The organism is Flavimobilis sp. BM9 (assembly GCF_058313055.1).
The window spans coordinates 56,247-283,533 of record NZ_JBZEMO010000002.1 but is presented as its reverse complement, the minus strand read 5'-3'; the positions used below and the strand labels follow the sequence as shown (position 1 = coordinate 283,533).

General features: G+C 72.0%; 204 protein-coding genes, 4 tRNA genes, 1 pseudogene and 1 riboswitch (2 of these 210 only partly in view). Of the genes and pseudogenes, 99 read left to right on the top strand and 110 right to left on the bottom strand.

The window, feature by feature from the left end; all coding sequences use genetic code 11:
• Positions 1 to 10, bottom strand: partial view of a YeiH family protein gene (locus AC4F3Q_RS05355; RefSeq protein WP_491039061.1) — the beginning only. It extends 1,103 nt beyond the left edge of the window; the window shows 10 of its 1,113 coding nt (coding positions 1-10); the start codon lies at positions 8 to 10; its stop codon lies off the left edge, out of view.
• A 90-nt stretch (positions 11 to 100) separates the two neighbouring features.
• On the opposite strand from AC4F3Q_RS05355, the gene AC4F3Q_RS05350 reads away from it, so the two are divergent.
• Entirely contained in the window at positions 101 to 997 is an 897-nt protein-coding gene (locus AC4F3Q_RS05350; protein WP_491039060.1) for a LysR family transcriptional regulator, read from the top strand.
• Between the two features lie 119 nt (positions 998 to 1,116).
• Here AC4F3Q_RS05350 and AC4F3Q_RS05345 read toward each other — a convergent pair whose 3' ends face one another.
• From AC4F3Q_RS05345 to AC4F3Q_RS05330, 4 genes are all read right to left on the bottom strand, one after another.
• Complete coding sequence (locus AC4F3Q_RS05345) at positions 1,117 to 1,593, bottom strand: hypothetical protein (protein ID WP_491039059.1); 477 nt, start codon at positions 1,591 to 1,593, stop codon at positions 1,117 to 1,119.
• The gene (locus AC4F3Q_RS05340; RefSeq protein ID WP_491039058.1) at positions 1,577 to 1,705 is read right to left on the bottom strand and encodes a hypothetical protein; all 129 of its coding nucleotides are present in this window, start codon (positions 1,703 to 1,705) and stop codon (positions 1,577 to 1,579) included. The genes AC4F3Q_RS05345 and AC4F3Q_RS05340 overlap by 17 nt, the downstream gene beginning before the upstream one ends.
• 11 nt (positions 1,706 to 1,716) lie before the next feature.
• Positions 1,717 to 2,250: a S8 family serine peptidase gene (locus AC4F3Q_RS05335; protein WP_491039057.1), complete on the bottom strand. Its 534-nt coding sequence runs from the start codon at positions 2,248 to 2,250 to the stop codon at positions 1,717 to 1,719.
• A gap of 67 nt (positions 2,251 to 2,317) precedes the next feature.
• Positions 2,318 to 2,923: a thymidine kinase gene (locus AC4F3Q_RS05330; RefSeq protein ID WP_168446709.1), complete on the bottom strand. Its 606-nt coding sequence runs from the start codon at positions 2,921 to 2,923 to the stop codon at positions 2,318 to 2,320.
• A 247-nt stretch (positions 2,924 to 3,170) separates the two neighbouring features.
• On the opposite strand from AC4F3Q_RS05330, the gene AC4F3Q_RS05325 reads away from it, so the two are divergent.
• From AC4F3Q_RS05325 to AC4F3Q_RS05310, 4 genes are all read left to right on the top strand, one after another.
• Positions 3,171 to 4,754 (top strand): methyl-accepting chemotaxis protein, encoded by a 1,584-nt coding sequence (locus tag AC4F3Q_RS05325; protein ID WP_491039056.1) that lies wholly within the window; start codon positions 3,171 to 3,173, stop codon positions 4,752 to 4,754.
• A gap of 81 nt (positions 4,755 to 4,835) precedes the next feature.
• Positions 4,836 to 6,353 carry an amino acid permease gene (locus AC4F3Q_RS05320; RefSeq protein ID WP_491039055.1) on the top strand — a complete coding sequence of 506 codons (1,518 nt, stop codon included), beginning with the start codon at positions 4,836 to 4,838 and terminating at the stop codon, positions 6,351 to 6,353.
• A gap of 39 nt (positions 6,354 to 6,392) precedes the next feature.
• Positions 6,393 to 6,959, top strand: coding sequence for a protein-L-isoaspartate O-methyltransferase family protein (locus AC4F3Q_RS05315; protein ID WP_491039054.1), 567 nt, complete (start codon positions 6,393 to 6,395; stop codon positions 6,957 to 6,959).
• Positions 6,960 to 7,182: 223 nt separating this feature from the next.
• Complete coding sequence (locus AC4F3Q_RS05310; protein WP_491039053.1) at positions 7,183 to 8,259, top strand: tocopherol cyclase family protein; 1,077 nt, start codon at positions 7,183 to 7,185, stop codon at positions 8,257 to 8,259.
• 86 nt (positions 8,260 to 8,345) lie between these two features.
• Here AC4F3Q_RS05310 and AC4F3Q_RS05305 read toward each other — a convergent pair whose 3' ends face one another.
• Positions 8,346 to 8,999, bottom strand: a complete 654-nt coding sequence (locus tag AC4F3Q_RS05305; protein WP_491039052.1) for an acetoacetate decarboxylase family protein — start codon at positions 8,997 to 8,999, stop codon at positions 8,346 to 8,348.
• A 142-nt stretch (positions 9,000 to 9,141) separates the two neighbouring features.
• Between AC4F3Q_RS05305 and AC4F3Q_RS05300 the strand changes: the two genes are divergently transcribed.
• The 3 genes from AC4F3Q_RS05300 (at position 9,142) to AC4F3Q_RS05290 (ending at position 13,621) form a co-directional block, all read left to right on the top strand.
• Complete coding sequence (locus tag AC4F3Q_RS05300; protein WP_491039051.1) at positions 9,142 to 10,239, top strand: RsiV family protein; 1,098 nt, start codon at positions 9,142 to 9,144, stop codon at positions 10,237 to 10,239.
• Between the two features lie 90 nt (positions 10,240 to 10,329).
• Complete coding sequence (locus AC4F3Q_RS05295; RefSeq protein WP_491039050.1) at positions 10,330 to 10,773, top strand: hypothetical protein; 444 nt, start codon at positions 10,330 to 10,332, stop codon at positions 10,771 to 10,773.
• A gap of 100 nt (positions 10,774 to 10,873) precedes the next feature.
• A complete protein-coding gene (locus AC4F3Q_RS05290) occupies positions 10,874 to 13,621 on the top strand; it encodes a hypothetical protein (RefSeq protein ID WP_491039049.1) in 2,748 nt (915 codons plus the stop codon).
• A gap of 87 nt (positions 13,622 to 13,708) precedes the next feature.
• Here the strand turns inward: AC4F3Q_RS05290 and AC4F3Q_RS05285 are convergent, their stop codons facing one another.
• The 4 genes from AC4F3Q_RS05285 to AC4F3Q_RS05270 form a co-directional block, all read right to left on the bottom strand.
• Positions 13,709 to 14,320, bottom strand: a complete 612-nt coding sequence (locus AC4F3Q_RS05285; RefSeq protein ID WP_491039187.1) for a Fic family protein — start codon at positions 14,318 to 14,320, stop codon at positions 13,709 to 13,711.
• A 171-nt stretch (positions 14,321 to 14,491) separates the two neighbouring features.
• Entirely contained in the window at positions 14,492 to 15,532 is a 1,041-nt protein-coding gene (locus AC4F3Q_RS05280) for an LLM class flavin-dependent oxidoreductase (protein WP_491039048.1), read from the bottom strand.
• Positions 15,533 to 15,837: 305 nt separating this feature from the next.
• Positions 15,838 to 16,296 carry a very short patch repair endonuclease gene (locus AC4F3Q_RS05275; RefSeq protein WP_491039047.1) on the bottom strand — a complete coding sequence of 153 codons (459 nt, stop codon included), beginning with the start codon at positions 16,294 to 16,296 and terminating at the stop codon, positions 15,838 to 15,840.
• Positions 16,296 to 17,702, bottom strand: a complete 1,407-nt coding sequence (locus AC4F3Q_RS05270; protein ID WP_491039046.1) for a DNA cytosine methyltransferase — start codon at positions 17,700 to 17,702, stop codon at positions 16,296 to 16,298. Before AC4F3Q_RS05270 ends, AC4F3Q_RS05275 begins: the two co-directional genes overlap by 1 nt.
• Before the next feature lie 287 nt (positions 17,703 to 17,989).
• On the opposite strand from AC4F3Q_RS05270, the gene AC4F3Q_RS05265 reads away from it, so the two are divergent.
• Entirely contained in the window at positions 17,990 to 19,210 is a 1,221-nt protein-coding gene (locus AC4F3Q_RS05265) for a hypothetical protein (protein ID WP_491039045.1), read from the top strand.
• A 54-nt stretch (positions 19,211 to 19,264) separates the two neighbouring features.
• Here AC4F3Q_RS05265 and AC4F3Q_RS05260 read toward each other — a convergent pair whose 3' ends face one another.
• On the bottom strand, positions 19,265 to 20,086 hold the full coding sequence (locus AC4F3Q_RS05260) for a CPBP family intramembrane glutamic endopeptidase (RefSeq protein WP_491039044.1): 822 nt from the start codon (positions 20,084 to 20,086) through the stop codon (positions 19,265 to 19,267).
• Between the two features lie 82 nt (positions 20,087 to 20,168).
• Positions 20,169 to 21,815, bottom strand: coding sequence for a hypothetical protein (locus tag AC4F3Q_RS05255; protein ID WP_491039043.1), 1,647 nt, complete (start codon positions 21,813 to 21,815; stop codon positions 20,169 to 20,171).
• A 131-nt stretch (positions 21,816 to 21,946) separates the two neighbouring features.
• Between AC4F3Q_RS05255 and AC4F3Q_RS05250 the strand changes: the two genes are divergently transcribed.
• From AC4F3Q_RS05250 to AC4F3Q_RS05235, 4 genes are all read left to right on the top strand, one after another.
• Positions 21,947 to 22,636, top strand: a complete 690-nt coding sequence (locus AC4F3Q_RS05250; protein WP_491039042.1) for a DsbA family oxidoreductase — start codon at positions 21,947 to 21,949, stop codon at positions 22,634 to 22,636.
• Complete coding sequence (locus tag AC4F3Q_RS05245) at positions 22,633 to 22,854, top strand: hypothetical protein (protein WP_491039041.1); 222 nt, start codon at positions 22,633 to 22,635, stop codon at positions 22,852 to 22,854. Before AC4F3Q_RS05250 ends, AC4F3Q_RS05245 begins: the two co-directional genes overlap by 4 nt.
• A 98-nt stretch (positions 22,855 to 22,952) precedes the next feature.
• Entirely contained in the window at positions 22,953 to 23,984 is a 1,032-nt protein-coding gene (locus AC4F3Q_RS05240) for a helix-turn-helix transcriptional regulator (protein ID WP_491039040.1), read from the top strand.
• 155 nt (positions 23,985 to 24,139) lie between these two features.
• Positions 24,140 to 31,084, top strand: a complete 6,945-nt coding sequence (locus tag AC4F3Q_RS05235; protein WP_491039039.1) for a DUF5979 domain-containing protein — start codon at positions 24,140 to 24,142, stop codon at positions 31,082 to 31,084.
• Between the two features lie 77 nt (positions 31,085 to 31,161).
• Here AC4F3Q_RS05235 and AC4F3Q_RS05230 read toward each other — a convergent pair whose 3' ends face one another.
• The 7 genes from AC4F3Q_RS05230 to AC4F3Q_RS05200 all read right to left on the bottom strand — a co-directional run bounded on the left by AC4F3Q_RS05230 (position 31,162) and on the right by AC4F3Q_RS05200 (position 39,597).
• A complete protein-coding gene (locus tag AC4F3Q_RS05230) occupies positions 31,162 to 31,599 on the bottom strand; it encodes a VOC family protein (protein WP_491039038.1) in 438 nt (145 codons plus the stop codon).
• 115 nt (positions 31,600 to 31,714) lie between these two features.
• Positions 31,715 to 32,224 carry a hypothetical protein gene (locus AC4F3Q_RS05225; protein ID WP_491039037.1) on the bottom strand — a complete coding sequence of 170 codons (510 nt, stop codon included), beginning with the start codon at positions 32,222 to 32,224 and terminating at the stop codon, positions 31,715 to 31,717.
• A 131-nt stretch (positions 32,225 to 32,355) separates the two neighbouring features.
• Positions 32,356 to 32,748 (bottom strand): hypothetical protein, encoded by a 393-nt coding sequence (locus AC4F3Q_RS05220; RefSeq protein ID WP_491039036.1) that lies wholly within the window; start codon positions 32,746 to 32,748, stop codon positions 32,356 to 32,358.
• A 157-nt stretch (positions 32,749 to 32,905) separates the two neighbouring features.
• Positions 32,906 to 37,975, bottom strand: a complete 5,070-nt coding sequence (locus AC4F3Q_RS05215; protein WP_491039035.1) for a DUF3418 domain-containing protein — start codon at positions 37,973 to 37,975, stop codon at positions 32,906 to 32,908.
• 44 nt (positions 37,976 to 38,019) lie between these two features.
• A complete protein-coding gene (locus AC4F3Q_RS05210; RefSeq protein WP_491039034.1) occupies positions 38,020 to 38,349 on the bottom strand; it encodes a DUF192 domain-containing protein in 330 nt (109 codons plus the stop codon).
• A gap of 91 nt (positions 38,350 to 38,440) precedes the next feature.
• The gene (locus AC4F3Q_RS05205; protein WP_491039033.1) at positions 38,441 to 38,962 is read right to left on the bottom strand and encodes a hypothetical protein; all 522 of its coding nucleotides are present in this window, start codon (positions 38,960 to 38,962) and stop codon (positions 38,441 to 38,443) included.
• Between the two features lie 65 nt (positions 38,963 to 39,027).
• Entirely contained in the window at positions 39,028 to 39,597 is a 570-nt protein-coding gene (locus tag AC4F3Q_RS05200; protein WP_491039032.1) for a hypothetical protein, read from the bottom strand.
• 169 nt (positions 39,598 to 39,766) lie between these two features.
• On the opposite strand from AC4F3Q_RS05200, the gene AC4F3Q_RS05195 reads away from it, so the two are divergent.
• From AC4F3Q_RS05195 to AC4F3Q_RS05185, 3 genes are all read left to right on the top strand, one after another.
• The gene (locus AC4F3Q_RS05195; RefSeq protein ID WP_491039031.1) at positions 39,767 to 40,366 is read left to right on the top strand and encodes a hypothetical protein; all 600 of its coding nucleotides are present in this window, start codon (positions 39,767 to 39,769) and stop codon (positions 40,364 to 40,366) included.
• Between the two features lie 70 nt (positions 40,367 to 40,436).
• On the top strand, positions 40,437 to 42,095 hold the full coding sequence (locus AC4F3Q_RS05190) for an ABC-F family ATP-binding cassette domain-containing protein (RefSeq protein ID WP_491039186.1): 1,659 nt from the start codon (positions 40,437 to 40,439) through the stop codon (positions 42,093 to 42,095).
• Positions 42,096 to 42,277: 182 nt separating this feature from the next.
• Positions 42,278 to 42,793: an aminoacyl-tRNA deacylase gene (locus AC4F3Q_RS05185; protein WP_491039030.1), complete on the top strand. Its 516-nt coding sequence runs from the start codon at positions 42,278 to 42,280 to the stop codon at positions 42,791 to 42,793.
• A 220-nt stretch (positions 42,794 to 43,013) separates the two neighbouring features.
• Here AC4F3Q_RS05185 and AC4F3Q_RS05180 read toward each other — a convergent pair whose 3' ends face one another.
• Complete coding sequence (locus AC4F3Q_RS05180) at positions 43,014 to 43,835, bottom strand: NYN domain-containing protein (protein ID WP_491039029.1); 822 nt, start codon at positions 43,833 to 43,835, stop codon at positions 43,014 to 43,016.
• A 65-nt stretch (positions 43,836 to 43,900) separates the two neighbouring features.
• Complete coding sequence (locus AC4F3Q_RS05175) at positions 43,901 to 45,007, bottom strand: hypothetical protein (RefSeq protein ID WP_491039028.1); 1,107 nt, start codon at positions 45,005 to 45,007, stop codon at positions 43,901 to 43,903.
• Between the two features lie 205 nt (positions 45,008 to 45,212).
• Between AC4F3Q_RS05175 and AC4F3Q_RS05170 the strand changes: the two genes are divergently transcribed.
• From AC4F3Q_RS05170 to AC4F3Q_RS05160, 3 genes are all read left to right on the top strand, one after another.
• Complete coding sequence (locus AC4F3Q_RS05170) at positions 45,213 to 46,418, top strand: exonuclease SbcCD subunit D (RefSeq protein WP_491039027.1); 1,206 nt, start codon at positions 45,213 to 45,215, stop codon at positions 46,416 to 46,418.
• Positions 46,418 to 49,660, top strand: coding sequence for an AAA family ATPase (locus AC4F3Q_RS05165; protein WP_491039026.1), 3,243 nt, complete (start codon positions 46,418 to 46,420; stop codon positions 49,658 to 49,660). Before AC4F3Q_RS05170 ends, AC4F3Q_RS05165 begins: the two co-directional genes overlap by 1 nt.
• A 131-nt stretch (positions 49,661 to 49,791) precedes the next feature.
• Positions 49,792 to 50,289, top strand: coding sequence for a M15 family metallopeptidase (locus AC4F3Q_RS05160; protein ID WP_491039025.1), 498 nt, complete (start codon positions 49,792 to 49,794; stop codon positions 50,287 to 50,289).
• A gap of 114 nt (positions 50,290 to 50,403) precedes the next feature.
• Here AC4F3Q_RS05160 and AC4F3Q_RS05155 read toward each other — a convergent pair whose 3' ends face one another.
• The 12 genes from AC4F3Q_RS05155 to modA form a co-directional block, all read right to left on the bottom strand.
• Complete coding sequence (locus AC4F3Q_RS05155) at positions 50,404 to 51,033, bottom strand: 3'-5' exonuclease (protein WP_491039024.1); 630 nt, start codon at positions 51,031 to 51,033, stop codon at positions 50,404 to 50,406.
• A gap of 81 nt (positions 51,034 to 51,114) precedes the next feature.
• Complete coding sequence (locus AC4F3Q_RS05150; protein WP_491039023.1) at positions 51,115 to 51,801, bottom strand: GNAT family N-acetyltransferase; 687 nt, start codon at positions 51,799 to 51,801, stop codon at positions 51,115 to 51,117.
• Between the two features lie 3 nt (positions 51,802 to 51,804).
• Positions 51,805 to 53,481, bottom strand: a complete 1,677-nt coding sequence (locus AC4F3Q_RS05145; RefSeq protein ID WP_491039022.1) for an amidohydrolase — start codon at positions 53,479 to 53,481, stop codon at positions 51,805 to 51,807.
• Positions 53,474 to 55,090, bottom strand: coding sequence for an ABC transporter ATP-binding protein (locus AC4F3Q_RS05140; RefSeq protein WP_491039021.1), 1,617 nt, complete (start codon positions 55,088 to 55,090; stop codon positions 53,474 to 53,476). The genes AC4F3Q_RS05145 and AC4F3Q_RS05140 overlap by 8 nt, the downstream gene beginning before the upstream one ends.
• Positions 55,087 to 55,977: an ABC transporter permease gene (locus AC4F3Q_RS05135; RefSeq protein ID WP_491039020.1), complete on the bottom strand. Its 891-nt coding sequence runs from the start codon at positions 55,975 to 55,977 to the stop codon at positions 55,087 to 55,089. Before AC4F3Q_RS05135 ends, AC4F3Q_RS05140 begins: the two co-directional genes overlap by 4 nt.
• Positions 55,974 to 56,927 (bottom strand): ABC transporter permease, encoded by a 954-nt coding sequence (locus AC4F3Q_RS05130; protein WP_491039019.1) that lies wholly within the window; start codon positions 56,925 to 56,927, stop codon positions 55,974 to 55,976. Before AC4F3Q_RS05130 ends, AC4F3Q_RS05135 begins: the two co-directional genes overlap by 4 nt.
• 24 nt (positions 56,928 to 56,951) lie before the next feature.
• Positions 56,952 to 58,562, bottom strand: coding sequence for an ABC transporter substrate-binding protein (locus tag AC4F3Q_RS05125; protein WP_491039018.1), 1,611 nt, complete (start codon positions 58,560 to 58,562; stop codon positions 56,952 to 56,954).
• Between the two features lie 149 nt (positions 58,563 to 58,711).
• A complete protein-coding gene (locus AC4F3Q_RS05120; protein WP_491039017.1) occupies positions 58,712 to 59,527 on the bottom strand; it encodes an HNH endonuclease family protein in 816 nt (271 codons plus the stop codon).
• Positions 59,528 to 59,618: 91 nt separating this feature from the next.
• Positions 59,619 to 60,098, bottom strand: a complete 480-nt coding sequence (locus AC4F3Q_RS05115) for a hypothetical protein (protein ID WP_168446666.1) — start codon at positions 60,096 to 60,098, stop codon at positions 59,619 to 59,621.
• 143 nt (positions 60,099 to 60,241) lie between these two features.
• Positions 60,242 to 61,330 (bottom strand): sulfate/molybdate ABC transporter ATP-binding protein, encoded by a 1,089-nt coding sequence (locus AC4F3Q_RS05110; protein WP_491039016.1) that lies wholly within the window; start codon positions 61,328 to 61,330, stop codon positions 60,242 to 60,244.
• Positions 61,327 to 62,103, bottom strand: a complete 777-nt coding sequence (locus AC4F3Q_RS05105; protein ID WP_350308739.1) for an ABC transporter permease — start codon at positions 62,101 to 62,103, stop codon at positions 61,327 to 61,329. The genes AC4F3Q_RS05110 and AC4F3Q_RS05105 overlap by 4 nt, the downstream gene beginning before the upstream one ends.
• Before the next feature lie 68 nt (positions 62,104 to 62,171).
• On the bottom strand, positions 62,172 to 62,939 hold the full coding sequence (gene modA, locus AC4F3Q_RS05100) for a molybdate ABC transporter substrate-binding protein (protein ID WP_491039015.1): 768 nt from the start codon (positions 62,937 to 62,939) through the stop codon (positions 62,172 to 62,174).
• 186 nt (positions 62,940 to 63,125) lie between these two features.
• Here modA and AC4F3Q_RS05095 point away from each other — a divergent pair, with 186 nt between their 5' ends.
• From AC4F3Q_RS05095 to moaA, 3 genes are read left to right on the top strand one after another with little or no spacing between them, the layout of a single operon-like run.
• The gene (locus AC4F3Q_RS05095) at positions 63,126 to 63,653 is read left to right on the top strand and encodes a MogA/MoaB family molybdenum cofactor biosynthesis protein (protein WP_491039014.1); all 528 of its coding nucleotides are present in this window, start codon (positions 63,126 to 63,128) and stop codon (positions 63,651 to 63,653) included.
• Positions 63,650 to 64,087, top strand: coding sequence for a molybdenum cofactor biosynthesis protein MoaE (locus AC4F3Q_RS05090; RefSeq protein ID WP_491039013.1), 438 nt, complete (start codon positions 63,650 to 63,652; stop codon positions 64,085 to 64,087). Before AC4F3Q_RS05095 ends, AC4F3Q_RS05090 begins: the two co-directional genes overlap by 4 nt.
• The gene (moaA, locus tag AC4F3Q_RS05085; RefSeq protein ID WP_491039012.1) at positions 64,084 to 65,205 is read left to right on the top strand and encodes a GTP 3',8-cyclase MoaA; all 1,122 of its coding nucleotides are present in this window, start codon (positions 64,084 to 64,086) and stop codon (positions 65,203 to 65,205) included. The genes AC4F3Q_RS05090 and moaA overlap by 4 nt, the downstream gene beginning before the upstream one ends.
• A 123-nt stretch (positions 65,206 to 65,328) precedes the next feature.
• On the opposite strand, the gene AC4F3Q_RS05080 is transcribed toward moaA, so the two are convergent.
• The 6 genes from AC4F3Q_RS05080 to AC4F3Q_RS05055 all read right to left on the bottom strand — a co-directional run bounded on the left by AC4F3Q_RS05080 (position 65,329) and on the right by AC4F3Q_RS05055 (position 70,073).
• On the bottom strand, positions 65,329 to 65,562 hold the full coding sequence (locus AC4F3Q_RS05080) for a MoaD/ThiS family protein (protein WP_168446662.1): 234 nt from the start codon (positions 65,560 to 65,562) through the stop codon (positions 65,329 to 65,331).
• Positions 65,562 to 65,891 (bottom strand): DUF6457 domain-containing protein, encoded by a 330-nt coding sequence (locus tag AC4F3Q_RS05075; RefSeq protein ID WP_491039011.1) that lies wholly within the window; start codon positions 65,889 to 65,891, stop codon positions 65,562 to 65,564. Before AC4F3Q_RS05075 ends, AC4F3Q_RS05080 begins: the two co-directional genes overlap by 1 nt.
• Before the next feature lie 107 nt (positions 65,892 to 65,998).
• Positions 65,999 to 66,736 (bottom strand): molybdenum cofactor guanylyltransferase, encoded by a 738-nt coding sequence (mobA, locus tag AC4F3Q_RS05070; protein ID WP_491039010.1) that lies wholly within the window; start codon positions 66,734 to 66,736, stop codon positions 65,999 to 66,001.
• Between the two features lies 1 nt (position 66,737).
• Positions 66,738 to 67,211, bottom strand: coding sequence for a cyclic pyranopterin monophosphate synthase MoaC (gene moaC / locus AC4F3Q_RS05065; protein WP_491039009.1), 474 nt, complete (start codon positions 67,209 to 67,211; stop codon positions 66,738 to 66,740).
• Positions 67,208 to 68,461 (bottom strand): molybdopterin molybdotransferase MoeA, encoded by a 1,254-nt coding sequence (locus AC4F3Q_RS05060; RefSeq protein ID WP_491039008.1) that lies wholly within the window; start codon positions 68,459 to 68,461, stop codon positions 67,208 to 67,210. The genes moaC and AC4F3Q_RS05060 overlap by 4 nt, the downstream gene beginning before the upstream one ends.
• A gap of 340 nt (positions 68,462 to 68,801) precedes the next feature.
• The gene (locus AC4F3Q_RS05055) at positions 68,802 to 70,073 is read right to left on the bottom strand and encodes a ThiF family adenylyltransferase (RefSeq protein ID WP_491039007.1); all 1,272 of its coding nucleotides are present in this window, start codon (positions 70,071 to 70,073) and stop codon (positions 68,802 to 68,804) included.
• Between the two features lie 151 nt (positions 70,074 to 70,224).
• Between AC4F3Q_RS05055 and AC4F3Q_RS05050 the strand changes: the two genes are divergently transcribed.
• Positions 70,225 to 71,481, top strand: coding sequence for a VIT1/CCC1 transporter family protein (locus tag AC4F3Q_RS05050; RefSeq protein ID WP_491039006.1), 1,257 nt, complete (start codon positions 70,225 to 70,227; stop codon positions 71,479 to 71,481).
• Positions 71,482 to 71,624: 143 nt separating this feature from the next.
• On the opposite strand, the gene AC4F3Q_RS05045 is transcribed toward AC4F3Q_RS05050, so the two are convergent.
• The 5 genes from AC4F3Q_RS05045 to AC4F3Q_RS05025 are packed head-to-tail and all read right to left on the bottom strand — an operon-like array spanning position 71,625 to position 75,378.
• A complete protein-coding gene (locus AC4F3Q_RS05045) occupies positions 71,625 to 72,425 on the bottom strand; it encodes an ABC transporter permease (protein ID WP_168446655.1) in 801 nt (266 codons plus the stop codon).
• Positions 72,422 to 73,372: an ABC transporter ATP-binding protein gene (locus tag AC4F3Q_RS05040; RefSeq protein ID WP_491039005.1), complete on the bottom strand. Its 951-nt coding sequence runs from the start codon at positions 73,370 to 73,372 to the stop codon at positions 72,422 to 72,424. The genes AC4F3Q_RS05045 and AC4F3Q_RS05040 overlap by 4 nt, the downstream gene beginning before the upstream one ends.
• A gap of 1 nt (position 73,373) precedes the next feature.
• Entirely contained in the window at positions 73,374 to 74,120 is a 747-nt protein-coding gene (locus AC4F3Q_RS05035) for a hypothetical protein (RefSeq protein ID WP_491039004.1), read from the bottom strand.
• On the bottom strand, positions 74,117 to 75,010 hold the full coding sequence (locus AC4F3Q_RS05030) for an ATP-binding cassette domain-containing protein (protein WP_491039003.1): 894 nt from the start codon (positions 75,008 to 75,010) through the stop codon (positions 74,117 to 74,119). Before AC4F3Q_RS05030 ends, AC4F3Q_RS05035 begins: the two co-directional genes overlap by 4 nt.
• Complete coding sequence (locus tag AC4F3Q_RS05025; RefSeq protein ID WP_168446651.1) at positions 75,007 to 75,378, bottom strand: GntR family transcriptional regulator; 372 nt, start codon at positions 75,376 to 75,378, stop codon at positions 75,007 to 75,009. Before AC4F3Q_RS05025 ends, AC4F3Q_RS05030 begins: the two co-directional genes overlap by 4 nt.
• 196 nt (positions 75,379 to 75,574) lie before the next feature.
• Between AC4F3Q_RS05025 and AC4F3Q_RS05020 the strand changes: the two genes are divergently transcribed.
• The 4 genes from AC4F3Q_RS05020 (at position 75,575) to AC4F3Q_RS05005 (ending at position 80,378) form a co-directional block, all read left to right on the top strand.
• Entirely contained in the window at positions 75,575 to 76,894 is a 1,320-nt protein-coding gene (locus AC4F3Q_RS05020) for an MFS transporter (RefSeq protein WP_491039002.1), read from the top strand.
• Positions 76,895 to 77,090: 196 nt separating this feature from the next.
• Positions 77,091 to 78,443, top strand: coding sequence for a zinc metallochaperone AztD (gene aztD / locus AC4F3Q_RS05015; protein ID WP_491039001.1), 1,353 nt, complete (start codon positions 77,091 to 77,093; stop codon positions 78,441 to 78,443).
• A 266-nt stretch (positions 78,444 to 78,709) separates the two neighbouring features.
• A complete protein-coding gene (locus tag AC4F3Q_RS05010) occupies positions 78,710 to 79,297 on the top strand; it encodes a TetR/AcrR family transcriptional regulator (RefSeq protein ID WP_168446648.1) in 588 nt (195 codons plus the stop codon).
• A 118-nt stretch (positions 79,298 to 79,415) separates the two neighbouring features.
• Positions 79,416 to 80,378 carry a DUF5692 family protein gene (locus AC4F3Q_RS05005; protein WP_491039000.1) on the top strand — a complete coding sequence of 321 codons (963 nt, stop codon included), beginning with the start codon at positions 79,416 to 79,418 and terminating at the stop codon, positions 80,376 to 80,378.
• Positions 80,379 to 80,475: 97 nt separating this feature from the next.
• Here AC4F3Q_RS05005 and AC4F3Q_RS05000 read toward each other — a convergent pair whose 3' ends face one another.
• The 5 genes from AC4F3Q_RS05000 to AC4F3Q_RS04980 all read right to left on the bottom strand — a co-directional run bounded on the left by AC4F3Q_RS05000 (position 80,476) and on the right by AC4F3Q_RS04980 (position 85,914).
• A complete protein-coding gene (locus tag AC4F3Q_RS05000; RefSeq protein WP_491038999.1) occupies positions 80,476 to 81,144 on the bottom strand; it encodes an SRPBCC family protein in 669 nt (222 codons plus the stop codon).
• Positions 81,145 to 81,213: 69 nt separating this feature from the next.
• A complete protein-coding gene (locus AC4F3Q_RS04995; protein ID WP_491038998.1) occupies positions 81,214 to 82,026 on the bottom strand; it encodes a hypothetical protein in 813 nt (270 codons plus the stop codon).
• A 2-nt stretch (positions 82,027 to 82,028) separates the two neighbouring features.
• Positions 82,029 to 83,726: a DivIVA domain-containing protein gene (locus tag AC4F3Q_RS04990; RefSeq protein ID WP_491038997.1), complete on the bottom strand. Its 1,698-nt coding sequence runs from the start codon at positions 83,724 to 83,726 to the stop codon at positions 82,029 to 82,031.
• Positions 83,727 to 83,851: 125 nt separating this feature from the next.
• The gene (locus AC4F3Q_RS04985; RefSeq protein WP_168446643.1) at positions 83,852 to 85,312 is read right to left on the bottom strand and encodes a flotillin family protein; all 1,461 of its coding nucleotides are present in this window, start codon (positions 85,310 to 85,312) and stop codon (positions 83,852 to 83,854) included.
• Between the two features lie 122 nt (positions 85,313 to 85,434).
• Positions 85,435 to 85,914, bottom strand: coding sequence for an NfeD C-terminal domain-containing protein (locus AC4F3Q_RS04980; protein ID WP_168446642.1), 480 nt, complete (start codon positions 85,912 to 85,914; stop codon positions 85,435 to 85,437).
• 170 nt (positions 85,915 to 86,084) lie between these two features.
• Here AC4F3Q_RS04980 and AC4F3Q_RS04975 point away from each other — a divergent pair, with 170 nt between their 5' ends.
• Both AC4F3Q_RS04975 and AC4F3Q_RS04970 read left to right on the top strand, forming a co-directional pair.
• The gene (locus AC4F3Q_RS04975; protein ID WP_491038996.1) at positions 86,085 to 86,579 is read left to right on the top strand and encodes a CBS domain-containing protein; all 495 of its coding nucleotides are present in this window, start codon (positions 86,085 to 86,087) and stop codon (positions 86,577 to 86,579) included.
• A gap of 55 nt (positions 86,580 to 86,634) precedes the next feature.
• Complete coding sequence (locus AC4F3Q_RS04970) at positions 86,635 to 88,176, top strand: SDR family oxidoreductase (protein ID WP_491038995.1); 1,542 nt, start codon at positions 86,635 to 86,637, stop codon at positions 88,174 to 88,176.
• Here the strand turns inward: AC4F3Q_RS04970 and AC4F3Q_RS04965 are convergent.
• The 8 genes from AC4F3Q_RS04965 to AC4F3Q_RS04930 form a co-directional block, all read right to left on the bottom strand.
• Positions 88,139 to 89,041: a prenyltransferase gene (locus AC4F3Q_RS04965; RefSeq protein WP_491038994.1), complete on the bottom strand. Its 903-nt coding sequence runs from the start codon at positions 89,039 to 89,041 to the stop codon at positions 88,139 to 88,141. The genes AC4F3Q_RS04970 and AC4F3Q_RS04965 overlap by 38 nt on opposite strands.
• Positions 89,038 to 89,403, bottom strand: coding sequence for a lycopene cyclase domain-containing protein (locus tag AC4F3Q_RS04960; RefSeq protein ID WP_491038993.1), 366 nt, complete (start codon positions 89,401 to 89,403; stop codon positions 89,038 to 89,040). Before AC4F3Q_RS04960 ends, AC4F3Q_RS04965 begins: the two co-directional genes overlap by 4 nt.
• Complete coding sequence (locus AC4F3Q_RS04955; protein ID WP_491038992.1) at positions 89,400 to 89,753, bottom strand: lycopene cyclase domain-containing protein; 354 nt, start codon at positions 89,751 to 89,753, stop codon at positions 89,400 to 89,402. Before AC4F3Q_RS04955 ends, AC4F3Q_RS04960 begins: the two co-directional genes overlap by 4 nt.
• Positions 89,750 to 91,408 (bottom strand): phytoene desaturase family protein, encoded by a 1,659-nt coding sequence (crtI, locus tag AC4F3Q_RS04950; RefSeq protein WP_491038991.1) that lies wholly within the window; start codon positions 91,406 to 91,408, stop codon positions 89,750 to 89,752. Before crtI ends, AC4F3Q_RS04955 begins: the two co-directional genes overlap by 4 nt.
• Positions 91,405 to 92,301, bottom strand: coding sequence for a phytoene/squalene synthase family protein (locus tag AC4F3Q_RS04945; protein WP_491038990.1), 897 nt, complete (start codon positions 92,299 to 92,301; stop codon positions 91,405 to 91,407). The genes crtI and AC4F3Q_RS04945 overlap by 4 nt, the downstream gene beginning before the upstream one ends.
• Positions 92,298 to 93,395: a polyprenyl synthetase family protein gene (locus tag AC4F3Q_RS04940; protein ID WP_491038989.1), complete on the bottom strand. Its 1,098-nt coding sequence runs from the start codon at positions 93,393 to 93,395 to the stop codon at positions 92,298 to 92,300. Before AC4F3Q_RS04940 ends, AC4F3Q_RS04945 begins: the two co-directional genes overlap by 4 nt.
• 201 nt (positions 93,396 to 93,596) lie before the next feature.
• Positions 93,597 to 94,817, bottom strand: a complete 1,221-nt coding sequence (locus tag AC4F3Q_RS04935) for an MFS transporter (RefSeq protein ID WP_491038988.1) — start codon at positions 94,815 to 94,817, stop codon at positions 93,597 to 93,599.
• A 52-nt stretch (positions 94,818 to 94,869) separates the two neighbouring features.
• Entirely contained in the window at positions 94,870 to 95,475 is a 606-nt protein-coding gene (locus AC4F3Q_RS04930; protein ID WP_491038987.1) for a LysE/ArgO family amino acid transporter, read from the bottom strand.
• A gap of 55 nt (positions 95,476 to 95,530) precedes the next feature.
• Here AC4F3Q_RS04930 and AC4F3Q_RS04925 point away from each other — a divergent pair, with 55 nt between their 5' ends.
• Positions 95,531 to 96,403 (top strand): ArgP/LysG family DNA-binding transcriptional regulator, encoded by an 873-nt coding sequence (locus tag AC4F3Q_RS04925; RefSeq protein WP_491038986.1) that lies wholly within the window; start codon positions 95,531 to 95,533, stop codon positions 96,401 to 96,403.
• 105 nt (positions 96,404 to 96,508) lie between these two features.
• On the opposite strand, the gene pgm is transcribed toward AC4F3Q_RS04925, so the two are convergent.
• Positions 96,509 to 98,191 carry a phosphoglucomutase (alpha-D-glucose-1,6-bisphosphate-dependent) gene (gene pgm / locus AC4F3Q_RS04920; protein ID WP_168446632.1) on the bottom strand — a complete coding sequence of 561 codons (1,683 nt, stop codon included), beginning with the start codon at positions 98,189 to 98,191 and terminating at the stop codon, positions 96,509 to 96,511.
• 142 nt (positions 98,192 to 98,333) lie between these two features.
• Here pgm and AC4F3Q_RS04915 point away from each other — a divergent pair, with 142 nt between their 5' ends.
• Entirely contained in the window at positions 98,334 to 99,161 is an 828-nt protein-coding gene (locus tag AC4F3Q_RS04915; RefSeq protein ID WP_491038985.1) for a DUF5926 family protein, read from the top strand.
• 195 nt (positions 99,162 to 99,356) lie between these two features.
• Positions 99,357 to 100,118, top strand: coding sequence for a glycosyltransferase family 2 protein (locus AC4F3Q_RS04910; RefSeq protein ID WP_350308765.1), 762 nt, complete (start codon positions 99,357 to 99,359; stop codon positions 100,116 to 100,118).
• On the opposite strand, the gene AC4F3Q_RS04905 is transcribed toward AC4F3Q_RS04910, so the two are convergent.
• Both AC4F3Q_RS04905 and AC4F3Q_RS04900 read right to left on the bottom strand, forming a co-directional pair.
• The gene (locus AC4F3Q_RS04905; RefSeq protein WP_491038984.1) at positions 100,072 to 102,291 is read right to left on the bottom strand and encodes a hypothetical protein; all 2,220 of its coding nucleotides are present in this window, start codon (positions 102,289 to 102,291) and stop codon (positions 100,072 to 100,074) included. The two genes, AC4F3Q_RS04910 and AC4F3Q_RS04905, sit on opposite strands and share 47 nt — an antisense overlap.
• A gap of 20 nt (positions 102,292 to 102,311) precedes the next feature.
• Positions 102,312 to 103,475: a diacylglycerol/lipid kinase family protein gene (locus AC4F3Q_RS04900; RefSeq protein ID WP_286189201.1), complete on the bottom strand. Its 1,164-nt coding sequence runs from the start codon at positions 103,473 to 103,475 to the stop codon at positions 102,312 to 102,314.
• 107 nt (positions 103,476 to 103,582) lie between these two features.
• On the opposite strand from AC4F3Q_RS04900, the gene serS reads away from it, so the two are divergent.
• From serS to AC4F3Q_RS04870, 6 genes are all read left to right on the top strand, one after another.
• Positions 103,583 to 104,875, top strand: coding sequence for a serine--tRNA ligase (gene serS, locus AC4F3Q_RS04895; RefSeq protein ID WP_491038983.1), 1,293 nt, complete (start codon positions 103,583 to 103,585; stop codon positions 104,873 to 104,875).
• Positions 104,872 to 105,771 (top strand): HAD hydrolase family protein, encoded by a 900-nt coding sequence (locus AC4F3Q_RS04890; RefSeq protein ID WP_491038982.1) that lies wholly within the window; start codon positions 104,872 to 104,874, stop codon positions 105,769 to 105,771. The genes serS and AC4F3Q_RS04890 overlap by 4 nt, the downstream gene beginning before the upstream one ends.
• An 18-nt stretch (positions 105,772 to 105,789) precedes the next feature.
• The gene (locus AC4F3Q_RS04885) at positions 105,790 to 106,842 is read left to right on the top strand and encodes a LacI family DNA-binding transcriptional regulator (RefSeq protein ID WP_491038981.1); all 1,053 of its coding nucleotides are present in this window, start codon (positions 105,790 to 105,792) and stop codon (positions 106,840 to 106,842) included.
• A gap of 157 nt (positions 106,843 to 106,999) precedes the next feature.
• Positions 107,000 to 108,382: an ABC transporter substrate-binding protein gene (locus AC4F3Q_RS04880; RefSeq protein WP_491038980.1), complete on the top strand. Its 1,383-nt coding sequence runs from the start codon at positions 107,000 to 107,002 to the stop codon at positions 108,380 to 108,382.
• 188 nt (positions 108,383 to 108,570) lie between these two features.
• Complete coding sequence (locus AC4F3Q_RS04875) at positions 108,571 to 109,530, top strand: carbohydrate ABC transporter permease (RefSeq protein ID WP_210727212.1); 960 nt, start codon at positions 108,571 to 108,573, stop codon at positions 109,528 to 109,530.
• Positions 109,527 to 110,456 (top strand): carbohydrate ABC transporter permease, encoded by a 930-nt coding sequence (locus AC4F3Q_RS04870; RefSeq protein ID WP_168446623.1) that lies wholly within the window; start codon positions 109,527 to 109,529, stop codon positions 110,454 to 110,456. The genes AC4F3Q_RS04875 and AC4F3Q_RS04870 overlap by 4 nt, the downstream gene beginning before the upstream one ends.
• Before the next feature lie 75 nt (positions 110,457 to 110,531).
• Here AC4F3Q_RS04870 and AC4F3Q_RS04865 read toward each other — a convergent pair whose 3' ends face one another.
• On the bottom strand, positions 110,532 to 111,542 hold the full coding sequence (locus AC4F3Q_RS04865) for an NAD(P)H-quinone oxidoreductase (protein ID WP_491038979.1): 1,011 nt from the start codon (positions 111,540 to 111,542) through the stop codon (positions 110,532 to 110,534).
• Between the two features lie 210 nt (positions 111,543 to 111,752).
• On the opposite strand from AC4F3Q_RS04865, the gene AC4F3Q_RS04860 reads away from it, so the two are divergent.
• The 14 genes from AC4F3Q_RS04860 (at position 111,753) to AC4F3Q_RS04795 (ending at position 124,162) form a co-directional block, all read left to right on the top strand.
• On the top strand, positions 111,753 to 116,018 hold the full coding sequence (locus AC4F3Q_RS04860; RefSeq protein ID WP_491038978.1) for an ATP-binding protein: 4,266 nt from the start codon (positions 111,753 to 111,755) through the stop codon (positions 116,016 to 116,018).
• A 20-nt stretch (positions 116,019 to 116,038) separates the two neighbouring features.
• Positions 116,039 to 116,482, top strand: coding sequence for a roadblock/LC7 domain-containing protein (locus tag AC4F3Q_RS04855; RefSeq protein ID WP_098457876.1), 444 nt, complete (start codon positions 116,039 to 116,041; stop codon positions 116,480 to 116,482).
• Between the two features lie 11 nt (positions 116,483 to 116,493).
• Positions 116,494 to 116,898 carry a DUF742 domain-containing protein gene (locus tag AC4F3Q_RS04850; protein WP_168446620.1) on the top strand — a complete coding sequence of 135 codons (405 nt, stop codon included), beginning with the start codon at positions 116,494 to 116,496 and terminating at the stop codon, positions 116,896 to 116,898.
• Positions 116,879 to 117,478 (top strand): GTP-binding protein, encoded by a 600-nt coding sequence (locus AC4F3Q_RS04845; protein ID WP_168446619.1) that lies wholly within the window; start codon positions 116,879 to 116,881, stop codon positions 117,476 to 117,478. The genes AC4F3Q_RS04850 and AC4F3Q_RS04845 overlap by 20 nt, the downstream gene beginning before the upstream one ends.
• Positions 117,479 to 117,598: 120 nt before the next feature.
• Positions 117,599 to 118,042: a hypothetical protein gene (locus AC4F3Q_RS04840; protein WP_491038977.1), complete on the top strand. Its 444-nt coding sequence runs from the start codon at positions 117,599 to 117,601 to the stop codon at positions 118,040 to 118,042.
• Positions 118,043 to 118,075: 33 nt separating this feature from the next.
• Positions 118,076 to 118,163: transfer RNA gene (locus tag AC4F3Q_RS04835), tRNA-Ser, on the top strand.
• Positions 118,164 to 118,274: 111 nt separating this feature from the next.
• Positions 118,275 to 119,543: a threonine/serine exporter family protein gene (locus tag AC4F3Q_RS04830; protein WP_491038976.1), complete on the top strand. Its 1,269-nt coding sequence runs from the start codon at positions 118,275 to 118,277 to the stop codon at positions 119,541 to 119,543.
• A 51-nt stretch (positions 119,544 to 119,594) separates the two neighbouring features.
• Positions 119,595 to 119,683: transfer RNA gene (locus AC4F3Q_RS04825), tRNA-Ser, on the top strand.
• Between the two features lie 153 nt (positions 119,684 to 119,836).
• Positions 119,837 to 119,909: transfer RNA gene (locus AC4F3Q_RS04820), tRNA-Arg, on the top strand.
• 282 nt (positions 119,910 to 120,191) lie between these two features.
• Positions 120,192 to 121,196 (top strand): thioredoxin-disulfide reductase, encoded by a 1,005-nt coding sequence (gene trxB / locus AC4F3Q_RS04815; RefSeq protein ID WP_491038975.1) that lies wholly within the window; start codon positions 120,192 to 120,194, stop codon positions 121,194 to 121,196.
• Positions 121,193 to 121,522 (top strand): thioredoxin, encoded by a 330-nt coding sequence (gene trxA / locus AC4F3Q_RS04810; RefSeq protein ID WP_491038974.1) that lies wholly within the window; start codon positions 121,193 to 121,195, stop codon positions 121,520 to 121,522. Before trxB ends, trxA begins: the two co-directional genes overlap by 4 nt.
• Positions 121,519 to 122,622: an ACR3 family arsenite efflux transporter gene (arsB, locus tag AC4F3Q_RS04805; RefSeq protein WP_491038973.1), complete on the top strand. Its 1,104-nt coding sequence runs from the start codon at positions 121,519 to 121,521 to the stop codon at positions 122,620 to 122,622. Before trxA ends, arsB begins: the two co-directional genes overlap by 4 nt.
• 11 nt (positions 122,623 to 122,633) lie before the next feature.
• The gene (locus AC4F3Q_RS04800; RefSeq protein WP_491038972.1) at positions 122,634 to 123,701 is read left to right on the top strand and encodes a metalloregulator ArsR/SmtB family transcription factor; all 1,068 of its coding nucleotides are present in this window, start codon (positions 122,634 to 122,636) and stop codon (positions 123,699 to 123,701) included.
• A complete protein-coding gene (locus AC4F3Q_RS04795) occupies positions 123,698 to 124,162 on the top strand; it encodes an arsenate reductase ArsC (protein ID WP_491038971.1) in 465 nt (154 codons plus the stop codon). Before AC4F3Q_RS04800 ends, AC4F3Q_RS04795 begins: the two co-directional genes overlap by 4 nt.
• 78 nt (positions 124,163 to 124,240) lie before the next feature.
• Here AC4F3Q_RS04795 and AC4F3Q_RS04790 read toward each other — a convergent pair whose 3' ends face one another.
• On the bottom strand, positions 124,241 to 125,635 hold the full coding sequence (locus AC4F3Q_RS04790) for an FAD-dependent oxidoreductase (RefSeq protein ID WP_491038970.1): 1,395 nt from the start codon (positions 125,633 to 125,635) through the stop codon (positions 124,241 to 124,243).
• A gap of 88 nt (positions 125,636 to 125,723) precedes the next feature.
• Here AC4F3Q_RS04790 and AC4F3Q_RS04785 point away from each other — a divergent pair, with 88 nt between their 5' ends.
• Positions 125,724 to 126,074, top strand: coding sequence for an ArsR/SmtB family transcription factor (locus AC4F3Q_RS04785; protein ID WP_491038969.1), 351 nt, complete (start codon positions 125,724 to 125,726; stop codon positions 126,072 to 126,074).
• Positions 126,075 to 126,172: 98 nt separating this feature from the next.
• On the opposite strand, the gene AC4F3Q_RS04780 is transcribed toward AC4F3Q_RS04785, so the two are convergent.
• Both AC4F3Q_RS04780 and AC4F3Q_RS04775 read right to left on the bottom strand, forming a co-directional pair.
• Positions 126,173 to 126,415: a thioredoxin family protein gene (locus AC4F3Q_RS04780; RefSeq protein ID WP_491038968.1), complete on the bottom strand. Its 243-nt coding sequence runs from the start codon at positions 126,413 to 126,415 to the stop codon at positions 126,173 to 126,175.
• 19 nt (positions 126,416 to 126,434) lie between these two features.
• Positions 126,435 to 127,424, bottom strand: coding sequence for a permease (locus AC4F3Q_RS04775; protein ID WP_491038967.1), 990 nt, complete (start codon positions 127,422 to 127,424; stop codon positions 126,435 to 126,437).
• Positions 127,425 to 127,611: 187 nt separating this feature from the next.
• On the opposite strand from AC4F3Q_RS04775, the gene AC4F3Q_RS04770 reads away from it, so the two are divergent.
• Complete coding sequence (locus AC4F3Q_RS04770) at positions 127,612 to 127,974, top strand: ArsR/SmtB family transcription factor (RefSeq protein WP_491038966.1); 363 nt, start codon at positions 127,612 to 127,614, stop codon at positions 127,972 to 127,974.
• Between the two features lie 38 nt (positions 127,975 to 128,012).
• Here AC4F3Q_RS04770 and AC4F3Q_RS04765 read toward each other — a convergent pair whose 3' ends face one another.
• The gene (locus tag AC4F3Q_RS04765) at positions 128,013 to 129,167 is read right to left on the bottom strand and encodes a hypothetical protein (RefSeq protein ID WP_491038965.1); all 1,155 of its coding nucleotides are present in this window, start codon (positions 129,165 to 129,167) and stop codon (positions 128,013 to 128,015) included.
• Positions 129,168 to 129,283: 116 nt separating this feature from the next.
• On the opposite strand from AC4F3Q_RS04765, the gene AC4F3Q_RS04760 reads away from it, so the two are divergent.
• The 4 genes from AC4F3Q_RS04760 to AC4F3Q_RS04745 all read left to right on the top strand — a co-directional run bounded on the left by AC4F3Q_RS04760 (position 129,284) and on the right by AC4F3Q_RS04745 (position 132,591).
• The gene (locus tag AC4F3Q_RS04760; protein WP_491038964.1) at positions 129,284 to 129,895 is read left to right on the top strand and encodes a copper resistance CopC family protein; all 612 of its coding nucleotides are present in this window, start codon (positions 129,284 to 129,286) and stop codon (positions 129,893 to 129,895) included.
• A 32-nt stretch (positions 129,896 to 129,927) separates the two neighbouring features.
• Positions 129,928 to 130,470: a copper chaperone PCu(A)C gene (locus AC4F3Q_RS04755; RefSeq protein ID WP_491038963.1), complete on the top strand. Its 543-nt coding sequence runs from the start codon at positions 129,928 to 129,930 to the stop codon at positions 130,468 to 130,470.
• Complete coding sequence (locus tag AC4F3Q_RS04750; protein ID WP_491038962.1) at positions 130,470 to 131,714, top strand: Dyp-type peroxidase; 1,245 nt, start codon at positions 130,470 to 130,472, stop codon at positions 131,712 to 131,714. The genes AC4F3Q_RS04755 and AC4F3Q_RS04750 overlap by 1 nt, the downstream gene beginning before the upstream one ends.
• A gap of 76 nt (positions 131,715 to 131,790) precedes the next feature.
• Positions 131,791 to 132,591: an isocitrate lyase/PEP mutase family protein gene (locus tag AC4F3Q_RS04745; RefSeq protein WP_491038961.1), complete on the top strand. Its 801-nt coding sequence runs from the start codon at positions 131,791 to 131,793 to the stop codon at positions 132,589 to 132,591.
• On the opposite strand, the gene AC4F3Q_RS04740 is transcribed toward AC4F3Q_RS04745, so the two are convergent.
• A complete protein-coding gene (locus tag AC4F3Q_RS04740) occupies positions 132,546 to 132,809 on the bottom strand; it encodes a hypothetical protein (protein ID WP_491038960.1) in 264 nt (87 codons plus the stop codon). The genes AC4F3Q_RS04745 and AC4F3Q_RS04740 overlap by 46 nt on opposite strands.
• Between AC4F3Q_RS04740 and AC4F3Q_RS04735 the strand changes: the two are divergent.
• Positions 132,762 to 132,893 (top strand): annotated as a pseudogene (locus AC4F3Q_RS04735) (TraR/DksA family transcriptional regulator); the annotation flags it as partial. The gene AC4F3Q_RS04740 and the pseudogene AC4F3Q_RS04735 overlap by 48 nt on opposite strands.
• 84 nt (positions 132,894 to 132,977) lie before the next feature.
• On the opposite strand, the gene AC4F3Q_RS04730 reads toward AC4F3Q_RS04735, so the two are convergent.
• A complete protein-coding gene (locus AC4F3Q_RS04730) occupies positions 132,978 to 133,547 on the bottom strand; it encodes a GNAT family N-acetyltransferase (RefSeq protein ID WP_491038959.1) in 570 nt (189 codons plus the stop codon).
• Positions 133,548 to 133,686: 139 nt separating this feature from the next.
• On the opposite strand from AC4F3Q_RS04730, the gene AC4F3Q_RS04725 reads away from it, so the two are divergent.
• On the top strand, positions 133,687 to 134,640 hold the full coding sequence (locus AC4F3Q_RS04725; protein WP_491038958.1) for a hypothetical protein: 954 nt from the start codon (positions 133,687 to 133,689) through the stop codon (positions 134,638 to 134,640).
• 69 nt (positions 134,641 to 134,709) lie between these two features.
• Here the strand turns inward: AC4F3Q_RS04725 and AC4F3Q_RS04720 are convergent, their stop codons facing one another.
• The 6 genes from AC4F3Q_RS04720 to AC4F3Q_RS04695 all read right to left on the bottom strand — a co-directional run bounded on the left by AC4F3Q_RS04720 (position 134,710) and on the right by AC4F3Q_RS04695 (position 141,130).
• Positions 134,710 to 136,254 carry a SulP family inorganic anion transporter gene (locus AC4F3Q_RS04720; RefSeq protein WP_491038957.1) on the bottom strand — a complete coding sequence of 515 codons (1,545 nt, stop codon included), beginning with the start codon at positions 136,252 to 136,254 and terminating at the stop codon, positions 134,710 to 134,712.
• 136 nt (positions 136,255 to 136,390) lie between these two features.
• Positions 136,391 to 136,978 carry a DUF2231 domain-containing protein gene (locus AC4F3Q_RS04715; RefSeq protein ID WP_491038956.1) on the bottom strand — a complete coding sequence of 196 codons (588 nt, stop codon included), beginning with the start codon at positions 136,976 to 136,978 and terminating at the stop codon, positions 136,391 to 136,393.
• 89 nt (positions 136,979 to 137,067) lie between these two features.
• Positions 137,068 to 138,552 (bottom strand): NAD-dependent epimerase/dehydratase family protein, encoded by a 1,485-nt coding sequence (locus tag AC4F3Q_RS04710; RefSeq protein WP_491038955.1) that lies wholly within the window; start codon positions 138,550 to 138,552, stop codon positions 137,068 to 137,070.
• A complete protein-coding gene (locus tag AC4F3Q_RS04705; RefSeq protein WP_491038954.1) occupies positions 138,549 to 139,769 on the bottom strand; it encodes a zinc-dependent alcohol dehydrogenase in 1,221 nt (406 codons plus the stop codon). The genes AC4F3Q_RS04710 and AC4F3Q_RS04705 overlap by 4 nt, the downstream gene beginning before the upstream one ends.
• 75 nt (positions 139,770 to 139,844) lie before the next feature.
• On the bottom strand, positions 139,845 to 140,072 hold the full coding sequence (locus AC4F3Q_RS04700; protein ID WP_491038953.1) for a CDGSH iron-sulfur domain-containing protein: 228 nt from the start codon (positions 140,070 to 140,072) through the stop codon (positions 139,845 to 139,847).
• Positions 140,069 to 141,130, bottom strand: a complete 1,062-nt coding sequence (locus AC4F3Q_RS04695) for an iron-containing redox enzyme family protein (RefSeq protein WP_491038952.1) — start codon at positions 141,128 to 141,130, stop codon at positions 140,069 to 140,071. The genes AC4F3Q_RS04700 and AC4F3Q_RS04695 overlap by 4 nt, the downstream gene beginning before the upstream one ends.
• 228 nt (positions 141,131 to 141,358) lie before the next feature.
• Between AC4F3Q_RS04695 and AC4F3Q_RS04690 the strand changes: the two genes are divergently transcribed.
• Positions 141,359 to 141,844: a DUF6328 family protein gene (locus AC4F3Q_RS04690; protein WP_491038951.1), complete on the top strand. Its 486-nt coding sequence runs from the start codon at positions 141,359 to 141,361 to the stop codon at positions 141,842 to 141,844.
• 28 nt (positions 141,845 to 141,872) lie between these two features.
• Here AC4F3Q_RS04690 and AC4F3Q_RS04685 read toward each other — a convergent pair whose 3' ends face one another.
• The 4 genes from AC4F3Q_RS04685 to AC4F3Q_RS04670 form a co-directional block, all read right to left on the bottom strand.
• Entirely contained in the window at positions 141,873 to 143,633 is a 1,761-nt protein-coding gene (locus AC4F3Q_RS04685) for a glycoside hydrolase family 35 protein (RefSeq protein WP_491038950.1), read from the bottom strand.
• An 85-nt stretch (positions 143,634 to 143,718) separates the two neighbouring features.
• Positions 143,719 to 145,053, bottom strand: a complete 1,335-nt coding sequence (locus AC4F3Q_RS04680; RefSeq protein WP_491038949.1) for an ABC transporter substrate-binding protein — start codon at positions 145,051 to 145,053, stop codon at positions 143,719 to 143,721.
• Between the two features lie 82 nt (positions 145,054 to 145,135).
• Positions 145,136 to 146,026: a carbohydrate ABC transporter permease gene (locus tag AC4F3Q_RS04675; protein WP_168446601.1), complete on the bottom strand. Its 891-nt coding sequence runs from the start codon at positions 146,024 to 146,026 to the stop codon at positions 145,136 to 145,138.
• A 3-nt stretch (positions 146,027 to 146,029) separates the two neighbouring features.
• On the bottom strand, positions 146,030 to 146,953 hold the full coding sequence (locus AC4F3Q_RS04670; protein ID WP_350308730.1) for a carbohydrate ABC transporter permease: 924 nt from the start codon (positions 146,951 to 146,953) through the stop codon (positions 146,030 to 146,032).
• A 162-nt stretch (positions 146,954 to 147,115) separates the two neighbouring features.
• Between AC4F3Q_RS04670 and AC4F3Q_RS04665 the strand changes: the two genes are divergently transcribed.
• A complete protein-coding gene (locus AC4F3Q_RS04665) occupies positions 147,116 to 148,159 on the top strand; it encodes a LacI family DNA-binding transcriptional regulator (RefSeq protein ID WP_491038948.1) in 1,044 nt (347 codons plus the stop codon).
• 302 nt (positions 148,160 to 148,461) lie between these two features.
• A complete protein-coding gene (locus tag AC4F3Q_RS04660; protein ID WP_491038947.1) occupies positions 148,462 to 153,096 on the top strand; it encodes an Ig-like domain repeat protein in 4,635 nt (1,544 codons plus the stop codon).
• A gap of 122 nt (positions 153,097 to 153,218) precedes the next feature.
• Here AC4F3Q_RS04660 and AC4F3Q_RS04655 read toward each other — a convergent pair whose 3' ends face one another.
• The 10 genes from AC4F3Q_RS04655 to AC4F3Q_RS04610 form a co-directional block, all read right to left on the bottom strand.
• Positions 153,219 to 153,962 carry a PadR family transcriptional regulator gene (locus AC4F3Q_RS04655; RefSeq protein ID WP_491038946.1) on the bottom strand — a complete coding sequence of 248 codons (744 nt, stop codon included), beginning with the start codon at positions 153,960 to 153,962 and terminating at the stop codon, positions 153,219 to 153,221.
• Between the two features lie 106 nt (positions 153,963 to 154,068).
• The gene (locus AC4F3Q_RS04650; protein ID WP_491038945.1) at positions 154,069 to 154,791 is read right to left on the bottom strand and encodes a response regulator; all 723 of its coding nucleotides are present in this window, start codon (positions 154,789 to 154,791) and stop codon (positions 154,069 to 154,071) included.
• Positions 154,788 to 157,334 (bottom strand): DUF4118 domain-containing protein, encoded by a 2,547-nt coding sequence (locus tag AC4F3Q_RS04645; protein WP_491038944.1) that lies wholly within the window; start codon positions 157,332 to 157,334, stop codon positions 154,788 to 154,790. The genes AC4F3Q_RS04650 and AC4F3Q_RS04645 overlap by 4 nt, the downstream gene beginning before the upstream one ends.
• A gap of 9 nt (positions 157,335 to 157,343) precedes the next feature.
• Positions 157,344 to 158,012: a potassium-transporting ATPase subunit KdpC gene (kdpC, locus tag AC4F3Q_RS04640; protein ID WP_491038943.1), complete on the bottom strand. Its 669-nt coding sequence runs from the start codon at positions 158,010 to 158,012 to the stop codon at positions 157,344 to 157,346.
• 1 nt (position 158,013) lies between these two features.
• On the bottom strand, positions 158,014 to 160,206 hold the full coding sequence (gene kdpB, locus AC4F3Q_RS04635; protein ID WP_491038942.1) for a potassium-transporting ATPase subunit KdpB: 2,193 nt from the start codon (positions 160,204 to 160,206) through the stop codon (positions 158,014 to 158,016).
• A complete protein-coding gene (kdpA, locus tag AC4F3Q_RS04630; RefSeq protein ID WP_491038941.1) occupies positions 160,203 to 161,867 on the bottom strand; it encodes a potassium-transporting ATPase subunit KdpA in 1,665 nt (554 codons plus the stop codon). The genes kdpB and kdpA overlap by 4 nt, the downstream gene beginning before the upstream one ends.
• A gap of 92 nt (positions 161,868 to 161,959) precedes the next feature.
• Complete coding sequence (locus AC4F3Q_RS04625; RefSeq protein WP_491038940.1) at positions 161,960 to 162,109, bottom strand: hypothetical protein; 150 nt, start codon at positions 162,107 to 162,109, stop codon at positions 161,960 to 161,962.
• Between the two features lie 183 nt (positions 162,110 to 162,292).
• Positions 162,293 to 163,273 (bottom strand): DNA topoisomerase IB, encoded by a 981-nt coding sequence (locus AC4F3Q_RS04620; RefSeq protein WP_491038939.1) that lies wholly within the window; start codon positions 163,271 to 163,273, stop codon positions 162,293 to 162,295.
• Positions 163,274 to 163,278: 5 nt separating this feature from the next.
• Positions 163,279 to 163,545, bottom strand: coding sequence for a DUF7218 family protein (locus AC4F3Q_RS04615; RefSeq protein WP_491038938.1), 267 nt, complete (start codon positions 163,543 to 163,545; stop codon positions 163,279 to 163,281).
• Positions 163,546 to 163,551: 6 nt separating this feature from the next.
• Positions 163,552 to 164,100: a type 1 glutamine amidotransferase domain-containing protein gene (locus tag AC4F3Q_RS04610; RefSeq protein WP_491038937.1), complete on the bottom strand. Its 549-nt coding sequence runs from the start codon at positions 164,098 to 164,100 to the stop codon at positions 163,552 to 163,554.
• Between the two features lie 183 nt (positions 164,101 to 164,283).
• On the opposite strand from AC4F3Q_RS04610, the gene AC4F3Q_RS04605 reads away from it, so the two are divergent.
• Both AC4F3Q_RS04605 and AC4F3Q_RS04600 read left to right on the top strand, forming a co-directional pair.
• The gene (locus AC4F3Q_RS04605) at positions 164,284 to 165,936 is read left to right on the top strand and encodes a methyl-accepting chemotaxis protein (RefSeq protein ID WP_491038936.1); all 1,653 of its coding nucleotides are present in this window, start codon (positions 164,284 to 164,286) and stop codon (positions 165,934 to 165,936) included.
• Between the two features lie 104 nt (positions 165,937 to 166,040).
• Complete coding sequence (locus AC4F3Q_RS04600) at positions 166,041 to 167,636, top strand: aspartate:alanine exchanger family transporter (protein ID WP_491038935.1); 1,596 nt, start codon at positions 166,041 to 166,043, stop codon at positions 167,634 to 167,636.
• 20 nt (positions 167,637 to 167,656) lie between these two features.
• On the opposite strand, the gene pnuC is transcribed toward AC4F3Q_RS04600, so the two are convergent.
• Positions 167,657 to 168,349: a nicotinamide riboside transporter PnuC gene (gene pnuC, locus AC4F3Q_RS04595; RefSeq protein ID WP_491038934.1), complete on the bottom strand. Its 693-nt coding sequence runs from the start codon at positions 168,347 to 168,349 to the stop codon at positions 167,657 to 167,659.
• Between the two features lie 61 nt (positions 168,350 to 168,410).
• Here pnuC and AC4F3Q_RS04590 point away from each other — a divergent pair, with 61 nt between their 5' ends.
• The 5 genes from AC4F3Q_RS04590 to AC4F3Q_RS04570 are packed head-to-tail and all read left to right on the top strand — an operon-like array spanning position 168,411 to position 175,022.
• Positions 168,411 to 169,478 (top strand): threonine aldolase family protein, encoded by a 1,068-nt coding sequence (locus AC4F3Q_RS04590; RefSeq protein ID WP_491038933.1) that lies wholly within the window; start codon positions 168,411 to 168,413, stop codon positions 169,476 to 169,478.
• Between the two features lie 57 nt (positions 169,479 to 169,535).
• Positions 169,536 to 170,210, top strand: coding sequence for a TetR/AcrR family transcriptional regulator (locus tag AC4F3Q_RS04585; RefSeq protein WP_491038932.1), 675 nt, complete (start codon positions 169,536 to 169,538; stop codon positions 170,208 to 170,210).
• Between the two features lie 47 nt (positions 170,211 to 170,257).
• The gene (locus tag AC4F3Q_RS04580; RefSeq protein ID WP_491038931.1) at positions 170,258 to 173,305 is read left to right on the top strand and encodes an efflux RND transporter permease subunit; all 3,048 of its coding nucleotides are present in this window, start codon (positions 170,258 to 170,260) and stop codon (positions 173,303 to 173,305) included.
• A gap of 43 nt (positions 173,306 to 173,348) precedes the next feature.
• A complete protein-coding gene (locus AC4F3Q_RS04575; protein WP_491038930.1) occupies positions 173,349 to 174,413 on the top strand; it encodes a YihY/virulence factor BrkB family protein in 1,065 nt (354 codons plus the stop codon).
• Between the two features lie 42 nt (positions 174,414 to 174,455).
• Entirely contained in the window at positions 174,456 to 175,022 is a 567-nt protein-coding gene (locus AC4F3Q_RS04570) for a CDP-alcohol phosphatidyltransferase family protein (RefSeq protein ID WP_491038929.1), read from the top strand.
• 98 nt (positions 175,023 to 175,120) lie between these two features.
• Here AC4F3Q_RS04570 and AC4F3Q_RS04565 read toward each other — a convergent pair whose 3' ends face one another.
• Positions 175,121 to 175,324 carry a cold-shock protein gene (locus tag AC4F3Q_RS04565; protein WP_168446581.1) on the bottom strand — a complete coding sequence of 68 codons (204 nt, stop codon included), beginning with the start codon at positions 175,322 to 175,324 and terminating at the stop codon, positions 175,121 to 175,123.
• A gap of 240 nt (positions 175,325 to 175,564) precedes the next feature.
• Complete coding sequence (locus AC4F3Q_RS04560) at positions 175,565 to 177,832, bottom strand: thioredoxin domain-containing protein (RefSeq protein ID WP_491038928.1); 2,268 nt, start codon at positions 177,830 to 177,832, stop codon at positions 175,565 to 175,567.
• A gap of 31 nt (positions 177,833 to 177,863) precedes the next feature.
• Between AC4F3Q_RS04560 and AC4F3Q_RS04555 the strand changes: the two genes are divergently transcribed.
• On the top strand, positions 177,864 to 178,661 hold the full coding sequence (locus AC4F3Q_RS04555; protein WP_491038927.1) for a nuclease-related domain-containing protein: 798 nt from the start codon (positions 177,864 to 177,866) through the stop codon (positions 178,659 to 178,661).
• Positions 178,662 to 178,680: 19 nt separating this feature from the next.
• Here AC4F3Q_RS04555 and AC4F3Q_RS04550 read toward each other — a convergent pair whose 3' ends face one another.
• The 4 genes from AC4F3Q_RS04550 to AC4F3Q_RS04535 all read right to left on the bottom strand — a co-directional run bounded on the left by AC4F3Q_RS04550 (position 178,681) and on the right by AC4F3Q_RS04535 (position 183,719).
• A complete protein-coding gene (locus tag AC4F3Q_RS04550) occupies positions 178,681 to 179,274 on the bottom strand; it encodes a TetR/AcrR family transcriptional regulator (RefSeq protein ID WP_491038926.1) in 594 nt (197 codons plus the stop codon).
• A gap of 52 nt (positions 179,275 to 179,326) precedes the next feature.
• Complete coding sequence (locus tag AC4F3Q_RS04545) at positions 179,327 to 181,858, bottom strand: YhgE/Pip family protein (RefSeq protein WP_491038925.1); 2,532 nt, start codon at positions 181,856 to 181,858, stop codon at positions 179,327 to 179,329.
• A 24-nt stretch (positions 181,859 to 181,882) separates the two neighbouring features.
• Positions 181,883 to 182,650 carry an ATP-binding cassette domain-containing protein gene (locus AC4F3Q_RS04540; RefSeq protein WP_491038924.1) on the bottom strand — a complete coding sequence of 256 codons (768 nt, stop codon included), beginning with the start codon at positions 182,648 to 182,650 and terminating at the stop codon, positions 181,883 to 181,885.
• A gap of 127 nt (positions 182,651 to 182,777) precedes the next feature.
• Complete coding sequence (locus AC4F3Q_RS04535; RefSeq protein ID WP_491038923.1) at positions 182,778 to 183,719, bottom strand: hypothetical protein; 942 nt, start codon at positions 183,717 to 183,719, stop codon at positions 182,778 to 182,780.
• 215 nt (positions 183,720 to 183,934) lie between these two features.
• Between AC4F3Q_RS04535 and AC4F3Q_RS04530 the strand changes: the two genes are divergently transcribed.
• Entirely contained in the window at positions 183,935 to 184,222 is a 288-nt protein-coding gene (locus tag AC4F3Q_RS04530; RefSeq protein WP_491038922.1) for a DUF4235 domain-containing protein, read from the top strand.
• Positions 184,223 to 184,296: 74 nt separating this feature from the next.
• Here the strand turns inward: AC4F3Q_RS04530 and AC4F3Q_RS04525 are convergent, their stop codons facing one another.
• The gene (locus AC4F3Q_RS04525; RefSeq protein ID WP_491038921.1) at positions 184,297 to 185,226 is read right to left on the bottom strand and encodes a VOC family protein; all 930 of its coding nucleotides are present in this window, start codon (positions 185,224 to 185,226) and stop codon (positions 184,297 to 184,299) included.
• Between the two features lie 92 nt (positions 185,227 to 185,318).
• Positions 185,319 to 185,437, top strand: a riboswitch (TPP riboswitch).
• A gap of 68 nt (positions 185,438 to 185,505) precedes the next feature.
• Between AC4F3Q_RS04525 and AC4F3Q_RS04520 the strand changes: the two genes are divergently transcribed.
• From AC4F3Q_RS04520 to AC4F3Q_RS04500, 5 genes are all read left to right on the top strand, one after another.
• The gene (locus tag AC4F3Q_RS04520; protein ID WP_491038920.1) at positions 185,506 to 186,591 is read left to right on the top strand and encodes a thiamine ABC transporter substrate-binding protein; all 1,086 of its coding nucleotides are present in this window, start codon (positions 185,506 to 185,508) and stop codon (positions 186,589 to 186,591) included.
• 13 nt (positions 186,592 to 186,604) lie between these two features.
• Positions 186,605 to 188,380: an ABC transporter permease gene (locus AC4F3Q_RS04515; RefSeq protein WP_491038919.1), complete on the top strand. Its 1,776-nt coding sequence runs from the start codon at positions 186,605 to 186,607 to the stop codon at positions 188,378 to 188,380.
• Positions 188,380 to 189,492 carry an ABC transporter ATP-binding protein gene (locus tag AC4F3Q_RS04510; RefSeq protein WP_491038918.1) on the top strand — a complete coding sequence of 371 codons (1,113 nt, stop codon included), beginning with the start codon at positions 188,380 to 188,382 and terminating at the stop codon, positions 189,490 to 189,492. Before AC4F3Q_RS04515 ends, AC4F3Q_RS04510 begins: the two co-directional genes overlap by 1 nt.
• A 548-nt stretch (positions 189,493 to 190,040) precedes the next feature.
• On the top strand, positions 190,041 to 190,982 hold the full coding sequence (locus AC4F3Q_RS04505) for an HtaA domain-containing protein (RefSeq protein ID WP_491038917.1): 942 nt from the start codon (positions 190,041 to 190,043) through the stop codon (positions 190,980 to 190,982).
• 92 nt (positions 190,983 to 191,074) lie between these two features.
• Positions 191,075 to 191,818: an alpha/beta fold hydrolase gene (locus AC4F3Q_RS04500; protein WP_491038916.1), complete on the top strand. Its 744-nt coding sequence runs from the start codon at positions 191,075 to 191,077 to the stop codon at positions 191,816 to 191,818.
• Between the two features lie 15 nt (positions 191,819 to 191,833).
• Here the strand turns inward: AC4F3Q_RS04500 and AC4F3Q_RS04495 are convergent, their stop codons facing one another.
• Positions 191,834 to 192,397, bottom strand: a complete 564-nt coding sequence (locus AC4F3Q_RS04495) for an LURP-one-related family protein (protein ID WP_168446568.1) — start codon at positions 192,395 to 192,397, stop codon at positions 191,834 to 191,836.
• Between the two features lie 120 nt (positions 192,398 to 192,517).
• On the opposite strand from AC4F3Q_RS04495, the gene AC4F3Q_RS04490 reads away from it, so the two are divergent.
• The gene (locus tag AC4F3Q_RS04490; protein WP_491038915.1) at positions 192,518 to 194,374 is read left to right on the top strand and encodes an ABC transporter ATP-binding protein; all 1,857 of its coding nucleotides are present in this window, start codon (positions 192,518 to 192,520) and stop codon (positions 194,372 to 194,374) included.
• A gap of 4 nt (positions 194,375 to 194,378) precedes the next feature.
• On the opposite strand, the gene AC4F3Q_RS04485 is transcribed toward AC4F3Q_RS04490, so the two are convergent.
• Both AC4F3Q_RS04485 and AC4F3Q_RS04480 read right to left on the bottom strand, forming a co-directional pair.
• Positions 194,379 to 195,020: a DUF6338 family protein gene (locus tag AC4F3Q_RS04485; protein ID WP_491038914.1), complete on the bottom strand. Its 642-nt coding sequence runs from the start codon at positions 195,018 to 195,020 to the stop codon at positions 194,379 to 194,381.
• A 12-nt stretch (positions 195,021 to 195,032) separates the two neighbouring features.
• Positions 195,033 to 195,173, bottom strand: a complete 141-nt coding sequence (locus tag AC4F3Q_RS04480) for a hypothetical protein (protein WP_491038913.1) — start codon at positions 195,171 to 195,173, stop codon at positions 195,033 to 195,035.
• Positions 195,174 to 195,455: 282 nt separating this feature from the next.
• Between AC4F3Q_RS04480 and AC4F3Q_RS04475 the strand changes: the two genes are divergently transcribed.
• From AC4F3Q_RS04475 to AC4F3Q_RS04460, 4 genes are all read left to right on the top strand, one after another.
• Positions 195,456 to 195,749: a hypothetical protein gene (locus AC4F3Q_RS04475; RefSeq protein ID WP_491038912.1), complete on the top strand. Its 294-nt coding sequence runs from the start codon at positions 195,456 to 195,458 to the stop codon at positions 195,747 to 195,749.
• A gap of 91 nt (positions 195,750 to 195,840) precedes the next feature.
• A complete protein-coding gene (locus tag AC4F3Q_RS04470) occupies positions 195,841 to 196,314 on the top strand; it encodes a P-loop nucleotide/nucleoside kinase family protein (protein ID WP_491038911.1) in 474 nt (157 codons plus the stop codon).
• A 9-nt stretch (positions 196,315 to 196,323) separates the two neighbouring features.
• On the top strand, positions 196,324 to 197,256 hold the full coding sequence (locus AC4F3Q_RS04465; RefSeq protein ID WP_491038910.1) for an LLM class flavin-dependent oxidoreductase: 933 nt from the start codon (positions 196,324 to 196,326) through the stop codon (positions 197,254 to 197,256).
• Between the two features lie 122 nt (positions 197,257 to 197,378).
• Complete coding sequence (locus tag AC4F3Q_RS04460) at positions 197,379 to 198,371, top strand: cold-shock protein (RefSeq protein ID WP_491038909.1); 993 nt, start codon at positions 197,379 to 197,381, stop codon at positions 198,369 to 198,371.
• A gap of 170 nt (positions 198,372 to 198,541) precedes the next feature.
• On the opposite strand, the gene AC4F3Q_RS04455 is transcribed toward AC4F3Q_RS04460, so the two are convergent.
• Complete coding sequence (locus AC4F3Q_RS04455; RefSeq protein WP_491038908.1) at positions 198,542 to 198,976, bottom strand: MarR family winged helix-turn-helix transcriptional regulator; 435 nt, start codon at positions 198,974 to 198,976, stop codon at positions 198,542 to 198,544.
• A gap of 106 nt (positions 198,977 to 199,082) precedes the next feature.
• Between AC4F3Q_RS04455 and AC4F3Q_RS04450 the strand changes: the two genes are divergently transcribed.
• Positions 199,083 to 199,673: an isochorismatase family protein gene (locus AC4F3Q_RS04450; RefSeq protein ID WP_491038907.1), complete on the top strand. Its 591-nt coding sequence runs from the start codon at positions 199,083 to 199,085 to the stop codon at positions 199,671 to 199,673.
• Here AC4F3Q_RS04450 and AC4F3Q_RS04445 read toward each other — a convergent pair whose 3' ends face one another.
• Together AC4F3Q_RS04445 and AC4F3Q_RS04440 are read right to left on the bottom strand one after the other, a co-directional pair.
• The gene (locus AC4F3Q_RS04445) at positions 199,674 to 201,140 is read right to left on the bottom strand and encodes a RelA/SpoT-related domain-containing protein (protein WP_491038906.1); all 1,467 of its coding nucleotides are present in this window, start codon (positions 201,138 to 201,140) and stop codon (positions 199,674 to 199,676) included.
• A gap of 262 nt (positions 201,141 to 201,402) precedes the next feature.
• On the bottom strand, positions 201,403 to 201,570 hold the full coding sequence (locus AC4F3Q_RS04440) for a hypothetical protein (protein WP_491038905.1): 168 nt from the start codon (positions 201,568 to 201,570) through the stop codon (positions 201,403 to 201,405).
• 602 nt (positions 201,571 to 202,172) lie between these two features.
• Here AC4F3Q_RS04440 and dnaK point away from each other — a divergent pair.
• The 5 genes from dnaK (at position 202,173) to AC4F3Q_RS04415 (ending at position 206,580) form a co-directional block, all read left to right on the top strand.
• The gene (dnaK, locus tag AC4F3Q_RS04435) at positions 202,173 to 204,023 is read left to right on the top strand and encodes a molecular chaperone DnaK (protein ID WP_491038904.1); all 1,851 of its coding nucleotides are present in this window, start codon (positions 202,173 to 202,175) and stop codon (positions 204,021 to 204,023) included.
• Positions 204,020 to 204,601, top strand: coding sequence for a nucleotide exchange factor GrpE (locus AC4F3Q_RS04430; RefSeq protein ID WP_168446557.1), 582 nt, complete (start codon positions 204,020 to 204,022; stop codon positions 204,599 to 204,601). The genes dnaK and AC4F3Q_RS04430 overlap by 4 nt, the downstream gene beginning before the upstream one ends.
• Before the next feature lie 93 nt (positions 204,602 to 204,694).
• Positions 204,695 to 205,696, top strand: coding sequence for a DnaJ C-terminal domain-containing protein (locus AC4F3Q_RS04425; RefSeq protein ID WP_491038903.1), 1,002 nt, complete (start codon positions 204,695 to 204,697; stop codon positions 205,694 to 205,696).
• A 16-nt stretch (positions 205,697 to 205,712) separates the two neighbouring features.
• On the top strand, positions 205,713 to 206,120 hold the full coding sequence (locus AC4F3Q_RS04420) for a heat shock protein transcriptional repressor HspR (RefSeq protein ID WP_168446555.1): 408 nt from the start codon (positions 205,713 to 205,715) through the stop codon (positions 206,118 to 206,120).
• Positions 206,121 to 206,280: 160 nt separating this feature from the next.
• Entirely contained in the window at positions 206,281 to 206,580 is a 300-nt protein-coding gene (locus AC4F3Q_RS04415) for a DUF1540 domain-containing protein (RefSeq protein ID WP_168446554.1), read from the top strand.
• 108 nt (positions 206,581 to 206,688) lie between these two features.
• Here the strand turns inward: AC4F3Q_RS04415 and AC4F3Q_RS04410 are convergent, their stop codons facing one another.
• On the bottom strand, positions 206,689 to 207,429 hold the full coding sequence (locus tag AC4F3Q_RS04410; RefSeq protein WP_491038902.1) for a hypothetical protein: 741 nt from the start codon (positions 207,427 to 207,429) through the stop codon (positions 206,689 to 206,691).
• A gap of 141 nt (positions 207,430 to 207,570) precedes the next feature.
• Here AC4F3Q_RS04410 and AC4F3Q_RS04405 point away from each other — a divergent pair, with 141 nt between their 5' ends.
• Positions 207,571 to 210,267 carry a sigma-70 family RNA polymerase sigma factor gene (locus AC4F3Q_RS04405; RefSeq protein ID WP_491038901.1) on the top strand — a complete coding sequence of 899 codons (2,697 nt, stop codon included), beginning with the start codon at positions 207,571 to 207,573 and terminating at the stop codon, positions 210,265 to 210,267.
• 128 nt (positions 210,268 to 210,395) lie between these two features.
• Here AC4F3Q_RS04405 and upp read toward each other — a convergent pair whose 3' ends face one another.
• Entirely contained in the window at positions 210,396 to 211,031 is a 636-nt protein-coding gene (gene upp, locus AC4F3Q_RS04400) for a uracil phosphoribosyltransferase (RefSeq protein WP_168446551.1), read from the bottom strand.
• A 102-nt stretch (positions 211,032 to 211,133) separates the two neighbouring features.
• On the opposite strand from upp, the gene AC4F3Q_RS04395 reads away from it, so the two are divergent.
• The gene (locus AC4F3Q_RS04395) at positions 211,134 to 211,568 is read left to right on the top strand and encodes a nucleoside deaminase (protein ID WP_491039185.1); all 435 of its coding nucleotides are present in this window, start codon (positions 211,134 to 211,136) and stop codon (positions 211,566 to 211,568) included.
• A gap of 12 nt (positions 211,569 to 211,580) precedes the next feature.
• Here AC4F3Q_RS04395 and AC4F3Q_RS04390 read toward each other — a convergent pair whose 3' ends face one another.
• The 3 genes from AC4F3Q_RS04390 to AC4F3Q_RS04380 form a co-directional block, all read right to left on the bottom strand.
• Complete coding sequence (locus AC4F3Q_RS04390) at positions 211,581 to 212,318, bottom strand: tyrosine-protein phosphatase (protein WP_491038900.1); 738 nt, start codon at positions 212,316 to 212,318, stop codon at positions 211,581 to 211,583.
• Positions 212,319 to 212,366: 48 nt separating this feature from the next.
• Positions 212,367 to 213,203, bottom strand: a complete 837-nt coding sequence (locus AC4F3Q_RS04385; protein WP_491039184.1) for an NAD-dependent protein deacetylase — start codon at positions 213,201 to 213,203, stop codon at positions 212,367 to 212,369.
• Between the two features lie 137 nt (positions 213,204 to 213,340).
• A complete protein-coding gene (locus AC4F3Q_RS04380) occupies positions 213,341 to 214,018 on the bottom strand; it encodes a hemerythrin domain-containing protein (RefSeq protein WP_491038899.1) in 678 nt (225 codons plus the stop codon).
• A gap of 240 nt (positions 214,019 to 214,258) precedes the next feature.
• Between AC4F3Q_RS04380 and AC4F3Q_RS04375 the strand changes: the two genes are divergently transcribed.
• The 6 genes from AC4F3Q_RS04375 (at position 214,259) to AC4F3Q_RS04350 (ending at position 218,992) form a co-directional block, all read left to right on the top strand.
• Positions 214,259 to 214,348 (top strand) — tRNA-Ser (locus tag AC4F3Q_RS04375).
• A 195-nt stretch (positions 214,349 to 214,543) separates the two neighbouring features.
• A complete protein-coding gene (locus tag AC4F3Q_RS04370; RefSeq protein ID WP_491038898.1) occupies positions 214,544 to 215,659 on the top strand; it encodes an SPFH domain-containing protein in 1,116 nt (371 codons plus the stop codon).
• A 3-nt stretch (positions 215,660 to 215,662) separates the two neighbouring features.
• Complete coding sequence (locus AC4F3Q_RS04365; protein ID WP_491038897.1) at positions 215,663 to 216,754, top strand: hypothetical protein; 1,092 nt, start codon at positions 215,663 to 215,665, stop codon at positions 216,752 to 216,754.
• Between the two features lie 40 nt (positions 216,755 to 216,794).
• The gene (locus AC4F3Q_RS04360) at positions 216,795 to 217,151 is read left to right on the top strand and encodes a hypothetical protein (protein ID WP_491038896.1); all 357 of its coding nucleotides are present in this window, start codon (positions 216,795 to 216,797) and stop codon (positions 217,149 to 217,151) included.
• Positions 217,152 to 217,327: 176 nt separating this feature from the next.
• Positions 217,328 to 217,807 carry a hypothetical protein gene (locus AC4F3Q_RS04355; protein ID WP_491038895.1) on the top strand — a complete coding sequence of 160 codons (480 nt, stop codon included), beginning with the start codon at positions 217,328 to 217,330 and terminating at the stop codon, positions 217,805 to 217,807.
• Positions 217,808 to 217,885: 78 nt separating this feature from the next.
• The gene (locus AC4F3Q_RS04350; RefSeq protein WP_491038894.1) at positions 217,886 to 218,992 is read left to right on the top strand and encodes an alkene reductase; all 1,107 of its coding nucleotides are present in this window, start codon (positions 217,886 to 217,888) and stop codon (positions 218,990 to 218,992) included.
• A 75-nt stretch (positions 218,993 to 219,067) separates the two neighbouring features.
• Here the strand turns inward: AC4F3Q_RS04350 and nhaA are convergent, their stop codons facing one another.
• Positions 219,068 to 220,327: a Na+/H+ antiporter NhaA gene (gene nhaA, locus AC4F3Q_RS04345; RefSeq protein WP_491038893.1), complete on the bottom strand. Its 1,260-nt coding sequence runs from the start codon at positions 220,325 to 220,327 to the stop codon at positions 219,068 to 219,070.
• Positions 220,328 to 220,575: 248 nt separating this feature from the next.
• On the opposite strand from nhaA, the gene AC4F3Q_RS04340 reads away from it, so the two are divergent.
• Complete coding sequence (locus AC4F3Q_RS04340; protein WP_491038892.1) at positions 220,576 to 222,111, top strand: peptide MFS transporter; 1,536 nt, start codon at positions 220,576 to 220,578, stop codon at positions 222,109 to 222,111.
• A gap of 333 nt (positions 222,112 to 222,444) precedes the next feature.
• Here the strand turns inward: AC4F3Q_RS04340 and ligD are convergent, their stop codons facing one another.
• Positions 222,445 to 223,482, bottom strand: a complete 1,038-nt coding sequence (ligD, locus tag AC4F3Q_RS04335; RefSeq protein WP_491038891.1) for a non-homologous end-joining DNA ligase — start codon at positions 223,480 to 223,482, stop codon at positions 222,445 to 222,447.
• A 58-nt stretch (positions 223,483 to 223,540) separates the two neighbouring features.
• Positions 223,541 to 224,611 (bottom strand): hypothetical protein, encoded by a 1,071-nt coding sequence (locus AC4F3Q_RS04330; protein ID WP_491038890.1) that lies wholly within the window; start codon positions 224,609 to 224,611, stop codon positions 223,541 to 223,543.
• 111 nt (positions 224,612 to 224,722) lie between these two features.
• Here AC4F3Q_RS04330 and AC4F3Q_RS04325 point away from each other — a divergent pair, with 111 nt between their 5' ends.
• Positions 224,723 to 225,304, top strand: a complete 582-nt coding sequence (locus tag AC4F3Q_RS04325) for a TetR/AcrR family transcriptional regulator (protein ID WP_491038889.1) — start codon at positions 224,723 to 224,725, stop codon at positions 225,302 to 225,304.
• 29 nt (positions 225,305 to 225,333) lie between these two features.
• Here the strand turns inward: AC4F3Q_RS04325 and AC4F3Q_RS04320 are convergent, their stop codons facing one another.
• Positions 225,334 to 226,041, bottom strand: a complete 708-nt coding sequence (locus tag AC4F3Q_RS04320) for a TetR/AcrR family transcriptional regulator (RefSeq protein ID WP_491038888.1) — start codon at positions 226,039 to 226,041, stop codon at positions 225,334 to 225,336.
• A 120-nt stretch (positions 226,042 to 226,161) separates the two neighbouring features.
• Between AC4F3Q_RS04320 and AC4F3Q_RS04315 the strand changes: the two genes are divergently transcribed.
• Positions 226,162 to 227,287, top strand: partial view of an MMPL family transporter gene (locus tag AC4F3Q_RS04315; protein WP_491038887.1) — the beginning only. It continues 1,592 nt past the right edge of the window; the window shows 1,126 of its 2,718 coding nt (coding positions 1-1,126); its start codon is at positions 226,162 to 226,164; its stop codon lies beyond the right edge, outside the window.

Genomic DNA, 227,287 nt, shown 5'->3' with positions numbered 1-227,287 from the left:
GGAGGGTCATGACCTCATCGTCTCGGCGCGCGCGCGTCGCCGGTAGAAGCAGCTCCCGCGCGCGTCACAACGTAGGCTTGTCGCAGGACGGAGGCGATCGATGCGGGCAGAACCCGACCTGCAGGCGCTGCGCGCGCTCGCGCTCGCCGCCCGGGAGAACAGCATCTCCGCCGCGGCCAGCCTCCTCGGCGTCAGCCAGCAGGCCGTCTCGCTGCGCATCCGCACCCTCGAACGCGAGCTCGGTGCGCGCCTCCTCGTGCGCTCCACCCGCGGCTCCCGGCTCACCCCGGCAGGCGAGCAGGTCGTCGGCTGGGCGCAGCCCCTCCTGGCCGCCGCAGACGCGTTCGCCGACGCCGCACGCGCCCTGCGCGACGACCGCACCACCACCCTGCGCATCGCCGCGAGCCTCACGATCGCCGAGCACCTCCTGCCGAGATGGATCGGCACCTGGCGCGCGCAGGTCGGCGAGCACGGGCCGGAGGTGCAGGTCACCGCCGCCAACAGCAGCACCGTCGCCATGAGCGTGCGCGAGGGCACCGCCGACCTCGGGTTCGTCGAGTCGCCCCGCACGCCAGCGGGCCTCGGGTCGGCGACGGTCGCACGCGACACGCTCGACGTCGTCGTCCAGCCCGAGCACCGCTGGGCCCGCGCCCGCTCCATCACCGTGCAGGAGCTCGCGACGACCGGCCTCGTGCTGCGCGAGAAGGGCAGCGGCACGCGCCAGGCGTTCGACGCCGCGATGGCCGACGCCGGCTATCCGGACCACGCCGAGCCCGTGATGGTGCAGACGAGCACCCTAGGGATGCGCAGCGCGGTCATGGGCGGCACCGCCCCCGGCGTGCTCAGCAGCCTCGCCGTCGCCGACGACGTCCGCGCAGGACGCCTCGCCCGCGTCCAGGTCGACGGACTCACCATGAGCCGCCCGCTCACCGCCCTGTGGGCGGGCGCGGCCCCGCCGCGGCACGCCCGCGACTTCCTCGAAGCCTGCGCGGACTGAGGGCCGCCCGAGCGACGGGCCCAGGCTAGGAGGTCGGCGCGACGAGAACGGGCAGGGCCTCCGAAGAAGCCCTGCCCGCTGCTCTCGTGCTCAGGGGTGCCACGTCGAAGGGCGCCCGGTTACGGAAGGCGATCCGCCTGGGTGTCGATCTGCCCGCGAACATCACGTAGGACGGTCGCAAGCTCCTTGAGCCGCTCCCCGACCTCCACAGGAACCTCCGTGTCCGGACCGTCCGCGAGGACCCAGAAGTTCTCCAGATCCTCCGCCAGTGCACCCGAGGCCTCGCTGAGCGCCTCGACCGTGAGCCGCGCCGCAACGCCACGCGCGCCCTCCAGGTGCGACATGCTCAGCACGGACTGCGACCCCACCCACCGGGCCGCCGCCATCCGCTCGAACGGCGGCATCTGCGGCAGCCACAGCGAGAAGAACCCGCCCGCCTGCTCGGCATGGTCCGCGAGGAAGTCCTCGTCGAGCAGAGCCTGGACTGCGGGAACAGACATCATCAGGGCCGTGTCCACCGCGTCGCGCAGAGAGAGAGCGTCGCCCTGTGCGACGAGCGCGCGCAGGTCCGTCGGCTCGTTACTTGACCCAGCCATTGGAGACCTTGCCTGTCGCCTTCGAGTACGTCACGACGATCTTCTTGCCCTGGTGCTTGAGCAGCGCCTGCATCGCGCCGCTGCCATACGCGCTGTGGGTGCCGTCTGCCATGGCCTTGCCCATCAGGTCCGCGATCTGCTCGCGGCTCTTCGCCCCCACGGTGCCCCACTTATCTCAGGATGGTCAGTCTCGCTGCCGAACGCAGCGACGATGATGTCCGCGCCCTGCTCGACCGCCCACCGCACCGCCGAAGCGATGCCTGCGGGGTCACCCGTTCCCGTCGCGTCCAGCGCGTGGGCGTCGAGCAGGCGGGCGGCGGGAGCCAGGCCGCCCGGGAAGTCGTCGGCGGCGTCGCCCGCAACGATCCCGGCCACCATGGTGCCGTGGTCCGAAGGGGTCGTATCAAGACCGTCGGCGACCCATCGGCCGATCACGCGGCCCTCGAGGCTCGGATGGCTGTCAGCGATCCCGCCGTCGACGACCGCCACGACGCGTCCGTCGCCCGCAGACCCGCCGAGAGCGCCTTGTCCGGACGGCGGGAGAAAGTCGAACGCAGGGCCGACGCTGCTGCCGCACCCGCCGATCGCAGCGCAGACCGTGACGCTTGCCAGGACGAACGCCTGTGCCCGGGCCGCGCGCAACCTACGGATCGACACTCTCCCCCCTGAGACCGTGCAAACTATGAAGACGGTAGCCGAGGGCTGCAGGTCGTGCTACCGCAGGTCAGGCGAGCACGCCGCCCGACTCGCGCAGGTAGCAGGCCGCGCACAGCGACTCGTACGTCACCGCAGCGCCGTCGATCGCCACCTGGTCGCCGTCGAACACCGCGTGCCCGTCGACGCGCCGCGAGTTGAAGATCGCCTTGCGGCCGCACCGGCAGATCGTCTTGAGCTCCTCGAGGCTGTGCGCGATCTCCAGGAGACGCTGCGAGCCCGGGAACGCCGCCGTGCGGAAGTCGGTGCGGATGCCGTAGCAGATCACCGGGATGCCATCGAGGACGGCGACGCGCAGCAGGTCGTCGACCTGCCGCGGCGTGAGGAACTGCGCCTCGTCGAGCAGCAGGCAGGACACGTCGCGGCCCGTCTCACGCTGCACGCGCTCGCGGTGCGTCTGCAGGGTGAGGTAAGCGTCGTCGTCCTCCCCGAGCACGTAGTCGACCGACCGGTCGACGCCGAGGCGCGAGTGGATCTTGCGCCCCGCCTTCGTGTCGATGCCCGGCTTGGCGAGCAGGATCTGGTGGTCCCGCTCCTCGTAGTTGTGCGCCGCCTGCAGCAGGGACGTCGACTTGCCGGAGTTCATCGCCCCGTACCGGAAGTAGAGCTTCGCCATGACGGGGATTCTCCCATCTGGTGGGCCGTGGGCATCGACGGTGTCCGGCCGGGCGTGGACAGGCCGTCTCGGAGGGCACAACTCCGCAACCCAGGGTGTTATCCCCTGAACGCGTGGAAATGTTTCTCACGGTCGCCTCATCGAATACCGCTGCTGACCGATGAGTGCCCGCACCAGCCGCCCCGCACCGTCTCGCCACCCGCCGGACACCCAGCCGCACGCCACGCCGCACGCCCAGGAGCCCGCGATGACCGCACGACTCAGCTCGACCTCGATCATGACGCGCCTCGTCGCCGTCGTGGTCCTCGCAGCGCTCGGCATGGGTGCACTCACCGTCATCGCGAGCGTCCTCGTCCGCGACCGCGTCATGACCGAGCGCCAGGACGCGACCCGCGCCGTCGTCGAGTCCGCCGCCGGCGTCCTCGCCTACTTCGGCGCGCAAGAGACGAGCGGCGCGATGGACCGCGAGGCCGCGCAGGCCGCCGCGATCGACGCCGTCCGCGACATGCGGTACTCCGGCGAGGAGTACTTCTGGATCAACGACATGACGCCCGCCATGGTCATGCACCCCATCAAGCCCGAGATGGACGGCAGCGACCTCAGCCAGAACGCCGACCCCGACGGCAAGCTCCTCTTCGTCGAGATGGTCGACGTCGTCAAGGCCGACGGGCGCGGGTTCGTCGAGTACCAGTGGCCCAAGCCCGGCTACGACGCCGCGCAGCCCAAGGTGTCCTACGTCGTCGGCTACGAGCCGTGGGGCTGGATCATCGGCTCAGGCGTCTACGTCGACGACGTGCAGCAGGTCGCCCTCGGCGACGCCGCACGCCTCGCCCTCGCCACGCTCGTCGTCCTCGCCGTCACCGTCGCCGTGTGCATCGTCATCGCCCGCTCGATCGTCACGCCCATCCGCCGCGCCGCGCAGGTCCTCGGCACCGGCGACCTCAGCATCCGCCTCGACGAGGGCCGTGGCCGCACCGAGCTCGAGCAGCTCGCCGTGTCCCTCAACGCGACCCTCGACCGGTCCTCCTCCGTCGCCGACGAGGTCGCCCAGGTCGCCGCCCGCCTCGACGCCTCCGCCCGCCAGCTGCTCGCCACAGGAGACGGCATCGCGAGCGCGACCGCCACCGCGACCGAGCAGACCGTCGACCTCGCCGGCTCCGCGACCGAGGTCGCCGCCGGCATCGAGACCGTCGCCGCAGGCACCCACCAGATGGGCGCGTCCATCTCCGAGATCGCGCAGAACGCGAACGCCGCCGCGCAGATCGCCACCGAGGCCGTCAGCGCAGCCGACGCCACCTCACGCACCGTCGTCGCCCTCGGCGAGGCGTCCGCGCAGATCAGCAGCGTCGTCAAGGTCATCTCCGCGATCGCCGCACAGACCAACCTCCTCGCGCTCAACGCGACGATCGAGGCCGCACGCGCAGGGGAGGCCGGGCGCGGGTTCGCCGTCGTCGCGAGCGAGGTCAAGGACCTCGCCCAGGAGACCGCCACCGCGACCGGCGGCATCACCGAGCAGGTCGAGGAGATCCAGGCGACCGTCGACCGGGCGACCGCCGAGATCGCCCACATCACCGACGTCGTCACGCGCATCAACGACTACCAGATGTCGATCGCCGGAGCCGTCGAGGAGCAGACCGCCACGACCAACGAGATGGCCCGCTCCGTCGAGCAGGTCGCCGACGGCGGCCGCACGATCGCGCGCTCCCTCCAGGACGTCGAAGCAGCCTCACGCGCGACCGCCGTCGAGATCGGCACCGTCCGCGATGCCGCGCACGAGCTCGTCGACGCTTCCCAGGACCTCCAGACGGTTCTCGCCGCATTCACGCGGTAATGTCTGCGCGGCGTGCCCCGCTGGCGTCGCACCATCCACGGGGGCAGGCTCGGAAGACAGGACCTCACGGCGGGAGCAGGGATGGCCAGGACGGCTGACAGCAGGGGACGACGCAAGTCCATCGAGGCTGCGATCGCCACGAGCGAGGACCCCGAACGGTCGCTCCGACGCGACCTCACCGCATGGGACCTCGCCGTCCTCGGCGTCGCGGTCGCCGTCGGCGCGGGCATCTTCTCCGTCGGCGCGCAGGCCGCCGCCAACCACGCCGGGCCGGGCGTGATCGTCTCGTTCGTCATCGCCTCGATCGTGTGCGGCCTCGCGATGATGTGCTACGCCGAGTTCGCCTCGACGCTTCCCATCGCCGGGTCCGCCTACACGTACTCCTACGCGACCATGGGCGAGCTCGTCGCCTGGATCATCGGCTGGGACCTCATCCTCGAGATGCTCCTCGCCGCCGCCGTCATCGCGAAGTTCTGGGGCATCTACCTCGGCGACGCGTTCGACCTCTTCGGCATCGGCATCCCCATGGACCTGCACCTCGGCCCGATCACCTTCGAGTGGGGTCCAGCCCTCATCGTCGCGATCTTCACCGCGCTGCTCGTCATCGGCACGAAGATGAGCACCCGCGTGAACTCGGTGTTCACGATCATCAAGGTGAGCATCACGCTCTTCGTGATCGTCGTCGGGTTCTTCTACGTCAAGGCCGAGAACTTCTCGCCGTTCATCCCGCCGGCACAGCCCGCCGAGAGCGCGTCCGGCCTGCACCAGCCGCTGTTCGCGTTCGTCACCGGCCTCGAGCCGTCGATGTACGGCATCGTCGGCGTCCTGTCCGGCGCGGCGCTCGTGTTCTTCGCCTTCATCGGGTTCGACGTCGTCGCGACGACCGCAGAGGAGACGCGCGACCCGCAGCGCAACCTGCCGCGCGGCATCCTCGGCGGCCTCGCCGTCGTCACCGTCCTCTACGTCCTCGTGACGATCGTCGTCACCGGCATGGTCTCCTACGCCGAGCTCGCGAAGGTCGACGAACCGTCGCTCACCTCCGCGTTCGTGCTCGTCGGCGCCGACTGGGCCGGCAAGGTCATCTCGATGGGCATCCTCGTCGGGCTCACGTCCGTCATCATGGTGCTCCTGCTCGGCCTCACCCGGATCGTCTTCTCGATGAGCCGCGACGGCCTGCTCCCCCGCGCACTGTCCGTCACGCACCCCGTCCACCGCACGCCCGCGCGGCTGCAGATCGGGGCCGGCGTCGTCGTCGCGCTCGTCGCCGCACTCACCGACGTGTCTGCGCTCGCCGACATGATCAACATCGGCACGCTGTCCGCGTTCGTCCTCGTCAGCTTCGCGGTGCCGCTCCTGCGCAAGCAGCGCCCCGACCTCCAGCGCGGGTTCCGCGTGCCGTGGTCGCCGGTGCTGCCGATCGTGTCCGGCGTCGCCTGCCTGTGGCTCATGACCAACCTGACGACGATCACCTGGCTGCGCTTCGGCGTCTGGCTGGCGCTCGGCTTCATCATCTACTTCGCGTACTCCCGCAGGAACAGCCTCGTGGGACGGGGTGTCCACGACGAGTCGGTGGAGGAGGTGGGCGGCGCCACCGGATGAGCGTCGGGGGAAGCGTCCGGCGCGGCAGCCGCACAAGCCATGGACCGGGTTGGCGAGGCGATGCACGCGATCGAGCGGCAGGAGTTCCTGCCGCCGACGCAACGTGAGCGTGCGGCGCTCGACGTCCCGCTCGGCATCGGCCACGGAGCGACCTGCTCGCAGCCGAGCACGGTTGCCACGATGCTGCGCCTCCTGGGCCCGCGGCCCGGGCACGCGGTGCTCGACGTCGGGTCCGGCTCCGGGTGGACCGCCGCCCTGCTCGACCACCTCGTCACGCCTGGCGGCACCGTCGTCGGCGTCGAGCTCGAGCCCGCGCTCGTGACCTTCGCACGCCGCAACCTCACTGCCCTCCTCGGGGACCTCGCGCCGCGCGTCGAGCAGGCCGTCCCCGGCCGCCTCGGCTGGCCCGACGACGGCCCGTACGACCGCATCCTCGTCTCCGCCGAAGCGCTCGACGTGCCGGCCGCGCTCGTCGCGCAGCTCGCTGGCGGAGGACGCATGGTCATCCCCGTGCGCGGCCGGATGACGGTCGTCGACCGTGTGGGGGACGACCTGCGCGTCGAGCAGCACGGTGCTTACACGTTCGTCCCGCTGCGCGAGGACTGAGGCCGCGCACCGGCGCGGCTCGCGGCCGTGCCGCCCCCGCGCCCCCCTCCCCGCGCGGTGCCGGGCGCGCGCCGGCGCTGAGTCCGTCAGTCCCGGCTGAGTCCGTCGGTTGCGACTGACGGAGTCGGGCTGGGAGTGACGGACTCGCGGGCGGGCGGCGCGCCGCGGCCCGGCGGGGCCGCTACCGGTCGCCATGCGCGCCCGGTCGCCGTAGCGTCCCAGCATGGGGTGGTATCGGGAGTCTGGCGCTGACCGACCGTTCGGCAACCTGCTCGCGGCGCACGGCGTCGCGATGGAGGGCTACTTCTGGCGGTTCACGCTGCTCGACGGGCGCGCGCTCATCGCGCTCGCGGGCGTGAACCGCGCTGGCCCGCTACCGCGGGACCGGTCCAGCGCGTCCGCGGTCTTCGGGCCGTCGGAGCAGCACTGGGCGACGCTCGGCCTCGCTGCCTATCCCGGCGGCACGCTCTTCCAGGCTGAGCACCCGACCGGTGCGGCCGACCCGCACGGCCTCGGCGTCGTCGCCGGTGGCGCGTTCCGCGGCTGGGCCGACGAGCTGCACGTCCACCTCAGCCCTGACGCCCGCATCGACGCGACGATCCTCGCCCCGCGGCCGTGGCCACGCGCCCGCTTCGGCGGGTCGAGCATCTTCCAGACGGTCCCCGGCCTCAACCAGTACTGGCACCCCTGGCTGCTGGGCGGGACCGCGCAAGGGAGCGCCGTCGTCGGCGGTGAGGTGTGGAACCTCGACGGCGCGAGCGTCTACGCGGAGAAGAACTGGGGGCGCGGCGGCTTTCCCCAGTCGTGGTGGTGGGGGCAGGCGCAGGCGTTCGACGACGGCTCCGACGCGTGCGTCGCGTTCGCCGGTGGGCAGGTGCACGCTGGCCCGTTGCGGACCGAGGTGACGGGGCTCGTCGTGCTGCTGCCCGACGGCACCCTGCTGCGGCTCGGCAACCCCGGGACGTCCCCCGTGCGGGCGCGGGTCACGGACGAGGAGTGGCTGCTGCACGGGCGGTCGGGGCGTTGGGAGGTCGAGGTGCGTGCGGACGCGCCGCTCGACGACGCCCACGTGCTCCCCGTCCCGCTGCCTGCGGAGCGGCGCAACGTGCCCGGCGCGATCGAGCACCTGGGTGGGCGCATGCGCGTGCGCGTCCGGCGGGGCGGGCGGACGGTGTGGCAGGCGACGTCGAACACGGCCGGGCTGGAGCACGGTGGGCTCGACCGCGCGGCGGCCGAGCTCGCCCGCCGAGACGGCGCCGTGGCCAAGCAGCCGCCCTCCACCGGGGCCGCGAGGTCGTGACTTTGGTGTCGACGTCGTGCGCTCTGACTGCCGACGTCGGGCCGGAAGTCACGACCTCGGTGGGCGGGGGCCGGCGGTACGCCAGGTCAGCGGCGGACGTCGCGGCCGAAGGTGATGACGGCGTCGGACAGTGCGAGCGAGAGCAGCGGGCGACGGCCCGCGAGCCAGGCGAGCGGGCCTGAGCGCGCGACGTCCCAGCGGACGCGGACGCGCCGGACGTCCGCGTGGACGCGGTTGCGCGACGTGATCGTGCCGACGCCGGACCCGGCATGGTCGGCGAGCGCGCGCTGGGCGGTCGTGAGCGTGAGGGGGAGGCGGGGGAGGACCCGCGCGCCGAGGTGCGCGGCGAGACGGAGGACCGGGGCGCCGTCGGGCAGCCGGACCTGCGTGCCGCCGTCCGGGGTGAACGTCGCGACGTGCTTGGGGATGGCCCACAGCTCGCGGCCGCCAGCCGCAGACTGCTCGGTGGAGACCCAGATCTGCGGGATCGTCACGCGCAGCGCGCCGCGCGTGCGGGTGAGGACGCCGACGAGCAGCTCGTCGTACTCGAGCATCCCGCGGGCGTCGTACGTCACCGACGCGACGCCGACGACGGCGCGCCCGCGCACCAGCACGAGCCGGTGACCGTCGGGGAGCGCGGCCTTCAGGCCGGGGATGTCGCCGGGCTCGACGACGAACGTCGAGAGGAGCATCTGACCGGCGAGGAACCAGGGCTCGGGCGGGTAGGCGGCGTCGCTCATGCGTTCATGCTGCCGCACGTGTGCGGGATTGGTGATCGTTGCGTCGTGGGACGCGTGAGGCGCGTGTGACAGTGCAGGGCGGCGTCTAGTGTCACGTTCGACGCACAGAAGCGCGTCGTCGCACGTCTCAGGGGGTAAGTCCATGTCTCGTCGTCTGTCCACCGCTGTCCTCGCTGCCGTCATGGCGGGCGGCCTCGCGCTCTCGGGTGCGGTCGCCGCAGGGGCCGCCGCCCCGCCCGTGGCAGCGGCCGCTCCGGTCGCTGCTGCGAAGGCCACGCCGAAGGCGGTCCTGACCGTCTCGAAGGTCCGCACCACGAAGGTGACGAAGCCGTTCGCGCTGACGACGACGTCGCGAATGCCTGTCCTGAAGGGTTCGACGGCGAAGAACCGCGCCCTCGTGACCAAGCACGCGAAGGCGCTCGTCGCTGCGGAGCGGGCGATGGTCGCGACGTGGCGCACGTCGTGCGGTGCGACCGCGCCCGCGACGATCACGGTGACCGGCGTGTCCAAGGCGATCTACAAGAAGCGGTTCGCGTCCGTGACCATGGCGTTCGACTCGGACGCCGGGTGCGGCGGCGTCGGGCAGCAGAGCGCCCGCTCCTTCACGCTCGACCTCAAGACCGGCAAGAAGGTCAAGCTCACGAAGTTCGCGGCGTCCTCCGCCGCGGTCACCCGGGCCGCGATCGTGACCGCGCTGGTCGAGCAGAACCCGGACTGCGTGCTCGACGGTCTCACCGCATTCCGCGGGGAGGCGGCGAGCTTGCCGGCTCCGGCCGCGTGGAACGTCTCGGCCAAGGGCGTGCGCGTGTGGTTCGACCGCTACGACGTCGCGCCTGGTGCGTGCGGGGCTGTCTCGGCGCTCGTGCCGTGGACCGACGTCGCGACGTCGGCGCAGACGACGGGCAAGCGCGCGACGCGCGTCTACGTCCGCGACCTGAAGAAGTCCGGCAGCGCGTACACCGGCGACATCACCGTCCTCACGGTGCAGGGCCGGCAGGTGGCGCGGATCGACGGCACGCTCTTCTCGGAGGCGTACTGCACGCTCGGTATCCGCACGGGCGCGAAGGTCCGCGGGTTCGAGCGGTCCGGCGGACTGCGCCACAACTTCACGCTCGCCGGCACGACGAAGAAGCCCGCGCTCAAGCTCGGCAAGGGCTGGCGCCTCGCGACCACGACGGAGCTCGCGAGCCTCAAGAAGGCAGGCATCGGCGCGGACGCCATCAAGGGCTGCGGCGCCTGACGACGTCACTCGACCCCGGTCCCGCTGTCCTGCGGGTCCGGGGTCGAGTCGCGTCCTGGGCAAGACGCGCGGGCGCTAGCCTCGGTGTTCATGGGGGAACTTGAGGCGTGGATGAGCTCGGCACTCGACCTGGTGCGCGGTGCGGGGTGGCTGATCCCGGCGGTCGTCGTCGTCGTGGTCGCGCTGATGGTGATCGTCAGGCGCGGGGGTCCGCGACCGGGTGAGTTCTGGATGGCGGACGTCCCGTTCCGTGAGGGTGTCGGGAGCAAGGACCGGCCGTGCTACGTCGTCGGGCGGAGGTGGCGCACGGTGCGCGTCCTGTACGTGACGTCGCGCGACCGGACGGGCGACGACCGTTACGTGCCGGTCGACACGAGCGGGTGGACCGGCCGCGTCGCGGGGCGCCGGAGCTGGATGCAGATCGCGGAGCGTCGTGGCGCGGACCCGTGCCTGTCCGTGCGGAGATCGGCGTTCCGCCGCTACCTCGGGCGCGCTTCGGCGGGGGAGAGGGCGATCGTCGCGTCCGCGCTGTGACGTACGGCTCGTGAGTATCGCCCTATCTGTTGGCACGATGTCCGCTTGGGGGGTATACGCGGGCGTCGTCGTGTGGGAACCTAGGCCGTCACCTGACACAGTGTCACGAACCGGGGAGAACATGCAGGTCATCAGCAGGACATCACGAGCGGTGCGAGCCCTGCTCGTCACGACCCTCGCCCTCGCGGCCGGTGTGGTCGCGCTCCCGGTCGCAGCGCCGGCATCCGCAGCGGGCGCCATCGCCTTCGACGACTTCTCCGGAACGGTCCGCGGCACGCGGTCGTACGACGTCGCTGGCGCCTCGACGTTCACGCAGAGCGGCGGCACGGGCAACATCAAGCTGGAGAAGCTGGCCGGCAACGGCTCGGTGCCGACGGTCACCCTCACGTACGCGATGGGTCCGACGAACCTGAAGGACACGACCAACGGTCAGCTCTTCCTCGACCTCCTCGACATCGAGGGCGGCTCCGGCTACACCGCCGTCTCGATCTCGGCGATCGTGACCGACAGCAGCGGCCGGTCCAGCAGCTACAACTCGGGGATCGGCGCGACGCCGAGCCATGGCTTCGTCTTCAACTATGACTGCTCGGCCGGTCAGACGGCCTGCTTCAAGGGCACGGCGGACCTCAGGGACATCACGACGCTGCAGGTCATGTTCATGCACGGCGACGGCAACGCGACCGCGCCCGCCGTGACGCTGCGAGTCGCGGGGATCACGTCGACGCCGCTCGGCGGCGCCCGCCCGGCCGTCCCCGCTCCGGTGATCACGACGGCGACGCCGGCGGTCGTCGGTGCGGACGGCGGCGCGACAAGCTTCGACGTCGTGTTCCGCTCCGGGGCGTCGGAGGCGTCGCTCGTCGATCTGAGCGCCTCGGCGGTGTCGGTCGCCGGCGGGATATCCACGTCCACCGTCGTCACGAGCCCGAGCACGGTCAGCGTGACGGTTCAGCTCGGGGCGGGCACGGGCACGCAGGACCTCACGGTCACGATCCCGACCGGGGCAGTGACGGACACGTGGGGCCAGCAGAACGCGCAGGCGTCTCTGACGCACCGTGTGCGCTTCGCGGCCGCCGCGTCGTGGAGCGGCCCGACGCAGCGCGCGGTGCTCGCCGGGAGCGCGGTCACGGGCGCTGTGGCGACGTGGCCGCAGGCGCAAGGTGAGGCAGGCGTCACCCACGCGATCGCGAGCGGCGCGCTCCCCGCAGGGACCTACCTGTCGTCGACGGGGCTGCTGGCCGGGGTCGCGACGACGCCGGGGTCATTCCCGTTCACCGTGAGCGCAGTCGACGGGTTCGGGGTGCAGCGCAGCCGGACCTTGACCTTGGTGGTGGTCCCGGCGACGACCGTCGGCCCGATGCACCTCGTCGCCTGGCAGGGCATGACTGTGAGTGGGACCCGCTCCGTGACGGGGCTCGCGCCTGACTCGCACGTGGAGCTCGTCCCGGCCATCCCGGGCGTGACGGTCACCGTCGAGGATCAGGCGGTGGGGTTCGTCGTGTCCGGGGAGGTTGGTACGTACGCCTCAGAGCTGGTGATCAGCAGGGTCGTCGGCTCTGACACCGTCGTCACGGGCCGTGGCCCGGTGTCCGTCGAGGTCAGGCCTGCGCCGAGCGTGACAGTCATGCCGCCTTCGGGCCTGCGTGCGGGCAGTGCGGCTCACGTGGTGATCGCGTCTGCGAGCAACGCGACGAGCGTGGAGGTCGCGGGCGTGGTTCCCGGCATGACGCTCATCCAGGTGCCGGGCTCCGTGTCTCTTGTGGGGACGCCGACGGTAGCGGGCGTGTTCGACCTTGTCGTGACGGCGCGCGACGGCCTCGCTAGCTCGAGCAAGACCGTCCGGGTGGAGGTTGTCGCGCCGCGCGCGACGACGGTCGTCACACCGTCCGGCGGTGCGGCGCAGACGGTCGTCGAGGGCGCGACGGTGTCCTTCGACGTCGTGCAGGATGCAGACGGGCAGCGCCCGGTCGCGGGTGCGGACGTGCTCACGGCCGACGACGTGGTGACGTCGGGCGTCGACGTCGCGAAGGTCGCGGTCACCGCGACCTCGGGCGGCTACCGGGTCGACGTGACGTTGGCGTCGGGGGCGGTCGACGGGGATCTCGTCGTCACGCTGCCTGACGGCGCGACGGTCGACGCGTGGGGCGCGGCGTCCCTCGCTGGCAGCGGCACGGTGCGGCTGACGATCCAGCACGCGCCCGTTCCGGAGACCGTGACGCCGGGGACGTCCGTCACTGGCACGGGCACGCCTGCGGACCCGTTCCGGGTTCCGGCTGGCGGCCCGGTGGGTCTCACGCTCGCGTTCGGTGGGACGCCGGTGCCGACTCTCACGCTCGAGTCGGTGACGTCGGTCGCGGCAGGCCTCGCGGGGGGCGGTGCTGGCGTGAGTGGTGCTGACCTGGTCGCGAGCCTGTCCGCGGTAGCGCCGCAGGCGGTGACGGGCCTCGCGCTCGTGGACCACGGTGACGGCACGGGCACCGTCTCGGGTCAGCTCGCCGCTGGCACGTACGACGTCGCTGTGAGGGCGACGAACCCGGTCGCCTCGGTCGTGCGGACCGTCCGTGTCCAGGTGGCGGCGCAGCCGGTGGTCGTGCCGACGCCGACGGTGCCGCCCACAGATGAGCCGACGCCGACCGATGAGCCGGTCGACGAGCCGACGACCACGCCCACGGACGACACTCCGGCGGACCCGTCAGACGACGTCGTGCCGGACGGTGACGCCGACGGTGCGTCCGACGATGACGAGTCGTTGCCGGTCACGGGTGCGGAGGTCGGCGGGCTTGCGGCACTCTCGCTGCTGTTCGTCGCTGGCGGCGCGCTGCTGCTCGTCTGGCGGCGCCGGACGGCCTGATCCCGGGACTGATCGACGCCCCGTCCGTCCGCACGTCGCGGACGGGCGGGGCGTCGTCATCGTGCAGGCGCGCCTGGGTCCGCGAGGTCAGGTCGATCTCATGCTGTGCGACCGCGCGCTGAACTGAACCTCCGGGTCCTTGATCGCGCGCCCGAGAAGGGCTACCTGACGGGTGTTCAGGTCGCCCTGCTGGGCTGCGAGCACCTGCGCTGCGCGCTGTGCTGCGGCCTTCTGCGAGAGGTAGACGTGCAGGTCAGCGATAGCCCGCTGGATCACGCCAAGGTGGTAGATGAAGAAGTGCGTGAGGTCGCCGTCTTCTTGCTCGGTCAGCAGGAAGGATCGGGCGTACTGCGCCGGGGCCCTTCTCAAGATGCGCGAGATCGTCAAGAACTCGGTCAACCAGAAGCCCTGGTTCAGCATGCTCCAGTAGAAGACGGCGCGGGCTGTGCGCCCGTTGCCGTCCTCGAAGTAGTGGTCGAACCCCATCATGAAGTGGAGTGCAATCGCGCGGAGTACCGGCGGCAGATAGGTCTCGGAGTCGCGCTCGTTGGCGAACTTGCATAGCGCGTCGAGGCGAGCCGGCAGCTCGGCGACGGGCGGCGGCCGGTGGAGCAGCTGGTCGCCGTCGCCCCAGACTGAGACCCTCGTCGAGTCGTCGTCCTGAAGGCGGCCCGCCGCTGCCGGGTCCTCGAGCGTCAGATTGGAACTGGAATCGACTGGAAGTTGGTGAGGGCCCGGACCTCGGCGCGGGAGGGCTCGGCACTCGACCTGTACGTGACGTCGCGCGACCGGACGGGTGACGACCGCTATGTTCCGGTCGACACCAGTCGGTGGAGCGGCCGCGGGGTCGTCGTGCCCGTGGGGCGCGCGTCAGGCAAGCATGTCGCGGACGAGAGGCGCGACCTGCGTGCCGTACAGCTCGATCGAGCGCGTGAGCATCGAGTGCGGCATGTTGCCGTTGGCGTACTTGAGGTCGAAGCGGCTCGCGCCGAGACCTTCGAGGGTGCGCGCGATCTTGCGGGCGACCGTCTCGGGGCTGCCGATGGCGTAGGCGCCGTCGGGCCCGACCATCTGCCGGAACTGCCCCTCGGTGATGGGCCGGCCGCCGCGCTCCGCGAAGATACGTGAGAAGTAGGGCGCGATGAACGGCCACGCCTCGTCGATCGCCTGCTCGTCCGTCTCCGCGACGTGGCCGGGCATGTGCACGCCGATCGGTTGGAGCGGGTTGCCGAGCTGGTCGAGCGCGCGACGGTACAGGTCGGTGAACTGCGCGAACGCGAGGGGCTCCCCGCCGATGATGGCGAGCATGAGAGGCAGCCCGTGCTGCGCGGTGCGGATCACGGATTGCGGCGAGCCGCCGACGGCGATCCACGCCTTCAGCAGGCCGCTCTCGACGTGCGGGTACACCTCGGAGTTCTCGAGGCTCGCGCGCGTCTGACCAGACCAGGTGATGGGCTCCTGCGCGCGGGCACGCATGAACAGGTCGAGCTTCTCCTCGAAGAGGATCTCGTAGTCGTCCAGGTCGTAGCCGAACAGCGGGAACGACTCGATGAACGAGCCACGCCCGAGGATCACCTCGGCGCGACCTCCCGAGATGGCGTCGATCGTCGAGAAACGCTGGAACACGCGCAGCGGATCCTCCGACGACAGCACCGTCACCGCCGTGCCGACGTGGATGCGCTCCGTGCGGGCCGCGATCGCCGTCGCAACCGTGTCCGGCGCCGACACCGCGAAGTCAGGCCGGTGGTGCTCGCCGATACCGATGAAGTCCAGACCCACCTGATCAGCGAGAACACCCTGCTCGACGACCTCACGGATTGTCTGCGCGTGTGAGCTCAGGGAGCCGTCAGACGTGGTGGACGTGTCGCCGAAGGTGTCGAGACCAAGCTCGAGCGGGAAGGGGGTGGGCATGTCGGGTCAACGGCGGCGGAGGCGGGGGCATTCCCGCCTCTCTCGATGTCAGAGGGGCACGGGACGCTGCTCAAGCAAGCAGCCGATGAAGGGAGGTGCAGGAATGAAGGTCCCGCCATATCACTCGAGCAATCCCTCGGACCCGGACGTCTATCACGATCACGACGATTGTGTCTCCGGGCAGCAGATCCCGTGGTGGAACAAGGTGTCTGGAACTGGCGAACAACGGAAGTGCGAGCACTGTTCTCGCATGAGCTGACGGATGTGGCCGGGGCCGGACGTGAGGGTGCGTTCGGTTCCGGCCGTCAGCGGCGGTCTTCTCGGAGGGCGCTTACTGCCTGGGCAACAAGACGGGCCGCTTCAGATGGGTCTGTGTGCTCCCAGAACCTCAGGACTGTCCAGCCCGCTTCGGTCAGGAGCCGGTCCGTGTCGCGGTCGCGCGCGGCGTTGGCGGCGAGCTTCTGCTGCCACCAAGCAGAGTTGGAGCGCGGCCGTGTCCCGTGTTCCGGGCAGCCGTGCCAGAAGCAGCCGTCCACGAAGATCGCCAGGCGGAGCCTGGTGAAGGCGACGTCGATGGTTCTGCGTCGTTGCCCGGGGACGGGATATGTGACTCGGTATCGGAACCCGAGCGCATGAAGCTCGCGCCGGAGCGCGAGCTCTGGCGCAGTGTCTCGACGCCGTGCTGTCGACATGCGCGCCGAGACCGCGGCCGACGACGATCCTGGGTGGGCGGGTACGTGTTGCGGTACCGGCGCGCCGCTCATCACCGTGCGAGAGCCGCCTGGGCGTCTCGGTAGCGCTGCTGACCTGCGGCGAGGACCTGCGGGAGGATGTCGTCCGGGGTCTTCGGTGCATCGTCCCGGACGGCCTTGAGGATCGCTCGACCCCTGGCAGTCGTCTCGAGGATCCGGGCGTCACGCTCGACATGCTTCCTGAGGACGTGCCAGACGGCCCCGACAGAGACGCCGTTCCCGAGCTGCTTGTACGACCTCGCGTCGGGTTGCGAGCCGAAGTCGAAGTTGCTCGGGAGGCCTTGGAGCCGTGCTGCTTCCGCAGGGGTCAGCCGGCGTCGCTGCGGGCCGATGATCGACGTCTGCGTGATGGCGACGAGAGCGGGGAGGTGCGTGGGGCGCTTTGCGCGGATGCCAGACGGTCGCAGCTGCATGACGCAGTCCCAAAGTGTCGGGGCGTCCTGCGCCTGCCACTCGAGCTTGCGGCGGGACGGCGGAAACTCGTCGATTCGGTGGTGCTTGCGCCAGGTGTCGAGCACCTCCTGGTGCCGCGTGTAGAACTCGGCGTTCTTGCGCAGGAAGTTGGCCTTCCAAGCCGGTGTCCCGAGAGGGATGTCGAGGTCCGTCTCGTGAACCCAGTGGTCGGCCCAGATCGGGAACCCGGGGAGCTTGGCTGCATTGGTGGACCCGGCACGGCGCCTCTCGGCTTCCCACATGAGGCGCACGAACTCGTCCCAGGCGTCGATCCAGCGAATCTCCTCGGCCGTGAGCGAGTAGCGGGAGTCGACGTTCTTGATGTCGAGGGGGAGGTCCTGGGTGAGGTCCCACTCCTCGTCACCGCGGCCATCCTCATGGATCAGCGGCAGCGGCACTTCGTCGTGGTCCATGACGTGGTCTGGGTCGTACGTCGCGGTGATGAACACGCGCTCACGCACCTGCGGGCGGCCGCCGCGCGCCAGGGGCAGGAGGTGCGGGGAGAACACTGCAGGTGCCTCGGCGACGCGATACCCCACGCTGCGCAAGCGGTCGATGATCACCTCCCACTCGTGGCGGTGCCGCGGTCCAGCCAGGTTCCGGACATTCTCCAGCAGGACCACGGTTGGGTGGTGCGCCTCGATGATCTTCATGATGTTGAAGAAGAGCGTGCCGCGCGTCTCATCCATGCCAAGCTGGGCGCCGGACTTGGAGAACGGCTGGCAGGGGAAGCCCGCAGCGAGGATGTCGTGTTCCGGGACGTTCATCGTCTCGTCGTTGGCATCAGCGGTGATGTCCCCGAGAGGCGAGTGCCCCCAGTTTCGCTCGTAGATCGCGGCCGCGTGCTCGTCGATCTCGACGGAGTAGACACCTCGTCCGCCTAGCGACTCGAGGACAGCGGCGAACCCGCCGATGCCTGCGAAGAGGTCGACGTAGGTGAAGCGGGGGTGCTGCGTGTGCGTCATGAGTCTCCGGGTAGTGCGCAATGACAGCTGCTCGTGGGAGCGAGCGGGGCGCGGTGGGGCCAGCTTAGCAGCTCGCTCTGACACTACCGACGCCGTCCGCGGAAAGCTACCCGTGCATGCTGTGGCCGCCCGCACTTGCTCTCCGGCCGCGCCCGACGGGAGAGGAGGCTCGTGCTCTCGACTGCTACCTCCGACGCGGCGTTCCGCGAGGTCCTGTCCGTGTGGGCCGTGTCGGTGCCTCGCAGTAGCCTCGAGAACTACAGGGCCAGGGACCAGAGGAGAACACCATGGGGAGAGTTGCCGTAGACCAGATCGCTTCAGGAGGCGTGCTCGTCCAAGACGTCGACACGACTCTGTCCGATTCGGAGAAGAACCGCCTCCTGCTTGACGCGCTGCCGGGCGCAAGCGTGGAGATCTATCACGGTGAGCGCGTCGTTCGCTATCGGGACCAGATCATCCTCAAGAAGCAGGTCACGCACCTGGGCAACCCTTGGCCCGGATTCAAGAAGCGGATCCAGATTCCCGGCAAGTGGCTCGCTGTCGAGGCGGCTGCTCGCGCCGAAGGTCTGGTGCCGCGGTTCGTGGGGATCTACCACTATCGCGGGACGACGATCTTCGTCGATTTCGACCCGACGACCTACGTCACCCGCCGAGCCAACAACTCGGCCGCCCATGTGGCCACGAACGACCTGTTCCAGGCAGAGACCGGCGGTATCTTCACGCGGCGCGACCGGAACGAGAACGTACTCACCAGCGTGCGTTCCGACGAGTTCGAGCGCTACGTCCTGGGCGCGGCAAGTGCGACGGACCCTCGGCTCGAGGTGTTCAGGTCGTTCAACCTGGACCTCATGGACGGCCAGACGGTCGAAGGGCTGGATGCAGTCAAGGAGATGCATGCCGCGAACTGGCCGGACACCTTCCAGGGCGAGTGGCCAGGGTTCTACCTCGAGTTCCGGTTCGCTGAGTTCCTGAAGAAGTCCGGACTGTCGAGCCTCGCTGACTTCCAGAAGGACAAGAAGGTCGGCTCCTTTGATTACGATCTGGTATTCAGGTCCGGACAGGGCGTTGAGTACTACGGAGACCTGAAGGCCTCGGACGTCGTGAAGCATGAGTCGCCGGGTAATGACGCGGTAGACATCCGACGCTGCGTCGATCTCTATGGACGGTTCTGGTACGTCATCTACGAGCACGAGACTGTTCGTGCGCGCGATACCGGCGGAGGTGCGACCGTGGCGTGGAACGAGTGGAAGCGATCGGTCGGATACAAACCCCGAAAGGCCTTCAATCCGCTCTCGTACGCCAGTCGATACAAGGCGTCGGTCAAGTTCGTTAAGATGATGGTACTCGAGGTGAATCCCGCCAATTTCGACCTTGCGCTTGGCAGTTTCGCTCAAGGCCAGCAGCCAGGGGGGGGCCGCGCGCGCTCTGAAGGTGATGATCAAGAAGCGGAACATCGACAACTTCCTCGTCTACTCCTCAGGTCCAAGATCGTAGGCGAGTTGGTCTAGAACGATGCAGGCTCTCGGGCGCCAGATCTCCTGCTATCGGGTGTCCCGAGCCGCCTACCGCCCCACGAGCGGAAACACCGCGAACCGCCCCGGATCGTGCGCGTGCATGATCGCCATGAAGACGATGGCGTCGAAGAGCAGGTGCACGATCAGCACCAGGGTCAGGGATCGGGTGCGGGCGAAGATCGCGCCCTGGATCAGCGCGAACGGGAAGGTCAGCAGCGGGCCCCACTCGCGGTAGCCGAGCTCCCAGAGGAACGACGCGAAGATCGTCGCCTGCAGCAGGTTCGCCTGCCACACGGGGAAGTGACGCAGCAGCAGCGTGAAGCACACGCAGATGAAGAACAGCTCGTCCCACGTGCCCACCGCGTTCACGCCCACGAAGAAGCGCGCCGTCTCGCCGGCGTCGTCGCTCGACGGCCAGTTGACGTACGCGCCTGACCGGATGAAGTACCAGGGCAGCACCAGCCAGCCGATCACCGGCACCGCGACCATGTACCACTTGTCGACCGTCGGCCACCGCTCACCCGTGCGCCACGGGAAGCGGATCGCCCGACGCCGGTACACCCACCTGTCCACCGCGAACGGCACCGCCACCGCGAGCAGCAGCACCGCACCGATCCGCAGGAACGGCCCCCAGTCCAGGTCCGCCTCGACCGACGTCGTCGAGATGATCGCCAGCCCCAACCCGATCAGCAGCAGGTCCTTGCCGAGCTCACGTCCCGCCGCGAACCCGAGCGCCAGCGCGACCACGAGCACGACGTGCCCGAGCGGGCGGGCATGAACACCGAACAGCAGCACGGCCGACACCGATACTCCCGCGGCGGCCAGCAGACCGACGTAGGGATGGTCGCGGGCGACGACGTCGGCGGTCATGGTCCCAGGCTGCCGCAGCGGCACGGCACTCGCTCGCCCACGCCCGCTCGAGGACTGCGCGAGCAGGCGTGGGTCGCAGCGTTCAGTCCTGGAAGTAGAAGTTCGTCAGCCCGAGCACCACACCGGCACCCGCAGGGGAAGGCTTGCCGCGCACATCATGATCGACCGCGATCGACATGCGCTCCTTCTTGCCGTTCGCGTATCGCAGCTCGACGATGCCCTTCTTCACCACCTTGTAGGTTCCGCGGTTCGCCGGCGGCGCCGAGCTCCAGTACTGGCCGATCCCCGGCCAGCTGCCGATCGACGTGCGCGCCCACACGAAACGCCCGTTCTTCGCGAGGGTGAGCCGCTCCGTCCACGAGGTGCACGAGAGCAGGCAGTATCCCGACCAGTTCTGGTGCACCAGGTCTGCCTTGAACCGCGCGCCCTTCTTCGGCAGCGTCGCCGGGGAGAAGCTCGACTTCTGCTCACCCTTCGCCGCCCGGTACGAGAACCCCTTCGTCGTCACTGCGAACTTCTGCTTGCCGATCTTCGCGACGCCGCGGCGTGCGTCGTACGAGTAGCGCTTGCACGTCTTCGTGGTCGTGCGGCACTTCGGGGTGCGGCCCTTCGTGTCCCCGACGTACACCCACTTCTTGTCGACGAACCACATCGTCGTGTTGTCCCAGCCTGAGTACGAGCCGACGTTCGTCGGCTGATAGCCCCAGAAGAAGCGCCCCGCGAGGGACGTGTACTTCTTCGGCGCGGGCGTGCGCGCGATCGTGAACGACTTCGTCGCCTTGTAGCCGCCGTCGGCTGTCACCGTGAAGGTGATCTTCCGCGACTTCGCGCCCTTGAGCTTCACCTTGTAGACAACGCCGTACTTCGTGCTGCGGTCCTCGATCGTCCCGAGCGACCGGCTCGCATTCTTGATCGTCATGCTCGCACCCTTGGCGCTGACACGGACGTTCTTCGCCGCACCCCGCCCAGAGTTGCGCACGTCGAGGCGCAGCGTCGTCCACTTGCCCGCGCGTGCGCCCTGGACCGGCTCGCCGCCGGTCAACCCGAGCGCCGCCTTGTAGACCTCGTCCATGCCCTCGGCATAGAACGACTGGTACCGCGTGGCGCCGTCCACGCTCTGCACGGTCGTGAACCCGCACTCCAGGTCCGCCGCACGGAACGTCCCCGCAGCCGCAGACGACAGCACGACGCCCGTCCCGCTGCCGGTGCGCGACACACCGAAGGATCCCGTCACCGAACCCGCGGCACCGATGTGGGCACCAGAGGCCGGACCGCCCGGCCGCGACTCCACGCCCAGCGCGGCGCGCGGCGAGCACGACGACCCGTCCCACTCGCCGAACCACACGATGACCACGGCAGGAGCAGCCGACGTCGGCGCGGAAGCGAACGACACGGTCGCCCTCAAGGTCTGCGCGACCAGGTCCTGCGTGGCGACGACGCGCGTCACGCGCTGCGCGGCGCTCGGCGATGCCGACTCGCGCGGGTCCGCGATCGTCACCGTCCGGCGCAGCAGCCCGTCCGAGAACGCCGACGCCGCGACCGCGGCCCCAGCAACGCTGGCAGCGCCGCCAGCAGCGCCGTCCGCGCGAGGCGCCGCTTCCGGCGTCGGGAACTGCACCTCAGCAGGAACCACCGCCCGCCCAGACGCCGCGCCTGCGGGCGAGACGCCGCCCAAGGTGAGGGCGACAGTCGCCGCCACCACTACCGAGACCCACCGTGCCCGTGCCATACCTGCCCCTACCCCTCGCTGCCGATCGCCGGGCACAACGTATGTCGGGTCCTGGGGCCCCGCGACCGCTCCCGTAGGCCGCAGGACCCTTGTCAGCGGAATACACGGCGTCTGCCGTTGTTCAGCACAGTGTGAACACGGACGCGAACGCCCCCGCCCCCCTGAAGATCGACGTCTGGTCGGACGTCGCGTGCCCCTGGTGCTACGTCGGCAAGCACCGCCTCGCCGCAGGGCTCGAGCAGTTCGCCGCGAGCGGCGGCGCCGTGCCCGTCGAGATCGAGTACCACTCGTACGAGCTCGCACCCGACACCCCCGAAGACTTCGACGGCACCGAGGTCGACTTCCTCGCGCACCACAAGGGCATGCCGCTCGCGCAGGTCGAGCAGATGCTCGCGCAGATGACGCAGATGGCCGCAGCCGAGGGCGTCGAGTTCCGCTTCGACCGCCTGCGCCACACCAAGACGCTGCGCGCCCACGAGCTGCTCCACCACGCCAAGGCCGTCGGCCTGCAGCAGGAGATGCTCGAGCGTCTCTTCGCCGCCTACTTCACCGAGGGCGAGCACGTCGCCAAGCCCGAGACGCTCGCGCGTCTCGCCGCCGAGGTCGGGCTCGACGCCGACGACGTCACCGCCGCCCTCGCGGACCGTCGCCACGCGGCGGCGGTCGACGCCGACATCGCCCAGGCACGCCAGCTCGGCATCACCGGGGTGCCGTTCTACGTCGTCGACGGGCGCTACGGCGTCTCGGGCGCGCAGTCTCCCGAGACGTTCGCGCAGGTCCTCGAGCAGGTCGTCGCCGAGCGCGTCGGAGCAGGCGAGTGAGCGCGGACGTGACGGGCGGCGAGGTCGCCACCGCCGCCGCCCCCGCGGCCGCGGACACCGTGTCGATCCTCGCCGCGTTCCCCGTCGCCGGGGCACTACCCGCGGCGCCCGACGCCGCCCCGGCGTCCGCGCCCGGGACCCCTGGCCTCGCGATGCTCGGCGGCGCTGGCGCGGCATGCGTCGACGGCATCTGCGAGCTTCCAGGGGCATCGACGTAGCACGTCACACCCGACCTGGGCGATACCCCCTGAGGCATATCGGACCAACCGGGAAAAGTGCGCACCGGGGCATCGTCCGTCGCCGCTAGCCTGCGCAGATGACCTCCGTCGACACGCTCCCCGGTGCTGTGCTGCAGCGCCAGGACCGGTCGACCGAGGATGTGCTCGCCTGGATCTCGAAGATGCTTCCCGTCGGGCGTCGCGACGTCGGCGCCGCCGAGATCGCGATGCTCCTGACGCCGCTCGGATGGGAGACCAGCTTCCCTGACCCGGCGCGCGCCCGCGGAGTGACGACGACGGTCGTCGAGGGTCGCGTCGTCGTCATGGAGTACGAGGGCGGCCCGTACACCATGCAGTTCCGACGGGAAGGCGTTCCCGTCCCCTCGGGCGTGCGCATCGCCGCGATGGACATCCTCGTCGAGGGGGCCGCGGTGCTCGTGCAGGGGGACCAGCGCGAGCAGCTCGGGCCTGGCGCCCTGATCATCCATCCCCCGCAGGGAGACCACCGGATCGAGTGGCAGTCCGACCACGTCCGCCGCATGACGATCCTCATCACGACCCGCGTCTTCGGACAGCTCACCGGACCCGTGCTGCGCACCTCCGACATCGCGGTCCACGAGGCGCCGCTCGCTCCCGCGATGCTGGCGCTCGCGTCCGAGCTGCTCGTGCCGTCAGACACCCATCTGGCTGCGGCCGCCGGCCGTGCGCTCGAGGAGCTCGTCAACGCGACGGTCGCCGCCGCGATCGACCACAGCCGGCGAGCCTCGACCAACCTGCGCGCACGCATCCGCGAGCAGCTCCTCGCGCGGCACCACGAAGCGAACCTCGACGCGAGCGAGATCGCCCGCGACCTGCGCATCAGCAGGCGCCACCTCTTCGCGCAGTACGACGGCGCCGCCGACACGTTCGCGAGCGAGCTCCGCCGCATCCGTCTCACCCACGCCGCCGAGATCCTCGCGAGCCCGGACGCGAGCATCACCGTGCGCCGCGTCGCGAAGACCACCGGGTTCTCGAGCGCCGAACAGCTCACGCGCGTGTTCCGGGAACGCTACGGCGTCCCGCCGAGCGCGTACCGCGCGCAGGCGCTCGCGGCCGCAGGGGCTCCCCACGCGAACATTCGCCAGGCCTGACCGCGTCCCGCGAGCACGACGTGCTCGCGGGACCATGACGCGAATCACCCGGCTCCAGAGTGCACCGCCACCTGACGCAGAGTGCACCCCGCCACGGGCCGAGGGTCTTTGGTCCTTAGTCTCTCCCGGAATCCACACCTCTTCTGGGAGTCTTCGTGTTGCCTGCAGCCAGTCGTCCGCACCGCGCTCGCCGAGCGGTCGCCGCCGTCGCGGCGTTCCTCGCCACCGTCCTCACGGTGTCCCTCGGAGCGCTCCCGGCCGCCGCCGCGAGCAACGAGTACCTGCAGCTCACCAAGACCGTCGACCGGGTCGAGAACGTCGCCGGCGACAGCTACACGTTCCGCATCCAGGTCACGTGCTCCGAGGCGTCCTGCCTCGACGCCGAGCTGAGCGACGCGCTCGGCGTCTTCGCCGGGCACGAGCTGAAGAACGTCGAGCTGCGCAGCCCCGACCCGAGCCTCACCTACGTCACCGAGTGGACCTCGGACGGCACGACGTCGGCCACCGCGCCCGCCGTCATCAAGGCGGACACGGCGCTCCGCGTCCGGTTCACGCAGCCGACCGTCAGCCCGACCGGCGTCGGCATCCAGTCCGGCCAGACGTTCACGGCAGCCCTCACGATGGCCGTCCCGACGAACCTCACCCCGGGCACCGACGAGAACCTGACCAACACGGCTCAGGTCACGGCGACCAACTCCCAGCCCGCGTACGACAGCGCGGCCATCCACGTGACCGCGCCCATCAGCGTCGACGTCGTCCCCGGCAAGACCTGGACGCCCGCGACCCAGCCGTTCGCCGTGGGCGCCCCCTCGACCGTCACCGTGACCGGACGGAACGCCGCGAACGTCCCCGCGGCATCGCTCGTCCTCCAGGAGCCCGCCCAGGCGCCCGACGGCGCGGCAACCCTCCACGCCTCCAACCCCTTCGCGATCAAGGACCTCGACGCCTTCACCGTGAGCGCCCCGGCCGGCTGCGCCGCCGTCCAGGTCGACGCCTACGTCCGCTCCGGCGGCACCTGGAGCTGGGTCACGGGAACCCCCGGACCGGCCGCATCCGCCGGGCTCCCCGCAGGCGTCACCAAGGCCGACGTCGGTGGGCTCCGCGTGACGTGCACCGACGCCGTTGCGGTCTCCGGCACGCTGCGCGCCGTCATCGACGTCACGCAGCGCGAGACGCACCGCAACGACGCGTCCGACCTGTCGCTCGCCCGCCACGACCTCACCAACGTCGCGTCTGCAGCCGTGACCGTCGCCGGCAGGCCCACGGTGTCGAAGACGGCCACCGCACCCCACGCCGTCGTGCCCGCGAACCTCGCGACGACGATCACGAAGAGCTTCGCCCCCGCACGCGTCTCGGCCGGGCAGAGCACGACCCTGACCCTCACCGCCGCGCAGCTCTCCGACGTCGCCGTCAGCGAGCTCCGCATCAGCGACCTCGGCTTCTTCGACACCAAGGTTCAGCTCGGCGGCCTCAAGAGCGCACCCGGCTGGCCCACCGGCGCGACCGGAGCCAAGGCCGTCTACCGCTTCTCCGACGGCAGCACCGCTGACGTCGTCTTCCCCGAGGGCGCCACGCCCGCCACCCCGGCACCCCCGGCAGGCACCCACGTCACCGGCTTCGAGATCGTCTTCACCGGGTCGATCGCCCCGAACGCCGACCCGGCCCGCGTCGTCGTCGCCGTCGACACCCCCGAGGGGAGCGTCAGCAACGCGGTGACCCGGACCAACACCGCGACCAGCACGATCACCGCGACCAACGGCCGCACCACCCAGGCGCACGACGACGACGCGCTCACCGTCGTGCCCGCCGCGATCGACGTCACCCTGACGAAGACCGTCGCACCCGCCGGGCCGCTGCGCCCCGGCGACCGCGCCGTCGTCTCGCTGCGCTCCGACCTCGCCGTCTCGTCGAGCTACGTCACCGCAGACACGCTGACCATCGCGGACGCCTGGGCGGGTGCGGCCGGCGAGTTCTGGAACGGCTTCAACCTCGTCTCCCTCGCACCCACGCAGATCCCTGCGAACACGGCGGTGCAGGTCGAGGTCCAGACGGCGCTCGGCACCTGGACGACCGTCCACGCCGCCCCCGCCGTCGCTGCCGCCTCGCTGCTCAGCCTCACCGGCGCCCAGCTCACCCCGGGCGGCGCGTCGCTCTCCGACGTCACGGGCGTGCGCCTCGTCCTGGAGAACACGCAGGGCTTCGAGGAGAGCGTCACCGTCATCCCGTACCTCGTCACGACCGCGCGCAGCGCACTGCGCACGGGCGGCCCGCTCCCCACCGCCGCGCTCGCCAACGCGGCGATCGTCAGCGCCGAGGGCGAGACCGAGGCAGGCACCCCCCTGTCCGACACCGACGGCAAGGGCGTGAACGTCGCCGTCGAGCCGTCGCCGCCCGGCGCCGGCGCCGTCGCCATCCAGAAGGCGTGGTCCGACGCGACCGTCAGCGCGCAGTCCGGCCAGACGCGCACCACGACCCTGTCGTGGCGCGTGAGCGACGGCCTCGAGACCGTGACGATCAGCGACCCTGCTGACCCGGCCGGACCCGTCGCCGCGAGCGTCGCCGACGCGTTCGACCTCCAGCGCATCGAGCCCCGCAGCTTCTCGACGACGCCGTTCACCAACGGCTGGTACCTCACGTACGACACGGTCACCGCCGTCGAGCTGTACATCGGCGGCACCTGGCAGGCCGTCGCCCCGCCGTCGGGCGGCTGGATGAGCTCGACCGGGTTCACGGGGCTCACGCTCACGGCCGCGCAGCGACGCGACGCCACGGGCGCGCGCCTCGTCCTCGCCGAGAACGTCGCCGCGCGCACCGCGGCCGCGACCGACGCCGGCTACGACCCGTACGCGCCCGCCGTGGGCGACGGCGTCGCGAGCTCGACGACCGACCGCACGTTCGTCCTGACCTGGCAGGTCCGCGAGGTCCGCCGCTCCGCGTCCAACGCCTGGGTGACCGGCACCGCGACGTACAACCACACGACGCCCGGCGTCGTGCGCAACACCGCAGGGATCGCCGGTCAGCCGATCGGCGGAGGCGCGCCCGTGACGGACAGCGACCATGACGACATCACGATCGTCGACGCCGTCCCGCTCGTGCGCATCGAGAAGACGGTCACCCCGGCGGGCGAGCTGCTCGTGCCGCCCACCGGCACCGCCGCGGCGTCCTACCCGACCCGGAGCTTCACCGTCACCGCGTGGAACGACTCGGTCGCCCGCGCCTCCTACCTGCGCATCACCGACCCGGCCTGCTCCGGGGTCGACGTCGCGCCCTGCCACCTCGCCGACGCCCTCGCCGACCCGTTCGCCGCGAGCGTCGACTGGCTCGCCCCGGGCGGCCAGGAGTCGGTCTTCGACCGGTTCGACCTGACCCGCGTCTCGATGACGGTCACGCGCCCGACCGAGGTCGACAACAACACGTCCGTCGCGTGGCTCCTGCGGCACGACCCCGCGACCGGTGACCTCACGACGTCGTCGATGAGCGTCACCCAGCTCCTCGCCGCGACGCCCGCGCAGCTCGCCGACGTCGTCGGCGTGTCCGTCACGATGCAGGGCACCGACCCGACCACGACCGGCGGCACCATCTCCGCGGGCAACAAGGTCGCGCTCACGCTCGAGACGCGCCTGCGCACGCACGTGCGCTCGACGGGCGACGCCCAGGAGCTCCGCGCGGGCAAGGCCCACCCGGTCGACAACCACGGATACGCCCAGAGCTACGACCCGGTACTCGCGCCGACCGTCGCCGCTGCCGGCACGGCGACCGCGTCGGTACCGCTCTCGGGCGGCGCGATCGACGTGACCGCGTCCAAGTCGGTCTCCCCGACGACGATCGCCGCGCCAGCCCGCACGACCCCCGTGACCGTCACCCTGGGCGCGACCCAGGGGACCAGCACGATCTCGCCTGCCGAGGTGCGCCTGACCGACGACATCGTGACGGCCCCTCAGTTCTGGGACGAGTTCGACCTCGTCGGGCTCGGCGCGATCACCCTGCCGAACGGCGCGGACCGCGTCCGCGTCGACGTGCTCGGGCCGTTCGGCGCGGGTGGCGCGTCCGGGTGGCGCACCGGAACGGCAGCGAGCGCTGCCGCCGTCGCGCTCCCCGTGACGGGCGCTGACGTCAGCCGCGCGACCGGCATCCGGTTCGTGTTCTCCAAGGCGGACGGCACCTTCTTCTCGAGCTCGCTGCCCGCCTCCGGCTGGAGCGGCACGGCGAGGTTCACCGTGCGCCTGCGCGACACGACCCGGTCCGCCGGGGCGCCCGTGGCGATCGCGGGAGCCGACCGCACCGTGCAGAACACCGTGACCGCCATCGCCGACCGCCTCACGGGCGAGGCGTCCGACGAGCGTGCCGCAGCCGCGCTCCTCACGCTGACCGAGGGCACGCGCAGGCTCGCCGTCGACAAGCTCGCGAACGAGGGCACGCGGACGGTCGACGTCGGCCGCGCGGTGCCGTGGGACCTCACGTTCCGCAACGCCGGCACCGGCTTCCTCACCGTCTCCGAGCTGCGCGACACCCTCCCCACGTCGCTCCTGTGGACCGGTGAGGCGCCGGTCGTCACGACCGACCCGGACGGCCTCATGTCCGACGACGTCACGACCGTCCAGGACGGTCAGGACCTCGTCCTCACCTGGCCCGCAACAGGCCGCACGCTCAAGCCCGGCGAGACCGTCACCGTGCGCGTCCTCCTCGAGCTGCAGGCCGGCCTGACCGGGACCCAGCAGGCCATCAACACGATGACCGTGCGGACCGCGGAGACGCTGGCCGCATGCACCCCGCTCGTGGCCTCACGCCCGGTCACGGGCGCGTGGGCAGCAGACCGGACGACGTGCGGCTCCGCCGACCACGTCTCGCCGACAGGCGGCCCGAACCTCTTCACCGTCAAGGGAGTCCGCGGAGCCGTCACCGGAGCGGCGACCCTCGAGGGGCAGGAGTGCACCCCGCTCCTCGCGGCCACCGGCGGGAGCTACTACCGCACGCCCTGCATCGCGCGCTCCGTCGTCGGCGGCACCGACCACTGGGTCCTGCGCGCGATCAACGGCGGCACGACGAACGTCGAACAGCTGACGATCTTCGACCCGCTCGCGTCGGCCGACGACACGATGATCATCTCGGGCGCCGACCGCGGCTCGAGCTACCGCCCGCGCCTCGTCCCCGGATCACTCGACGTGTCCGCGCCCGCAGGCGCGACCGTCCGCACCGAGGTCACGACGACGCCGACGGCGTGCGCCGGCACCTGGAGCGGCCTCCTCACGGGCGCCGTCTGCGAGCAGAGCGGCGAGACGTGGACCGAGGTCACCCCCACGACCGACTGGGACCGCGTCACCGGCCTGCGCGTGAGCGTGGACCTGCGCACCACCGGTGCGCGTGCGCTCCAGCCCGGCGCGTTCGTCGACGTCACGTTCCAGACCGTCAACGCTCTCGCCGACAGCACCTTCGCCGACGGCGTCCCCGCGAGCCCCGCGGCTGACGACGTCGTGGCCTGGAACCAGTTCGGCGTGAAGTACCGCGACGAGGGCCAGACGGCGTGGAAGAAGATCTCCCCCGCCAAGATGGGCGTCCAGGTGCTCACCGGCCCGCTCCTCGTCCGCAAGGACGTCACCGGCCCGGCCGCGGCGTTCGCACCCGGCTCCTTCACCGCAGACGTGTCGTGCACGCTGGGCGGTGCAGAGCTCGACCTCGGGTCGATGCCCGTCGTCCTCGACGACGCCGGTGACCACGAGCACCGGATCGACGGCATCCCCGTGGGCGCGCAGTGCGCCGTCGAGGAGACCGGCGCACCCGGCGCCTTCGGCGAGACCACCCGGTCCGCCGGCGCGACCGTGACGATCACGGCCGACGCGACGGGCGGCGTCGTGCCGGCCGCGCAGGTCGCGGCCCTCACCAACACCTACGCGTACAGCGGCCTGTCCGTCACGAAGGTCGTCGACACGAAGGCCGACCGCGGCGTCGCGACGACGTTCTCGTTCGAGCTCTCCTGCACCGCGGCCGTCTCCGGGACCCCGGTCCTCTTCGGGGGCGACCCGACGCTCCGGTTCGACCTGGCCGGTGGCGACACCTACACCGTCCCCGCCGGCACGATCCCGGCCCGCGCCGAGTGCGAGCTCGCCGAGGTCAGCGACGGCGACGCCGACAGCGTCGTCGTGGTCGGCGACGGCGTCACGGTCACCGGGACAGGGACGGCTGACGTCGCGATCGGCGCCACCCCCAACGCCGTCACCGTGACCAACGCGTTCGACGCAGGCATCCTTGCCGTCACCAAGAAGGTCGACGGCGCGGCCGCCGAGCACGGCACCGGCCCGTTCGGCTTCACCGCGCGGTGCACGTACCGCGGCGCGAACGTCCTCGACGAGAAGTTCGACCTCGTCGGTGGCGCGACCCGCACCTTCGGGACGTTCCCCGCCGGGACCACGTGCGTCGTCGCCGAGGTCACGACCGGCGGTGCCACGCGCACCGCCCTCGCCCCGGCTGACGGCACCGTGCTCATCGAGGCACCCCGGCCCGGCGAGACCGTCTCGACCGCGACCGTGCGTGCGACGAACACCTTCGACGACACGTCTCTCACGGTCGTCAAGACCATCGAGGGCGACCACAGCGCCCCGGGCGCGAACGGTCCGTTCGTCGTCGAGCTCGCGTGCACGCTCGAGCGCGACGGCACCACGTCCCCGGTCGCCGTGCCCGGCGGCGCGGAGCGCACGCTCCGCGCACCGAGCCTCACGACGACCTACGAGCACCTGCCCGTCGGCGCGACGTGCGTCCTCACGGAGACCGGGACCGGCGGCGCGACCTCGACACGGGCAGACGTCGTCGTCGGCGGGAGCATCGCCGCGGCCACCGGGACGACGATCCCCGTCGACGGCCTGTCGACCACGACCGCCCCCGGGGAGGCCGAGGTGCAGCTCGTCAACCACTTCGACTCGATCACGAAGGACCCGCAGGGCGAGCCGGACGACCCGGACGACAGCGCCGACGGGACCCGCCCGCCGGCAAGGCTCCCCGTCACCGGCGCGCAGATCGCGTCGCTCGCAGCCCTCGCTGCGCTGCTGCTCGGCGCGGGCGGCTACCTCGTGAGCGTGCGCCGACGCCGCGGCTCGCACGAGGTCTGACCCAGCGGCACGGCCCGCACGCACAGACGGACGCGCCCCCGACGAGGGGCGCGTCCGTCTCTGCGTGCGGCGCCGGCTCAGTCCAGGCAGAACTCGTTGCCCTCGACGTCCTGCATCACGATGCACGACTCGTCGATGCCGTCCGCCTCCATGACCCGGACCTGCGTCGCACCGAGCGCCACGAGCCGCGCACTCTCCGCCTCGAGCGCGGCAAGCCGTTCCGGACCCACGAGCCCCGTGCCGACGCGGACGTCGAGGTGCACGCGGTTCTTCACCACCTTGCCTTCGGGGACGCGCTGGAAGAACAGCCGCGGGCCGACGCCGAACGGGTCCTGGCACGCGAACGCAGAACCCTGGTGCTCGGGCGGGAGCGCCCGGTTGAACTCGTCCCAGTCCGTGAAGCCCTCGGGCGGGTCAGGGATGACGTACCCGAGGACGTCGCACCAGAAGCGCGCGAGCCGTTCCGGCTCCGCGCAGTCGAACGTGACCTGGACCTGCCGCACCGTCGCTGCCATGTCCACACCGTAGGCACGGCTGACGGCGCCCGCCCGGTCAACAGCTCCTCCCGGCGGCCGCCCGCCAACCTGTGGACAGGCACCAGGCCGGCGGCGCGCCGGTCACGCCTCCGGCTCAGCCGAGCCCGGACGCCTCGAACGTGAGGACCTCGCCGGTCGCGTCGTCGAACGTCACCGTCGACGAGACGAGGTGGGTCGCCTCGGCCGCCCGCTCCCGCTTCATCACGATCGCAGTGGTCGCCTCGATGACCGTGCGGCCGTCCGCGCCCTCGACCTCCGTGTCGCGCGTGGAGACGCGCGCCCCGAGCGTCGCCGGGTCCACGAGGAGCGCAGCCTGCGCACGGAGTGCCGTCAGTGATTCGGCTGCAGGATCGGCGAGGGCGCCGGGCAGTTCCGGCGTCACGTCCACGGTGCGGCCGTCGGACAGGTCCGCCGTCGTGCTGACGTGCGCGCTGACGGCTGACGCGACGAGCAGCGACACCTGGTCCGCTGCGGCCTGCTCTGCCGGGGAAGGGCTCGGCGGCTCGCCGCCTTGCGCCAGCACGCGGTAGAGCAGTGCCCCGCCCAGCCCGATGACGAGCACGAGCGAGATGACCTGCAGCCGTGCCCGTAGCTCTGTCTCCACGATGCCCCCTGCGCCGTCTGTCGCCGCGTGGCCGCGGCCTCACCCGCGACGCTATCGACTCACGGTCGCGGTGAGGTCGCGGCGCGGTCACGGTGAGGTCGCGTTCGCGCACTCGTGCGCGTCCACCGAGGTCAGCGGTTCTGCGGGTCCCCGGACGTGTCAGCGCCGGGAGCAGGACCGTCCGACGGCGTCTCGGGGGTCTCGGGCGCACTGTCGCCTGCCGGGAGCTCGGGGGCGGTGCCCGCCTCGGCGGCTGCCTCGTCCGCGGCTGCCTTGTCCGCGGCTGCCTTGTCCTCCGCAGCCTTGCGGCCGCGGTAGTCGAGCGCGAAGTACACGATGACGAACGCGAACACGCCGTAGCTCGACACCTCGCCCGAGCTGTCCATCCGCGAGAACGCCGTGACCACCACGAGGACAGCCATGACGGCGATGCACGCGACGACGAGCGCCCGCTGCCCGGCACGGCGGAAGTGGATCACCGCAGCGGCCAGCGCCGCCCCGATCCCGGCTGCGATCACGGTCATGTGGGAACACCTCGCGTCGTCGTGCCCCGGACGCCTGCCGTGCGGGACACCTGAACTCTAGTTCGGCGGACGGACCCGGCGCCGGGACCACCAGGGGACCGGGCGATTGGCGCGGCGGGCAGGCAGCAGCCGGTGTGGGGCGGTGGGTCGACCGGGCTCAGCCGGCGAGCTGCTTGCGGATGCGCTTCTCCGAGACGGACCCGTCCGTGCCCAGCTGCTGCGCGAAGAACGACACGCGCAGCTCCTCGAGCTGCCAGCGGACGTCGTCGAGCACCGCGAGCCGCGCCAGGTCGGGCTTGCCCGAGGCGTACGCCGCACGGGCGCGCGCGTGATCCTCCTCGACGTCGCGGATCCGCCAGGCGAGCTCCGCGTCCCGGTTCGGGTTGGACTCCGCCTTCTCGAGGCGGTGCAGGTCCGCACGCAGGTAGCGCGGCAGGTGCCGCAGCCGGTCGGGCGGCGTCCGCGACACGAACCCGTCGTAGACGAGCGACGCCGCGTGGTCCCGCACGTCCGTGAGCGTGTTGAGGAGCGCCAGGCTCGTGGACCCGCGCACGGCCACGTCGATGTCACGCGCCGCCGCGAGCGCCGCGACGACGTGCCCGACGATCTGGTGCACCCGCTCCTCGAGCCGGTCCCGCACCGCGGCGCGTGCCGCCTCGTACGTGGTGCGGTCGCGGATCGTCGACGCCTCCGGGATCCCAGGCTCGCTGCCCGACGTCAGCGCCGCGACAGCCGCGGCCTGCACGTCCGCGACGAGCGCGTCGGTGTTCCGGTACGGGCTCGCCGCGAGCGTGAGCGCCTGCTGACCCGTCCACCGCGTCGTCACGCGCGCGGTCGCGAGCGCCGTCTCGGCGAGGAGCAGCGCGCGCACGCCGCGTGCGTGCTCGGGCGCCTGGCGGCGCTGGTCCGCGAGAACGCGCAGGGCGACGGACTCGACGTTCGACGCGCCCGACGTCGTCCCGCCCGCCGTGCTCTTGCCCTTGCCGCGCTTCTGCGCCGCGGACGTACCCTGCGCGGTGCTCTTCGGGGCAGCGGAGCGGGGTGCGAGCTCGACGACGAACGCCGGGTAGCCGCGCACCGTCATCGCGGCCTCGCCTGCGCCGAGGCGCGTGTAGACCTCGTCGGGCAGCGCGTCGCCGGGGACGGCCGCGCCAGCGCCGTCGCGCAGGACCGGCCAGGTCGCGAGGGAGGTCTGCTCCTCGATCACGCCCCCCGCAGGCCCGTTCGCAGCGGCGTCGTTCGCACTGCCGCCCCCCTCGCCGCCGCGGTCGCCCTCGCCACCGTTGCCGCTCCCGGTGCCGCTCTCGCCGAGGTAGGCCCGTGCACGCGAGGTAGGGCCGTCAACGGCACTACCTCGCGAGGAACCCCCTACCTCGGTGACAGGGCCGGAGCCCGGCGTGCCGGTAAGACCGGCGGCACGACCGCCGGCGGGACCGGAGCCCGCCGCGCCGGCCGGACCGCCGCCCGGACCGGCGGCAGGACCGGAGCCCGGACCGGAGCCCGGCCCGGGGCCAGGACCGTCCGCACCCTCGCGCGCCGCAGCCTGCGCCTCGCGCAGCGCCGCACCGACCGCGGACTTCACGGCAGAGCGCACCTCGGCCTGCGTCCGCGCGGCGAGGCGACGCTGCAGCGCGACCAGGTCGGCGCCTTCGTCGACGACGACTCCGCGCGAGTCCGACACCCGGAACATCATCCGGAGGTGGTCCGGCAGGCGCGACGGGTCCCACGCGTCGTCAGGCACGACCACGTCGCGCAGCGCGCGCACGGCACGCGTGAACGCCGCCGTGAACGGCGTCGCCATGTCGCCCGCGCGCGTGATGTCCGCCCATGCGGGCTCGTGCTCGCGGATCCAGCCGACGACGTCGCGCGCCACGTCCGGCGCAGGCACGAGCTGCACGCGCACGGGCTTGGGCAGGGCCCGGATCCACGCGGTCGTCAGGTCGAGCCACATGCCGGGGACGAGCCAGTCGAAGCCGTCGGGTTGGACGCGGTCGAGGACGGCGAGCGGGACGTGCACGGTCACGCCGTCGGACGCGCGACCGGGCGTGAACTGGTACGTGAGCGCGAGCCGCAGGTCGCCCTGCTCCCACTCCTCGGGGTACTCGCTGAGGTCGAGCGCAGCGGCCTCGGGCGCGATCATCTCCGCGGTGAACGTCAGCAGGTCGGGCGTCGCGCGGCGGGCGTCGCGCCACCAGCGGTCGAAGTGCTGCGCGGACACGACGTCGGCGGGGATGCGCTCGTCGTAGAACGCGAACAGCGCCTCGTCGTCGACCACGAGGTCACGACGCCGAGCCCGCGCCTCGAGCTGCTCCGCCTCCTCGAGCAGCGCCTGGTTGGCGTGGAAGAACTCGTGACGCGTGGTCCAGTCGCCCTCGACGAGAGCGTGCCGGATGAACAGCTCGCGCGCCCCGGCCGGGTCGACCTTGCCGTACAGGACCTTGCGCTGCGCCACGATCGGCAGCCCGTACAGCAGCACCTTCTCGTAGGCCTGCGCCGCGCCCTGCTTCGAGGACCAGTGCGGCTCCGAGTAGACGCGCTTCGCGAGGTGCGCGCCGAGCTCCTCGGCCCACTCGGGCTGGATGCGCGCGACCTCGCGCGCCCACAGGCGGCTCGTCTCGACGAGCTCGCCCGCCATGATCCATGCCGGTGGCTTCTTCACGACGGCCGAGCCGGGGAAGATCGCGAAGCGCGCCCCGCGGGCGCCCTGGTAGTCGTTGCGCGCCTGCCGGGCCGCGCGGCGGTCCTCCTTCGGGAGGCGGCCGCCCTTCGGTGTCGCGCGGACCTCGGTCGCCTCCTGCATACCGAGCTGCGACAGCATGCCCGCGAGGAGGGAGCGGTGGATCGTGTCGGCGTCCCACGCGAGGCGGTGGTTCACGTCCTCGGGTGCGACGCCGCCACGCTCCTGTGCCTCGGCCATCGCCTCGGCGACGGACAGCGCGCGAGCGCCCGACGCGCCGCGGCGCACGACGCCCTTGGCGTCGCCGTCGGCGACGAGCGCGCGCGACGCAGGCTTGACCTCGAGCCCGAGCTGGAGCGCCATGTCCTTGAGCTGCCCGACGACGTCCTGCCACTCCCGCACCCGCAAGAAGTTGATGAACTCCGCCTTGCACAGTCGGCGGAACGCCGAGCTCGACAGCTCGCGACGCTGCGACTTCAGGTACTCCCACAGGTTCAGGTAGGTGAGGAAGTCCGACGTCGCGTCCGCGAAGCGGGCGTGCATCTGGTCAGCGTGCTGGCGCTGCTCGGTCGGGCGTTCGCGCGGGTCCTGGATGGACAGGGCCGCCGCGACGATGATGACCTCGCGCCCGACGCCGCGCCGCGCACCCTCGACGATCATCCGCGCGAGGCGCGGGTCCATCGGCAGCTGCGCGAGCGCCCGGCCGACGTCGGTCAGGCGCGTCCCCGAGCCCGGCACCGTCTCGAGCGCGCCGAGCTCCGTGAGGAGGTTCACGCCGTCGCGGATCGAGCGGACGTCCGGCTGGTCGACGAACGGGAACTTCGCGACGTCGTCGGGCCCCGCCGCGACGCCCGCCGCGACCATCTGGAGGATGACGGACGCGAGCGACGTCCGCAGGATCTCCGGGTCGGTGAACTCGGGGCGCGACTCGAAGTCGTCCTCGGAGTAGAGCCGGATCGCGATGCCGTCCGCGACGCGCCCGCAGCGGCCCGAGCGCTGGTTCGCGCTCGCCTGGCTGATCGGCTCGATCGGCAGTCGCTGCACCTTCGTCGCCTTCGAGAACCGTGAGATGCGCGCCGTACCGGGGTCGACGACGTAGCGGATGCCCGGCACGGTCAGCGACGTCTCGGCGACGTTGGTCGCGAGGACGACGCGGCGCCCGGCGTGCGGCTCGAACACGCGGTGCTGCTCCGCGGCCGACAGGCGTGCGTACAGCGGGACGACCTCGACGGACGTCGGGGTGCCGCGACCGTCGACGCGGTCGCCGAGGTGGCCGCGCAGGGCGTCCTCGGCGTCGCGGATCTCCCGCTCGCCCGAGAGGAACACGAGGATGTCGCCTGGCCCGGCCGCGAACAGCTCGTCGACGGCCTCGCAGATCGCCGTCATCAGGTCGCGCTCGACGGCCTGCCGGCGCGCGGTTCCCGCGCCGCCCTTCGGCGGCTGCTTGCCCTTGCCGCCGCCGGTCTTCCGCGAGGCGGATCCGTCGTCGCGCCCGGCGCCGCCCGCGCCACCCGCCGCACCACCCGCCGCACTACCTCGTGCGTCGAGGTAGGCCCTTGCACGCGAGGTAGTGCCGTCCAGGGCCCTGACTCGCGAGGACGCCCCTACCTCGGCGGCGGGCTCGGAGGCGTCGGCGGCGGGCTCGGAGGCGTCGGCGGCGGCGGCGAGGGCCGGGTCGACGGCGCGGGCGGTGCGGGCGGCGGCGAGGGAGGGCTCCGGGTCCGGGACGAGCGGGCGGTAACGGATCTCGACCGGGTACGTGCGGCCCGACACCTCGATCACGGGCGCCGGGACGCGCGAGCCGTCAGGCGCCGTCGCCGCGAAGTGGTTCGCGAACCGCTCCGAGTCGATCGTCGCCGACGTGATCACGAGCTTCAGGTCCGGCCGCTGCGGCAACAGCTGCGTGAGATACCCGAGCAGGAAGTCGATGTTGAGCGAACGTTCGTGCGCCTCGTCGATGATCAGCGTGTCGTACGCCCGCAGCAGCGGGTCGCGCTGGATCTGCGCGAGCAGGATGCCGTCCGTCATGACCTTCACGAGCGTCGAGTCCGAGGACTCGTCCGTGAACCTCACCTGATACCCGACGACGCCGCCAAGCTTGCCGCGACGCGCCACGCCGTCGGGCCCCGTGTGCTCCGCGCCGATCTCCTCCGCGATGCGCTCCGCGACCGTGCGCGCCGCCAGACGCCGCGGCTGCGTGTGCCCGATCTGCCCGGCCCGCCCACGCCCGAGGTCGAGCAGGATCTTCGGCAGCTGCGTCGTCTTCCCCGAGCCGGTCGCACCCGCGACGATCACCACCTGGTGCTCACGGATCGCCTCGGAGATCTCCGTGCGGTGCCCCGAGACCGGCAGGTTCTCCGGGTACGTGATCGGCGGGACGGCCACCGCTCCACGGATCGTGGCCGCGCGCTGCGCTCTCGCCAGGGCGCGCGCGTCGAGCGACGCCGTGTCAGGGAAGCGGGCGGCGCCGCGTCCGCTGCGCCCACGCCCGCCGCGGCGTCGTCCGGCGCCACGTGCGCTGCGCTGCTCGGGACGGTCAGAGGTGCTCACGACCAACCATTCTCCCGGTCGACGCAAGCCGATACCGACCGAGGTCAGTGCGGGACGATCGACACCCGCGCCCCAGGGCCGACGCCCCACCGTTCGAACGAGCCGTGCGGCGCCTCGAGCAGGTTGCCGCGCGGACGCAGCCGCGAGGTGCGCCACGCCTTCAGTACGCGCGTCTCGACGACCGTGCCCTCCTCGTCGAGGAGGGCGATGTCGAGCGGCTCCCGCATCCCGATGCCGTGCGTCCCGCGGATGACGACGAGCGCTTGCGGGATCCGCCGGCGCCAGAGCATCCCTCGCGCGCGACCCCACCATGTGTCCGCCACGACGACAGGGCAGACGGGACGCTCGTCGATGAACAGCTCGGCTTGGCGCATCGTCTGGCCTCCGTGTCGATACCTAGAACGTAACGCGGATGGGGTCGCAAAAAACACCGTTGACCTGGGTGTTCTCACCCCTGTGTGGGAGTCAGGGTGTCGTGACGTCGCCCTCGAGCCGGTCGAGCTCGGCGCGCAGGTCCGTCAGCTCCGAGCGCGCACGCGACGTCACCTCGTCGGTCGACGTGCCGAGCGACGCCAGGGCGTCGTCGACCTTCGCGCGCGCCTCCTCGAGCGTCGTGCTGGCCGCCGCGATCTGCTCCTGCGCGTCCTCCTTGCCGGACTTCGCGGCGTCGAGCGCCTCCTGGACCTGACCCACCGCCCCCTGGACGGTGCCGAGCGCCTCCTCGGCGCTGCCGCGCGCCTTCCCGGACAGGCCCTCGAGCGCCGTCGCGGCAGACGCGACGTCGCCGCTGACCTCCTCGATCTGGGAGCGGGCGTCCGCGACGAAGGACTTCAGCTCGTCGCCGCTCGGCAGGCTGAACGACGGGAGAGTGATCTCCGGGAGCGCGGGCCGGTCCTCGGCCGAGCAGGCCGTCAGGGCGAGCGTGCCCACGAGGGCGATCGTGGCGCCGGCGGCGCGGGCACGGGAGCGGGTGGGGTTCGAGGTCATCGTCGCCTCCAGGTCGCGGTTGAGAGGGCCATCGTAGGTGCGCCCCCTGGGACGTCGCCGCCCGCTCACGCGACGCGCCCGGCCTCCTCGCCGTCTGCCGTCGAGGGCAGCGTGCCCTGCTGCGGGGGATCGAGGAGCGTCCCCGTGGCGCGGTGCGCGATCTGCCTGATCGCCGCCGCGTCGAGCCGCAGCCCTGTCACCTCCGTGAGCGCTACGGCGACCGCGCGGGCGACCGAGAGCGGAGTCGGTGCGGCCGGCTCGACGGCCGGGCGGGCAGCCTGCCGCGCGGTCGCGGCCTCGGTGTACCCGGCGACGTACGCGTGCCGGACCGCCGCGATCGGGTAGTCGCCCGGCGTCGTGGTGGGCCAGCGGCGCTCGACGGCGCTCAGCGCCTCGCGGGCGTTCGTGAGATGTGCGACGTCGACGCCTTCGAGGACGAGGAGCGCCATCTTCGCGGCGTCGTACGCGTCGCGGATGCCCGCACACCCGCCGTGGTCACACGCGTCGCACGGCGGCAGCACGTCCGCGCGCTCGGCGTAGCTCTCCAGGTCTTCTGCGTCGAGGTACGCGCGTTCGTCGGTCGCCACCGCTCGGATGCGGTGTGCCGCTGCTCGTATCGTGTCGCTGATCGCCATCGCTCTCTCCTCCTCGGTCCGACGTGCCGGGGTCGCGCGCCGCCGCCGCTGCCATAGGTGAAAACACCTAGGTGCGGCCGAAGGTCCCATCGGCAGCGTCCGTCGATCGCTGAGAGACCGCCCTTCGCGCCACGCCCACCAGGCGCGACACAGCCGCTAGTGTCTGGTCATGGTGTTCACGGACATCCCCGCGACCCGCGCCGACGACGGCCGGCTCTGCACGCCTCCGGCCCCGGGCGACGCCGCCGTCGGGCTGCTCATGCTCGTCCTCCCGCTCCTCGCCCCCGTCATCTGGCTCACCGACGAGCAGACCACCCTGCACGCCCCCCTCCTCCTGGGCTGGGCCGTGCTGTACCTCACAGGTGTCGTGGTCGCCCTGCACGGGTTCATGTCCGACCTCTCCCCCCTGCGCGGCATGCACCGCTACGTGCCGACACCCGCCGTCGTGCTCGGCGCGATCTACGCCGTCGCCCTCCCCTGGGGCATGGCCATGGCCGTCGCACCCGGCGACGCCCGCAGCCAGGAGGCCGCGCGTCGCGGCAAGATCCTCCCGACCGCGACACCCGACCCGAGCGCCTCACCCACCCCGCCGCCGTCACGCGCCGAGCTGTGGATCGCCGGCGGCGGGACCGTCCCCCTCGGCCAGGCGATGCTCGTCATCGCGGTCCTCTGCGGCGTCGTGGTCGTCGGCATGTACGTCGCCAGGCTGTTCCGCACCCCGTGGCAGCTCACGGATAATCAGTCGGACGACGCCGGGACCCCCGGCTAGGCTCAGCGGCATGTGGATCTGACCTGCCCCGCCCGACTCCCTCGACCCCGGCAGGTGACCCGTGTCCGCGATGCTCCTCGCGTCAGACCTCTCCCAGTCCTACGGGGACCGCACGGTCCTCGCACACGTCGACCTCGCCGTCGACCCCGGCCACCGCGTCGGGCTCGTCGGTGAGAACGGCGTCGGCAAGTCCACGCTGCTCCGCCTGATCGCCGGCGTCGAGGACGCGGACGCAGGCACCGTGAGGCGCCCGGCACGCCTCGGCTACCTGCACCAAGAACCGCCGTTCGGGCGTGACGCCGTCGTCGGTGACCTGCTCGACGCCGCGCTCGCGGACGTCCGCGCCCTGACCGCCGAGCTCGAGGCCGCCGCCGCGGCCGTCGACGCTGCACCCGACGAAGCACGGGATGACGCCGACGCCCGGTACGCCGCCGCCCTCGCCCGCGCCGAGGCAGCCCAGGTGTGGGACGCCGACGTGCGCGTCGCCCGGACGCTGGCAGGGCTCGACCTCGCCAACCTGGGCCACGACCGTCGGATCGCCCACATGTCCGGAGGCCAGCGCACCCGCCTCGGCCTCGCGGCCCTGCTCATCCGCCAGCCCGAGGCCCTCGTCCTCGACGAGCCGACCAACCACCTCGACGACACCGCGGCCGAGTTCCTCGCCGACGCCCTGCGCGCGCTCCCCGGCGCCGTGCTGTTCGCGAGCCACGACCGCGTGTTCCTCCAGGAGGTCGCGACCGAGATCGTCGACCTCGACCCGACCCGCGAGGCCGCCGCAGCGGGCCGCACCGCTACCACCTGGTACGGCGGCGGCTACCGCGACTACCTCACGGCGAAGGCCAAGGAGCGCCGCGCCTGGCAGGCGCAGTACGACGCCGAGCAGGACGAGCTCGCGTCCTTGCGCGAGTCCGTGCGGGTGCGGGCCCGCCAGGTCGGCCACGACCGCGAGATGACCGACCGCAACAAGATGGCGTACGGCAAGCGCGGCGACCGCGTCGAAGGCCAGGTCTCCCGCCGCGTGCGCAACGCCCGCACCCGGCTCGAGACCCTCGAGGCCGAGCAGGTGCCGCGCCCGCCCGTGCCGCTGCGGTTCGCGCCGCCCCGCGGGCGCGCCCTGACGCCCGGGCCCGACGGCGAGGCGCCGGTCGTGCTCGAGGTGCGCCGCGGCGTCGTGCAGGGACGGCTCGACCTCCTGGCCGCAGGCCAGGGCAGGCTGCGCGTGCGCGCGGGCGACCGCCTGCTCGTCACCGGGACGAACGGCGCGGGCAAGTCCACGCTCCTGCACGTGCTCGCGGGCGACCTGGCGCTCACGTCCGGGACCGTGCGGCGGGCCGACGGCGTCGAGATCGCGCTGCTCGAGCAGGACCTGCACCTCGCCGGTGAGAAGCGCACGCCGCGCGAGCTGCTCACCCTCATGGCGGGTGCGGCCGCGAGCGACCGCGTGCGGGACTTCGGGCTCGTCGCCGCGAACGACCTCGACCGGCGGATCGGCGACCTGAGCGTCGGGCAGCGGCGGCGGGTCGTGCTCGCGATGATCGTCATGCACAGCCCCCACGTGCTGCTCCTCGACGAGCCGACCAACCACCTGTCGCTCACGCTCGCCGAAGAGCTCATGGACGCGCTCGACGGATGGCCCGGCGCCGTCGTCGTCGCGTCGCACGACCGCTGGCTGCGCCGACGCTGGAAGGGCACGAAGGTCCACCTCCCGCCGCAGGGCACGGGGCAATAGCGGCGAGGGTCGCCGCTGCGCCGAGGTAGGGCGTTGGGCGCGAGGTAGGGGGTTTGACGCGAGGTAGGGCCTTGCAGGGCCCTACCCGACGTGGACGGCCCTACCTCGCGTGGACGTGCCTACCTCCCGTGGACGGCCCTACCTCGCGGAGGCGTGCCGGCGGCCCGGCGTAGCGTGGGGACATGGCAGCCCACGACAGCAGCTCCGACGTGCCCGACGACGACGCAGGGCTCGCGCGAGCCCGCGCGGCTCTCGAGGCGTCCGGGATCGACTTCACGATCACCCGGCACGGGCGCGTGCGATCGCTCGAGGAGGCGGCCGCGGCACGGGGCGTCACGCCGTCGGGCATCGTCAAGACGATCGTCGTGCGCCGCGGCGAGGGCGACCACCTGTTCGTGCTCGTGCCCGGCGGGCGCGAGATCTCCTGGAAGAAGCTCCGCGCGTACCTGGGCGTCAACCGCATGACGATGCCCGACGCCGCGGGCGCGCTCGACGTCACCGGCTACGAGCGCGGCACGATCACGCCGTTCGGGTCCCGCACCGCGCTACCGGTCATCGCGGACGAGACGCTGCAGGGCACCGTGTCGATCGGGGCGGGCACGCACGGGGCCGGTGCGACCGTCGACGCCGCCGCGCTCGTCGCCGCGCTCGGCGCGACGGTCGCCGACGTGACGGACCCGGAGACGCCGCGCGCCTGAGGCACGGCGCGCCTGAGATACGGCCTCGAGCCGGACAGGGTCGCCGCGGGCCGCTCGCCCTGCCACGCCACGCCACGAGTCCGTCGGTCCCAGCCGAGTCCGTCGGTCCCAGCCGAGTCCGTCGGCTGCGACCCCTGGACTCGCGCTGGTACAGACGGACTCACCCGGGGCAGGGGCGCGGCGGTGGGTCGACGCCTGCCCTCCGCCCGCTGCGCCGCGGTCAGCGCTGGCGGACGCGGACCTCGACGTGCTTGTTGCTCTCTCGCGACTCGATGCGCGGCTGCGCCTTCATGAGCGCGCTCAGCTTGGAGAAGCCGTAGAGGCGGGGGTCGAAGTCGGGCCGCAGCTTCGTGAGGTTCTGCCCGACGACGCCGAGGGACGCCCAGCCGTCGTCGTCCGACACGTCGTCGATGACCTTCGTGATGAGCCGGATCGGGACGGGCGACGCCTTCGCGTCGTCCTTCGTGTCCTCCTTGACCGGCTCCGCCTTCGCGGCGGGCTCGGCCTTGTCCTTCTTCGCAGCCCGGGTCGCCTTGGCCGGTGCCTCGGCGGGCGCGTCGGCGGGCGCGTCGACCGGGTGCGCGTCCGCGCGCAGCAGCTCGGTGTAGATGAACTTGTCGCACGCGGAGACGAACGGCTTCGGCGTCTTGCGCTCACCGAACCCGTAGACCGTGAGGCCCTCCTCGCGCAGGCGCGAGGCGAGCCGCGTGAAGTCGGAGTCGGACGACACGAGGCAGAACCCGTCGAACCGGCCCGTGTACAGCAGGTCCATCGCGTCGATGATGAGCGCGCTGTCCGTCGCGTTCTTGCCGTGCGTGTACGCGAACTGCTGCATCGGCTGGATCGAGTGGTCCAGCAGGACCTTCTTCCACCCGCCGAGGTTGGGTTGCGTCCAGTCGCCGTAGATGCGCTTGACGCTCGCGACGCCGTAGCGCGCGATCTCCTCGAAGAGGCCCTCGACGATGGCGGCGGCGGCGTTGTCGGCGTCGATCAGGACGGCGAGGTTGACGTGCGGCCGTGACTCAGGCGTGGCGGCGGACATGTGACGGTTCCTTCCCTGGGCGGTGCTGTGAGGCTATCGCGCGCCAGGTCAGGGTGCGCGCGGCGTCACGCGCGGGTGAGGGCGTCGCCGTCGGGCTCGGTGGTGGGCGCCACGGGAGGCTGTGCGACGTCGTCGTGCTGGTCCTCAGCGTCAGCGCTCGGGGTCTGCGCGGCCGCGGCTTTTGCCGCAGCGGCTTCTGCGGCCTCCGCCTCGGCGGCCTCCTTCGCGGCCTTCGCGGCGGCGCGCTCGAGAGCGCGCTGGTGCTCCTCCTCGCGCCGACGCTCGCGGGCGAGGTTGAAGCGGGGGAAGTCGCCCGCGCGCTGCGCGGCGTCGAACAGGCTGCGGACGTGGTCGTACATCGCCTCGTCGCGGTCGAGGCCGAAGAGGCCCGCGGCGTGGGCGTCGAGGAGCTCGACGAACGTCTGCCAGACGTCCTTCTTGATCTCGCCGTCGTACGGCCCGAGGAGGAAGGTGTCGCGGTGGGGAGGGATCTGGTCCATGACGACGACGGGCGGCGACGCGATGCGGAACCGCGGCGACGGCGTGAAGGAGCGGGTCCAGGCGGCGACCGGTTCGAGCGGGTGGGACATGCTCATGAGCACCCACACCTTCTTCTCGTCCTTGTCGCGCTCCCGCAGGATCTCGGACTGTACGGCGGAGACCATGGCCCACGCCTCGTCGTACTTGCGGGTGATCCAGTCGCGTACGTAGGTGCCGCGCTCGAGGCCGCACTCGTTCCACGCGTCGCGGTCGACCTCGATAGGCATCCAGGACGTCGCACCGCGTGCGAGGAAGGGGGAGCGCAGGACGTCCAGGGCGTCGGCGAGGAGCACCTGGCGGGCGCGCTCGTGGTGGGCGCCCTGCAGCTCGTCGACGGCGCGGACCCAGACGTGGACGTCCCGTATGACGTCGATGAGGCCGGGCGTGCGCCGCATCGCGACCTGCTCCTCGGAGTCGTCGACGGCGCAGGCCGCGCACGTCGCGCCGGGCTCGGACCGTGTGAGGTCCCACGGCACGAAGAGCTTCGCCTTGCGCGCGGCGGGGCAGTCGGGCGTCGTGTGGAGCTGGACGGTGCGGCCCAGCCGCGGGGTGTCGCGGTAGAGCGGCTCGTCTGCCTCCCAGGCCTCGCGGAACGGGAAGTCGGACTCGTCCAGAGCCCGGATCTCACTCAACGAGAACACAGCGTCTCGCCCTCACCTTCGTGGGCCAGGCCGACCTGGGTGTGGCACGGCTACGACACCCATCGGTCGGCGACGCGCGGAGGTGAGGACTTGTATGTGGCGTCTCGGCTGGTGGCGACCGACGTCCCGGGGTGCACCCAGCATCCGGTGGCCGGCCTGTCCGGTCGTGTCGGTGGTAGCGGATAGCGTGCCAGGCATGCGGATCCTCCACACCTCCGACTGGCACCTGGGCCGGACGCTGCACGGCGTCGACCTGCTGGACCACCAGTCGGCGTACCTCGACCACCTGGTCGAGGTGGTGCGGTCGGAGGGGATCGACGCGGTCGTGGTGGCTGGGGACGTGTACGACCGCGCGATCCCGCCGGTGCAGGCGGTCGAGCTGCTGTCGAGCGCGTTGCGGCGCCTGCTGGAGGTCACGCAGGTCGTCGTGTCGCCGGGCAACCACGACTCGGCGGCGCGCCTCGGCTTCGGCGCGGACCTGATGCGGGAGGGCCTGCACGTGCGGGCGCGATCGCGTGACGTGGGCACGGCGGTCGAGCTGCACGACGCCGAGGGTGGGCTGGGCGCGCTCGTGTACGCGCTGCCGTACCTCGACCCGGACGACGCACGTCACGAGCTCGCGGGGGAGGACGGACCGCTCGCACGGTCCCACGAGGCGGTGACGACCGCCGCGATGGAACGCGTGCGCGCGGACGTCACCCGGCGCCGGGCGCGCGGGGGCGCGCCCGTGCCGACGGTCCTCGCGGCGCACACGTTCGTCGTGGGCGGCGAGGTGAGCGAGTCGGAGCGGGACATCCGCGTGGGCGGCGTCGACTCGGTGCCGTCGGGTGCGCTCCGCGGTGTCGACTATGTCGCGCTCGGGCACCTGCACGGCCCGCAGCGCGTCCCGGTCGCCGATCTGGACGGGCGGCGGACGGTCGCGCGGTACTCGGGTTCGCCGCTCGCGTACTCGTTCTCGGAGATGAACCACCGGAAGTCGAGCGTCGTCGTGGACCTGCGCGCCGACGGCGTGCACGGCGAGCCCGAGCTGATCGAGGCGCCCGTGCCCCGCCGCCTGACGGAGGTCCGCGGGACGCTCGAGGAGATCCTCGGTGAGCTCGGAGAGGCGCACGTGGACTGCTGGACGCGCGTCCACGTGACAGACCCGTCCCGCCCGGAGAGTCTCGTGGCGCGGGTGCGGGCCCGGATGCCGCACGCGCTCGCTGTGCTCCACGAGCCGCCCGCGCGCGCTGGTGACGGGGCTGAGGCGCCGCGCGTGGCGGCGGCAGACCCGTTCGACGTCTGCTGCGACTTCGTCGCCCACGTCCGCGGGGGTGGCGAGACCGCAGCGCCCGACGAGACCGAGCGGGCTGTGCTGCGCCGCGCGCTCGAGAACGTCCTCGCCGCGGAGAGGAGCGCCTGATGCAGCTGCGCTCCCTCACGCTCCAGGCGATCGGTCCGTTCAAGGACGCGTTCACGATCGACTTCGCCCGCCTCGCCGAGGGCGGCCTCTTCCTCCTCGAAGGGCCGACGGGCGCAGGCAAGTCGACGATCATCGACGCGATCGTCTTCGCGCTCTACGGCAAGGTCGCGTCCGCGGGCGCGAGCGAGGACCGGCTGCGCTCGACGCACGTCCGCGCTGAGGTCGAGTCCTACGTCGACCTCGTCCTCGAGGTCCCGGCAGGCGTGTACCGGGTGCGTCGCAGCCCTGCCTACGACCGGCCCAAGCAGCGCGGGACCGGCACCACCCGCCAGCAGACCAAGGTCAACCTGTGGCAGCTCTCCGCTGCCGACGCCGAGGCGCTCGAAACGAGCGAGGACCCGGGCAACCAGGCTCCGGGCCATCTCCTCAGCAGCCGCGCCGACGAGGTCGGGGATGCGATCACCCAGATCCTCGGGCTCAGCCGTGAGCAGTTCGTCCAGACGATCGTGCTGCCCCAGGGCGAGTTCGCGAGCTTCCTGCGCGCCAAGCCCGAGGACCGGTCCGCGCTCCTGCAGCGCGTGTTCGGCACGGAGATCTACCAGCGCATCCAGAACGAGCTCGTCGAAGCCCGCAAGGAGGCCGACCGTCGCGTCGCTGCCGCGGAGCACAGCATCGGCCGCGCCGCCGCGACGTTCATCGAGGCTGCACGCCTCGAACCAGAAGATGCCGAGGTAGTCTCGGGCCTCGCGGGCTCCGTCGTCGGGGCCGAAGAACTGACGACCACGCTCGACGGCCACCTGTCGACGCTGAGCGCCGAGCACGAGCGCCTCATCGCCGGGTGCGCGCGCTCCACCGCAGCCCACGCCGAGGCGAGCGAGAAGCACGCCGCTGCGATGACGACGCACCGGCTCGTCGTCGCACGCCACGAGCTGCACGCCCGCCGCGACGAGCTCGCCGCCGGAGCCGCCGAGCATGCCCTCCGGGTGCAGCGCCTCGACGCCGCCCGCCGTGCGGCTGTCGTCCTCCCGCGACTCGACGAGCTCGAGCTCGCCACCGGGAACCTCGCAAAGGCCGCGACCACGCTCGACAACGCCCTCGCCGACGCGCACGAGCACCCCGTGCTGCACGCGTGGCTCACCGCGACCCGCCCCGACGCGGCGGACGGCGCCCCTCACGGCGGCGGACCCGACGACGACAGCCTGGTGCCGTTCACGCCCTCGGACGCGACGCTGCGGCACGAGATCGACGCGCGCCGCGCTCGAGACGGCGAGCTCCGCCACCTCGTCACGATCGAACGTGACCTCGTCGGGCGCGCCGCCGCGCTCGACGTGCGAGACCTCGCGGTCGACAGGCTGCGTCAGGACCACACCGCGAGCCTGGCCGCACTCACCGACCGTCCCGCTGAGCGTGACGCGCTCGCCACGCAGGTGAAGGACGCGACCGTCACAGCAGCGCTCGTCGACGCCCGACGTGCCGCACTCACGAGCGCCGAGCAGCGGCTCGCCGCCGCACGCGCCGTCGACGCCCTCGCCCCCCGCATCGCCGCCGCCGACACGATCGTGAGCGAGGCAGCACAGACCGCCCTGGCCGCGGTCGAGCTCGAGGCCCGCCTGCGGCGCGCCCGCATCGACGGCATCGCGGGCGAGCTCGCGACACAGCTCGTCCCCGGCGAGCCGTGCGCCGTCTGCGGCGGCACCGAGCACCCCCACCCCGCCGCGGTGAGCGACGACCACGTGTCGCCCGAGCAGGTCGACGCTGCCGCGACCGAGCGGGAGACAGCCGAGCGTGCCCTCGCCGACGCCCGCGACGCCCGCGCCCGCCTCGACGCCGAGCTCGCACGCCTCCGCTCCGCCGCGCAGGACGCGACCAGCGTCGACGCCCTCGCCGCCGTCGAGACCGCCCGCGACGCGCTCGTCGAAGCCGAAGGTGCCGTCACCCGCCTCGCTACCCTCACCGCGACCATCGAGAAGCACGACGCCGAGACCACCCGCATGCGCGCAGACGTCGCCGCGCTCGAGTCCCGGATCGCCGCCGAGAGCGCCGCTAACGCCGAGACGCGCACCGTCCTGGAGCAGGACCGCGACACCGTCCGCCGCGCCCGTGAGGCCGCCGAGACCGACCACCTCACCCGAGGCGCCCTCGGTGACGATGACCCAGCCGCGAACCTCAGCGACTGCGACAGGGACGGTGAAGGCGACGGCGACGTGACGCTCGCGCACGTGCGCAGCGACCTCGAGCAGCAGACCCGGCTCCTCGAGCACCTCCTCGACGCGGCGGCCGAGCACCGCCGCGCCCACGAGACCCACGCCCGCCTCGCAACAGCCGCCCGCACCGCACTCGACCAGGAGCAGCTCGACAGCGCAGACGCCGCCCGTGCTGCGGCCCTCGACAAGAACGAGCACGAGCGCCTCGCCGCACAGGTCGCCGAGCGGGAGAACGCCCATGCCGCCGTCCGCGACGGCCTCGCCCGCCCGGAGATCGCCACGCTGCCCCCCGACCTCAGCCCCGACGCGACCGCCGACGTGGTTGCTCAGGCCGAAGCGATCCTCGCCGCCGCAGCTCAAGCTCTCGAGCACGACAAGCGGCTCGTCGCCCTCACCGAGGAGACCCTCGCTCGCGCCCGCAAGGCCGCCGCCGGCGTGCGCGCCGCCCTCGACGCCTCCCGCGCCGAACGAGACGCGCTCGCCCCCGTCATCCGCATGGCCAACCTCGCCTCAGCCGCGACAGCCGACAACTCCGCCGCTCTCACGCTCTCCACGTATGTCCTCGCCCGCCGCTTCGACGACGTGCTCGCCGCCGCCAACGACCGCCTCCGGCAGATGTCCTCCGGCCGGTACGAGGTGCAGCGGTCCACCGAGAAGGAGTCCCGCGGCGGCCGGCGCCTCGGCCTCTCCCTGCGCATCGTCGACCACACCACCGAGACCGCCCGCGAACCCGCCACGCTCTCCGGCGGAGAGACCTTCTACGTCTCGCTCTGCCTCGCCCTCGGCCTCGCCGACGTCGTCACCGCCGAGTCCGGCGGCATCGACCTCGGCACGCTCTTCGTCGACGAAGGCTTCGGGTCCCTCGACCCCGCCACCCTCGACCTCGTCATGGCCGAGCTCGGCAAGCTCCGCGCCGGTGGACGCACCGTCGGAGTCGTCTCTCACGTCGAAGCGATGAAGAGCGCCATCGCCGACCGCATCAGCGTCCGCCGCACCCCCGACGGCTCATCCCGCATCACCGTCCTCGCCGGAGCCTGACCAGCACCTCAGGCACCCTCCTGACCGGCACCTCCGGCACCGTGATGTCCCCTCCCAGGAGTACACGCCACCCGCCAGGCTCCCACCCCGGACCGATGCCCCGCCCCGCCGACCAGCCATAACGTCGCAGCATGTCCCGCGTCCGGCTCACCCTCGCCATCCTCGCGCTCGTCACCCTCGCCACCGCAGGGGTCGTCGGCGCCCGCAGCTTCCTCGACTGGACCAGCGGCGAGCCCGCCGCCGCGAGCACGACCACCCCCGCGAACATCAACGGCCGGATCCCCGAGGACCAGCTCGTCACCATCGACACCGGCCACCGCCTCATCGCCCCCGCAGCCGCAGCGTTCACCAAGCTCGAGCGAGCCGCCCGCGACGCCGACCTCGACCTCACCGTCAACTCCGCCTACCGCGATCTCGACGAGCAAGCCGAGATGATCAGACGCTTCGGCCTCCTCGAAGACGGCGGACGCGCCGCACCCCTCGGCGAGAGCGAGCACGGCGACGGCACGAGCGTCGACCTCACCCTCGACACCGAAGCGCTCATCTGGATGCGCGAGAACGCCCCCAGCTTCGGGTTCCACGAGACGATCATCGACGAGCCCTGGCACTGGACCTGGAGCGCCGACTGAACCGCCGACGCACCGGCAGGCCGGCGCACCGGCGGGCCGACGCACCGGTGAGTCGCCAGGTACGACTGCCCGCGCAGAGCAACCCCGCGGACCCGCGCAGGGCGGGAGCCTCGCTCAGGCGAGCGCGGACCGCGACAGCGTCCGCGGAGCGGTGAGCGCGACGTCGAACAGCTCGGCGAACAGGTCGTCCGCCGGAGCAGTCAGCGCCGCCGCCGCGAGCTCGTCCACCCACGGCACCCCCGCAGGGTGCTGACGCAGGAAGAACCGGAACAGCTCCGCCGTCGCGAGCGTGTCGCCCAGCGCCGAGTGCGCATGCTCGTTGATCACGCCGGCCTGCTCGCAGCACACGGCGAGCGTCCGCTTGGGGCCCGGCAGGTGCGCTTTCGCGAGCTGCTGCGTGCACAGCCGCCCGGGAACCCGGAACGGGAACTGCGCGAGCCGGAACTCGTTCTCGAGGAACCGCAGGTCGAAGTCCACGTTGTGCCCCACGACGACCCGGCCCGCGAGGAGCGCAGCCACGTGCTCGGCCACCTCCGTGAAGCGGGGCGCATGCTCGACGTCAGCCGCCGTCAGCCCGTGCACGTGCGTCGGCCCCACCGGACGACCCGGGTTCAGCAGCGTCTCCCACGTGTCGACGACCTCACCGTCCCGGTCGAGCCGCACGACCGCGATCTCGATGACACGGTCACCGGTGCGCGGGGAGAACCCCGTCGTCTCGGTGTCGATCACGGCATATCCAGGCACGCTTCGATGCTGCCACGAGGCTGTGACACGACCGTGCAGACCCGCCGTGAGCGCTCTGCGCAGCGTTGCCGCCCGGCGCGGCTACCGCCCGGCGCGCTCCAGCACGTCGGCGAGCGGCTCAGCCGTGACCTCGGCGGCTGCCGCGAGCAGCGCGTCATGGTCCGGGTCGTCGCCGTCGAGGCGCGGGACGAACGCCCGCAGGAACGCGACGAGCGCGGGCCGCAGCACCTCGGGCGAGTCCGCGCCGTCGTGCAGGACGCTCGCGAGCATCAGCATGTCCGGCACTCGCTCCTGCCCGGGCGCCATCGGGGGGAGGAAGTACGGGAGGTCGAGGAGCGCGAGGTTGTTCCGGGCGTAGAAGCCGAGGCGGCGCCACGGGTTGCCGTGGTCGGCCGACGCCGGGTGCTTCCGCGGGTCCTCGACCTCCGCGAGCAGCAGGTGCGCGCCCGCGTCACGCGCCAGGTCGATCGCAGCGTCGAGCAGCGCGCCCCCCGTGCCGGTGCCGCGCAGGCCCGGCCGCACGGCGAGCCACGCGAGCAGCGCCACCTCGGGCGCACCCTGGCGCAGCGCGACGACCGCGCACCCGAGCGTCTCGGCCGTCTCCGGGTCGGTCGCGAGCAGCACCTCGAGCTCGTCGCGCGCGGTCCACGCGAGGAACTGCTCGCGCGGCGGCAGCTCCTCCGGGCCGAACGACGGGCTCAGGACGGCGTCGTATAGGGACGCGCGCGCCTCACGGCTGGCGACGGGAGTGACGGAGCAGGGCCTCATGCGTCAATCCTCGTCGTGGACGACGACCCCGGCCAGCCACGTCTGGACCACGCGCGCCGCCCCGATCTCGTCGGCCGGCACGGCGAACAGGTCGCGGTCCACGACCGCGAGGTCGGCGACGAACCCGGGCTCGATCCGCCCGGCGACGCCGTCGAGCCCGTTCGCCCACGCCGCGCCGGAGGTGTACGCGGCGAGACCTTCCGCGAGGGTGAGCGCCTCGTCGGGCCCGAGCGCTGCGCGCTCCTCGCCGTGCAGTCGGCGGTTCACGGCGACGTGGATCGCCTGGACCGGGTCCGGCGTCGACACGGGCCAGTCCGAGCCACCCGCGAGGACGGCGCCCGCCCGCTGGAGCGACGCGAACGGGTACTGCCACGTCGTGCGCTCGTCGCCGAGGAACGGGATGGTCAGCTCGGTCTGCACGTCCTCGCAGTTCGCCCACAGGGGCTGCGCGGAGACGACGGCGCCCACCCGGGCGAAGCGAGCCCGGTCGTCAGGGTGCACTACCTGCACGTGGGAGAGGATCGGCCGCGTCGTCAGCCGGCCCTCGTCGTCGACCACATCGGGGTGCGCGGCAGCGGCGCGCTCCAGCGCGTCGAGCGCGAGCCGCACCGCCCGGTCGCCGATCACGTGGAAGTGCGCCTGGAAGCCCTCGGCGGTGAGCGCCGCGACGACCTCGTCGAGGTGGCTCGGCTCGAAGTACGTGTCGCCTCTGTTCCCGCTCGCCGACCCGTCGACGTCGAGGTACGGGTCGATCATCGCGGCGGTCAGCGACCCGTCGACGACGCCGTCGAGCATGATCTTCACGGACGTCGGCCGGAAGCGCGGCCCGTGCGAGCGCGCCCGGCGCGCGACGAGCTCGGCGACCTGCTCCATGCCGCGGCGGTGGTCCCATCGCAGCGCCCCGACGACCGTGCCGAGCAGCTCGCCGTCCGCCTCGGCGCGCTCGTACGCCTCCTGGTCCGCGGTGAGCACCGACGCGTCCTGCCACGCCGTGATGCCGACCGCGAGGAGCGCAGCCTGGCCGGCGACGAGGTCGCGTCGGAGCGTCGCGACGTCGGGCTCGGGGATCAGCCGCTCGACGAGTCCGGTCGCCCACTCCTGCAGGACGCCCGCTGCGCGACCGTCCGCGTCGCGCTCGACACGCCCGCCGGGCGGGTCGGCGACCGGACGGCCGGACCCGTCGTCGTCAAGGCCCGCCGCCGCGATCGCGAGCGTGTTCGCCCACGCCGCGTGACCGTCACCGCGGTGGATGAGCGCTGGGCGGTCGGGCACGACCGCGTCGAGCTGCGCGCGCGTCGGGAGGCCGCCCTCGAACAGGTCGGCGTTCCAGCCCCAGCCGGTGACCCACTCGTCCTCGGGGTGCGCGGCGGCGTAGGCGCGGATCGCCTCGAGCGTCCCGGCGAGGGTGCGCTCGCCGAGAACGTTGAGGCGGCGGTCCATGCTCGCCGCGAGGATGGGGTGGACGTGCGTGTCCTGGAAGCCGGGCGTCAGCATGCGCCCGGTCAGGTCGACGACGCGCGTCGACGGCCCGGCGTGCGCACGTACCTCGGCGTCGGGGCCGACGGCGAGGATGCGCCCGTCGCGCACCGCGACCGAGGCGGGGCGGGACGTCGACGTCGGGTCGCCGTCGAACACGGCGGCGCCGACGAGGAGGACGTCGGCGGGGCGGGAGTCAGTCACCGGATACCTCCGTGGTGGTCGGGGCGGCGGTCGCCGACGTGGCGGCGCCGGGCGCGCCGGGAACCGCGTCGAGCAGGGCGCGCGTGTACGGGTGCTCGGGCTCGCAAAGGACGCGCGACGTCGGGCCAGCCTCGACGACCCGGCCGCCGCGCATGACGTAGACGCGGTCGGTCACCTGCTGCATGACGCCGAGGTCGTGCGAGATGAACAGGATCGTCAGTCCGAGGTCGGCGCGTAGCCGCGCGAGGAGGTCGAGGACCTGCGCCTGGACGGACACGTCGAGAGCGGAGACGGACTCGTCGCACACGAGGACCCGCGGCGCGGGCGCGAGGGCGCGGGCGATCGCGACGCGCTGCCGCTCGCCGCCCGAGAGGCGCGCAGGCCGACGCCGGGCGTACGAGGCGGGGAGGCCCACCATCGTGAGGAGGTCCTCGACGGTGCGTCGCTCGGCGTCGCCCGCGGCCGCGACGTCGAGCGCCTCGCGCAGCATCGCACCGATCGTGAGCGCAGGGTTGAGCGCCGAGTACGGGTCCTGGAAGACGATCTGGACCGTGCGTGCCCGCTGCGCGGGCGTGAGCGCGGTCGTCGCGACGAGGCCGTCCGCGGCCGCAGCCGTGCCCGGCGCGCGGACCTCGATCGTGCCCGCGTCGGGCGTCTCGAGCCCGACGACGCAGCGGGCGACGGTCGTCTTGCCCGAGCCGGACTCCCCGACGACCCCGACGCACTCGCCGTCGCGCACCTCGATCGTGACGTCGTCGACCGCGCGCTCCTGCGCTCCGCGGAACTGCTTGACGAGGCCGGAGACGCGCAGGGCGAGACGGGTCTCGGCGACCTCGCCGGAGGTGCGCAGACGGCCGCGCGCGGCCTCCGCGAGAGCCTGCGTGTACGGGTGCTGCGGTGCGGCGAGCACGTCGGCCGCGCGGCCGCGCTCGACGATCGCGCCGCCGCGCATGACGACGAGGTCGTCGCAGCGTTCCTCTGCGAGGCCGAGGTCGTGCGTGATGAGGACGAGCGTCATGCCCCGCGCCTGCTGGAGGGACGCGAGCAGGTCGAGGATCTCGCGCTGCGTCGTGACGTCGAGGGCAGTCGTCGGCTCGTCGGCGACGAGGAGCTGCGGGTCGGACGCGAGCGCGGCGGCGATCGCGACGCGTTGGCGCATGCCCCCGGACAGCTCGTGCGGGTACTGCTGCGCGACGCGCGCGGGCAGCCCGACCTCGGCGAGCCGCCGGACGACCTCGGCGCGCCGGGCGGCGCGTCCGCGCGTGGGCGACGAGTCCATGACCTGCCGCCCGCAGCGGCGCAGCGGGTCGAGCGACGTGAACGGGTCCTGCAGGACGAGGACGACCTGGCGGCCGCGCACCCGCCCCCAGGCCCGCTCGGACGCGCCGAGGTCCACAGGGGTGCCGTCGAGCAGGACCTCGCCCGTCGCGGTGACGCCCGTGGGCAGGAGGCCCGTGAGCGCCTTGACGAGCATCGACTTGCCCGAGCCGGACTCCCCGACGACGCCGAGCGTGCGGCCGCGCCCCGCCACGACGTCGACCGCGTCGACGATCACGCGCTCGCCCGCGCGGACCGTCAGGCCACGCACCTCGAGGAAGGTCCCGCTCATGCGCGCACCTCCGTCTCGATCTCCCCGATGCCCAGGTCACCGTGCTCGAACCGCTCCGCGAGCCAGTCGCCCACCAGGTTGACGGCCGTCGCGGTGACGATGATCGCGAGCCCGGGCACGACGGACGCGGCGGGGTTGTCGAACAGGATCGCCCGGCCGTCTGCGAGCTGGCGGCCCCAGTCCGCGTCGCCGGGCGCGACGCCCAGGCCCAGGTACGACAGGCCGGACATGCTCACGAGCGCGTACGCGACGTTGAGGAACAGGTTGGTCAGCACGAGCGGCCGCACGTTCGGCAGGATGTGCCGCGTCATCACGCGCCGCGCAGGCAGGCCGAGGACGCGCGTCGACTCGATGTACGGGCGGTGCGCGTGCTGCAGCACGGCTGACCGCACGAGGCGCGTGTCACCCGGGGAGAACAGCACGACGAGCACCGCGACGGTCACCCAGTACCCGCCGCCGACGACGCCCGCGACGACGATCGCGAGCAGCAGGGCGGGCATCGCGAGCGTGAGGTCCACGTACCGCGAGACGACCGCGTCGACCCACCCGCCGCGGTAGCCCGCGAGGGTCCCGAGGACCACGCCGATGAGCATCGAGCCGAGCGCGACGACGACGGGCCCGACGACGGCCGACCGTGCCCCCGCGAGCGTGAGCGCGAGGACGTCGCGCCCGAGCGAGTCCGTCCCGAGCACATGACCGGGGGTCCCGGCGGGCGTCGCACCGAGCGTGATGTCCTGCGCGAGCGCGCCCTGCGCGACGGGCAGCACGACGAGAACGACGACGGCGAGCAGCACGAGCACCGATGCGGCGACGACGCCGGGGAGGCGTCTCAGGGCGCGAGTGGCACGCGCGACCGCGCCGGGCCTGCGCCCGGTCACGGCACTCACGAGGCCACCCGCGCGCGGCGCACGCGCGGGTCGACGAGCACGGCGAACAGGTCGACGAGGGCCGTCGTCACACCGATGAACGTGGCGATGACGAGCGTGAGCGCCTGGACGACGGGGAGGTCCTTGAACGTGATCGAGTCGGCGAGCAGCACGCCGAGACCCGGCAGCGCGAACGTCGTCTCGACGAGGACCGACCCGCCGAACAGTCCCGCGAGGACGAGGCCCGTGCTCGTGACGATCGGCGTCGCGGCCCCACGGAGGTACATCGAGCGCACGGCCGACGGCGCCAGTCCGCGCGAGCGCGCGAACGCGACGTAGTCCTCGCTCAGCTCGCGCAGCACGGCGGTGCGCGTGATCTTCACGACGATCGCTCCGACGCCGAGCGCGAGCGCGACCGCGGGCAGCGCGAGGTGCCACAGCCGGTCGAGGCCCGGCTCGCCGAGCCCGTAGAGCGGGAACCACCCGAGCATGACCGCGAACACGTACAGCAGCAGGAGCCCGATCGCGAAGCCGGGAGCGCTGATCCCGACGATCGACGTCGCGACGATCCCGCGGTCCACCGCCGACCCGTGCCGCTGGGCGGCGCGGATGCCGAGCGGCACCCCGAAGCCGAGCGCGAGGAGCGCCGCCAGCCCGGTGAGCAGGAGCGTCACCCCGATGCGGTCGCCGAACATCTGCGTGACCGGGACGCTCGTGCGGACGGACTCGCCGAGGTCACCGGTGAGCGCGCTGCCGAGCCACTTCCAGTACTGGACGAGGAACGGGTCGTCGAGGTGGTACCGGGCGCGGATCGCGGCGATCGTCTCAGGGGCGGCGGGCCGCGTCCCGAGGAGGTTCTTCACGATGTCGCCTGGCGCCACGTAGAGCAGGGAGAACACGATGAACGACAGCACGACGAGCAGCGCGGCCAGGGTGACCAGGCGCCGCGCGAGGAAGCGGGCGACGTTCATGTGTCTCGGTCCTGCTCGGTGGGATCAGCTCGTGGCGGCGAGGCGTCCGGGCCAGCTCGTGAGGAAGAAGTAGGACGTGAAGTCCTCGGCGACGACGCGCGGCCCGACCGCGGTCGTCGACGTCCCCCAGAACACAGGAGCGTAGTAGGTGTTCTCGAGCGCGAGGCGGGTCGCCTCGATCACCGAGTCGACCCGCTCGGCGGGGTCGGTCGTCGACACGGCGGTGGCCTGCAGCGCGAAGATGTCAGGGTTCGTGAACAGCGCGGGGTTGAACTCGCCGAGCAGCCAGTCGGTCGGCCAGTCGGTCGGGACCGGCGGCGTGTAGGACATCCACGACACAGGCTGCTCGCCGTTGCCGAGCTCCGCACCCCACTGCGAGGACGGGATCTCCTTGACCTCGAGCGTGATACCGAGCTCCTTGAGGTTCTCGGCGAGGGCGAGCGAGACCTTGCCGAGGCTCGGGTCGGAGTCGGGGTAGGTGAGGGACACGGTGAAGCCCTCGGGAGTGGCTGACTGCGCGAGCTCGGCCTTGGCCTTGTCGAGGTCGAAGTCCTTCTGCGGCAGACCCGCGACGGTGGTCGCGGCGGCCTCGGCGCCGACGTTGAGCGCGAGCTGCTCGGGTGAGGTGATGCCGGTCGCGATCTCGGCGTTCTTCTTGAGGATGCCCTCGACGACGCCGGTGCGGTCGATCGCGTGCGCCACCGCGTTGCGCGCGTGCACGTCGTCGAACGGTGCGAGGTTCGAGTCGAACGTCAGGCCCTGGTACGAGAGGCTCGAGACCGTCTCGACGCGGGCGCCCTCGGTCTTCTGCCACTGGTCGACCTGGTCGACGGGCACGCCGAGCGCGAGGTCGATCTTGCCTTCCTGGAACGCGAGGAGGCGCGTCGAGTCGTCGGTGATGAAGTCGAAGCGGAGCTTCTCGGCCTTGGGCGCGGCGCCCCAGTAGCTCGCGTTGCGCTCGAGCTGGACGTGGGAGTCAGGCGCGAACTCGGTGACCTTGTACGGGCCGGTGCCGACGAGGAGGTCCTGCGCGGAGCCCCACGCGGTCGCGGCCTCGTAGGACTTCTGCGACGTGACGTACAGGCCTGCGGCGGCCGACGGCGTCCAGCCGAACGTCGCGCTCGTGCCGGCGAGCTTGATCGTGATCTCCCGGTCGCCCGTCTTCTCGACGGTCTCGAGCTCGGGCCAGTAGTAGGCCGTCGAGGGTGACTTCTCGGCGTCCCGGAAGAGGTTGATCGAGAAGATGACGTCCTCGGTGGTGACGGGGGTGCCGTCGGAGAACGTCGCGTCGCGCAGCTGGTAGACCCACGTCGTGTCGTCCGGCTGGGTCCACGACTCGGCGAGCGCCGGGACGAGCTGGCCGTCGGCGTCGACGCCGACGAGGCCCTCCGCGAAGGACGTGCCGACGTAGTAGTTGAGGATCATGCCGGTCTGCCCGGTGTTCAGCGTCGAGAGCGACCCGTTGAGGCCGACCGTGACCTGGTCGAGCGTCTTGCTCGGGTCGGCCTGGGCGACGCTCGCCGTGGGAGCCGCGTCCTTCGTGGCCGGCGCGCACGCGCTGAGCGCGAGGACGACGCCGAGGGCGAGCGAGGTGGCGAGCGCGCGGGACGCGGGTCGCGTGAGGCGGAGCGACATGGGACGGGTGTCCTTTCGGGTGCTGCGTGACGCTCGTGCGAAGGGGCGAGCGGCGGGGCGTACCAGCGCGCCGGCGGTGCGCAGCGGGGGGCTGGGTCCGGTGAAAGTACAGCGCTGCGCGCCGTTCCGCCAAACTGGATCAGGGGCGTCTAGAAATGTGGACGAGCGGACGTGATCTGCGTCTCCACGGTCACGCACGAGTCGAGCGTCCGCCCGATCGCGCGGCGCTCCGCGGTCGTCACGCTCAACGACCAGCGCGCCTTGACCGTCACCTGCGCTGCGACGTACCGGCAGCGGTATCCGCGCTGTGGCGGGAGCCACCCGTCAGCAGACGCCGCGCCCTTGTCCTGGTTCGCCGTGCCGTCGACCGCGAGCAGGTTCTGCGGGTCGTTCGCGAACCGCGCGCGGTCCTCGGCGGTCCAGGCGTGCGCGCCCGAGCGCCAGGCATCGGCGAGGGCGACGACGTGGTCGACCTGGACGAGCGAGCTCGTGTCCTGCCCCCGCCGGAACTCGACGTCCTGACCTGTGTAGCGGTCAGCGAGACGACCGCTCAGGACGACGCAGTCCTGCGTGCCGGGCTTGAACGTCACGGCGGTCAGGTCGCGGGCGAGGACGTCGTTGCGGGTGTCGCAGCCGTTGCGGTCGACGTCCGCCCACGCCGGGCCGAAGGCCTCCCGGTCGTAGGCAGGAGCGCGCGGAGCGTCGACCACGGCGAGCGTAGCGAGGTCGGCGCGGACCTGAGCGAGCTGCTCCGCCGTCACGGGGTACGTCGCCCCGGGGGCGCGGCCGCCCAGCAGCAGGACCGCGAGGACGGCCCCGAGCAGCACGGCGACGCTCACGAGGAGCCGGACCGTCCGGCGTCGAGCCCCGCGTGCCCGGCCGCCGCGCCCCGCCTGACGGCGCGGGCGGGCGGAACCACGGACGGACGGACGGGAACGCGCAGGTTGGAGGGCGACGGTCGGCACCGGACAAGGATGTCCGACCCGGCTGACATCCGGGCGCACACCGCTCACGGCGCGTCATCGACACGCGCCGCCACTGGTTGTGGGCGGCCTGCTAGCTCCGCACGCCCGGCTCGGCGGACCACGCCACGACGACCGCCGCGCACACCGCGGCAGAGACGAGCGCGACGAGCCACGAGTCCCGCATGAGAGCACCGAACACCGTGATGGCGTGCGCGGCGACCACGAGCGCCGTCGCCCACGTCCGTACGGCGTGCAGCGGGGCGGGCGTCCGGGGCAGGCGCCCCGTCCACAGGGCCTCCGCCGTCGAGGCGAGCGCGCCAGCAAGCACGATCGCCGCGACGATCACCCCGGTACGGGACAGGACGCCCGCGCTCGCGGTCCCGTCGAGACCGGCGGCCGCGATCGCTCGCGAGGCGAGGGCGAGCACGCTCCAGCCCGCGCCGACGACCTCGACCGCGAGCACGGCCGCGACGACGCGCGACCGGACGCGCACGCGCGTGCCCCGGGTCCCCGTGGCAGGTGGCGCGGCGCGGTCTCGGCGCACGGCCATGATGATGCTGTTGTCGCTCATGGAGCCCCCTGGTTCCGTCTGTCCCTGCGATTCTGGCGCGCAGGGCCGACTGAGTCATCATCCCTAGGAATGAGAACTCATCCACCATCGGGCAGGGGAAAGCACCCAGGCCCGCGTCGGTGCGCAGGCCACAGCGCTGGACATCAGCGGGCGTAGGTCGTGACGCCCGACGCGTCCGCGCGGCACCATGCACGTGCGAGGACGCCGTCGGGCAAGCCGCTCGTGGTCGCCCGCTCGAGGCGCGCCGCATCAGCGAGGCTCGCCCATGCGGACACGCGCGCTCCCTCCGCCTGGCCGAGCCGGCCGCGGACGAGCGCGTGGTCCCCACGCGGCTCGACCCCGTCGACAGCGAGCGGAAGGTCGCCCGGACCACCCGGCCCGTCGACGAGGCGCAGCGCCGTCGGCGCGAGCACGGCCCACGCCTCGCTGCCAGAGCCCGGCACAGCCCCCGGGACCGACGTCGCGACGCCAGGCACGAGCGACCCGTCATCGAGCAGCAGCCCGTCCGCGACGGCCGTGCCGCGCACCCGCTCGAGACCCGCGAAGTGCGCCGCGAAGTCCGACCGCGGCAGCGTCAGCGCGAGATCGACCGGCGCGTCGTCGACCACCTCCCCCGCCTCGAGCACGACGACGCGGTCGGCGAGCGTCAGCACGTCCAGGACGTCGTGGCTCACGAACAGCGTCGCGCGCCGCTCCTGGCCCGCGAGCAGGTGACGCACCTGCGCCGCGGCACGCACGTCGAGCGACGCCGACGGCTCGTCGAGCACGAGCACCTGCGGTCGGGACGCCAGCGCCCGCGCGAGCGCGACCCGCGCCGCCTGCCCGCCCGACAGACGCGCGCGACGCACACCGACGAGGTCCGCGAGCCCGACCGCCTCGAGCCAGCGCGCCGCCTCCGCCCGCGCGCGGCCCCGCGCCACACCCCGCGACCGCAGCCCGAACGCGACGTTGTCGACGACCGACAGATGGTCGAACAGCAGCGGCTCCTGCCCGAGCAGACCCACGTGCCGCTCGTGCGGCGGGACCCACGTCGCGGCGTCGGCCACCGTACGGCCGCCCAGCCCGACGCGGCCCGCGGAAGGCCGCACGAGCCCCGCGACGAGCTCGACGAGCGTCGACTTGCCCGACCCGTTGGGCCCGACGAGCGCGACACGCTCGCCCGCCGCGACCGTGAGCGCCGCACGCACACGCCCCGCGACGTGCGCGTCGACGTCCACAGCAGGCGCGGTCACGGCGCCACCTCGCGTGCGGCGCGAGAAGCCCGCCGGTCGGTCGCGCCGTACGCGACGACGACGAGCACCGCCGCCACGACCATCAGGACGAGCGCGAGCGCGAGCGCGGCGTCCGTGTCGGACTCGCGTCGCAGGTAGATCTCGAGCGGCAGCGTCCGCGTCGTGCCCTGGAGCGAGCCCGCGAACGTCAACGTCGCACCGAACTCGCCGAGCGCCCGCGCGAACGCGAGCACCGCCCCGGCCGCGAGCCCCGGCAGCAGCCGCGGCAGCGTGACGCGCCACAGCACGCGCGACGGCCGCGCCCCGAGCGTCGCCGCGACCGCCTCGTGGCGCGTCCCCGCCGTGCGCAGCGCACCCTCGCACGTGAGGACGAGGAACGGCATCGCGATGAACGTCTGCGCCAGCACGACGGCGGTCGTCGAGAACGCGATCGACACGCCCCACGCGTCGAGGTGCTGGCCGAGCAGGCCGCGCCTCCCGAACGCCGTCAACAGCGCGAGACCGCCCACCACAGGCGGCAGGACGAGCGGCAGCAGCACGACCGCGCGCACGAGCGAGAGCCACCGCGCCCGTCCGCGCGCGAGGACGAGCGCGATCGGCACGCCCAGCACGACGCAGAGCGCGGTCGTCGCGAGCGACGTCCGGAGCGACAGGCCGAGCGCCGCGCGGGACGCCTCGCTCGTCACGAGCTCGGGGAGACGCGCGAGGTCGACCCTCAGCACCACGCCGACGAGCGGCACCGCGACCAGCAGCAGCCCGAGCACGGCCGGCACGAGGACCCACCGTGGCGGTCGCACCGGGACGGCAGGCGCCCGCGAGGCCGTGCTGCGCGGCGAGCGCGTCACGTGTCCCCGAACCCCAGCCCGAGGAGCACCCCGGTCCCGATCTCCGAGACGAGGAAGTCGATGAACGCGCGCGCGGCCTCGGGGTGCTCACCCGCGAGCGGTGCAGCCTGGTACGTGTTCTTGTCCTCGATGCACTCGGGGCACGGGACGATGTCCACCTTCGCGGTGACGATGTCCGTCTCGTAGACGAGACCCGCGTCCGCCTCGCACGCCACCACCTTCGCGAGCACGTCGCTCACGTTCGACTCCTCGGAGACGGGGTGGAGCCGGACACCCGTCGCGGCCTCGACGCGCTTGGCCGACGCTCCGCACGGAACCTCGGGCGCGCACATGACGAGAGCGAGGTCGTCGTCGGCCAGGTCTGCCCACGAGGTGACGCCCGCGCGGTTGCCGGGAGGGGTGGCGATGATGAGCGTGTTCGTCGCGAAGGACCGGGGCTCAGCCACGACGAGCTCGGGCGCCTCGGTGACGACGCGCTGCATCGTCAGCTCGTCGGCAGTGGCGAGCACGTCGGCCGGAGCGCCCTCGAGGACCTGCGCGGCGAGGTCCTGCGACCCGGCGTAGGAGAAGGTCACGCCGATACCGGTCGACTCCGTGAACTGCTTGCCGATCTCCTCGAACGCGATCGAGAGGGACGCTGCCGCGAACACCGCGATCTCGTCCCCCGCGAGCTCGGCACCACCCGGCCCTCGTTCGCCCGCGCACGCGGTCAGGCTCGTGACGAGGACGAGCGCCGCGGCTGCGGCGAGCGGTCGGCGGTTCACCGGTGGTCTCCTGGAGTCTCGACGATGAGGGACGTGGCACTCACGATGGGAGCGATCCTAGGCCCGGACGTGCGCAAGGCCGAAGCGTGTGCGGGGCCGTGCGCAGTGCATGGACTCGTGCCGCGCGACGATTTTCACGGCGGTATCGTTGCGGAAACGCTCGACCACGTCACCAGGAGGCGCCACGTGACCCCAGCAGCCGCCTGGCACGTCCACGTCATCACCGTCTCCGACAGGTGCGCCTCCGGGGACGCGGTCGACCTGTCGGGCCCGCTCGCCGCGAAGATCCTCACCTCCTCCGGCTTCCACGTCACGACATCTCTCGTGCCGGACGGCGCAGCCCAGGTGGGCGAGGGCATCGAGGCCGCGCTCGTCGACGGCGCTCGCGCCGTCATCACCACCGGCGGCACCGGCGTGACGCCCCGCGACCAGACGCCCGAGGGAACGCGCCCCCTGCTCGACGCCGAGCTCCCCGGCATCGCCGAAGAGCTGCGCCGCCGCGGCGCCCTCTCCGTGCCGGCCGCGCTCCTGTCCCGCGGCCTCGCGGGCGTCGCGCACGTCCCCGGGCCCGACGGCGGCACGCGCCGCGGCGTCGTCGTGAACCTTCCCGGCTCGCAGGGCGGCGTCCGTGACGGCCTCGACCTGCTCGCGCCGCTCCTGCCGCACCTCCTCGACCAGCTCGACGGCGGCGACCACACAGGAGACGGCGCATGACGACCGCGCCCAGCACGACCGCCGTCCGGCTCGCGCGCGTCACCGACGTCCCGCTGAGCGTCGACGAGCACCTCGAGGCCGTGCGGGCCAGCGCCGCGGGCGCCGTCGTGACGTTCATCGGACAGGTCCGTGACCACGACCCGTCAGTCGTCGGCGAGGTCACGAGCCTCGAGTACTCCGCGCACCCCGACGCCGAGCAGGTCCTCGCCGACGTCGTCGCCCGCGTCGCAGCGCCCGGCACGCTCGTCGCGATCTCCCACCGCACAGGCCTGCTCGACGTCGGCGGTCTCGCCCTCGTCGCCGCCGTCTCCGCAGCGCACCGCCGGCTCGCGTTCGAGACGTGCGAGGCGCTCGTCGAGGCGGTCAAGGCGGAGCTGCCCGTGTGGAAGCGGGAGATCCTGCGGGACGGCACCTACCACTGGGTCGGTCTGTGACCTTCCTGCCCGTGCCGCTCGTGCGGCCGCAGGACCCGGCGCCCGGGCCCGGCCTCGTGGCACCCGAGCCCGCACCTGCCGCACCCCGCCGGACCGAGGGCGCGCGTCCCGCGCTCGTCGACGGCTTCGGCCGGGTGCACCGCGACCTGCGCATCTCGCTCACCGACCGCTGCTCCCTGCGCTGCCTCTACTGCATGCCTGCCGAGGGCGTCCCGTGGCTGCCGAAGGACACGCTGCTCACGACGCCCGAGATGGCGCGGATCGCACGCGCCGCCGTCGCCGCAGGGGTCCGCGAGATCCGGCTGACGGGCGGCGAGCCGCTCCTGCGGCCTGACGTCGTCGACGTCGTCGCCGCCCTCGCCGAGCTGCGCGCTCCCGACGACGCGCCCGACGCAGGCACGCCCGTCGAGCTCTCCCTCACGACGAACGGGCTCGCGCTGCCGCGCGTCGCGCAGCGGCTCGTCGACGCCGGCCTGGCCCGCGTCAACATCTCGATCGACACGCTCGACCGGGACCGTTTCGCGACGCTGACCCGCCGCGACCGGCTCGACGACGTCATCGCGGGGATCGACGCCGCGCTCGCGGCCAGCCTCGCGCCCGTCAAGCTCAACGCCGTCGCGATGCGCGGCGTCAACGACGACGAGATCGTCGCGCTCACCCGGTTCGCCGTCGAGCGCGGGTGCGAGATGCGGTTCATCGAGCAGATGCCGCTCGACGCAGGACACGTGTGGGACCGCGTCGAGATGGTCGACGGCCAGGAGATCCTCGACGTGCTCGCGCGCGAGTTCACGCTCACGCCCGTCGGGCAGCGCGGTGCTGCGCCCGCGGAGAAGTTCCTGCTCGACGACGGCCCCGCGACCGTCGGCGTCATCGCGTCGGTGACCGCGCCGTTCTGCGGGTCGTGCGACCGCGTGCGCCTCACCGCCGACGGCTACCTGCGGTCCTGCCTGTTCGCGCGCGAGGAGACGGACCTGCGGTCCGTCGTGCGCTCGGGTGCCGACGACGACGCGATCGACGCGGCCCTGCGCACGTGCCTCGCCGGGAAGAAGGCCGGGCACGGTATCGGCGAGCCTGGCTTCGAGCAGCCCGACCGCCCGATGAGCGCGATCGGCGGCTGAACCAGTCACGGGCGGGGTCTCCCTCGAGGTCGTGACTTCGGCACCCAGGTCGTGAGCCAGGGCTCACGACCTCGGGTCGAGGCTCACGACCTCGACGGACGTCCCAGGACTCGGGCGGCTCGCTCAGCCGCCCGCGAAGGGCGGCAGGACGTCGACCGTCGCGGACGCCGGCACCGGCTCGGCGTCGTCGGACGCGCGCCGCCCGTCGACGAGCAGCGCGCACCGGTCCAGGACCGTCCCCAGCCGCGCCACCCCGCCCAGGGCGGCGCGCAGCGCGCCCACCGTCGGCGCGTCGACCGTCAGCTCCGCCGCTCCCGCAGCCTCAGCGGCACCGGCGAACAGCCTGACCTGCGCCATCAGGAACCCTCGGCCGTGCCCGCGACCTCGGGCCGCCACGACGAGACGAGAGCCGACGCCTTCGTCGAGAGCTCGCGCACCGCGGCCGTCGTGTCGGGCTCGCCCGCCGACGAGTCCGTCGCGATCCCCGTGGAGAGACCCGCCGCGAAACCGATCGCGAACGTCGTCAGCGGCCCCGCCGGACGCGCGACGCCGTGCGCTGCGACGCGCGTGGCGTCGAGGAGGGCGTCGATGTCGACCTCGCCGAAGGACACGCCGAGCTCTCGCTCGAGCGCGGCCATCCACTCGACGAGCGTGACACGGACATCGATGTTGTCGGACGGGCTCATGGGATCACCTCGTTGTCAGGGCCATCGTGTGCCCACCATCCTTCCACCCGCAGGCACGCACGGCCCCTCCCGGACGCCGGCCGCCCGCAGCTGGTCGGTCGCCCCGGCTAGTCGGACGGGCGGTGCTGGTCGGACGGCCGGTGCAGCGCGTCGAGGTCAGCCCACGTGTCGACGTCGGCGCTCGCGCCCGTGACGTCGTCGACCCGGACGAGGTCGAGGCCCCCGACGAGCCCGCGCACGCTCGCCCCGCTGAGCGCGCCGCGCTCCGCGGCGATCGCATCGCTGAGCGCGCCGCGCTCCGCGGCGATCGCATCGCTGAGCGCGCCGGCGAGCGCTGAGCGGCGGTAGACGGCGAGCAACCACTGGTCGCGCCCGTCAGCCCGCGCGCACGCGCCGTCCGCGGCCGGAGCCGCCTGCAGCGCGCCGACGAGCGCGGGCAGCATCCGCGCACCCCCGGGGACGTCGCACGCGACGACCGCGACCATGTCACCGGCGCTCCGCGCGGTGCTGGCCCGCAGCGGCGACCCCGCGTCACGGTGTGCCGGGGCGCGCCCGGTGGTGTCGTCGAGCACCGCGAGCCCCGCGGCGATCCCGGCGACCGGCCCGCCGAACGGCGGATCCTCCTGCACCTGGACGAGCGGCACGGCAGACGGGACAGCGACGTCGGGCGGCCCCACGACCGCGACCCGCCGCACGAGGCCCGACTCCGCGAGGCCGTCGAGGACGTGCGCGAGCAGCTCACGCCCGTCGAGCAGGACGTGCGGCTTCGCCGCGCCGTCGAGCCGCCGCGCCCGGCCGCCCGCGAGCACGACCGCGTCGAGCACGGGCACGGGCGGGACGGTCACGTCAGTCCTCGCGGTGCCAGTCGCCGGACTTGCCGCCCGTCTTCGCGACGAGCTGCACGTCGGCGATGTGCACCGACTTGTCCATGCCCTTGACCATGTCGACGACCGCGAGAGCCGCGACGCTCACCGCGGTCAGCGCCTCCATCTCCACACCCGTGCGGTCGGCGGTGCGGACGGTCGCGACGATCGCGACGCCGTCGTCCGTCACCTCGAGGTCCACGACCGCGCCGTGCACCCCGATGACGTGCGCGAGCGGCAGCAGCTCCGCCGTCCGCTTCGCGCCCGCGATGCCCGCGATGCGCGCGACCGCCAGGACGTCACCCTTCGGAGTCGAGCCGTCGCGCAGTGCCGCGACGACCGCGGGCGTGCACACGACCCGGCCGTGCGCCGTCGCCGAGCGGACGGTCGGCACCTTCTCGGTGACGTCCACCATGCGCGCGTGGCCGGACTGGTCGAGGTGCGTGAAGCTGCTCATCGGTCGATCTCCATCAGGGTGAGGACGTCGCCGGGACGCACCTCGTCGACGTCCGCGGGGACGACGGCGAGCGCCTCAGCGAGGGCGAGGGACGCGACGAGGTGCGAGCCGGAGCCGCCCGACGTCGCGGGGCGGGCACCGTCGTCGTCGACGACGACAGGTACGTGCTGGGTGCGGCCCGCCGGGCTGCGCCAGCCGGTCGCCGCGACGACGTGACGTGCAGGGGCGTGCGGTTCCTGGCCGAGCAGGGCGCGCAGCAGCGGCCGCACGACCACCTCGAACGACACGAACACGCTCACCGGGTTGCCCGGCAACGTCACGATCGGGGTGCCGTGCACGCGACCGTAGCCCTGCGGCTTGCCCGGCTGCATCGCGACCTTCGTGAACGTCACGGCCGGCGCACCGTCAGGGCCGGGGGCGGAGAGCAGCTCCTTGACGACGTCGTGCGCGCCCGCGCTCACCCCTCCCGACGTGACGATCAGGTCCGCGTCCGCCGCAGCCGTCTCGAGAACGGCGCGCAGCGCCGCCGGGTCGTCCGCGACCGCGCCCACGCGGTGCACGTCCGCACCGGCCGCACGCGCGAGGCCCGCGAGGAGCGTCGAGTTCGAGTCCGGGATCTGACCGTGCTCGAGCGGCTCGCCCGGCGCACGCAGCTCGGCGCCCGTCGACAGGACGTGCACGCGCGGGCGACGGACGACGTCGAGCGTCGCGTACCCGACCGACGCCGCAGCCGACGCGTGCCGTGCCGTGAGCCGCGTCCCGGCCGCGATCACGACGTCCCCCGGCGCGACGTCGTCGGCTGCGCGCCGCACGTGCGCACCCTCCGCGGGTGCCGCGACGACCTCCACGCGGACCGTGTCACCGCCCCCGGCGAACGTGCCGGTGACCGTCTGCTCGACCGGCACGACCGCGTCCGCACCCGGCGGGACCGGTGCGCCCGTCATGATGCGCGCCGCCTGGCCAGGCCCGACGTGCGGCTGGGCCGCGCTCCCCGCGGGAAGGTCCGCGACGACGTCGAGCGCCCTCGGCGCCTGCGCGGTCGCGGCCAGCAGGTCCGCCCGCCGGACCGCGAAGCCGTCCATCGCCGAGTTGTCGAACGGCGGCACGGCGACGCGCGCGAGCAGGTCGGCGGCAAGGACGCGGCCCGGCGCGTCGTCGAGCGCGACAGTCTCGACGGCTGGCGTGCGGCCGTCCGCGAGCGTGAGCACCTGCGCGACATGGTCGGCGACAGGGACGAGGGCAGCAGGCACGACCCCAATCTAGCCGCGCGAGATGGGCCACGGTCGTGGCGGCCCACGGTGGCCCACCTTGGCCCACGGCGGTGCGGCTGGCACCTGCCCGCCGTGGCCGATGGCGGTGCGGCTGGCGCCTGCCCGCCGGCGAGTCCGTCACCTCCGGCTGAGTCCGTCAGCTGCGACCGACGGACTCGGCCCGGGACTGACGGACTCACGGCCCTGCACCCGGCGCGCCAGCGCCTGGCCGCCGCTGGCCGCTGCTGCGGCCGGGGCCGCCGAGGTCGTGACTTCTGGCCTGAGGTCGTGCGTCGGAGGTCGCGACGTCGCGCTCTAGGTCATGACGTCGACAGCGGCGTCAGGCCTCCGGCCAGACCGTCATGCCGCCGGGGAGGTGCGCGACGCGCGTCCAGCCCGCCGCGCGCAGCAGCGTCAGGGCTTGCGCGGACCGACCGCCGACCGCGCAGAACAGGACGACGTCGCGGTCTCGCGGGACCAGCGCCCGCCCGTCGGTGGTGAGGAGCACGTCGAGCGGGACGTGCACGGAGCCCGGGATCGTGCGGATGTCGCGCTCGTGGGTGGTGCGCACGTCGACGACGACGACGTCGTCCTTCCCCGCCTCGCGCGCGTCGAGCCGACGACGCAGCTCGCGCGCCGTGATCTCGTCGGGCAGGTCGGTGGCCGCCGCGGGCAGGTCTGTGGCCGAGGTGACGCTCTGAGCCGACCCCGGGTTGCCGGACCCGGCGCCGCCCGTGGCCGCGCCGTCCGTGCTCGCACCGGCCGTCCGGGCGCCGTGGGAGCCGGCACCGTTGGTCGCGCCGCTGGTCACCGCGCCGTGGGACCCGTGGCTGTCGGTCCGGGGGCCGTGCGTGGCGACCAGCGGCACCTCGGTCCAGCGCGACCGCAGCGCGTCGATCACGAGGACACGCCCGAGCAGGACGTCGCCGACGCCAGCGACGAGCTTGATCGCCTCCGTCGCCATGAGGGACCCGACCTGGCCGCACATCGCCCCGAGCACGCCGGCCTGTGAGCACGACGGCACGCTCCCCGGCGCGGGCGGCTCGGGGAACAGGTCGCGGAGAGTGATGCCGCGGCCGTCGGGCGCGTCCGCCCAGAACACGGAGACCTGCGCGTCCATCTGCAGCACGGACGCCCACACGACGGGCAGCCCGAGGCGCGCGCACGCGTCGGAGACGAGGTAGCGGGTGTCGAAGTTGTCCGTCCCGTCGAGGACGAGGTCGTAGCCGCGCAGGATCCCGTCGGCGTTCGCCGCGGTCAGCCGCACGTCGTGGAGCACGACGTCGACCCCCGGGTCGAGCGCCCGCGCCGCCCGCGCGGCCGAGCGCGTCTTGAGCGTCCCGACGTCCTCGGTGCGGTGCAGCACCTGACGCTGGAGGTTGGAGAGAGCGACGACGTCGTCGTCCACGACGCCGAGCGTCCCGACGCCCGCCGCGACCAGGTACGAGATCGCCGGGGAGCCGAGGCCGCCCGCGCCGAGCACGCACACGCGCGCGTTGCGGACGCGCCGCTGCGCCTCCTCGCCGAACCCCGCGAGGAGGAGGTGCCGGGAGAAGCGCTCGACGTCGTCGGGCGTGAGCGGCGGCCCGACCGCGACCAGGGGTGCCAGCATCCCCCCAACCTACCGGCGGCCTCGCGCCGTCGACGGCTCTTGTGGCTGCGGGCAGGGTGCCGCGCGTCATGGTCGAGGTCCGCGCGAAGTGCGGACGGCCGAACTTTCCCGCTCGGGGACGCGGCGCGGTGCCCCTGGAAGGATCAGGGGTATGCCCGACAACCTCGACACCTCGCCGCGCCCGGACGACGACGCGCAGCACCCGTGCGGTCGCACGCCGTCGGCCGCCGACGTGCGCCGTTGGCGCCGCTACCTCGCGGACGAGCTGGCGGAGGCGCAGGTCTACCGCGACCTCGCCCAGAGCCGCATGGGCGAGGAGCGGGAGATCCTCCTCGCGATCGCCGAGGCCGAGGGCCGGCACGCCGCGCACTGGACGACCCTGCTCGGGCCCGACGCCAAGCCTGCCGCCCGCACGCTGCGCAGCCGTGCGCTCGGCTGGCTCGCCCGCCGCTTCGGCTCCGTGTTCACGCTCGCGCTCGTGCAGCGCGCGGAGTCGCGCTCCGAGTACGAGGCCGACGCTGACGCGACCGCCGCGATGGCAGCCGACGAACGGATCCACGAGGAGGTCGTGCGTTCCCTCGCGACGCGCGGCCGACGCCGTATCTCGGGGAACTTCCGTGCCGCCGTCTTCGGCGCGAACGACGGCCTGGTGTCGAACCTCGCCCTCATCCTCGGCATCGGCGCATCCGGCGTCTCAGCGGCGACCGTGCTGCTCACGGGTATCGCAGGTCTGCTCGCTGGCGCCCTCTCGATGGGTGCCGGCGAGTTCGTGTCGGTGCGCTCGCAGCGCGAGCTCGCCGAGGCGTCCCGCCCGTCGCCGCACGCGCGCCGTGCGCTGCCTGACCTCGACGTCGACGCGAACGAGCTCGCGCTCGTGTACCGGGCCCGCGGCATGGACACCGAGTCCGCGGAGGAGCGCGCGCGCCGCACGCTCGCGCTCGTGCAGCGCGTCGAGCAGGCGCAGGCAGGCGAGATCGACGTGCTCGAGCTCGAGGAGTCGGCCCTGCCGTCCGACGCGGTGCACGCTGCGGCCAGCGAGGAGCCGCACCACCCGGCGCACGGCGCGGAGTGGCACGACGGCGCGAGCCACGATGCCGACGCGCAGGACGAGGGCGAGTCGCACGACCTGCTCGGGTCGGCGTGGGGCGCGGCGGCGTCGTCGTTCTGCTTCTTCGCGAGCGGCGCGCTCCTGCCCGTGCTGCCCTACCTGTTCGGGCTCGAGGGGTTGGCGGCCGTCGTGGCCGCGACGCTCGTCGTGGGCCTCGCGCTGCTCGCCACGGGGGCGACGGTCGGCGTCCTCTCGGGTGCGTCGCCGGGCCGCCGGGCGCTCCGCCAGATCGCGATCGGCTACGGCGCGGCCGGCGCGACCTACCTGCTCGGCCTGGCGTTCGGCACGACGGTCGCGTAGGCCCTGACCTGCGTGAAGTAGGCCCTTGCTCGCGACGTAGGCCCTTGCAAGGCGCTACCTCGCGTGAACGGGCCTACCTCGAGGAGCGAGGTGGCGGGCGGAGCGCGGCGGGCAGAGCGCGGCGGGAGCGTCCGTCGCGCGACTCAGCGCGACCAGCGGAACGTCTTGGTCGCGACCCCGAACAGCACGACCGACCACGCGGCCATGACGCCGAGCTGCAGCCACGGGACGCTGCCCTCGAACCACGCGGCCGTCATCGCTTGGGACGCCGCCCCGAGGGGCGTGTAGGACGAGATGGTCTGGAGGGTGCCGGGCATGAGCGGCCCCGGCGTCCAGAGGCCCGCGAAGAACAGCATCGGGAAGTACAGCAGCATGCCGATCCCCGACGCGGACGACGCGCGCGGTGCGAGCCCGCCGATCACGAGGCCGATGCTGAACATCGCCGTGACCGCCAGCGGGAAGGCCGCGACCGCGACGAGCGGCAGCTCGGGGCCGGGTGTCCCGACGGCGAGGAGCGCGGCGAGGAGCGCGATCACCGAGCCGGCGACGACGCCGCAGAGCTGGACGACCACCTGCGCGAGGAGGACACCCTGGGGGCGCATCGGCGTCGTCGACAGCCGGCGCAGCACGCCCGTCTCGCGGTAGCCCGCGAGGATCAGCGGCAGGGAGGTGAGGCCGGCGGTCGCGGCCGAGACGCACAGGATGATCGGCAGGAACATGTCGATCACGCGCAGGCCGAGCCACGGTGCGGGGACGTCGGTGAGGGGCTCCCGCATGCCGGGCACGATGAACCCCATGCCGAGCAGCAGGACGCTCGGGAACGCGACGACGAAGAAGACGTTGCCCGGGTAGCGCAGGAACAGCCGGGCCTCGGAGCGGACGAGCGTGGACAGGCCGCGCATCCCGCCACGGGCGGGCGCGGGCGCGGTGACGGTGCTGGTCATGACGTGACCTCCTGACCCTCGTGGGTGACGAGAGCGACGAACGTGTCCTCGAGGGAGCGGGTGCGCGTGCGGACCTCGTCGGGGACGATGCCGAGCGCGTGCAGGGCGATGATGACGTCGGGCAGGACGGTGCGGGTGCCCGTCACCTCGATCTCCTCGCCGACCTGCGTGACCGCGGTGACGGAGGGGAGCGCGGTGAGCGGCGCGTGGTCGATGAACGGCTCGGGCAGGCGCACCCGGAAGGTGCGGTGCTCACCGCTCGCGCCGGTGAGCTCGGCGGGGGTGCCCTGGGCGACGACGCGGCCCTGGTCGATGACGACGAGGCGGTCGCACAGCCGCTCGGCCTCGTCCATGAAGTGCGTGACGAGGATGATCGTCACGCCGTCGTCCCGGACGCGTTCGACGAGGTCCCAGGTCTCGCGCCGCGCGTGCGGGTCGAGCCCGGTCGTGAGCTCGTCGAGGATCGCGACCTTGGGCTTGCCGATCAGGGCGAGGGCGATCGACAGGCGCTGCTTCTGACCGCCGGAGAGGGCCTCGAACGCGGTGTTGCGACGGTCCTCGAGCCCGAGCAGGGTGATGAGCCGGTCGGGGTCGTCGGGGTCGTCGTAGAACGACGCGTAGAGGGCGAGAGCCTCGTGGACGCGCAGCTTGGCAGGGAGCTGGGACTCCTGGAGCTGGATGCCGAGGCGCTCGCGGACGGTGAGCGCGTCCGTCGGGTCCTGAGGGTCGTGGTCGAGGACGCGGACGGACCCGCCGTCGACGGTGCGGAGCCCGGCGAGGCACTCGACGGTCGTGGTCTTCCCGGCCCCGTTGGGGCCGAGGATCCCGAAGATCTCGCCGTGCGCGACGTCGAAGCTCACGTCGTCGACGGCGACGGTCGTGCCGTAGGTCTTGCGCAGGTGGGTGACGCGGACGGCGGGGGTGTCCGCTGCGGCGCTGCGGGGCATGTCAGCCCTCCTTCTTGGCGATGGGGACGCGACGGACGAGCAGGTGGTAGGCGGCCGCTGCGGCCGCGAGGACGAGGACGCCGAGGAGCGGGTGCGACGGCATGCTGCCGGGAGCGTTGCCCCACGCTGTCCACTGGTCGTCGCTCGGCATGCCGACCCATCCGGTCAGGAGGATCGGGCTGAGGGCGAGCGGGAGCGCGAGGATGCCGCCCAGCCCGCCGAGACGGTAGAAGCAGATGCCGACGAGCAGGCCGCTGAGCATGCCGGCGCTGAACAGCAGGGCGAGGCCTGCGCCGTACCGGAGAGCGCCGTCCTGCAGCACGGTGCGACCGACGTCGCCGCTCCCGTGGACCCAGCCGAGGCGGTCGTAGACCCAACGTTCGGTGACGAGGAGGGTGGTCGCGACGACGGCGTTGCCGACGCCGGTCGTGACGGCTGCGATGATCGCGCCCTTGATGAACGAGGCGCGGGTCATGCCGGCGGCGACGTGCGTCGTCAGGAGGGACGTCGTGACCATGATCGCGATGCTGAACGGGAACCAGAGGAACGCGTGGTGGGAGAAGGCGACGGCGGACATCTCGACGTCGACGGAGCGGCTCACGATCACGAGGACCGCGACCACGACGACGAGGGCGATCGCCCACGCCCAGGCCATGAGGTACGCATAGACGCTGAGCTGCCAGGCGGCCGAGCGCCGCCACTGCGGCGCGCGGCGGGTGGGGCGCGCGGTGCGGGTCGTGGTCGTCATGCGTGGGCCTCCGTCCGGGTGGGGTGCTCGGTGAGGTGGATGAACAGGTCCTGCAGGGGGACGGGGCCGGCGGTGACGCCGTGGTCGGCGGCGCGGTCGAGGACGGCGGTGTCGAGGTCCCCGAAGAGGGTGGCCTGCCGGGTGGGGCCGAGGTCGCGCGAGCCGATGACGGTCTGGCCTGCGGCGAGGCGGTCGACGGCGTCGGCGGGCCCGGTGAGGGTCGCTCCGCGGGCGCGCAGCTCGTCGGCTTCCTCGCTGAGGAGCAGCCGGCCCTGGTGGATGATCGTGACGGTCTCGAGCATGGCCTCGATCTCGTTGATCAGGTGGCTGGAGACGATGATCGTGCGGGGGTGTTCGGCGAAGTCGGCGAGCAGCGCCTCGTAGAACGTGTGGCGTGCGGGTGCGTCCATGCCGAGGTGGACCTCGTCGAACATGGTCAGCGGGGAGCGTGACGCGAGGCCGGTGACGACGCCGAACGCGGAGGCCTGCCCGCGGGAGAGTGCCTGGGGCTTGGTGCGCGGGTCGAGGCCGAACCTGTCGAGGAGGTCCTCGGCGAACGCGCGGTCGAAGGTGGGGCGTGCGAGGGCGAACCAGTCGAGGTTGACCGTGAGCGGTTCGTCGCCGATGACGTCGCCGCACTCGCGGACGAGGCAGGTGTGCTCCATGCGGCGCTCGTCCTCGAACGGGTCGCCGCCGTCGACGGCGACGGTGCCGGCGGACGGCGTGCGCAGGGAGGCGAGCGCGGACAGGAGCGTGGACTTGCCGGCGCCGTTGCGGCCGAGCAGCCCGTGGATGCGGTCGGGGGCGAGGTCGATCGTGACGTCGGTGAGGGCGGCGGTGCGGCCGTACGAGACGCCGAGGCCGGAGGTGCTGACGCTGTAGCCGGTCACTGTCGGTCTCCTTCCTGGGGCTGCCGGTCGAGGTGGGCGGTGAGGTCTGCGGTGGTGATGCCGAGGAGGGCGGCCTCGCGGAGCACGGGGTCGAGCCGCTCGGTGAAGAACGCTTCGCGGCGGCGGTCGCGCAGCAGGGTGCGGGCGCCGTCGGTGACGAACATGCCGACGCCGCGCTGCTTGTGCAGGACGCCTTCGTCGACGAGCTGGGCGAAGGCCTTGGCGGCGGTGGCGGGGTTGATGCGGTAGGTCGTGGCGTACTGGGTGGTGGACATGACCTGGTCCCCTTCCTTCAGGGCGCCGGACAGGATCTCTGCGCGGATCGACTCGGCGATCTGCACGTAGATGGGTTCGCGTCCGTCGAACACCGGCCACCTCGCTTCGTTGGTTAGTTACATGACTAATGAACCACGGAACCTGGGAGTGCGCAAGAGGCAGGGCGCCCTTTCGACAGGGTGTATCTGACACCGCGTCGGGGCTTCCTTCTGGTGTCGGTGCCCGTGTCTCCGGGGGGAGGCGCGGGCGCCGATCCAGCGCGGCGGATCTGCGACGTAGGCTCGCGGGGTGCCTCGCCTGCTCATCGACACGACCCCGCTCCAGGAGTCCCCTGACTTCCGCCGCCTGTGGACGGGACTCGGGCTGTCGAGCCTCGGCACGCAGCTCACGCTCGTCGCCGTGGGCCTCGAGGTGTACGCGCTCACGGGCTCGTCCTTCGCGGTAGGCGGCATCGGCGTCGCCGCGCTCGTCCCGCTCGTCATCACCGGGCTGTACGGCGGCGCGGTCCTCGACGTGCACGACCGCCGCAAGGTCGCCCTGGCCTCCGCGGTCGTCCTGTGGCTCGTCACGGCGCTGCTCGCCCTCCAGGCGTGGCTCGACGTCGACCAGCTCTGGGTGCTGTACGCGCTCGTCGCGGTGCAGCACGGGGCGTACGGCATCAACAGCCCGGCCCGCACCGCGATCATCCCGATGCTCGTCCCGCCGCGCAGCCTCCCGGCGGCGAACGCCCTGCAGACGCTCGTCTTCAACACGACCCTCATGGTCGGCCCCGTCGTGGGCGCGATGCTCGTCGCCCGCTGGGACTACGAGATCGCGTACACGATCGACGCCGTGATGTTCCTCGCGGCGCTCTGGGCCATGCTGCGGCTCCCGGCGCTGCCGCCCGGCACCGTCCTCTACGCGCACGACGGCGACGCCCCCGTCGTCTCGACGGCACCGACGCGGCGCCCGGGCCTCGGCGCGGTCGTCGAAGGGTTGCGCTACCTGTCGACGCAGCCGAACGTGCGCATGACGTTCCTCGTCGATCTGGCCGCGATGGTGCTCGCGATGCCGCGCGTGCTGTTCCCGGCGATCGGCGTCGTCGTCCTGGGTGGCGGCGAGAGCACGACGGGCCTGCTCACGGCGGCGATCGCCGTCGGCGGGGTGGTGGCCGGGCTGCTCTCGGGCGGCCTGACGGGCATCCGGCGCCAGGGCGCCATGATCGTCTGGTCGATCACCGTCTGGGGCCTGGGTGTCGCGGCGTTCGGCGCCGTGCTCGTCGCGGCGGGCCGGACGACACCGTCGCACGTCCTCGTGCCCGCGCTCGTCGTGGCGCTCGTCGCGCTCGCGGTGTGCGGGGCGGCGGACAACGTCTCGGCGATCTTCCGTCAGTCGATCTTGCAGACGGCGGCGCCGGATGACATGCGCGGGCGCCTCCAGGGGGTGTTCATCGTCGTGGTCGCGGGTGGTCCGCGGGCGGGTGACATGTGGCTCGGCACGCAGGCCTCGTGGTGGGGCGAGGGTGTGGCGGCGCTCGTCGGCGGCCTGAGCTGCATCGTCGTGCTGTGGCTGCTCGTGCGGTGGCAGCGCGGCTTCCTCGCGTACGACGCGGCCCACCCGACGCCCTGAGTCGCCGCGCGGGCGGCTCCCTCCGCTGACCGATCGCCCGGATGCGCACCTGACGTGTGCGTCCGGGCGATCGGTGCAGCCGGTGGGCACGAGACGCACCTTTCTCTCGTGTTGACGATAACGGTTCTCATTATCTAGTGTGCGGAGCGGACATCCCCCGACCGAGAGGAGCGGGCGCCCACGCGCCCCACCAGCCATGACACGCACCAACCGCACACCCTGGGCGCGCCTCGCGCTCGGCATCGCCGTCCCGCTCGCCCTCCTCGGCGCGTGCGCGAGCGACCCCGGAACCCCCGCCGCGACCACGGCCACGACGCCCGCGACCGTCACCGAACCTGCGACCGAGCAGGCCGCGGCCAAGCCGCGCATCGCCGTCACGTACGACGGCGGCGTCCAGGTCCTCGACGCGTCGACCCTCGAGGTCCTCGCCGACATCCCCGTCGACGGATACGTGCGCCTCAACGCCGCAGGCGACGGCCGCCACGCGCTCGTCTCGACGTCGCGCGGCTTCGAGGTCCTCGACCTCGGCACGTGGAGCGAGGCGCACGGCGACCACGCGCACCACTTCACCTCCGCCCCGCACCTCACGGGCGCCGTCTACCCCGCGCAGAAGCCCGGCCACGTCGTCGTGCACGACGGGCGCACCGCACTGTTCGACGACGGCACGGGCGCGATCGTCGTCGTCGACTCGTCCGACGTCGCGGCAGGTCCCGACGGCGCCGAGGGTGCGCGCCGGCTCACGACGCCCACCGCCCACCACGGGGTCGCGGTCGAGCTCGGCGCCGGCAGCCTCGTCGTCTCCGACGGGACCGCCGAGGAGCGCACGAGCGTCCGCCTCCTCGACGCCGCGGGCCAGGAGACCGCGCGGACCGACGCATGCCCCGGAGTCCACGGCGAGGCCGTCGCGCAGGGCGACGCCGTGCTGATCGGCTGCGAGGACGGCGCCGTGCTCGTGCGCGACGGGGAGATCGCGAAGATCGACAGCCCGGACGCGTACGGCCGGATCGGCAACCAGGCCGGGTCGCACGCCTCGACCGTCGTGCTCGGCGACTACAAGAGCGACCCCGACGCGGAGCTCGAGCGTCCGACGCGCATCTCGCTCGTCGACACGCAGGACGCGACGCTCACGCTCGTCGACCTGCCCGCGAGCTACACCTTCCGCTCGCTCGAGCGCGCCGACGACGGCGCCGCGCTCGTCCTCGGGACCGACGGGGCGATCCACGTCATCGACCCGGCGAAGGCCCAGGTGGCGACGTCCGTCCCGGTGATCGACGCCTGGGAGGAGCCGCTCGAGTGGCAGCAGCCGCGACCGGCGATCCGTGCGCTCGACGGCTCCGTGTACGTGACCGACCCGGCGACGCGACGGATCCTCGCGGTCGACGTCGAGACCGGCAAGGTGTGGCGCGAGGCGACGCTCGACGTCGTGCCCGACGAGATCGTCGGCGTCACCGGCGAGGCGCCCGAGGCGCACGGCGAGGACCACGCCGACGGCGGGCACGACGAGGCCGGGCACGAGGACGCAGGGCACGAGGGCCACGACCACGACTGACCCCGCCTGACCCGGCGCCTCAGCGCCGCCCCCGGCGCGCCAATCCCCTCCCGACCGATCGCCCGGATGCACACCTGACGTGTGGATCTGGGCGATCGGCGCGTGGAGGGGCAGGTCGGGGGCTCGGGCACGCGGCGTGGGCGCCGAGGGGCGTCGCGCGACCTCCTGACCTGCGGTGGGACCTTCGTCCTGACTTCTCGCGCTGCTATTGACGCTGTGTCAATAGCAGGCCTACGGTCGTCACGACACGAGGTCAGGAGGCCCCCATGGCTGAACGCAAGCAGCGCATCGATCCCGAGGTGCGCGCGGAGGAGATCGCCGCTGCCGCCCGCGCGCTCTTCTCCGAGAAGGGCATCGGTCGCACCTCCATCAAGGACGTCGCCGAGCGTGCCGGCATCGCCCGCGGCCTCGTCTACTACTACTTCCCCGACAAGGACGCGCTCGTCGACGCCGTCTTCGAGAGCTACGCCGACGAGTTCGCCGAGGCCGTCCGCCAGTGGGACGCCGCCCGCGAGGTCGGCAACATCGACAAGGCCCTCGTCGACTGCATCGCGCTCTTCCGCCAGCACCTCGGCTCCGAGGACCCGCTGCGGGACGACCTGCAGCGCGTCGAGAACGCCCGCCTCTACAACCGGTTCCTCGACCACGCCGTCCGCGCGATCGTCGCGTGCCTCAAGGTCACGACGATCGAGGCGTACGCCGCCCGCCACCGCATCCGCATCGAGCACGTGCCCGAGACGTTCTACGTGCTCATCTACGGGCTCGTCGGCCTCGTGCGGAACAACCCCGACACGGACGACGCCGTCCTCGTCGCGATCGTCCGCCAGGCCCTGCACATGGGCGAGGAGGGCTGAGCCGCGAGCTGAGATCTGAGCGCAGGCTCCCTTCACGCGCCGGGAGCCGTCACGCGCGAGGGGTGGCGCGCCACCGTGGCGACCCGTGTCGCCGCAACCTTCGTCCAAGGAGATGACGGTGTTCCTCTTCGACTCGATCCCCTGGTACTCGGCCCTCATGTGGTTCGTCGTGCTCGGGGCACTCATCGGCCTCAACGAGCTCGTCCGCTGGTCCAAGAAGGCCGCGATCGCGCTCTTCATCGTGCTGCCGATCATCCTGACGATCTTCGTCTGGCCGCAGACGGCCGGCGCTGGATCCTCGACCGGCACCTGGTTCCACTGGGTCAAGGTGTACTCGGCCCTCGCCGGCTGCATCGGCTTCATGCTCATCCGCTACAACCCGCGCATCGCCGCGATGAAGTACGCGCTGTGGTTCCCGCCCGCGATCCTCGCGCTCAACATCGCCGAGGCCGTCGTCCGTGACTTCCAGGTCTCGGGCATGCACGGCATGGTCGACGGCGTGTTCATGGTCGGCGGCTCGTGGAACATCATGAACGGCATCGCGGGCATCCTGAACCTCGTGACGATCTGCGGCTGGGTCGGCATCTTCGTCACGCGCGACCGGTTCCAGGACATGGTCTGGCCCGACATGATGTGGTTCTGGATCATCGCGTACGACCTGTGGAACTTCGCGTACGTCTACAACTGCGTGGGCGACCACGCGTTCTACGCGGGTGCCGCGCTGCTCATCTCGTGCACCATCCCGGCGTTCTTCCTGCGCAAGGGCGCGTGGCTGCAGCACCGTGCGCACACCCTCGCGTTCTGGATGATGTTCACCATGGCGGTCCCGTCGTTCGTGACCGACTCCAAGTTCGCCGTCGACGCGTCGCACAACACGACCGCCCTGTTCGTCGTGAGCCTCCTGTCGCTCCTCGCGAACATCGCCGTCGTCGTCTACCAGGTGCGCGTGATCGTCACGAAGAAGCGCCACCCGCTGCGCGACGAGCTCTTCATCGAGCAGCCGTCGTACCAGCGGCTCGCGGCCGAGCGCCCCGAGGCTGCTGGCGAGGCGCGGACCGCCGAGGCGGCTGCGGCAGTCTGACCGTCGCCCGGAGCCACCGATCGCCCGCATGCACACGTGACGTGTGGATGCGGGCGATCGGTGCACGATGGGGAGGGCAGAAGGCCCTCGAGGTGCGTCAGGCGGCGAGGAACGCCGCCGACTCGGCGCGCTCACGGATGCCGCGCAGCATCTGCTGGCTCATGAGGAACGACACGAGCGACGCGGGCTCGACGACGAGAGCCGCCGTCTTCGCGAGGTACTGGTACCGCTCGCGCACGACGAGACGCGTGCCGACCGCCCCAGGCAGGAGCGTGAACGACCACGTGAAGCGGAACGGCGGGCCCGCAGGGCCGGTCGAGCCGAGCGGGGACCGCAGGACGAGCGTGCGACCCGGCTCGAGCATCGCGACCTCGAGGTCGAATCCCTCCGCGAGGGCGACGAGGTCGCCGACGGCGAGGGTCTGCAGGTGCGGCTCGATGCGGTCGGCCGACCGGATGTCGAGGCCCGCGAGGTTCTCGAGGAAGTCGTAGCTGTAGAAGCCGCCGCGGCCCTTGCCGAGCTGCACGAGCCACGGCCACACCTGATCGGCGGTCGCGCGGATCGAGACGGCGCGCGTCGACTGGTGGTCGGCGATCGGCAAGAGGTCGTCGCCCGGGAGCGCGGCGTCCAGCTCGGACTCGGTCGTGCCCCACTGCAGCGACCACGTGCGCAGCAGAGGCAGCGAGCCGACGGCGAGGGCCCCGGCGAGAGCAGCCACCCGTGCGGGCGTCGGCTTGGGCGGGAGCAGTCGTCGGAGGGCGCTCATCCACCTACCCAACACCGACGGGCCCGGATCCGCCAGTACCGGAGGTCCCGGCCAGCGACGACGTCCCGTTCAGGCCCGTGGTGGCGTCGGCCAGCCGAAGCGTGTCCGGAGGGCCTTCACCCCTGCGGCAGGCCAGGTGGCGACGTGTCCCGCGAGGTGCTCCTCGGCGAGGTCGAGGAGGGTGCGCGCGGCGTCCTCGGGGCTCTGCGCGAGCGCGGCGTCGAGCCGCGCCCCGACGCCGGGATAGGCGTCCTCGAAGCGACGCTTGCGGTCGAGGTGGTCGACGAACGCGTCGTCCGACGGCGGCAGCACGGTGGTCCACGCGTCGATCAGCTCGGCGACGGCATAGGTGCGCACGTGCGCGCCCGCGGCGACGAGCTCGCCGCGACGGGCCCGGCCCGCACCGATCAGCAGCAACGTGAGGAAGAGCCCGAGCGCTCTGTCGACGTCCACCTCGCGCGGCCCGGGGGTCTGCTCGACCGCACGACGGATCGCGTCGGCGACGTCACCCCGGTCCAGGACGACGCGGTGGTGGTTCGTCGCGAAGCCCGCGACCTCGTCGAGGGTCGCGACGGCGAGCTCGAGGACGTGCGCGTCGTCGTACACGACCTTGAGCCCGTGCGCGGTCTCGCGCGGCGCGAGGACGATGCGCTCGGGGTCGGGCAGCCACGACAGGTCACGACGCATCTGCTCGGCGACCTCGTCGTGCACGACGAGGTAGAAGTCGTGGTCGCTCCACTGGTCGAGACGCTCACGCTGCGCACCCGAGCCGAGCAGCACGAGCCCGAGGACCTCGTCCCGCGTCGTGACGGACGAGACGAGCCGCTCGGTGAAACGGTCGAACAGCTCGGAGGCGTCGTGCTCGGCCGTACCGCCCGGCACGGTCAGCCGAGCTCGACGACGAGGCCTGTCGCGGACTTGTTCACGCGGACCGCCTGCACCTCGGTGCCGTCGGGGAGGACGAACGTCAGGTTCTCCTTCGCATCGCCGACCGACGTGGCGCGCGCATAGGTGAGCTGGCGCAGGAACGCCTGCGAGTCGAGGCCCTCGACCGCAGGAGCGGGCGCGGTGGCCGTCTCGATCGTCGACATCGCGAGACGCCGGGTCGCGAGCTCGGGAGCGGGCTCGGGAGCGGGCTCGGGCTCGACGGCCGCGGGCGTGGAGGGCTCGACGGGCGCGGCCACCTCGGGCTCGGACACCTCAGGCGCCGGCGGCTCGCTCGCCAGGGGCGCGGACGCCTCGGCCTCGGACGCGTCAGGTGCGGACGGCTCGCTCGTGATGGGCTCGAACGCGGTGACCGGAGCCCACGCTTCCTCCTCGACCCCGAACGCGTCGGCGGCGATCGGTACAGGGGCCGGGAGGACGGACGGCGTCGCGGTCCACTCAGACGACGCGGGGGGCGTCCACGGCTGCGACGCGGGCGCGGCCCAGGCGTGGCCCTCGGCGCCGATGGGGTCGGGGGCGTCGGCCTCGGCCTCAGCCTCGGCGGGCGCGGGCGCGGGCGCGGGCGCGGGGGCGGCGGGCTCGAGCGTGGCGTCGTCCGCCGACTCTGGCGCGGAGGAGCCGGCAGGATCTTCGGGGGTGGCCACCGCATCGCCCACAGGCTCGTCACCGGGTGCCTCGGGTGCGGCAGCAGAGGAGGTCGCCCAGGCAGGGAGCTCGACGGCGGGAGCCGTGTTCTCCGGGGTCTCGGCGGGCGTGGGCGTGAACGCGGGAGCCGGCTCGTCGACAGGGGTGACCGGCGCGGGGGTCTCGTCGGCGGTAGCGGTCTCAGGCTGGGGCTCCTGCACGCCGGTCGGTGCCCACTGCGGCACGAACGCGTCGCTGTGGCGCGCGGCTGTCTCGGCGAGCGAGCTCGCCCACGGCAGAGGTGCCGGAGGGTTCTGCGGGGTCTCGGGGGCGGGCTCGGCCGGGGCCGTCTCGGCGACCGCGGGTGCCGCCTCCTCGACGGGGCCCGGCTCGGCGGGTGCCGCCTCCTCGACGGGGCCCGGCTCGACGGCCGCAGGCTCGGCAGGCGCCTCGAGCGGCGAGGCCTCGACGGTGGCGGGCTCCGGCGTCGTGCCGCTGGTCGGCGTCGCCTCCGGCGCGTCCTCGACGGACGCCACCTCCGCGGTTGCGGCAGCCTGCACCGGCGCAGCGGGGCTGGCGGCAGGGCCGCCGAGGTCCTCTGCGTCGGCCGGGGTCGCGAGCGACGGCGCGGAGACGTCTGCGGCGGGCGCGACGTCCGGCGCGGTCGGCGCCTGCGGCTCCTCGGGCTCGTGTGCGCTCACCGGCGAGAGCGGCTCGCCGCGCTGGGCGCGGGCGATGTACGTGTTGAGCGTCGTGATGATCTCGTCGAGGAGGTCGTCCACCTCGACGACGTCGTACCCCTCGCGCAGGCGCGTCGACGTGAACCGTGCCGCGAGCAGGTCGTTCGGGGTCAGCAGCGGGGAGCCGTCAGCCTTGACGGTCTCGCCGCGCTCGAGGTGGGCGAGGGTGTCAGACGCCGCGTCGAGGACCTGGTCGACCTCGGGGATCTCATAGCCCTCACGGAACTTGGTCGCGGTGAAACGTGCGCTGCGAACGTCGGCGGATGACAGCATGCGTGACCTCGATGGGTGAGAGCCGTGACGGGTGTGCCGATGATATCGACACGCTGGGGCCTCGTCATGACCTGCTGACGCGTCGGACCAGGGTGAGTTCTCGCCCGGTCCGACGCGTCAGAGCGTCAGGACGCGGGGGTGGAGCTGCTCGGAGGCTTCGGAGCGCCGGAGATGCCCTGGACGAACGAGGACAAGTCGACCCCGAGCAGGGACTTGATGATCTCCTGGCCCTCACCGAGGACCGAGCTGACCGACTTCGTCAGCTGGGACGCGCCGTCCGTCGAGATGACGGTCATGTTGTCGATCGACGCGAGCGGCTCGGCTGCGGCGCGGACGATCTCAGGCAGGCGCGAGATGAGCTCCTGCGCGAGCGCGGCCTCGCCGTACTTCTTGAGCGCCTCTGCCTTGGCGTCCGTCGCGGCGGCCTCTGCGCGGCCCTCCGCCTCGGTCGCGGCCGCGCGGGCCTCACCCTCGGCACGGATACCGGCGGCGAGGGCGACCTGGCGGTCACGCTCGGCCTCACCGGCGCGGCGGACGGACTCGGCGGCCGCCTCGGCGTCCTGGATCGCCGCCGTCTTGTTCGCCTGCGCGATGGTCGTGCGCTTGAACGCGTCGGCCTCGGTCGCGGCGTTCGCGGCGTCACGCTCGGCGTTGGCTCGCTGGACGGCGGCGTACGCGTCGGCCTCGGCGGGCTTGCGGACCGAGATGTCGAGCTCTTCCTCGGTCACCTTAGCCTGCTCCGCGAGGGCTTCGCGCTGCTGGGTCGCGACGAGGCGGTCCTGCTCGGCGCGGGCGAGCTGGCCGGCAGCCTCCGCCTCGGCGTTGGCGCGGTCGGTCTGCGCCTTGATCACGGCACGCTTGAGGTCGAGCGCCTTCTGACGCTCGGCGATCTGCTCGGCCGCCTCGATCACGGCGAACTCGGCGATCCGCTGCGCCTCGGCCTCGGAGACCTCGGCGACCTGGCGTGCGCGCGCGTTCTCGGCGCGGCCGAGGTTCGCGAGGTAGTCCGAGCCGGGGGTCGAGATGTCGGAGATGTTGAGCAGGTCGACCTGGAGGCCCTGCTCGGAGAGGTCCGTCTTGGTCGAGTCGACGACGCGATCGGACAGGCCCTTGCGGTCGGAGATGATCTGCTCGATCGTCATGTCGCCGACGATGGAGCGCAGCGAGCCCTCGAGGGACTCCTTGATGATCTCGGTGAGCGCACCCTGCTGGGAGAGGAAGCGCTGCGCGGCTCGCCGCACGCCGTCCTCGTCGCCGCGGACCTTGAAGTTGATGGACGCCTTGATGGCGATCTTGATGCGGTTCTTGTCGACGCCCTCGACCGTGATACCGATCTGCCGCTGCTCCAGCGAGATCGCGAAGCCCTGCTGGAGGATCGGCCACACGAACACGCGGCCGCCGACGACGACCCGCTGCCCGCCGATCGCCTCGGCGGCGCGCTTGCCTGCACCGCGACCGACGATGACGAGAGCCTCGTTCGGCGGGACGCGGCGGATGCGGTTGGCGACGAAGGCGACGATCGCGAAGAACGCGATCGCGAGCGCTCCGACGCCGATGACTGTCCAGAAGTTCGGGTCGTTCGGCATGGTGGCCCCCTGCAGGGGAGTCCTTCCTGTGCGGCGTTGCGGTCAGGTGGTGCTGCGCCGCGTGCGGCGGCGCCGTTCGGTGCCTGCGCATGCAGGCCGGATGGTCCCCTGGCGTGGGTGGTTCAGACGGCGCCGTCGGTGGGGGTGTCGAGGGTGACCTCGACGCGGGACCCGGACTGCTGCACGACGACGATGCGGGAGCCCTCGGGGATCGGGGTGCGGGACCATGCCATGCGGCGCTCGATCTCCTGCGCGGCGTCGAGGAAGACCTCGCCGCGCTCGGCGGTGATGTCGGTCTTGGCGACGCCGGTCGTGCCGACGAGGGAGATGGGCTGGCCGTCCTCGGTGCTCTGCAGCCTCCTGACGAGGACCTGCACGACGACGACGGCGAGCACGCCTGCGATCGCGGAGCCCACGTAGGTGACGGCGCTCGGGAGGTCGTTGGCTGTCGTGATGACGCCGACCGCGCCGAAAACGACGGCGCCCACACCGAGGCCCGTACCGGACAGGACGCCGTCCCCGACCTCGAACGCCTCGCCGACGACCATGGAGACGGCCAGGAGCACGAGCCCGATGCCGCCGATGGCGATGAAGATCGTCACGCTGTTCCTTCCCCCGCGGCACTGTGCCGTGGGCCGCACTCTAGCGAACCTTGCGGCCCGGCGTGCGGGTCCGCGGCGCCGGGTGACGTGGCGGGGGCGGGGCGATGAACGTTGAGCCACGTTCTCGTGCAGGGCTTCGTTCCCGGTGGTGGGCTGTGCAGGATCGATCCATGATCACCCGCACCATCGCGCCGCACCTTGACGGCCGCCGCCACGAGTCTGCGATCGACCGCCTCGACGACCCGTTCGCACCGGTCGGTCGGTTCGCCGCACCGATCGACGTGGTGGAGGCGACGACGCTCTATCCGGTCGTCGCGGAGATCTTCCGGCCGGCGTACGTGACGTCGGTCGCGGTGTGCAGCAGCGACGACGCCGACCGTGTCGGCCTGATCTCCCGCGAGCGCCATCTCGCGCTGAGCGCCGGGACGCTCGGCTACGGTCGTGCGCTTCTCGCCCGGCGGCAGGTCGGCGAGGTCGTCGACTGGGCCCCGCTCGCAGTCCCGCAGACGATGCCGGTCGTCGAGGTGGTGCGGCTCGCCATGGCGCGGCCTGACGCGCGCAGGTTCGACGACATCGTCGTCCACGGCGCGGTGTGGCAGGTCGTGACGGTCCGGGCGCTCGTGCGTGCGCTCGCGGACGTCGTCACGACGCACTGGCGCGCCTGACCCGGGCGGCTCGGCTCGGGCTGCGCGTCCCCGCCGGACGCCGCAGGCTGGGGAGATGGACGACGTCGCAGCCCCGCAGCTCTTGCCCTCGCCCGTGACCGTGCTCGTGACCGGCGCGACCGGGTACCTCGGCGGACGGCTCGTCCCGGAGCTGCTCGCAGCGGGGCACCGGGTCAAGGTGCTGGCCCGCGACGCGGGCAGGCTCGCGGAGGTTCCGTGGCGCGGGGACGTCGAGGTCGTCGAAGGCGACCTGGGCGACGCGGGAGACACGGCCCGCGCCCTGCGGCCCGACGGCGCGGGCGGCGACGCGGCGGGCGACGTCGACGTGCTGTTCTACCTCGTGCACTCGATGGGTGCGAGCGGCGACTTCGAGACGACGGAGCTCGACATGGCGCGCTCGGTCGCCCGCGAGGCTCGGCGGGCTGGGGTGCGGCGGATCGTCTACCTGGGCGGCCTGCACCCGGACGGCGTCGAGCTGTCGGCGCACATGCGCTCGCGGACGGCGGTGGGTGAGGCGTTGCTCGCGTCGGGCGTCCCGACGATCGTTTACCAGGCGGGCGTGGTGATCGGGTCGGGCTCGGCGTCGTTCGAGATGATCCGGCACCTCACGGAGAACCTGCCGGTCATGCCGGCGCCGGCGTGGGTGCGCAACCGGATCGAGCCGATCGCGGTGCGTGACGTGCTGCACTACCTCGTCGGGGCGGTCGGCGTGCCGCTCGACGTGAGCCGCCGCTTCGACCTGGGGTCGCGCGAGGTCCTCACGTACGCGGCGCTCATGTACGGGTACATGCACGAGGCGGGCCTGCCCAGGCGTCGCATCTACTCGCTGCCGACGCCCGCGCCACGGCTCGCGGGCTGGTGGGTGACGCTCGTCACGCCGATCCCGCACGGCATGGCTGTGCCGCTCGTGCAGTCTCTCCAGCACGACGCCGTGAGCCGGGAGCACGACATCGACCGGTTCGTGCCGCTGCCGCCGGGCGGGCTGACGCCGTACCGCGAGGCCGTGCGCCTCGCCCTGGGCAAGATGAGCCGGGGCGACGTCGAGACGACGTGGGCGGGGGCGTCGTCGGGCGTGCCGGCGGACCCGCTGCCGAGCGACCCGGCGTGGGCGGGCCTGACCGTGTACGTCGACGAGCGGGAGCGGACGGCGGCGCGCGTCGCGGTCGCGGACGCGTGGCGGGTCGTCGAGGGCGTGGGCGGGGCCAACGGCTGGTACTCGCTGCCGGTCGCGTGGGCGGTGCGCGGGATTCTCGACAAGCTCGTCGGTGGCGTGGGCGGCCGGAGGGGCCGCCGCCACCCCGAGCGGCTCGTGGTGGGTGACGCGGTGGACTGGTGGCGGGTCGAGGCGATCGAGCGCGGGCACCTGCTGCGGCTGCGCGCGGAGATGCGCGTGCCGGGCTCGGCGTGGCTCGAGATGGTGGTCGAGCCGGCGGAGGGTGGTGGGACGCGCTACCGGCAGCGGGCGATCTACTTCCCGCGCGGGCTGCGCGGCAAGGCGTACTGGTGGGCGATCTGGCCGTTCCACGCGCTCATCTTCCCGGCGATGGCGCGCAACCTGCTCAGCGCTGCAGCAGGATCACGATCACGAGCTGCGTGATGAGGAAGCCCGCGACCATGTTGAGCCACAGGAATCGGCGCCAGCCGACGTTGGCCCGCTCGCAGTCCTCGTCGGTGAGGGTGCGGAACGGTGCGATCGACACGGCGTAGCCGAGCGGGATGACCGCGCCGAGGACGCCGGGCCAGCCCGCGCCGAGCATGAGCACGGCCGCGAGCAGGTAGCCGCCGATCGCGAGCCGGACGGTGCGTCGCGCGCCGAGCACGGTCGCGATGGACGCGATGCCGGCGGACCGGTCGGCGCGCACGTCCTGCACGGCGCCGAAGGCCTGCGACGCGGCGCCCCACGCGAAGAACGCGGCGAGCACCGCGATCACGGGGGCGGTGAAGTCGCCGCCGGCGAGCGTCACGGCGAAGACGGCGGGCGACACGAAGTGCGTCGAGGACGTGAGCGAGTCGAGGACCGGCTTCTCCTTGAAGCGCAGCCCGCGCGCCGAGTACGCGACGACGGCGAACAGCGACACGGCGAGCACCGCGGTCGACGCGACCGTGCCCGCGGCGACGAGCACGACGACGAACGGCAGGCACGTGAGCACCGACGCCCACAGCGTCGCGCGGTGCAGGCGCCGGTCCAGGACGATGCCCTCGACGCCGCCCTTGCGCGGGTTGGCCAGGTCGGACTCGTAGTCGAAGACGTCGTTGATCCCGTACATCGCGAGGTTGTACGGCACGAGGAAGAACACGGTCGCGACGGCCATGAGCCACCACCGGTCGCCTCCGGCCAGGAGGTAGGCGGCGGCGAACGGGTAGGCGGTGTTGATCCACGACAGGGGTCGGGACGTGCCGACGAGGCCGCGCAGCAGGCTCGTGCGCTCGGGGTGGTGGGCGACGGCGTCGCGGGAGGTCATGCGTGCTCCTGGAGCTGGCGGTCGGTCGAGGCGGGGGAGGCGGGGTGGCTCGGGCGGGGTGCGAGCGCGACGCGCAGGGCGGGCAGGAGGAGCCCGGCCGCGAGCGGCCAGGCGAGGTCCTCGAGCGGCGCGCGCCAGAGGATCACGCCGGTGAGGCGGTCCTCGTCGAAGCGGAACAGGTCGGACATGACCATGAGCGAGTCGAACACGACGGTCAGGACGCACAGGACGACCACGGTCCCGGCGACCGCGAGGGCGAACCGCGGCGGGAGCGTGCCTCGCCGTCGTGCGACGACGACGCACGCGACGTGCAGCACGACGACGACCGCGAGCGCGACGACGGCGAGGTCCAGGTACGTCATGACCTGACGTCCGGCGTCGTGCGCGCGTCCTGCCCGAGGAGGCGCAGCGCGCCGGCGAACACCACGAGCGTGAGGTAGCTGAGGAACGTCACGAACACGAGCTCTTCGACGGGGAGGTGCGGTGCGACCTCGATCCCGAGCATCGCGGGGCTCTCGCCGCGACCGAAGAACCCGCGGGAGATCGCGACGGCGTCCCACACGAGGAAGCCGACCGCGCCGACGAGCGTCACCGCGACCGTGAGGGCGCGGGCGCGGCGCTCGCGGGCGAAGAGGGCGACCTTCCAGCGGGCGTCGATCGTGACGACGCCCGCGAACGAGAAGGCGAGCGCGCCGAGGTACCAGCCGGTCACGCCGGACGACCGGGGGTCACGGGCGGGCGGTGGCGCAAGGAGTCGGCGGGCAGCGGCCCGGTCGACGTGTCGCCGCGCAACCTCTTGAGCGCGATCTCCGCACTGATGAGGCACATCGGCAGGCCGATCCCAGGGATCGTGGAGCCGCCCGCGTACAGCAGCCCGTCGACGTGTCGGGACGCGTTGCGTCCGCGGAGCATCGCGGACTGCCGCAGGGTGTGGGCAGGCCCGAGGGCACCGCCGCGCCAGGACAGCAGGTCGGCGGCGAAGTCGCCCGGACCGACGGTGCGGCGCAGGACGATCCGCTCGGCGAGGTCGCTCACGCCTGTCCACGCGGCGACCTGGGCGATCGCGGCGTCGGCGACGCTCTCGACCGCGGCGTCGCCCGCACCGTCGATCCCGCCGCGGCCGAGGCTCGGCCCGTCCGTGGGGTCGGCGGGGACGGGCACGAGGATGAAGATGTTCTCGTGGCCGTCGGGCGCGACGCTCGGATCGGTGCGCGACGGCGTGCACACGTACAGCGAGGCGGGGTCCGGGACGCGGGGGTTCTTGCCGTAGACGGCGTCGAAGTTGGCGTCCCAGTCGGACGTGAAGAGCAGCGTGTGGTGGACGAGCCGGGGCAGCTCGCCGCGCACGCCGAGGTGCACGAGGACGGCGCCAGGGCCCGGGTCGCGGCCCGCCCACCACCGCTCGGGGTAGGTCTGGAGGTTCTCGGGGAGCAGGCGCGTCTCGAGGTGGTGCAGGTCGCCCGCGCCGACGACGACGTCGGCCGGGACGAGGTGCGTCCCGTCGGCGTCGCGGACCTCGACCCCGGTGACGTGGGCGCGGCCGGTGCGTGACGTGCGGCCGGACGTGCCCGGGCTGCGGCCCTCGCGGGTGAGGACGGCGGTGACCTCGGTGCCGGTGACGATCGAGACGCCCGCTTCGAGCGCGACCTTGCGGACGGCGTCGATCACGGTGCCGAAACCGCCTTGGGGGTAGCGCACGCCGTCGGCCAGGTCGAGGTGGCTCATGAGGTGGTACATGCTCGGTGCGCGGTCGGGGCTCGTGCCGAGGAACACGGCCGGGTAGCCGAGCACCTGGCGCAGCCGCGGGTCGCGGAACGACCGGGCGACGTGCTTGTCGAGCGGGCGCAGCAGCAGGGACAGGAGCGTGCCGGTGCGCCGCAGCACGTCGCGGTGGAAGAGCGGCCGCAGCGACTGGAAGCTCGTGTAGAGGAAGCGCTCGACGGCGAGCTCGTACGCGTCGCGTGCGAGCTTGAGGTAGGCGCGCAGGCGCTCGCCCGCGCCGGGCTCGACGGTCTCGAACAGGGTGACGGAGTCCTCGAGGTCTGAGCGGACGTCGAGCGGTGCGCGGCCGGTCGCGGCGTCGTCCTGCGTGATGACCCGGTAGGCGGGGTCGAGCCGCACGAGGTCGAGCTCGCGGGCGGTGGTCGTGCCCATGAGCTCGAAGAAGTGGTCGAACACCTCGGGCATGAGGTACCAGGACGGGCCTGTGTCGAAGACGAAGCCGTCGGACTCCCAGACGCCGCACCTGCCGCCGACGTCGTCGCGCCGTTCGATGACCTCGACGTCGTGCCCGTCGCGGGCGAGGAGCGCGGCGGTGGCGAGGCCGGCGATGCCGGCTCCGACGACGACGACTCGGCTGCGGGTCACGATGTCACCTCTCGGTTTCGGCCGGGGCGGGCGTCGGCGAGGGCGACGCGGGCGAGCACGGCGATCTTGGTGCGGGTGGGGACGCGCACGCGGCGCGCGGCGATCGTCGCGGCGGGCGTGCGGCGGAGCTGGTGCGAGAGCGCGGCGAACAGGGCGTGGGCGGCGTGGACGCCGCGGCGGCTCGAGCGGGGCAGCTCGCCGATGGTCGCGCGGGCGGTCGCGAGGTCGCGGTCGATGTCGTCGAGGATGTGGTCGCGCTCGGTGTCGGTGAGGCGGGTGGGCGCGACCTGGAGGTAGTTGCGGCCGAGCTCGTCGCGGTCGGCGGCGAGGTCGCGCAGGAAGTTCACCTTCTGGAAGGCCGCCCCGAGCGCGACGGCGCCGGGCGCGAGGTGCTCGTAGCGTCGCTGACGGTCCGCGGCGGTGCCGGGGGTGTCGAGGAGGAAGACGCGCAGGCACATGAGCCCGACGACCTCGGCGGACCCGTGCACGTACGCGTCGAGCGACGACGCGTCGTGCTCGGTGCGGGCGAGGTCGGTGCGCATGGACTCGAAGAACGGCCCGGTGAGCTCCGCGTCGATGCCCGCGGCTCGGGCGGTCAGGGCGAACGCGTGCACGGTCAGGTTGGTCGAGTAGCCGCGCTCGACGGCGCGGGCCGTCTCGGCCTCGAGGTCGTCGAGCAGCGCGCGGCGGTCCTCGACCGTCGTCCCGTCGAACGCGCCGTCGACGATCTCGTCGGCGAGGCGCACGAGGCCGTAGATGCTGCGCACCTGCGTCCGGACGGGTTCCGCGAGCATGCGGGCGGCGCGGCCGAAGCTCGTCGAGTAGGCGTCGATGATGGTCGAGCTGGCGCGCAGCGCGGCGTCGTCGTACCGGGCTCTGTCGGCGGCGGTCATGCTGCGCGCGACTGACGTGCTGCCCGGGAGGGGAGCGCTCCGAGCCACTCGACCAGGTCGTGGGGCAGGCTTGCGGCGCGTGCGAGCGCGCGGGCGGCGGCCATGTGGTCGAACGCGAGCGCCTCGACGAACGCGCGCGAGCCGCATGCCTCGAGCGCGGCGCGGGCGATCGCTGCGCCCTGCTCGTCGAGGTCGGCGGCGCCGTGGTACGGCGCGACGCTCTCCCAGGCGCCGGTGGTGCGGGCGTGGGCGATGATCGGCGTGTGCTTGCCCTCGCGCAGGTCGGTGAGGTTGGACTTTCCGGTGTGCGCGGGGTCGCCGAACGTGCCGAGCACGTCGTCCTGCAGCTGGAACGCGAGCCCGAGGTGGCGGCCGAGCAGGTCGAGGATCGGCAGGATGCTCGTCGCGCGCTCGGTGTCGACGAGGGTCGCGGCGGCCTGGAGCGGGAGCACGAACGAGTAGACGGCGGTCTTCCGTTCCTCCATCTGCAGCACGTCCTCGAGGCTGGGCTCGACGGTGCCGAGGCTCAGCTCGACGTCGGCGAGCTCGCCGGCCGCGGTCGTGCGGACGGCCTCTTCGAAGAGCTCGAGGAGCTTGGCGACGACGTGCTGGGGGGCCTTGGTGCGGGCGACGGCCGTGATGGCGCCGGCGATCGCGAGGTCGCCGGCGAGGATGCCTGCGGCGTCGCCGAACGCTGTGGCGGCCGCGGGGGACGCTCCGGCGGCGCGGGCTCGCCGCGCGAGCTGGCCGCTCACGTTGAGCCGGCCGCGCCGGGTGGTGTCGTGGTCGATCACGTCGTCGTGCATGACGAACGCGCCGTGCAGGAGCTCGACCGCGTCGCCGACGTGGGCGGCGACCTCGAGGTCGGTGCCGCCGAGCGCGGCGTAGGTGCGTGTGACGAGCTGGGGGCGGGCGCCCTTGCCGCCGCCGGCGGCGTCGCGCATCGCTTCCCACAGGGTGCGGTAGGCCGTGCCGGGCGGGTCGAGGAGCTCGGCGTGGTGATCGCCGGCGGCGAAGAAGGCTTCGCACGGGGTGGCCTGGGTAGCGGGGTGGCGCTGCGACGCGGTGATGCTCGGTGCGGTGACGGTGACCATGGCTGCTCCTGCGCTCTCGGGTACGGCTCAGGGTAACGGAAAATGGTTAGCCAGGCTAGCAATCTCCTAAACTAGGTACTGGTTCGCGAGTCATGGCAACACCGTGCCCGGAAAGTCACGGTTGCGCCAGAGGTTCACGCATCCCAGATGCACGAAAGCCCGCCGCGCACGAGCGGGACGGGCGTACGAGCGCAGCTCAGGTCAGGCGACGTCGTCCACGACCCGCCGCGTGCTCGAGCGACGCAAGATCCCCATCGACGCGAGCACCAGCGCCGCGCCCGTCCCCGCGCACACGATCGCCACGATGAACCCGGCGTGCGGGCCCGCAGCGTCGATCCGCGAGCCCGCGATCGACGACCCGAACGAGACGCCCACGCCCAGAGCCGTACCCACGTATGTGAGGCCCTCGGTGAGCTGGGCCGGCGGGACGATCAGCTGGACGAGCCCGTTGCCGCCGATGAGCGACGGGGCGATCGCCAGGCCGGTGACGAACATGACGCCCGCGAGCGCGGGGAGCGAGCTCACGAGCGGGAACAGCGCGACCCCGCCCGCGAGCGCGAGCATCGTCACGGTGAAACGCGCCCACAACGGCCCGACCCAGCGCCGCGACCCGTACCAGAGGCCCGAGATGAGCGAGCCCGCCGCGAAGATCGCCAGGACGACTCCCGCGGCACCCTTGTTGCCCTGCTCCTCGGCGAACGCGATCGTGGCGACGTCGCCCGCGCCGAACACGCCGCCCAGCGCGACGAACACGAGGACGAGCATCACCATCGCACCGAACCGCAGCACGGTCGGCGGGCGCTCAGCCTTCGTCTGCGGGACGGGGACCGGCTCGGTCGCCTTGAGCGAGAGGAACCAGTAGCCGCCGGCGAGCATCGCCACGATGGGGAACACGAGACCGGCCCACGGGGTGACCGACGTCGCTAGCCAGGTCGCGAGCACCGGCCCCAGGACGAACACGACCTCGTCGAGCGCCGCCTCGAGCGAGTAGGCGGTGTGCATGTCGTGCGGGTTGTCGAGCAGGAGGGTCCAGCGGGCGCGCACGAGGGTGCCCATCGAGCCGATCGTCGAGCCGGCGAACGCCGCGATCCCGTACAGCGCCCACGACGGCGCGTCAGACACGGCAGCGATCATGAGGCCGGTGATACCGGTCGCGGAGACGGCGAGGAGGGGCCGCATGACGCGGGCCTGGCCGTGCCGGTCGATGAGCCGCGCGATCTGCGGGCCGCACACCGCCTGCGAGAGGACGTACACGGCGGACACGCGCCCTGCGAGCTCGTACGAGCCGTACAGGCCCTGGATCATGAGGACGACGCCGATGCCGACCATGGCCATCGGGAAGCGGGAGATCAGCCCGGAGATCGAGAACTGAGCCGCGCCAGGGCGCGCAAGGATCGCCCGATAGGGCCCGCCGAATGCCATTGCGCCATTCTCTCACCGGGTCCGCGGTCCCCGGTGGTGAGATCGGCCACCGTCAGCCGACCGCGAGCCTGACCGCGATGGCGACCATGACGGCGGCGACCGCGCCGTCGATCACGCGCCACGTCGTCGGGCGGTCGAGGGTGCTCGACAGGGCTCGCGCGCCGAGCCCGACGAGGGAGAACCACGCGGCGCTCGCGCCCATCGCCCCGGCTGCCGCGACCCAGCGCAGGTCGCCGAAGCTGTTGGTGACGGTCCCGAGCATGACGAGGGTGTCGAGGTAGACGTGCGGGTTGAGGAGGGTGACGGCGAGGGTCGTGAGCGCGGCGGAGCGTGCGGGCCGAGCCTCGCTCGCGACGAGCCCCTGGCGGGGCTTGAGCGCGGAGCGGAGGGACGTCGCGGCGAACGCGAGCATGTAGACGACGCCACCCCAGCGCAGCGCCTCGAGGACCCATGGTGCGGTGTCCTGGAGCACGCTGAGCCCGGCGGTCCCTGCGGCCATGAGGGCGACGTCGCACGCGACGCAGATCGCGACGACGAGCGCGACGTGCTCGCGGCGCAGGCTCTGGCGCAGCACCCAGGCGTTCTGAGCGCCGATCGCGACGATGAGGCCGAGGCTCGCGAGGAAGCCGGTGGTCAGGGCTGTGAGGGTCGTGTTCACGGGCCGAGGCTAAGCAGAGCGTGCCCGTGAAGGCGAACGCGATAATCTGTTCCCCGTGAAGCAGTTCTTCATCAGCCCGGAGCAGCTCGCCACGCTCGCCGCGATCGCCGACGAAGGGTCCTTCGAGGGGGCCGCCTACGAGCTCGGTATCAGCACGTCCGCCGTGAGCCAGCGCATCCGCGCGCTCGAGACCTCCCTCGGTCGGATCCTCGTCCGCCGCGGCACCCCGTCGACCGTGACCGACGACGGAGCACCCGTCCTGAGGTACGCACGCCAGCAGGCGCTGCTCGCCGCAGAGCTCGCCACGGAGATCGGCGGCGTGCCCGCCGGCGCCGAGCCCGTCCCCCTGACCGTCGCCGTCAACGCCGACTCCCTCGCCACCTGGTTCCGCGACGTACTCGTCGCGGCCGGATCCTGGCACGACACGCACCTGCAGGTCGTCGCCGACGACGAGGCGCACGCCGTCGACCTGTTGCGACGCGGCGCCGTCATGGCCGCCGTCTCGACCGACCCGGTCGCTGCCCCCGGCTGCCGGGCCGAGCCGCTCGGCGTCGTGCGCTACAGCCCGCGCGTGCACCCGGACCTGCTCGCACGCTACGGCGTCCGCACACGTGACGACGTCCCGCGACTGCCCGCCGTGCGCTTCGACGCGAAGGACGAGCTGCAGGACACCGCGCTCCGCGCCGCGGGCCTGCCGCCCGCCGGGCGCGGCCCCGCCGTGCCGAGCCCGAGCGCGTTCGCGACAGCGGTGCGTGCGGGACTCGGCTGGGGCATGCTCCTCGACGGGCAGGTCGAGGCTGCACCCGAGCTCGTCCCCGTGCCGGGCCTCGAGCCGGTGGAACGCCAGCTCGTGTGGCAGCGCTGGACCATCGCGGCGCACCGCCTCGACCGCCTCACCGAAGCGGTGCAGCGGGCCTTCCGAGGCTGACGGGGCACTCCCTGCAGAGAGAAGAGTGAGGGCCGGTGCACACGGATCGTGTGCACCGGCCCTCACTCTTGCGTCGGCCCGCAGGGGCCGCAGCGGTCAGCCTCCTCAGGCGAGCGCGTCGGAGACGACCTGCTTGGCCTCCTCCTGGACCTGCGTGAGGTGCTCTGCCGAGACGAACGACTCGGCGTACACCTTGTAGACGTTCTCCGTGCCCGACGGGCGCGCCGCGAACCAGGCGTTCTTCGTCGTGACCTTGAGGCCGCCGATCGCTGCGCCGTTGCCCGGTGCTGCGGTGAGCTTCTCGACGATCTCCTCGCCCGCGAGCGAGGTGGAGCGGACCTGGGCCGGGTCGAGCTTCGACAGCGTCGCCTTCTCCTCGAGAGTGGCGGGGGCGTCGACGCGCGCGTACCAGGACTCGCCGTGCGCGGCGACGAGCTCGGCGTGCCGCTGCGACGGGGACTTGCCGGTCTTCGCTTGGATCTCGGAGGCGAGCAGGGCGAGGAGCAGGCCGTCCTTGTCGGTCGTCCACACGTTGCCGTCGGTCCGCAGGAAGGACGCCCCGGCGGACTCCTCCCCGCCGAAGCCGACCTCGCCGGTGAGCAGCCCGGGCACGAACCACTTGAAGCCGACCGGCACCTCGACGAGGCGGCGCCCCAGGCCGGCGGCGACCCGGTCGATGAGAGCCGAGGACACGAGGGTCTTGCCGATCGCTGCGTCGGGCCGCCAGCCCGGGCGTGCACCCGAGAACAGGTAGTCGATCGCGACCGCGAGGAAGTGGTTCGGGTTCATCAGGCCCGCGTCGGGCGTCACGATGCCGTGGCGGTCCGAGTCGGCGTCGTTGCCCGTCGCGATGTCGAACGGCGCGGGGCCGCCCGCGGCGGGACGCATGGCGCCGACGAGGGACGCCATCGCGTTCGGCGACGAGCAGTCCATGCGGATCTTGCCGTCCCAGTCGAGGGTCATGAACGCCCAGCGCGGGTCGACGGTCGGGTTCACGACCGTGAGGTCGAGGCCGTACCGCTCGCCGATCTCGCCCCAGTACTCGACGGACGCCCCGCCGAGCGGGTCGGCGCCGATCCGCACGCCCGCCGTGCGGATCGCGTCGAAGTCGACGACGTTCGCGAGGTCGTCGACGTACGCGGACAGGAAGTCGTGCTTGTGCGTCGTCGGCGCGGCGAGCGCCGTCTCGAGCGACACGCGTCGCACCTGCCCGACGCCGTCGCGCAGGATCTCGTTCGCGCGCGCGGCGATCACTGAGGTCGCGTCGGAGTCCGCGGGGCCGCCGTGCGGCGGGTTGTACTTGAAGCCGCCGTCGCGCGGCGGGTTGTGCGACGGCGTGACGACGATGCCGTCAGCGAGGCCGGGCCCCTCGACGCGGACGCCCTCGGACGTGCCTGCACCGTTGTGCAGCAGGATCGCGTGCGAGACGGCGGGGGTCGGGGTGTAGGAGTCGCGGGCGTCGATGCGCACGTCGATGTCGTTCGCGGCGAGGACCTCGAGCGCGGACTGCCACGCGGGCAGGGACAGGGCGTGCGTGTCACGGCCGATGAACAGCGGGCCGTCGATGCCCTGGCTGCGCCGGTACTCGACGATCGCCTGCGTGGTCGCGACGATGTGCGCCTCGTTGAAGGCGCCGTCGAGGCTCGACCCGCGGTGGCCCGACGTGCCGAAGACGACCCGCTGCGCGGGGTCGTCGAGGTCGGGAGTGCGGTCGTAGTAGGCGCCGAGCAACGCGTCGACGTCGATGAGGTCTTCGGGGAGGGCAACGGTTCCAGCTCGAGGGTGCATGCTCCGATCCTGCCACCCGCTCCGGCGCGGGCGCGCCGCAGATCTGGGCCCTCCGACCCTGTTGCGGACGACGACGGCACGTTCCGCGCGGGCCGCCGGGCCGCCCTGCGCCGCGGCAGAGGGCGGCCGGTACGATGAGCGCATGGCCAAGAACCCCACCCCCGACTTCGTGCTGCGTCCGTTCGAGAACCTTCCCGGCGAGGCGGACTGGGTCGCGCTGCGCGAGGTCGTGCCCGCCGCCACGGCGACCGCGCGCACGACGAAGGAGCACGGCGCGCGCGACGTCGTCGTGACGACGACGCTCCCCGGCGGGTGGCCTGCGCTGCACCGTGCCGACGGCGCGATCCTGCTCTCGATCCAGGGGCAGGGCGGCTCGGGCGACACGAGCCGCGACCTCGCGGCGAACCTGCTCGCCGTCATGGAGCTCGAGCCGGGCACGTCCCTGACGACCGTGGGCCTGCCGGGCGAGGGCCCGCGCCTGCAGGACGTCCTCGACCTGACCGTCCCGTTCGAGGTGACGATCCACGACGGCTTCGACTACTGGCTCGACCCGGCCCAGGAGATCACGCCGGACCTCAAGGAGTCCCTCGAGGAGGCCGCCTCGACGATCATCCCGACGGAGAAGCTCGCGGGCGTCGAGAGCGCCTACCTCGCTGACTTCGGTGCGCGCCGCTACCTGCGCTGGTCGATGGCTGTCGAGGAGGACCGCCTGATCGACGCGATCGCGCGCCTGCATGCGAAGCGTCAGTCGTCGCTCGGCAAGTCCCGTTTCCTCGGTGCGTTCCGCTCGTCGGGCATCTGCGTGCCCGTGTGGGACATCGTCGCGGGCACGACGATCGAGCAGCTGGAGGCGGACGCCGAGGCGTTCGCCGCGCTCCTCGCGCCGGCCCTCGATAACACCGAGCCGCTCGACTCGAACGAGCGCCGCGCGCGGGCAGGCATCATCGCCCGCCAGGTCACGCTCCGCTGACCCCGCCACGAGGCCCGTCGACCGCCCCGTGAGGGCGGACGGCGGGGCCTCGCGCACGCCTCTTTGCGGATTCTTGGTGGACCTAGACCGATTCAGCAGAACCACGTGGCCTCCACTAGGGTGGACCGTGTGACACACGATCCACAGGACCGGACGGAGCAGGCGACGACGCCCGCGCAGTCCACGGACCTCCCGGTGGCAAAGACGCCCCGCCCGCAGGTCGGCCCGAACGGCCGTACCCGTCAACGCGTCGCCGTCATCATCCCCGCCAAGGACGAGGCGAAGCGGATCGCCGCGACCGTGCGTTCAGCACGGGCGATCCCCTACGTCGACCTCGTCCTCGTGGTCGACGACGGCAGCGACGACGACACCCAGCACGTCGCGCGCGAGGCCGGCGCCGTCGTCGTGCGCCACTCGCACAACCGCGGCAAGGCCGCGGCCATGGAGACCGGGGCGTCGATCGTCGCGATGCGCGACTCGAGCGACCGCCCTGCCCGCCTCCTGCTGTTCATCGACGGTGACCTCGGCGAGACGGCCGTCAACACGGCCCCCCTGATCACACCGGTCCTCAAGGGCGCCGCCGACATGTCGATCGCGCTCCTGCCGCCGCAGCCGGGCGCGGGCGGCCACGGCATCGTCGTGGGCGCTGCCCGCCGCGCGATCGCGAGCCTCACGGGCTGGACGCCCACCCAGCCGCTCTCCGGCCAGCGCTGCCTCACACGCGAGGCCTTCGAGGCGGCGACGCCCCTCGCGCACGGCTGGGGCGTCGAGACCGGCATGACGATCGACCTCGTGCGCCGCGGCTACGTCGCGGTCGAGGTCCCGTGCGACCTGCGGCACCGCCCGTCGAAGAAGGACCTGCGCGGCACCCTGCACCGCGCCGCTCAGTACCGGGACGTGATCCTCGCGGTCAACGCGCGGAAGATGCGTTCTGTCCTGGGCGGTCGACAGCGCTGACCTCTGCGACGCGACCGAACGTCGCGACGACGAGCGGCAGCGCGAGCGTCGCAGCGATCGCGGGGATGATGATCCCCGAGTCGTTGAGCGCGAACGCGATCGTCTGGACGACGAGGAGCGCGATCAGGCCCGCACCCAGGACCGGGAGCTCACGGGCCACCAGCTTGAGCGGCGCTTCGAGACGGCCCCCCGCGCGGCGCACGCCGAGGTAGACGAGGACGGCCGCGCCGACCGCGATGAGGGTGAACGGCGTGCCGACGAGGTTGCTCGCGTTCTGCGAGAGCTTGCGGGAGACCACGCCCCACAGCCCGCCGTCGAGCACGGTCTGCACGAACGCGCCGAGGTGGGTGCGCTCGCCCTCCGGCCGCAGCCAGTCCAGCACAGCGAAGAGGGAGACGGTGACCGCCCCGGCGGCGAGGACCGCGAGCACGCGCCGCCAGGTCAGGCGCACTCCGAGGACGAGCAGCACGAGGACGGCGAAGCCCGGAACGAGCGCGGGCGGCCCGCCGAAGTCCGCGCCGATCGACGGCAGGCCGTCGAGGACGACGGCGACCAGGCCGATGAGCGCGACGACCACGGCTGCCGTGCGGCGTCGCCCGCGCGCGACGAGCGGCGTCGCCGCGATCGCCGCGAGCAGGACGGTCGACGTCGCGAAGAGCGTGAACGCCGTGTTGTTGAAGCCGTAGAAGCGGCCTGCCACGAGCGCCTGCGTGCCCATGAGCGAGGTGAGCTGGAGTCGGGCACCGAGGGCGACGTCGACCGCGAGCACGACAGCCGTCAGGGCGGTCACGACGGTCAACGGCCCGAGCGGGCGGCGGCGGACGGCGGGCAGGAGGCAGAGGGCGACGACCGCGCCGACGATCGCGGAGACGACCGCCGTCACGGTCAGGTTGGGGACCGGCGAGCGCCACCACGGCACGAGGTTCGCGAGGTAGGTCGCGGTCGGCAGGGCCGCGAGCGCGAGACCGGCCGTGCGCACGGCGCGGAGCCAGCGCAGCGGGTAGCCGCCGACGTCGCTGTCCTTGCCATCCTCGGCGGACGAGCGGGTCGCGCGTGCGATCCCGAGGCTCACGACCACCTGCAGCAGGATGTTCGCGACCGTGAACAGGACGTAGAACGGCGAGACGGCGGTGCGGACGACGACGGAGCGGAGCGCGTCGTCGCGCAGGCCCTCGACGCGGGCGGCGAGGGATGCTGCCGAGCCGTCGGCGCGCAGCGGCGAGCCGTCGAACCGGTGGGACGCGGTGCTCGTCGTGCCGGGCGCGGCGCGGTCGACGACCGTCCGCGTGAGGTCGTAGCCGAGCACGTATCCGGGCTGCCGTGTCGACGCCGAGTCGAGGAGACCTGCGGCGTCCCTGCCGGGCGTGAGCGGCCCGACGGCGGCGGCGACCTGGAGGCGCGGCGCGCGCGCCGAGTCGGCGAGGGACGAGAAGAGGACGAGCGGCTGGGTCGCGGACGTCTCGAGCGCGTCGAGGACGTCGGCGACGACCGAGTCGACCGCGGCGACGCCCCTCGCGCGCTCGGCCGCGGTCTCGCCGCGTACGGTGCCTGCGTCGACGACGACGACGTCGGCGGCGGCGAGCCGGTCGACGAGCGCCGGGGTGAGGGCGTCGTCGACCGGAGCCCAGCTCGGGACCTGGCCGGCCGAGCCTGCGAGGGCGATCGCGGCGCCGGGACCGAACGCGGCCGTGGTGAGGCCCGCCTCGGCGAGGATGTCGCCGAGGGTGCCGGGCACGGCGTCGTACTGCCCGTCGCGGGCGGAGGTGACGTACGCGTCCCACGCGGGTACCGCGGCGTCGGCGCGGCCGCTCGGCTCGTCGAGGACGCGGCAGCGGTCCTCGGCGTCCTCGGGGTACTCGTACGTCGTGTCGCCCGAGCGGGTGCCCGCGGACAGCGAGAGCCACCCCTCGGCCGGGCACGTCGAGGAGCGCACGTTGCGCACGACCGTGCTCCCGACCGCGCCACGACCGGCGAGCTCCCAGAGGGCCGGGGTCGCCTCGGGCGACACGTCCTCCCACTGGACCCCGGTGGTCCCGACGACGACGACCTGGACGGCGGGCGGGGCCGGGGCGGCGACGGCGGTGGGGAGGATCGCGCTCAGGGCGAGACCTCCGAGGACCGCGGCCGTCCCGAGACGCGCGAGGGGACGGCGGGTTCGGGTCAGGAGGCTCACCGGCCCAGCCTACGGGCGGGTCACCGCGCGAGGGTGATGCGGCGAGGGTTGCGGACGACGAGGGCGCCGGGCTCGACCCACGCCTTGATCGCGCTCGCGCGGCCGATGATGTCGCCGTCGACCTGGGCCTGCTCGCCGCCGCGGATGCGTGCGGTGACGGAGCGGCACTGCGTGTGGTCGATCCGGCCGATGCGGTTCGGCAGCTCGACCGTCTTGACCCCGAGGCCTTGCAGGACGACCTCGCCGAAGAGCTGGGCCCAGCCGGCGATGCCGCCGCGCGTGTCGATCGCGGCGATGTCGAGGATGCCGTCGTCGACGACTGCGTCGGGGATGAGCGTGATGCCGCCCGGGAGGCGCCCGCAGTTGCCGACGAGGAGCGTGCGCAGGCGCGTCGTGACGGCTGGCTGGTCGTCGAGCTGGATCGACGCCTCGAGGCGGCGGCCGTGCAGGTGCCGCACGCCGGCGGCGAAGTAGGCCATCCAGCCGACCTTCGCCTTGAGGGTCGAGTTGGTGTCGGCGACCATCGCAGCGTCGAAGCCGACGCCGCCGATCACGGTGAAGAGGTGCTTCGAGCCGACCTCGGCGAGGTCGGCCTCGTCCTCGTCGCCGTCCGGCGCCGGGGCCTCGAGCACCTCGAGCCAGCCGACGTCGATCGAGCGGTCGCGGCCGTCGAGCGCGATCGTGAGCGCCTCGTCGAGGTCTGTCACGGGGATGTCGAGGTTGCGGGCGAGGAGGTTGCCCGTGCCGACGGGCAGGAGACCCATGGGGACGCCGGTCCCGACCATCGCCTCGGCGACCGCGCGGACGGTGCCGTCGCCGCCCGTCGCGACGACGACCTCGGCGCCCTGTGCGACGGCCTCGCGCGCCTGCCCGACCCCAGGGTCCTCGACGCTCGTCTCGATCCACAGCGGCTCGAGGCCGGTCGCGCGGCACGCCGCGAGCACAGGCTCCTTGAGCGACGCGACGTCGGGCTTCGACGGGTTGGCGACGAACGCGACGACGCGACGCGGCGGGGGCGACGCGGCCTCGTCCCCCGCTGCGCCGTCGGGCAGACCGTGAGCCTGCGAGCGCCGCCAGGGACGGCGACGCTCGCGCCACAGCAGGATCGAGACGGTGAGCGCAGTCGCGGCCATCACGAGGGACAGGCAGATCCAGACGATCTCCCAGGGCGACATCGAGCTCATGCTGGCGAGGCTAGCGCCCCCTGACCTCCGCCGCCCGACCTGGATCGCCGCCCGGAGCCGCACGGACGCAGCGGTGGCGGCGAGCCGTGGCCCGATAAGGTGGGCTCGTGATCGATCTCAAGCTCTTGCGTGACCAGCCCGACGTCGTCCGTGCGAGCCAGGTCGCCCGTGGCGACGACCCGGCGCTCGTGGACCAGATCCTCGACGCGGACGCGCGCCGCCGTTCCGCCCTCGTCGAGTTCGAGACGCTGCGTGCCGAGCAGAAGTCCCACGGCAAGAAGGTCGCGCAGGCGTCGTCGCCCGAGGAGCGCACGGAGCTGCTCGCGCACACCAAGCAGCTCGCCGAGCAGGTCAAGGCGTACGAGAAGGACGCAGCCGAGGCTGGCGAGACCCTCGACGCGCTGCTCATGAAGGTCTCCAACGTCGTGGCCGATGGCGTGCCCGTCGGCGGCGAGGACGACTACGTCGTGCTGCGCGAGGTCGGCGCCCGCCGCGACTTCGCCGCGGAGGGCTTCGAGCCCCGCGACCACCTCGAGCTCGGCGAGATGCTCCGCGCGATCGACACGGAGCGCGGCGCCAAGGTCTCCGGCTCGCGCTTCTACTACCTCACCGGCATCGGCGCGCGCCTCGAGCTCGCGCTGCTCAACGCTGCTGTCGACAAGGCGCTCGAGCACGGCTTCACGCCGATGATCACGCCGACGATCGTCAACCCGCAGATCATGCGCGGCACCGGGTTCCTCGGTGCGCACGCGGACGAGATCTACCGCCTCGAGGCCGACGACCAGTACCTCGTCGGGACGTCCGAGGTGGCGCTCGCGGGCTACCACTCCGACGAGATCGTCGACCTGTCGGCCGGCCCGCTGCGCTACGCGGGCTGGAGCGCGTGCTACCGCCGTGAGGCCGGCTCGTACGGCAAGGACACCCGCGGCATCATCCGCGTGCACCAGTTCCACAAGGTCGAGATGTTCTCGTACGCGCGCGTCGAGGACGCGGCGGCCGAGCACGAGCGCCTGCTCGCGCTCGAGGAGGAGATGCTCGCGCTCGTCGGCCTCCCCTACCGGGTGATCGACACGGCTGCGGGCGACCTCGGCTCCTCGGCTGCCCGCAAGTTCGACTGCGAGGCGTGGCTGCCGACGCAGCAGCGTTTCCTCGAGCTGACGTCGACGTCGAACTGCACGACGTTCCAGGCGCGCCGCCTGGGCGTGCGCGAGCGCGTCGAGAACGCCGAGGGCAAGGTCGAGACGCGCGCGGTCGCGACGCTCAACGGGACGCTCGCGACCACGCGCTGGATCGTCGCGATCCTCGAGAACCACCAGCAGCCGGACGGCTCCGTCCGTGTGCCCGAGGGGCTGCGCCCCTACCTGGGCGGCCTGGAGGTCCTCACGCCCGTCACCGCATGAGCGGGTGCCCCGCCGGTCTCGAGGACGTGCGGGAGCCGCGGCTCCGCTGGCCTGACTCGGTGCTGCCGGCGCCGGACGGCGCCGACCACCTGGTCGCGCTCGACGTCGACGGCACGCTCATGACCGACGACGGCTTCATCTCCCCGGAGGCGAAGTCTCTCGTCAGGGAGATCCGCGCCGCGGGCAGCCACGTGCTGCTCGCGACCGGGCGGCCCCTCGTCGCGCTCCTGCCCGTCGCTGACGAGCTCGGCCTCGACGACGGATACCTCGTTGCCTCGAACGGGTCGGTCACGGCCCGCCTCGGCGGGACGCAGGGCTACGAGATCGACGACGCGGTGACGTTCACGGCGGGCCCTGCGCTCGACCTCGTGCTGCACCACATGCCGCGTACGCTCTTCGCGGTCGAGGAGGTCGGTGTCGGCTACTGGGTCGCCGAGCGCTTCCCGGACCGCACGATCATGGGCCGGCAGACCGTCGTCGACCTGCGCGAGCTCGAGGGGCGCACGACGACGCGGATCGTCGCGGTCGACGCGGGCGAGCCGGTCGACGCGTTGCGTGCGGGTCTCGCCGAGCTCGGCCTGTCGGACACGCACTTCTCGATCGCGGACCTCATGTGGATGGACGTCGCACCGCAGGACGTGTCGAAGGCGTCTGCGCTCGAGCGTGTGCGCGTCCGTCTCGGTGTCGACGAGCGCGCGACGGTCGCGGTGGGCGACGGCGGCAACGACGTCGAGATGCTGCGCTGGGCTGCGTGCGGGGTCGCGATGGGTCACGCTGCGGCGGAGGTCGTGGCCGCGGCGGACACGGTGACCGGCTCGATCCTGGACGACGGCGTCGCTGCAGTGTTGCGGGCCGTGCTCGATCGCCTCGAGGGTGCTGAGCCCCCTCGCCGTTAGCGTTCCGCACCCGCATGCGTGCACAATCAGCCAGTGGCGCATGGCATCGATGATGTTGCCCGGGCGGCCGGTGTCTCCACCGCGACCGTGTCCCGAGCTCTCCGTGGCATGCCCAACGTGTCAGCGAAGACGCGTGAGCACGTCCTGTCCGTCGCCTCGGAGATGGGGTACCGCGCTTCCCCTCTCGCGGCGGCGCTCGCCTCCGGTCGGACCCACACGATCGGCCTGCTCACCCCCTGGGTGAACCGGTGGTTCTTCTCCAACGTGATCGAGGGCGCGGAGCGTGCTCTGCGCGAGGTGGGTTTCGACGTCCTGCTGTACTCGTTCGCGGTGTCGGAGAACGGGCGCACCCCTCGGGTCGACCCAGACGTGCTGCGTCGCCGGGTGGACGGGATCCTCGTCGTCGGGCTGCCGCTCGAGGACACCGAGGTCCGGTCGCTGGAGACGCTCGGCAAGCCGATCGTGTTCATCGGGTCGGGCAGCTCGGACCATCCGATCGTCGGGATCGACGACGTGCGCCTGAGCGTCGAGGCGGTGCGCTACCTCTTGTCGCTGGGGCACCGGAACATCGGGCACATCACGGGGACGCCGGACGACCTGCGGCGGTGGACGCCGCCGGTGGACCGCCGACAGGGCTGGCTGACCGCGCTCGAGGAGACGGGGGTGGCGGCGGACCCGCGCTGGGAGGAGTTCGGGTTCTTCGACATCGACGGCGGCAAGGAGTCGGCGCGGAGGCTGCTCGAGCGCGCTCCGGAGCTCACGGCGCTGTTCGTCGCGTCGGACGAGATGGCGATGGGTGCGCTGCTCGCGGCTCGTGAGTGCGGCATCCGGGTGCCTGAGGAGCTGTCGATCGTCGGGGTGGACGGTCACGAGATCTCGGAGCTCGTGGGACTGACGACGATGAGCCAGCCGGTCGTCTCCCAGGGGGCGACGGCGGCGGCGCTCGTCCTCGACCTGATCGCTGGTCGCCCCGTGGACCGGCGCGTCGTGTTCGACGCCGAGCTGGTCGTCCGGGGGACGACCGGGCCTCCGCGCGAGGGTGTGCTCCCTATGGGCGGACCTGGGCTGTAACGAAGCGGCAACGTGACGAAATCGTTACTCGCTTGCGACACCACGGGCTTGAAAGTCGCCGATGTAAACGCTTACATGGATCTCGGAGGCGGCGCTCGACCAGGAGGTCAGGGCGTCGACACCTAGGGGCAACATCACATCGTTGTGGAGGATCTCAATGAGGAGCTTCAACAAGGGCCGTGCATTCACGGCCTCCGTCGTGGGCCTCGGACTTGCGCTCTCGCTCGCTGCTTGTGGCAGCGATGACGAGAAGAAGACCGAGACCCCTGGCGCCAGCGGCGACTGCGCCGCCTACGAGCAGTACGGGGACCTGAAGGGCAAGACCGTCTCGGTCTACACCTCGATCGTCACGCCCGAGGACACGCCGCACATCGACTCGTACAAGCCGTTCGAGGAGTGCACCGGCGCCAAGATCACGTACGAGGGCTCCAAGGAGTTCGAGGCTCAGCTCCTCGTCAAGATCAAGTCGGGTGCTGCACCTGACATCGCGTACATCCCGCAGCCTGGTCTGCTCTCGACGATCGCGAAGGACTACCCGGACGCTCTCGTCCCGGCCTCGGCCGGCACGGTCGCGAACGTCGACAAGTACTACTCCCCGTCGTGGAAGACGTACGGCACGGTCGACGGCAAGTTCTACGCCGCTCCGCTGGGCGCGAACGTGAAGTCGTTCGTCTGGTACTCGCCGAAGCAGTTCGAGAAGAACGGCTACACGATCCCGACGACGTGGGACGAGCTCATCGCACTGTCGGACAAGATCCTTGCCGACCACGGCGCCGAGGGCGCCAAGCCGTGGTGCGCGGGCATCGGCTCGGGCGAGGCCACGGGCTGGCCGGCCACCGACTGGCTCGAGGACATGCTCCTGCGCACGTCGGGCGGTGACGTCTACGACAAGTGGCTCACCAACGAGGTCAAGTTCGACTCGCCCGAGGTGAAGGAGGCGCTCGGCAAGGTTGGCGAGATCCTCAAGAACCCGGACTACGTCAACGGTGGCTACGGTGACGTCGCGTCGATCGCGACGACCACGTTCCAGGACGGCGGCCTGCCGCTCGTCGAGGAGGAGCCGCTCTGCTACATGCACCGCCAGGCGTCGTTCTACGCGGCCAACTGGCCCGAGGGCACGGAGGTCTCCGAGACCGGTGACGCGTTCGCGTTCTACCTCCCGGGCCTGACCGCCGACAAGCGTCCGCTCCTCGGTGGTGGCGAGTTCGCCGCGGCCTTCTCGGACCGCCCCGAGGTTGCCGCCTTCCAGGCGTTCCTCGCGAGCCCCGAGTGGAACAACTCCAAGGCGAAGTCCACCCCCGCGGGTGGCTGGGTCTCGGCCAACTCGGGTCTCGACCCGGAGAACCTGGTCTCCCCGATCGACAAGCTGGCTGCCACCCTCCTCGGTGACACCACGCAGGAGTTCCGCTTCGACGGTTCCGACCTGATGCCGGCAGCGGTCGGCCAGGGTACGTTCTGGACGGAGATGACCAGCTGGCTGGCCGAGGGCAAGGATGACGCAGCGGTGCTGTCCGCCATCCAGGCTTCCTGGCCCAAGTGAACCCAGGCCTCGGCCTGACAACGCCTGACCTCACGGTCTGAGCACCACGGACCGAGGGCCCGTCGCAGCAGCGGCGGGCCCTCGGGCCGCCAGGGTCCACGGGACCTGCAGCTGCACGACGACGACCTCGGGAGGGTCTGGTGGACTGGTTGCTACATCCGGCGACGACTGGAGGGAAGCTCCTCCTCATGGTCTTCGCCGTCGCGCTCTTCGCTGCGGCGATGGGCATCATCCTGTTCGGGGTGTCGCGCATCAAGCGGCCCCGCAAGTGGATGCTGGCCGCCGCTTTCGTCGGTCCCGCCGTGCTGGGCCTGCTCTTCGGCCTCGTCTACCCGGCCCTGACCACCATCAAGGCGTCGTTCTACGACGCGCAGGGCAAGAACTTCATCGGCGCCGACAACTACACGCGCGCGCTGACGGAGGACGCCTTCCAGAAGGTCCTCGGCAACACCGCGGTCTGGGTCATCCTCGTGCCGCTCCTGTCGACCGGGATCGGCTTGGTCTACGCGATCCTCGTCGACCGCAGCAAGTTCGAGAAGTTCGCCAAGGCGCTGATCTTCCTGCCGATGGCGATCTCGATGGTCGGCGCGTCGATCATCTGGAAGTTCATGTACGACTACAAGGCCGTGCTGGAGAACGTCCCGGCGGCCCGCCAGCCCAAGCAGATCGGCCTGCTCAACCAGCTGCTGATCTGGCTCGGGGGTGAGCCCTACAACTTCCTGCTCAACGGCCCGTGGAACACGCTGTTCCTCATCGTCGTCATGGTCTGGATCCAGGCAGGTTTCGCGATGACGATCCTGTCGGCGTCCATCAAGGCCATCCCCGACGACATCATCGAGGCCGCTCGCCTCGACGGTGTGGGCGCCTGGCAGATGTTCCGCCACATCACGGTCCCGAGCGTGCGGCCCTCCCTCGTCGTGGTCCTCACGACGATCGCCATGGGCACCCTCAAGGTCTTCGACATCGTCCGCACGATGACGGGCGGCCAGTTCGGCACGTCGGTCGTCGCGAACGAGTTCTACACGCAGAGCTTCCGGCAGAACAACCAGGGCCTGGGCGCGGCCCTCGCGGTGATCCTGTTCATCATCATCCTGCCGCTCATCGTCTACAACGTCCGCCAGATGAAGAAGACGGAGGAGGTCCGATGAGCAACACCGACGTTCCTGTCGACCGGATCGGCACGGTCCCGTCCCCGAGCACCTTCGACAAGGTCGAGCTCCGCGCGGACAAGGTCCGCAAGACGATGGCCAGCCGGATCGGCTCCGCCGTCGCGATCGTCATCGCGCTGCTGTGGACGGTCCCGACGATCGGCCTCCTCATCACGTCCTTCCGTCCTGAGCGGGAGATCAAGACGTCGGGCTGGTGGACGTTCTTCTCCAACCCGACGGTCACGACGGAGAACTACGTCTCCGCGATGACGAGCTCGTCGATCAACCTGTCGAACTACTTCATCAACTCCCTCGTCATCACGATCCCGTCGGTCCTCATCCCGATCACGATCGCGCTGCTCGCGGCATACGCGTTCGCGTGGCTCGACTTCAAGGGCCGCAGCATCCTGTTCGTCGGAGTCTTCACGCTGCAGGTCGTGCCGATCCAGGTCACGCTGATCCCCCTGCTCACGCAGTACGTGAACTGGGAGCTCAACGGATCCTTCTGGGTCATCTGGCTGTCGCACTCGATCTTCGCGCTCCCGCTCGCGATCTTCCTGCTGCACAACTTCATGACGGAGATCCCGCGCGAGCTCGTCGAGGCTGCCCGCGTCGACGGTGCGGGGCACGTGAAGATCTTCTTCTCGGTGCTGCTGCCGCTCCTGGTGCCGGCGATCGCGTCGTTCGCGATCTTCCAGTTCCTGTGGGTGTGGAACGACCTGCTCGTCGCGCTGACGTTCGCGGGCGGTGACAACGCGGTCAAGCCGCTCACCGTCTACATCGCTGACCTGTCGGGCACGCGTGGCGCCGACTGGCACCTGCTGTCGGCGGCTGCGTTCATCTCGATGATCGTGCCGGTGATCATCTTCGTCGGGCTCCAGCGCTACTTTGTCCGCGGCCTCCTCGCGGGGTCCGTCAAGGGCTGACGCCGTACGTACGCACGAGAGGGCCGGGCTGCACAGACCCGGCCCTCTCGTCGTCTGCCGTGCGGAGGCAGGCGGTCAGCCGTGGCGGACGAGGACGACCTTGCCGAACGGCGAGCCGCTCCTGACGTTCTCGTGCGCCTGCTGCGCGTCCTCGAGGGGGAAGGTCGCATGGACGACGGGCGTGATCGTGCCGTCGACGACGAGCGGCCACACCTCCTCGCGGACCGCGGCCATGATCGCCGCCTTCTCGTCGAGCGGCCGCGCCCGCAGCGTCGTGCCGTGCACGCTCGCGCGCTTGGCCAGCAGTGCGCCGAGGTCGAGCTCGCCCTTGCGCCCACGCTGCAGGCCGATCACGACGAGCCTGCCGCCGGTGGCGAGCGCATCGACGTTCCTCCCGAGGTTGGCCGCGCCCACGACGTCGAGCACGACGTCGGCGCCGCCGAGGTCCTGGCACGCGGCGACGAAGTCCTCGGTCGTCCGGTCCACGACGACGGGCTCGTGCGTGCCCGGCACTGCTGCGAGGAGCTCCCGCAGCCGGTGCGCGCGCTCGGCGCCGCCCGCGACGGCGACGACCTTCGCGCCGCGCGCGACGGCGAGCTGAGCGGCGAGCGAACCGACCCCGCCCGTCGCGCCGTGGACGAGGACGACGTCGTCATGCTGCATGCCCCCGACGTCGACGAGGTTGGACCACGCCGTCGCGAGGCCTTCGGGCAGAGCGGCGGCCGCGACGTCCGAGACCGTGTCGGGGACAGGCAGCAGCTGCGACGCCGAGACCGCGGCGAGCTCCGCGTAGCCGCCGCCGGAGAGCAGAGCCGCGACCCTGTCTCCGACCGCCCACCCGCGGACGAGAGGGCCGGTCGCGACGATCAGCCCAGCGACCTCGAGGCCGGGCCAGGACGGCGCGCCGGGCGGCGGAGGGTACGCGCCGGCGACCTGCAGCAGGTCTGCCGGGTTGACCCCCGCAGCGGCGACGGAGACCAGCACGCCGTCGTCCGCAAGCACCGGATCGGGTGAATCCTGCACAGCCAGGATCGCCCCGGCTTCCTTCTGGGCGGGGCATGCTGTGATAATGCGCACGGCGCACATCCTAGTTCTGCCACGCCGTCACCACCCGGCGAGAGGAAGTTTGGGTGTTTTCCCCGCCTTCGGGGTGGTGCCTCGTCATCCGAGGTCGCGCTCTGCTAATGGAACCGGCCCAACATGCCGATTCATTGAGAACAGCGCGCGACCTGCCTGGGCCGCGAGCTGGGAGACGCCTCCCGTGGGCCCTCCGTGACAAGGACGAGAGAGGTACCGATGCTCCGCAGACTAGGGGTGCGCGGAAAGATCCTGGCGACACTGGCCGTGCCGGTGCTCGTCCTGGTTCTTGGCGCCGGTTACCTCGTCGTCGTCGCATACGACACGTGGCAGTACTCGCGGCTGCAGAGCAGCTACCTCGGAGCCGTCGTCGTCCAGGACGAGCTCATCGGCGCCCTCCAGGAGGAGCGCTGGACCTCGGTCTCCGTGGCCACAGGCCGAACCGCCTACGCCGCGGAGCTCGGTGAAGCCCGCAAGGCGACCGACGACGCGATCAGCAAGCTCGACCGCGCCCTGCGGCAGATGGACCGCAAGAGCGACAGCGCCGCAGTCAACGAGACGATGGCCGAGGCGGTCCGTGCGCGGGAGCCTGCCGCGATCGCGCTCGCGCGAAGCCTCGTCGACCAGCGCGTCAACTGGGGTACGACCGGTGGCGGTACGACCATCCGTAACCTCATGTCGTACTACGACACGATCATCGATGCTCAGCTCGACCTCGGTGACATCCTCTCGACCACGGTGCGCGACCGTGGCCTCGGCACCTACGTGGTCGCGTACACGAACACGAACCGACTGCTGGACAACATGAAGGTCGAGGCGCAGTCCGGCCACATCCTCATCGAGGACTCCAACGCCGGCCGCGACACCGAGGTCGACCGCCGCGCCGTCGCGGTCCAGATGGCCCAAGGTACGTCGGTGCGCACCGACGCGATCCGGACCGTCGACGACCTCGGTATCGATGGCGTCGCGATCCCGGAGCTCACCTCCTCGTTCCAGACCGCCCGTGACGGCCTGCTCCAGGCAGCCCCGAACTCGATCCCGTTGCAGTACCGGACCCAGTGGGAAGCCAACGCAGCGGCCGAGAACGAGCGGATCCTCAAGGTGCGCGACGACCTGCGCGCCCGCGCCGTCGACTATGGGAGCTCGGCCGAGGCCGCCGCGACCCGTTCGCTGCTCCTCACGCTCGCCGCCGCGCTCGCCGCCGTCGTTGCGTCCGTCGTCGTGGCGCTCACCGTCGCGCGGACGATCACCGAGCCGCTGCGCCGCCTCACCGAGGCTGCCGGCCGAGTCCGCGACGAGCTCCCGCGTATCGTCGACGAGGTCGCCGAGCCCGGCAAGAGCCCCGACATCTCCGTCGAGAAGATCGAGGTCAGCTCGCAGGACGAGGTCGGCCGACTGGCCGCCGCGTTCAACGAGGTGAACGCCGTGACACTGCGTGTCGCGCGCGAGCAGGCCCTCCTGCGCGGCTCGATCGCCGAGATGTTCATCAACGTCGCGCGTCGCGACCAGGTGCTCCTCAACCGCCAGCTCGTGTTCCTCGACGAGCTCGAGCGCTCCGAGGAAGACCCGGGCACGCTCTCCAACCTCTTCCGTCTCGACCACCTGGCGACGCGAATGCGTCGTAACGCCGAGTCGCTCCTCGTCCTCGCCGGCATCGAGTCGGGACGTCGCGTCCGCGCAGCGATGCCGCTCTCCGACGTCGTCCGTACGGCCTCGTCCGAGATCGAGCTGTACGAGCGCGTCGAGCTCGACCTGCACGTCGACCCGCTCATGCTCGGTCACAACGCGCTGCCCGCAGCGCACCTGATCGCCGAGCTCCTCGAGAACGCGACCGTCTTCTCCGACCCGGGCACGCCCGTCGTCGTGACGGTCGAGGAGGACCTGCGCTGGTACACGGTCGCCGTGCTCGACGAAGGCCTCGGCATGAGCGACGAGGAGCTCGACGAAGCCAACGAGAAGGCGTCCACGTACGCCGCGAGCGAGATCGTCGGTTCGCAGCGCCTCGGCCTCTACGTGGTCGGGCGACTCGCCTACAAGCTCGGCGCGTCCGTGCGCTTCTCGCGGCCCGAGGACCGTCAGGGCACGCTCGCCCGCGTCATGCTGCCGCGTGCACTGTTCATCGCGGCAGAAGAGGTGCCGCTCGACGAGCCCGTGGACGTCCTGAGCAAGGACAACCGTCAGGCGACCGACGCCTGGGTCGCTCCGGAGCCCACGGCCGCGCGGCCCCTCTCGACCCGTCGCAACGTCGAGCCCGAGCCGCCTGTCGCCGTTCCCGTCGACCTCGACGCGCTCACCGACGGCTCCACGAGCACAGGCATGCCGCGTCGTAAGACTCGCGTCACCCCCGAGGCTGCCGCGCCCAGCGCTTCGCTCGGCGCGCTGCCCGAGGCGGACATCGTCCTCCCCGAGCTCGCCGCGTCCGAGCTGCCGAGCGACTTCGTCGCCGGCGCCGACGAGCTGTGGACCCCGCCGAGCAACGTCGCTGGCCCGTCGTCGCTACCGACACGTGGAGGCGGTCTTCCTACCCGTGGTGGCCTGCCGACCCGCGGGTCGGTGCTGCCGACGCGCAATCCTGCTCCGACCGCGCCCTCCGCCTCGGTCGCGGGAGAGCCGGACCTCGACGAGACCGGCCCGGTCGCACCCGTGCCTGAGCGTGCCGCGGTGTTCTCGAACTTCCGTACGCGACGCTCGCTCGAGTTCATGGGCGAGTCCATCGAGCCGCGCAGCGCTCACGAGCAGGAGCCCGAGACGTCGGTGCCCGCCGTCGAGGCCCCCGCGGCCCAGGAGATCCCGTCCGTCGAGCCCGACCTGCCGATGCGCGACGAGCACCAGGACGCGGCCGTGCAGGCGCTCGCCGACGCGTGGAACCCGAGCTTCGCCGGTGGTCTCGATGGCGCGGTCGCGTCCGTCGCGGACCAGCCCGACCTCGGTGCCTTCCACGATGCCGAGAGCGCCGCGTGGCAGCCGACCCACGCGTCTGAGCTGCCGGCTCCGACTCGTGACGACGACAGGCTGCGCACCCTCGGTGCGCACGTCGGTTCGATCGCGTCTGCTGCGGAGATCGACGACGAGGCGTACCCGGACGTCCCGACGCGCCGGGGCCGCTACGCCCGCTACGACGACGCGAACGCCGAGACGGTCGCGCAGGGCGACGCGGCTCCCGCCTACGAGGCGGAGCCCGTCGTCGAGCAGGCACCGGTGTTCGACGCCGTGCCGGTCGCAGAGATCGACCCCGCTCTCGGGTTCGCGATCCCCGGCCTCGTCGAGGACGAGGTCGAGGTTCCTGATCTCGCCGCCGACGTCGCGTACGACGACGCGCCCGTCGAGGAGTACCCGGCGGAGCCTGTCGGCTACGCGAACGAGCCCGCGCCGCAGGCGTGCGAGTCGTTCGAGGCCCCGCAGGCAGAGTTTGCAGCTCCGCAGTACGAGGCGCCCCAGTTTGAGGCCCCGCAGTACGAGGCGCCTCAGCAGGAGGCCACGCAGCACGTCGCTCCGGCTGAGCCCGCGCCCGTGCAGGACGCAGGCTTCCTGCCGATGCCCGCGGCGAGCGCTGACATCGCTCCGTTCGCCGTCAGCCCTTCGGGTGCGGCGCTGCCGAGCTTCAGCGACGTCCTCGGCGCCGCGCCGGCCGCCGCGGCCCCGGCGCCCGCCGCCGAGCCCGAGAAGAAGCGCGGCCTCTTCGGTCGCAAGCGCAAGAAGAAGGGTGAGGACGCGCCGGCTGTCACGCCGCCGCCCGCACCTGTGTCGCACGAGCCGGCCGGATGGGGGATGGCGCCCGCGCCGTCCGCCCCTGCCCCCGCGGCCTTCCAGCCTGAGCCGCAGGCCGCCCCGGCATTCGAGGCTCCCGCAGCGTTCGCACCGCAGGCTGCGCCGCCCATGCCGACGCGGACGCCCGCGGCGTCCATGGACGCCGCGCCGCTCGAGCGTCGTACGCCGTCCACGTTCACGCCCCAGGCGATCGAGCCCGACGGCTTCACCTACTCGCCTCCGGCGTTCGGTGCGACCGTCGCGTCGGCGGCCGAGACCGTGGGCCGTGCCGCGCCGTCGGCCACCGCATTCTTCGGTCCGAGGGACGACGCCGCACCCGTGGCGCCGTCCGCGCCTGCCGCTCCGGCTGCCCCCGATGCCCAGCGCACCAGCTGGGGAGTGGGCGAGCTGGACGCAGAGCTCTCTGCCCGGCTCGCACTGCAGGCCGGGATCCAGGAGCAGGCGCTGGCCGAGCTCAGCCAGCTCTCCTCGTACCGGCCGAACCAGATGGCTGGCACCGCGGCGAGCAGCAACCTCACCAAGCGAGTCCGGACGGAGGTGCCCGCCTCTACACTTCCGGACGAGGGCTCTTCCAAGATCAGCCGCGACGCGGCAGAGCTCCGGTCGCGACTGTCGTCCTTCGTGAGTGCCACCAACCGGGCACGTCAGGAGGGCGACGGAAGTCCGGCGCAAGATGTCCATGAACCGACCCACGACCCCGCACCACAGTCGCGTTGACTCTGGAAGAAGGAGAGAAAGTGTCCATCAGTACTGAGGCAACCAACTTCGGGTGGTTGCTCGACAACTTCGTCAGGACAGTTGCCGGCACCCGCCACACGCTCGTCGTCTCTGCGGACGGTCTGCTCATGGCGATGTCGGAGAACCTGGACCGGACCTCCGGTGACCAGCTTGCCGCTATCGTGTCTGGCATGTCCTCCCTGACGCGTGGTGCCGCGCGCCAGCTCGAGGCTGGGAACGTCCGCCAGTCCATCATCGAGATGGACGACGCGTTCCTGTTCCTCATGAACGTGTCCAATGGTTCCGTGCTCGCTGCGGTGGCAGAGTCCACCTGCGACGTCGGCCTCATCGGCTACGAGATGGCTCTGCTCGTCTCGCGCACCGAGGCCACGCTGACTCCGCAGCTCATCACCGAGATGCGCGGCAACCTTCCCGTCGACGGTGCGACTCGTCTTCTCGGCTGAGGGAGATTCACATGTCTAGCTCGCACGACGGTCACGAGTTCGAGAGCTCGACCGTCCGGCCCTACACAGTCACGGGCGGCCGTGTCCGGTCCGCGACGTCCGACCTCCCCCTGGAGGCGCTCGTCGAGGCGATGCCCGGTGCTGTCACCGGAACGCGTCTGACGCCCGAGAAGCGCGAGATCATCCGCCATGCGGCGCTGAACTACGTCTCGGTCGCGGAGCTCTCGGCGCTCCTGCGCATGCCGATCGGTGTGGTCCGCGTCGTCATCGCCGACCTCGCCGACGACGGGTACATCAAGGTGCACACCGCGGCGCCCGTCAACGTCCACACGGGTCACGGCCAGCCTGGCCACCAGAACCCGGCCCTGTCCCTGAGCGTGTTGGAGAGTGTTCTCAATGGCATTTCCTCCCTCTGAGTCCGCGTCCGTCACGCCGCACGCGCCTGCCCCCACGGTCGTCAAGATCGTCGTCGCAGGTGGCTTCGCAGTGGGCAAGACGACGTTCATCGGCTCCATCTCTGACATCGAGCCCCTCAACACCGAGGCTGCGATGACCGAGCACTCCGTCGGCGTCGACGACGCCGGTGGCGTGACCGACCGCAAGACGACGACCACGGTCGCCATGGACTTCGGTCGCATCGAGCTCTCGAGCTCGCTGTGGCTGTACCTCTTCGGCACCCCCGGCCAGGACCGCTTCCTCTTCATGTGGGACGACCTGGTGCGCGGCGCGATCGGCGCCGTCGTCCTCGTCGACACCGACCGCCTCGAGCAGTGCTTCCCGGCGATCGACTACTTCGAGTCGCGGGGCATCCCGTTCGTCGTGGGCGTCAACTGCTTCGACGGCGTGGCCAAGCACCGCCTCGAGGACGTCCGTGAGGCCCTGCAGGTCCCCGCGCACGTCCCGATGCTGTACACGGACGCACGCTCGCGTGCGGCGACGAAGCAGACGCTGATCTCGCTCGTCCAGCTCGCGATGGCGCGCCTGCGCGCTGCCTGAGCCTCCGCAAAGCCGTAGTCCCCGGCCGGGGCCGTCGTTCGTCGACGGCCCCGGCCGGTGTCGTCTCGGGTAGATTCGTCCCGTCCGCGGGAAGGGCCCGCGCGTGCGACGGAGGTTGCCGTGTTTCTCGTCGACGGCTCGGCGCTGCGGCTGACGGTCGTCGACTCCTCGTACCCGCTCCTGCCCGGCGAGGATCCTGCGATCGTGGGGGAGGCGCTCGCCTGGCGGGCATGGCTGGACGAGCACGAGCCGGACGTCGCAGTCACGGAGATCGGCCTGGTGCAGCTGCGTCGGACGGCGGACCCGCTCGGCCCAGAGGCTCGCGAGACGGTGCGTCAGCTCGTGCCGCGGCTGACCGTCCTGCGGATCCCGGACCGGGCGATGACCGTGTCGCCGCTCGTCACGCCCGTCCTCGGGCCGTTCGACGCCCTGCACCTCGGCCTCGCCGTCGTGCACCACGAGATCACGACGATCGTGACGTACGAGCGCGACCTGGCGCGCCTCGCGCGCATGTATGCCCTCGAGGTCCTCAGCCCGGGCCGCGACGACGCCTGGTGGGTCTGAGGGGCGGGTCCTCCGTGGCAGAATGTGGCGCGAGGAGGGCTGACAGAGCGGCCTAATGTGACGGTCTTGAAAACCGTTGTCCCGCAAGGGACCGGGGGTTCGAATCCCTCGCCCTCCGCCATCGACGAAGGCCGCGCCACGCAGGCGCGGCCTTCGTCGTACTCCTCGCCGCGACGGGCCCGAGGGGAGGATGGTCCCGCCTCCGCGCCGTCACGGGAGGGATGATGTCCCCGTGAACACCACCGCGACAGAGGACGAGCTCGAACCGGTCGGGCTCATCAGACAGTCCGGCGCCGTCCTACGGCTCGGCCGCCTCAGCCTCTCCGCAGGCACGGGCAGCTACCGGGTCAAGGCGACCATGGAGCGCGCGGCACGCGCGCTCGGCATGGCGCGGCACGAGGCGCACGTGACCCTCACCGAGATCACCGCGACGTCGCACCGAGGCCCCATCTTCCGCACCGAGGTCACCGAGGTGCGATCCATCGGCGTCAACTCCGACCGTCTCATGGAGATCGAGCGCTACGTCTCGGCTCTCCCGGAGGAGACGACGGTCGAGGAGCTCGAGCGCGGGGTGGACCGGATCGCGTCCAAACCATTGCTCTACGGGCGCGTGGCGAACGCCCTGTTCGCCGCGGTCGCGTGCGCGGCGTTCGCGTTCCTCAACAACGGTGGGCCCGTCGAGTGCGCAGGCGTGTTCCTCGCGGCCGGCTCCGGCCAGCTGCTGCGCCGCACGCTCCTGCACAAGGGCTTCAACCAGTTCGCGGTGACGATGCTGGCCGCGTGCCTCGCGTCGTTCATGTACCTCGGGCTGATGATGGCGCTCGACTCGACCGTCGCCGCGTGGGGCGGCCACGAGGCCGGCTACGTGTCGGCCGTCCTGTTCCTCGTGCCGGGCTTCCCCCTCGTCACGGGCGCCCTCGACCTCGCGAAGCTCGACTACTCGGCCGGCGTGGCACGCCTGACGTACGCGGTCATGATCCTCATGTCGGCCGCGCTCGCCGTGTGGGGCGTGTCGACGCTCGCAGGCGTGACGCCCGACGCCGTGCAGCCGCTCGACATCCCCACAGGCCTGCTCCTCACCCTCCGACTCGTCGCGAGCTTCCTCGGCGTGCTCGGGTTCGCGCTCATGTTCAACAGCCCGTGGACCATGGCGCTCAGCGCCGCGAGCATCGGGATGGTCGCGAACGTGCTACGCATCAGCGTCGTCGAGCAGGGCCTCGCGCCGCAGGCGGCCGCAGCGATCGCGGCGTGCCTCGTCGGGCTCATCACCGCCGTCGTCGCTCCTGCGATCGACGTGCCGCGCGTGACCGTGTACGTGCCCGCTGTCGTCATCATGGTCCCCGGCGCGACGGCGTACCGCGCCGTCTACTACCTCAACGACCATGCGTCGACGACGGCCCTCGGGTACGCCGTCGACGCGGGGCTGATCGTCATCGCGCTCGCGATCGGGCTCGCGCTCGGACGCATGCTCACGGACCGCGGATGGATGTTCGAACGCTAGTGAGCAGCCAGTTTTGCCCGAGGCTCATGCTCGGATAGGCTGTGCGGGCCTGGAGACGTCGCATAGTCAGGTCTAGTGCGCCACCCTGCTAAGGTGGTAACGGGGCAACCCGTTCGAGGGTTCAAATCCCTCCGTCTCCGCTTCCGAAGGGCCCCGGTCAGCAGACCGGGGCCCTTCGACATACCCGGCTCCGCCGGGAGCGCGAGGGCTGTGATCGAGGCCATGCCTTCGCCGATTTCGCATCCAGCCCCTGGGGCGGGTATGCTCTTCGAGGTCGCCCAAGCGGTGATCATGCGCCCGTAGCTCAACGGATAGAGCATCTGACTACGGATCAGAAGGTTGGGGGTTCGAATCCCTCCGGGCGCACTCGTTTGAGACAGCGATGCAGACCCCCGCGGCCACCGGCCGGCGGGGGTCTTTGCATTCCGCAGGCAGATAAGAAGGCCAGGTCAGGCGCTCGGCGCTCGGCGGTGGCGGTGGCGCGGCGTCGGGTGACGGAGATGGTGACGCATTCGCGTCTGATCCCGAGCTCTATCTGGGCGAGGTCGGCCATGAGAGGGGGAGGCTGGACGTCGGCCGGTGATGAACAGTGTGTGAACTCGCCTCGGGGACGCGGACCTCCATATCTATGCGTGTCAATATAGAGGCATGTCGATAGAGCAGGCAGCGACTCCGAGCGTCACTCATGAGGTCATCATCATCGGATCGGGTCCCGCCGGGTACACCGCGGCGGTCTACGCGGCCCGCGCCGGGCTGGCACCTCTCGTGCTCGCCGGGTCCATCACCGCCGGCGGCGCGCTGATGAACACGACCGAGGTGGAGAACTTCCCGGGCTTCGTCAGCGGGATCCTGGGGCCGGACCTCATGGAGAACATGCAGAAGCAGGCCGAGCGCTTCGGCGCGGTCATCGAGTGGGACGACGCGACCGAGGTGCAGCTCGAGGGCCCGATCAAGACGGTCCGCGCCGGCAACGGCCAGACGTACACCGCCCGCGCCATCATCCTCGCGACCGGGTCCGCCTACCGCGAGCTGGGCCTGCCCGACGAGAAGCGACTCTCGGGCCGTGGGGTCTCCTGGTGCGCCACGTGCGACGGGTTCTTCTTCCGCGGCCAGGAGATCGTCGTCGTCGGCGGCGGGGACTCGGCTGTCGAGGAAGCAACGTTCCTCACCCGCTTCGCCTCCAAGGTCACGATCGTGCACCGCCGCGACGCGCTGCGGGCGTCGAAGATCATGGCCGAGCGCGCTGCGGCAGACCCGAAGATCGAGTTCGCGTGGAACTCCGAGGTCGTGGGCATCAGCGGCGAGGCGAAGGTTGACGGCGTGCGCCTGCGCGACACCATCACGGGCGAACAGCGCGACCTGGGTGCGACAGGAGTGTTCGTGGCGATCGGCCACGACCCGCGGACCGATCTCGTCCGTGGCCAGGTGACCCTGGACGCCGAGGGGTACATCGAGGTCGAGGGCCGCACCACGCGGACGAACATCCCCGGCGTCTTCGCCTGTGGAGACGTGGTCGACCACACCTACCGCCAGGCGATTACCGCCGCCGGTTCCGGCTGCTCAGCAGCCATCGATGCCCAGAGCTACCTGGGCCATCTCGTCCCTGCGGCCGCGTCACACACCCAGCTCGTCGACGCCTTGGAGGCACCGTGAGCACCGCAACCGTCGTCGTCACGGATGGCACGTTCAAGACCGAGGTCCTCGAGTCCGAGATCCCCGTCATGGTCGACTTCTGGGCCGAGTGGTGCGGGCCCTGCAGGCAGGTCGCACCCATCCTTGACGAGCTCGCTGAGACGTACGCGGGTCGGTTGAAGGTCGTCAAGATCGATGCCGACGCCAACCCGGTGACGCTCGCCGCGGCGAGCGTGGTGTCGATCCCGACGCTGAACCTCTACGTCGCGGGTGAGCTAGTTCAGACGATCATCGGCGCGAAGCCGCGCACGGTTCTTTCTGCGGCGATCGATGAGGTGCTCGCGTGACGACGACGTCGACCGCGACCGAGGCGCTGGCGCCTGCACGCTTGTCGACGCTCGACCGCTGGCTGCCGATCTGGATCGGGCTGGCGATGCTCTCGGGTCTGGTACTGGGCAACGTCGTCCCGGCGCTCTCCGACGCGCTGGCCGCGATGGAGGTCGGCGGGATCTCGGTGCCGATCGGCATCGGCTTGCTCGTCATGATGTATCCCGTCCTCGCGAAGGTCCGCTACGACCGCGTCTCTACCGTCACGAGCGACACCCGGCTGCTCGTGAGCTCGCTCGTCCTCAACTGGCTCGTCGGCCCGGCGCTCATGTTCGCCCTCGCCTGGGTCTTCCTGCCCGACCTTCCCGAGTACCGCACCGGCCTCATCGTCGTGGGCCTCGCGCGCTGCATCGCCATGGTCGTCATCTGGAACGACCTCGCGTGCGGGGACCGCGAGGCGGCAGCGGTGCTCGTCGCGATCAACTCGGTCTTCCAGGTCGTCGCCTTCTCCCTCCTCGGGTACTTCTATCTCACGGTCCTACCCGGATGGTTGGGCCTGGATACGCAGGGCCTCGACGTATCCATGGGGCAGATCGCACTCAACGTCCTCGTATTTCTCGGGGTGCCGCTCGTGGCTGGCGGCGCGTCGCGTTGGATCGGCGAGCGGGCCAAGGGTCGTGACTGGTACGAGTCGACGTTCGTCCCGCGCATCGGTCCGTGGGCGCTCTACGGCCTGCTCTTCACGATCGTCCTGCTCTTCGCCCTCCAGGGCGAGGCCGTCACGTCCGCTCCGCTCGACGTGGTCCGCATCGCGCTCCCGCTGCTCGCGTACTTCGGCCTCATGTGGGGTTTCGGCATGGTCACGGGACGAGCGATCGGGCTCGGGTACGCCCGCTCGACGACCCTCGCCTTCACCGCTGCCGGCAACAACTTCGAGCTCGCCATCGCTGTCGCGATCGGCACCTTCGGCGCGACATCGGGACAGGCTCTCGCCGGTGTCGTCGGCCCGCTGATCGAGGTCCCTGTCCTCGTCGGGCTCGTGTACGTCTCGCTCTGGCTGGGGCGCCGGTGGCGCGCCGACAAGCCGACCGTGCCGCAGGTCCGCGGCAAGGTCCTCTAGGGGGGGCCGGGATGACTGACATCGACGCGAGCGCCACCGGTGCCGTCGCCAGCCGTCCTCCGGCATCCGAGGCGCACACCATGGGGTTCGACGCCGCCGAGCGCGTCGGCGCCACGCTCAAGGCGTTGGCCGAGCCGGTGCGCCTGCGGATGCTCTCGCTCATCACCACGTCTGCGACGGGGGAAGCGTGCGTGTGCGACATCACCGCGATCGCCGAGATCTCTCAGCCCACAGTTTCCCACCATCTCAAGGTGCTCAAGGACGTCGGTGTGCTCACCTCCGAGCGGCGCGGCACGTGGGTGTACTACCGCGTCGCGCCGTCGCTGCGTGGCGCCGTGTCCACCCTGCTCGATGCCTTCGCCCCCGCGACGCTCGATGCGCACACGAGCGGCGCCGAGCCTGGCGGCCTCGCCGACGTCGACCACGCGCTCGTGCGGATGGCCGACGGCCTGGCGGGGTGCTATCCAAGTCTGGATCACGACGCTGTGCTGTGGGTCGTCCGGGAGTCCTACACGGCCCTCGCTCGTCGTTCGACGGTGCGCGCGCACCTCATCGTCACCACAGAGCGGTTCGCGCGGCAGCGGCTGGACGACCTCACCCGCGCGGCCGCCGTAGGCGTGGACCGCCGGCCCCAGGTGCTCTTCGTGTGCGTCGCCAACGCCGGGCGCTCCCAGCTCGCAGCGGCTCTGCTCCACAGCTATGCCGGCGACGCCGTCATCGTCCGATCGGCAGGCTCTGCCCCCGTGGGCGAGGTGCACGCCGGGGTCCGACCTGTCCTCAACGAGCTCGGTGCATCGGACGCCTTCCCCAAACCGCTCACCGACGACGTCGTACGCGCGGCGGACGTCGTCGTCACGATGGGATGCGGCGACACCTGCCCGATCCTGCCCGGCAAGCGCTATGAGGACTGGTCCGTCGGCGACCCGGCTCTGGCCTCGCCTGAGGGCGTCGCCGCGATCCGCGACGAGCTCGACCGACGCGTCCGCGGCCTGCTCGCCGAGATCATCCCGTCTTCTACCGTGCCTGCCCACCCCACCGCGGCCCTCGCCGCACCGCCCGACACCCAGGAGAACTCATGACGACGACCGATATCACGACTGGCTCGACCACCGAGCAGGCCCGCCCCAGCGCGCTCTTCGTGTGCGTCCACAACGCCGGCCGCTCCCAGATGGCTGCGGGCTTCCTGCGCGAGCTCTCTGGCGGGGCCGTCGAGGTCCGCTCGGCGGGCTCGATGCCGGCCGACCAGATCAACCCGACCGCTGTCGAGGCGATGCTCGAGCTCGGCATCGACATCCGTGCCGAGCAGCCCAAGGTCCTCACCACCGAGGCCGTCCAGGCGTCCGACGCGGTCATCACGATGGGATGCGGCGACGTCTGCCCGATCTTCCCCGGCAAGCGCTACGAGGACTGGAAGCTCGACGACCCGGCAGGCCAGGGGATCGAGGCCGTCCGCCCCATCCGCGACGAGATCCACCGACGCGTCCTGGCTCTGCTCGACCAGCTTGGCGTGCCTGCAGTCCCGCTCACTGCCGGCTCCTGAGCCTGCGGCCGGAATGAGCGCACGTGTCCAGGACGACGCGGCGAGGACGCCGTCGCGCGTCCTGGGCCTGCGCTAGCATCACGGCGCGTCTGAGTCTCCCGCCCGTCCGTGGCTCACGCCGGTCGCGAAGCCCAGCCCGGGGGCGCCGACCCGGAGCGTGACGAACTGCGCCTCGGCGCTCGTCCCGCAGCAGGAAGACTCCGACCCGTCCTCCGCGACGTCCGTGGAGCACACGCCGGTCGCGGGCAGGTCGAGGTGCACGCGGTCGGCCGCCGCGCGGTCGCCGGCGAGGGCGGCGGCGATCGACCGGACCTGCTCGTAACCGGTGGCCAGGAGGAAGGTGGGCGCACGGCCGTAGCTCTTCATCCCGGCGAGGTAGAAGCCGGCGTCCGGGTGCGCGAGCAGGGCCTCGCCGTGCGGAGGGACCGTCCCGCACGAGTGCTGGTTTGGGTCGATGAGCTCGGCGAGGCCGCGGACGCACTCTAGTGCGGGGTCGAGGTCGAGACGGATCTCTCGCGTGATGTCGAGGTCCGGGCGGAACCCGGTCGCGTTGACGATCCGGGAGACGGTGAGGTCGAGGACGTCGTCGCGCGAGCGACCGAGCACCCGGACTCCGTCGCCGCTCGGGATGACCTGCTCGATGGAGCTCCAGCGTACGAGCGTGACGAGGCCGGACTCCGTCGCCTCTTTGAGGCGCATGCCGAGCAGCCCGCGGGCGGGGAGCTCGTCGTCGGTGCCACCTCCGAAGAGTCGGCGGGCGGAGCCGCCGCGGATCGCCCATGTGATCCGGGTTCCCGGTGCGCTCTCCGCGAGCTCGACGAGTGCGAGCAGGCTGTTCGCGGCCGAGTGGCCCATGCCGACCACGAGGGTGTGGCGTCCGGCGAAGTCGGCGCGGTCGGCACCCAGGATGTCGGGGAGCGGGCCGCAGAGCGCGTCGCTGGCGTCCGCCTCGCCCAGGGCCGGGAGGCCGCCGACGCCGAGCGGGTTCGAGCGGCCCCAGGTGCCGGAGGTGTCGATGACGGCCTGGGCCAGCAGGTCGTCGACCGCCCCGCCCGCCATGACGCGCACGCGGTACGGCATGCGGTCGCGCCCCAGCGAGCGGGTCTTGTCCGCGCCGTCGCGAGTGATGCCGAGGACGCGTGCGCGGGTCCGCAGGCGACCCGCGATCGCGGCAGTCTCCGCGAGGGGGAGGAGGTAGCGGTCGACGAGCTCAGCACCCGTCGGCAGCGCCTCCGGGTCGGGGGCGACCCACCCGGCGGGCTCCAGGAGGCGTCGAGCGGCGGCGTCGATGTCATAGCGCCACGGGGAGAAGAGGCGGACGTGACCCCAGGCCGAGACGGCTGCTCCGGCGAGCTCGCCCTGCTCGAAGACGAGTGGCTCGAGCCCACGCTCGAGCAGGTGGGCGGCCGCGGCGAGACCGACCGGTCCGGCCCCGACGACGACGACGGGCAGGGATGTGGGCGGCTGGCTCATGGGTGCTCCAGTTCTCGGCGGGACGGCCTCGACGCGGTCGTTGAGCAGTGTTGGATCGAAAATAACCGATCCATGCGACAATTGTCGCATGACCGACGATCTGAGCGCCGTGTGCTGCGCCCCGGCAGTCCGCGAGGCTCTCGACGTGCGCGCAGCCGAGCGGATCGCCGCGGGCTACCGTGCGCTGGGTGACGCGACGCGGCTGCGGCTCCTCGCGCTCGTCTCGGCCGGTAAGGACGGGACGGCGTGCGTGTGCGACCTCACCGGGCCGGTGGGCCTGAGCCAGCCGACCGTGAGCCACCACCTGAAGGTCCTCGTCGACGCCGGTCTCCTCACACGGGAGCGGCGGGGGACCTGGTCCTACTACTCCGTCGTCGAGGCACGGCTGGATTCGCTCGGGCGCCAGCTCCTCTCCGCGCCGTCCCGCCCGAGGGCCTAGAGCATCAACCAACCATCAACTCGGGTGTACGTGGACTCGTACGGCTCGCGTCGGGCGCGCTGGTAAGGCCCCTTGCATTCCCGGCGCGACCGTAGAGATCAGCCGACCAGGGGCGCGAGGATGTCACCGACCTGCGCGGCCGTGGGCACCCGGCCGGACAGGACGAGCTTCTCGTCGACGACGAGGGCGGGGGTCGCCATGACACCGTAGCCTGCGATCACCGCGTAGTCGGTGACCTTCTCGAAGGTGGCGTCGATGCTCAGGGCGAGGGCGGCCTCGCGGGCGGCCTTCTCGAGGTTGGCGCAGTTGGTGCAGCCGGGGCCGAGGATCTTGATGATCATGAGGACTCTCCTTGGGGTCTTAGACGGGGATGACAGCGTTGAACAGGTAGCCCACGGCGATGATGCCGAGGCCGGTCACGGCGATGTAGGTGGCGATGAGCGGGGGCTTGAGGACGCGGCGCAGGAGGATCGTCTCCGGCAGGCTCAGGGCGACGACCGCCATCATGAAGGCGAGCAGGGTGCCCGTCGGCAGGCCCTTGTCGTGCAAGGCCTGGACGATAGGCATGATCCCTGCGGCATTGGAGTACAGCGGGATGCCGATGCCGACCGCGATGAGCACTGCGAACGGGTTCCCGGCCCCGGCGTAGCGCGTGAAGAAGTCCTCGGGTGCCCAGCCGTGGATCACGGCACCCAGCCCGATGCCGATCAGGAGGTAGGGCCAGATCTTGCGGACGATCGTGGAGACCTCTTCGATACCCATCTGGATCCGGTCGTCCCATGTCAGGCCGACCGTCGAGTCGATCACCTGCCCGCCCAGCCTCGTCTCGAAGACGAATGGCTCGACCCAGCGCTCCAGCTTCAGTCGCCCCAGGGTGAATCCCGCGACGATCGCGATCACGAGCCCGGCGACGACATACATGAGCGTCGGCCCGGTGCCGAACATCCCGACCAGGAGGGCGATGGCCACCTCATTGACGAGGGGGCTGGCGATGAGGAACGAGAGCGTGACTCCCAGCGGGACGCCGGCGGAGACGAAGCCGATGAAGGCCGGGACCGCGGAGCACGAGCAGAACGGGGTGACGACGCCCAGTCCGGCAGCCATCACGTTGCCGAGGCCTTCGCGCTTGCCGCCGAGCAACGCGCGGGTCCGCTCGACGCTCATGAAGGAGCGCAGGACCGTGACCACGAAGATGATCCCGGTCAGCAGCAGGAGGATCTTGACCGAGTCGTAGAAGAAGAAGTGCACCCCGGTACCCAGCTGGCTGGACCCGTCGAGCCCGAGGGCCCCGTAGATCGCCCAGTCCCACAGCGGCAGGTTCAGCCGATAGAGCGCGAACCAGATGAGCACCGCTGCACCCAGACCGGCCCATCGGCGCGCGGGCGTCCTGGCCCTCAATCGCTCGGCAAGGCTCACGGCGAGATCACCGCATCGGCGGACAGTTCAATGACGATTGCTTCAGTCACAATTGAAACGTAGGACTCGCGGGTGCTCGAGGAACGGGACGTAGGTCCGTGCCGCAGGGTAAACTTCAAATGTGACTGAATCGCTGGATGCTCTCGCCGATCCGGTCGTGCTGACCAGCCCTCTGCGCGCCGATGCCGGGGAGGCAGTCTCCCTGCTGACAGCCGTCGCCGATCCGGTGCGCTGGACCGCGCTCCAGTTGTTGGCCATGAGCGAGTCGTGCGTCTGCAACCTCCAGGAGCACATCCCCATCGCGGCGAACCTGCTCAGCTACCACCTCAAGGTGCTGCGCGAGGCGGGCCTCGTCACCACCAGCCGTCGCGGTCGCTGGATCGACTACTCCCTCGCGCCGAATGCTCTGGACCGGCTGGCAGCCGCCCTGCCGGGCACCGGACCCGCCCGCCCGTCGACAGGTGAGACCCCCGGTCCCGCGTAGCGTTCTCGCGAACGTCGCGGAGCAGGGCCGACGGGACGTCACTCGGGGAGCGCCGTGCCGTCCCCTGCGAAGCGAAACGGTGTGCTTCCGTAGTCGTCACCGATGCTGAAGCTGATCACCGGGGGGCCGACGCTCTCGCCGAAGGTGGGGCTGTCGATGTCGCCGTCGGTGGAGCGCCTCACGGAGGCGCTGGCGTCCCCGACAGGGCGTCCTACCGGGGCGGCGCTCTCCTCCATCAGTGGCCATATGCGGTCGAGGGAGATGTCGGACCAGGACATCTGTTCGCCGGCGACGCTCGGCTGGGACGCTGCTGGACCGTCGTGGCTGACACGCCCGCCTCGGTACGTCCAGCGGTCCGTCCGGACGTCACCAGGGGCGAGCGGAGCGTCCACGATGACGAACCTCGCCGTGACGACGACGTCGACGAGACGGTCGTGGCCGATCTCCTCCTGGAGGGCCTCCGTGACATCGTCGAGCAGAGCGGGCTGTCGCAGGTCAGGGCGCAGGTGGCCGTCCTGGATCGCCCCGATGGTCTGTTCGACCGCCGCCCGGTACGGGGCGAGGACCGCGGTCGCCGCGGCCAGCGCCACGAGCGCGTAGAGCGCGAAGCGGAGAGGCCGGCCGCGACGGGACACGCTCAACAGGGGTCCCTTGCGCTGCCCGTCGACGATGCGGGTATGGGGCTGGATCGGCAGGGGCGGCACCGACGCCCGTTCGGGGACGATCAGCCCGGCACGTTCAGCGGGCGACAGCTCACCGTCGACGAAGGCGATCTCCGGGCCTCCGTCGAGGAGGATCACGACCTCGACCTCGGTTCCCGGCTGGAACCGCGAGAGGTCGGTCAGGGTGACGATGGTCCGGATCGTCGTCGCGTACGCCGGGCCGGCGAGGGGACGGACGGTGACGTCGATGTCGCACAGCGGCTGGTCGTTGATCTGCGTGCCCGTCTGGCGCAGGGCGTCGATCCGCGCCACACCCAGGCGTCGAGCATCACGTGCGTGCTGGATCGCCTCGGACGAGGCAGCAACCGATCCGCGCATCGACGAGGCGACGCCCGTGAGGACGACGCCGAGGATGGCGACCGTCAGGGAGATCCCGATGACCAGCCCGCCGTCGCCCGGCGGACCGACGAGCGCGATGATCGCGCCTCCGAGCAGTGAACCGAGGGCAGCGGAGGTGATCAGGCGCAGCACCCGACGATGCTATTCGAGGCGGTCGCACGAGTCGCGCCGAGTGCCGTACGTCATAGCGCCGGGCTGACCTGGGTCGATAGCGTGGCAGGCATGTCTGGGCTGCGTGATGGCGAATGATGCTGTCCTCGAGGCGCGTCGTCCGCCGTGCCCTGGCTGCCCTCCTCCTCGCGGCCGTCGCGTGTGTCCTCCCCGCGGGTGTGGCCGCGGCGCACGACCAGCTGATCGACAGCGCCCCCGCCTCCGGTGAGCGGCTCGACGCCGCGCCCACCGAGGTGCGGCTCACGTTCTCGGGCGACCTGATGGAGCTCGGCTCGACCGTGGTCGTCGCCGACGGCGCAGGCCAGGACTGGGCCGCGAGCACGCCGGTCCTCGACGGGCCAGCGCTGACGGTGCCGCTCGCCCCGGACCTGCCGGACGGCGCCTACACCGTGCGCTGGCGCGTGGTGTCCGCCGACGGTCACCCCATCTCCGGGTCGGTGCCGTTCCAGGTCGGGGACGTTCCGTCGCCGGACGCGACGGTGTCGCCCGACGCCGCCTCGCCTAGTGCGGACGCGACGGACAGGCCAGTCGCTGATGCCACGGACAGCGAGAGCCCCCGCACCGAGAACGCGACCACCACGGGGCCGCTGCGCAGCGTCCTGGTCGCCGTCGGCGGTGCTGCGCTCGCCCTGGCGGTCTACGCCGTCGTGCTCCTGTCGCGCCGCAGGGCGCGCAGCCGCCAGCCCTGAGTCCCGACCCCACCGATGAGAAACGAGCCCTGATGTCCGTCCGACGTGCCCTCTCCTCTGCTGCTGCCCTGGCGCTGCTGCTCGCGCTGTCCGCGTGCGACGCGGGCGACCCGAGCCCCGGAGCGTCGTCGACCGGGACGCCCACGCCCTCCGCGGTCGGCGTGGTCGTCCTCGAGGACGGGTGGGTCAAGGCGGCCGAGTCGGGCATGTCGGCGGCGTTCGGCGAGATCGTGAACTCCACGGGCGCGGACGTGACGGTCGTGTCCGTGAGCACGCCCGCCTCGACGTCGACCGAGCTCCACGAGACGGTCCAGGACGACGCCGGGCAGATGGTCATGCGTGAGAAGGAAGGCGGGTTCACGGTCGCGGCCGGAGAGAGCCTGAGCCTCGCCCCGGGCGGCAACCACCTCATGCTCATGGGCCTCGTCGGGCCGCTGCAGGCTGGCGACGAGGTCGATCTCACCCTCACGCTCGCGGACGGCACCTCCGTCGACGCGACAGTCCCGGTCAAGGACTACTCGGGTGCTAACGAGACCTACGAGGGCGGCGAGGACATGGAGATGGGCGGCCACTGATGGCCCGTAGCCGCGAGCGTGAGGCTGGCCGCGGCGGGCTGAGCCGCCGCCAGGTCCTGCTCGGCGGAGCCGTCGCCGGTGCGGGAGCGGTCGCCGCCGTCGGGGCGGACGCGCTGACCCGACGCGCGACGACGTCGGCCCCCGCTGCGCTGCCGGCCGAGCCGCGCGAGGTGCTGCACGGCGGCGACACGGTCCCGTTCTACGGGGAGCACCAGGCCGGGATCGCGACGACGCCGCCGCAGGCGTGCGCGACGCTCGTCGCCCTCGACCTGCGCCCGGAGACCGACCGCGACGCGCTGCGCCGCATGATGCGGCTGCTGACCGACGACGCTGCTCGCCTCACCCGCGGGACGCCGGCGCTCGCTGACTCTGAGCCCGAGCTGGCCGTGGTGCCCGCCCGCCTCACGGTGACGTTCGGGTTCGGCCCTGAGCTCGTGGGTCGGGCTGGCGCCGACGCGCCCGCGTGGCTGCGACCTCTCCCCGCGTTCGGCATCGACCGCCTCGACGACGCGTGGAGCGGCGGCGACCTCCTCGTCCAGGTCGCGGCGGACGACCAGCTGACCGTCGCGCACGCCGTCCGCATGCTGCTCAAGGACACCCGCCGGTTCGCGACCGTCCGGTGGACGCAGTCCGGCTTCCGGCGCGCGCGCGGCTCCGAGGCGTCCACGACGACCATGCGGAACCTCTTCGGGCAGGTCGACGGCACGGTCAACCCGGAGCCGGGCACCACCGACTTCGACGGGGTGGTCTGGGCGCGCGACGGCTGGCTCGCAGGCGGCACGAGCATGGTCGTGCGGCGCATCGCGATGAACCTCGACACGTGGGACCGGCTCGACCGGGACGGGCGCGAGCAGTCCGTCGGACGGCGTCTGTCCGACGGCGCGCCGCTGACCGGCACGCGTGAGCACGACGAGCCCGACTTCGACGCGACCACGCCGCTCGGGTTCCCCGTCATCCCCGAGTTCTCCCACATGCGCCGCGCTCGCTCCGACGACCCGCGCGAGCGGATCTTCCGCCGCGGCTACAACTACGACGACGAGGCGCGCGGCGAGCAGATCTCCAGCTCGGGGCTCGTGTTCATCGCCTTCCAGGCCGACGTCGACACGCAGTACGTGCCGCTGCAACGGCGCCTCGACGAGCTCGACCTGCTGAACGAGTGGACGACGCCGATCGGCTCCGCCGTCTTCGCAATCCCGCCGGGCTGCGCCGAGGGCGGGTTCATCGGCGAGACGCTGCTCGCGTAGCCGACCCCCTGCCGGTGCGGTGAGACGGTCTGGCGGCGGACGGGCCGGTGTCTGCGGGCCGGGCTAGCCTGGCCGCATGACCGCGAACACGAGCCCTGCGTCCCTGTCCGTCGCTGACCGCGCTCGTCGCCTGCGCGACCTGCACGCCGCCCCGGAGATCCTGCGCGTCGTCAACGTGTGGGACGTGATCTCCGCGAAGGCCGTGCTCGCGCTGCCCGAGACGAAGGCGCTCGCGACCGCCGGCCACTCGATCGCTGCGACGTTCGGGTACCCCGACGGCGAGATCCCCCTCGACATCACGCTCGACATGGTCGGCCGCATCGTCGTGGCTGCCGGTGACGTGCCCGTGAGCGCCGACCTCGACAACGGCTACGACAACCCTGGGGAGACCGCCCGCCGGGCGATCGGTGTCGGCGTCGTGGGGGCGAACATCGAGGACCGGCTCGTCCCCGTCACCGAGGCGGCCGAGCGTGTCGCCGCGATCGTCGCCGCAGGCGAGGCCGAAGGTGTGCCGTTCGCGCTCAACGCCCGCACGGACGCGTTCGTGCGCGGCGGCGACAAGCCCGTCGCCGACAAGGTCGCCGACGCGATCGAGCGCGGACGCGCCTACCTCGACGCCGGCGCGGACATCATCTTCGTCCCCGGCGTGCTCGACGCCGACGTCACCCGCCAGCTCGTCGAGGGCATCGGCGAGCGCAAGGTCTCCGTCATCGGCCTGCCCGGCGCCCTCACCGCCGCCGAGTACGAGGCGCTCGGCGTCGGCCGCATCTCCTACGGACCCATGACGCAGCGCGTCGCGCTCACCGCCCTGCAGGACGTCGCCGCGAGCCTCTACGCAGACGGCGTCATCCCGCCGAGCACGCGCGCGCTCAACTGAGGCCGCCCGTGCTCCCGGCCGACGCCGTCGCCGAGTTGCGCGCCGCGCTGCTCGCCCGCCGCGCCGAGGCCGAGGAGCGCCTCGGCGCGCACGCTCGCACCTTCCAGGACATCGTCGACGCCGCCGCCAACTCCAACGCCGACGACGAGCACGACCCCGAGGGCACCACGATCGCGTTCGAGCGTTCCCAGGTCGATGCCCTCGCCCAGAGCGCCCACGACACCCTCGACGAGATCAGTGCCGCCCTCGCCCGGCTCGACGACGGCACCTACGGCGTCTGCGAGACGTGCGGGCAGCCCATCCCGCTCGACCGGCTCCGCGCCCGGCCCACCGCCCCGTCGCTGCGTCGCCTGCGCCTGAGCCGTCAGTGTCGAGAGGCACCGGGCTCAGCGAGCAGGTGCGCGCACCATCGAGAACACGTCCGGGCCGTCCGGCACGTCCGTGTGCGCCGTGACCGCGAAACCGTGCCGCTCGTACAAGCGGACGTTCCGCACGTCCGACGTCTCCAGCGCGACCGGTGCGTCCGGCGCCCGCTCAGCCACGAGCGCAAGCACCTCGGTGAGCACCGCGGACCCCAGCCCGGCGCCCCGACGGTCCGGGCGCACGCCGAGCGTCGCGAAGTCCCACGCCCCCTCCGGGCGCTCCGGCGTCGGGACGCCGATCAGCCGCTCGAGCCGGTCCCCGTGCAGGTCCGCGACCCTCGCCTGCACCCCGTCCGACGGGTTCGGTGCGTCGGGCGGCAGAACCGCCGCGACCGCTGTCACCTCGTCGTCGACCAGCACGACGCCGCAGCCGACCGCGTGCGCGAGGTACAAGGCCTGCAGTTCTTCGACCCGAGCCTCGTGGTCCTCCTCGGGGACGGACCAGCGCGTCCACGGGTAGTCCGCGAAAGCGAGAGCGAGGGTGCGTGCAGCGCCAGGGACGTCGGCGAGCGTGGCCAGTCGCGTCGAGATCATCAGACCTGCCCATCAAGTTCGTGACTGGCGGCGCCACTTGGACACACGACACACGGCTAGGCTCGGACGCACACCGGCGAACGCGACGAGCGCGTGCGGCGGCCGTCATCACCGCTGATGACCAGCCCGAGGGAGAGCCATGACGTCCACGCAGGCAAGCACGAGCGAGTTCGACCTGTTCGGACCGTGGATCGACGTCGTCGAGACTCCTGACCAGGTGCCGCCGCTCTACCGTGACCACCCGCTCGACCTCGACGCGAGCGAGCTCGTGCTCAAGTTCCCCCGCAACATCGCGCGCCGCGACGCCCACCCCGACATGGACCTCTACGACCACCTCGTGGTCGTCGACGCCACGACCCTCACCATGCTGTCCCGCCGCACCGGCGTACGGAGCGACCGCGGGTACGACACGGTCCGCGTGCGGCACGACGAGATCGTCGCGGTCCGCGACGCCGTCAGCATCCTCGACGGCACCATCACCGTGACGACCCGCTCCGGGAACGCTGTGACTGTCCCCTACAACGGCTCCTCACGTGACAACGTCCGTCGCCTCGTCGAGCTGCTCCGAGCCCACGTCACGACCGGCGACCCGACGCAGCGAGGCGCCGCCGTGCTGCGCGCCGGTCGCGCGACCGCCGACCCCGTCGCTGCGCTCGACCTCGGCCGCGACGACCAGTCGCTCGCCAGCCACGTCCGGGAGATCCGACGCGCCCACCCCGACCTCGCACCGTGGACGGGGCACTCCCGCCGGGACGTGCGCCGTCGCGCGACCGGGATCACCGCGCCCTTCCACGCGATCGTCCGGGCGTTCTCGCCCGCGACCCTGCACGCCGCCATCGTCTCCGCCGACGACCGCACGCTCGAGGTCTATGGCCGCCACGCGTGGGTCATCCGCGGACGCGCCCCCGTCATGTCGACGTCACGACTGATCGTCCCGCTCGGCCTGCTCGACACGATCAAGATCGCCCCTGACCCGCAGTACGTCGAGACGATGCGCGCGACGCTCGGCTCGGGCGCCGCCCACGTCGACGTCCTGCTCCCCGAGGGCTCCGACGCGCACCTGCTCCTCGAGCGGGCAGCGCACGGCGGCTGAGAACCCCGGAAACGGCATCGGGGCTGTCCGCGCGCAGAGGCTACCTCCGCACCCCGAGCGGTGAACAGGTCAGGAACCGAGCGTTCCTGACAGCCGCCCGTGTCGTGCCGCGCTGTCGGGATTCATGCCGACGATCTCGACGGTCGCGCCCTTCGCCTCGTAGCGCGTCGTGATCGCGTCGAGCGTCGCGACGGTCGATGCGTCCCACACGTGCGCGCCCGACATGTCGATGACGACGTGCCGCGGACCGTTCGCGTAGTCGAACTGGTAGACGAGGTCGTTCGACGACGCGAAGAACAGCTCTCCGCGCACCGTGTACACGCGCGTCCCGCCGTCGGCAGAGTCGACGTGCGTCACCGACGTCATGTGCGAGACGCGGTTCGCGAACAGCACCGCCGCTACGAGCACCCCGCTGACGACGCCGTACGCAAGGTTGTGCGACCACACCGTCACCACGACGGTCGTGAGCATGACCGTCGTCTCGCTGCGCGGCATGCGTCGCAGCGTGCTCGGACGGACCGAGTGCCAGTCGATCGTCGCGACGCACACCATGATCATCACCGCGACGAGCGCAGCCATCGGGATGGCCGCGACCACGTCGCCCAGCCCGACGACGAGCGCGAGCAGGAACACGCCCGAGAGGAACGTCGAGATGCGGGTCCGGGCGCCTGACACCTTCACGTTGATCATCGTCTGGCCGATCATCGCGCAACCGCCCATGCCGCCGAAAAGGCCCGTGATGATGTTCGCGGCGCCCTGCCCCCACGCCTCGCGCGTCTTGTTCGAGTGGGTGTCCGTGACGTCGTCGACCAGCTTGGCGGTCAGCAGCGACTCGAGGAGGCCGACGAGCGCGACGCCGAGCGCGAACGGGGCGATGATTTCGAACGTCTCGAGCGTGAGCGGCACGCGCGGCAGCCCGAACGTCGGCAGGGACTCGGGGAGGGCGCCCTCGTCGCCGACGTCCGGCACGTCGATGCCCGCGACCAGGACCGCCGTCGTCAGCACGACGATCGCGACGAGCGGCGCCGGGACGATCGTCGTCCAGCGGGGGATGAGCACCATCATGACGATGCCCGCCGCAGTGAGCGCGTAGACGGCCCACGGGACGTCCACGAGGTGCGGGAGCTGCGCGAGCAGGACGAGGATCGACAGCGCGTTGACGAAGCCGACCATGACCGAGCGCGGCACGAACCGCATGAGGCGCGCGACGCCGAGCAGCCCGAACGCCACCTGGATGGCACCCGCGAGGATGATCGTCGCGACGAGGTAGTCGAGCCCGTGCTCGCGCGCGACCGGCGCGACGACGAGCGCGACAGCCCCGGTCGCTGCGGAGATCATCGCGGGGCGACCGCCGAGGAACGCGATCGCGACCGCCATCGTGAACGACGCGAACAGCCCGACCCGCGGGTCGACGCCGGCGATGATCGAGAAGGCGATCGCTTCCGGGATGAGGGCGAGACCGACGACGAGACCGGCGAAGACCTCGGTGCGCAGCCGTCGCGGCGACCGGAGCGCGGCGGCGACGGAGTGGACGGCGTCCGCCTCGGGTGCGCCGGTCGAGGCCTGCTCGGCAGGAGCTGCGTCGCGTGGCTCGGACAACGGGGAAGCGGGCAAGGAGGTCTCCGTCCAAGGGGTGGGCGGCGCGAGAGCCCTCGCTCGATCGCGCCGCCCGACGATACCTCAGCAGCGCCGCCCTGCGCCGCGTCCGGGCGCGGGTCGAGACCCGCCTCACATCACCGGGTCAGGCCAGTCAGTCAGGACTCTCGTCGGTCGTCGCGAGGCGGCCCAGCGGGCGGCCAGACGACGCGCGCTCGGGGCTCTCCTCCGGCGGGCCGAGGCGCGCCGCGAGATGCCCGCCGAGAAAGCCGCCCGCCCCGAGGAGCGACGCCCCCGCGAAGGAGAGGAGCTTCCCCCTCGTCGGGTCGGACCGGCGCGCCCACAGCGACGCGACGCCGAGGGCGAGCGCGCCGCTGTTCGCCGCCACGTGGACGGTCGCGACCCGCTTCTGGGACCGGTCGAGCCGCAGGTAGTCGGCGAGACCGAGGTAGGCGGTCGGGAGGCTCGAGACGACGGCGACGCCCAGCAGCGTGCGCGCCGCGTGACCGTCGCGCGGGTGCAGGACGTCGAGCAGCACGCTCGAGAGCCACGCGCCCACCGGGACGTCCGAGAGCGCGGCGTGGACAGGGTGGCCTACGGGTACGCCTTGCGCGACGTCACGCTCCGTCGCCGACGGGTGCGCCGCGAGGGCGACCCCTTCGACGACCGAGGCCGCGCCGTCGAGCGCGTGCGCGCCCTCCAGCTCCGAGACGAGCTCTGCCGGGGTCGGTACGAGAGCCATGCGTCCTCCTTGAAAGGTGGTGGTCTTCGCCTCTCCCAGCGTGCGCCGGGACACGTGCGGGCGCACGCCGGACGGTCGCGGCCGTGCCGTCAGCCGTCCGACGCCGTCGCGACCGCGCGCGCCGCCAGGTCCGACAGGCGCGAGACCCGCTCCGCAGAGAGCGCAGCCTGCCGCGCCACGACCTCACGGTCGAGCCCGAGATCCGTCGCCCGCTCGACGAGCACCGCCCAGACGCCCGCGGTGCTCGCGACCGCCCCCGCGGCTGCGGCCAACCTGCTCGCGGGGGCCGCGCGCAGGCGCGGGCTGCGCACCGACTCCCGCCGGCGGACCACCGGCAGCCCGGCCAGGTCCGCGAGAGTGACGAGCTGCTCGCGCTCCTCCTCGAGACCCTGCGCCAGGTCCATCACGGTCCCCATGCCAGCATCCTCGCCGACCGGCGTACCCAGGCACGCGGTGCCCGCGAAGGCGAGCGCGCTCGCGTGCGCCCGCACGAGAGCCGTGACCTCCGTGGCGATCGCCTGCCAGGCCTGCCCCGGCGTCGCGTCCATGCGATGCATCGGCCCACGCGTCACGAGGCCGTCCCCGGCGCGGATGCCCTCGACGATCTCCTCGATCGCCTCCTGCGCGGTGTGGTGCGGCACCCAGCCGAGCACCTCACGCGCCCGTCGCGTCGACATGAGCGGCGCCGACGCACCCATGTCGAGCCACCCCGGGTCTGCGGCGAGCACGCAGCTGCGCCACGCGGCGTCCATCGCGATCCGCACCGGCCGGTGCGGCACCTCGACGGTGGCGCGGGCCCCCAAGATCTGCGCGACGTCGTCCGCCTGCACGACGTCCGGTGCCGCGATGTTGAACGGGCCCCGCGCGTCCTGGACGGCAGCGCGCACGTACGCGTCCGCGACGTCGTCCGAGTGCACCGCCTGCAGCCGCATGCCGCGCGGCCACGGCAGGACCGGGAGCGCGCCGTGCGCGAGCGCCGCGCGCGGCACGCGCGGCCCCAAGAAGTACCGGTACACCTCCGCGCCGGCCGAGCGCTGGAAGATCAGCGCCGGCCGCAGCCACGACACGGCCGTCTCGGGGTGGGCCGCCGCGAACTCCTGGATGACGCGCTCCTGCGCGGACTTGTCGACGCTGTAGTGCGACGTCGGCACGCCAGCCGTCGGGTGGTCCTCGGAGCGCAGCTCGTCGTCGTCGACCGGTGAGTACGCGCCGACCGACGACGCGAGGACGACCGTCGGCACGCGCGCCTCCGCGACGGCCGCGAGCACGCGGGCCGTCCCGGCCACGTTCGCTCGCCGCAGCGCGTCACGCTCACGGTTCGGCTGGATCTGCCACGCGAGGTGCACGACGGCGTCCGCACCCGCCATCGCGGCCGCGAGCGTCCGCACGAGCCCAGCCTCGTCGCCCGGCTCGCCGACGTCCGCGAGGTGCCACTCGACGCCCGCGAACGGCACCGCCGTGCCCGGGTGCCGGCGCGACACCCCGACCACCTCGGTCACGCGCGGCTCCGCCGCGAGCGCCCGCAGGACAGCCGACCCGACGTTGCCGCTCGCGCCGACGACGACGACCCTCACCGCGCGCCGTCCGCAGCAGGCAGGCGCGGGTCGAGGACGACCTTGATGCAGCCGTCCTCCTTCTTCTGAAACATCGCGTACGCCTCGGGCGCGCTCTCGAGCGGGAGCCGGTGCGTGCGCAGGTCCAGGACGCCGAGCGGGTCGGCCGGGTCGGTGACGAGCGGCATGAGGTCGTCGACCCAGCGGCGCACGTTGCACTGGCCGGTGCGGATCGTGAGCTGCTTGTCGAAGATCTCCATGAGCGGCATCGGGTCGACCGCGCCGCCGTACACGCCCGACACGGACACCGTGCCGCCGCGGCGGGCGGAGCTGATCGCGGCGTGCAGGGCGGCGAGCCGGTCGAACCCGGCCTTCTCGATCATGGGCGCCGCGACGGCGTCGGGCAGGTGCATCATCGCGCGGTGCGCGCCGTGGCTCACGGGCGAGCCGTGCGCTTCCATGCCGACCGCGTCGACGACGCCGTCCGCGCCCCGGCCACCCGTGAGCCCGCGGATCGCCTCGGCGACCTGGCCGGAGCCAGAGAGCTCGCGCAGGTCGAGCGTCTCCACGCCGTGCCGCGCGGCCATCGCGAGCCGCTCAGGCACGAGGTCGACGCCGATGACGCGCGCGCCCCGGTGCCGGGCGATGCGGGCGCTCATCTGGCCGATCGGGCCCAGACCGAGCACCGCGACGGTGTCACCGGGCGCCATGCCGGTGTACTCGACGGCTTGCCAGGCCGTCGGCAGGACGTCGGAGAGGAACAGGTACTTCTCGTCGGGCGCGCCGTCGTCCGGGACGACGATCGGGCCGTAGTCCGCGTGCGGCACGCGCAGCTTGCCGGCCTGCCCACCGGGCACCTGACCGTAGAGCTTCGTGTACCCGAACAGCGCTGCGCCCTTGCCCTGCTCGCGCACCTGCGTCGTCTCGCACTGCGACTGCAGGCCGGCCGTGCACATCCAGCAGTGCCCGCACGAGATGTTGAACGGCACGACGACGCGGTCGCCAGGCTTGAGGTTCGTCACCCCGGCGCCGACCTCCTCGACGATCCCCATCGCCTCGTGGCCGAGGATGTCGCCCGAGTCGATGAACGCTCCGAGCAGGGAGTACAGGTGCAGGTCGGAGCCGCAGATCGCCGTCGACGTGACCGAGATGATCGCGTCGGTGGGCTCCTCGATCCGCGGGTCGTCGACGGTCTTGACGGAGACCTTCTCGGTCCCTTGCCAGGTCAGTGCGCGCATCGTTCCTCCATCGGTTGGGCCCGCCAGCACGGGGTGTGCGCCGTGCGGGCACGGATCTTCGGGACTTCTCGCAGGTCAGGCGCCCTCGTTGGGGCAGTCGGCTGTGGTGAAGCCGTTGACCTTGTGCGTGCCGTCGCAGAACGGCTTGATCGCGGAGCCGCCGCAGCGGCACAGCGCGACCGCGGAGCGCGTGCGGCCGACCTCACGGTCGTCGCCGGTCAGCAGGCGGACGGGGCCACGGACGAGCAGGGGACCGTCCGGGCACAGGGTGATCTCGACGTCGTCCCGGGTCCGGCCGGTCACGGCGTGACCTCGCGCAGCGCGGAGCGGCCGGACTTCCACGCGTCGAGGTGGTCCACGGCAGCCAGACCGTCGATGAACAGGCACGCGGCTGCCCCGAAGACGATGTCGCCGAGCAGCTCGGGCTCGGTCTCCGCGAGCCCACCCGCAAGGTCGCGCCCGGCGATCTGCTCGTGCACCGCGTCGGCAGCGACGTGCTCGTCGAAGTAGTGGGTGGCCTCCTCGCCGTAGCCGTGTCGGCGCAGACCGTCACCGTAGAGCCGGTTGGGGATCGACGACGTCATCTCGAACGCCGCGAGGTGGCCCGTGATCGCGCCGCGCAGGCTGCGGTTCAGGCCGCACATCGACATGAACGTCGACGCGCACAGCGTGATCCCGGGTGCGTGGTCGACGTACGCGCCGTACGAGTCGTCGAGGCCGATCGCGCGCATAGATGTGCGGAACAGCTCGGAGTGCATCGACCCGAGGTGGCCGCCGCCGTACTCGTCCGCCTGGATCTCGACGGCCGCAGCCTTCGCGCGCCCGGTCAGGCGCGGGATGGACCACGTGTGCGGGTCCGCCTCCTTGAGCTGGTAGACGGACTTGAGCATGAGCATCTCGCGCAGCTGCTCGAGCGTCGCGTGCCGCGCGGCGTACCGGGAGAGGCTGGGCCCCTGGTCGGCGGCCGTGAGGGCGAAGAGCGCGGCGGCCACGTTTGGTGCGGCGGGCGCGGGGAGCGCGGGGAGCGGGACGCGGTCGCGGAGGTCCTGCTCGAGCGCCCGCTCGAGCAGGCGGCGCAGCCCGACGACGCCGGGTTGCCACTCGCGGTCGTCGTCCACGCCCTCGATACCCCGGTAGTGCAGCTCCTGGAGGATGAACAGCGCGAGCTGCAGGTCGTCGTCGCGCAGCAGGTCGCCGCTCGCGACGGCCGCGGCGACCGCGCGGGCCGCCAGCTCGTGCACGGGGCTGTCCGGGGCGTCGGCGGCGCCGGTCCTCAGCGCGTCGAGGACGGCGGTGCTCACAGGCCCGCGAGGTTGCGGGGCGGGCAGCCGCAGGGTCGCGGCGATGGTGGTCTGGCTCATGGACGGGCTCCCGTCGGATCGTCGATGGACGACGGCGAGCCAGCGGCACGGGCCGTCCAGGTCCTGTTCCCAGCCTGCGCCACCCCGAGAGCTTCCGCCCGCTGGGGCAAGAGCCCGCACCTCCAGGTGGCGCGCGTCGGGTCGTCGAGGCCGGATCATCGTGCTCGGCGCGCCGAGAGCCCCCGTCGGTGCCAAGGTTGTCGTCGCAGGGGAGGAGCGGAGGGACCGATGACTGTGAAGCGCACGCCCGGCGACGCGACCGCGGGCCGCGACGAGACGGCGGCCGAGCGCGCGGACCGGAACTGGGGAGAGCTGCTCCAGGAGCTGCGCATCCTGCAGACCGGTGTGCAGATCCTCACGGGCTTCCTGCTGGTGCTTCCGTTCCAGGGGCGGTTCGGAGACCTCGACGCATACCAGCGCGGCCTCTACCTGGTCCTCGTCACCCTCGGGATCGCCGCGATGGGCTTGCTCATGACACCGGTGAGCGTGCACCGCGCGGTGTTCCAGCGGCAGGTCAAGCCGTCGCTCGTGTCGATGGGAGACCGGCTCGCCCGCGTGAGCCTCGCCGTCGTCGCTCTCCTCATGGGTGGCGCGACCTCGTTGGCGTTCGACGTCGTCCTCGGCAGGCTGGCCGGCGCGGTCGTCGGGGTCGTGGTCGTCGTCGCCCTCGCGCTCTCATGGCGCGTGGTCACGCGCCGCGTCGAGCGCGGGTGACCCACGCGCCCGACGCGGCGACGAACGCTCAGCGCTCGGTGTGACCGAGGTCTGGCTCGGCGACGAAGCGTACGGTGCCGTGCTCCGCCCCCTGCAGCTCGAGGACGACCAGGTGGTTGTCCACCTCCCGCACGAGCGGTCCCGGGACGTACATCGTGCGGGTCGGTCCCTGTGCCGAGAACCGGCCGAGCAGCGTCCCGTTGAACCACACGAGGCCCCGCGTCCAGCCGTCGAGGCGGAGGAAGTGGTCGCGGCCAGCGACCGAGTCGAAACGGCCGGCCGCGAACGTCGAGCCGGCGACGGGACCGACGCCGACGCTGCCGCCGTCGAGCGCCGTCGCGAGAGCCGGGCTCACCTCGTCGAGGTCGAGCCCGCGCGTCCGCCACGCGTCGATCGTGCGGCGCGCGGTGCGCGCCGGCCCGAGCAGGCCCTTCGCCTCGCCGAGCCGGTGGCCGTAGTTGACGCGGCCCTGGTCCTCGACGAGGAGGCGCAGCCGACCAGCACGGGTGGGCAGCGTGAGGGAACGCGAGCCCTCGGAGCGGGACAGCACGCCGAGCGGCTGCCCGTCGAGGTGCGCGACGGCACGGTCCCGGACCTCCGCGAAGCTCACGACGGCGTCGTTCGCGGCGACGTCCGTCTCGTAGACGACGAAGCCGCTCCAGCGACCGAGCTCGTCGTGCGTCGGGAGGTGGTCGTGCGTCTGCTCCTCGCCGAGCAGGTCGAGGACGTCGGCGAGCGGGACGGTCCGGTCGAGGTCGACCGTGAGCTCAGGACCCGGCAGCGGGGGCGCGGGGAGCTCGTCGGGTACCGGCACGTAGCGCGAGATGACCTCGCGGAACGCGAGGTACTTGGGCGTCACGGCGCCGTGCTCGCTGAGCGGCGCGTCGTAGTCGTACGACGTCGTGATCGGCCAGTACGTGCCCTTGTCGTTCGCGCCGTTCGTGAGGCCGAAGTTCGTGCCGCCGTGGAACATGTAGAGGTTGACGGAGCCGCCTGCGGCGAGGAGCGCGTCGAGGTCGTGCGCGTTCTGCTCGGCGGTGGCCGTGTGGTGGTGCTCTCCCCACGAGTCGAACCAGCCGTTCCAGAACTCCATGCACATGAGCGGGCCGGTCGGCTGGTGGCGGCGCAGCGTCTCGAGCCGCTCGGTCGTCCGCGAGCCGAACGTCGCGGTGCGGTGCACGTGAGGGAGCCCGCCGCGCGTGAGCATCTCGTCGTCAGCCTGGTCGCACGTGATCAGCGGGACGTCGATGCCGTTCGCCCGGATGAGGCCCTCGAGCCTGGTGAGGTACTCGGTCGAGTCGCCGTACGCGCCGTACTCGTTCTCGAGCTGGACGAGCAGGACGGGCCCGCCGCGGGTGACCTGACGCTGCGCGACGACGGGCAGGAGCTGCGCGTAGTAGTCGGCGACGGCCGCGAGGAAGCGGGGATCGGCCGTCCGCACGCCGACGTTCCCGTCAGCGAACAGCCAGGCCGGGAGCCCGCCGTTGTCCCACTCGGCGCAGATGTAGGGGCCGGGCCGGACGATCGCGTGCATGCCCTCCGCGGCGACCAGGTCGAGGAACCGGCCCAGGTCGCGGGCGCCGTCGGTGCGGAACTCGCCGGGACGGCTCGAGTGGAAGTTCCACGCGACGTACGTCTCGATCGTGTTGAGACCCATGAGCCGCGCCTTGTGGATGCGGTCCGCCCACAGGTCCGGGTGGACGCGGAAGTAGTGCAACGCTCCCGAGACGACCTGGTGGGGCCGGCCGTCGAGGAGGAATGCCTCCGCGCCGATCTCGAACGTGGGCATGGCGATGTGCTCCTTGCTGAGGGTGGGGTGTGCGTGGGGCGCGCCGGCCGGGGCCTCGGGGGTAGCCCCGACCGGCGCTGGATCGTCACTTGGAGACGGTGAAGCCCTGCTGCTCGCCGTAGTCGAGCGAGGCGGTCTGCCACGCCTTGAGGCCGTCGACGAGCGTCGACTTGCCGACGTACGCCTGGCCGACCGAGTCGTTGAAGATCGAGTTCGCGTAGACCTGGAACGGCAGGTACTGCCATCCGGCGACGACGTCCTTCGCGGACTGCGCGAGCACCTCGTTGACCTTCTGCCCGCCGAAGTACTCGAACTCCTTGGAGATGAACGCGTCCGAGGAGAGCTCGGCGGTGGTGGCGGGGAACGCGCCGCCGTCGATACGGATCTGGACGCCGTCGCCAGCGTTGGCGAACTCGACGAACGCGTACGCGAGCTCAGCGGACTTCGTCGCCGACGGGACGGCGAGCGAGGAGCCGCCGTTCTCCGCGGTCGCCGCCGCACCGGCGGACCACTGCGGCATCTGCGCGACGCGCCACTTGCCGGCGCCGCCCGGGACACCGGACTCGAGGTTGGCGGGCATCCACGCGCCGATGGTCAGCGTCGCGATGCTCCCGTTGTCGAGGCCCTGGTACCACTCGTCGCTCCACGAGCTGATCGGGGCGACGAGCTCCTCGTCGATCATGGTCTGCCACAGGTTCGCGAACTTGGCCGAGCCCTCGTCGGCGAGGTTGATGCCGACCGTCGTGCCGTCGACGGTGAACGGCTTGCCGCCGGCCTGCCAGATCATCGACGTCGTGAAGCCTGCGTCGCCCGTGTCGTTGGCGATGTAGACGCCCGACTTCTTCAGGGTGCGCGCGGCCTCGAGGTACTCGTCCCAGGTGGTCGGGATCTCGACCTTGTTCTCCTTGAAGACCTCCTCGTTGTAGAAGAGGGCCATCGGGCCGGAGTCCATGGGCATGCCGAAGATCTGCTCGCCGACGGTCACCGCGCCCTCAGGGCCGGGGGTGAATACGCCGTCGAGCTCGCCCGCGCCGAGCGGGGCGAGGTCGGTCAGCGCGCCGGAGATCGCGAACTGGGGAAGGGCGTAGTACTCGACCTGCGCGACGTCGGGAACGCCCGAGCCGGCTGCGATCGCGTTCTGCAGAGCGGTGTACTGGTCGTTGCCGGTGCCGGCGTTGACGAGCTCGACCTCGGTGCCGGGGTGCTTCTTCTCGAACGCGTCGACGACGGCCTCGAGCGTGGGCTCCCACGCCCAGACGGTGATCTTGCCGGACAGCTCGCCCGCGCTGGAGGCCGGGGCGCTGCCTGCGGGCGTGGTCGGGGAGTCCTTCGCGCCCGAGGAGCAGGCCGTGAGCGCGAGGGCGAGGACGCCCGCGGCTGCGAGGGCCGCCGTCGTGCGGCGGGGTGAACGTGGTGCCATGGTGATCGCTCTCTTCTTCGTGAGTGATTGTGGTGACGTCAACATCGGGTGTGTGACGGCCGGGCGCACGGTCGCAGGACCGTTACTCCTTGACCGACCCCGTGGCCAGGCCCGACTGCCAGTACCGCTGCAGCAGGAGGAAGACCACGATGAGAGGAAGGATGGTGAGCACCGATCCGGTGATCACCAGGTTGAAGACGGCCTCGCCTCCCGCGGTGGCCGCCTGGGCGTTCCACGCGTTGAGCCCGAGGGTCAGCGGGTACCACGTGGGGTCCTTGAGCATGATCAGCGGCAGGAAGTAGTTGTTCCACGTCGCGACCATGGTGAACAGCAGCACCGTGACGATGCCGGGGGCGAGGAGAGGCAGGCAGATCTGCCCGAACGTGCGCGCCTCGCTCGCGCCGTCGACCCGAGCCGCCTCGAGGAGCTCGCCCGGGATGGCCTCCTGGGCGAACGTCCACATGAGGTACAGGCCGAACGGCGAGATGAGCGACGGGATGATGACCGCCCAGGGCGTGTTCGTGAGCCCCATCCGCGAGAACATCAGGAACGTCGGGACCGCCAGCGCGGTGCCGGGGACCGCGACCGCACCGATGACGACCGCGAACACCCAGCGCTTGCCCGGGAAGTTGAACTTCGCGAGGCCGTAGCCGCCGAGGATCGCGAGGGCGGTCGCGCCACCAGCGCCGAGAGCCACGTAGAAGACCGTGTTGCCGAGCCAGCGCATGAAGATGCCGTCGTCGTACGTGACGGTCGTGACGATGTTGTCCCACAGCGCGAAGTCGCCGCCGAACCACAGGCCGAACGTGCTCAGCAGGTCGCCCTGCGTCTTGGTCGCGTTGATGACGAGCCACACGAGCGGCACGAGGCTGTAGAGCAGGACGATGCTCGTCACGAGCGTGAGCATCACCGAGCGGCGAGGGCGCTCGACGGTGTACGAGCGGCGCCGGCGGGGGGCGAGTGTCGAGGTCATCGGTCAGGCCTCCTTGCGCATGCCGCGCAGCTGCACGACGTAGGCGATGACCATCGTGAGCAGGCCCATGATGATCGCGACGGTCGCGGAGTAGTTGTACTGCTGGCCCGAGAAGGACAGCGAGTAGGCGTAGAGGTTCGGCGTGAAGAACGTCGTGATCGCGTTCGGCGCCATCGCCTGCAGGATGCTCGGTTCGTTGAACAGCTGGAAGCTGCCGATGATCGAGAAGATGAGCGCGACGACCAGGGAGCCCCGGATCGCGGGGATCTTGATCGCGCTGATGACGCGCCACTGACCGGCGCCGTCGATCTCGGCAGCCTCGTAGAGCGAGGTCGGGACGGTGCGCAGCGCCGAGAAGAAGATCAGCATGTTGTAGCCGACGAACTCCCAGGTCACGATGTTGCCGATCGCGAGGAGGATCCACTCGGGTGCGAGCGGGTTGGGGATCGACGTGCCGAGGAGCTCGTTGAGGTTGCCGATCAGGCCGAAGCGCGTGCCGTACATGAAGCCCCACATGAGTGCGGCGACGACGGCGGGAACGGCGTACGGCATGAAGATCGCGATGCGGAAGAAGTTGCGACCGTGCAGGCGCCCGGAGTCGATCGCGAGGGCGACGAGCAGGGCGATGCCGAGCATGATCGGCACCTGGACGACGAGGAAGAGCGAGACCCGGCTGAGCGCCGACCAGAACTTGTCGTCGCGCAAGGCGGCCGAGTAGTTGTCGAGGCCGACGAAGGCGTTGCCGCCCACGAGCTGCTTGCGGAAGAGGCTCAGGTAGATCGAGTAGGCGATCGGGGCGAGGAACGTCAGGGTGAAGACGCCCATGAACGGCCCGATGAAACCCCAGCCGACCCATCGGCGGTCCAGACGCCGCGGGCGCCGGCGGCTGCCGGCTCGCGAAGTCGGGGTGGTGACGCTCTGTTGCACGTGCGGCACTCCTTCGTGTCCAGTGATGTTTACGTCAACATCACGGCGAGCGTGGCATGCTCATGCCGCGGGTGTCAACGGGATCGCACCCCGCGAGACTATTCTGTGACCCGACGATGGTTGCGTCACCATCGCTGCTCCACCCGACGGGAGAGGTGCCCTATGGACCGCCCCACCACGAGCCAGCCCCGCACCTCGCGGCGCCGCTCCGGCCCTTCGATCGGCGACGTCGCCGCGCTCGCGGGCGTGTCCGCCCAGACCGTCTCCCGCGTGTCCACGGGGGCCGACGTCGTGCGTCCCGAGACCCGCGAACGCGTCCTCGCCGCGATGGAAGAGCTCGGCTACTCGCCCAACAACGCGGCGCGGGCCCTGCGGATGGGCAGCTTCGGCGTCCTGGGCGTCGTCGCCCACCGGCTGTCCCGTGCGGGCGAGTCCCACACGATCGACGCGCTCGTCGAGGCCGCGCGACGCGAGCGCTTCACCGTCAACCTCGTCGACGTCGAGAACCCCGCGTCGACCGGTGTCGACGAGGCAGTCCGACGGCTCTCGCACCAGGCGATCGACGGACTCGTCATCATCCGCGCCGAGACGGTCACCCCCGAGACGCTCGCGCTGCCGCCGCACCTTCCCGTCGTCGTCTCTGACTCGCGGTTCGTCGGGCACCACCCCGCCGTCGGCGCGGACCAGGAAGGCGGCACGCGCGACGCGATCGCCCACCTCCTCGGGCTCGGCCACCGGACCGTGCACCACCTCGCCGGGCCCGCCGACAGCGGCCCTGCGAGCCAGCGCGTCAACGCCTGGCGGGCCTCCCTCGAGGCGCACGGCTGCGAGGTCCACGAACCGCTGCGGGGCGACTGGACCGCGGCGTCGGGCTATGCGCTCGGCTCGCGGTTCGCCTCCGACCCGGCCGTGACGGCCGTCTTCTGCGCGAACGACGAGATGGCCGCGGGCCTCATGCTCGCGCTGCACGAGCTCGGCCGCCGGGTGCCTGAGGACGTGTCGGTCGTCGGCTTCGACGACATCCCGCTGTCGCGCTACCTGTGGCCGCCGCTGACGACCGTCAAGCAGGACTTCGCGCGGATCGGCGAGGAGCTCGTGCACCTGCTCGTCGAGCAGGTCCGGAACCGCACCGTCCTCGCCGACCGGCACATCCTCGTGCCGACGCGGCTCGTCGTCCGACGCAGCACGGGCGCCCCGCGGCGCTGAGCCGGCGCGCCGAGGCGGTGCCCCCACCGCGCCGAGCCCGACCCTTCCCGTCTCCCGGCGATCGCCCAGATGCACGGGTGGAGTGTGCGTGGGGGCGATCGGTGGGTGGGCGGGCGGGGCCCGAGGTGGTGCGTCCTTGATGGTGACGTCACCAGCGGCCGGGGGTCCGCCGAGGTTCAGCTCCTCTTGACGACGCCTTCATCCCCTGACAGGCTGGCCCGCGGCGTCGATGTTGACGTAAACACTGCGCATCGCGACGCTGCCTCCCCCTCCTCGCTCAACGTTGAGAAGAGAGTCCCCTGATGACCAGCACACCGCACGCGCGTCGACGGCGCGCCCTCGCCAGCGCGCTCGCCGCGTCCCTCGCCGCAGGAGGTGTCGTCGCGGGCGCGACGAGCGCCTCCGCCGCACCGCTCCCCAGCGCGACGGCGACCGCCGCCGCCCGTCCCACGACCATCACCCCCAACCCCGCCTACGCGGGCGAGCCCTTCCAGGGTTGGGGCAACTCGCTCGTCTGGTTCGCGAACGCGACCGGCGACTACCCGGACGAGCTGCGCGAGCAGCTCTTCGACCTCGTGTTCGGGGCCGACGGCCTCAACATGAACGTCGCCCGGTACAACATCGGCGGCGGACGCGCCTCCGACGTCGGCGACTACTTCCGGCAGGGCGCCGCGGTCGACGGCTACTGGGCCGAAGACCTCAGCGACGACCCCGCGAGCCTGTACGGACCCGTCACCACGAGCTTCGCCGACCGCGCCGCGCTCGCCGCCGCGTGGGACCCCGACGACGAGGCGAGCTACGACTGGACCAAGGACGCGACCCAGCGCTGGTGGCTCGAGCGCCTCGCGCAAGCCCGCGAGGACCTCGTCCTCGAGGGCTTCGCCAACTCCCCGCCCTTCTTCATGACGAACTCCGGCTACACCTCGGGCGGTGCGAGCTCCACGACGGAGCAGGTGCTGACGTCCGACGGCGTCCCCGCCAAGTTCGCCGGCTACCTCACCCGGGTCGTCGAGCACCTCGAGGACACGTACGACGTCGACTTCCAGACGGTCACGCCGTTCAACGAGCCGTGCACCGGCTACTGGTCCACGCCGTCCGGCCGCCTTGCAGACGGCATCACCCCGTTCACGAACGCGGTGAAGAAGCCCCAGGAGGGCGCGCAGATCTGTGCAGGCCCGGGCGCGGGGCAGCAGCAGGCGCTCGTCAAGCTCCTCGCTGACGAGCTCGAGGCGTCGACCTCGGACGCGGTGGTCTCTGCGAACGACGAGACCCACCCGCAGAACTTCAACAACGCGTGGAAGCAGTACGACGCCGCGACGCGCGCCGACGTCGGCCAGATCAACGTCCACACGTACTGGTCCGGCGGCCGCATGCAGGCGCGTGACAACGCGCTCGCCAGCGAGAAGCCGCTGTGGATGAGCGAGACCGGCGGCGACTTCGTGGGCGGCGGCTTCGACCCCGTCGCGATCAGCGGCGGCCTCGGCCTCGCCCAGAAGATCACCGAGGACCTCCGCGAGCTCCAGCCGAACGCCTACGTCCTGTGGCAGGAGGTCGAGGACTTCTACAACATGGAGAAGGGCGAGAACCTCAACTGGGGTTCCGTCTTCATCGACTTCGACTGCGAGTGGACCGGCACCGACGGCTCCGTCGTCGCCGAGGCCGACGCGATCGGCTTCAAGTCGCAGCGCCGCGTCGCCGACGCGATCGCCGCCGGCGGCACGGCCGCGGACGTGGCCGACTGCTCGATCGTCACCAACTCCAAGTTCGACACGATGCGCAACTTCATGCGCTTCATCACCCCCGGCGACCGCTTCGTCGCGGTCGACGACGCGACCTCGACCGCAGCGGTCGGTGCCGACGGCACGAGCCTGAGCGTCGTGCACACCAACGCCACCACCGCGGACCGCACGGTCGTCCTCGACCTGTCCCGCTTCGGTGACGTCGCGCAGGGCGCGACCGTCACGCCCTACGTCACGACCCAGGCGTCCGACGTCGACGACACGTCGACCGCTCTCGTCGCCGGCACCCCGGTCACGGTCGACCGCGACGCGCGCACCGCGACGCTCACGGTCCCCGCGCGCTCCGTCACGACGTTCGAGGTGTCCGGCGTCTCCGGCGTCGCCCCCGCCGCCGAGCCGCTCCGCGACGGCGACACCGTCCAGGTCGTCGGCGTGCAGTCGGGCAAGGCCCTCACGCTCTCGACCGCGAGCACGACGACGATCACGTCGCCCGCGACGACGTCCGCCGCGCTCCCGCGTCAGCTCTGGGTCGCGCACGAGACGTCCGACGCCTCGGCCGTCGCGGGCCGCCGCACGTTCGCGCTCGAGTCCGTCCACGACGGCCGGTTCCTCGGCGCGACGAGCGCCGGGACCGACCTGCGCGCCATGCCCCTGGACGAGGCGAGCACCACGCCCGGCACACGCTGGCACCTCACGACGCTCGACGGCGTCACCTGGTCCCTCGTCAACGCCGTGACGGCGTCCTCGCTCGAGGTGGGCGGCCAGTCGACGTCCGAGAACGCGCGCGTCGGCGTCTACGAGTCGAACGGTGGCGCGAACCAGCGTTGGACGGTCCGTTCCGTGAGCGAGACGCCTGTCGTGGCCCCGCTCACCGCGCGCACGCAGGTCGGGGTGCCCGCCAGCCTCCCGGCGACCGTCGTCCCGACCTACTCGTGGGGCTCCGGCGTCGCGACGCCGATCACGTGGAACGTCCCCGCCGACGCGTGGCAGACCGCCGGCACCGTGACGATCACCGGGACCGGCACCGACGTCTACGGCAACCCCGTGACCGACGCGCGCGTCGTCGTCGAGGTCGGCCAGGTCGCTGCCGCCGACCCGGTGTCCGTGACCGTCGTCGCCGGCTCGTCGCCCGCGCTCCTCGCGGCCTGGGCGCCGTCGACCGTGCCCACGCAGGTCGGTCTCGGCGACTCGCGCTTCGACCTGCCCGTCACGTGGGCGCTCGACGACGTCGACGCGGCTGCGCTCGCCGACCCCGGGCGGCTGACCGTCCGCGGCACCGTCGCGGCCTCCGCCACGGGCGCGGCCGACGTCCCCGCGACGCTCCATGTGATCGTGGTGCCCGCCGGTGGCGAGGAGAACGTCGCGCTCACGTCGACGCCGTCGGCCGCCGACTTCACCGAGTCCGGCTACCCGGTCTCGCGGACGATCAACGGCAACACGACCGACAAGGGCTGGTCCAACTGGAAGGACACCAAGGAGACGCGCGCGACCCTGACGTACGCGCTCGCGCGGCCCGAGGTCGTCGAGAGCGTGCGCGTCTACTTCTACAAGGACGGGTCGAGCTACACGTGGCCGACGACGATGCGCGTCCAGCACCGTGACCCCCGCACGGGGACGTGGGTCGACTCGGGCGACCTCGTCTCCCTGCCCGAGCAGGCGACCGCTCCGGTCGTCGACCTGCCGGTCGGCGCCGCGACGGACGCGGTCCGCGTCGTGCTCGACGCGCGCGCAGCGACGCACATCATCGTGTCCGAGGTCGAGGTGTACGCCCAGGTCGGTGCGGCATCGTCGGTCACGGACCTCGCACGCCTCACGGTGGGCGGCGTCGACGTCGACGGCCTCGACCCCGCGGTCCACGCGTACGAGGTGAAGGCGCGCGGGTCCCAGCCCGTCGTGCGGGCCGTGCCCGTCGACGGTGCGGCGACGGTCGACGTCGCGCGTGCAGGCGACGTCGTCACGGTCACCGTGACGGCGCCGAGCGGTGCGACGTCGGTGACGACCGTGACGCTCGACAAGGAGGTCGGTCTGGACGCGGTGCGCATCGCGGGCAGCCCGGTCGCGGGCGGCACGCTCACGGCGCAGGCCACGGCGGACCCTGCCGACGCCCGGCTCTCGTACCGCTGGACCGTCGGCGGTGTGACCGTCCCTGGTGCGACCAGCTCGACGTGGACGCCCGGTCTCACCCACGTCGGTGCTTCTGTGGCGGCTGAGATCACGGCCGTGGCCGACGGGTTCCGCACGTCGAGCGTCGTCACTGCTCCCGTCGTCGTCCTCGATGGGCGTGCCGCGAGCGCCGTGCGCCTCATGCCGTCGGCGACGTCGGTCGTCGAGGGTGCCTCGGTGACCCTGGCAGCGACGGTGACGTCGGCGCAGCAGTCCGCGGTCGCGGGCGGCACGGTGGCGTTCTACGACGGCTCGGCGCAGCTCGGGTCCGTCAAGGTCGGTGCCGACGGCCGGGCCGAGCTCGTCGTGAAGCAGCCTGCGGTCGGCACGAGGACGTACACGGCGACGTTCGCGCCGGCCGCGTCCGCGGAGACGGTCGTCGCACCGGCGACGTCGGGCGCTGCGGTCGTGACCGTCACGAAGGCTCCGGTCGAGCCTCCCGTCGTGGCCTCGCGCACGACCGTGTCGGTGAGCCCGACGTCGCTCACGACGCAGGTGAAGCCTGTCGTCACGGTCGGCGTCACGGCTGCGGGCAAGGCGGCGAGCGGCACGGTCACCGTCACGGTGCGACGTGGTGCGAAGGTCGTCGCGACCCGGACGGGGACGCTCTCGCGCGGCACCGCGAAGGTGACGTTCCCGCGCCTCACGACGCACGGCGCCTATCAGGTCACGGCGCGCTACGCGGGTGCGGCGGGCGTCGTGGCGTCGGAGGGCAAGGCGACCATCACGGTCCTGCGCGCGACGACGACCAAGGCCTCGCTCGCGAAGAAGAAGGTCCGCGCCTCCGCGCGGGCCCAGGTCGCGGTCAAGGTCGGCGCGACCCCGCGCGCGACCGTGACGGGCAAGGTCAAGGTCGCGGTCTACCGCGGCTCGAAGGTCGTGTCGACGAAGACCGTCAGTCTGAAGACGTCGGGCGCGACGGTGCGGCTCGACCGGCTCAAGCAGGGCAAGTACACGGTCCGGGTGACCTACCTGGGCTCGTCGTCGGCGTCGTCGTCGAAGGCGAGGTCGCTGAAGCTCACCGTGACGCGCTGAGCCGAGCCTGACCGTCCGGCGTGCGACAGCCGGACGGTCGGGCCGCGACGACGGATCGCCCGCATGCACGACTGACGTGTGCATGCGGGCGATCCGTGCGTGGGAGGCGAGGGGCGCCGTGTCTACTCGGCGAGGATCAGGTACAGCGCCCTGCGGACCTCGTCGAGCTTCTCGGTCGCGGCGGCCCGCTGCTCGTCGGTCGCGCCGTGGCGCAGCTGCTGGATCGCGCCGCGCAGCTTTGTCACGCTCTCGTGGAAGGCGACGTCGGTCGCCGACTGCCCGGGGGTCGTCGCCCAGGTGCGGGCGATCTGCTCCGCATTCTCCGCGACGTACGTGCGCCCGGCCTCGGAGAGCGTGTACTCCGTGCCGCGACCTTCGCCGGTCGTGTCGACGAGACCCTCGTCGACGAGCTGCTGGAGCGTCGGGTAGACCGAGCCTGGGCTCGGTCGCCAGACGTCGCCCGTCCGGGCGGCGATCGACTTGATCAGGCCGTAGCCGTTCGACGGCTCCTCGGCGAGGAGCGACAGGACGGCGAGGCGGACGTCGCCGCGACCGGCGCGCCGAGGGCCGCGGCCGTGACGACGCGGGCCGCCCGGACCGAACGGCCCCGGCCCGAACGGCCCCGGTCCGAACGGTCCCGGACCGAACGGCCCCGGTCCGAAGCGGCCGAAGCCGGGGTCGAGGTCGTCCTCGTCGAGGTCGGCCGGAGGGCCGCCGGGGCCGAATCCTGCGGGGCCGAACGCGCGCGGGTCGCCCTGGCGGGGGCGCGGGGCGTCGTCCGGTCCGAAGTCGCCGTGGTGGCGCCGGCGGCCGCGGCGCGGTCCGTCGGGGCTGAAGAGGTCTGGGGTGATGCGTGGGGTCCTCATGGGGCTCCCCCTCTCTGTCGTGCGCGGCGTGACTCTCGTGCCGCAGCGATACTTCACGATATATCGCTGACGGATCGGCGGTCAAGAGTCGCCGGGCCCTGCGAGCTCACTCTTCGAAGAGGTAGCCCATCCCTGGCTGCGTGATGATGTGCCGGGGAGCAGAAGGATCGTCCTCGAGCTTTCGACGAAGCTGAGCCGTATACACCCGCAGGTAGTTCGTCTCAGCCGAGTAGGCAGGCCCCCACACCTCGTGCAGCAGCTGCACCCGCCCGACCATCCGGCCGCGGTTGCGCACCAGCACCTCCAGGACCGACCACTCCGTCGGGCTGAGACGCACCTCCGCACCGCCGCGGCGCACCTGGCGACGCGCCAGGTCGATCCGCAGGTCACCGGCGACGACCACCGGATCCTGTCCCGACACGCCGGCTGGCGCGCCGCGCCGCACCGCTGCCCGGAGCCGCGCGAGCAGCTCGTTCATCGCGAACGGCTTGGTCACATAGTCGTCCGCGCCCGCATCGAGCGCATCCACCTTGTCGTCACCCAGGTGCCTCGCCGACAGCACGACGATCGGCACCTCGCTCCATCCGCGCAGCCCTGCGATGACCTCCAGACCGCTCATGTCCGGCAGCCCCAGGTCCAGCAGCACGACGTCGGGGTGGGAGCGTGCCGCAAGCTCGAGCGCATCGGCGCCGGTCGACGCCGTCGCCACGCTCCATCCGTGCACACGCAGGTTGATCGATAGCGCACGAACGAGGCCTGCGTCGTCGTCGGCGACGAGGACCGACGTGCCCGGCGGCGCACCGCCACCGGTTGGACTGTCGCGCGTCACAGCTCCTCCTCCTGGACCCGGCCAACCGCGATGGGAACCGTCAGGACCATCGTGAGTCCTCCTCGGGGAGTGTCCTCGACAGAGAGCGTCGCCCCGACCGCCTCGACGAACCCGCGCGCCACCGCGAGCCCCAGACCCAACCCGTCCGACGAGGTGTCTCCGAGCCGTTGGAACGGCTCGAACATCAGCGCCTTGTGCGAGGCGTCGAGGCCCGGGCCACGATCGACTATCCGGATCTCGACCTCTCCGGGACGCGCGGAGGCCGTCACCAGCACGGGGATGCCGGGCGGAGAGAACCGCACGGCGTTCGCCGTCACGTTGGCGACAGCACGTTCGAGCAGGCCGGCGTCCGTGAGCACGAGCGGCAGGTTGTCCGGCACGTCCAGGCGAACCTCGTCCGCGGTGAACGGCTCGACGGCGAGAGGCACGATCTCGTCGACGGACCGTGGCAGCAGGAGCGGACGCACGCTCCCCGTCTGCAGCCGCGACAGGTCGAGCAGGTTCGCGATGAGGCGCTCCAGGCGAGTCGTCGAGTCCGAGATCGTCTCGAGCAGCACGTGCTCATCCGCGACGCTCAGCCCGATGTCGGCTGCCGCGCCATGGCCGTCGGCGACGAGTCCGTCGAGAGAGGCGCGGATCGAGGAGAGCGGCGTCCGAAGGTCGTGCGACACGGCCGCGAGGAGCGCGGTGCGGGTCGCATCCGCCTGTGCCAGGGCCTCGGACTGCGCGGCCTGCTCGCGCAGCCGACGATACTCGAGCACGATCCCTGCCTGGGCAGCGAAGGCCTCGAGCACCTGCCGGTCGCTGGCAGGCAGCACCCGGCCTAGCACGACGAGCCGTCGGTCGTCGTCGATACGCACCTCCGTCCGCACCGGGTCGTCCTCGTGGCGCTGGCCAGAACGCTCGGCGTGCGCGACCGTGACCCAGCCTGCCCGGGGGTCAGAGCGGGTCTCGAGCCGGACCTCCGACACGGCGAACGTCTCCGCGAGCCGCTCGACGACGGCCTCCGCCGTGTCGTCCCCAGAGAGAACCGAACGGGAGAGCGCGGCGAGCGTCGCAGCCTCGGCGCGCGCCCGGTAGGCCTGTGCGCTGCGCCGGGCCGCCAGGTCGACCACGGACGCGACCGACACAGCGACGAGGACGAACACGAGAAGCGCGAGCGCGTTCTCAGGACTCGACACGGTGAGCATCCCCGTCGGCGGCGTGAAGAACCAGTTGACCGACACGAAGGACACCACCGCGGCGGCGACGGCTGGCCAAAGGCCACCGACCAGCGCGACCGCGACCGTCGCAGCGAGGAAGAGCATGAGCTCGCTCGTGAGCGGCGCGTCGGCCTGCACCAGGGCGATCCCCAGCGTGAGCAAGGCCGGCAGGATGGCGGCAAGCAGCCATCCTGTGGCCTGCCGAGCCTGCGAGAGAGACGATCCCGTCCGGCGGAAAGTGAGCTGCGTCCGCGCCCGCTCGTGCGTGACGAGGTGGACATCGATGCTCCCTGCGAGGTGCGCCATCTGCGCGCTGGAGGAGCCGAGGACCGCCTCGCGGAGGCGGGAGCTGCGGGAGACCCCCACGACGATCATCGTGGCGTTCACCCCGCGGGCGAAGTCGACGACCGCGGTGGGGACGTCCTCCCCGACGACCGTGTGGAACGTCCCGCCGAGCGCCTCGACGAGCTCGCGGTCGGCAGCGATCGCGGCAGAGGGCGCGGAGGGGAGCCCATCCGTCGCCAGGACGTGGACCGCGAGGAGCTCTGAGCCTGCGACCCGCTGCGCGATGCGCGCGCCGCGCCGCAGGAGCGTGGTGGTCTCAGGGCCCCCCGTGACAGCGACGACGATGCGCTCGCGCGCTGGCCACGTCCCCTCGATGTCGTGGTCCGAGCGGTACCTGGTGAGCGCGTCGTCGACGCTGTCCGCGAGCCACAGGAGGGCGACCTCCCGCAACGCCGTGAGGTTGCCGACGCGGAAGTAAGACGACAGCGACGCGTCGATCTGCTCCGCCCGATAGACGTTCCCGTGCGCGAGCCGTCTGCGCAACGCGTCGGGGGAGAGGTCGACCAGCTGTACCTGGTCCGCGGCGCGGACGATGTGGTCCGGCACCGTCTCACGCTGACGTACACCTGTGATCGCCTCGACGGCGTCCCCGAGGGACTCGAGGTGCTGGATGTTGACGGTGGTGACGACGTCGATCCCGGCGTCGAGCACCTCCTGCACGTCCTGCCACCGACGTGAGTTCCGTGCTCCCGCCGGGTTGGTGTGCGCGAGCTCGTCGATGAGAGCGACGTCGGGTGCGCGCCGTAGGACGGCGTCGACATCGAGCTCGGCCAGCTCTGTGCCGCGGTGGTTCACGAGCGTGCGGGGCATCACCTCGAGGTCGCCGATCTGGGCAGCGGTAGCGGCGCGCCCGTGCGTCTCGACGAGACCGACGACGACGTCTGTGCCACGGTCGCGCCGCCGCCGCGCCTCGTCGAGCATCGCGAAGGTCTTGCCGACGCCGGGGGCCGCACCCAGGTAGACAGTGAGCCGCCCGGGCCGGCGGACGTCAGGCATGCGCACCTCTCATGAGGACATCATGCCCAGCGCGAGGTTCAGCTCGAGCACGTTGACGCGAGGTTCGCCGAGGATGCCGAGGTCGCGGGCGGTCGTGCGGTCGACGACGAGTGCCCGCACCGAAGCAACCGGCAGTCCGCGAGCCGCCGCCACGCGGGACACCTGCTGCAGGGCGTAGGCGGGCGAGACGTGCGGGTCCAGCCCCGATCCCGAGGCGGTCAGCGCGTCGGCCGGCACGTCCCCCGGAGCGGCGCCATCAGCCTCCACCACGGCGCGCCGTCTGTCCTGCACCGTCGCGAGCAGCTCACGGTTGAGCGGGCCGAGGTTCGACCCGCCTGAGGCGAGGGTGTCGTAGCCGTCGCCAGCAGCCGAGGGGCGCGGGTGGAACCACTCGGCGCCGTCGGACGCCTGGGAGATCAGGAGCGAGCCGACGGCTTCCGTGCGGGTCGTCGTGCGCTCGCCCTGCGCTGTGACGAGCGATCCGTTCGCCTGCCACGGGAACGCGAGCTGCCCGACGGCGACCACCGCGAGCGGGTAGAGGGCGCCGAGCGCGACGGTGAGCACGACGAGCGCGCGCAGACCGGCGAGGCTCTGCCGGGCGAACGCGACGATGCTGCGCCGCAGGCCGCGGCTGCGCGAGGCGGAGGAGCGCGGGCCGGAGCCCTTGTCGTGAACCATGTCAGCCGATCCAGGGGAGGAGGGAGATCAGGAGGTCGAGGATCTTGATGCCCACGAACGGGGCGATGAGCCCGCCGAGCCCGTAGACGAGGAGGTTGCGTCGGAGCATCGACGAGGCGGGGGCGGGCCGGTAGGCCGCTCCCTGCAGCGAGAGCGGGATCAGGGCGACGATGATGAGGGCGTTGAACACGACGGCTGACAAGATCGCCGACTCGGGGCTGGACAGCCGCATGATGTCGAGAGCGCCGAGCTGGGGGAACACGGCCACGAACATCGCGGGCAAGATGGCGAAGTACTTCGCCACGTCGTTGGCGATCGAGAACGTCGTCAGTGCGCCGCGTGTGATGAGCAGCTGCTTGCCGATCCGCACGATCTCGATGAGCTTGGTGGGGTCCGAGTCGAGATCGACCATGTTGCCCGCCTCCTTGGCGGCGGTCGTGCCGGTGTTCATCGCGACGCCGACGTCCGCCTGCGCGAGGGCTGGGGCGTCGTTGGTACCGTCCCCAGCCATCGCGACAAGGTGACCAGCCGCCTGCTCCCGGCGGATGAGGGAGAGCTTGTCCTCGGGGGTCGCTTCGGCGAGCACCTCGTCGACGCCAGCCTCGGCACCGATCGCCTTGGCGGTGATCGCGTTGTCGCCGGTGACCATGACCGTGCGGATGCCCATCGCGCGTAGCTCGTCGAAGCGCGCCCTGAGGCCGTCCTTGACGACGTCCTTGAGGTGGACCACCCCGAGGGCCCGTGCCGGAGAAGCACCCCTCTGCACCGCAACGACGAGCGGGGTGCCGCCCGTGGTGCTCACCTCGTCGACGAGAGCCTGCACCTGATTGGGCGTGCTACCTCCGGTCGAGCGCACCCACGCACCTACCGCGCTCGCGGCCCCCTTGCGGATGCTCACGGCGGGATCGGCGCGCCCGTCGGGCGCAGGGAGGTCGACGCCGCTCATGCGGGTGGTCGCGCTGAACGGGACGAGCACGGCGCCCGCTGGCAAGGGGCCCGTCCGGGTGGACGGCCGCTCGCTCTGCCCCCCGGTCGGTCCTTCGGCCGGTTCTTCCGCCCAGCCGTCGTCGACCAGGTCGACGACGCTCCGCCCCTCGGGGGTCTCGTCCGCGAGGGACGCCAGGCGTGCTGACGCTGCGAGCTCCTCGACGGAGATGCCCGGCGCTGGCAGCAAAGCCTTCGCCTGGCGGTTGCCGTATGTGATGGTCCCCGTCTTGTCGAGGAGGAGCACGTCGACGTCTCCAGCTGCCTCGACGGCGCGACCGGACATGGCCAAGACGTTGCGCTGCACGAGCCGGTCCATCCCGGCGATGCCGATCGCCGACAGCAGAGCCCCGATCGTCGTCGGGACGAGACACACGAGGAGGGCGATGAGTACGAGGAGCGGCAGGCGTGCGCCCGAGTACACCGCGAACGGCTGGAGGGTCGCGACCGCGAGCAGGAAGATGATCGTGAGCGAGGAAAGCAGGATGTTGAGGGCGATCTCGTTGGGTGTGCGCTGGCGGTCGGAACCTTCGACGAGCGTGATCATCCTGTCGACGAACGTCGAGCCGGCAGCCGCTGAGATCCGGACGGCGATGGTGTCCGAGAGCACGACGGTGCCACCCGTGACTGCTGAGCGGTCCCCTCCGGACTCCCGGACGACCGGCGCGGACTCGCCCGTGATGGCGGACTCGTCGACGGCGGCAGCACCTTCGATGACATCGCCGTCACCAGGGATGATCTCGCCGGCACGCACGATGACGACGTCCCCGACGCGGAGCGTCGCCGACGGCACCTCGTCGGTGGAACCGAGGATCAGTGGCCCGTCGTGCCGAGAACGCTCGAGCGGCTCGGAGATCCGCCGCGCCGTCGTCTGCTTCTGCGTCGCCCGAAGACTCGAGGCCTGCGCCTTGCCCCGGCTCTCTGCGACCGACTCTGCGAGCGTGGCGAACAGGACGGTCGCCCAGAGCCACACGACGATGGCTACCGCGAAGGCTGACGGGCTCACGGCGGCGAGGACTGTCGAGGCAGCAGCCCCGATCTCGACGACGAGGATGACCGGGGACTCAGCGAGCTGCCGCGGGTCGAGCTTGCGGAGCGCCCCGGGGAGCGCGGCGCGCACCTGCGCCCCGGTCAACACGGGACGGTGGGTTTCGGGCGGGATCTTCGCGGCGGTGGAACCACCGAGCCGGGTCAGTACCGGTGCACTCATGACAGCGACTCCACGACGGGACCTAGGGACAGGACAGGGATGAACGTGAGACCGACCACGATGAGTGCCACGCCGGCAAGCATGCTGGCGAAGAGCGGCTCGTGGGTGGGCAGCGTGCCGGAGGTCGCAGGGACCGAGCGCTGCGAGGAGAGACGTCCGGCAAGTGCCAGGACGAGTGCGACCGGAACGAACCGCCCCGCGAGCATGCACACGCCCAGGAGGGTGTTGTAGAACGGCGTGCTGGTGGTGAGCCCCGCGAACGCTGAACCGTTGTTGTTGCTTGCGGAGGTGACGGCGTACAGCACTTCAGTGAGGCCGTGCGGCCCGCTCTCCTGGATGCCTGCCTGCCCCGCCGGCAACGCCACAGCGAGGCCTGTTCCCACGAGCACGAGCATGGGGACCGTCAGGATGTAGAGGGCGACGAGCGCCATCTCCTGACGGCCGATCTTCTTGCCCAGGTACTCGGGCGTCCGGCCGACCATGAGCCCGGCGATGAACACCGTGACGATCGCGAGGACCAGCATGCCGTAGAGCCCTGAGCCGACACCGCCCGGGGAGACCTCACCGAGCAGCATGCCGAAGGCTGCGACACCTCCACCAGGAGCTGTGAGGGAGTCGTGCATGGAGTTGACGGCACCGGTCGAGGTGCCGGTCGTGGCTGCCGCGAACAGCGCGGACCCGGCGGCGCCGAAGCGCACCTCCTTGCCCTCGAGGGCCCCACCCGCTGCCTGCGGCACGAGTCCGGGTCCTGCCAGCTCCGCCCAGGTGAGCAGCGCGGTGCCAGCGAGGAACAGCGTCCCCATGACGGAGACGATGGCGACACCCTGGCGGCGGTCGCCGACCATCACCCCGAATGTCCGAGGGAGCGAGAAGGGGATGATCAGGAGCAGGAGGACCTCGAGAAGGTTGCTCACAGGGGTCGGGTTCTCCAGGGGGTGCGCCGAGTTGGCGTTGAAGAAACCACCTCCGTTCGTGCCGAGCAGCTTGATCGCCTCCTGGGAGGCAACCGGGCCGCCCAGGAGGTGCTGCGAGCCGCCCGTCAGCGTCCGTGTCACCGTGTGCGGGTCGAAGTTCTGGATCACGCCGGTCGCGACGAGCGCGAGGGCGCCGACGAACGCCAGCGGTAGGAGCGCCCGCACGCACGTCCGGGTCAGGTCGGACCAGAAGTTGCCGACCCGTCCGTCCGTCCCTGAGCGCCGGAGACCGCGGATCATGGCCACCGCCACCGAGATGCCCACCGCAGCCGACACAAAGTTCTGCACGGTGAGCCCGGCCATCTGGAGCAGGTGGCCGGCAGCGGCCTCGCCGGCGTACCACTGCCAGTTGGTGTTGGTCGCGAACGAGACCGCGGTGTTCCACGCCCCCGCTGGATCGAGTCCTTGTGTCCCAACGCTCATCGGCAGCACTCCCTGGAGCCGTGCCAGGCCGAACAGCACCAGAACCGACGCCAGGGAGAACCCGAGCAGCGACAGCAGGTAGGCGGTCCAGCGCTGGTCGGCGTCGGCGTCGACCCGCATGACGCGGTATACGGCCCGCTCGACCCGCAGGTGTCGCGGCGAGGTGAAGACGCGCGCGAGGTAGTCGCCCAGCGGGACGTGCACGGCCGAGAGGACGACCACGAGCACGCCGATCTGGGCGAGGGCTGTCCAGGTGCCGCCCATGTCTCAGAGTCCTCGGCCAGCGCGCAGGAGCCCGCGGAAGAGATACCCGAGCAGCATGATCGCGGCGACGAGCGCGACCGCGTCCTCGGCCCTCATCGGACGTCGGCCTTGTCCGCGGCGCGGGTCGGTGCGTTCCGCGTGACGGTGACGCCCGGGACCGTCCAGGCGTCGACGCGTCTTGCGACGATCGCCACGGTCGCGAAGAACGCGACGCTGAGCAGGATGTAGACCATGTCGGCCATGAGAGCCACGCCTTCGGGAGTCGGTTCGACGAAGCCTGCTGTCGGCAGGCGCGGTCGGTGCACAGTGGTGCACGGCTCTGGTCTAGTCCTCCTCCGCGCTCCGGCACGAGGTGTTGACGTGTTCTTGACGGGGTGGGGCGCACTCCTGACGGGTTCCTGACGCTCCCGCCGCTTGTGGTGGCCTCAGTCGCCCCCGCGCATGAGCGTGAGGTAGGCGTTCGCGTCCCCGCGATGCAGGTCGATCAGCTCGTTCGCGTGGAAGCGGTCGAGGATCGCCGGGTCGATATAGCTGCTCTTCGCGACCGCGGGCGTGTTCCCCAGCAGCTCCGACGTGCGCACCACCGCAGCCCGGACGGTCCGCGTCCGCTCCCGCTCGTCCGGCGACCACCCGATCCGCGCGAGCTCGCGCGCCGCGATGATCGAGCCGTGCAGCGTCCGGAAGTCCTTCGCGGTGCACGTCGTCCCGCTGATCTCCTGGATATACCGGTTGACGTCCGACGCACGCACGGGCCGCCACGACCGGCCCTCACGACGCGCGAGCAGGCGCGCTCGCGGCGACCGCCGCTCGAGGAGAGACGCGACCGCGTCGGCCAGGTCCTCGTCGACCGTCCGGGTGTGCCACACCTGACCGCTCTTGCCGCGGAACTCGAGCGTCACGACGCCCTCCTCGACACGCACGTGCTGACACAGCAGCGTCGTGAGCCCACGGTTCCCGGTCGCAGCCGTGTGCCGCTCGCTCCCGACGCGCAGGTGCGTCGAGTCGACGAGCCGCACCGCGACCGCGAGGGCGCGCTCGAGGCTGCCCGGCTCGGCGCGAAGGTCGCGCGTCACGCGACGACGCACCTGCGGCAGCCTCTCCGCGAGCTCGAGCGTCCGCGCGTGCTTCGCGCGGTCGTGCGCCTCGACCCACCTCGGGTGGTAGACGTACTGACGCCGCCCCGCGTCGTCGACCCCCGTCGCGAGGATGTGGGACCGCGGGTCGGGCGCGAACCAGACGGCGCGCCACGCGGGCGGCAGCACGAGCGCCTTGAGGCGCTCGACCACCTCGGGGTCCTCGATGCGCGCGCCGTCCTCGTCGACATAGACGAAGCCGCGCCCCGCGCGGCGGCGGGTCCATCCAGGTCCGGAGGTGCGGGCCCGGACGAGGCCGCGGACGCGGGGCACGGCCGTCAGTGGTCGCGCAGCAGGTCGACGAGCTCAGCCTTGCGCAGGGACGAGTACCCGCTCAGGCCCAGCTCCTTGGCACGCGCGCGCAGCTCGGGGACCGTGCGGTCCTCGTAGCTCTCCGCGTCGCCACCCTTTTGACCGACCTTCGACCGGCCCTGGGCAGCCGCCGCGTTGGAGATGCGCGCCGCCTTCTCCTTCGAGGCACCGTCCTCACGGAGCGCCTCGTACATCTCCGGGTCCTTGAGCGACCTGGTGCGCGACCTGGGCATGTCGGCTCAGACCGTCTGGCCGGCGTGACGACCCTCGCCGATCTCCTCGACGACCTTGGCGTTGAACGCCGGCAGGTCGTCGGGAGTGCGGCTCGAGACGAGACCCTGGTCCACCACGACCTCCTCGTCGACCCAGGTCGCGCCCGCGTTCACCAGGTCGGTGCGCAGGCTCGGGTACGAGGTGATCGTGCGCCCGCCCAGGACGTCCGCGTCCGCCAGGATCCAGGCACCGTGGCAGATGACGCCGACGGGCTTGCCGTCCGCGAAGAACTGCCGCACGAAGCTGACGGCCTTCTCGTCCGTGCGGACCGTGTCGGAGTTGACGACGCCGCCCGGCAGGACGAGCGCGTCGTACGAGGCGGGGTCAGCGTCCGACGTCGTGACGTCGACGCTGGCCTCGTGCCCGTTCTTGCCGGTGATCGTGCCGCTGTCCGTCGAGACGAGCTCGGCGACCGCGCCGTGCTCGGTGACCGCCTCCCACGGGCTCGTCAGCTCGGAGTCCTCGAAGCCGTCCACGGCGACGAAAGCGACCTTCTTGCCGGTGAGGTGTGACATGTGGCGCTCCTCTCGGTACGTGCGCCCGCCGGGTGGGCAGGCATCTCGACCATCGTGTGCACGGCCGTACGGGGCTCGCAACCAGGAGCGGACGGCCCTGAGCCGCGGGAGCGCTCAACAGGTGTGCGAGACCGCCGATCTGGACGGTGAGAGAAACACCACCATGCGGCAATAGGAGCCACCATGAGCCGATCGACCCAGACACCGAACCCTGCGGGGAAGGTCGCACCGCCCGACAGCACGATGGCGTCCCGGGCCGTGGGCCGGGGCAGGTCGATCGCCTTCCGGCTGCGAATGCTCGCTGCCGTCGGCGTCATCGGCGTCCTCGTCGTCGGCGTGCTCGCGGTCGTGCTCATGGGCCGGCTCTCGGCTGCCACCGGGTCGGTCGCCACAGCGAACTCGATGGTGATGCAGCCGCTGAACATGCTCCACCAGAACCAGATCAAGGGCCGCATGATCATCGCCCAGGTCGCCGCGGCAGGCACGCCCGAGGCAAAGCAGGAGTGGGTGACGAAGCTCGGGGCGAACGACGCCGAGATCGACGCCTCGATCGCACAGCTCGAGGCTGCGCTCGCGGGGCAGATGCCGAGCTGGGCGACGTTCCGCGAGGACTACCAGAAGTTCCTCGACGTCCGGGACGCGCGCATGATGCCCGTCGCGCTCGACGGGACCCCCGAGGAGTACACGGCATTCCTCACGAAGTCGCTGCAGCCGATGATCGACGACTATGTGGCGCAGCTCGACGCTCTCGCGGCCGAGACGACCGGATGGATCGACACGATCGCGCAGGACGCGGAGAGCGACGCGCAGCGTTCGACCAACATCGTCATCGTCATGATCGTGACCGCGCTCGTCTTCCTCGGTGTGCTCGCACTGCGCATCTTGCGGTCGGTGCGGCGGTCCATCGCAGGCCTGCGCGCGGCGATCGCCGCGATGGCCGACGGCGACCTCACGGTCGCCGCTGACGAGACGACGCGCGACGAGCTCGGCGAGACCGCCGCGCTGCTCAACGTCGCGCGCAGCTCGCTCGCCGAGATCCTCGCGGGCGTCGGCGAGACGACCGTGACCGTCGCCTCCGCCGTCGAGGAGCTGGGTGCGTCGGGCGAGCAGGTCGCCGCAGGCGCCCAGGAGTCGTCGACGCAGGCCGGGGTCGTCGCCGCTGCGGCGGAGCAGGTGAGCCGCAACGTGCAGGCTGCAGCTGCGGGCGCCGAGCAGATGGGCGCCTCGATCCGAGAGATCGCGCAGAACGCCTCCGAGGCCGCCCGCGTCGCCGCCCGAGCGACGGACGTCGCCGAGACCACGAGCGCGACCGTGGCACGGCTGGGGGAGTCGAGCCAGGAGATCAGCGCCGTCGTGCGGGCGATCACGTCGATCGCCGAGCAGACGAACCTCCTCGCGCTCAACGCGACCATCGAGGCTGCGCGTGCTGGGGAGGCCGGGAAGGGCTTCGCGGTCGTCGCGGGCGAGGTCAAGGAGCTCGCTCAGGAGACGGCGCGTGCGACCGAGGACATCGCGCGGCGCGTCGAGGCCATCCAGACCGACACGGACGGAGCGATCGGTGCGATCAGCGAGATCACGTCGATCGTGTCCTCGATCAACGACTTCCAGCTGACGATCGCGTCCGCGGTCGAGGAGCAGACGGCCACGACGAACGAGATGAGCCGGTCCGTCGTGGAGGCCGCGACAGGGTCTGCGGAGATCGCGCAGAACATCACGAGCGTCGCGACGGCGTCCGAGCAGTCGAGCATCACCGTGTCGCACATGACGAGCGCGACGACGGAGCTCGCCCGCATGGCGAGCGACCTGCGCGACAAGGTGATGCAGTTCCGTTACTGAACTGGGCTTTGACCAGGCCTTGAAGGGGCCTTGGGTCCCATGTGGAACGACCCTGGCCTGGTGTGAGGTGGAGTCGGGTCCGTCCGCTCAGGGTGAGGTGTCGCATGTCTGCTGTGCTGGAGCTGCTCGCTGAGCATCCCGTGCTCCTGCTGTTCCTCGTCGTGGGGCTGGGCGCCGCCGTCGGCCACGTCACGGTCAAGGGGGTCGGTCTCGGCGCGGCAGCCGTGCTCTTCCTCGCGCTCGTGTTCGGCGGGCTCGGCTCGGCGCACGACGTCGAGCTCGTCGTCCCGCCAGCGTTCGGCACGCTCGGCCTGACCCTGTTCACCTTCACGGTCGGCGTGGTCTCGGGCGCCGAGTTCTTCGCGTCCCTGCGCAAGAGCCTGCGGCTCATCGCCTCGATGATGGGCGTGCTGTGCACGGGCGCGCTCGTCGCCGTCTGCCTCGGCGCGGTGCTCGACCTGTCACCCGCCACGGTCGCGGGGACGTTCGCCGGCGCCGTGACCAACACCCCGGCCCTCGCGGCGGCGCGCGACGCCGCAGGGGACCAGACGGCCCCGACCGTCGGCTATGCCGTCGCGTACGTGTTCGGCGTCGTCGGCATGCTCGTCGTCGCGATGCTCGTCCTGCGCGGGCGCAGCTCCGACACCGACTCGCCGCCGCCGCTCGTCGAGCGCGCGGTGCGCGTCGAGACCGCGACGGGCCAGTCGCTGCGCGAGCTGACCGACCTGTTCGGCGGCCAGATCTCCTTCGCGCGCCTGCGCAGCGGCTCCGAGGAGGCGCCGCCGCGCGCTGCCGGGACCGAGGACGTCCTGGTCAAGGACGACGTCGTCACGGTCGTCGGGCCGGAGAGCCTCGTCAACAAGATCACGACGATGCTCGGCCACACGTCGTCGCACCACCTCGCCCGCGACACGCGCTACCTCGCGATGCGTCGTGTCACCGTCTCCAACCCGCGCGTCGCGGGTCGCACGCTGCGCGAGCTCGACCTGCAGCACCAGTACGAGGCGAGCGTGACTCGCCTGCGCCGCGGCGACGTCGACGCCGTCGCGCACGAGGACCAGGTGATCCAGCTCGGCGACCGCATCCGCGTGATCGCGCCGCGCGGCGTCATGGACAAGGTCACGAACCTGTTCGGCGACTCGTCGCGCGGATTCTCCGACATCAACCCTGTCGCGCTCGGCGTCGGGATGTCCCTCGGTGTGCTGCTCGGCCTCGTCGTCCTGCCGATCCCCGGCCAGCACGTCACGATCGGTGCCGCCGCGGGCACCCTCGTCGTCGGGCTGGTGCTCGGCCGGATCGGCCGGATCGGCCCGGTCGTCACGACGATGCCGTTCACCGCGGCGCAGACGTTGTCCGAGCTGGGTCTGCTCGTGTTCCTCGCGCAGGCGGGTCTCGTCGCGGGCGGGCAGATCGCGCCCGCGTTCGCGTCGGGCGAGTGGATCCGCATCGCTGCGCTCGGCGCGGCCGTGACGACGGTCGTCGCGCTCGGGCTGTGGGTCGTCATGCGCCGACTCTTCAAGGTGGGCGGGACGTCGCTGTCCGGCATGCTCGCCGGGACGCAGACGCAGCCCGCGGTCCTGGCGTTCGCGAACCACCGCACGGGCTTCGACTCGCGCGTCGCGCTCGGCTACGCGCTCGTCTACCCCGCTGCGATGATCACGAAGATCGTCCTGGGCGGGCTGCTCGGCTCGCTCGCGTAGCCGGGGCTCGTGGGCTGCGGCTATGCCGCAGGCACGGTGCGCGAGGCGCGCCACCAGACGAAGAAGCCGGCGAGCGTGAACGCGCCGTAGAACACGTACATCGACGCGGTCGCCCAGTAGCCGGCGGACAGCAGGAGCGGCACGCCCACGAGATCGACCGCGACCCACACGAGCCAGAACTCGACCCAGCCGCGGGCCATGCCGTAGGTCGCCAGGACGGAGCCGACGAAGATCCACGCGTCGGCCCACACCGGCTCGTACGAGCCGAGGCTCCGGAAGATCGGCGTGAAGACGAGCGTGCCGGCGACGGCGGCGACGACGAGGAGTGCGCGCTGGCGTCCGCCCGCCCACGTCGGGACGATCTGCCCGTCCGCCGTCGCGTCGACGGTCGCGTCCGACGCGGCGGCCGTCCGGGCTGCCGTGCGCGCTGCCCGCCAGGTCGTCCAGCCGTACACGGACACGATGACGAACATGACCTGGCGGCCGGCCTGGCCGAGCAGGTTCGTCGCGTCGGGGGTGCCGAACACGGCGCCGAGGAAGACGGTGAACAGCAGGACGTTGCCGACGATGCCGACGGGCCATGCCCACACGCGGCGGCGCATGCCGCCGAGGGCGGAGGCGAGGCCGAAGAGGTTGCCGACGACCTCGCGCCACAGCACGACCTGGTCGCCGACGGTGAACGTGGCGTCGAACAGCCACGAGAAGAAGCTCACGCGTGCGCTCCAGTCGCGTCGGGGGTCTCAGGATAGGTCTGCGCGGTGCTTGACTGGTCCGATGACGATCAGCTTCGGCTCTGACAACCACGCCGGGATCCACCCGGAGGTGCTCGCCGCGGTCGCGGAGGCGAACGTCGGCCGGGCCCCCGCGTACGGCGACGACCCGTGGACGGCCCGCCTCGACGAGGTCTTGCGGGGGCACCTCGGCGAGAGCGCCCGCGCGTTCCCCGTGCTCACGGGCACGGGCGCGAACGTGCTGGGGTTGTCCGCCGCGGTCCCGCGCTGGGGTGCGGTCGTGTGCGCGCGCACGGCGCACGTCGTGGGCGACGAGGGTGGCGCTCCTGAGAAGGTCGCGGGGCTCAAGCTCCTCCCGGTCGACGCGCCGGAGGGGAGGCTGACGCCCGAGCTGGTCGCGCCGATGCTCGCGGGTCGCGACGACGTGCACCGCGCGGAGCCGGCGGTCGTCTCGATCACGCAGGCCACCGAGCTCGGGACGCTCTACTCGCCGACGCAGGTCGCGGAGCTCGCGGAGCAGGCGCACGCCCACGGGCTGCTGCTGCACGTCGACGGTGCCAGGATCGCGAACGCGGCTGCGGCGCTCGACCTGCCGCTGCGTGCGTTGACGACCGACGTCGGGGTGGACCTGCTCTCCTTGGGCGGCACGAAGAACGGGGCGCTCGCGGCGGAGGCCGTCGTGGTCCTCGATGCGGCGTCGCCGCGCGGCGCGGAGGTCGCCGAGGGGGTGCGGCGGCTGCGGATGAGCGGGATGCAGCTCGCGAGCAAGTCGCGCTTCGTCGCGGCGCAGCTCCTCGCCCTGTTCGACGGTGACCTGTGGTTGCGCAACGCGCGTGCGGCGAACGCGATGGCGGCGCGGCTGCGGGCGGGGATCGACGAGCGTGTCGCGGCGGGGCTGCTCCCGGGCGTGGTGCCGGTGTACCCGAGCGAGGTCAACGGAGTGTTCGTCGAGCTGCCTGCGGGGGTCGCGGCGGAGCTGCGGTCAGGTTTCGTGTTCTACGACTGGCCGGGGGAGCCGGGCGTGGTGCGGCTGATGTGCGGGTTCGACGCGGTCGAGGACGATGTCGACGCTCTCCTCGGTGCTCTCGAGGCGGCTGTCGCGGCCGGCTGATCCGTTGCCCGATGGGCAACGTTGCCTGACGGGCAACCAACAACATATGCTCGCGCGGTGCCCACCCCCACCGTGAGCGGCCTGCGCGAGGCGAAGAAGCGCGCGACCGCACGAGAGCTCGCCATCGCCGCGTACACGCTCGTGCGCGAGCGCGGCTACGACGCGGTGACGATCGACGACATCGCCGCTGACGCCGGATACTCGCGGCGCACGTTCGCCAACCACTACGCAGGCAAGCCCGAGGCCGTCGTCGACGGCTTCCTCGCGCACGCCGCCGTCCTCACCGACCTCGACGAGACGCACGTCCCCACCTCGTTCGACGACGTCATCGACGCCTCCGAGGCCTACGTCCTCGGCATCATCAACGGCCCCGTGCTCGACGACGTCCGGGCGCTCGCGATCGTCGCGCACGAGCACCGCGTCCTCGAGTCGACGGCGCACGCCCGCATGCAGGCGTACCGCGCCGCGCTCGCGCAGGACGCGCTCGGAGAACGCTTCGGCAGCGTGCGCGTCCACCTGTTCGTGGGGGCGGTCATCGGGCTGCTCTCCGGCGCGCTGCACGTCGTCGTCGCCGACGGCGTCGAGAACCTCGGCTGCCTCGGTCCGGACGCCGACCCTGCACCCGTCCCGCCCGCGGTGACGCCCGAGCTGCGGGCGCAGCTCAGCGAGCTCGTCGCGGAAGCGTTCACCCACCTGCGCCACGGCTTCTCCGAACGCCGCAGCGACTCCTGACCCGTCACACCGACCGCAGCCGACACCCACCAGAGAAACAGGCTCCCGTGCACAAGCTCTCACTCTTCAGCCTCAAGAACCGGGCGCTCATCGCGCTCGTCACGGTGGTCGTCGCCGTGTTCGGCGGTCTCGCGTTCACCTCGCTCAAGCAGGAGCTCATCCCCTCGATCGAGGTGCCCCAGCTCGCGGTCCTCACCGCGCACCCGGGTGCGTCGGTCGAGGTCGTCGCGTCCGACGTCACCGCGCCCGTCGAGAAGGCGCTCCAGACCGTGCCGGGCCTCCTCGGCACGACGTCGACGTCGTCGACCGGCATGTCCGTCGTCCTCGCCGAGTTCGAGTTCGGCACGGAGACGGCCAAGGTCGAGCAGAAGATGACCCAGGCCCTCGGCCGGATCAGCTCGTTCCTCCCCGAGAACGTCGACCCGAGCGTGCTCGCGATCAGCCTCGACGACTTCCCGGTCATCCAGGTCGCCGTCTCCGCCGACGACACGGAGGCGCTCGCCGGGCGTCTCGCGGACGTCGTCGTCCCTGAGCTCGAGCGGCTCGACGGCGTCGCGGCCGCGAGCATCATCGGTGCCCCCGGGCCTCGCATCGCGGTGACGCCGCGGCTCGAGGACATGGCTGCCTACAACGTCTCGGCGCAGCAGGTCGCGACCGTCCTCGCGCAGAACGGAGTGCTCGTGCCCGCCGGCACGATCGACGAGGGCGGCTCGACCATGGCCGTCCAGGTCGGGCAGCGGCTGTCCTCGGTCGAGGACGTCGCGGCGCTCCCGCTCGGCCCGGCGACCCTCGCCGACGTCGCCGACGTCGAGATGACGACCGATCCGACGTCGTCCTACTCGCTCGTCGACGGCAAGGAAGCGCTCACGCTCTCCGTGACGAAGCTGCCCGACGCCAACACTGTCGAGGTCTCGCACGCCGTCCGTGACGCGCTCCCGGGGCTCGAGGAGATGGTCGCGGGCGCGACGTTCTCCGTCCTCGTCGACCAGGCACCGTTCATCGAGGAGTCCATCAACAGCCTCGCGACGGAGGGCCTCCTCGGCCTCGTCATGGCCGTCATCGTCATCCTCGCGTTCCTGCGCTCCGGCCGCGCGACCCTCGTGACGGCCGTGTCGATCCCCGTCTCGCTGCTCGTCGCGTTCGTCGGCATGCAGGCCGCGGGCTACACCCTCAACATCCTGTCGCTCGGTGGCCTGACGATCGCGATCGGCCGCATCGTCGACGACTCGATCGTCGTCATCGAGAACGTCGAGCGGCACATGCGCTACGGCAAGACCAGGCGCGCGACGATCGTCGACGCGGTGCGCGAGGTCGCCGGCGCGATCACCGCGTCGACCGTGACGACCGTCGCGGTGTTCCTGCCGATCGCGCTCGTCGGCGGCATGGCGGGCGTGCTGTTCCGCCCGTTCGCGTTCACGGTCGCGATCGCGATGGGCGCCTCGCTGCTCGTCGCGCTGACGATCGTGCCCGTCCTCGCGTACTGGTTCCTCAGGTGGAAGGGCCACGGCACGAGCGAGACCGAGCCCGCCGCGGCCGACGACCTGAGCGACACCGCTGAGGCCCCCGGACTGATCCAGCGCAGCTACGGCCGCCTCCTGACGTGGGTGCTGTCGCACCGGTGGATCACGGTCGGCATCGCCGTCCTCGTGCTCGTCGGCACGGGCGCGGTCACGCCGCTGCTCAAGACGAGCTTCCTCGGTGACATGTCGCAGAACTCGCTCGGCATCACGCAGGCCGTCGCGCCGGGCACCGCTCTCGACGACCAGCTCGACGAGGCGCGCAAGGTCGACGAGGCGCTGCGCGCGGTCGACGGCGTCGAGCTCGTCGCTGCGACGATCGGCTCGACCGAGAGCTCTGCGCTCCTCTCCGGCGGTACCGAGTCCATCTCGTGGTCGCTGACGACCGACGCCGACGGCGACCAGGCCAAGATCCAGGAGGACGTGCGCGCGGCCATCACGGCGATCGTCCCCGAGGAGGACGTGACGATCTCGCAGTTCGCGGGCATGGGCATGAGCTCCGACGTCGAGATCGCCGTCAAGGGCGCCGACCCGAAGGACGTCGCGAAGGCGACCGAGACGATCGCCGAGGCGATGCGCCCCCTCGACGAGGTCGAGCAGGTCGCGACGTCGCTCACGACCGCCCGCCCGACCGTGTCGGTCGTGCTCGACCGTGCGCTGCTCGCCCAGCTCCAGCTGAGCGAGGCGCAGGTCGCGCAGGCCGTCGCCGGCATGATCACGCCGCAGCAGATCGGCGCCGTGACGATCGACGGCTCGTCCGTGAGCGTCTACCTCACGCCCCAGGACCCGCCGGCGTCCGTCGACGCGATCCGCGCGCTCGCCGTCGAGCCGGGGGGTCTCACGGTCGGTGACGTCGCCGAGGTCACCGTCGAGGACGGCCCCGTCGCGATCACGACGTCCAACGGCGTGCGCAACCAGCTCGTCACCGTCACGCCCCTCACCGACGACCTGGGACAGACCGCGACCGTCGTCGGCGACGCGCTCGACAAGGTCGAGCTGCCCGACGGCGTGACCGCGGAGATCGGCGGCGTCACGGCCGAGCAGAACGAGGCGTTCTCGCAGCTCGGGCTCGCGATGCTCGTCGCGATCCTCATCGTGTACGTCGTCATGGTCGCGACCTTCCGGTCGCTCCTGCACCCGTTCCTGCTGCTCGTGTCGATCCCGTTCGCGGCGACCGGCGCCGTCCTGCTCCAGGTCGCGACGGGCATCGCCCTCGGCGTCCCGTCGCTCATCGGCGTGCTGATGCTCATCGGCATCGTCGTGACGAACGCGATCGTGCTGATCGACCTCGTCAAGCAGTACCGCGACCGCGGCGTACCGATGACGGAGGCGCTGCACCGCGGCGCCGTCCACCGTGTGCAGCCCATCCTCATGACGGCGTTCGCGACGATCCTCGCGCTCGCACCCATGGCGATCGGCATCACGGGGCACGGCGGGTTCATCTCGCAGCCGCTCGCGATCGTCGTGATCGGTGGACTGTTCTCCTCGACGCTCATGACGCTGCTCGTGCTCCCGGCGCTCTACCACCTCGTCGAGTCGATCGGCTCGCGCGGCGCGACGCGCGTCCAGGAGGTCTGACTCTCGGCGTGCGGGGCCTCGGACGCCCGGTGATGATCGTGGGATGACACCGAGCAGCGCCGAGGCCTCGCCGGCCGACGACACCCGGGCCACCCGTACGCACCACAAGGAGCAGGAGGGCGCAGACGTGTCGCGCCGCACGACAGTGCGGTACGCCGTCGTGCGGGCCGTCCGCGAGTTCATGACGGACCAGTGCACCGACCTCGCGGCGGCGCTCGTCTACTACTCGGTGCTCGCGATCGTGCCGGCGATCGTCGCGCTCGTGTCGATCCTCGGCGTCCTCGCCAACCCGCAGTCCGTGCTCGACGACCTGTTCGGCGTGATCGAGGACCTCGGCTCGGCCGAGGCGGTCGAGACGCTGCGCCCGGTGCTCGAGGAGGTCGCGACGTCGTCGGCCGCCGGGTGGGGGCTCGTCCTCGGTCTCGTGACGGCCCTGTGGTCCGCGTCCGCCTACGTGACGGCGTTCTCGCGCGCAGCGAACCGCGTGTACGGCGTCGAGGAAGGGCGCCCCGTCTGGAAGCTCCGCCCCACGATGTACGGCGTGACCCTCGCCCTGCTCGTCATGGTCGCGCTCATCGCGGTGACGCTGGTCGCGTCGGGCGACGTCGTGCGGGCCGTCGGCGGCCTCGTCGGCGAGGCGGACACGCTCGCGACCGTCTGGTCCGTCCTGCGCTGGCCTGTCGTCGCCGCCCTCGCGGTCCTCGTCGTGGCGCTGCTCTACCTCGCGACGCCGAACGTGCGCCACGAGAAGCGCCGCTGGCTGTCGCCCGGCGCAGCGACCGCGATCCTCGCCTGGGTCCTCGCGACCGGAGCGTTCAGCCTCTACGTCTCGAAGTTCTCGAGCTACGACGCGACCTACGGGGCGCTCGCAGGTTTCGTCGTCTTCATGCTCGCCCTGTGGATCGGCAACCTGGCCCTCCTGTTCGGCATCGAGCTCGACGTCGAGCTGCGTCGCGCGCGACAGCTGCGGCTCGGCCTGCCCGCCGAGCGGGACGTCATCGTGCGGCTCCGCGACACCCGCGCGATCCAGAAGCGTGCCGAGAAGGAGCGCGAGCTCGAGGCCGAGGCTGCCGAGATCGCGCAGGAGCCCGCGCCGTCCGACCCCTGAGGGGCCGCCTCGGCGCCTGGCTGCGGGGCATAGGCTTGGCCCGTGACCATCCCCAACATCATCACGATCGTCCGGCTGGTCGTGCTGACTCCCCTGTTCGTGGTGCTCGCGGCGCAGGGACGGGTCACGGCCGCAGTCGTGACCCTCGTCGTCCTCGGTATCACCGACTGGGCCGACGGGTTCATCGCGAGGCGCTGGGACCAGGTGTCCGAGCTGGGCAAGACGCTCGACCCGCTCGCGGACCGGCTCGGGATGGGCGCCGTCATCATCACGCTCGCCGTCACGGGCAGCGCGCCCTGGTGGATGCTCGCCCTCGTCGTCGTGCCCGACGTCGTGCTCGCCTGCGGGATGCTGTTCCTGCTCGTGACCAAGCGCTTCCCGCTGCCCGAGCTCGAGGTGAACTTCCTCGGCAAGGCGCGCACGGCGCTGCTCATGGTCGGCCTGCCGCTGCTGCTGCTCGCGTCCTCCGACCAGGGTGGGCCGCTGTGGACGGTCGCGTACCTGATCAGCGCCGCTGGCTGCCTCGGTCACACGGCCGCCGCGGTGTCGTACGCGTGGCAGGCGTGGCACCTCGTGTACCGCCCGCAGGTCGAGCCCGCCGCCGACTGAGCGTCGCCCGAGAACGACGAGAGCCCCGAGCACGACCAACGCCCCCGGTCCGAGGACCGGGGGCGTTCGTGCGTTCCGTCAGACGACGGCCCGCGGGATCACAGCGGGCGGATGTTCTCCGCCTGCGGGCCCTTCGGGCCCTGCGTGACGTCGAACTCGACCTTCTGGTTCTCGTCCAGCGAGCGGTAGCCGCTCGACTGGATCGCCGAGTAGTGGGCGAACACGTCAGCGCTGCCGTCCTCGGGGGCGATGAAGCCGAAGCCCTTCTCAGCGTTGAACCACTTCACGGTACCAACAGTCATTCCAATACTCCTTCAGAGTGCTCGGACGGCCCCGCCCTTCGGGGCCCTTCCGTCGCGGTGTTTCGGCGTCCACTCCTGAGGATCAAGATCGCAATGGAATGACCATTGCAGTGAAGACGAGCGAGGCACAGCAACTACCTCGGCATACTAGAGCCAAGATCACCCTTTGCGCGAGATGTTCTCGGCAGTTTTACCGTGCTGTGATCCGAGCCCTCACCCCCGCGCCCGCGACGGCTCGCCTCACTCGCCAGCGAGGTGCGCAGCCAGGCTCGCCGCCGACGTGAGCGGCAGGGAGCACATCGAGCCTCGACACACGTAGGCGGTCGGCTGGCCCCCGATCGCGGTGCGTCCCGCGAGCACGGGCACCGGCCCGTCCGGGTTGCCGACGACGATGACGATCCCCGGCGCGTGCGCGGCCCACGCAGCCATGGCGAGCGGCCCGGAGGCAAGCTCGCGCGGGTCGTCGTCCCCCACGATCACGACCTCGCGCGGACCGTCGAGGAGCGCCTCCGCGACCGCGAGCCCCCAGCCGGCGAAGCGTGGTGCCCCGATCGCGAGCGCGCGATAGGGCGCGAGCGTCAGGTCCGCCGCGACGCGGTACCCCAGGTCGCCCGTCATCGCGCCCAGCCGCACGAGCGCACCGGCGAGCGCGGACCGCCCCGACGGGCTCGCGTTGTCGCTCGGGTCGCCCGCCCGCACGAACAGCGGCGGTCCGTCGACCTCGGCGGCCGAGTCGTACACGCGACCGCCGTCGACGAACAGGTCGAGCGCCGACTCGACGAGCGATCGCGCCGTCGTGAACCAGCGGGCGTCGCCGGTCGCCGCGAACAGCGTGAGCAGGCTGTCGGCGAGCAGCGCGTAGTCCTCGAGAGTCCCGTCCGCGTCGGCGAGCCGGTCGCCGAGGGACGCGCGGCGCAGCCGCCCGTCGCGCACGTGGTGCGTGACGACATGGTCCGCGACCGCCTCGGCGACCTCGACGAGATGGGGCGCGTCGAGGATGCGACCCGCTTCCGCGAACGAGCTGATCGCGAGACCGTTCCACGCCGTGACGATCTTCTCGTCGCGTCCTGGCGGCGTGCGCTGCGCCCGCGCGGCCCGCAGGACCGGCCTGAGCCGGGCCCAGCGAGCGCCGCGGTCGGCGTCGACGAGCTCGGGCTCCTCGCCGGGCGGGGGAGCCGCCGTGAACGCATCGGGGTGCAGGCGCAGCACGGACGCGCCCTCCTCGAACGTGCCCATCGACGTGACGCCGCACGTGCGGGCGACCCACGCGGCGTCGTCGGGGTCCGGGGTGCCGGCGAGCGCCTCCGCGATCTCGTCAGGGGTCCACACGTAGAAGCGTCCCTCGACGCCGTCCGTGTCGGCGTCGAGCGACGCGGCGAAACCTCCGCTCGCGAGCATCTCCCGCGTCATGAACCCCGCTGTCTCGAGGGCGACCCGGCGTGCCCACACGTCCCCCGTCGCACGCCACAGCCGCGCGTACACCCCGACGAGCTGGGCGTTGTCGTAGAGCATCTTCTCGAAGTGCGGCACGGTCCACGTCGCGTCGACGGAGTACCGGGCGAAGCCCCCGCCGAGCTGGTCGTAGAGCCCGCCCGACGCCATGGCTGCCGCGGTCGCGCGGGCCGTGGCGAGCGCCAACGTGTCGCCCGTGCGCGCGTGGTGGCGGAGAAGGTGCTCGAGCGTCATCGACGGCGGGAACTTCGGTGCGTCCCCGAATCCGCCGTTCTGCTCGTCGCGGTCCGCGAGAAGCACGGCCACGGCCCCGGCGAGCTCCTGGGCCGACGGCGCGACCGACCCGCCGTCGAACCCGACCGGCGTCGCGTACGCGCCCCCCTCCTGCTCGGCCCCGGCCCGCAGGTACGCGACGAGCGAGGCCGCCTGCCGCGCGACGTCGTCCCGGCGTTCCTGCCACGACTCCATGACCGCGGCGAGCACCTGCCGGAACGAGGGGACACCCCGTACCGGGACGGGCGGGAAGTACGTCCCCGCGTGGAAGGGCGCGCCATCGGGGGTGAGGAACACGGTCATGGGCCAGCCGCCCTGGCGGGTGATCGCGACGAGCGCAGCCATGTGCACCGCGTCGACGTCAGGCCGTTCCTCGCGGTCGACCTTGATGCAGACGAAGCCGTCGTTCATCTGCGCGGCGGTCGCGTCGTCCTCGAACGACTCGTGCGCCATGACGTGGCACCAGTGGCACGCCGCGTAGCCGACCGACAGCAGCACGGGGACGTCGCGGCGACGTGCCTCGGCGAACGCCTCGTCGGACCACTCCCACCAGTCCACCGGGTTGTCCGCGTGCTGGCGCAGGTAGGGGGAGAGCGCGGACACGAGACGGTTGGGCACTGCAGCCTCCCTTGCTGGTCGTCCTCCCATTCTTGCCCGGGACGTGCGCTCGTGCCGAGGGAGTCCGCCGGCGCGGGAGCGGGCGGGCGTCCCGAACGCTCGCGCCACGGCGTGCACGTCGACGTCGGGCGTGACCTCGCGGAAGTCGTCGCCGTAACGGCTCATCTTCCGACGGTGACCGGCCGATCTAGAGGGCATGACGGATATCAACAGCGCGTCCGGTCTGGTGGGGACGCACACGCCTGCGGCCCACCGCAACCGCGTGCTGGGCCGTCACAGCTGGACCGTGCTGCGTGACCTGCGCCGTCCCGACGACCTCGGCGGTCGTATCGACCGGATCTTCGTGGGCCCGGGCGGCATCGTCGTCGTCGAGAGCGCCCGCTGGCTGGGCGAGGTCGCTGTCGAGCGTGGCGCGCTCCGCCTCGACGGAGCGGTCAAGGACGAGGCGGTCGAGCACGTTGGCATGACCGCCGCCCACATCTCCGCGCTCCTCCCGGCGGACCTGCGCACGTCGGTGCGCGCCGTCGTCTCGCTCGCCTACCAGGGCCTCGCTCCGACCGCTGTCGGCCCCGCCGACGTCATCGGTGAGGTCGGTCTCGAGAAGTGGGTGCTGGGCCTGCCCGCACGGCTCGACGCGCAGCGCGCGGACGAGGCCGCGTGCCTCCTGCTCGAGCTGCTCGTCGCGCGCACCCCGGACGTGTCGACGTCCTCCGCGCTGGAGGCGCCGCGCCGCACCCGCTCCCTCAAGGAGCCGACCGAGCTGCACCTGCAGATGACGACGATCACCCCGCCGTCGACGGGTCAGGTCCCCATCGTCCCGACGTTCGTCACGCCCGCCTCACCGCGCAGCGACCTCGGCGCTCCCGCGCCGGTCGTCGAGCGGGCCGCACCGTCGCGTGCCCGCCGCGGCTCGGGCGTGTGGCCCGCGGTCTGGTTCGGGGCCGCGCTCGTCGCGTTCCTCCACATCGACACCCTCGGCCGCCTGTTCGGCTGACGCGCCCCGCGCGGGAGGCCTAGAGCCCCGCGGTGAGGCGCAGCACGCTCGCGCGCACATCCTCGACGGGACGTCCCGGCTGGAACAGCAACCACTCCAGGCCTGCGACGAGCACCGCACCGAACGTCGCCGCCCCGACGAGGGACGTGTCTTCGTCGGGCGAGATCTCGCTGATCACCTCGGCGAACGTCGCGATCGTCACCGAGCGCAGCGCGCCGATGGTCTCCTGCCACACGCGTTCGACGCGGAACACCTCGGCGGCCATGAGCTTCGCGAAGTCCGGGTTGGCCTGCATGGCCGTGAGCAGCGCCCCCACCACCGCAGCGAGAGCCTCCCGCCCGCGCAGGTCGCCGCGCGCCGCGCTGATGGTCGCCTGGAGGCGCTCGCCGCCCTCGGTGAGCGCAGCCTCGAGGATGTCCGACTTGGAGCCGAAGTTGTAGTAGACGCTGCCCTTGGCGACGCCCGCGGCGAGCGCGATGTCGTCGACCGAGGTCGCGGAGAACCCGCGCTCGGCGACGAGCCGCACGGCGGCCTCGATCACCTGAGCGCGGGTCCCGCGGCGTCGGGCGGCGTGGCCGTCGGCCCTCGGGGCGGGGGGCGCTGCGTCGTTCATGCGTCCGATCCTCCCAGAGAGCCGACGGCGTGCCGAGCCGGTCATGCGAGTGTCACAGCGCGATCGCAGGGTGCAGCCGGTCGAGCGTCCACGTGCGCATCCGGCCCGCACGCCACGCGGTGACCGCGAGCGACCCGAGCAGCACGCCGCCGAGCACGAGCGTGCTCGCCACGAGGCGGCCGTCGGCCCCGCCCGTGATGACCTGGCGCAGGCCCTGGACCGCGTAGGACATGGGCAGCCACGGGTGGATCGCCTGGAAGAACGACGCGGTCGTCTGCACGGGGTACGTCCCGCCCGAGCCGGCGAGCTGCAGCATGAGCAGCGCGAGGATGAGCACCTTGCCCGCCGCCGGCCCTGCGAGGGCGAGGAGCGCCTGCTGCAGCGCGAAGAACGTCGCGGCGACGAGCACGGTGAACGCGATCGTCCCGGGGACGTTCGCGAGGTCCATGCCGAGGCCCAGCGCGACGACGGAGAGCATCACTCCTGCCTGGGCGGCACCGATGAGCAGGCCGGGCAGGTAGCCCGCGATCGCGATGCGCCACCCGGAGACGGGCGCTGCGAGCGCCCGCGGGGGCACCGGGCGCAGCACGAGCCAGGTGATGAGCGCGCCGACGAACAGGGCGAGCGACAGGAAGAAGGGCGCGAAGCCCTCCCCGAAGCCCTCGGCCTGCGCGAGGTCGGTGTCGGCGACCGTGACGGGCGCGGCGACGACGGCCGCGCGCTCGGCGCGCAGGGTCGCGTCGTCGTCGGGGATCTTCTCGGCGCCACCGGCGAGGCCGTCGGCGAGCTGACCCGAGCCGTCGTGCAGCTGGGTGGTGCCGTCGGCGAGCTGGTCCGCGCCGTCGGCCAGTCGTGCTGTGCCGTTCGCGAGCGTGCCGGCGCCGGTCGCGGCCGTGCGTGCGCCGTCGAGGAGCTTGCCCGCGCCCGAGGCGAGGTCGGCTGTGCCGTTCGCGAGCGTGTGCGTGCCGCCGCTCAGCGTCGCAGCGCCCTGGGAGAGCGTCCCGGCGCCGTCTGCGGCGCTCTGGAGGCCCTTCGAGAGGGTGCCCGAGCCCTTGCTGAGCGTCGTCGAGGACGTCGCGAGCTGCGTCGCGCCCTTGTCGACGGTGGCCGCGCCCGTCGCGAGCGTGGTCGCTCCCGCGGACAGCTTCGTGGTGCCGTCGGCGAGCGCGCCAGCACCCTTCTCGAGGGTGCCGAGCCCTGTGCTGAGCGACGTGGCGCCCGCGGCGATGCGGTCGACGCCGTCGCGCAGGGTCGGGGTGCCGGAGCCGGGGTGGAGCTGCGCGTCGATCGCGGCGGCCCCCTCGGCGGCTGCCTCGAGACGCCCGACGAGGGCTGTGCCGTCGATCGCGGAGAGCTTCGTGAGAGCCGCCTTGTTCGCGGCGACGAGGCCCTGGACCTGCGGGTCGGTCGCACCCGGGTCGCTCGCCTCGAGGACCGCGGTGTTCTTCGTCAGGAGGGTCGCGACGTCGGTGAGCTGCTGGGGGAGGCTGCCGACCGTGCCGGCGGACGCGGCGAGGCCGCTCGCGAGGGTGTGTGCGCCGTCGGCCAGGCGAGCGGTGCCCGCCTGGAGGTCCTTGGTGCCCGTGGCGAGCGCGTCGGCGCCGTCGGCGGCGGACGCGGCGCCCGTCGCGAGATCCTGGGCGCCGCTGTGAGCGCTGCCGAGCCCGGTGGCGAGGGTGCTCGCGCCGGTCGCGAGCGCACCCGTCCCGTCGGCGAGCTTGCCGGCACCTGCGGAGAGCTTCCCTGCGCCGTCGGCGAGCGTGGTGCCGCCCTGGGCGAGGGTGGTGGTCCCGGCCGCGAGGTCGGTGGCACCGCTCGCGAGGGTGGCTGCGCCCGCGTCGACCTTCTGGGCGCCCGCGTCGAGCCGGGTCGCGCCCTGGTGCGCGGAGCCGACGCCGGTCGCGAGCGTGCGCAGACCGTTGGCGAGCGAGGCGGAGCCGTCAGCCGCGGACCCGGCTCCGGCGGCGAGGGTCGACGCGCCGTCCGCGAGCTTGCCGGACGCCTCGGTGAGCGTCATCGCGCCGTCGGCCGCGGTCGCGAACCCGTCGCGGGCGGACCCGAGGCCGACGAGGACCTTGTCGACGGCCTGCGCGCCGATCTCTTCGCGGACGGCGGACTCGACCTGGACCATCGCCGAGCGGCCGAGGGTCGTCGCGAGGAACGAGTTGGCGTCGTTGTAGGTGACGTCGATGCGCGCCTGGGCGGGGGCGTCCCCACCGGCGCTGACGATCGTCTCGGAGAAGTCGGCGGGGATCGTCACGGCGAAGTAGTAGTCGCCGTCGGCGACGCCCGCGAGGGCGTCGGCGCGTGACGTCCGGCGCCAGTCGAGGTCGCCCGACTCGACGAGCTTGTCGGCGACCTGGGTGCCGGCGTCGACCGCCTCGCCGTCGCGCTGAGCGGCGACGTCCTCGTTGACGAGGGCGACGGGCAGGTGGTCCATGTTGCCGGTCGGGTCCCAGAACGCCCAGAGGTACAGGGCGCCGTAGAGCAGGGGGATGAGGATGAGGGCGCCGACGGCGACCTTGGGGAGCGTGCCGCGGCGGAACCGGCGGAGCTCGCTCCCTGTCGTTGCTGCAGAGATCATGGGGGGTTCTTCCTGGGGCGAGGTTCAGGCGTCGAGCTGCGGGCCGGTGGTCAGGCGCACGACGTGGGGTGACTTCTGCCAGGTCATGGCCTGCACCTCCCCTGCGGACGCGACGGAGGCGATGACGGTGACGCCCGTGGCGGCGAGGCCGGTGAGGCTGTCCCAGACGAGCTGGCGGCGGGCGGCGTCGTGCACCTGGTCGAGGTCGTCGACGACGAGGAGGCGGGGCTTCGCGAGCATGGCGACGGTGATGCGCAGGAGCATCGCGTCGACCTCGTCGAGGTCCCAGACGACGGTGCCGAGGGCGGGCAGGGGGCGTTCGCCGAAGACGCCGGTCGCGGCGTCGCGGTAGGTCTGCGCGGTGATGCGGGGGGCGCGGCGGTACCAGGGGGTCAGCCAGGTGAGGCGCTCGCGGAGGGTGTCGGCGACGGTGACGGACTCGTCGAGCCGGTCGATCGCGTCGAAGCCGGCGACGGCGCTGAGCTGCTGGACGGCGCGGCGGCCGCGGGGGAGCTCGTGCCCGAGGACGGTGAGCTGGCGGGTGTCGCGGTCGGGGTTCATGCGGCCGGCGAGGGTGAGCAGGAGGCTCGAACGGCCGGACCCCTGGGGGCCCTGGAGGACGACGAGGTCGCCTTCGCGGACGTGGAGGGAGACGGGGCCGTAGACGGTTCCGCGGGCGGACGTGAGCGTGAGGTCCTTGGCCTGCACGACGGCGCGTCGTGGGGCGGGCTGCGTGAGCGGGGCAGGGAGGTCCTCGGCCTCGGTGCGGCTCGCGGGAGAGGTGGGGTTCATGGTCCTGTTCCTGGCGTTGCGGCAGCCTTTTGGTCTGACTGGTCAGTACAAAATTATGCCTGCGCGACGACGAGGTCAACACGGAGCGACCGGTGCGGTCAGGATCACAGCGGGCCGGCGGCCCCGATCAGTCCTTCCAGGCCCACGACAGCGCGGGCGACTGGCGGTGGGACCCGTGCTCGTGCCACATGTCCCGCGCGTCCGCGCGCTGCCGCGCTGAGCAGGTCCGCGCGTAGTACATGACGGACGGGCGGCCCGTGACGACCGACGCCATGCAGTCCGCCTGCAGCTCGCCCGGCTCCGCAGGGCCGCGCGCGTAGCGACGCTCCGTGCGCGCCGTCGAGGCCTCGTACGCACGCTCTCCGTCCACGAGCGGGCGCACCTGGACGACGTGCGCGCACTCGTGCAGCGCCGTGTGCTCGAGGATGTCGTCCGCGAGCCCGGAGCGCAGCCGGATCGACTGCGTCCAGCTCGCCTGCCCGTCCACCCACGACCACGAGGAGCGAGCCTTGCCGACGGTCGAGCCCGACCGCACGTCGGGCGAGTCCACGTAGATCGGCGTGAGCGGGCAGTGCGCCTGGACCGCGTCCCGCGCGCGGGCGACGTACGCGGCGTGCGCCACCGCGTCGGACTGGAAGATCGTCAGGTCAGGGCTCGTCCGCACCGTCCCGGCGCCCGCGGGCGCGAGCACGACGCGGTAGGTCGCGTTGCCCGCCCTGCTCGGCACCGGCAGCGCCACCGTCGTCGTCTCGGCCGTCGCCTCCGCGACGGTCACCCAACCGGCGCCGCCGCGGCGGTCGAGCCGCACCGTGGGGCCTGCCTCGCTCACCTCGACCGTCACGACGACGTCCTCGTCCGTCGCCGCGACGTCGGGATGGTCGACGTCCGTGATCGTCGCGTGGGCGCCCGTCGCGCCCGCCGCCTCGTCAGCGCCTGCGGCGACGGCGCGCACGAGGCCGTCACCCGTCATGGCCGGGAGCGACTGGCGGGGTGCCGCCGACGTGAGCACCCAGGACAGCGCGAGCGCGCTGGCGAGCGCCGTCACGGCGCGACGGGTGCCTCGTCGCACGGGTCGTCCTCCTCGGTCCCGGGAGCCGCCGTGCGGCAGCCCTCTCCATCGTGCACCGTCGCCATCCCTGAGACCAGGACTGGCGGTCCTGGCAGGGGCCTCATGGCGTGCGGGTGCGGCGTGACCGATGTGCGTCGTCGTGCAGTCCCGGTAGCGTGGTGACGGTGGCCGCCTGCCCCGGGCTGCCGCACCGACGAGCGACGAGGAGCACCGACGTGGCTGACGACAACGACGACGGCATGGTCGACAAGCTGATCCTGATCGGCACGTCCGCGCTGGCGGCATGGCTGGCGCAGAAGGTCCTCGGCGCCGTGTGGAAGAAGACCACGGGCCACGACGCACCCAAGGACCCTCTCGAGAACGACTCGACGATCGCGGGGATCGTCACGTTCGCCGCTGTCACCGGCGCGGTCGCAGCCCTCAGTCGCATCGCGGCGAACAAGGGTGCCCGCAAGGTGACGTCGAGGATCGCTGCGGGGCGCGCGTTCAAGGCGTCCCGCTGACAGCCCATGCCTGAGAACGCCCGGCCCCCTCGTCGCTGCTGCGACGAGGGGGCCGGGGCGTGTCTGAGGTCGCGTCAGGCGACCGCGACGCGGATCTCGTTGCGCCACGGGTCGGCGAACGTGAGCACCGCCCCGTCGTCCGCTGCGGCGATGCCCGCGTGTGCGAGGCGGTCGGTCAGTGCGCCGATCTCGTCGCGCGTCGGGACGACGATCGACACCTCGCCCAGGCCGAGGTTCACGGGGCGCGGGCCTGCGCCCATCGACGCCCACGTGTTCATCGCCATGTGGTGGTGGTAGCCGCCCGCGGACACGAAGAGCGCGGAGCCCATCTCGGTCGTCGCCTCGAAGCCGAGGGTGTCGACGTAGAAGCGGCGGGCCGTCGGGATGTCGCCGACCTGCAGGTGGACGTGGCCGAGCGTCGCGGCGGCGCCGTGGGGTGCGGCGAGGACGGCCTCGTCGAGGTGCTGCTCCATGAACGCGTTCGGGTCGAGGTGCAGGGTCGCCATCTCGACGTGGCCGTCGCGCCAGCGCCACTGGTCGCGCGGGCGGTCGACGTAGAGCTCGATGCCGTTGCCCTCGGGGTCGTCGAGGTAGAACGCCTCGGAGACGAGGTGGTCGCCCGCGCCCGTGTAGAGCTGCGGGGCGAGCTGGGCGACGCGGGCGAGGGTCGCGGCGAGGCCTGCGGCGTCGGCGAACAGGATCGCGGTGTGGAAGAGGCCGGCCTCGCCGGGGCGGCGCGGGGGCAGGTCGCGCGCCTCGCGCAGGACGACGAGCGGCGTCGTGCCGCGGCCGAGGGTGACGACGGCGGCGCGCGCGTCGGCGGCGTCGTTCGCCAGGACCTCGAGGGCGATGACGTTCGTGTAGAACGCGACCATGGCGTCGATGTCGCGGACGTACAGCGTGACCGCGTCCATGTGCGTCTCGGCTGCGAGGCGGTCGCCGGGCAGGAGGGCGGAGGGGGCGGCGGCGTGGGCGCTCGCGGCGTCGATCATGTCTCGGCTCATGAGTCGAGTCTCCCTCGGATAAGTTGAAGCGTCAACTAATCTCGGTGTGAGAGGGCGCACGCCATCCTCACCCTGCCGAGCGGTAGGCTGGTCGCGAACGACAGGGGAGCGCTGCCGCCCGAAGGGACGGCGAGCGCTGAGAGTGCGGACACCGCAGACCCTCGAACCTGATCCGGCTAGCACCGGTGTAGGGAGTCGGGATTCTCTCCACGTCGTGCGCCGCAGCACACGCGGGGCACGGCGCGGCACCCCTCCTTGACCTAGGAGGACACGCAGCACATGACCACCACGACCCGCCGCAGCAAGGCCGCCGCAGGGGCGCTCGCCGCGATCGCAGCCACGAGCCTGCTCGTCGCCTGCTCGGCCGAGCAGATCCCAGCCGCCACCACCACGACGACGCCCGCCGGCCCGCCCACCGGCAAGGTCACCCTCGTCACGCACGACTCGTTCGAGCTCACCGACGAGCAGAAGGCCGACCTCGAGGGGCTCGGCCTCGATGTCGAGGTCACCCAGCTCGGCGACGGCGGCACCCTCGTCAACCAGCTCATCCTCACCAAGGACGCCCCCCTCGGGGACGTCGCCTACGGGATCGACAACATCTTCGGCGCACGAGCCCTCGACGCCGGCGTCTTCGCCGAGCACGCATCCCCCGCCCTGCCCGACGCCGCGAAGGCGCTCCGGCTCGACGGCTCGGAAGCGCTCACCCCCGTCGACCAGGGCGACGTGTGCCTCAACGTCGACGACCGCTGGTTCGAGGCCCACCCCGACGTGCCCGTCCCCGCGACCCTCGACGACCTCGCCGACCCCGCGCTCAAGGACCTCGTCGTCCTCACCAACCCCGCGACGTCGACACCCGGCCTCGCTTTCCTCGCCGCGACCGTCGGCGCCTACGGCGAGGACGGCTACCTCGACTACTGGAAGAGCCTCAAGGACAACGGCGTCAAGATCTCCGACTCGTGGTCCGACGCCTACTACGTCGAGTTCTCCGGCGGCGGCGAGGACGGTCCCCGTCCCGTCGTCCTCTCGTACGGGTCCTCGCCCGCCTACACGCTCGACGGCGACGAGTCCACGACGTCGTCCCTCCCCGCGACGTGCTTCCGCCAGGTCGAGTACGCGGGCGTGATCGCCGGCTCCGACAACCCCGCAGCGGCGGGTGCGCTCGTCGACTACATGCTCTCCGCCGACTTCCAGGCCGCCCTCCCCGACACCGTGTACATGTACCCGGTCGACCCGGCCGTCGCCCTACCCGACGCCTTCGAGAAGTTCGGGCCGCTCGCCGAGAAGACGATCACGGTCGACCCTGCGACGCTCGCCACGAACCGCGACGCCTGGATCGAGTCGTGGACCGACACGATGCTCGGCTGAGACGACCACGACCGTGACGACGACCCTCGCGCCGGCACCGACCGGGACCCGCGCCCCTCACGGGGACGCGGCGCCCGGCGGTGCCCGGCGCAGGGCGACCGGGCGTGCGCTCTGGTTCGCCGCCGTCGCGGTCCCGGGACTGTTCCTCGCGGTCTTCTTCCTGTGGCCCGTCGCGACGATGATCCTCAAGGGCTTCGCCGCGCCCGACGCCGCTGCCCACCCCGCGTGGTCACCCGCCGCGTGGGACCTCGGCGGGTTCGGCGAGGTGCTCGGCCGCCCGCGCACGTGGCGCGTCGTCGGCCTGACCTTCCTGCAGGCCGGCCTCGGGACCGTGCTCTCCGTCCTGCTCGGCCTCCCCGGCGCGTACGTGCTGTACCGGCGGACGTTCCCCGGCCGTGCGTTCGTGCGTGCGGTCGTCACGGTGCCGTTCGTCCTGCCGACCGTCGTCGTCGGTGTCGCGTTCCGCAGCCTGTTCATGGACGCGGGCCCGCTCGGCGCGCTCGGCCTCGACCAGAGCCTCACCGCGATCGTCGTCGCGCTCGTCTTCTTCAACTACTCCGTCGTGGTCCGGACGGTCGGCGGGTTCTGGGCGCAGCTCGACGCCCGTCCCGAGCAGGCCGCGCGCGCCCTCGGCGCGAGCCCGCTGCGCGTCCTGCGGACGGTCACGCTCCCCGCGATCGCCCCCGCGATCGCGTCGGCGGCCGCCCTCGTCTTCTTCTTCTGCGCGACGGCGTTCGGCACCGTCCTCATCCTCGGCGGCAGCCGCTTCGGCACGATCGAGACGGAGATCTACGTCCGCACGACGCAGTTCCTCGACCTGCGCGCCGCCGCGGTCCTGTCGGTCCTGCAGCTCGTCGTCGTCGCGGCAGTCCTGTGGGTGTCGGGCCGGGCGTCGGCGAGGCGCGTGCGCGCGCTCGCGCTCCTCGGCGCGGCGCCCGGCGAGCGCCGGCTGCGCCTGCGCGGCCTCGGCGCGGGCGGGGCCACGAGCCTCGCCGTGACCGCCGTCGTCGTGCTCGGGCTGCTCGTGTGGCCCATGGCCAACCTGCTCGTCCGCTCCTTGCGCACCGCGGACGGCGCGTGGACCCTGCAGAACTACCGCAACCTCGCCCAGCCTGTCGCGGGCTCGTCCGTGACCGCGTGGCAGGCTGCGGGCACGTCCCTGCGCACGGCTGCGGTCGCCGCCGTGATCGCCGTGGTCGTGGGCGGGCTCGTCGCGCTCGTCGTGTCGCGACGCGCGCGCTCGCGGGCCGGGCGCCGCGGCCTCGCCCTGCTCGACGGCGTGTTCATGCTCCCGCTCGGGGTCTCCGCCGTGACGGTCGGCTTCGGGTTCCTCGTGACGCTCGACCGGCCGCTCGGCCTCGGCGTCGACCTGCGGGCGTCGGGACTGCTCGTGCCCGTCGCGCAGGCCGTCGTCGCGATCCCGATCGTGGTGCGGACCGTGCTGCCCGTGCTGCGCGCGCTCGACCCGCGCCTGCGCGAGGCGGCAGCCACGCTCGGCGCACGCCCGGGCCGCGTCCTCGCGACGGTCGACCTGCCGCTCGTCACGCGTCCGCTCGGCCTCGCCGTCGGCTTCGCGTTCGCGGTGTCCCTCGGGGAGTTCGGCGCGACGGCGTTCCTCGCGCGGCCCGACTCGGCGACGCTCCCGGTCGTGATCTTCCGCCTGATCGGGCGGCCGGGCGCGGAGAACTTCGGGACGGCGCTCGCCGCGGCGGTCGTGCTGGCCGTCGTGACGGCGACGGTCATGGTGGTGGCCGAGCAGATGCGCGGCGACAAGGCAGGAGAGCTCTGATGGTCGATGTGGTGGCGGCACGCAGCGCCGTGGCGGACGCGCGGGCGGAGGGTACGCCCGGCCTGCGGCTGCGCGACGTCGTCGTCGAGTACGAGGCCGCCTCGCGCCGCGACACCCCGGTGCGCGCGGTCGACGAGGTGTCGCTCGACCTGCCTCGCGGGCAGGTGCTCGCCCTGCTCGGACCGTCGGGCTGCGGCAAGTCCAGCCTGCTGCGCGCGATCGCCGGGCTCGAGCGCAGCACGGGTGAGATCTCGTGGGGTGGCCGGTCGCTCGCGGGCCTGCCCGTGCACGAGCGCGGCATCGGGCTCATGTTCCAGGACGGCCAGCTCTTCCCGCACCGCGACGTCGCGGGCAACGTGGCGTACGGGCTCGAGGGGCGCGCGCTGCGCGGCGGGCGCCGGGAGCGCGTCCCGGCGCCGCGGCGGCGGGCGCGCGTCGCGGAGCTGCTCGACGCCGTCGGGCTCGCAGGCTACGAGACCCGGCAGGTCTCGACTCTGTCGGGAGGGGAGCGGCAGCGTGTCGCGCTCGCCCGCTCGCTCGCGCCCGCGCCCGGGCTGCTGCTCCTCGACGAGCCGCTGTCCGCGCTCGACCGTGAGCTGCGCGAGCGGCTCGCGGTCGACCTGCGCGTCGCGCTCCTCGCGACCGGCACGACGGCTGTGTTCGTCACGCACGACCAGGACGAGGCGTTCACGGTCGCGGACCGGGTCGCCGTCATGTCGCGCGGCGCAGTCCTGCAGGAGGGGACGCCCGCCCACCTGTGGGCGGCGCCTGCCGACCGGACGGTCGCGTCGTTCCTCGGCTACGAGGTGTTCGTCACGGTGGACGGGGCGTCGCTCGCGGTACCGCCGGGGGGCTTCCGCCTGCTGGGCCTGGGCTCCGACGGCCTGGACGGGCCCGACGGCGCGGAGCGCGACGTGGCGCTCCTGCGCCGCGGGGTCGTGACGGGCGTCCCGTTCCGTCGCGGTGCGGCGTCGGCGCTCGTCGAGATCGACGGGCTCGGCACGGTCACGGTCCACGAGGCGGCGACGGGGGCCCGGGCGCTCGAGTCGCTCGACGTGGGTGATGTCGTGCAGCTACGCCTCACCCTGGGCAGTTGCGCGCCCTGCGCGTGAGACACGCGTGGGTCTCGCTGGCCGAGACGAGCGGGTGAATGCTCGCACCCCTGCGGGAGGCAGCGAACGGGCTGGGAGGCGCGGAATCTCGCGCAAACCCGGCTGAGGGCGCATCGCCGCTGGTCAGGGGTGACGCGCCGGGTGATCCACACGACCGCTCTTCCGGTTGCGGGACCCCTGGGTCGTTGGCACGCTTCGGTGTGCACGCCAAGCGTGCAGCGACGTCGCTCGCCTGGGCCCTGTGTCACCGGCCATGGCGCGACTAGCCAGAGATGCCGCCAGGCGTCGGGGTGAGGTGCGGGGGCACCACGTCCCAGACGCTGGTCCGCGCAGGTCCGTCACGGTCGCCGTGAGATCTTCGTGGCGCCCTGGTGCCGCCGGTTCGGGGGAAACGGTGGCGTGGGTGTGGTGCGCCGGGTCCTGGATCGGGGGATCGGACCCGGCGCTTTCTCGTCCCTGCGGGCTATCCTCACCGGGTTGCCTCGTCACCGTGCGCAGCCAGCGCCACGGCCCTCGGCTCGTACGTCCTGCTGAACCTGGAGCACGCCATGACCACGACCCGAGCCCGCCGCGCCGTGGGCGCCCTCGTGACCGCCGCCCTCACCCTTGTCGGGGCGGCCGTCGCCGCGCCGACCGCCGTCGCAGCGTCGAGCTCGTCGGACGCCGTGCTGCGCTGGGGCTTCCGCGAGAGCTTCCGCAGCTACGTCGGTAGCCCCGCGAACCCGCTGACCGCAGGCACGCGGATCGTCCCGAACAAGCCCGCGACGTTCGACCCGGCCGCGGCCGGCACGGACGAGCGCCGCCCGTACGCGTTCCCCGTCGCGTCGGCGACGGAGGGCGCGACGACGACGATCCGCACGAGCGGGTCCGTCACCTACAGCTTCCCCGCGCACGACTTCGTCATCACGCTCGGCGACATCAAGGTCGTCACGACGTCGAAGGCGACGTCGGTCGTCGCCGACCTCACCGTCGTCGTGCCGCAGGGCGCGACGCACTTCACCCCGGGCACCTTCGTGTCGAACGACGTCACGATCGGCACCGCACCGGCATCCGGCACGAAGGTCACGAGGTCGGGGGAGAAGGTCACCGTCGCTGCGACCGGGCTGACGCTCACCCCGAAGGGCGCGGACGCCCTGCGGGGCTTCCTGCCCGCGGGCTCGAGCCTCGACAACCTCACCGTGTCGCGGACGGTCACGAAGGCGCCCGCCAAGGTCAAGACCACGATCAAGAAGAAGAAGATCTCGACGCGGACCAAGGCGAAGGTGACCGTCAAGGTCACCGCCTCCCGCACGACGCCGAGCGGCAAGGTCACCGTGACCGCGACCAAGGGCAAGAAGAAGGTCGTGCGCACCGCCAGGCTCTCGAAGGGCAAGGCGACCGTCTCCCTGCCCCGCCTGGCGAAGGGCACGTGGATCGTCAAGGCGAAGTACGCCGGGTCCTCGACGGTGAAGTCCGCGACGTCCGGCAGGACGAAGCTCGTCGTCCGCTGACATGGTCCAGCCCGCGTAGCAGGCAGGCCTGGCGTGTCAGGGGCCCCCGCTAGCCTGCGAGCGCCACGGTGGCCCCACGAGGAGGAGCGAGCATGCAGCACGTCGAGGTCGGCCCGGACGGCGCCCGCACGGGCTACGTCGAGATCCCCGGTGACGGGGCCCCGCTCGTGCTCCTGCACGGTCTCGGGGCGGCGTCCGCGCCCTACTACGCCGCGACGGTCGCGAGCCCGGCGCTCGCCGGGCGGCACGCTTTCCTCATGGACCTGCTCGGCTTCGGCACGAGCGACCGGCCTCTCGCGTTCGGCTATACCCTCGCCGAGCAGGCAGACGCGGTCGCCCGCGCGCTCGACGCCCTGGGGCTCGCGGCCGTCGACCTCGTCGCGCACAGCATGAGCGGCGGGATCGCTGTCATCCTCGCCGACCGTAGGCCCGACCTCGTCGCGCGGCTCGTGCTCGTCGAGCCGTCGCTGCGGCCCACCCCTCGGCCCGGTGTGGACGGGCTCACCGAGGACGAGTTCGTCCGCACCGGCTTCACGCGGCGCCTCGAGGCTGCGGGCCCGCAGTGGGCCGCCACGATGCGGCTCGCCGACCCGGTCGCGCAGTACCGCGCCGAGCGGGCGCTCGGCGACATGCCCGTGCTCGACGACGTGCTCTACGGCCTGCCGATGCCGGTCCACGTGATCGAGGGCGGGCTCTCCGGCTGGCTCGCAGGCGACGAGGCGCTCGCCGGTGCGGGCATCGGCGTGACGGTCGTCCCGGAGACCACGCACGTCCTCATGCTCGAGGCGCCTGCGGCCTTCGCCGCCGCGGTCGCGGACGCCCTCCCGCTCCCGTGACCGCGGCGGCTGCGCTCAGCGCTGCTGGAGCGCGTCGAGCGCGACCGTCATCGCAGCCGCGACCCGGCCGTCGAGACGCGCGCCCGGGACGGTCGCGGTGTATCGGTCGCGCAGCGAGAACTGGCGCTCGACGGACAGGACAGGGCCCATGCTGTCGGCGAAGTCGAAGTGGAATGCGAACGGCAGGTCGACGAACCGGCGCAGGAGCGCGACGGTCTGGTTGCGCTCCTGACCGATCGCCGAGACGCCCGCCGCCTCGAGGTGCCACGTCGAGCGCAGCAGCGACTTGCCGAAGTCCTTGCGGAACATGCCGATCGGCGTGCCCGCGGCGTCCATGACGTCGTAGGTCGCCGCGAGGTCCATGACCTGCCGCGCCTTGAACGAGAAGACCGGCGTCGTGCGCGAGTCGTCCGTGAAGAACGTGACCTGCTCCTTGAACGCCATGCGCTTCTGCTGTGCGACGGCGAGCAGCTCGCCCTGCGTGCCGTCCGGGAGGACCGCGTGCACCGCGTAGCGGTTCACCATCATCGTGATGCGCTGCAGCACCATGAACTTGTCGATGCCGTAGAGCGAGGCCATGTGTTCTCCTGACGTGGATGTGCGGCCAACCTGGCCAGGGACGATCATGACGGGTCGCGGGCCGCGGCGCGAGCGCCGTGGAGGATGATAGGTGGGCCCGCCCAAGCACGAGGAGGCTGCGTGCGCAGCATCGCCCGGATCCTGGCCGCCACCCGCGTCCTGTGGCCGTACTACACCGGCATCGTCGTCTGCTCGTTGCTGACGACCGCGACAGCGCTCGTGGTCCCGTTCATCCTCAAGGAAGCGACCGACACGGTCGTGGGCGTCGCGACCGGAGGACCGGCCGACGGCGTCGTCCGCACGGTCGTGTGGCTCGCCGTCGCCCTCCTTGTCGCAGACCTGCTCAGCTCGACCGTGCAGAACGTCGGCGGCTACCTCGGTGACGTCATGGCGGCGCGCATGCGCCGCATGCTCTCGACGCGCTACTACGCGAAGCTCCTCGGCCTGCCGCAGCGGTACTTCGACAACCAGGTGACCGGCGCGATCATCAGCCGCCTGACCAGGTCGATCACCGAGGTCACGGGCTTCCTCAACAACTTCGCGAACAACTTCTTCCCGATGCTGCTCACGGTCGCGGCCGTGCTCGTGATCAGCGCAGGCTACTCGTGGCCGCTCGCGCTCCTGATCGCGATCGTCTTCCCCGTGTACGTGGGGCTCACTGCGCTCACGAGCAAGAAGTGGCAGAAGCTCGAGGCGGAGAAGAACGAGCAGGTCGACCTCGCGGGCGGGCGCTTCGCAGAGGTCGTGGGGCAGATCGGCGTCGTCAAGAGCTTCGTCGCGGAGCGTCGCGAGCTGCGGCTGTTCGACGGCCGCTTCGCACGGACGGTCGTGACGACGCGTGAGCAGTCCCGCCACTGGCACACGATGGACGCGGTCCGCCGGGCGTTCCTCAACGTCGTCTTCTTCGGGATCTACGTCATCCTGTTCGTCGGCACGGCGCAGGGCCGCTTCACGGTCGGCGACATGGTGCTGCTCATCCAGCTCGTCGCGATGGCGAAGGCGCCGGTGACGATGATGAGCTACCTCGTCGACACGACGCAGCGCGCGATCGCGGGCAGCAAGGACTACTTCGAGGTCATGGCGGAGCCTGCCGACCGTGACGAGCCGCTCCTGCTGACGGCGGACGCCCTCGGCGAGGGACGCGACGACGACGCCGTGAGCACCGTCGTCGTACCGGTCTCCGCGGCCGAGGTGACCGACGACGGCCCGGTCGTCGAGATCGCAGACGTCTCGTTCTCGTACGAGGAGGGCGCCACGGTCCTCTCGGACGTGTCCTTCACGATGCGTCGCGGCGAGCGCGTCGCGCTCGTGAGCGAGAGCGGCGGCGGAAAGACGACGCTCGTGAGCCTCCTGCTCGGCTTCTACCGCCCGACTGGGGGCACGATCCGCGTAGCAGGGTGCGACGTGGCGGAGCAGCCGCTCACCGAGCTGCGGCGCCGGGTCGCCGTCGTGTTCCAGGACGCCGCCCTGTTCTCGGGGACGGTCCGGGAGAACATCGCGTACGGGCGCGAGGGCGCGACGGACGAGGAGATCGTCGACGCCGCGACTCGCGCGAACGCGCACGCGTTCGTGTCGGCCTTCGCCGACGGCTACGACTCGACGATCGGTGAGCGCGGGCTCAAGCTCTCCGGCGGTCAGAAGCAGCGCATCGCGGTGGCTCGCGCGATGCTCAAGGACGCACCGATCCTCGTCCTCGACGAGGCGACGTCCGCGCTCGACACCAAGTCGGAGCGGGCCGTGCAGGCGGGGCTCGACGAGCTCATGGAGAACCGGACGACGTTGATCATCGCCCACCGCCTGTCCACGATCTCGTCGGTCGACACGATCGTGACGTTGCGCGACGGCCGCGTCGACGAGATCGGCAGCCCGGACGAGCTCGCGACGAGCGGCGGCATCTATGCGGAGCTGCTGAGCCTGCAGGCGTCGGCGTCGCGCAAGGACCGCAAGCGCCTGCGGGACCTCGGCTTCCGCGCCTGACCTGTCACGCGCCCCGGCTGGGGTACGAGACCTGGATCGAGCGGATCTGCGCGTCGGGCAGCACGACCGTGCGCCAGACGTCGTCCTTCTCCTCGAAGACGGTCGCCCCAGGCTTGCGCCGGCGTAGCGGCGGGCCGATCGCTAGGTCCCTCGGTCCGCTCTCGGGTGTCGAGTCGAAGCCGACGAGCTCGCCCTTCCAGACGGTGCCGTCGAGCAGCTCGACGATGACGAACGGGGCGCCCGCGCCCTTCGGGTGCAGGTCGATGAACACCTGGTCCCACACACGCCCACCGTTCATGGGGGCGCGGCCCGGCCAGCGGAGAGCCGCGACGAGGTAGGCGATCGCGCACGCGAGGGCGGACGTCGCGAGCGCGGCGCCGACGTAGGGTACGGCCGCCACGGGCGAGTCGAAGTGGTTGTCGCCGCCGCGCTCGGCTGACCGGTAGAGCGGGAGCCACGCCGCGGGCAGGAGCATGAGGGCAGCTGCTCCGGTCGCGAGGAGCGAGGACAGGACGACCCGGGACAGCTCGACGAGCGCACTCTCCTTGGTGCTGGGGCGGTGGCGTGCGCGCTGCAGGTGCCAGACGATCCCGGGGGCGAGCAGCAGGAGGAAGGCGTAGATCGCGGCCAGGCTGTCGGGGATCACGCGCTCTCGCCGTCAGTCGTTGCCGTCGTCGGCGAGGTCTCCGGGCGTGCTCGTCGTCGTGCCGCCCGTCTGGATGAAGACGAAGGACGAGGCCGCGGCTGTCACGGGCTCGACGGGTTCGCCGGGCGCCGGGCCTATCGGTGTGTCGGTCATGTCCTGCCTCCGAGCGCGATGCGGTCGCTGGTCACGATCGTCGCTCGCGCGCGTGCCGGACGTGTAGTGGCAAGCACCCTGCGACGCGTGCAAGCCACCGGTTGATCATGATGCAAATTTCTGTAATGTGCAGACTGTGCGGATTTGACCGGGCAGAGTTGCTCGGCCGCCGCACGCGCCCCGGGGTGGTGACGAACGGACTCGAGACCCGGCCGGGGCGGTGAGCTCACGACCGCACCGTCGCGGCCGCGACGGTGCTCCATCCAGCCAAGGAGTTTCAACGTGAAGCGCACTCTCCTCGCAGCGGCGACCAGCCTCCTGCTCGTCGCGTCGGCCACCGCCGTCGCAGCCCCCGCCTCGGCCGCGTCGACCGGCGGCTACCAGATCTGCGGCGCCGGCAAGGTCGTGGCGGCGAAGGTCAAGGGCGCAGGTGCCAACGTCACCATCTCGGTGCCGGGACGCACGGTCAGCCAGTACCTGCCGTCCGGCGTCATCACCTACGTCAAGGGCACCCAGCGGGTTGGTACCTGGACCGTGTCGGGCAGCTACCAGTCCGCCTCGGGATACTGCCTCTGAGCCATCCCGTCGACATGCTCGGGCCCCGGGTGCTGCTGCGCCCGGGGTCCGAGCACGTCCCTCGCCCGTGCGTGCGCCCTAGGCTGGTCGGATGAGTCGTGACCAGGTCGTCCTCGTCTGCGGCGTCGCAGGCGCCGGGAAGTCGACGCTCGCGCGCGAGCTCGAGCGCGACGGCTACGAGCGACTGTCCTTCGACGAGGCCGCGTGGGACGCCGGGCACCGCGAGCACCCCGTCCCGCAGCATGTCGCCGACGCCGTGCACGCCGAGCTGACGGTGCGTCTGCTCTCCCTCGTTGCCCGAGGGCGCGACGTCGTCGTCGACACGTCCTTCTGGTCTCGCGCCTCGCGGGACCGCTACCGCACGGTGCTCGCGCCGACCGGCGTCGTGCCCGTCGTCTGGTTCCTCGACGTCCCGCGTGACGTCGTCCTCGCGCGCCTCGCGCGACGCCGCGGCGCGGGCCCGGACGACGTCGTCGTCCCGCCTCACCTTGCCGAGCGGTACCTCGACGGCTTCGAGCGTCCCACCGCGGAGGAGGGGCCGGTCAGGGCTCTGACCAGGGGCTAGTCTCGCCGCATGAGCCACCGCCCTGACATCGCCGTCATGCTCCCCCGCGACCTGCGCGCCGACCGGGTCCGCGAGTTCGTCACGACTGCCGAGCAGCTCGGCTTCGACGAGGTGTGGGTCGTCGAGGACCTGGGCTTCCGCGGTGGCGTGGCTCAGGCGGCGACCGTCCTCGCGTGGACCGAGCGCATCCGTGTCGGCCTCGGCATCCTGCCTGCTGCGGTCCGCAACCCCGCGTTCGCGGCGATGGAGGTCGCGACGCTCGCCGCGCTGTTCCCCGGCCGGGTGGACGTCGGCATCGGTCACGGCCTGCCGGGCTGGATGCGTGAGGTCGGCACGTGGCCGGCGCGACCGCTCGCGCTCCTCGAGGAGCGCGTGCACGCCGTGCGCGCCCTCGTCGCGGGAGAGGAGGGCGCGGGCACGCGCCTGGACCCCGCCGTCGTGCCCGACGCCGCTCCGCGCCTCATGCTCGGGGTGCGCGGCCCGCGCTCGCTCGCCCTCTCGGGGCGGATCGCCGACGGCACGATCCTCGCCGAGCCGGCGACACCGGAGTACGTGCGTGCGAGCCTCGACCTCATCGACCCGGCGGGCCCGCACCGTGTCGTCACGTACAACGTCGGCGCGGTCGCGGACGATGCCGCGGACGCGATCGCTCTCGCCCGCCCCGCGCTCGAGTGGATCGGCGAGCCTGACTGGGCGACGCACCTGGCTGACCTGCCGTTCCGTGACGAGCTCGTCGCTGTGCGCGCGGCGAGCGTCACGCGCGCGAACTTCGCCGCAGCGCTGCCGGACGAGTGGGTGGCCGAGCTTGCGCTCGCCGGCACGCCCGACCAGGTGCGTGGCCGTATCGCTGCGCTCGGCGAGGCGGGCGTCTCGTCGAGCGTGTTCATCCCTGCTGGGCCTGACCCGGTCGCTGCGCTCGCGGACCTCGCGCGCGTGCTGTGACGCCGGGCCCCGTTCGTCGAGGTCGCGACCTCGAGGCCGACGTCACGACCTCGGGAGGTGTCGCCACGTCTGTCGGTCAGGGACACTGGGGGGAAGACCTATCGCTTTGACGAGGAGTACACGTGCCGCAGGGAACAGTCCGTTGGTTCGACGCTGAACGAGGGTTCGGCTTCATCGACGTCGGGGACGGTGGCGAGGACCTGTTCGTGCACGCGTCCGAGATCCTCGACGACGACGGCCCGCGGGTGCTCCGCGAAGGTCAGGTCGTCGAGTACGAGGTGGGCGAGGGCAGCCGCGGGCCGCAGGCCCGGCAGGTGCGCGTGACGGGCGACTGGTCCGAGGATGCCCAGCTCGGCATCCTCGGCACGGTCGCCTGGTACGAGCCGAGCAAGGGCTACGGCTTCGTCGACCCGGACGACGGCCGCGGCGAGATCTTCCTGCACAGCTCCGCGATCGTCGGCGGCGGCGTGGTCGTCGAGGGGCAGCGCGTCGCGTTTCTCGTCGTCGACGGCGAGAAGGGTCCGCAGGCGGACCACCTGCTCCCGCTCGCTGCTGAGGCTGCGCCTGCGGGTGCGGCGGCGGGCTCGACGTCGGACGGCGCTGACGGCACCGTCTCCTGGTACGACGACGGCAAGGGCTTCGGCTTCATCGCCCCCGATGCGGGCGGCGACGACATCTTCGTGCACGTGAAGGCGCTCGGCCACGGCCTCACCGAGCTGCCGGAGGGTGCGCGCGTGACGTTCGACGTCGTCGAGGGCGACCGTGGGCCCAATGCGCGCAACGTGCAGATCGTGGGCGGCGCTCGCGGCGGCCGGGGCGACCGTGGCTCGCGCGGTGGCTTCGGCTCGGACCGCGGTGCGCGTGGTGGTTACGGTGCGGACCGCGGCCGTCCGGCCCGTTCGAGCGCGCCGGTGCGCGGCGGCAAGGGCACGGTCGCGCGGTACGACGCCGACCGCGGTTTCGGCTTCATCACCCCGGATGCGGGCGGCGACGACCTGTTCGTCCACTTCTCTGTCGTGCGCGGTTCCGAGCCGCTGTACGAGGGTGACCGCGTCAGCTTCGGGATCCGTCAGAGCGACCGCGGCCCGCAGGCCGACCGCGTCGAGCTGATCTAGCCCCTTCCCGGGCCGACGGGTTGTTCCCGTCGGGAGTCTCCACCTGCCCGGGCCCGCACCAGCCCCACCGATCGCCCGGATCCACACGTGAGCTGTGGATCCGGGCGATCTGTCGTGCGGAGGGAGCCCGGCGGAGGTCCCGTGCGACGGAGCTCGAGTGCGACGGAGGGCTAGCTCTTGCGGTGCTCGTCCCACTCGACGAGGCGTGCGAGCAGCGGCACCGCGTTCCTGACGGTCTCGCGCTCGCCCGGGTCGAGCGCCTGCGTGAGGGCGGCCGTGAGCCAGTCGGTTCGCCGCTGCCGCTCGCGCTCGAGCGCGTCGCGGCCTCGCTCCGTCAGGGTGAGCGGGGACTTGCGGGCGTCGTCGGGGTCGGTCGTGCGCTCGACGAGCCCTGCGGACTCGAGGGCCCGGACCGTGCGTGCCATCGACTGCGGCCGGACGCGCTGGGCGTCGGCGAGCTGGCTCGTCGTCATCGGGCCGCCACGGCCGAGGAGGCCCAGGACTCCTGTCTCGGCCTGGGGGCGCGGGTCCTCGGCGCGGCCGCGCCGCACGAGGCGGCCCACCTGGAGGCGGAGGTCGGCGGCGATCTGAGCGTCGTCGTTCATGGCGTCATGCTACCGGAATCGACAGTCAAACTGTGCAGTCTTGCTTGACATTGCCGCCGGGTGGATAGACAGTCTTGCTGTCTATCCACCGACCTCAGGAGCTCCCGTGCCCGTCGACACCCTCGACCCCACCACCGCCCTCGTCCTCGTCGACCTCCAGAAGGGCATCACCGCGCTGCCCACCGCCCTCGACCCGGGCGTCATCGTCGAGCGCGCCGCCCGCCTCGTGCGCGCGGCGCACGCCGCCGGCCGCCCCGTCGTGCGGATCCGCACAGCTTTCTCGCCCGACGGCGGCGACGTCCTCCGCGGCCGCACCGACGCCCCCGGGCCGTCCGTCGCGCAGGGCTCCGACTTCGCCGACCTCGACCCGCGTGTCCCCTCCGAGCCCGGCGACATCGTCGTCACGAAGCGCGGCTGGGACGCCTTCGCGGGGACCGAGCTCGACCTGCAGCTGCGCAGGCGCGGGGTCCGGTCGGTCGTCCTGGCCGGGATCGCGACGAGCGTCGGCGTCGAGTCGACCGCGCGCACCGCGCGCGAGCTCGGCTACGAGGTCGTCGTCGCGCACGACGCCGTCACGGACCTGGTGGCGTCCGCGCACGTCAACAGCCTCGAGGTGATCTTCCCGAGGATCGCGCGCCTGGAGAGCGTCGACGTGCTCACGCCGCTTGTCGAGACACCCGAGAGGATCGGTGCCTGACTACGGTGCCGGAAGTTCTCCGTCGTGTGCCAAGGGCGACTCTCCAATCAGGTCGCCCGCGCGAGTTATTCGGATCCCCGATCCTGGCGCGGAGAGCAGCAGCGAACCCATGACACTCTCTGCCCATGCCCTGGTCATGTTAGTGGCGACCCATAGGGTGCCTCTCGGCGTGCGTATTGGGCGAGGCTTCGATGAGGGATTCAGCTCTGAGAACGAGGAGGCAACCGCGCCGGGTACTTCGGGATCATCGTCGCGATACTTCGAGATCAAGCCGACCAACTCGCGAACGGCCCGGGCCGCCGAGACAGGTCGTCGAGCGCGCTCCCCGTCGTAGATTGAATAGATCGCAAACTTGCCGCGCACCCTCGCTAGGCGGAGGTGTAGAAGTTGTCGTCGCTTGTCGTCATCCGTGGCGGCGACATAGCGGTCGGTAAGTGCTGCAAGCATCTCGTCGTCGAGTTGACGCACGCCCGTCGGTTCGGTGGGGTAGTCCATGAGCCGGGCGACCTGGCCTGGCTCAACCGCAGCGAGAGACGCGTCGAGCTGCTGGACGGTGGACACTTGCGCCGCGTTCAGGTGTATCAGAAGCTCTTCGATCGCCGCGTCATCGCCCACCGTGCTTTCGGGGTATCGCACTGAAACGAAGCTGCGTAGGATCGACGTGTCAAGGACTTCGGCGCCCTCGTCATCGTCGGGAATCTCAGGCGCAAGGTCCCCGTCAGCCTCAAGGTCGCCGTCTCCTGAACCGGGCGGGGCTTCGTCTGTGGGATAGAGCAGGCCCTGAACATTGTCGAAGAGGCCGTCCATCACTCGACGCATTCCACCTGCTTCAACGAACCACTGATCGATCTGGCCCCTCGCGTCGGCGGGCAACGCGCTGTAGGCGGCAGACTTGTACCGAACGTCATGCTCGTACTCCGCCCATGCGTGCGCGGCAACGCTTCGGAGTTGGAGCTCGAACCCGCCGTATTTGTTGAGAAATCTTGTCAGAGTCGCATATCTCAGTTCGTCTGACGGGTAGCGAAGCTCGGTCACAATGAAATGCTCGCTGTCGTAGCCGTTGTGCTTAATTGTGCCGGGGTTCACCCGCTCATGCACCTCGACGCGGCTCACGAGGAGTTCGGCGAAATCGTCGCGTGCGCGGGTGGTAAAGAGGATTGCTCGGGCGGCTATGCAGTCCCGGATTTGCGCCGAGGGGTCGTCGTACTTGGGGGTGCCATCCCGCTTCTTCTTTAGTGCCTTGTCCCGAAAGGAGGTCAACTTCTTCGAGCGTGCCTCGATCGTGTAGAACGGGATGCTGGCTTCGGTGGCTATGTCTATGAGGAATCGACGAAGGTCCTCGGCGGCATCCACCAGGTCTGAGTGATCGTAGGCGTAGTCCCAAAGATACTTTGGTACCCGTGCGAAGTTTGGGTCGTCGGGACACTCAAATGGGTCCCGCGCTTCGATAGCCCGCTCCGTGGTCATGTGTAGCATCCTTGCATAGCCGGCGGTCCTTTTCGAGGCTCACTGCTGTCGGCGGCGCAACGCATCCGCCGTCTTTGGTTCCGTCGGCGCGTTGACGCGGTTCGGCGGGCTCAAGCGTGGACCTTCGGCCGAGGGCATGCCAGTCTCGTTCTTAGCAGTGGGGCTGCAGGTGTTGCTCAGTTCGTTTACTAGGCGCGCCAACCGAGTGACGAAGATGCTTGGTGATGTCAGCTCAGCCGCCTTGCGCCGCCCCTTTGGACGGTCAGGGCTGGCGTCGGGCCGTGACGAAGTACGCCTGGCCGTCCTTGGCGGCGACGAACATCTCATCCTCGTACGAGGTGGCGCTCGCGCCACTGTCCTCGGCGACGATTGTGTAGCCGGCGCTGGTTACCGCGTCCTTCAAGGTCGTCAGCAGGCTGTGGTCTGACACGAGTGCACCTGTCCTGTCCCCGGGGAGTATCGATGCAGGCTGACGCTAGCGGTCAAGTTGCGCGTCGTGCAAGGGGGCCGTGGCGGTCCCTGTCGCCTGTGGCCGTCTCGGGGCGCGCCGAAGTCGTTTCGCGAGCAAGCCACAAGTGCCATCGACTGCGGCCGGACGCGCTGGGCGTCGGCGAGCCGGCTCGCCGTCATTCGGCCGCTGCGTCCGAGGAGGCCGAGGACTCCCGTCTCGGCTTGGGGTCGTGGGCCTCCGGAGTGGCCGCGCCGCACGAGGCCCACCTGGAGGTGGAGCTCGGCGGAGGTCTGGGCGTCATACATGGCGTCGTTGTCGAGCGCGCCGCCCGCCTCGTGCGTGCGGCGCACTTTGTGGGCCGCATCGTTGCGCGGATCCCCACGGCCTTCTTGCCCGACGAGGTCGACGTCCTCGTACAGCTGCTCGACTCCGCGGAGGGGGGAGCGTGGAATAACTCGACGCGCTCCGAGGTTGAGCGAGACAGACTCAAGTTTGGAAGGTCAGGACTTGCGCCCCTCAGGCTCAAGACGCAGACTTGAGTGAAACGGACTCAACCGCACCACTACATGGAGGCATCACCCATGGCACGAGCAGTCGGCATCGACCTCGGCACCACCAACTCCGTCGTCGCGGTCCTCGAGGGTGGCGAGCCCACGGTCATCGCCAACGCCGAGGGCATGCGCACCACCCCGTCGGTCGTCGCGTTCTCCAAGTCCGGCGAGGTCCTCGTCGGCGAGATCGCCAAGCGCCAGGCCGTCACGAACGTCGACCGCACGATCAGCTCGGTCAAGCGCCACATCGGCACGGACTGGTCGCAGGAGATCGACGACAAGAAGTACACCGCGCAGGAGATCTCCGCGCGCATCCTGGGCAAGCTCAAGCGCGACGCCGAGGAGTACCTCGGCGAGCCGGTCACGGACGCCGTCATCACCGTCCCGGCCTACTTCAACGACGCCGAGCGCCAGGCGACGAAGGACGCCGGCCAGATCGCCGGCCTCAACGTCCTGCGCATCGTCAACGAGCCGACCGCGGCCGCTCTCGCCTACGGGCTCGAGAAGGGCAAGGAGGACGAGCTCATCCTCGTCTTCGACCTCGGTGGCGGAACCTTCGACGTCTCCCTGCTCGAGGTGGGCAAGGACGAGGACGAGTTCTCCACGATCCAGGTCCGCGCGACCTCGGGCGACAACCGCCTCGGCGGCGACGACTGGGACAACCGGATCGTCGAGCACCTCATCAAGGAGGTCAAGAACAGCTCGGGCGTGGACCTGTCCAAGGACAAGATCGCGCTCCAGCGTCTGCGTGAGGCCGCCGAGCAGGCGAAGAAGGAGCTCTCGTCCGCGACGAGCACCAACATCTCCATGCAGTACCTCTCGATGAGCGAGAACGGCCCCATCCACCTGGACACGAAGCTCACGCGCGCTCAGTTCCAGCAGATGACGCAGGACCTCATCGACCGCACCAAGGCGCCGTTCAACGCCGTCATCCGCGACGCGGGCATCTCGGTCAACGACATCGACCACATCGTCCTCGTCGGCGGCTCGACCCGCATGCCCGCGGTGACCGAGGTCGTCAAGGAGATGACCGGCGGCAAGGAGCCGAACAAGGGCGTCAACCCGGACGAGGTCGTCGCCGTCGGCGCCGCCTTGCAGGCCGGTGTCATCAAGGGTGAGCGCAAGGACGTCCTCCTCATCGACGTCACCCCCCTGAGCCTCGGCATCGAGACGAAGGGCGGCGTCATGACGAAGCTCATCGAGCGCAACACCGCCATCCCGACGAAGCGCTCCGAGGTCTTCTCGACGGCCGAGGACAACCAGCCGTCCGTGCTGATCCAGGTCTTCCAGGGTGAGCGTGAGTTCGCCCGGGACAACAAGCCGCTCGGCACCTTCGAGCTCACCGGCATCGCGCCCGCCCCGCGCGGCATGCCGCAGATCGAGGTCGCGTTCGACATCGACGCGAACGGCATCGTGCACGTGTCCGCGAAGGACCGCGGCACGGGCAAGGAGCAGTCGATGACGATCACGGGTGGCTCTGCCCTCCCGAAGGAGGACATCGACCGCATGGTCAAGGAGGCCGAGGAGCACGCGGCCGAGGACAAGAAGCGCCGCGAGGACGCTGAGACCCGCAACCAGGCCGAGGGCTTCGCCTACTCGACCGAGAAGCTCCTCAAGGACAACGACGAGAAGCTCTCGGACGACGTCAAGAAGGAGGTCGGGGACGCTGTCGCCGAGCTCAAGACGGCGCTCGAGGGCGAGGACATCGCCGAGATCAAGGCCAAGCAGGAGCACCTGAGCACGGTCGCCCAGAAGATCGGCGAGGCGCTCTACGCCCAGCAGTCGACCGAGGGCGCCGAGGGTGCCCCGGCGGCCGACGAGGCGACGTCGGACGACGACGTCGTCGACGCTGAGATCGTGGACGAGGACGAGTCCAAGTGACCGAGTCCCCGTTCGAGTTCACGGACAAGCGCCGGATCGACCCGGAGACGGGCGAGCCGCGCGAGGCGAACGCCGAGACGCCCGCTGACGCGGACGCCGACGTCGACATCCAGGTGCCCGACGACGCGTCGTCCCTCGAGGACGACGCGGTCGCCGCGGCACAGAAGGTCGCCGACGAGCGCCTCGAGGACCTGCTGCGGGAGCGCGCGAGCTTCACGAACTACCGCAACCGGGCCCTGCGTGACCAGGAGGCCGCTCGGGTCAAGGGGATCGAGGACGTGCTCGCGTCGTTGCTCCCCGTGCTCGACGACATCGACCGGGCCAGGCAGGCCGGCGAGCTCGAGGGGCCGTTCGCGGCCATCGCCGACAAGCTCGACGGGACGCTGGCCAAGTTCGAGATCGCACGCTTCGGCGAGGTCGGGGACGAGTTCGACCCCAACTTCCACGACGCGCTGATGCACGAGGAGTCCGCGGAGGCGCAGACGACGACCGTCAAGTTCGTCGTCGAGCCGGGCTACAAGATCGGCGAGCGTGTCGTGCGCGCCGCTCGGGTGGCCGTCGTCGGACCACAGCACTGACGAGCACGACGAACGGTGACGGCCTGCGCCGCGGCTCGGCCGCGACGCAGGCCGTACCCTCATGACAGACCTGACAGAAGGAAGTGACCGCTGTTGACCGGACAGGACTGGCTCGAGAAGGACTTCTACGCGAGCCTCGGCGTCGCGAAGGACGCTGACGCTGCAGCGATCAAGAAGGCCTACCGCAAGCTCGCGCGCCAGCACCACCCGGACCAGAACGCCGGTGACACGAAGGCCGAGGCGCGCTTCAAGGAGATCGGCGAGGCGTACGCCGTGCTCTCCGACCCGGAGCAGCGCCGCCAGTACGACGCCGTCCGGGCGATGGGCGGCGGCGCCCGCTTCGCCGCGGGGCCCGGTGGCGCCGGCGGTGCCGCCGGCTTCGAGGACCTCTTCGGCGGCATGTTCGGCGGCGGAGGCGGCGGTGCGCGCACGACGCCCTTCCCGGGCGCCAACTCCTCCACGGGTGGCGGGTTCGAGGACATCCTCGGCGGGCTGTTCGGTGGCGGTCGCGGCCCCGCGGGCTTCCGTGGCACGCGCGCCCAGCAGGGTGCCGACATCAACGCGACGACCACGTTGTCCTTCCGCTCCGCCGTCGAGGGCGCGACCGTGTCCCTCGACGTCGAGGGCCGCACCGTCACGACCCGCATCCCCTCGGGCGTGCGCGACGGCCAGAAGATCCGCCTGCGCGGCAAGGGCCGCCCTGGTACGGGCGGCGCTCCCGCAGGTGACCTCAACATCACGGTCAAGGTCACGCCGCACCCCGTCTATGCGGTCGACGGCGCGAACCTGCGCATGACGCTGCCCGTCACGTTCGACGAGGCCGCGCTGGGCGCGACGATCGACGTCCCGACCCTCGACGGGCAGACCGTGCGGGTCAAGGTCCCTGCGGGTACGCCGTCGGGCAGGACGCTGCGCGTCAAGGGCCGCGGTGTCAGCACCGCGAAGGCGACCGGCGACCTGCTCGTCACGGTCACCGTCGTGGTGCCGCAGAAGCTCGACGCGGTCGCGCGCAAGGCCGTCGAGGCCTTCGCCGAGGCGACCGCAGGCGAGGGTCGCAGCGTGCGCGCGGACCTCCTGGCCCGCGCGCAGGAATGACCGCCCGGAGGCCGTGATGGACGTCGCCGACCGCCCGATCTTCCCGATCTCGCGAGCCGCCGAGCTCGCTGGCATGCACCCGCAGACGTTGCGGCAGTACGACCGCCTCGGACTGGTCGTCCCGAGCCGGACGGCCGGCCGCGGAAGGCGCTACAGCGCGCGCGACGTCGAGCGGCTGCGCACCGTGCAGCAGCTCAGCCAGGAAGAGGGCATCAACCTTGCGGGCATCATGCGCATCCTCGACCTGCAGGACGAGGTGCACGCGCTCCGCGAGCGGTTGCGCGCCCTGGCGTCCGCCACCGAGGCCGGGCACCGGGTGTTCGCCGCGGACGCGACCGGTGACATCGTGGCTCTTCCGCGCGGGAAGCGGCAGGCGCGCGTGCGCACGTCGGGAGCGCTTGTCGTGTGGCGGCCCCGGGGCTGAGCGTCAGATCCCCGCGCACAATTACACAAGGGCGCGGTGCGCAAATTCCGCAGAATCCTGCGGATCTGGTAAGGCTCGCCTCTCTGTACAACGCCCTGATCCAGGCCTATCGTCAGCAAGAAGAGCAGTCAGGCGAAGTCGGACAGAGTCGGAGAGACCCATGAGCGCCATGCTGGAGATGCCACCGGTCAGCGAGTGCACGATCGCCGGCTGTTCCTACAACCACGACGGCTGCCACGCCGGGGCCATCACGATCGCCGGGAACGCGGGCGATGCCTCGTGCGCCACGTTCATCCCGCTCGACGTCAAGGGCGGGCTCTCGCGCGTCGTCGCCGCCGTCGGGGCGTGCCAGCGCGCGGAGTGCAGCCACAACGACCACCTCGAGTGCAACGCCGAGTCCGTGCGTATCGGCGCAGGCGGTACGCACCACGCGGACTGCCTCACCTACTCGCCGGCCTGACCAGACCTCCTGCCCGCCGTACCGCGGGAGGGGCGGATCGAGGGATGCCACGGGGCCATGACGTCGCCGCCATGGCCCCGTGGTGTGCCTTGCGGAAATTCCCCCGAATCAACTCCGCAAGGAGCTCAGCAACCCCGCGCACCCGGCAGGGTCGGCGGGCAGCCGCTCGACCCACAGCCGGGCGGGGGACCGCATCGATCGAGGGCCGACGACGCTCGTGAGTCCGATGATGAGCTTCCGGACGTCCTCGACCGTCGTCGGCAGCGCGTCGTCGCGCTGCGTCATGATCGCGAAGAGTCCTGGGCGGAGCTGCGCCGTCGGGTGGTAGCGCCCGAGCATCCGTGCGAGCGCCGCCCCGACGAGCGCACCGACGCGGATCTGGTCGAGTCGGTGGCCGCCCTCGGTCGCGACGTCGAGCACGAGCAGGCACCACGGCGCCGGGGCGGCGGTGAACGTCTCCTCGAGACGTGCGGTCAGGTACGCGGGGGTGCGCAGGCCGGTGAGCGGGTCGGTCGACGACTGCGACGCCGCCGTCGCCTCCTGTGCCTCGGCCCAGCCGACGGCGACCGCCCGGGTGACGTCGAGCGGCGCGTCGAACCCGAGGGTGTCGTACAGGCAGCCGAGGTCGTCGAGCGTCTCGGCCATGTCGCTGCCACGCTCGGCGCGCGCAGCCCCGAGCCGCTGTGCGGCCGGGGTCGGGTCGACACCCGACTCGAGCGCCTCGACGAGAGCCTCCGCGGCCGGGTGCGCCCAGTCGTCGCCGTGTCGCCAGACCGTGGTGAGCGAGGCCGTGCGCCAGCCCCGCAGGACGGCGTCCTGCGGGTCGAAGGGCTCACGCGTGTGGGTCACGAGTGATGAGAGGGGTGTGCTCGCAGATCATGACGCGGCTTTCGGTGACCTTTGTGAAGGACCGTCCCGCGACTTCCTGCCTGCGGCATGGCAACATTCCTGGGGTGCGGTGTGATCACCGCAGATGGGCGGGGGAGCCACATGAGTGACGTGACGCGGGTCCCGGACGGGGTCGCGAGTGACGCCGAGCTGATCACCGCCGTGCGACAGGGCGACACGGCGGCCTTCGGCGTGCTCTACGAGCGGCACGAGGAGGCTGCGCGTAGGGTCGCGCAGCGCTACGTGCCGCCTGCAGACGCGGACGACGTCGTCGCGGGGGCCTTCGAGAAGATCCTCCAGGTGCTCCGCGGAGGCAAGGGCCCGGACGTCGCCTTCCGCGCCTACCTGTTCACCGTCGTGCGACGTCGCGCGATCGAGTCGCTCGAGAAGGCGCGGCGCACCACCGCGACCGACGACGTCGCGGTGTTCGACTCGGTGATCGGGCCGCTCGCCTCGACCGAGGAGCCGATGCTCCGCGGGTTCGAGGACCGCACGGTCGCGCGCGCGTTCGAGTCGCTACCAGAACGCTGGCGGACGGTGCTCTGGTATCTCGACATCGAGCAGCAGACCCCCGCCGCGGTCGCGCCGGCGCTCGGGATGTCGGCCAACGGCGTCTCTGCGCTCGCGTACCGTGCGCGCGAGGGTCTGCGTCAGGCGTACCTGCAGGAGCACCTCCTGTCGCCTGCGGTCTCCGAGGACTGCCGGGCGGTCAACGACCAGCTCGGGTCGTACGCGCGCGGCGGGCTGTCGCGTCGCGAGACGACGCGTGTCGAGGCGCACCTCGACGTGTGCGCGGCGTGCCGTGCTGCGGCGCTCGAGCTCGGCGACCTCGCGCAGGGGATGCGCGCCGTCGTCGCGCCGCTCATTCTGGGGACGCTCGGTGTCGCTTCCCTGGGTCTGCTCCCGGTGGGTGGCGCTGCGCCGGCGGCGGGCGCTGCCGCCGCGGGTGCTGGTGCCGGTCCCGAGGGGATCGTCGTCGCGCGTGCGGACGCGGGCGTCGTGGCGACCGGCGGCGGACCGGGCGCTCCGCTCGCCGTCGCGGTCCCTGGTGGGGCGTCGGCGGCACCCGCGGTCGGTCTGATCTCCGCGATCGCGCAGCTTCCGGCAGCTGTGCTCGCCGCTGCGGGCGTCGTCGTCGTGGGTGGCTTGGTGGCGGCAGGCGTCGCTCTCGCGTCGGGCAGCGACCCGGTCGCCCCCGGGGTCGCGGGTCCCCTGGTCGCGGGGCCGGTCGCCGAGGCGCCCACGGTCGTCCCTCCGACGGTCGTGACGTCCGACTCGCCCGTCGAGGAGACACCGACGGCGGACCCGACGAGCGTGGCGACGCCGCCCGACCTGCCGACCGGACCGGGGGAGACGCCTGCGCCGTCGACCACCCCCGACGACCCGACGGGCGACGAGCCCGACGAGGACCCGGAGCCGAGCGAGCCCGCGCCGACGGACGAGCCGTCCGGCACCCCGACGGCGACGCCGTCCGAGAACCCGTCGCGGGAACCGACGGCGGCGCCGACGTCGGCCCCCACGAGCGCGCCTGCCCCGACCCCGACGCACAGCCCGACTCCCACGCCCAGCCCGACTCCCACGGCGACAGCCGCACCGGTCGCGCCGGCCGCGCTCAACCTCGCGATCTCGCAGGTCAAGGCGAGCGGCGCGTCGACCGTGACCCTCTCGGTCGCGAACACTGCGCAGCTGCCGGCGACGGAGGTCGAGGTCGAGCTCACGCTCCCGCAGGGCATGTACCTGTCGAGCACCGGCGTGATCCTCGCGGCGTCCCAGCCCGCCCAGACGCTCAGCGCCATGGTCGCGGCCGCGATCAGCCCGTCGTGGTCGTGCTCGACGACGACGAGCTCCGCAGTGTGTGCCGTTCCTGACATCCCTGCGGGTGCAGAGACGTCGACGACGTTCCAGGTGACCCTCAAGGCGCCCGGCGTCTCGCGGCTCGACGTCGAGGCGCGGGTAACGACGGCGGGCGGCTCTGCGACGCGCACGGTCCCGGTCGCCGTCGAGGCCGCCGCGACGGAGGTCCAGGCCAGGGTCCTCGAGGACTCGCTGCTCGTCGTCGACGGGGCCGGGGTCGTGAGCGTCGAGGTCACGAACGCGGGCGAGGTGGCGACGCCCGCCGTCGTGCGCGTCGAGCTCCCCGACGGAGCCGAGTGGCTGGACGGTCGGGACGGCGGGCTCGTGCCAGGCTCCGCCGAGGGGTGGATGTGCGCGCTCTACCCGGCGACGGCGCGGACCCTCGAGTGCCGCACCGACGACCTGCCAGGTGGGCTCGCGGATCCGCAGCGCCTGGACCTGCCAGCGACGACGTCGGCAGCCGACCTGGGCGCGGGGGTGCTCTCCTGGGGGCCGAGCATCGAGTCGCTCACGAGCGAGCCGTACCTGCTCGCCGGTCCTGTCGGGGCCGCCCTCCGCCCGGAGGCCCTGGTGCTCACACGGATCGGGCCGTACGCGCCGACGGACGTCGGCACGCTCGGCGTCGACGTGTTCAGCAACGGGCGTGCGGCCAGCGGCGCGACGGTGGTCGTCGAGCTTCCGGACGGCGTCGTCCTCGAGGGCGTGCCGACGATCGGTGAGGAGGCGTGCCAGGTCGAGAGCAACGTCGTGACGTGCGCCCTGCCAGGGACGGAGTGGTCGGAGGCCCGGGTGTCCGTCCCGGTGAGCGGGGTCGCGGCGCAGGGCGCAGGAGTGAGCGTGGTACCGGTGCGCGCGGAGCTCGCCACGTCGGCGGGCACCGTCGTCCTCGCTGCGGTCGACGCGACGATCGAGGTGCTGGACGCTCCGACGGAGGTCCCCTCGTAGGTCTGGAGCCGGGGCGCCCTCGCGAGCGTCGTGGAACGGGAGGAGCCCCGTGGTCGCGCAGGCGACCACGGGGCTCCGTCAGCTCGGTCTGCCGCGTCAGGTGACGTGGACCGACGGTGCGTGCCGGTTCAGACGACGCCGTAGAGGCGGTCGCCCGCGTCGCCGAGGCCCGGGACGATGTAGGCGTTCTCGTCGAGGCGCTCGTCGACGGCTGCGACGACGACGGTGACGTCGGCGCGGTCGCCGATCGCCTCCTCGAGAACCTTGAGGCCCTCAGGCGCGGCGAGCAGGCAGACGGCGGTGACGTCGCGTGCACCGCGGTCGAGGAGGTAGTTGATCGACGCGACGAGCGTCCCGCCGGTGGCGAGCATCGGGTCGAGGAGGAAGCACTGACGGCCGGAGAGGTCGTCGGGCAGCCGGTTGGCGTAGGTGATCGCCTCGAGCGTCTCCTCGTCGCGCTGCATGCCGAGGAAGCCGACCTCGGCGGTCGGGAGCAGGCGCGTCATGCCCTCGAGCATCCCGAGGCCTGCACGCAGGATCGGGACGACGATCGGCTGCGGGTCGGCGATCTTGGTGCCGACCGTGTCGGTGACGGGCGTCGTGATCGGCGCGTCGACCGTGCGCACGTCGCGGGTCGCCTCGTACGCGAGGAGCGTGACGAGCTCGTCGACGAGGAGGCGGAAGTTCGGCGAGGCGGTGCTCTTGTCACGCAGGACGGTGAGCTTGTGGGCGACGAGCGGGTGGTCGGCTACGTGCAGGCGCATGGGTCAACCGTACCGCTCGCGAGGTGGCGGCGGACCGCCTGGCGCCCCGCCGTCGTCTGCGACCATGTCACCATGCACGACGACGGACGGTGGGACGAGGCGATGGGCCTCGCGCTCGCGGAGGCGCACCTCGCGCTCGAGACGCAGGACGTCCCGGTGGGCGCCGTCGTCGTCGACGCGACCGGTCGGGTCGTCGCGCGGGGCCACAACGAGCGGGAGGCGTCGGGGGACCCGACGGCGCACGCCGAGGTGGTCGCCCTGCGCGCGGCCGCCGAGACCCTCGGCACGTGGCGGCTGGACGGCTGCACGCTCGTCGTGACGCTCGAGCCGTGCGTCATGTGCGCGGGCGCGATCATGGCGGCACGCGTCCCCCGGCTGGTCCTCGGGGCGTGGGACGACAAGGCGGGAGCGACGGGCTCGAAGTGGGACCTCGTGCGTGACCCGCGGGCGCTGCACACCGTCGAGGTGCGTCCGGGGGTGCGGGCGGCCGAGTGCGAGGGGCTGCTGCGCGACTTCTTCGCGTCGCGCCGAGGCTGACTCGACGGAGGTTCAGCCGAGGAGGCGCTCCTCGAGAGCCGTGACCTCGGCGTCGGTCATGCCGTGCGCGCGCAGGTAGGGGAGCGTGCGCTCGGACGAGCCCTGCTCGACGACGTCGAGCGCGGTCTCGATCGCGTCGGCAGGGCTGCCGACGAGCAGGTCGACGAACTCGTGCGCGCGGTCCTCACCGAGGAACGTCGTCAGCCGGACGATCTGCGCGTCGAGCCACGGCCCGCGCAGGCGAGCCTCGGTCATCACGTAGTTCGCGACGACGTCGTCGCGGGAGACGCCGATCGCGCGCAGCGCGAGTGCGACCGTGATGCCGGTGCGGTCCTTCCCCGCGGTGCAGTGCACGAGGACGGCGCCGGGAGCCGACGTCGCGACGGTCCGCACGGCGGACGTGAGCGTCGTCGCGCAGCCCTCGACCATGTGCCGGTAGAGCGGGGCGAGGCCGACCTCGGGCTGCACGAGCGCGTGCGCGGACGAGTCGAAGATCGGCAGGTGCGAGACCGCGAAGCCGCGCTCGCTGAACGGCGACGGGGCGAGCTGTTGCTCGCGCTCGTCCCGCAGGTCGATCACGGAGACCAGGCCGACGTCGCGCAGGGCGGCGGTCGCGGTGTCGTCGAGGGACGAGGGCGCGTCGGAGCGCAGGAGCGCGTACGGGCGGACGGTCGTCGAGCCGACGCGGTAGCCGGCGACGTCGCGCAGGTTGGCGAAGCCGGCGATCTGGTCGAGGGGCGCGGTCGTCATGGTCTGATCCTCGCAGGGACGCCCGGTCGTGCTCGGTGGGCGGGGCTGTCAGCCGGTGGTGCGCGGCGGCGTCGGCAGGAGGTGGGGCAGGAGCGCGGTGAGGGTCTCGCTCGTGCCGGCGTCGAGGCGGACCGTCGCGATGGCGTCGGCGCGCGTGGCGCCGCGGTTGACGATCGCGAGCGGCTTGCCGGCGCGCACGGCGTGCCGGGCGTAGCGCAACCCGGAGTGCACGGTGAGGGAGGAGCCGGCGACGAGGAGGACGTCGGCGTCGTCGACGATCTCGTAGCTCCGCGCGACCTTCTCGCGTGGGACGGTCTCGCCGAAGTAGACGATGTCGGGCTTGAGCATGCCGCCGCAGCGCTCGCAGTCCGCGACGACGAACGAGGCGGTCGACTCGACGACCGCGTCGGCGTCAGGCGCGATCTCGATGTCCTCGACCATGCCCTGCGCCTCGCGGAACCCCGGGTTGAGCGCGGTCAGCCGGGCGTCGAGTGATTCACGTGAAACCGTGTACCCGCAGGCCAGGCACCGGACCCGGTCGTACGAGCCGTGCAGGTCGACGAGATTCTGCGATCCCGCCCGCCGGTGCAGCGTGTCGACGTTCTGCGTCACCACACCTGAGACGGCGCCCGCGCGCTCGAGCGCGGCAAGGGCGCGGTGCCCGTCGTTGGGCCGTGTCGCCGCCATGTGCCGCCAGCCCACGTGGTTGCGCGCCCAGTAGTGTCGCCGGAACGCCGGGTCGCCCGTGAACTGCTGGTACGTCATCGGGTTGCGCGGAGCCGAGCCGGGGCCACGGTAGTCCGGGATCCCCGAGTCCGTCGACAGCCCGGCGCCCGTGAGCACGGCCGTGCGGCGGCCGCGCACGAGCGCGACGAGCTCGGACACGTCAGGCGCGAGAGACGCGACGCGGAGGTCGAGAACGGTAGGGGAGGTCACCCGACCACGCTACGACGACGTCGCCAGCCGCGCCGTGACGCGGGAGACGTTGTGACCGGGCTCCCACGTCACGGCGTCAGCGTGCGTCAGGCGGGCGCCCCCTCCGGGTACAGCGTGCGCAGCTCGGCGAGGTACTGGCGACGCCCGACGAGCAGGTACATCAGCCGGGCGGGGAGCGGCAGGTTCGCGCGCGTCCAGGCGCGGGCCTCGTCGTCGGACATCGGCGCCATCATGTGGCCGAGCTGGACGAACATCCGCTCCTTCGGGATCTTGCTGCGCCCCACCTTGCCCAGGACGTCCCACTCCTCCTGCGTGAAGGTCGTGCGGACCCACGGGAGGATCTGCTCCTCCTCCGCACCCAGGTGCTCCTCGAGCGTGACGCGTACCCGGTCGAGCGCCTCCGCGGCGTCGTCCCGAGCGGCGGCGCTCGCGGTGCGCTCGAGCTGCGTGAGCGGATCCTCGAGCGCCGCGAGCTGGTCCGCGACCGTCGCGTGCTGCGACCGCATGAGGCCGACGTGCAGCGCGCACGCCGGAGCGCGCGCCGCGAGGTCGTCCCACAGGAGCGTGTCCTCCGTGGAGTGGTGGTCGTGCAGGCCGTGCGCGATCTCCCGCACGTGCGCGACGACGATCGCCGCCCGGTCCCTGTCGCCCGGCCGGACCTCGCGGACGAGCGGGACAGCCCGCCCCAGGAGGTGGCGGAACATCGCGTGGACGACGTTCATGTCGTCGGTATTGCACAGGCCTACGGCCGTGGTGTTGCCCATGGTGGTGTTTCCCCTCAGGTGCGCGGCACGTCGTGCGCTCCCCCGAGCGCGTGCCGACCCGGTCACGCTAGGACCGGGTACCCGCTGCCGCGTAGTGTCTTTTGGGGTGGTTTGTCAGGGTGAGGGGCAACGACCCGGGTGACCCGTCACCCGCACCCGCGGCGCCGCGCAGCCCTCTGACAGGCCCCGAACAGCGCCGATTTCGACGATCGGCCCTTCGGAAGGTACGCTTCTCGGCGAGGTAGCGTGTCCGAGCGGCCTAAGGAGCACGCCTCGAAAGCGTGTGTGGGTGAAAGTCCACCGTGGGTTCAAATCCCACCGCTACCGCCACCGAAGGACCCCGACCGGCATCGCCGGACGGGGTCCTTCGTCGTTCCGGTCCAGCGCCCCCGTCCGCGAAGGCCCCGCCCCGGCCGTCCGGCACGATGACGTGCCGACCTGTGCCCGGTACGGTTCTGGTGGCGCGCGATGGGCCGCCACGGTGGCACGGCAGGGTGCGCCGCCCGAGACAGACACGGAGATCACATGTCGTTCATGGAAAAGCTGCGGGGGCAGCTCATCGACATCATCGAGTTCCTCGATGACAGCCGAGACACGATCGTGTGGCGCTTCCCCCGCCAGGGCAACGAGATCAAGAACGGCGCCAAGCTCGTCGTCCGCGAGGGCCAGGTCGCGGTCTTCGAGAACGAGGGCCAGGTCGCTGACGTCTTCGGCCCCGGCACGTACACCCTCACGACGCAGAACATCCCGATCCTCTCGACCCTCAAGGGCTGGAAGTACGGCTTCAACTCGCCGTTCAAGGCCGAGGTCTACTTCGTCTCGACGCGCCAGTTCACCGACTTCAAGTGGGGCACGCAGAACCCCATCATGATGCGCGACCCGGAGTTCGGCGTCGTGCGTCTGCGCGGCTTCGGCTCCTACGCGCTCCAGGTGACGGACGCGTCCGCGCTGCTGCGCCAGCTCGTCGGCACCGACCCCAACTTCCGCACCGAGGAGATCGGCGAGTACTTCCGCCAGATCGTCGTCTCGCACCTCGGCCCGGCCTTCGCCGCCGCGAACATCGCGGCCCTCGACCTCGCCGCGAGCCAGCACACCCTCGGCGCGACGCTCGCCCGCGAGCTCACCGCCGCCCTCGCCGAGTACGGCGTCACGATCCCCAAGTTCGTCATCGAGAACATCTCCCTGCCGCCCGAGGTCGAGGAGGCGCTCGACAAGCGCACCCAGATGTCGGTCCTGGGCAACCTCGACCAGTACACGAAGTTCCAGACCGCCAACGCGATCGAGGACGCCGCCAACAACCCCGGCGGCTCCGGCGAGGGCATGGGCATGGGCATGGGCCTCGCGATGGGTCAGCAGATGGCCGCGTCGATGGGCGCCGCAGCCGCCGCAGCGACGACGCCCGGCACGCCCACCGCTCCTGCGCCTGCGACCCCGCCGCCGCTGCCCGGCGGTGCGCCCTGGTACTACGCCGACGCCGCGGGCACGCAGCAGGGCCCCGTCCCCGCAGCCCAGCTCGCCGGCCAGGTCACCGCCGAGACGCTCGTCTGGCAGGAGGGCATGGCCGCGTGGACGCCCGTGCGCTCCGTCCCGGCGCTCTCCCACCTGCTCGGCGCCACGCCCCCGCCCCTCCCGGGAGCCTGACGCATGAGCGACCAGATCCAGGACCCGTCGACAGGTCCTGCTCAGCAACCTGCCGTCGCAGATCTCATGTCCACCCGCTGCTCGAGCTGCGGCTCACAGCTCGTCTACACGCCCGGCACGGCCTACCTGCAGTGCCGGTGCCAGAGCCAAGTCCAGATCGCCGACGCCGGCAGCGTCGTCGAGCAGGGATACGAGGAGTGGGCGCGCACGCACGCAGGCCAGAGCCCGGCCGCGGCGAGCGTGCTGCGCACGCTGCGCTGCGACGGCTGCGGCGCGCAGACGCAGAGCGCGAACCTCTCCGACACGTGCCAGTTCTGCGCCGGTCACCTCGTCGCCGTCGGCACGGCTGAGGGCACGGTCGCGCCGTCGGGCGTCCTGCCGTTCGCGCTCGACACCGCAGCGGCGCAGTCCGCCGTCGTGACGTGGGTGAAGTCGCGCTGGCTCGCACCCAACGCGCTCAAGCAGGTCAACGCGACCGAGTCGCTGCGCGGCACGTACGTCCCGCACTGGGCGTTCGACGCCGACACCCGCACCGACTACACGGGCGAGCGTGGAGACGAGTACTGGGAGGGCAGCGGCGACGACCGCGTCCGCAAGGTGCGGTGGCGCGACGCGCGCGGCACCACGACGCGCCGGTTCGACGACGTCCTCGTCGTCGGTACCACGACGCTCTCGGAGAAGCAGGTCGACTCCCTGACCCCCTGGGACACGGCGAAGATCGTGCCGTTCCAGCCCGGATACCTCGCGGGGTACTCGACCGTGAGCTACGACGTCGACCCCGCCGCAGGCCTCGAGAAGGCCAAGCAGCGGATGGCCGGACCGATCCGCAAGGACGTCGAGAACGACATCGGTGGCGACGAGCAGCGGGTCCGCACGCTGCAGACCGCCTACTCGAACGTCATGTTCACGCTCCTGCTCCTGCCCGTCTGGATCATGACCTACATGTACGCGGGCAAGCAGTGGCAGGTCATGGTCAACGCGACCACCGGCGAGGTCATCGGCAAGCGGCCCTACTCGCCGGTCAAGGTGACGCTCGCGATCCTCGCGGCGCTCGCCGCCGTGATCACTGTCATCGCGCTCTATCTGCGCAGATGACGAACCGCTAGCGTCGGACGAACGGCACAGGGGGCCTCAGATGACAGCTCGAACCTCAGCACGACGACGCGCGGCCGCTGCGGCCGCGGTTCTCGCCATCCTCCTCAGCGCGTGCGCCGAGGACCCGGCGGAGGACCGCGGACCGCAGCCCGACGGTGCGGTCGAGCACGACCTGTTCACGCACTGCGGTGTCAGCGCGGTGGATGTCGGCGGCGACCTCTACCTGCGCGTCGGCGGGAAGCTCGGCGCCGGCAGCTCGCCGCCCGGCTGGGGCGACCCGTTCCAGAAGGGCTGGGTCGTCGTCGAGGGCCCGGTCGCGACGTTCACCGACGGCGTCGGGCACCACGAGACGTTCACCCCCGCGCCCGCAGGGTTCGAGCCCGAACGTTGCCTGTAGCGGAAGGCGGTGGCGAGCACGCGGGCACTAGCCTTCCCCTTGTGAACGCGCGATCGAGGCCAGGCCGGGGCGAGGGTCGACGGCGTGACGACAGTCAGGGCGGGTCGTGGCTGAGATATGTCCCTGACGCCGAGCCGGCCGACGCAGTCGCACGCCCGCTGCGGCTCCCCTGGCGCATGTCGCGAGCCGAGGCGCTCGTCATCGGCTCGCTGCGCTACTCGCGGTCGCCGCTGCTCGGTGCGGTCGTAGCGATCGCATTCCTCGCGCTCGGCGGGATGACGGTCGTTGCCTTCGCGTCGAGCTGGTGGGACGTGCGCGTCCTCGCCGAACGTGGTGTCGTCGTCAGTGGTGAGGTCGTCGCGGTCCCGGGCCTCGTGGGTGTGACGTGGCCCGAGATCGCGCCCGCTTCCAGGTACCTGGAAGCAGGGGACGACGCGGCGGTTCGGTACATCGTCGGCGACGATGTTGACGTCGTTGTCGACCCGACTGACCCGGGCCGCGCTCGACTCGCAGGAGTCCCCGGCTGGACGGCGAGCGACTCGTGGGGGATCGCTGGTGGCGTCGGCGTGCTGTTGCTCGGGATCGGGTACGGGAGGTGGGCGCTGTGGTTGCGCTTCGCTCACCACGCCGATCCCCGCGGCGGGTCCGCTGCGTGATCGTGACGCTTCCCACAAACCAGACGGTCCGGGCCTCGCGCCGGAATGCGCGCGGCACCCTGCCGTGTTGGCGTCTGCATGACTCTTGACGCACGCACCGATGCACCCGCCGACATCTTCTCCCCGATCACGGTCGGAGACTTCCAGCTCGCGAACCGCATCACGATGGCCCCGCTCACCCGCACGCGCGCCGACGAGCGTGGCGTCCACGGCGAGCTGGCCGTCGAGTACTACCGGCAGCGCGCGAGCGTCGGCCTGATCGTCTCCGAGGGCACGTACCCGCTGCAGGAGTCGAAGGCGTTCCCCGGCCAGCCCGGCATCGAGACCGACGAGCAGGTCGCCGCGTGGCGCACGGTCACCGACGCCGTCCACGCCGACGGCGGTCTGATCTTCCTGCAGCTCATGCACTCCGGCCGCGTGAGCCACACGGACATCAACGGGACGAGCCGCGTCGTCGGCCCCAGCGCGATCGCGATCGACGGTGAGGTCCGCACCCCGACCGGCAAGCAGCCGTTCCCCGTTCCGCACGCCCTGACGCTCGACGAGATCGAGACCACCAAGGCCGCCATGGTCGCCGGTGCGCGCAATGCGATCCGCGCCGGGTTCGACGGCGTCGAGATCCACTCCGCCAACGGCTACCTCCTGCACGAGTTCCTCTCGCCCGCCTCCAACGTGCGCGACGACCAGTACGGCGGCAGCCCGGAGAACCGCGCACGGTTCGTCATCGAGGTCACGAAGGCCGTCGCCGAGGCGATCGGCGCGGGCCGCACCGGCATCCGCATCTCTCCCGAGCACAACATCCAGGGCGCGCTCGAGACCGACGCCGACGACGTCCGCGCCACGTACGGCGCGCTCCTCGACGGCATCGGCGGGCTCGGGCTCGCCTACCTGAGCGTCCTCCACCAGGACCTCGGCGGGGAGCTGGTCCAGGGCCTGCGCGCGCGCTTCGACGGGGCGCTCATCGGCAACACGGGCTTCGGCGTCGTCACGACGCGCGACGTCGCGCAGGCCGCACTCACGCACGCCGACGCCGTCGCCGTCGGCCGCCCCCTCATCGCCAACCCCGACCTGGTCGCCCGCTGGGCGACGGGTGCCCCCGAGAACACTCCCGACCCGGCGACGTTCTACGGGAGCACCGCCGAGGGGTACATCGACTACCCGACGCTCGTGAGCGCCTCGGCCTGACAGCCTGGTCACGTCGCGCGGGCCGGGCCGGGCCGGGCCTGACCGTCCGGCCCGCGCGACGCCTGCGATCAGTCGTCAGTCCCTGTCGCCCGCCTCGGCGATCGTGGGCTGCGCCGTGTCGGGGATCCCGTCGTCGTTCATGTCGGTGCCGCGCGCCCGGCGCGCGTCCCACCCCAGGAGCAGCGCCGCGGCGACCGCCGAGATCGCCGTGCCTGCCATGACCGCCGCCTTCGCGGCGGTCGTCGTCGCGTCGTCGTCGAACGACAGCTCCGTGATGAGCAGCGACACGGTGAAGCCGATCCCGGCGAGCAGACCGACCGGCAGCAGGTCACGCAAGCCGACGCCGTCCGGAAGGCGCAGGCGGGTCACCCGCGTGACGAGGGCGACGCTGCCCAGGACGCCCGTCACCTTGCCCAGGACGAGGCCCAGCGTCACCGCCAGGAAGACGGCGGACGCGCCCTCGCCGGTCCCGGAGCCACCGCCGAGCGTGACGCCTGCGGAGAAGAACGCGAAGATCGGCAGTGCGATCGCCGTCGACCACGGCCGCACCGCGTGCTCGTAGCGGTGCGCCCGGTCGTCCGGCTCGCCGTGGACCGGCCGAGCGGGCACCGTCAGCCCGAGGAGGACACCCGCGATCGTCGCGTGCACGCCCGACGCGTGCATGAGCGCCCACGCGGCGACCCCCAGCGGCGCGAGCAGCCACGGGTGCACGTACGGCGAACGGGCGAGCGCCCCGAACGCGACGACGCACAGCAGCGCGAGACCGAGCGCGGCGACGGACACCGAGTCCGTGTAGAAGACCGCGATCACGATGATCGCGAGCAGGTCGTCGACGACCGCGAGCGTGAGCAGGAACGTCCGGATCGCGACCGGCAGCCCGCGCCCGAACACGGCCAGCACGGCGAGCGCGAAAGCGATGTCGGTCGCGGTCGGGATCGCCCAGCCGCCCGTCGCGGCGTCGTTCCCGGAGGTGACCACCACCGCCAGGTAGACGAGCGCGGGGACCGCCATGCCGCCGACCGCAGCGATGACAGGCACCGCGGCGCGTCGCGGGTCGCGCAGCGAGCCGACGACGATCTCCCGCTTGAGCTCGAGCCCCACGGTGAGGAAGAAGATCGCGAGGAGCCCGTCGGCCGCCCAGCCTGCGAGCGAGAGGTCGAGGTGCCACGCAGCAGGGCCGATGACGGTCGACGAGAGGTTCGCGTACGAGTCGCGCCACGCAGAGTTCGCCCACACGAGAGCGACGGCGGCCGCGGCCATGAGGAGGGCGCCACCCGTCGTCTCGCGCGAGACCCACGAACGGAAACGTGAACGGGCAGGTGCGGGGGCATGCATGGGAGGGACCTCCGAGCGTCAGCGAGGATCTCACGGAGGGTCTCCGAGAGAACGCCGACCAGGCTTCCCGGCACACCAGTCACCCATTTTACGCGGTCCCGCGCGTTCGTGCCGTGGCCTGCACCATGTGAGAAGGCTGACGCTGGGACTCTTGGGGCGGCTTCTTCCATGGATCGGCGGGACAATAGAACGCTGTTTTCTCGCCGGACCACCCAGCGGCGAGCGCACCCCACGGAAGGACAACCCCCATGAGCGCGACGAGCGCTGCCGGGTCCACGCCGAGCACACCGTCGGCGCGGTCGCAGGACCACCGCTTCTTCGGGCACCCGCTCGGACTGATGACCCTCTTCGGCACAGAGCTGTGGGAGCGGTTCAGCTACTACGGGATGCGCGCCATCCTGCTGTACTTCATCACCGACACCCTCGCCAACGGCGGGCTCGGGATCGACCGCTCGACCGGCGTCGCGATCACGTCGATCTACGGGGCGTCGGTCTACCTGCTTTCCGTCGTCGGCGGATGGCTCGCCGACCGGGTGATCGGGGCCCGCCGCGCGACGCTCTACGGCGGCCTCGTCATCGCGCTCGGGCACGTCCTGCTGGCCGTCCCGGGCGGTGCGCCCACGGCGTTCGCCGGGATCATCTCCGTCGCCGTCGGCACGGGCCTGCTCAAGCCCAACGTGTCGAGCATGGTCGGTGAGCTGTACGAGCGCGGCGACGCCCGCCGCGACGGCGGCTTCTCCATCTTCTACATGGGCATCAACCTCGGGTCGTTCTTCTCCCCGATCCTCGTCGGTGCGGCCCGCAGCTGGGGCGGCTACCACGCGGGCTTCCTCGTCGCCGCTATCGGCATGGCCTTCGCCCTCGTGTTCTTCGTGCTCGGCCGCAAGGCGCTCTACGGCGCCGGCGACCACGTCGACAACCCGATCGCACGCGAGGAGCGGCCCGCGCTCGCCCGCGGTGGTGCGGCCATCCTCGGCCTCGTCGTGCTCGCCGCGCTCGCCGCGTGGGGCGTCGGGAGCTGGCGCGGGCCCGGGTCGTCCTTCGGGACCGAGGGTGTCGTCGACACGATCTCCTACCTCGCGTTCGCCGCGCCCATCGCCTACTTCATCGTGATGCTGCGCTCCCCGAAGGTCACCGCGCCGGAGCGCAAGCGCGTCCTCGCGTACATCCCGCTGTTCGTCGCTGCGATGCTCTTCTGGATGATCAACGAGCAGGCCGCGAGCTCGTTGTCCGCGTTCGCGGAGGACAAGACCGACCTGTCGTTCCTCTGGTGGACGATCGAGCCGGCGTTCTTCCAGTCGGTCAACCCGCTCATCATCATCGTGCTCGCTCCCGTCTTCGCGGGAGTGTGGAGCAAGCTCGCGGAACGGGGGCCGTCGACCGCCCACAAGTTCGGTATCGGCCTGTCGCTCGCCGCCCTGTCGTTCGTGTTCCTCGCCGCGATGACGGCGCTCGCCGGCGACGCGAAGGTCAGCTCGGGCGTCCTCGTGGGGACCTACGCGATCCAGACGATCGGCGAGCTGTTCCTCTCGCCCGTCGGGCTCGCCGCGACGACGCTCCTCGCGCCCGCAGCCTTCCGCTCGCAAGCGATGGCGCTGTGGTTCCTCGCCCCCGCCGCCGGCCAGGCGATCACCGCGCAGCTCGTCTCCGCGACGGACGACCTCGCGAACAGCTACGCGACGTACTTCGGCACGATCGGCGTCGTCACCCTCGCCATCGCGGGCGTCTTCTTCCTCGTGACGCCCTGGATCACGCGGCACATCCGCGAGGGCGAAGAGGCCTGAGGCGCCCTTCCCTGGCGCGCTCCCTCCCGCCGCCCGTTCAGTCGCCGAGGCAGGGGTGCGCACGCGAGGTAGGCCCCTGCAGTGACCTATCGCGCGTGGGGCGCCCTACGTCGCGTGAAGGGCCCTACCCCGGTCAGACGGATCTGCCCCCTTCCGACGCGCGCTCCCTCACCGAGGTAGGGGTGTGCACGCGAGGTAGACCCTTCCAGTGCCCTATGGGGCGCCCTACCTCGCGCGAGGTGGCCTACCTCGCGCGAAGGGGCCCACCTCGCATGAGGCGCCCTACCTTGCGCGAGGGCGCCTACCTCGTGGCCTCGCCGAGGCGGGACGGCGTCAGGACCTGGCTCCGTCGTCGGGCTTCCGGGCGCGGCTCGGCTGCACGCGGGGTGGTTCGCCCGGCATCTTCGGGAAGTCGGGCGGGAACGGCAGCTCGCCGAGCCCGTCCGCAAGGTCGCGCTCCCACCAGGCGAGCAGCGCGTCGATCGTGCCAGGGTGCTCGGACATGCGCGCCCACGGGTCGCCGACGGTGCGCAGCCGCTCCGGCACGGTCGTGATCGTGAAGTGCTCGGGGTGCGCGCCGCCCAGCTCGTCCCACTCGAGCGGGCACGAGACCGGCGCGTGCGGGAGCGGGCGGGGACTGTACGCGCCGGCCATCGTCCGGTCGCGGTTCGCCTGGTTGTAGTCGACGAACACGCGTTCCCCGCGTTCTTCCTTCCACCACGCGGTCGTGACGGCGTCGGGCATGCGACGCTCGAGCTCGCGCGACGCAGCGATCACCGCGTGCCGCACGTCGAGGAACTCGTGGGCGGGCACGATCGGCGCGAACACGTGCAGCCCGCGGTTGCCCGACGTCTTCACGAACGAGGTCAGCCCTGCCTCGGTGAGCACCGAGCGCAGCTCGACCGCCGCGCGGACCGCGTCCACGAAGTCCGTGCCTGGCTGCGGGTCGAGGTCGATGCGGAGCTCGTCGGGGTTGTCGGGGTCGCCCGCGCGCGACGCCCACGGGTGGAACACGACCGCGTTCATCTGCACGGCCCAGACGGCGGTCGCGATCTCGTCGACGACGAGCTGCGGGTGGCTGCGCCCGCTCGGGTAGGTGACCATGACGGACCGCACGTAGTCCGGCGCGCCCCGGGGCGGGTTCTTCGAGAAGAACTGCTCGCCGTCGACCCCACCGGGGAAGCGCTGCAGGGAGAGCGGACGGTCGCCGTTCGCGGCGAGGAACGCGTCGCCGACGTCGATCACGTACCGCGCGAGGTCGAGCTTCGTCAGGCCGGGCTCGGGCCACAGCAGCCGGTCCGGGCTCGTGAGCCGCACCGTGCGGTCGCCGTCCGGGCCGGGGACGTCGAGGACGAGCGCGTCGCTGGCCATACGTCGAACCTACCGACGCCGCTCGGCGCCGCCACCCGAGCCCGGTGGCGTCACATGATCAGGCGACCGGGGCCGTGGCGAGAGACGCCTCGAGCTCGGCGTCGAGGATCACGAGCTCGGCCTCGTCGGCGGCCTTGGTGCGACGGGCGCCCGCGACGCAGAGCGCGACGCCGACGGCGACCCAGGCGACGAGGATGACGACGGCGCCCGTCGCGCCCTTGCCGTCGAAGTAAGCCGCGGACCGCACCAGCGTGCCGGTCGAGCCGGGAGGCAGGAGCTGGCCGAACAGGCCGAGGCCGGTGGGCAGCCAGGCGCCGGAGGTGCCGATCCCGGCGAGCGGGTTGCCGAGAAACATCATGGACGCGGCCAGCGCGGTGAAGCCCTTCCCGCCGAACAGCGCCTGGAGCCCGAGGAGCGGCACGGAGATCGCGGCGATCCCGAGGCTGAGCGCGGCAGCGGGCAGGAGGATCGGACCGGTGAAGCTGCCGAACCAGAAGCGCAGGATCGACGTGACGACGAGACCGCCGACGACGGCGAAGCTGCCTGCGCTCGCGAGCTGCATGGTGAGGCGGCCGGGGAAGAGCTTCATGGCGACGACCGCGGGGACGATCCCGCCGAAGACGAGCGGGAAGGCGAGGCCGCCGATGCCGATGCCTGACGGGTCGTCAGCGGTGTAGGGGACGAGGTCCTCGACGGTCACGGTCATGCCGGCGGCGCCGGCGGCGGCCATCGTGGTCTGGGTGAGCGAGCCGGAGATGGCGGCGCTTCCCGCGGTCGCGGTCAGGAGGCGGACGGTGCCGCCCTCGACGACGTAGCCGCCGGTGACGCTGCGGTCGAGGATCGCGTCGCGCAGGGCGGCCTCGTCGGGGAAGGTCTCGGGGACGAACGCGCCCGGCGCGACGGCCTCGAGGCCGGCTCCGAGCGTCGTCGTCGCCTGGGCGTCGCCGACGGCGCCGACGGGGAGGTCGTGGGGGCCGCTCTTGAGCGCGGGCAGGACGAAGAGCATGAGCAGGACGACGACGATCGACGTCAGGGCTCCGAGCGAGCCGAGGAGCTTCGTGAGCGTGCGGGCTGGCTTCTTCGGGTGGTGCGTGGGGGCTGCGGTGGTGGTGCGTGCGGAGTCGGTCACGAGGTCCTCGGTCAGTAGTGGAGGGATTTCCTCCGCTAATCTCGCGGACGTCCGCTAGCCTGTCAACCCCGGGACCGCAACCCGGAACAGGCGCAGCCCGAGGAGGACACCGTGCGAGCCGACGCGCTCCGACGTCGCGAGGCGCTCATCGGCGCTGCTCGCGAGCAGTTCCTCCGCCACGGCGACACCGTCGCCCTCGAGGCCGTCGCAGCCCGCGCAGGTGTGGGCATCGCCACCCTCTACCGGAATTTCCCGTCACGCCAAGACCTCATCGACGCGACCGCCTGCGCGGTGCTCGCCGACATGCTGCGCGTCGCGCACGTCGCCCGGGTCGGCTTCACGAACAACGCCGAAGGAGCGTGGCGTGCCTTCGTCGCCGACCTCGTCGAGCTCCGCCTCGGCTCCGTCATCACCGCGCTCACGCACGCCCCCGGCGTCGAGCCCGCACCCCAGGTCATGGAGGCGCAGGCGCGCACCGAGCGCGAGGTCGACATCGTCCTCGACCTCGCGCGAGATGCGAGCCTCCTCCGCCAGGACGTGGGCCTCACCGAGTTCGTGCTCGTCGTCGCGCACCTCAGCCAGCCGCCGACGCTGCGCACACCCGACGTGCTGCCCGCCTTCGCCCCTCGCCTCATGGCGATGCTCCTCGCGGGCATGCGGCCCGACGGCGTGCCCCTGCCGACCGCTCAGTAGGTGACGCGGGCGACGCCGAGGGCTGAGCGTCAGCCCTCGAGCCGGGTGAGGTGGTCGATCACGGTGGGCAGCCACGAGGCGGCGGACTCGGCGGCCTCGGCGAACGGGTCGCCCGTCGTCGCCGCGTCGTCCTCGGCCTGGCTCGCGTGGGTGAGCAGGGCTCGTTCGAGCTCGGTCTGGAAGCCCGAGATGAGCAGGCGGATGAACACGCCCTCGGGGATGAGGGAGACGACGCCGATGCGGGCCATGAGCGCGCTGATCTCGTCGGCGATCGCGTCCATGACGGCGGTCTCGCGGGCCGCGTGCGCGGCTGCTGCGCGCGGGTCGCGCATCGCGCGGAGGCGCAGCTCGCTGTTGACGACCCCCCAGCGCGGGTCGAGGGTGAGCGCGCGCAGGAGGGTCGTGACGATCCGGCCGATCGTCGCGGCGTCGACGTCGGCGCCGTCGCAGGTCTCGCCAGCCCAGGGGGCGTTGAGGATCGCGGCGCGGAGCTGTTGGACGGCGCGGTCCTGCTCGCGGGCGGAGAGCGCGTCGATGAGCGCAGCCTTGTCCTCGAAGTTCGAGTAGAACGCTCCGCGCGTGAAGTCGGCGCCGTCGCAGATCGCCTCGATCGACGTCGCTTCGACGCCGTGCTCGGCGAACAGGGCGAGGGCTGCGTCGAGGAGGCGTTCGCGCGTGCGCTCGCGGCGTGCGCTCGTGCGGGGGCCGTCGGCCGCGTCGGTCGCGTCGGCAGTCATCGTTCTCCTTCCGGACGGCGTCAGCCTACCGTGAGATACACACCTGTATCCAGTACGAGCATGTATCGGATACAGTGGTGCATCGCAAGCCCCACCCGCACGCCACGACCGGGAGCCCACGTGTCCTCCGCCCTGTACCGCCTCGGATCCTGGGCGTTCCGCGCCCGGCGCGCCGTCATCGCCCTCTGGCTCGTCCTGCTCGTCGTCCTCGGGGCGTCCGCCGGCCTGCTCCAGAAGGGCTTCGACAACTCCGTCTCCATCCCCGGGACCGAGTCGCAGGCCGCGCTCGACCAGCTCAAGGCGACCTTCCCCCAGGTCAGCGGCGCCTCCGCGCAGGTGCTCGTCCTCGCGCCCGAGGGCGCGGACGTCCGGGCCGACGACGTCGCCGCGACGATCCGGGACGCGGCCGACGCGATCGCCGGCGTCGAGCACGTCGCCGCCGTCTCGACGCCCTACACGGACCCGCTCACCGGTGACGCCCTCACGGGCGACGCCATCACCGGCGCGAGCGACGACCACCGCGCCGCCCTCCTGACCGTCACGCTCGACGGTCCCTCCACCACCGTCACCGACGCGACCAAGGAAGAGCTGCGCACCGCGACCGCGAACCTCGCGCAAGCGCTCCCCGACGGGTGGGACGCGACGCTCGGCGGCGAGCTCTTCGCGTCCGAGTTCCCCGGGCTGACGCTCACCGAGGCACTCGGCGTCGTCGTCGCGCTCATCGTGCTCATGGCGACCCTCGGCTCGTTCGTCGCCGCGGGCATGCCGCTCGTCAACGCGCTCCTCGGCGTCGCCGTCTCGATGCTCCTCGTCGTCCTCGCGACCGCCGTCACCCCCGTCACGTCGACGACGCCGATGCTCGCGCTCATGCTCGGCCTCGCCGTCGGCATCGACTACGCGCTCTTCATCGTGTCCCGGCACCGCGAGCTGCTCGCCGACGGCCTCGACCCCCGAGAAGCGGCCGCCCGCGCGGTCGCGACCTCCGGGTCGGCCGTCGTCTTCGCCGGGCTCACGGTCATGATCGCCCTCGTGGGCCTCGGCGTCGCCGGCATCCCGTTCCTCACGACCATGGGCGTCGCAGGTGCCGCCGCGGTCGGCATCTCCGTGATCGTCTCCCTCACCATGGTCCCCGCGCTTCTCGGCTTCGCCGGCGAGCGCCTCCGTCCCCGCCCGTCGCGTCGCGCCCGCCGTGCGGCGGCCGCCGGCCAGGCAGCCGCGCCCAGCACGACGCCGTCGCGCGCCTCCC

Coding starts and splice junctions, on each gene's coding strand:
- AC4F3Q_RS05350 (WP_491039060.1), top strand. CDS start 101: ATGCGGGCAGAACCCGACCTGCAGGCGCTGCGCGCGCTCGCGCTCGCC.
- AC4F3Q_RS05345 (WP_491039059.1), bottom strand. CDS start 1,593: ATGGCTGGGTCAAGTAACGAGCCGACGGACCTGCGCGCGCTCGTCGCA.
- AC4F3Q_RS05340 (WP_491039058.1), bottom strand. CDS start 1,705: ATGGCAGACGGCACCCACAGCGCGTATGGCAGCGGCGCGATGCAGGCG.
- AC4F3Q_RS05330 (WP_168446709.1), bottom strand. CDS start 2,923: ATGGCGAAGCTCTACTTCCGGTACGGGGCGATGAACTCCGGCAAGTCG.
- AC4F3Q_RS05325 (WP_491039056.1), top strand. CDS start 3,171: ATGACCGCACGACTCAGCTCGACCTCGATCATGACGCGCCTCGTCGCC.
- AC4F3Q_RS05320 (WP_491039055.1), top strand. CDS start 4,836: ATGGCCAGGACGGCTGACAGCAGGGGACGACGCAAGTCCATCGAGGCT.
- AC4F3Q_RS05315 (WP_491039054.1), top strand. CDS start 6,393: ATGGACCGGGTTGGCGAGGCGATGCACGCGATCGAGCGGCAGGAGTTC.
- AC4F3Q_RS05310 (WP_491039053.1), top strand. CDS start 7,183: ATGGGGTGGTATCGGGAGTCTGGCGCTGACCGACCGTTCGGCAACCTG.
- AC4F3Q_RS05305 (WP_491039052.1), bottom strand. CDS start 8,999: ATGAGCGACGCCGCCTACCCGCCCGAGCCCTGGTTCCTCGCCGGTCAG.
- AC4F3Q_RS05300 (WP_491039051.1), top strand. CDS start 9,142: ATGTCTCGTCGTCTGTCCACCGCTGTCCTCGCTGCCGTCATGGCGGGC.
- AC4F3Q_RS05295 (WP_491039050.1), top strand. CDS start 10,330: ATGGGGGAACTTGAGGCGTGGATGAGCTCGGCACTCGACCTGGTGCGC.
- AC4F3Q_RS05280 (WP_491039048.1), bottom strand. CDS start 15,532: ATGCCCACCCCCTTCCCGCTCGAGCTTGGTCTCGACACCTTCGGCGAC.
- AC4F3Q_RS05275 (WP_491039047.1), bottom strand. CDS start 16,296: ATGAGCGGCGCGCCGGTACCGCAACACGTACCCGCCCACCCAGGATCG.
- AC4F3Q_RS05270 (WP_491039046.1), bottom strand. CDS start 17,702: ATGACGCACACGCAGCACCCCCGCTTCACCTACGTCGACCTCTTCGCA.
- AC4F3Q_RS05265 (WP_491039045.1), top strand. CDS start 17,990: ATGGGGAGAGTTGCCGTAGACCAGATCGCTTCAGGAGGCGTGCTCGTC.
- AC4F3Q_RS05260 (WP_491039044.1), bottom strand. CDS start 20,086: ATGACCGCCGACGTCGTCGCCCGCGACCATCCCTACGTCGGTCTGCTG.
- AC4F3Q_RS05255 (WP_491039043.1), bottom strand. CDS start 21,815: ATGGCACGGGCACGGTGGGTCTCGGTAGTGGTGGCGGCGACTGTCGCC.
- AC4F3Q_RS05240 (WP_491039040.1), top strand. CDS start 22,953: ATGACCTCCGTCGACACGCTCCCCGGTGCTGTGCTGCAGCGCCAGGAC.
- AC4F3Q_RS05230 (WP_491039038.1), bottom strand. CDS start 31,599: ATGGCAGCGACGGTGCGGCAGGTCCAGGTCACGTTCGACTGCGCGGAG.
- AC4F3Q_RS05220 (WP_491039036.1), bottom strand. CDS start 32,748: ATGACCGTGATCGCAGCCGGGATCGGGGCGGCGCTGGCCGCTGCGGTG.
- AC4F3Q_RS05210 (WP_491039034.1), bottom strand. CDS start 38,349: ATGCGCCAAGCCGAGCTGTTCATCGACGAGCGTCCCGTCTGCCCTGTC.
- AC4F3Q_RS05205 (WP_491039033.1), bottom strand. CDS start 38,962: ATGACCTCGAACCCCACCCGCTCCCGTGCCCGCGCCGCCGGCGCCACG.
- AC4F3Q_RS05200 (WP_491039032.1), bottom strand. CDS start 39,597: ATGGCGATCAGCGACACGATACGAGCAGCGGCACACCGCATCCGAGCG.
- AC4F3Q_RS05195 (WP_491039031.1), top strand. CDS start 39,767: ATGGTGTTCACGGACATCCCCGCGACCCGCGCCGACGACGGCCGGCTC.
- AC4F3Q_RS05190 (WP_491039186.1), top strand. CDS start 40,437: ATGCTCCTCGCGTCAGACCTCTCCCAGTCCTACGGGGACCGCACGGTC.
- AC4F3Q_RS05185 (WP_491039030.1), top strand. CDS start 42,278: ATGGCAGCCCACGACAGCAGCTCCGACGTGCCCGACGACGACGCAGGG.
- AC4F3Q_RS05180 (WP_491039029.1), bottom strand. CDS start 43,835: ATGTCCGCCGCCACGCCTGAGTCACGGCCGCACGTCAACCTCGCCGTC.
- AC4F3Q_RS05170 (WP_491039027.1), top strand. CDS start 45,213: ATGCGGATCCTCCACACCTCCGACTGGCACCTGGGCCGGACGCTGCAC.
- AC4F3Q_RS05165 (WP_491039026.1), top strand. CDS start 46,418: ATGCAGCTGCGCTCCCTCACGCTCCAGGCGATCGGTCCGTTCAAGGAC.
- AC4F3Q_RS05160 (WP_491039025.1), top strand. CDS start 49,792: ATGTCCCGCGTCCGGCTCACCCTCGCCATCCTCGCGCTCGTCACCCTC.
- AC4F3Q_RS05150 (WP_491039023.1), bottom strand. CDS start 51,801: ATGAGGCCCTGCTCCGTCACTCCCGTCGCCAGCCGTGAGGCGCGCGCG.
- AC4F3Q_RS05140 (WP_491039021.1), bottom strand. CDS start 55,090: ATGAGCGGGACCTTCCTCGAGGTGCGTGGCCTGACGGTCCGCGCGGGC.
- AC4F3Q_RS05130 (WP_491039019.1), bottom strand. CDS start 56,927: ATGAACGTCGCCCGCTTCCTCGCGCGGCGCCTGGTCACCCTGGCCGCG.
- AC4F3Q_RS05125 (WP_491039018.1), bottom strand. CDS start 58,562: ATGTCGCTCCGCCTCACGCGACCCGCGTCCCGCGCGCTCGCCACCTCG.
- AC4F3Q_RS05115 (WP_168446666.1), bottom strand. CDS start 60,098: ATGAGCGACAACAGCATCATCATGGCCGTGCGCCGAGACCGCGCCGCG.
- AC4F3Q_RS05090 (WP_491039013.1), top strand. CDS start 63,650: ATGACGACCGCGCCCAGCACGACCGCCGTCCGGCTCGCGCGCGTCACC.
- AC4F3Q_RS05080 (WP_168446662.1), bottom strand. CDS start 65,562: ATGGCGCAGGTCAGGCTGTTCGCCGGTGCCGCTGAGGCTGCGGGAGCG.
- AC4F3Q_RS05075 (WP_491039011.1), bottom strand. CDS start 65,891: ATGAGCCCGTCCGACAACATCGATGTCCGTGTCACGCTCGTCGAGTGG.
- moaC (WP_491039009.1), bottom strand. CDS start 67,211: ATGAGCAGCTTCACGCACCTCGACCAGTCCGGCCACGCGCGCATGGTG.
- AC4F3Q_RS05055 (WP_491039007.1), bottom strand. CDS start 70,073: ATGCTGGCACCCCTGGTCGCGGTCGGGCCGCCGCTCACGCCCGACGAC.
- AC4F3Q_RS05050 (WP_491039006.1), top strand. CDS start 70,225: ATGCCCGACAACCTCGACACCTCGCCGCGCCCGGACGACGACGCGCAG.
- AC4F3Q_RS05045 (WP_168446655.1), bottom strand. CDS start 72,425: ATGACCAGCACCGTCACCGCGCCCGCGCCCGCCCGTGGCGGGATGCGC.
- AC4F3Q_RS05040 (WP_491039005.1), bottom strand. CDS start 73,372: ATGCCCCGCAGCGCCGCAGCGGACACCCCCGCCGTCCGCGTCACCCAC.
- AC4F3Q_RS05035 (WP_491039004.1), bottom strand. CDS start 74,120: ATGACGACCACGACCCGCACCGCGCGCCCCACCCGCCGCGCGCCGCAG.
- aztD (WP_491039001.1), top strand. CDS start 77,091: ATGACACGCACCAACCGCACACCCTGGGCGCGCCTCGCGCTCGGCATC.
- AC4F3Q_RS05010 (WP_168446648.1), top strand. CDS start 78,710: ATGGCTGAACGCAAGCAGCGCATCGATCCCGAGGTGCGCGCGGAGGAG.
- AC4F3Q_RS05000 (WP_491038999.1), bottom strand. CDS start 81,144: ATGAGCGCCCTCCGACGACTGCTCCCGCCCAAGCCGACGCCCGCACGG.
- AC4F3Q_RS04990 (WP_491038997.1), bottom strand. CDS start 83,726: ATGCTGTCATCCGCCGACGTTCGCAGCGCACGTTTCACCGCGACCAAG.
- AC4F3Q_RS04985 (WP_168446643.1), bottom strand. CDS start 85,312: ATGCCGAACGACCCGAACTTCTGGACAGTCATCGGCGTCGGAGCGCTC.
- AC4F3Q_RS04975 (WP_491038996.1), top strand. CDS start 86,085: ATGATCACCCGCACCATCGCGCCGCACCTTGACGGCCGCCGCCACGAG.
- AC4F3Q_RS04970 (WP_491038995.1), top strand. CDS start 86,635: ATGGACGACGTCGCAGCCCCGCAGCTCTTGCCCTCGCCCGTGACCGTG.
- AC4F3Q_RS04965 (WP_491038994.1), bottom strand. CDS start 89,041: ATGACCTCCCGCGACGCCGTCGCCCACCACCCCGAGCGCACGAGCCTG.
- AC4F3Q_RS04960 (WP_491038993.1), bottom strand. CDS start 89,403: ATGACGTACCTGGACCTCGCCGTCGTCGCGCTCGCGGTCGTCGTCGTG.
- AC4F3Q_RS04945 (WP_491038990.1), bottom strand. CDS start 92,301: ATGACCGCCGCCGACAGAGCCCGGTACGACGACGCCGCGCTGCGCGCC.
- AC4F3Q_RS04940 (WP_491038989.1), bottom strand. CDS start 93,395: ATGGTCACCGTCACCGCACCGAGCATCACCGCGTCGCAGCGCCACCCC.
- AC4F3Q_RS04935 (WP_491038988.1), bottom strand. CDS start 94,817: ATGGCATTCGGCGGGCCCTATCGGGCGATCCTTGCGCGCCCTGGCGCG.
- pgm (WP_168446632.1), bottom strand. CDS start 98,191: ATGCACCCTCGAGCTGGAACCGTTGCCCTCCCCGAAGACCTCATCGAC.
- AC4F3Q_RS04915 (WP_491038985.1), top strand. CDS start 98,334: ATGGCCAAGAACCCCACCCCCGACTTCGTGCTGCGTCCGTTCGAGAAC.
- AC4F3Q_RS04900 (WP_286189201.1), bottom strand. CDS start 103,475: ATGAGCTCGATGTCGCCCTGGGAGATCGTCTGGATCTGCCTGTCCCTC.
- AC4F3Q_RS04890 (WP_491038982.1), top strand. CDS start 104,872: ATGAGCGGGTGCCCCGCCGGTCTCGAGGACGTGCGGGAGCCGCGGCTC.
- AC4F3Q_RS04880 (WP_491038980.1), top strand. CDS start 107,000: ATGAGGAGCTTCAACAAGGGCCGTGCATTCACGGCCTCCGTCGTGGGC.
- AC4F3Q_RS04875 (WP_210727212.1), top strand. CDS start 108,571: ATGGTCTTCGCCGTCGCGCTCTTCGCTGCGGCGATGGGCATCATCCTG.
- AC4F3Q_RS04870 (WP_168446623.1), top strand. CDS start 109,527: ATGAGCAACACCGACGTTCCTGTCGACCGGATCGGCACGGTCCCGTCC.
- AC4F3Q_RS04865 (WP_491038979.1), bottom strand. CDS start 111,542: ATGTGCGCCGTGCGCATTATCACAGCATGCCCCGCCCAGAAGGAAGCC.
- AC4F3Q_RS04860 (WP_491038978.1), top strand. CDS start 111,753: ATGCTCCGCAGACTAGGGGTGCGCGGAAAGATCCTGGCGACACTGGCC.
- AC4F3Q_RS04850 (WP_168446620.1), top strand. CDS start 116,494: ATGTCTAGCTCGCACGACGGTCACGAGTTCGAGAGCTCGACCGTCCGG.
- AC4F3Q_RS04845 (WP_168446619.1), top strand. CDS start 116,879: ATGGCATTTCCTCCCTCTGAGTCCGCGTCCGTCACGCCGCACGCGCCT.
- trxB (WP_491038975.1), top strand. CDS start 120,192: ATGTCGATAGAGCAGGCAGCGACTCCGAGCGTCACTCATGAGGTCATC.
- AC4F3Q_RS04800 (WP_491038972.1), top strand. CDS start 122,634: ATGACTGACATCGACGCGAGCGCCACCGGTGCCGTCGCCAGCCGTCCT.
- AC4F3Q_RS04795 (WP_491038971.1), top strand. CDS start 123,698: ATGACGACGACCGATATCACGACTGGCTCGACCACCGAGCAGGCCCGC.
- AC4F3Q_RS04790 (WP_491038970.1), bottom strand. CDS start 125,635: ATGAGCCAGCCGCCCACATCCCTGCCCGTCGTCGTCGTCGGGGCCGGA.
- AC4F3Q_RS04785 (WP_491038969.1), top strand. CDS start 125,724: ATGACCGACGATCTGAGCGCCGTGTGCTGCGCCCCGGCAGTCCGCGAG.
- AC4F3Q_RS04780 (WP_491038968.1), bottom strand. CDS start 126,415: ATGATCATCAAGATCCTCGGCCCCGGCTGCACCAACTGCGCCAACCTC.
- AC4F3Q_RS04760 (WP_491038964.1), top strand. CDS start 129,284: ATGCTGTCCTCGAGGCGCGTCGTCCGCCGTGCCCTGGCTGCCCTCCTC.
- AC4F3Q_RS04755 (WP_491038963.1), top strand. CDS start 129,928: ATGTCCGTCCGACGTGCCCTCTCCTCTGCTGCTGCCCTGGCGCTGCTG.
- AC4F3Q_RS04750 (WP_491038962.1), top strand. CDS start 130,470: ATGGCCCGTAGCCGCGAGCGTGAGGCTGGCCGCGGCGGGCTGAGCCGC.
- AC4F3Q_RS04745 (WP_491038961.1), top strand. CDS start 131,791: ATGACCGCGAACACGAGCCCTGCGTCCCTGTCCGTCGCTGACCGCGCT.
- AC4F3Q_RS04730 (WP_491038959.1), bottom strand. CDS start 133,547: ATGATCTCGACGCGACTGGCCACGCTCGCCGACGTCCCTGGCGCTGCA.
- AC4F3Q_RS04725 (WP_491038958.1), top strand. CDS start 133,687: ATGACGTCCACGCAGGCAAGCACGAGCGAGTTCGACCTGTTCGGACCG.
- AC4F3Q_RS04715 (WP_491038956.1), bottom strand. CDS start 136,978: ATGGCTCTCGTACCGACCCCGGCAGAGCTCGTCTCGGAGCTGGAGGGC.
- AC4F3Q_RS04705 (WP_491038954.1), bottom strand. CDS start 139,769: ATGCGCGCACTGACCTGGCAAGGGACCGAGAAGGTCTCCGTCAAGACC.
- AC4F3Q_RS04695 (WP_491038952.1), bottom strand. CDS start 141,130: ATGAGCCAGACCACCATCGCCGCGACCCTGCGGCTGCCCGCCCCGCAA.
- AC4F3Q_RS04690 (WP_491038951.1), top strand. CDS start 141,359: ATGACTGTGAAGCGCACGCCCGGCGACGCGACCGCGGGCCGCGACGAG.
- AC4F3Q_RS04685 (WP_491038950.1), bottom strand. CDS start 143,633: ATGCCCACGTTCGAGATCGGCGCGGAGGCATTCCTCCTCGACGGCCGG.
- AC4F3Q_RS04680 (WP_491038949.1), bottom strand. CDS start 145,053: ATGGCACCACGTTCACCCCGCCGCACGACGGCGGCCCTCGCAGCCGCG.
- AC4F3Q_RS04675 (WP_168446601.1), bottom strand. CDS start 146,026: ATGACCTCGACACTCGCCCCCCGCCGGCGCCGCTCGTACACCGTCGAG.
- AC4F3Q_RS04665 (WP_491038948.1), top strand. CDS start 147,116: ATGGACCGCCCCACCACGAGCCAGCCCCGCACCTCGCGGCGCCGCTCC.
- AC4F3Q_RS04660 (WP_491038947.1), top strand. CDS start 148,462: ATGACCAGCACACCGCACGCGCGTCGACGGCGCGCCCTCGCCAGCGCG.
- AC4F3Q_RS04655 (WP_491038946.1), bottom strand. CDS start 153,962: ATGAGGACCCCACGCATCACCCCAGACCTCTTCAGCCCCGACGGACCG.
- AC4F3Q_RS04645 (WP_491038944.1), bottom strand. CDS start 157,334: ATGCCTGACGTCCGCCGGCCCGGGCGGCTCACTGTCTACCTGGGTGCG.
- kdpC (WP_491038943.1), bottom strand. CDS start 158,012: ATGGTTCACGACAAGGGCTCCGGCCCGCGCTCCTCCGCCTCGCGCAGC.
- kdpB (WP_491038942.1), bottom strand. CDS start 160,206: ATGAGTGCACCGGTACTGACCCGGCTCGGTGGTTCCACCGCCGCGAAG.
- kdpA (WP_491038941.1), bottom strand. CDS start 161,867: ATGGGCGGCACCTGGACAGCCCTCGCCCAGATCGGCGTGCTCGTGGTC.
- AC4F3Q_RS04625 (WP_491038940.1), bottom strand. CDS start 162,109: ATGGCCGACATGGTCTACATCCTGCTCAGCGTCGCGTTCTTCGCGACC.
- AC4F3Q_RS04615 (WP_491038938.1), bottom strand. CDS start 163,545: ATGCCCAGGTCGCGCACCAGGTCGCTCAAGGACCCGGAGATGTACGAG.
- AC4F3Q_RS04610 (WP_491038937.1), bottom strand. CDS start 164,100: ATGTCACACCTCACCGGCAAGAAGGTCGCTTTCGTCGCCGTGGACGGC.
- AC4F3Q_RS04605 (WP_491038936.1), top strand. CDS start 164,284: ATGAGCCGATCGACCCAGACACCGAACCCTGCGGGGAAGGTCGCACCG.
- AC4F3Q_RS04600 (WP_491038935.1), top strand. CDS start 166,041: ATGTCTGCTGTGCTGGAGCTGCTCGCTGAGCATCCCGTGCTCCTGCTG.
- AC4F3Q_RS04590 (WP_491038933.1), top strand. CDS start 168,411: ATGACGATCAGCTTCGGCTCTGACAACCACGCCGGGATCCACCCGGAG.
- AC4F3Q_RS04575 (WP_491038930.1), top strand. CDS start 173,349: ATGACACCGAGCAGCGCCGAGGCCTCGCCGGCCGACGACACCCGGGCC.
- AC4F3Q_RS04565 (WP_168446581.1), bottom strand. CDS start 175,324: ATGACTGTTGGTACCGTGAAGTGGTTCAACGCTGAGAAGGGCTTCGGC.
- AC4F3Q_RS04560 (WP_491038928.1), bottom strand. CDS start 177,832: ATGAGCCGTTACGGCGACGACTTCCGCGAGGTCACGCCCGACGTCGAC.
- AC4F3Q_RS04555 (WP_491038927.1), top strand. CDS start 177,864: ATGACGGATATCAACAGCGCGTCCGGTCTGGTGGGGACGCACACGCCT.
- AC4F3Q_RS04550 (WP_491038926.1), bottom strand. CDS start 179,274: ATGAACGACGCAGCGCCCCCCGCCCCGAGGGCCGACGGCCACGCCGCC.
- AC4F3Q_RS04545 (WP_491038925.1), bottom strand. CDS start 181,858: ATGATCTCTGCAGCAACGACAGGGAGCGAGCTCCGCCGGTTCCGCCGC.
- AC4F3Q_RS04540 (WP_491038924.1), bottom strand. CDS start 182,650: ATGAACCCCACCTCTCCCGCGAGCCGCACCGAGGCCGAGGACCTCCCT.
- AC4F3Q_RS04525 (WP_491038921.1), bottom strand. CDS start 185,226: ATGAGCCGAGACATGATCGACGCCGCGAGCGCCCACGCCGCCGCCCCC.
- AC4F3Q_RS04520 (WP_491038920.1), top strand. CDS start 185,506: ATGACCACCACGACCCGCCGCAGCAAGGCCGCCGCAGGGGCGCTCGCC.
- AC4F3Q_RS04510 (WP_491038918.1), top strand. CDS start 188,380: ATGGTCGATGTGGTGGCGGCACGCAGCGCCGTGGCGGACGCGCGGGCG.
- AC4F3Q_RS04505 (WP_491038917.1), top strand. CDS start 190,041: ATGACCACGACCCGAGCCCGCCGCGCCGTGGGCGCCCTCGTGACCGCC.
- AC4F3Q_RS04500 (WP_491038916.1), top strand. CDS start 191,075: ATGCAGCACGTCGAGGTCGGCCCGGACGGCGCCCGCACGGGCTACGTC.
- AC4F3Q_RS04495 (WP_168446568.1), bottom strand. CDS start 192,397: ATGGCCTCGCTCTACGGCATCGACAAGTTCATGGTGCTGCAGCGCATC.
- AC4F3Q_RS04480 (WP_491038913.1), bottom strand. CDS start 195,173: ATGACCGACACACCGATAGGCCCGGCGCCCGGCGAACCCGTCGAGCCC.
- AC4F3Q_RS04470 (WP_491038911.1), top strand. CDS start 195,841: ATGAGTCGTGACCAGGTCGTCCTCGTCTGCGGCGTCGCAGGCGCCGGG.
- AC4F3Q_RS04465 (WP_491038910.1), top strand. CDS start 196,324: ATGAGCCACCGCCCTGACATCGCCGTCATGCTCCCCCGCGACCTGCGC.
- AC4F3Q_RS04455 (WP_491038908.1), bottom strand. CDS start 198,976: ATGAACGACGACGCTCAGATCGCCGCCGACCTCCGCCTCCAGGTGGGC.
- AC4F3Q_RS04445 (WP_491038906.1), bottom strand. CDS start 201,140: ATGACCACGGAGCGGGCTATCGAAGCGCGGGACCCATTTGAGTGTCCC.
- dnaK (WP_491038904.1), top strand. CDS start 202,173: ATGGCACGAGCAGTCGGCATCGACCTCGGCACCACCAACTCCGTCGTC.
- AC4F3Q_RS04420 (WP_168446555.1), top strand. CDS start 205,713: ATGGACGTCGCCGACCGCCCGATCTTCCCGATCTCGCGAGCCGCCGAG.
- AC4F3Q_RS04415 (WP_168446554.1), top strand. CDS start 206,281: ATGAGCGCCATGCTGGAGATGCCACCGGTCAGCGAGTGCACGATCGCC.
- AC4F3Q_RS04405 (WP_491038901.1), top strand. CDS start 207,571: ATGAGTGACGTGACGCGGGTCCCGGACGGGGTCGCGAGTGACGCCGAG.
- upp (WP_168446551.1), bottom strand. CDS start 211,031: ATGCGCCTGCACGTAGCCGACCACCCGCTCGTCGCCCACAAGCTCACC.
- AC4F3Q_RS04395 (WP_491039185.1), top strand. CDS start 211,134: ATGGGCCTCGCGCTCGCGGAGGCGCACCTCGCGCTCGAGACGCAGGAC.
- AC4F3Q_RS04390 (WP_491038900.1), bottom strand. CDS start 212,318: ATGACGACCGCGCCCCTCGACCAGATCGCCGGCTTCGCCAACCTGCGC.
- AC4F3Q_RS04380 (WP_491038899.1), bottom strand. CDS start 214,018: ATGGGCAACACCACGGCCGTAGGCCTGTGCAATACCGACGACATGAAC.
- AC4F3Q_RS04370 (WP_491038898.1), top strand. CDS start 214,544: ATGTCGTTCATGGAAAAGCTGCGGGGGCAGCTCATCGACATCATCGAG.
- AC4F3Q_RS04365 (WP_491038897.1), top strand. CDS start 215,663: ATGAGCGACCAGATCCAGGACCCGTCGACAGGTCCTGCTCAGCAACCT.
- AC4F3Q_RS04360 (WP_491038896.1), top strand. CDS start 216,795: ATGACAGCTCGAACCTCAGCACGACGACGCGCGGCCGCTGCGGCCGCG.
- AC4F3Q_RS04355 (WP_491038895.1), top strand. CDS start 217,328: ATGTCGCGAGCCGAGGCGCTCGTCATCGGCTCGCTGCGCTACTCGCGG.
- AC4F3Q_RS04350 (WP_491038894.1), top strand. CDS start 217,886: ATGACTCTTGACGCACGCACCGATGCACCCGCCGACATCTTCTCCCCG.
- nhaA (WP_491038893.1), bottom strand. CDS start 220,327: ATGCATGCCCCCGCACCTGCCCGTTCACGTTTCCGTTCGTGGGTCTCG.
- AC4F3Q_RS04340 (WP_491038892.1), top strand. CDS start 220,576: ATGAGCGCGACGAGCGCTGCCGGGTCCACGCCGAGCACACCGTCGGCG.
- ligD (WP_491038891.1), bottom strand. CDS start 223,482: ATGGCCAGCGACGCGCTCGTCCTCGACGTCCCCGGCCCGGACGGCGAC.
- AC4F3Q_RS04320 (WP_491038888.1), bottom strand. CDS start 226,041: ATGACTGCCGACGCGACCGACGCGGCCGACGGCCCCCGCACGAGCGCA.